This window comes from Dictyobacter halimunensis (assembly GCF_036245075.1).
Genome location: NZ_BSRI01000001.1, coordinates 518,636 through 749,321 on the forward strand (window position 1 = coordinate 518,636; position 230,686 = coordinate 749,321).

Genomic DNA, 230,686 nt, shown 5'->3' on the forward strand with positions numbered 1-230,686 from the left:
CGCACGCCCCACTCCTCGGCTGGATTCTGCCACTTCGAGGTATCAAGGACCTCAAGGTGATCGATAACGTTATACAGCTCGGGGGAGTTCGGCGCGAGATAATAGGTATGTTTTTCAGGAGCATCGGGTCCATCGGTGAGGTGCACATGCGCCTGCATCAGCGCGATCTGCGCCTGCCAGTTGTCGGCGGCGATCTCAACACCATGGGCGGCACTCGGCTCACGCGAGGCGATCAAATATCCCTCAGCCGTCCCGGAGAAAGAGAGCGCGAGCAAGATGGTATTGCGGCTGAAACGGTTACGCAGTAGATACTCTTGCTTCTCAACGGAACGCTCAAAGCTGCCTGTATAGCTTCCCAGGCGACGCTCGTACAGATCGCGTACGGCCTGCGCATCTTCGGGCGTGGCCTGGCGGACCGTGTGCGAACTACCGGGATGCGCCAGGATAGCTCCCCGGTCGATATCATATGTCGTCACATCAAAGACGTCGGTATAACCATAGCGATAATAGAATTTGGGAATACCATCCAGCAGGAGCAAGCTATGCCGCTGCTCACGCGCGAACTGGATAGCATCGTGCATCAACGCGCTGGCCGCCCCCTGCTTACGCGCATCCGGATTGACGACCACAATACCGATACAACCTGCAGGGATACGCGCCGCACCCATACGCAGCGTCCATTCATAGATCGCGTAGCCACCGAGCTGTATACCATCGCGGAAAGCGCCGCGCAACTGTCTGGGATGAAAATCCGGTTGCATAAGGAAGCTTCGGCTCCACTCGCGCGCCCTATCAGGATCAGGTGGCTGACGAGAAAAAGCCTGGTCAGACCAGATAAATTGCTGCTCGATCTCCTCCTGGGTTTCAAGTGGGCGCACAATAATAGATGACGAGGCCATAAAGACAAATCCTCCAATGATTTAGTGAGCCAGGTATCCTTGCTGGCATCAACATCTTCAAGCGTAACATCGAGAGGATAGCTACGTCAAACGTAACGTATCCACCATAATGTTTATATTCTGTTTATGTCAACCTATGCGACGTTTATGTTTCGTTTACGGCTGAGCGGCTATACTTCCGTTACAGGTTCATGCATACTTGCAAGCATCGATATTTAAGCTCATAACGACTCATGAGCTGCCCGCTATGAAACATCAAACTGCGATGCACACAGCCGTGCCAGCAGACTAACCGAGAAAGGGGTTCGGTGATCGCCGCTTCATCTATGACAAACTCATCAATTTCACCACAATATATACCCGGGCTGAAATCCTCCATCGAGCTGCGCAACGTGACCAAGCGCTTCCTGACACCCAACGGTCAAGCATATACCGCGCTACGCGACCTCAGCCTGAGCATCGCGCCCGGCGAGTTCTGCGCTATCGTAGGGCCGACCGGATGTGGTAAATCCACCACGTTAGGCCTGATCTCGGGGCTGGAACGCCCCAGCGCCGGCGAGGTCCAGGTGATGGGCCAGCCGGTCCAGGGCATTGATCCGCGCATCGGCTATGTCTTTCAATCAGACGCGGTCTTTCCCTGGAAAAATGTCTTGCGCAACGTGGCGACGGGACCGCTCTTTCGCGGCAAGCCGAAGAAGGAAGCACTGGCGCAGGCCCGCGATTGGATCGCGCGCGTTGGTCTATCCGGATTTGAGGATCGCTATCCGCATCAGCTCTCCGGCGGCATGCGCAAACGCGTGGCCCTGGCTCAGACCTTCATCAACGAGCCGCAGATTCTGCTGATGGATGAACCCTTCAGCGCTCTGGACGTACAGACGCGCACCCTGATGGAAGACGAGTTGCTCCAGCTCTGGTCCTCGACCTCAGCCTCGGTTGTATTTGTCACGCACGATCTGGAGGAGGCTATCTCTCTAGCGGACCGCGTCTGTGTGCTAACCGCTGGCCCCGCCACGGTCAAAGGCATCTATACCATCGATCTGCCACGGCCACGCAATGTAGCGGAGATCCGCTTTGAGCCACGTTTTGTCCATCTATATCAGGAAATCTGGGAAGACCTTCGCAATGAGGTGTTGATTAGCTATGAACGAACAAAGCAGCGCAATCAATAATACAACCGCAACAGAGGAAAATATACAGATAGACCGGACCAACATACGCCGCAAGCGAGTACTGATCAATATACTGCGCGTTCTGGTACTGGTCGTGATCATCGGTGGCTGGGAGCTGGGTGCACGCACGAAAGTGATCGATCCCTTCTTCTGGGGCCAGCCCTCCGGCATCTGGGCGCAGATCGTGACCTGGGCCGTTAACGGAACGGCCCAGGGTCCTCTGTGGGAACAGATCGCGGTCACGCTGGAAGAAACGGTGCTGGGCTTTTTGATCGGCGTCATCTTAGGTGTTGTCTTCGGCATCTTACTGGGGCGCAACAGATTTCTGGCCGACGTGCTGGGACCATACATCAAAGCGGCCAACTCCATCCCACGCGTGGTATTGGGCTCGATCTTCGTCATCGGTCTGGGACTGGGCATCCAATCCAAGGTCGCACTGGCGGTCGTACTGGTCTTTTTCATCGTCTTCTTCAACGCCTTCCAGGGGGTACGAGAGGTTGATCGCAACCTGCTGGCCAACGCGCGCATCCTGGGTGCCAATTCACGCCAGCTCTCCATCGATGTTATTATTCCCTCTGCCCTGACATGGATCATCGCCAGCCTGCATACCAGCTTCAGCTTCGCGCTGGTCGGCGCTGTCGTCGGCGAATTTCTGGGTGCCACCCAGGGCATCGGCCTGATGATCCAGACCGCGCAGGGCACATTCAACGCCAACGGAGTGTTCGCGGCCATGGTTATCCTGGCGGCCCTGGCGCTGATCACCGAGGCCATGGTCACGGCGCTTGAGAATCGCCTGATCACCTGGCGTCCAACCAACACCGTCAACGACATTTCAATCTAAGCAGAAAGGAGGACCGGCTACATAACTACATTAAGGCTATTTCTCTCTTAAAGATGCCCACACCTGGCCTCACCTGAGGTAGCATATACTGGACCTATGTGGTCATTGTCGACCCATATCATCTCGGATAGGAGATACAAGGCATATGAAGACACGGAAGAAACAACTCTGCCTGCTGTTTGGTATTATTTTACTCCTCGTTCTCAGTTCTTGCGGCAGCGACAATAGTAGTGCATCAAGCAAGAGCAGCACCGGCGGCGGTGGGACTACCGGCGCCAAGACCCATCTCTCAATCATGGTCGGTGGGCTCAGCAAACAGATCTACCTGCCCAACATGCTCACCAAGCAGCTGGGATATTTTGATCAGGCGGGCCTGGATGTCACCCTCATCGACGAGGCCTCCGGTCAGTCTTCAGAAGACTCGGTGCTGGCCGGTCAGGTTGAAGCGGGCTCCGGCTCGTATAACCATACCATCGAGCTGCAGGCATCCGGCAAACAGATGGAGTGCGTCGTTCAGCTGGATATCGCGCCGGGCGAGGCCGAAATGGTCTCAACTAAAGAAGCGGGCAGCATTAAATCGGTTAAAGACCTCAAGGGGAAAAATCTGGGTGTGACAGAGCTTGGTTCTGGTACCCAGACCCTGACCATCGCACTGCTGCACAACGCTGGAATCGCGCAGAGCGAAGCTCATTTCCTGCCGGTCGGCGCGGGCGACACCTTCATCGCCGCCATGCAGCAGGGTCGCATCGACGCAGGCATGACCACCGAGCCAACCATCTCACGCCTGCTCTCAAGCGGCGTTGGCAAGGTTCTGACCGACCTGCGCACTCCGCAGTCAACACAGGCCGCCCTCAACGGCTCATATCCTTTCATCTGCCTCTTCATGAAGAATGATTATGTCAATAGCCACAAGGATGTGACGCAGAAGCTGGCCAATGCCTACGTCAAAACCTTGAAATGGATGCATACGCATTCGGCCGAAGAGATCGCCGATAAGATGCCAGCTGACTACTATGCTGGCAACAAGGCGCTGTACGTCACGGCCTTGAAGAGTCAGCTCGCCATCTTCAGCCCCGATGGCACCATGCCATCTGATGGTCCACAATCGGTGTACAACATTGAGAAAGAGACCAATCAGACGGTGCAGGGCAAACAGATTGATCTCAAGAGTACCTACACCAACGAGTTCGTCAGCAAAGCCAGCTAATTCTCCACGACACATATCGGGGATGCAGACGAGATTGTCTGCATCCCCTTCTTTAATTTTAAACCCTGCGGACCAGGGCGCAGTCCTACCTATGTACTTTGTTAACGGGCAGATGGATACTATACATTGAGTTGGCCCCTCAAAGCTCGACTGCTACATAAAAGACAGCATTGGAGGATCTTTTGCCGCCTTCAATGCTGTCTTTATGAATCGTTGAGATCTAGAGCGGGAGGAGCGCGGAAGAATCTCTATCGAGGTAAATATATGATTAATTGTTGCCGGAAAGCCAGTGGGTGCGTTCGATTTCGGGGGCCACAAAACGATAACCGACACCGGGCTCAGTGATCAAGTAGCGCGGTTTGGCCGGATCGGTCTCTATTTTATGGCGCAGGCGGTTGATGTAGACGCGGAGATATTCGGCCTCTCCCCCATATTCCGGACCCCATATGCGCTGTAGCAGGACGCGGTGCGTTAATACCTTGCCCGCGTTGTTCACCAATTGCCCAAGCAATTCGAACTCTGTCCGCGATAGGCGGACCGCCTCGCCCCGCAACCAGACATTATGTCCTGGAAGATCCACTTCCAGCTCGCCAAACTTTTTCACACCACCGCCTGACTGAGACTCTCCCTGCGTACGTCTGAGGACAGCACGCACCCGTGCCAGCAGTTCTTCAACCCCGAATGGCTTGGTCAGGTAATCGTCGGCACCCAGATCCAGGGCGGTCACTTTGTCGTATTCGGCATCCAGGGCGGTCAAAACAATGATGGGGACCGCGGAGTGCTCGCGCACGCGCTGGCAAACGGCCAGGCCATCCATGCGCGGCATCATAATGTCGAGGATCAAGAGATGTGGCTCCTCGCGCTCCCAGACGGCTAGCGCCTCCAGACCATTGCTGGCTTCCAGCACATCAAAACCTCGCGCCCGCAGATTGCGACTGACAAAATCTCGCAATGTGCCTTCATCCTCAGCAAGCAAGATACGTTTAGGTTGCATCGTCATACACGCCTCCATTCTTCTGGCGAGATATCTCTAGCCAGCGTTTCAATCGTTGCCGGGACAACAACAATCGGCAGTGAAAAGGTGATCGTGGTCACGCGCTGGCTACTGGCGGCCTGGATCTTGCCCCCATGGGCTTCGACGAAGGCCTTACAGATCGCCAACCCCAGTCCGGTACCACCCAGGCGCTGTTGCTGTCCATGGCGAGCACGATAAAAACGCTCAAAAATATGCGGTAATTCGTCGGGCGCAATACCCTGACCACTATTAGAAACTGAGATCGTCACAAAATCCCCCTCGCGCTCGACCAGAATCGTTGCGCTTCCCTCTCCGTAGACCAGTGCGTTTGAGAGAAGATTATGCAACACCACTTCGATGCGCGCACTGTCAATGTTGATTTCTGGCAAGGTTGGGGGAAGCTGCACTTGAACGGAGGAATCTGGATACTGCAGCCGTTCGTGTTCGACGACAGCGAACAGTACATCATCTACACTGGTCAATGATAGATTTAACTGCAGCAAGCCTGCTTCCTGGCGGGAAAGATCCAGCAGATTCTTGACCATCTGCGCCAGACGATCGGCCTCGCTACTGATGGTCTGCAGGAAATAACGCTGGTCCGCGCCTGACCAGCTCACATCTTCTTGCAACAACGTTGAGGCATAGCCCTTGATGGCGGCCAATGGTGTACGCACCTCGTGACCGACGGCGGCCAGCAAAGTCGTTTTGAATTCATCCAACTCGCGCTCACGCGTAATATCCCTCAGCAGGAGTCCGCGCCCAATCGGCTGTTCCGCCTCATCTTCAACGTCAAAGAGACGCAGGTGCAGGGTACGCTGCTGCTCCTGGGAGCTCACCGTAACCATAGCTTCGCTGGTAGCAGTGGTCTCGATCCGCTTTAGCACGGCATCAAGCTGCGGAGGATCTACCGCGCTGGCGCGTAAAGCGGCATAGAGCATGCTGATTGAATGCTGCTCCAGACTCACATCACGCAGTCCCAGCAGATTACGCGCGCCCTGGTTTGCATACAGGATGAGACCATCCATACCCGTTAGCACCAGACCATCATGCATACTCTCCATAATAGAGGCCAGCTTCTGCCTCTCTTCAGCGGCATGCCGATAGAGCCGCTCGTTTTCGCGGGCAACTTCGTGCAGCCGCTCGTCGCTGCGCTCATAGAGCACGGCATGCTCCCAGGCCAGCGTCGCATAGTTGGCGAAAGTCAGCAATAGATCGATCTCATTCTGGTTAAACAGGTGTGGCTCGGTACGGTGAACCAGCAGAACCACGCCGCCGGCGTGGCGGCTGATGATCGGGATGGCCAGCACCGATCGAAAGCCGTCCTCATAAGAGAAGGAAGAGGTCCCAGGCTCTAATATCTTTTGGACCGGTGCACCGTCCCGCAGTGCGATTACGGGGGCCGAGGTGATATTTTCCGCGGTTAGCGCCAGTTTCTGATCATACTGCTCGCTATGCCCATCACTAACCAGCACACGCAGGGTTCCCTGCTCATCAGGCAACAGAACAGCGGCGGCCTGCACATCCACCAACCGACGTGCCTCACGAATGATTTTTCGAACCACCGCGTGCGGCTCCAATGAACCCACCACGGCATTTGAGGTCTCCAGCAGTGTGCGTAGCTCACCCAGTTTCTCCAGGCCATCAAGCTCTAAACGCACCAGCGAACGGGCCAGCGCCCCCACCTCGTCACCACGCGAGGCCATAATAGTCGTATCCATTGGAAGCGAGAGCTTTGAGGAGGGGAGCGCCTGGTGCTGACGGGCCAGCGTATGCAATGGACGAATAACCCGATTCAAGAGAATGAGCCAGAACAGGAGTCCGCCGCAGGCAAACAGGACGATCGCGGCCAGTAGCCAGAGGTGAAACTGCGCGACGACCGCTAGCGCCTCTTGCGCGGGCCTCTGCACAACGACAGCCCAGCCCGCGTCCGAGATCGGCACGGCGCTAAAGAGCCAATCCTGACCATCCAGTCCACGTCCAAGCTGTGAAGCGACATGATTATGCAGTGCCTGCTCTGCTCCCGGCAATTCATCCAGCACCGTCTGCAGGATCCGCTCACGCTGGGGAGTCGCCACGAGGACGCCACGGCCATCAATCACGCTGATCATCAGGTGCCGTCCCTGCTGCTGCTGGGCGTTGACCACGGCGATCAGGGGCTCGCTTAGCTCGACCAGCGAGAGGCTGGCCGCGATAATGCCAACCAGGCGACCATCGGAACGGCGCATCGGCTGAGCGACAATCACTCCCGCATTAAAGGTGGTCTCAACAGCGATTCCGACCTCAAAGACCGGATTAACCGACATGCGGGCCCGCTGTACAACATCGGGGGGAGAGAACTCAGTGTTGAGGGCCGCGCTATTCATTGGCCACGTCACCTGCAAGACGCCGACCGGGTCCAACCAGTACACATGATCCACATCGGGACGCGCCAGCTTATAGGTCTGGAAGATATGAGCGATCTCCCGCGAATCAGGAATCTGATCTACCTGCTTGCCAAGGGACATCAGAGAGCTTTCCGCATCGCGAATCTGCAGATTAGTCTCTAAAGCGATCTCCTGCGCCAGAGCCTGGTCCGAAGCCTGGACATCGGCACGCAATTGCTGTTCGACTATGCTATTCACGGCCAGGCCACCAACCAGCACGATCATGACAAAGAGCAGATACATGCTGAGCAGTTGTATCAAGAGTGAGCGGCGCACGAAATGAAGCATGAATAGTACTCCCCCTTGAGTTCCATCAAAAATTCACCATTGTTGCCCTGAAGTATAACACAACCGCTTGTACTTCACTACAGCGTTCGCTTGCTACAAAAATAAACGAAAGGCTCGATGCATCGTGATAGCATCGAGCCTTTCGTTTATTGGGTGACCGTCTTTTCAGAGGCACATTCAAGTAGTAACATGGCGGTCGGAAGGGCGTCAGCGGCGTCTTCGTGCCACTGATAATATCCGAGCCAGTAGTGGGCCTCCAGGATCAATTCATGCACGCTGCCACCACGTAGCAGGCGCGCGATCCGCTGACCATTATCTTCCCCTTCACGCTGCAGGGGAGAGGAGAACTGCTCCTCCATCTCTTCCGGTTCATCTGTCATGATTGCTCACCTTCACTGATGCTAGCTGCGATCATCCTCCCTGAATGATCGTGAGGGACGCCTACGAGTACGACTCTACCTTGTTGAAAAGTTGTTGAAATAAACTGACGATCTCTTCATCGCTAACATCAAGTGAAGCATCTCCAACGGAAAGCTCAAATTTTTGATAGGCGGGAATCTGCGTGGGGGACACGCCACCAAAGAGCCACGTTCCGCTCTCTTCGGCGACCTCCAGGGCGGCCTCGTTCAGTTTTTCACGCTCGCCACGGATAAAGACATGCATCATGTGGGTCTGGGGTACCGCTGGCATAACCTCGATCTGGGGAAAAGCTGACAGGGCGGCCGCGATCGCTTTGGCTTTCTGGTGATAGGCCTCCATGCGCTCCAGGTGCTCGGCCAGACCCTTGCGGGCCGAGAGCACATAGGGATAGAGCTGGTAGAGGTTGCCGCCCTGCCGGCGCTGCCAGATGCGCGCCTCGTCGATGACATCAGCAGGCCCGGCCAGCACGGCGCCCGCGATACCGCCCAGACTCTTGTAGAAAGAGACATAGACGCTATCAAAGAGACCAGCGATCTCCGCGTAGTCCCGCTGATAGTATGGCTTGCACTCCCAGAGACGCGCGCCATCCATGTGCAGGGCGATGTCACGCTCACGCGCCCAGGTGGTAATGGCCGTTAACTCATCCCAGGTGGGCAACTGACCACCGATTTCACGCTGCGGCAGCTCCAACAAAAGCGCTCCCAATGGCTCTTTGACCGCCTTCAGATCCGCCAGCGTCATCAACTGATAGGGTGAACCGATCAACACCGATTGCAGACCGTGCAGGCGTTGCGCAGCCTGGAACTCGTGTATTTCTAGATGGGAGGTGGGGTGAAACCCAATGCGTGGCAGTCGCCGACGATCGGTCCAGATACGCAGCGCGATCTGCTGGCACATGGTGCCACTGGGCATAAAAACAGCGGCCTCTTTGCCCAGCAGGCGAGCCACCTCGGCCTCAAAATCATTGATCAGTGCCCCACTCCCGTATAGATCGGGAGCCTCCTCAGGCTGCACCGAATCGGCAAGCTCATGCAAAATCTGCGGTAACGTCTGCTGATACGTATAATGGCCCGCGATAGAGCGGCGACAACTTTTACGGACCGCGCGAAGATCGCGTGCGTTCGTCATACTGAAGATCCTTCTAACTAATCCTTCTGGCACCGTGGAAAACCTACCAGCCCTCCCAAAGCGCTATCTCATCGTTCCCATGCATTGTAACATACGCACGCACTGATCTCAAAAACCGTTGCGTGATTAACATATTGTTGGCAGCTGACTGATCTGCTACACTCAGATACATCGATATATTATGAACGAAAGACATGGGCACCAAATTAATGCAAGATCGTTTACACACCGCCATCCAGATGCGGGAGGCGGGGCAGGCGCAAGAAGCACGGACGTTACTGCTAGAGCTGCTAGCCCTCTATCCTAATGATGCAGAGCTCAATTATCAAACGGCGTGGGTACATGATAACCTGGGACTGGAACGTGAATCGGTTCCTTTTTATCTGTGCGCGATTAACCTGGGATTATCCAAAGATAGCCTGCAAGGTGCATTATTGGGGCTGGGTAGCACCTATCGCGCCCTGGGTGAATATACGAAGGCCGAGCAGATGCTGCGGCGTGGCATGCAAGAGTTCCCTCAAGATCGGGCATTCCCCATCTTTCTGGCCATGGCCCTGCACAATCTACAACGGCATGCGGAAGCGATGCAGCTCCTTTTGACCAATCTGGCGGAAACAACGGCCGAGCCTTCGATCCTGCGCTATAAAAAGGCGTTGCTCTTCTACGCTCCTCAACTGGATAAAACCTGGGCCAATGATGAGAAAGAATAGCGGACACCTGAAGCATAGATTTTGTGTAACTTTGTTGAACTGTGCGGGTGAGTAAAAAATGGCTCGTATGACGCCGCAACCAATTTTTTCATTTGTCAAAATCTCGTTGTGAAAACTGTCGATTCCAGCATAAGCTATTCGTCATCCTCATGAAACCAGCGCATGGGCTGGCTTGATCTCGAAAAGTGGTTGATTCACATTAAAGGAGTTTGACACATATGCGTTACTTACTGTTGATCTACGGCAATGAGGCAGAGGCGGCGAAAATGAGTCAAGAGCAGATGCAGGCTGAGATGACAGCCTACAATGATTTTACAGAGATGATTCAGAAGAGCGGCGCCCACCTGTCAGGCGAGGCTCTGCATCCTGTCAATGCCGCCACCACGGTGCGGGTGCGCGACGGCAAGGTGCTGACGACCGATGGCCCTTTCGCCGAAACGAAAGAGCAGCTCGGAGGCTTCTACCTGGTCAAGGCCGAAAACCTGGACGAAGCCATCGCCATCGCCACCAAAATTCCCGGCGCCACCAGCGGCTCGATCGAGATCCGCCCGGTGGTTGAGTGGGATTAAGCATTCCAAAGGAAAACACAACAATGGACCACTGCGCCAGATTTCTGGCACAGCGGTCCATTTTCAGGTACACTATCAGCGATAGATAGAGGAGAATATGCCTTGAGTGGGAGCACCTTGCTGGTGAATGACGCAATAAGCAGGCTTGAGCTAGATCGGCAACTGGATCAACTCTTCCGCGAGGAAGGAGGACGAGTACGAGCTGCCCTGATCAGTCGTCTGCACGATTTTGAGATGGCGGAAGATGTGCTACAAGAGGCCTTTATAAGCGCCATCGAGCATTGGTCCGGCGAGGGAATACCAAAGAATCCCGCTGGCTGGCTGCTCGTTACAGCCCAGCGCAAGGCGATCGATCGCCTGAGACGTACACAGGTGCTCATACAGAAGCAGGCTGAGCTGCAGTTGCTGGAAGCACTCAGAGAAAACACTGCTCCATTCTTGGAAGAAGAAGTCTTCCCCGACGATCGTCTGAAACTGATCTTTACCTGTTGCCATCCCGCCCTCAATCAGGATGCGCAGGTGGCCCTGACTCTGCAAACCCTGGGTGGACTCTCAACCGCCGAAATCGCCCACGCCTTCCTGGTCAGCGAGACCACGATGGCCCAGCGCCTGGTACGCGCCAAGCGTAAGATCCGCGACGCCGGCATCCCCTATTCGGTGCCCGCCGCGCACCAACTTACCGAGCGTCTCAGTGGTGTCTTACTGGTACTCTATCTCATCTTCAACGCAGGCTACATCTCAAGCCAGGGAGAAAGTCTGTTGCGCAACGAGTTATGTGCCGAGGCCATCCGGCTCGGGCGGGCACTGGTGCTGCTGCTACAGCAGGCCGTTCCACCGACCGATCAAGCTGAGGCCCTCGGATTGCTGGCGCTGATGCTCATCCATGACGCACGAAAAGATGCCAGAATTGGTCCCGAGGGCGAGCTGATCACCCTTGAGAAACAAAACCGCAGCCTGTGGGATCAGAGGCAGACACAGGAAGGAATAGCGATCCTTGATCAGGCTATGCTTGCCCGCAAACCCGGACCCTATCAGATTCAAGCCGCGATCAGCGCGCTACACTCACAAGCCACCAGCGCCGAAGAGACCGACTGGCTCCAGATCTCTCTGCTCTATAGTACCCTGACCAAACACCAGAGCTCGCCTGTGATCTGGCTCAACTGGGTGGTCGCGGTAGCCATGGCCAGCACACCCGCGCGCGGACTCGAATTGCTTGCCGAGATGGAAAACGTCACCATGCGACACTACTACCTCTTCCACGCCGCCCGCGCAGACCTGCTGCGTCGTGATCAGCAATACCAGGCAGCCAGGGAATCTTATCAGCAAGCCATGGCCCTGACTCAGAATACCGTCGAGCAGGCATTCCTCAAACGCCGCCTGGCTGAGTTGCCAATCACATAACTTCACAGCAGTCCTCTACCCACTAAAGAATAGCGCCAGATCCCGAGGTCAACTTACTCCTCGGCGGAAAAGAAGCCAAGCGACCGGGCTCGTGCAACTGCCTGCGTGCGATTGGAGACTTCGAGCTTGCTAAGAATATTACTGACATGATGCTTTATCGTGTCGAGTGCAACCACCAGGGTGTCCGCAATCTCCTGGTTCGAAGCACCGCGTGCAAGCAGGTGTAATACTTCCTGCTCACGTGTGCTCAAAGGGTCTAGCAACATCGGGGATGGCCCACGATCCTGAGAGGTTGATTGGGCTCTCGGTTGCTGGTGAAACGCACGCAAAAGCGTCTCCAGATACGGGAGATCTTCTTCCTGGCACTCCTGTCCTCTGAGTTGGGAGAGCAAGTCAGCCATGAGTGGCCCTTCGTCCACAAAACGACGGATATAGCCTTCCGGTGCGCTCAAATGCACAGCCCGCGCAAGCCGTGCCAATGCTTCTTGCCGTTGTTGGAGCATTTCATACGCCTGTATCTGCAAAAGCCACATTTCCAGCACATCGTACCATCGTTGCCTGGCTGTGGCTCCTTCTATCAGGGAAAGAAGCAGGTGCAAGGCATGTTCCGGTTGCGACTCAGCAAGCAGCAACCGGACGAACGCAACGCCCTGTTTTTCCCGTGCCAGAGGAGAGACCAGCGGCGCTTCTCGCCTTATATCTGCCGCCCAGCGTCGTGCCTGTGCCAGATCACCACAGGTCAACCAGAAACGCATCTGATCAACACAGTTCCAGAGCGCTGCGCTATACGGAGATGACGTAATTCGTCCGACGTATATAAGTTGTTGAGAGAGTTTCCCTGCCTCCTCCCATCGCTCTTGTGAGAAAGCGATCCGCAACAACACGGCATAGCCGAAATGTAAAAACGCCAGCATTTCGGCCTGTTCGCCCAGTTGGATTGCCTGTTCAGCCAGGCATTGAGCTTCCTCTAATCTGTTCCATTCATGCAAGATCTTTGCTTGATAGCCATAGGGCCAGCATAACAGAGGTGGCAGGGGTGGCAAGGGCTCTTCAATGGTTTGGAGTACGTGGATCGCCTGCTGGTTCAATTGCCATGCCTGGTGCAATTGACCTGCCATCGTCCTTTCCCATACTGCCTCGCGCCAGTAGATACTCTCGAGCTTTTGATCGCCCTCCGCTCTGATCCGATTCCATGCGGCCTGCATTTGCTGCATAGCATGCTCAAAATCCCCCTCAGCGATGTTCGCCCTGGCCTGAGCAAACGTCACCTGAAGTTGTGCCGCCCATTGCCGCTCCTTAAGATGGGTCTGCGCTTCCTGACAGAAGGCCTGTGTGGCCCCTGCATCCCCATGATAGAAGCCCGCAATCGTGGCTTGCAATGCGGCGATTTCTCCCAGGAGAGCCGTCGGTGCTTCTGGTTTATAGATACCCTGCTCTCCGTCAATCTGTTCTTCCCGCTGATGAGCTCGTGTCCAGGCGCTTCTGGCATCGCGTATCCAGTCTTCGGTGACTCCTGGTGGGGCTATCCAGAACAGGCTCGATGCCTCAGCCAGACATAAACGAGGCCGCTCACGTACAACTTCGCGGGGAAGCTGCTCAATCCAGGAACGAAGCAACGCGTCCCTGGACCGACTCCAGATGTGCTGACTGGGAATCTGTTCCATCAGCGTCGCCGCCCAGGACCACTCGTGCGCCTGCAGCGCATGCTGGATCGCTTCGTTGTGCATCTGATGTGTCGCATACCACTGACTGGCTCGTAGATGCAGAAGCGGCACCTCCGTGGGGGCGGTCTGCTCCAACCGAGCACACAGTACTTCGGCAAAGAAGGGGTGATAGGCATACCACTGGCGCTGCTCATCAAGGGGGCTCAGAAAGAGATTGGCTCGTTCTACTTCCTCCAGGAAGAGCTGGCTGTCCTGCTGCTCCAGGACCGCATTACTCAGGGAGTTGCACAGGCGAGGTAAGATGGACGTTCGCAAGAGGAAGGTCTGCACCTGCTCTGGCTGGCGGAGCAGCACCTCATGCACCAGATACTCGAAAAGAGCAGGCTGGCTTCCCTGGGACACTTGCAGCAGATTTTTCGGGGAGGCCTTCCCCTTGAAGGCGAGCGCAGCCAGTTGCATGCCCGCCCACCAGCCCTGCAGGCGTGCGTCCACTTCCTGGATGTTCTGCATGGATAGCCGCAGATTCATCACACCGCGGAGAAAGGTAGCCATTTCCTCACTCGTTGCACGCAACTGCTCGGTGCGTAATTCTAGAATCTGTGCTTGGGCGCGCAACCGAGCAAGGGAAAAAGGAGGATCAGTCCGTGTTGTTAGCACCACACACAGGGTGGGTGGTAGATGATTGAGCAGCAAGGACAGCAAGCCATGGATCGCTGGCTCTGTAATCTCCTCATAATTGTCCAGCACCAGCACCAGGGGCTCACTTTGTCGAGCCAGACTATTGATTAGAGCCGTGTGCACCGCTTGCCAGGATGGCTGTGGCATTTCTAACAAGGTAGCAAAAGGGAGCGTCGAGATTCCGGGCTGGCACTGCTGCAGTGCTGTGAAAACATACGTCCAAAACTGAACGGGAGCGTTGTCGCTTGCATCAAGCGACACCCAGGCTACTGGTGGGTGGCCTGGAGCAAATGAGCGAACCCAACTTGCAAGCAACGTGGTCTTCCCAAAGCCCGCGGCGGCGGATACGAGAATGGCGCGTTGACGAAGACCAGCATTGAGCAGAGCCAGGAGATGAGGGCGAGCAATGAGTTCATGGGAGGAGGCAGGAAGAAGGAACTTGGTCGCAAGTAGAGAATCAAGAGGCGGGCATAGGATCGGCTCAGGCGGGTTGCTGTGGTACCCATGGTCCTTGTGGTTCATACTGGTTCTTCCTTTCTGACATCTCCCTGACTTTCCCTGGCAAGTATGTTAATCCCGCGCGAAAATGCGTCGACACAACACAGAGAGAAATCCCATGCATTCGTTGCGAGAGCATCGTTCTCCTGATTGGCTGCACCCCTGCGCATGCACTTTCGTGGGCGAAGGTCGCTAGCACTTTCGTGTCGATTCCTGGCTGTTAGTGTTCCCTGCGAATAGCTCTTTCTCGCCATGATTTTCCTATCTTCGTTCCAGTATACTCCAATTGTCTTTGAGCAAAGACGTTTGAGAAAGCGGGGATAGACCCATCAAGTGATCAATTTGAAAGATATGAAAACAAAGGATAATCCTTATGGAAAACCAAACCAGCACGCACGCTATTCGTCCCTTTAGCATCAACATTCCCGAAGAAGAACTCGTCGAGCTGCGCCGACGTATATTGGCCACACGCTGGCCTGAAAAGGAGACTGTCGCAGATCAGTCACAGGGCGTGCAGCAAGCGACGATTCAGGAGCTCGCTCGCTATTGGGCGACCGAGTACGACTGGCGCAAGTGCGAGGCTAAACTGAACGCCCTGCCGCAGTTCATCACCGAGATTGATGGGCTCGACATCCATTTCATTCACGTTCGTTCTAAGCATGAGAATGCCTTGCCACTTATCGTCACACACGGTTGGCCCGGCTCGGTCGTCGAGCAGTTGAAGATTATTGATCCACTGACCAATCCCACCGCACATGGTGGTAGCGCAGCAGATGCTTTCCATCTGGTGATTCCGTCCATGCCCGGCTACGGATTTTCAGCTAAACCGACCGCGCCCGGCTGGAGCCCCAAGCACATCGCAAGTGCCTGGATAGAATTGATGAAGCGCCTTGGATACACGCAATTTTTGGCGCAGGGCGGCGACTGGGGTGCGATTATCACAGAACTCATGGCTGTGCAGGCGCCTCCGGAGTTGCTCGGCATTCACACCAACATGGCTGGCGTTTTTCCACCCGAGATTGCAACGATGTTCGATGTGTTCCAGCCCCGCAATGCGCCTGCCAGTCTCTCTGAAGAAGAAAGACGCGCATTTGAACAGATGGACTACTTCTATAAGCACGTCGGCTATGCGGTCATGATGGGAACACGTCCGCAAACGTTAACCGGATTAGCAGATTCTCCTATCGGTCTGGCAGCCTTTATGATTGACCACGACACGCGCAGTTACGAGCTGATTGCACGCGCCTTTTCCGGACACCCCGGCGGCCTGACACGAGACGACGTGCTCGACAACATCACGCTCTTCTGGTTGACAAACACAGCCGTTTCTGCGGCTCGTCTCTACCGGGAAAATACGTCCGGCTTTTTCGACGTCAAGAACATCTCCATCCCGGTTGCTGTGAGCGTCTTCCCTGACGAGCTCTATCAGGCCCCACGCAGTTGGGCCGAGCAAGCGTTTCCCAAACTCATCCATTACAACAGGCTCAACAAAGGTGGACACTTTGCGGCCTGGGAACAACCAAAGCTCTTGTCAGAAGAGGTCCGAACGGCGTTCCGATCACTGCGCTAATTGGGGAGGGAAGGTGAGCTCAACATATGCCTACCTTCCCACACCGTCAGAATCGTTTGTAGCATAGCTGATTTCCTTCATAAAGGATATGGGACAATTGAAGCATAAGACAGAGGAATATCAAAAATATGGAATCCCTACCCCACTGCTATCCAACCTTTGAATCTGTTGAAAGCAATCGTCAAGAAGTGCGGCGTTTGCAAAAAGAGCAGATGAAATATGGTATCTATGCATATATTCCCGGAACCTGGCAAACCTATGAAGAGGTAATCCAATCGCTTATCGAGCTCGATTTACGCAGTCAATACGAAGAACGCAGGCGAAAAAATCACAAATATTAACTAAAGCGGGACAAACAATCAAGGTGAAAACTAGTGATCCAAAAGGAGTCTAATGATGAAACGAGAGAATGAGCTATACGGCAGGGCTTCTGTACCCGCCTATCCAGAAGAAGAGCAGCATGCGCTGATCGATGCTCTTCCCCAATTTGTTTGGATCATCCGACCTGATGGTTCTGTTGCATACGCAAATAAACGTTGGCGCAACTATAGCAATTTATTGTCCAATTACTCCAGAACGCAGGAAGGGTTTCAGGCCGGGCATCACGATGGCTCTCTAAACATCCAGGGCAGGTCGCGCACGTTGTCCTCTATTGGTTCCTCCTCTGAGAAAGAAACCTGGCTTCAGAACCTTCATCCTGAGGATAAAGAACGTATCCTGGCACTGGAGAGTCAGGCATTTGCCACAGGTGATTCCTACGAGTTCGAGTATCGCCTCAGGGAAGAAGGATCGGGAGCGTATTGCTGGTTCTTATCACGAGGTATCCCACTTCGCAATGAAACGGGAGAGATTGCCCTGTGGGTAAGAACCTGCACGAATATCGATGAACAGAAACGGACGGAAGAATCCTTAATCCAAAGCCAGGAGCGTGTGAATTCCCTGATGAACTCTAGCCTGATCGGGATCTTTATCGCCGAAGGTAATGAGATTGTGGACGCCAATGCCACATTTCTCCGCATGGCAGGCTATACCCAAGAAGATCTGTATCAACGTGATGTGCGCTGGGCAACCATGACTCGCCCACCCGTTTCCTCTTTTTCTCAACAGGCCTATCAGGAAGTGGTCGCACACCACTGCACAACCCCCTTTGAAACCGAACTGGTACGTAAAGATGGCAGCCATCTTCCTGTCTTAATGGGAGGTGTCGCCTTTCATGACCAGACGCTACAAGGGGTTGGCTTTGTCCTGGATAATTCTGCCCGCCAGGAGTTGGAACAGCGCAAAGACGCCTTTTTGGGTATGGCCAGCCATGAATTGAAGACCCCTCTTGCTTCCTTAAAGCTGCAAACACAACTTTTGCGTAAGAAACTCAGGAAACAAGATCTTCCCAATGTTGATGTGGTATGTGTTCGCATGGAAACACAACTGAATGCCATCATCCGTCTGGTCGACGAGTTACTCGATCTTTCGCGCATCCAGGCCGGGAAGCTAGAATATGCGCACGAGATGGTTGACTTGAATGAGATGCTAAAGGAAGTCGTGGACATTCTTCAGCACATGCAAACGGCCCATACCATTGTGGTCCATCATGCTACATCCCCGGTTTTCGTGGTCGGAGATCGCGATCGCCTCGCGCAAGTGGTTCTGAATGTGCTCAGTAATGCCATCAAATATGCTCCTGATGCTCCACTGATCGATGTGGCACTCAACACAGAGGCTGAGGCAGTCACAATCAGTGTACACGATCAGGGGATTGGGATATCACGAGAACTGCACGGGAAGATCTTTGAACGTTTCTATCGGGCGGTACCCCTCCAGCAGCGCGCCTTTCCGGGACTCGGGATGGGCTTGTATATTGTCGCGGAGATCGTCAAGCATCATGGGGGAACGATTCAGGTCGAAAGCGAGAGTGGAAAAGGATCAACCTTTCACATCACGTTTCCCCTTGCCGCCTAGCAGGAAGATAGTGCCAGAAGCATAGGAGATGAACAGCGATGTGCAAAAACCAATATGTAGATCATAGACCTGCCCACAGCAAACATATTCTTATCGTCGAAGATGATCCCGTTCTGGGTGATCTCCTATTGGAAGCACTCCAGGAGGAAACCTATCAGGCGTTCCATGCCCTCAGTGGAGAGGTAGCACAAAGTATCCTGCAGACAGAGGCTCCTGCATTAGTTCTCCTGGACTACCATCTTCCTGGAATAAATGGTCTAGAACTAGCAAACTGGTTAAGGAGCCGAGAAGAGTGCGAACACATTCCTATCCTCCTGATAAGTGCGGATGTGCCACGAGAAGTCAGCGGCAAAAAGCATCTCAGCATACTGAAGAAACCCTTTGAACTAGAAACGCTACTTCAATCGGTTGCTGAGATGCTCGTCTCAGGCTCAAGAGATGCTTCTGGTGCAGAAAAAACGTTTTCTCACATCACCAGTGCTCAATAAAACTGCCTTCGGTCTGGCTCCACTGTTGTGATCAGGAAGATTACAAAGTAGCCAAGCATGGATGCCCGGCTGCGTAAAAATATTTCATATGGATGAAATATGCTACAATAAAATACGCAACATATAAATGGAGGGACACCACAAATGAATATCGACACTCAAGAACTATTAGCACAGTACGAGCGGGGGCCACGTGAACTCGATACCCTTCTCGCTGAACATCCCAATGCCGATCTCGATGTTGCGCGCGCTCCCGGTGAATGGACCATCCGACAGATCGTGCATCATATCTCGGATGGCGACGATCTATGGGCCATGGGGATCAAAGCCGCCCTGGCAGCTTCAGGAACATACTATACCCACGACTGGTATACCACCGACAATGCCTGTTTCATTCCTCTGGATTACGCCGGGCGCTCCATTGAACCCGCACTGGCGCTGTTCCGGGCTACACGCGCCCATATCGCTCAGCTACTCCGCCATCTGCCTCCCGATGCCTGGGAGCGCTATATTAAGTTCAAAAATCAGGATATGCCAAAATTTGAGAAGGCCAGCGTCGCCCTGATAGTGCAGATTCAGGCCACGCACGCGCTGGAACACATTGCGGAGATACGAACGATACTGGAGACAACCAGAAAATAAGTATAACGAAGAGGTAATGAAGGGCATGGATAGCGCACAAGAACAGCAAGCGGCGGAGCGGCCGATTATTAATATCGAGGGGGAGAAGGTCGCGCTGGGGCCCATCCGACGCGACCAGGTAGCGCTCTTCTACCGCTGGGCCAATGATTTCAATGTTCTGCGTACACTGCATATTCCTCGTCCCAGCACCTTTGAAGAAAATATGGCCTTTTTTGAGGGTGATGTTGAAAATGAGAAGCGCCGGACCGAGGTCCACTTCACCGTCTATGAACGCACAACACTCATTCCCATTGGACGAGTAGACCTGGCTGAGATCAGCCATAGAGATCGCCGGGCCGAATTTGGCATTGAGATCGGTGAGGCCAGCTATCGGGGACGTGGCTTTGGCACAGAGGCGACACGTCTGATGCTGGATTATGCCTTTACCGGCCTGGGCCTGCACAACGTTGGATTGTATACCTGGGAATATAATCTGGCTGCCCAGGCTGCATACAAGAAGGCGGGCTTTCGCGAAGTAGGGCGCCGCCGCCAGGCCAAGTTCATGGGCGGCAAGTTCTGGGATATCGTCTATATGGACTGCCTCGCGACCGAGTTTGTCAGTCCGGTCCTCAGCAAGATCATGATCCCTGATGAAATACGTCCATAAGCGGCTGCTTATCCAGATATACAGGCATCAGGCAAACAGGCGAGCCAGCGAAATTTTCGCTGGCTCACGATGATCTGAACAGTGGTCCTCTCATCAGGAGACGAGGGCAGCGACGGTTTCCGGCTCCTCCAACCGGAAGACACCGCGCTCCTCCTGATAGGAGAAGAGCTCGGCATAGCGCCCCCAGTTAATGGCGGTCTCCAGTTGCGACCAGGATTCGTCGTCGCTGAAATGTTCATGCAACTCACTCAAGAAGCGCTCTTCCGGCAGGGTATGACCGGGCTCGCGCGCCAGGGCGCGCACGATATGCCTGAGCATGGTGACGCTCTTGATCGCCTGCTGGCGGAAAAGATCCTTCTCCTCCAGCACGCCCGCCTCGGCGAAGCGCTTGCCAGTCTCAGTCAGGATAAGATCCCCTTCCTGAGCCTCGGCGAAGCCCAGAATATGGGCCGCATCAACCAGCGGCAGCAGATCATCTACCTCTAATTGCAGATCACGACCCAGCTGATAAAGGTCTTCGCGATCCCCTTTAGCATGTACCAGCTCTATTAACCCCGTGACGTCACTGATCGCCACGTGCGGCAGGACCTGGTAGGGCTGCGGCTTTGTAGGAGCCAGTTTGCCGCTGGTCTTCTGGGGCATCAGAGTTGAGATATCCGCACGAGGGCTGGTCATGATTCGATAGATCAGATCCACCATTTTTGTATAATTGTCGTTATTGGCATCCCGCTGCTCGATAGGCAGGCCCGGCAGTTCAATGCGAATGGCGCCAGGATTGGCTCCCAGCACGACGATGCGGTCAGCCATCAGCACGGCATCATCGATATTATGGGTTACCATCAAGATGGTGCGCGTCGGAATCTTATGCTCACGCCACAGGCTCAGGAGCTCTTTGCGCAGATTGGCGGCCGTCAAAACGTCCAGAGCGCTAAACGGCTCGTCCATGAAGAGCAGTTCAGGCTCAACGACCAGGGCGCGGGCAAAACCGACGCGCTGGCGCATACCACCCGAGAGCTCTTTGGGATAGGCATCTTCAAAGCCGTCCAGACCGATGGTGTCGATAGCAGCCAGCGAGCGGCGCATGCGCTGCGTGGGTGGTACCTCCTGCGCCTCCAGACCCAATTCCACGTTCTGCAATACGGTCAGCCAGGGAAAGAGGGCAAAGGTCTGAAAGACGATCGACAGGTGCGGATTGGGTCCGTGCTGCGGCATCCCTTTAAAGAGCACCTGTCCCTCAGTTGGTCGCAGCAAACCCGCCAGGATGCGCAGCAGCGTCGATTTGCCCGAGCCCGAGGGACCCAGCAGAGCGACAAACTCGCCCGCGTTGATCTTGAGATCGATGTCTTCCAGGACCACAGGAGGATTGACGCCACGGGGGCGCTTGCCGTCCATATCATAGATCTTTTTGACGCTGCGCGCCTCCAGCAGCGTTTCACCCGCATGAATGTTGAAATTGGCCATGGTTCATTCCTCCTCTTTAACCCAATGTATAGCGACGCTCGGCCAGCCCATAAAGGCGCTTCCAGAGCAAGCGATTAATCAAGATAACAACGACAGCCATCAGCAGGGTACCCGCCAGCAGCAATGAAAAATTGCCATCGGCGCCCGAGGCCGCGATGACCGAGCCCAGTCCGAAAGTGCTCACGGTCTTACCATTGAACGTTACATATTCAGAGACCACGCTGGCGTTCCAGGCCCCACCGCTGGCCGTGAGCATCCCCGTCACCAGGTAGGGGAAGATCGCCGGCAGAATCAAGGTACGCCAGCGGCGCCAGCGTGTGACATGGTAGATGGTGGTCGCCTCTTTCAGATCGCTCGGGATAGACATGGCGCCGGCGATAATATTAAAGAGCATATACCATTGGGTGCCCAGCAACATCAGCAGAATGGCGGCCAGCGAGAGCCCTCCCGGCAATCCCACCAGGGCTACCAGCAAAATCGGGAACACCGCAGTGGCTGGAATTGAAGCTACCACCTGCACCACCGGCTGCAGGCGGCGCGACCATTTGGGCGAGAGTCCAATGGCCACCCCGACCGGGATCGTCCAGGCCAGTCCGATCACCAAAGCAACCAGGGTACGCAGGAAGGTCGCGCCCGCCGCCAGCACAAGCTGCCCCCACATAACGAGCGAGACGTTGCGTAACAAGAGGAGCATAAACCACAGGCCAGCCAGCACCCCAATCAGCAAGGCCGCCAGTAGCACAACCTTGAGCAGGCCCCCCACGGTAAAGCGGCGCTGATCCTCTTTATCGGTGCGGGCAACGCCGGTCGCGCCCGGCAGTGGCTGCAGGCAATTCAGAATACCCGTGATCACAGAGCCAATCGGTTGGAAGAGACGCTGGTTGAGCGCGCCCACCAGGGCCGAACGGCGCAGAATATTGAGCACTGGAGACGTCGGCGCATCCCCCTCGCTATTCATCTCAAGCTTAAAGCGATCCGCCCAGGCCACCAGGGGACGCCAGAAGAAAAAGTCTAACAGGATAATTAAAGCAACCAGGGTAAGAAGCCCAAGGATTAAAGCGAGCGCATTGCCCTTATCGGCGGCCACCTTCAGATAAGAACCAAGGCCTGGTAGTTGAAACGAACGCGAACCCAGGACAAGCTGCTCAGAAGCCATCAAGAAGAACCAGCCGCCCGCCCAGCTCATCATGCTATTCCAGATTAAACCAATCATTGAGGCCGGCACCTCTAATTTAAAGAAGCGCTGCCAGGGACGCAAGCGAGCGATCGACGAAAACTCTTTCAGATCCTTGGGCAGGGTACGGGCCGAATGATAATAGCTAAAGGTCATATTCCAGGCCTGGCTGGTGAAGATCAACACAACGCTGGCCAGTTCCAGACCGATATTTGAATGCGGAAACAGCCCCACCAGGGCCAGCACCACGCCCGGCAAAAAGGATAAAATGGGGATACTTTGTAATATATCCAGTAAAGGCACCATCACCATATTGGCACGCTTATTGGTGGCCGCGATATGCCCATAAATGAAAGTAAAGATAAGCGATAAGATATAGGCCAACAGCATGCGTAGAAATGAATAGCCAGCGTAGACCGGTAGCGCAGTCGGTGAAAGATTTATCTGTATGGCTGGATTCAGCGGAGCGGTCCAACGTGAAGCGGCCATGATAATCAGGGAAACAGCCGCGATCAGGACCAGTGCGATACCCAGATCGATAAAACCCAGCCCCTTGTGAGGCTCCTCGCGTGGGGGACGGTTCTGCCTGGGCGTGCTCGAACCACCCTGGAGCTGCTCACGCTCCTGTACGTCCTCGGGGATATATACTTGAGCCATCTCAGTACCTCCATCTATACGTCCTTGTTTTAATCAGACAGCATAGAGGAGCATACTCCAAGAACCGAGTCAAAGTAGTCGGCGCAACTGTACACAGTGGCACACGCCATCGCGGTCTTGCAGGGTCATCACTCGCGCTGCCCGATGTAACGATATTGAAAGATAAACAACCTTGCATCGTTGTTCAGGGTCGGCATTCATGCCAGAAACCTTCTCTTTCCGTCTTTGGCAGATAAAACTTCGTGATGTACAGAGATACCCTGCGACCATTGTGCGCTTTTCTTCAGAAAAAAGGGCACAAAAAAACCACCGTCAAAGGTGGCACAACTTGAACTCACGGCAAAGACAGCTATGCATTACATGCGCAATGCATACTTCTCCCGTGACAGGTCGGCCACAGAGCAAAAGGATTCGCTAATCCCACCCCCATACACATCACTCTTAATTGTGTCAGAAGAGACACACCTTTTGGAACATTGCTGGAAAGGACTACCAGGGCCCTCGTCCATAGTGAGCATACCTTCCTTTTTTTATGGCATAATAATAAACATTCGTTTCCCATGGAAACTATACCCCCCCTCAATTTGCTCTTGTCAAGCTTATCTCATACAACCTCTTATCTCCCTTTGGCTGCTTCAGACCAACCGCTCATATGGTCATATCTTTTGAAAAGCGTCCGCAAATTGAGTCCTTTAAACCTCGAGTATTCATATTTACTTTTTTACCATTAACATCCATTTATCGTAAATTTAAACTATTTAACCTTTTCTTGATTGTATTACGCCTGTATGTACAGTATAAATTACCTATGTAAAGCTTTACGCAAAAAATGCACAAGCAAGAGCATACCTGGCTCACGATTTTGTGAGTCAGCATTGGGTAGTAATACAATCAATAACATGATCATGTGAGGAAGAAAAACAGCATATTATGACTTTATTTGTTGTATTGCTACAGGTAAGTATAGGGATATTTGATATATGAAGCTCAAGGGAAAAAAGCTGCAAGCGGTCTTACTGGCTGCAATCAGCGCTGGCATACTTGCCTTAGCGCTGGGAGCCATCGCTCAGGCAGCCGGTCTATTTGACCATGCTGGACCGCAGGGTGATGGAACTGCCTATACGCCCGCTGGCTGGCATGTGACGCCTGTCGGTGCACAAAAGCCCGCGGGATACTTCCCGGTCAACGCGGTGCTCTCGCCCGATGGCGCGGCCGTACTGATTCCAGACATCATTGGGAACAAGAATGGCAAGCAAACGGTACAGGTGATGAACACCAATGATGGGAGCCTCTTTCAGGAATTTGAACTCAGCGGCTCGGGTCAGGGTACGTCCTCAGGCTTAGTATTCAGCCATGATGGTCATCATGTATACCTTACGACGGCAGGAGTCAATTCAGTCGTTGCTTTCGATTGGGACAACACCAGCCATCAATTGACGGTTCAGAAAACGCTCTCGCTTCCACAGGGAACCTACCCTCAGGGAGTTGCAATTTCAGGAGATGACAAGACCCTCTATGTAGCAGGTCAGCTTGCTCGTACACTGATAGCGGTTGATATCACCTCCGGTCAAACCGCCCAGGCACCAACCGACGCCTATCCGTTTGGTGTAGCACTGTCACCGGATGGCCATACCGCCTATGTGAGTAATCAGGGCAAGAACACGCTGTCGGTCTTCACAGTAAATGGTAGCAACCTCACCCCGAAGGGTTCCATCACCGTTGGCACCCATCCCAACAGTATGCTGGTCGATGCCAGGCGACACCAGATGTTTGTCGCTAATGGTGACAATGACACCGTATCGGTAATTGATATGCAAAGCAACGTTGTCCGGGGCGCGATCTCGCTCGCACCATTCCAGGAAGCACACGCCGGTTCCCAGCCAACCAACCTGGCGCTCTCTCCGGACGAGAGCACGCTCTACGTCACCAATGGTGGCAACAACGATGTCGCGGTGGTTAATCTCTCCGACCATGGGAATGGTAATGGCAATGGTCGTGGTGAATTTGGTCAGGTCAAAGGACTCATTCCGACCGGCTGGTATCCCACTGGCGTACAGGTCACACGCGATGGCAAAAGAGTGCTTATCGCCAGCGCCAAAGGGCTGGGAACGGGACCCAACAAAGGCACCAACCCTGCCCGCCCAGGTATACATCCTTACATCGAGAATCAGCTACTGGGCTACTTATCGGTCGTACCAACGCCAGGCGCAAGTCAACTTGAGAAGTATACGCGCCAGGTAAGCGAGAACAATGGCTTCGATCAGAAGAACAAGGTACGCGGATTCGACAGTGAGGCTCCAGGAACCATCATCCCTCGCCACGTGGGCGAGTCCTCACCGATCAAACATGTCATCTACATCGTCAAAGAGAATCGCACCTATGACCAGATGCTCGGCGATCTGGGGCGCGGCAACGGGGATCCCTCGATCACTATGTTTGGGCGGAGTATCACTCCCAACCAGCACCGCCTGGCCGAGCAGTTTGTCACCCTTGACAATTTCTATGTGAATGGTGAGGTGAGCCAGAACGGCTGGCAATGGGCCACCCAGGCCAGTTCCAACCCGTACAATGAAACCGCCACCGCCCAGGGTTACGCGGGCACCGGATCGGAATATGACTCCGAAGGCTATCATCCTGATGTCGCCGCCGGCAGCGCTGATCCGGCCCATGCCTATCTGTGGGACAAGCTGTCTCTGAACAACGTTTCATTCCGTAACTATGGTCAGTTTGTAGTGCCATCTGATTGGATCAAGAACGATGAGCCGATCAAGACAGAGGCGGGCAAGTTCTACGCCCACGATCCGATCCTGAATAACAATACCGACCACGACTATCCCTGGTTCGACATGGGTGTAACCGACCAGCACCGCTTCGATCTGTGGAATCAGGAATTCCAGTCCTATGTCGCTAAAAATAATCTGCCAACGATGCAGTTCATTGATCTGCCACGCGACCACACCGGTGGCGGAGCAACAGCTGCGCAAATGGTAGCAGACAACGACCTGGCCCTGGGCAAGATCGTCGATACCGTGTCGCATTCAAAGTACTGGCAAAATACCGCGATCTTTGTGGTAGAGGATGACGCCCAGGCCGGTCCAGACCATGTCGATGCGCACCGCACCATCGCGCAGGTGATCAGCCCATACACCCAGATCGGCAAGGTAGACTCGCACTTCTACAGCCAGGTATCGATGCTGCGCACCATGGAACTCTTCCTGGGCATTCAGCCCATGTCCCAGTATGACGCCGCCGCGCTACCGATGCTCTGGTCCTTTACTAACCATCCAAACTACAACACATATCAGGCCTTGACGCCAGCGCAGTCGCTGAACGCTCAGACCACACCCAATGCGAAGTCGGTCATGAAACCTCAGAACATGTCCGGCGAGCCTGACCAGGTAGACCCACAGAAACTCAACGAAGAGATCTGGAAGTCCATCAAAGGACCAAACGTCCCGATGCCCCAACCACAGCATCACGTCTTCGGTGTCAACTAAAGCGTAAGCACGAGTTGTTCGGTGTCCCCGGAAAGTCCAGGGGCACCGAACTTTTATATACATTACTCGAAAACAAGACCCCCTGGCAGCTATGATGTTGTCAGGGAGTCTTCTAATAGTGGCGAAGCAAGAAGCAAGGTGCTAGCTGGTCAATTTTTCAGGTCAACGTTAAGCGGACAGGCCATATTATGCAGACCATTGTAGCTACTAGCGAGATCGTTGATAAAGCCATCAGTAACCAGGGATTCACTGTAATATACGGGCGACGTTATGTTGCGCAAAACCCGGACCTGTAGACATACCTTTACCGCCAATGCCAGTCGCAATATGGGTGTTATTATCAATGGTGTGGGTATAAACGGGTAGCTGCGGATGAGCCATATAATACCCGTTCCACATGCGACAGATACGCCAATCTGGTAGATCAAGCATGCTCTGTGCGTAGCGCACTATCAGTTCGGTAATCTGCGGGTTGGTATACTCATAGGTATCCTGTGCCATCTCGTCAAGCGGATAATACTCATGGGAATCACCGAGGATCACAGAACCATCCCGAGATTGCCGGGCCAGCATGTGAATATCATACTTTTGCAGGTCCGCATCAGCACGTTGTTGTTCCAGTAGATGGTAGGACAGGCAGGAAGCAAAGGCGGGATAGCGTTTAATCGAGTGGGCAGAAAGGATAGAGTGTGGCAGGATTGTTCCCGGTTGAGATACGGTGCTCATCATCTGCAATTTGCACAACTTCAGACCACTGCTCTTGAACAACTCGGGAAAGAGGACCTGATACTGGCTACCATTGCACACAAAGACCTGATCAGCGCTGAAACGGTTCCCCTGCGCATCCTTCACCAGGCATCCCTGCGAAGAAGATATAACCTCAGTCACCTGTGTCTGGGGAAGATAGTCGATTGCCATCGTGCTGCTTGCATACGCAATCACGCGCTGAACCAGTATGCGTGGCTCAAGCGTGCAATCTTCCCAGGAATAAAGAGCGCCACTACAATAGGTCTTCTGCACAAAAGGATAGCGCCGCTGTACCTCTTCCGGCTCCATAAATACGCAGTGATAGGTCTCAGCAAACCTGCCAGCAAACTCTTTGAGCACGATACGTTCAGCCTCGGTCGAGGCTAGATACAAACTTCCGCGCTGCTCGACGCCAATCTCGCACTCTTGCTGAATGGATTGATAAATAGCGCGGCTATCCAGGGTGAATTGTGCCCACTGACTATTGGTCTCGACAATGGTCTGCATCTGCATGCCGAAATTGCGGGTAGAGGCATCACTGGGGACGGCGTTGCGCTCTAAGAGCAGCACCTTATACCCCTTTTTGGCCGCGAAATATGCATGAAATGTGCCCAGGACGCCGGCGCCGATCACAATGATATCGGCATGCCGCGTACTTGCTGATAAACCCATGTGATTATCATCTCTTCCTATTTTGTGAACAATGCCGGCAATTCGGCGACATTGGGGATAAGGCGGGTATGGCGATAGCGTCCTAACGTCTCAGCAGTATGCGCGCCGCTCAGCACGCCAATAACTTCAGCGCAGCCAGCGTTCGAACCCTCATCCAGATCGGCAGGAGAGTCTCCCAGCTTCATGACCTGGCGCACATCCTGCACATCTAATCGCTCCATAGCACGGAAAATCAGAAAAGGTGCGGGCCGGCCACGCGGAACATCGCTTGAGAAGACGGCACAATCCACATAGCGCCCCAACCAGTTGAGACGATCCAGGATAATGCCACCGATCACCGCATCGAAGCCGGTATCAAGGGCGACCTTAATACCCCGTTGCTTCAAGAACGCGAAGGTCTCTTCCGCGCCAGCAATGGGAGCCACATGCTGAGAATATGCGGCTTTCATCTGATCAACAAAGGTAGCCAGCGCCTCCTGAGCCAGCTGGTGCGAGGCTTCAGAGAATCCGCATAACTGACGAGCGGCCAGCGTTTCAAACACTTCGCGCTTGTTCATGCCCATCATCTCATTGAGCTCTTCAGGGGTGCCCGGTAAATCATGGATGCGAGTTGTCTCTATCAGCGAGGTAAGAACACGATTGCCCGTATCGTCGACCGTAGTTCCAGCCATATCAAAGACAACCAGTTGAATTGGTCCCATCTATCTCTCCATCATTCATGTAGGTGTGGAGTGTAGGGATGCAAGGCATCGCTATGTATGCCTACACTTTCCACAACCATTGACGACCGCGTTTGTTTGCGTAAGGCTTTACGCATTATTTGTACCCCATCCAGACTGTTCGAGTCAACGGTATTTATGTTAAAATTCAGCAAAAGAATTGTTAAGGCATATTATATTCTGTTAATTATGGGGGATAGGTTTGCCAGGTACTACACTCAGCAGGTAAAGGTGTGCTATAATCCAGCTCATGACTTCGAGGAATGAGCGAGAAAAGCTCCGGCAGCTGGTACTGGCGACTGAGCCAGGTGCAGCTCTCAATGTGAATCAGCCAGAACAGGCGGTAGCCCGGCTGGAACGCTACTTTAGCGAAACCAGCGGTCTGACTGTGCGCGTCATATTGAGCGAAAATTATGAAGAGATCCTGGCGGGTATGGAAGCAGGGACGATTGATGTTGCTCGCCTGGGCCCCTATGCCTTCGCTCTGGCGCAGGCACGCTTTGGAGCGCGGGCCCTGGTCAACTCGGTTGATATTACCACTGCCGAACATATGCCATCCATTCCTTATCGTAGCCTGATCTTTACGCGCGCCGATAGCGGCATCACCCATCTTATGCAACTGAAGGGCCGGACCTTTGGCTTTGTCGATCCTCGTTCAGCCTCAGGTTACCTGGTCGCCACCTTCCTCCTTCAGCAGGCAGGGCTGGATCCCAAAACCGATCTCAAGGAGCAATTCTTATTCAGCCACCAGGCGGTAGCGGACGCCGTCAGCAAAGGAGAAGTCGCCGCGGGCGCGGTCGCCGAAGAAGAGTTTATCCATTATCAAAAAGAGAAAGGCCTGCCGGCTATTCGCCTGCTCGCCACTTCTCCTCTGCTCTCGCGGGGGCCACTGGCGATGCGTCCTGATCTGCCAGCACAGCTAGAACGCAAGCTACTGATCGCATTGGAAAACATGCATCAGGCCGATGTGCTGGAAGGCAGCAAGCTGATCAAGATGGAGGAGCAACGCTTCGTAGCGGCGGTTCAGCGCGAGCACACGCTGAAACGTATCGCAGAACTGGCGGGCGTCAGCTACGCAACCGTTTCACGAGCCATCAATGGCAAGGACCGGATCGCTCCGGCTACCACGGCGCGCATCTTGCAATTGGTAGACGAACTGGGTTATCGTCCCAATGCCAACGCGCGTAGCCTGCACAAGCCCACTGGCGATCTGATTGGCTTGATGCTGCCCTCCCTGGCCTATCCAGCTCTTGATGATATTATCGCAGGTATCCAGGCCACGCTGGCGCAAGTCCAGATGCAATTGCTGATCTGCCCAATTGGCAGTGGTAGAGAGGGGGATGCGACACGACAAAAAGCATACTTTGAGATGCTCACCAATAGCCGTTTTGAGGGCATGTTGCTCACCCAATGGAGCGCACTGGACCCCAAAGCAATGGATCTGCTGGCGCGCAGCCGCCGTCCCTATGCGCTGTTAGAGCAGGATCTGCTGGGAGCCGGCCTGCATTTTGCCTCGAACTGGCTACAGCAACAGGGACACCGGCAGCTGATGCTGGTAACCGGTGCGCGTTCGTTATTAGAGCCTACGTTGACCACGCAGATGTGGAGTCAGCTCACAGCCGAAAACATCCAGCATCTTCATCTCCAGGACCCGGCCAATGATGAAACAGGCTGGTCCGAGTTGCTACAACAGGGCAAAAACGCTGCCCCGGCATTCCTCTGTACAGATAATGAAACCGCGCTGTCTGTGCGCGCTTTTTTGAAGCAGCAGCGATTAGATTGGCCTGTTATCGGCATTGGTGCCATGCCAGCCACCTGCAAGGCCGATCTGACCACGCTCACCTTCGATGGATTCGTGATGGGCAAAATCGTTACCAGGCGATTGCTAAAGATGCTCAATATTTTTATACCCGGCGAGTCCTGCGATCTCAACTTCAATGTCTCTACCACAAAGCCTCGTTAATAATTCTCAATTATAAAGAAGGGCAGCAGTATGATACTGCTGCCCTTATAATATGAAATCATAGCTTCGGGCATCACGCCCGATTTCTATTTGCCTTTAGAGCAGGGACCAGTAATCGGCGGCATCATCGGCGTTCTGGTCGGCATTTGAGGAAGTGGGAACAACGTTTTCACCTCCATTTTGCACAATGGCACGCATGCGGCCAGTCGGCTGGCGTACGACAGGTCCACTCTCATAAGCTGGCATAGGAGCAGGCCTGGCCGGCTGTTGATGCGATTGAACGGGCTGCTGAGCTGGCCGTGCGGGCGCAGCCTGCACATCAGCTTCCAGCTGTGGTTTAGCTTCAGGCGCCACTGGCGTCATCACCGCTGGCACACTGACAACGGGCTGGACGATCCCCTTGTTCATCATCTCATAGTACTCGGTCAGGCGCAGAGCGATGAGCTGGCCCGGGTTATCAATCATATGGTGTTTCACGGCATCTTGCCGTAGTGACTCTAATGCTTCAGAGTCCTTCAACAGACCAACTGTGAAATGCAGAAATTTATCTGATGAAGATTGCGACATACGATTTCTCTTCCTACTGGATACATTTCAAAATTAAAATATACGAATGGATGTTGCGCTGCCATTGTTGCTCGTGCTGCCACTCTGGACCTTGCGGATCAGCAGACGGCCGGCCAGAGTACAGTAACCGATACAGTTGGCATGAACCGGATCATCGGGCCTGGACAGATGAGGAATGCGCTTCTTGAGAAAGTTGTAGAAATAGAAGACGCCACCACCGATATTCAGGACCGGCTTGAAGCTGGCAGCAACCGCGTCACGGTCGCTCTGCCGCCAGGCCGAGGCCACAAAGGAGACGATCTCGCTACCGACCTGAGCTACCGCCTCTTTGACCAGTTTCTCCAGCTCATAATTGCCAATCGTCTGTCCATACGAAGCAATCTCTGGATAGTGGGCAAGCTCTCCCTGAGACTGGGCCGCGTAGGCGTGCATAATTTCACGCGCCTCCAACAGTGAAAGGGGGCGATCGTACTTGTTCTCAAACGAGTCCATCATCATCTGGGTAGCCATCTCGACGCCCACTGGCTTGCCCTTACAATACTCAACCACAGGTACCTGACCACGTGCCACATACAGGTCGGTGGTGCGACCACCAATGTCGATCACCGCGCTCTCGGTCATCTTGTTGGAGGAGCGATCGTTATAGGCAATCAGGGCGCCAGCGCCTTCCATCACCACCGTCGCGACCTCAATAGTCACGCGGCGAGGGGTCTTCTCATCATTAAGTGTAAAAGTATATGTACCATCCAGCGCCTCTTTGATGGCCAGGCGTAAGGCGGCATTTTTGATGTATGTTTCAGCGGGCAGGCCCGTAACGACGTAGATACCAAACTCATCGTCAGGAATCAACGTGGCAGCAACGGTGAGTAAGCTGCGCAGGCTAAAGCGGCTGGCGTAACGCTGGATATCACCGCGTCCATGGTAGGCGTCGATCGACTGCTGCAATGCCAGGTCACCGATCGCGTAGGCCGCCTCTTCATCCTCTAACTGCATTACGTGAACGTTTGATTGCTCGACATTTACACCAAGGTTACGCAAAGCGATCGTATCAACCTTGGCGAAGGCTGTCGGTATGCTGAGTGAGACCGTCTTGCCATTGATGACGGTCACACCACCTATCTCGGCATTACCAAAATCATGCCCATAAGGATACCATTTCATGGGTTCGAACTCTCTTCTGTACTTCCTGGAGGTTGAATAAAAAATTTGCGATACGAATCCGTTAGCCTCAAATAGACATTTCTATTTTGCAACGATAAATGCCTATGTGAATAACTTTTCTCATCCTCATGGTACTTATGTCAAGCTCGGGCTTGAATTCAAGAGCGTCACCGCCCTACAGATTGCTACCAGTCAGACATCTGTATGCTTGACTTTTATGCCCGCTTTGTTTATTACAGACAGTATGTAACGTCTACGAAAAAGTAGCGCCGTTTCGCCGCACCGTTGCGGCGGAGAATGGAGAAATTCTCATGGCATGGAATAAAGAGGTAGCTGCGCGCGATTTCCTGCCCATCGAAGAGCGTCAGCAGTTACAGCTCAAGCGACTTCAGCATACCGTTGAACGTGTCTATACGTCGGTTCCTTTCTACCAGCAGGCCATGGATGCCTTGCAAATTCATCCTTCCCAGATCACCAGTCTGGCGGATCTGCACAGGTTGCCATTTACCACCCGTTATGACCTGATCGAGCACTATCCACTGGGATTGCTCTCTGTGCCGCGCGAGCAGTTAAGCCGCATACACGCCTCGTCGGGGACACGCGGCAAGGCGAAGATTGTGGGCTATACGCAGCACGACATCGATATCTGGGGCGAGGTCTGCGCTCGCTCACTGGCCTGCGCCGGTCTGCGGCCCGGCGATATGCTGCATAATGCCTATGGCTATGGGCTCTTCACCGGCGGGCTGGGACTCCACTACGGGGGTGAATACCTGGGTGTGACGGTGGTTCCCATGTCCAGCGGCAACACCCAGCGCCAGGTCACCTTTATGAAAGATCTCCAGCCGACCGCCCTCTGCTGTACCCCTTCATACGCCCTGACGTTAGCCGAGACTCTGTCCGCGCTAGGCCTTTCTATACAGGACCTGAACTTAACGTGTGGCATCTTTGGGGCGGAGCCCTGGACCGACGCGCTGTGCCAGCAGATAGAAGACAGACTTGGTCTGCAAGCTCTGGATATCTATGGACTCAGCGAAATTATTGGTCCTGGAGTGGCCATGGAATGCATACAGGGTCACCAGAGCAAGCAGAATGGCCGTAGCCTGCATATCTTCGAAGACCATTTTCTGCCCGAGATTATTGATCCAGTAACCGGCGAAGCACTGCCAGATGGGACCGAAGGGGAGCTCGTCTTTACCACCATCACCAAAGAAGGTATGCCGCTGCTGCGCTATCGCACCGGGGATCTCTGTACGCTCAGCGCTGATCCCTGCGCCTGTGGCCGCACCCTGGTGCGCATGAGTCAGATCAAAGGGCGCGTCGACGACATGCTGATCATTCGCGGCATCAATGTCTTTCCAGCAGAGATCGAACGTATCCTCTTTGGCTTCCCCGAGTTGGCCCCCTACTATCAAATCCGGGTCGATCGCGAACGCACGCTGGACACCCTCGCGGTCCAGGCCGAAATGGCCTCAACCATACCGTCAGCCATTGATAGGCAGGAGGACAACAGCGAAGGCTGGACGGACAACGAGCAGATCCAGCGGTTGCAGAGAAGCGTCTCTGAAGCGCTCTCAGCACAGCTCCACTTACATATCGATGTCCAGCTCCAACCACCAGGTACCCTACCGCGCAGCGAAGGCAAAGCCGTCCGCGTCATCGATCGTCGCCCCACATAAATATATCCCATCCATAGCTTCGGGCTTTACGCCCGATTAACAGCCCCATTACATTCTTCACCGGAAGACATCGTAATGGGGCCAAATAAACCGTAAAAAAGATTCCGCCCACCTCATCATCGACCACATCTAGGGCATTTCATGTTGATGACATAATATTAAGAGCTTATTGTATAATCGCTATATGCAAATTATACTTTTTATTTGTTAATCTAAATATAAAATCTCATTGGACAAGCAAAATACAAGTACTATTTCATGGCAGAAGACAGGTTCGAATAGGATGGATAACATAATTATACTACCATTTCTGGTAATTACCCTCATTTGCTACGGTAGCCTGGTGGGAACGGATGTTTACAACAGATACAAACTGCGAAGAAGGTCTACCACGTATCTACGCTGGCAACACCTGCTTGTAATCAGCGTCACCGTTCTGCTAGCAGTATTTGTGATGCTACCATTCACAAGCATTAGCTGGGGGCAGGAAGGGATCATACTGTTGCTCTATGGGCTCTGCATCACAGGGGTACATTTGTGGGACCTGCACGCTATCATGCTACATCCCATCGAGCCCGAGAGGCTGCGGCCATCAGATAGAAGGCTCAAACGAACAGTAATTATAGTTATATTTACGAGCTGTATGTTTAATACGTTTATGCTAGCAGGCGGCATAGCCTGGACCCTTATAGCAACAGTTCACTATCTGCAGAGCTCTGTCATTGCGCCCATCTGTATGCTATTCCTTATGTTCCTTTTTATGGCACTGATCGCTCACTTATACAATCAATGGCATAAAAAGGCGCTGGAGATGGCTTATGAGCAACGACAGTTGATGCCAGCCGATTACGCAAGCGAAATTGAAACCGAATATAAGGGATTATTGGACCAGAAGATACAGAGAAAGAGTCTTGTGAGGTGGAGAATTAAAAGCTTTTTGATCGGACTCTGGCCGACTGTCATATTATTTGCCCTTCCCATAGTAGTTTCACAGCTGCACTGGTCGAAATGGATCCTGATCCTGGGATGGGCGCTATTTGGCATCCTGGCAATCGCGCAACCTTTTATCAGAATGGTCCCGGCGATGGCGCCATTACCCGCTGGAGCGGCAGGCAAAAAGTTACTACAGGAATATACCCAGCTTGAAATGTTTGACGGTATATCTGCCTGCGCTATCGCTGTTATTCTCTTCTTCACCACGCTTATCAGCAGGCCCACATCACTAATTGTGCTCGGCATCATCGCGGGCAGTATCTGTTTGACCGTAGCCGGCATCTTTTTTTCTCAGGTATCAGAAAAATAAAAATAGGGCCCAAAAACAGTCAGCCGCATCAAAAAAACAGCCACAAAAGGTTACAGGTGACAACACCATCCAATTCAGCACTATCCTGCTCACCATAAGAAGGATGCTTGTATTCTACTGGATCTTCGCCTATATTGAGCGGGTCTTCGAGGGTAGCATACAGCTATTAGTCTTTGCCTACTGGTTTATATTTATAGCGGTGATCGCCTGTGTTGTATTACTAATGTACAACCGTCAACTCACCAGCAAGTTTCCGGAGATGAAAGAACAGATCTCATAAATATAAGCCGCTATTGCAATGGCGGCCCTGGTTAAAGAAAGGAGCTATAAGATTGTTGCTAAAAGCCTGTCTGAATGGGAGTCGAGAGGTGGGAGAACATGCGGCGTTGCCCATCACACCGGAGCGACTGGCACGGGACACAGAAGCGGTAGTCACGGCGGGGGCGGGAGCGATACATGTTCATCCACGACGCGCCGATGGCAGTCAGTCTCTGAGGGCCGAAGATATCGCAAACGCGCTCGTAGCCATGCGCGCACGCTGTCCCGGGATACCTATCGGGGTCAGCACCGGCATCTGGATCGAGCATGATGTTGCACTACGCCTGCGGCGCATCCAGGAATGGAGCGTTCTACCAGATTTCGCCTCGGTTAACTTTGCAGAGCCAGGCGCGGTTGAGCTCTGCTACGCGCTGGCGGCACGCGGCATCGGCATAGAAGCGGGGCTGGCAACAGTTGCCGACGTCAGGCTGTTGCACGCATCGGGACTGGCTGATCAATGCCTGCGCACCCTGATCGAGCCAGCCGAAAGCGAGATTGAGGCCGCTCTAGCCAATACCACCGCGATGATCACAGCACTGGATGAGGCGCGCATCCTGAGGCCGCGCCTGCTCCATGGCGCAGACACAGCTGCCTGGGACGTACTCAAAATGGCTTGCTCGCTGGGTTATGATACCCGCATCGGCCTCGAAGATACGCTTACCCTCTCGGATGGGCAGAGAACACAGGGAAATGCCGAGCTTGTCACTCAGGCAACAGCATTGTGCGGTATACATTGAATAAGGTGTAAAAGATGAAAAGCAAAGAGATTATTGAGACTATTTTCTTCGAGAACCAGCAGGGCTGGGAGGCGTGGCTCCATGAGCATGGAACTGCCAGCTCGGGCGTCTGGCTAAAACTGGCCAAAAAAGAGACCGGCATTCCTTCTATCACCTACGCGGATGCCCTGGAAGGCGCACTCTGCTATGGTTGGATCGATGGGCAGAAAGCCTCGCTTGACGATCAATACTGGCTACAAAAATTTACACCGCGCCGTCCCAAAAGTATCTGGTCAAAGATCAATTGCGATAAAGCTATGCAATTGATCGCAGCCGGCAGGATGCAGCCAGCGGGACAGCGGCAGGTGGATCTTGCTAAAGCAGATGGGCGGTGGGAGCAGGCGTATGCCGGACAGAGCCAAACCACAATCCCTGAAGACTTTCAACAAGAACTGGATAAATATCCCAACGCTCGTGCATTTTTCAACACGCTGGATAGCAGAAACCGCTATGCCATTCTCTTCAGGCTGCAAACGGCCAAAAAAGCTGAAACACGCAACGCACGTATGCAGAAGTTTATAGCGATGCTCGAAAAGCAGGAGAAAATTTATCCCTAGTGTTACCAACATAAATTGGCGAACGTGTTAGAGCATGGTAATAAAAGGAACGGCACTATTTTGTTGTGTTTGAGAGTCAACGCCCCCATAGCAGTGCTCCACATACAGCTCAAAGGAAATGTTCCAATGGAAACACAGCATGCGCACGTACGCAATCTACTGCTTGCTCTCTGGCTCGCCTTGCTACTCGTCAGTTTTCCAACCGGCACAGATGCACGAGTGACAAAGCTGACCCAACAACCAACCTTTGTAGAAAAGCTCATACCCCTGCTTAGCGCCAGACAAAAGCAGATGCGCGTCCCCGGTGCAATTATTTATGTAGATGTACCCGGGAAAGGCACATGGACCGCTGGCATGGGTACCGATAACCTGAAGACAAACGCACCTATCAACGTCAAAGATCATATGCGCATCGGCAGCGTGACCAAAACTATGGTGGGCACCGTTATTTTACAGCTGGTACAGGAGAAAAAGGTTCACCTGGATGATCCAATCCGCAAATACCTGCCACATATCAAAAATGGGCAGTCGATCACCATTCGCCAGTTGCTAAACATGACCAGCGGTCTGTTTGACTATGTAGAGGACCGCTCGTATCGGCAGACGTTAGACCAGCATCCCGATAAGGCCTGGAAGTCTGATGAACTGGTAGCCATCAGTATGCGCCACGCGCCATATTCACCGCCCGGGCAGCAATATCGCTACTCCAATACCAATTTTATCCTGCTCGGCCAGGTAATCGAACGCGTTACGCATACGGCCGCCAACGTCGTTCTACAACAGAGAATCTTTCAACCGCTTGGTATGTACAACACCTTGCTTCCACTGCAGAATCAACCAGCTATGCCCCAACCATATGCCCAGGGCTACATGTTCGGCAGCAACCTGCAATCTATCCCGCGGCCACATATGACGCGCAAAGAGGCGATCAAGGTGGGTGACCTTGATCGGCAACCAAATAATGTGACTGACCTCAATCATTCGTTTTCCTGGACCTCTGGCGGTGTGGTATCCGATTTAGAGGACTTAAAGATCTGGGCCAGGGCGCTGGCCACGGGCAAACTGCTAAATCCCGCGCTCCAAAGGGAACGGCTCAACTGGCTGCCAATCAATGAGTCGTCCAGCTATGGACTGGGCATCGCTAAGTTTACCGGCCTGCTTGGTCACAACGGTTCGACACCCGGCTACACCAGTTTTGTCGCCTATCAACCGGTTACGAAAACCACCGTGATCATTCTCACGAATCTTTATATCGCACCCGATGGTACAAATCCAGCCAACGAAATGGCCAAAGCCGTCATCCAGACGATCGGGGCCGGTACAGTCAAAAATACATCTAAAACACAGGCGGAACATACCAGCCCCATCCAGCCAGAACAAGAGCCACGCCCTACCATCGATAACCATAGCAATGCATCGGTAACCAGTCTCCTCATGCGTATGCAGCACCTGCCCGCGCTCTTCCTGTACACAACCATGCCTATGGGTGCTATATTACAGAGAAAATAGCGATTGGCAGCAAGGATGCTCTTGCTAGAAGGATGAATAATTGGTATGAGAAGCTTCATCACGTGTATGGGCGAATGCCTGATCGACTTTTTGCTGATGCCGGGAAACGGAAAGAACGATGAGTTCCGGGCCTATCCTGCCGGTTCACCGCTCAATATCGCGGTCGGAGTTGCCCGTCTCGGTCAGCCCAGCGCGTTCGCCAGCAAAATAAGTAATGATTATTTTGGTCGCAGGCTACGAGCCTACATTGAAGAGAACGGTATTGATCCACGCTATCTCAGCACAGACGAGGCTCACAGCACGCTGGCCTTCGTAGCGATGGAAGCAGGGCAGGCCAGCTTTGATTTTTACGGCGAAGGGACCGCCGATGCCCTGATGACGCAAGAAGATCTACACGATAGCTTATTTGCAGAGACCAGATTACTCCAGATCGGCTCAGTAAGCCTGCTGCGAGGCACCACGCCAGATACGGTCCTCCACACCTTTGGGCGCCTCAAGGGGCAAGCATTGCTTTCGCTGGATCCCAATATACGGCCCTCGCTGGTTAAAGATGAAGCGGCGTATCGCGCCCTGCTGCAGAAGCTGATAAGCCTGACGGATCTCCTCAAGTTGAGCGACGCCGATCTGGAGTGGTTAATGCCCGGCCAAACGCCCGAGGCGGCGCTTCCCCAGCTCTCAGAGCAGGGGCCCGCCCTTGTTGTCATTACACGCGGAGCCGCCGGAGCCATCGCCATGCGCAAGGTGGGCACGCCTATCCAGATACCTGGCTTCAACATAGAGGTTCGGGATACCATTGGGGCCGGCGACACGTTTTGCGCCGGGCTGCTGACCTACCTGGCCGATCATGAGATTCTTACGCACGACGAGCTGGCCGGGATAAACGATGATGAGCTGACCAGCATGCTACGCTTCGCGGCTGCCGCCGCCGCCCTCAACTGCCTCCGCGAGGGCGCGGACCCGCCTGCGCGAGAAGAGGTTGAGCAGTTCCTGATTCAGCATAACGCTTAAAGGTTGCGCTGACGTTATCTTCCTATCGTCTTACAGGGGTACGTGATCGCCGCCGTACAGGTGTCCGCATACGCGGCCACACCGTTTTTGTGGGTTGGTACGACAGGGGCACGCATGCCGCCCCTGTCGTACCAACCCACAAACGACCTGTTCTGATATCTGGATTCGCGCGGAAGACGAACGACGATCAGGGATCCAGATAATGCTAAAAGAGAACGGGTTGCCCGCTGGTTGCAGCTTCGACGGCGGCCAGCGTAAGAGCCAGGGTATGGATGTTGTGATGGGCGGCGCAGTCTGGATCGGTGCCATTCTGCACGGCCTGCACAAATGTCTGCAGACTACCACCCCAGTCCTCATAATCAAGTTCGTCGATCTTAAGGGGCAGCGGCTGCTTATTGCGCGGCTGGATAATGACCTCGTCCGGCAGTCCATCGCCACGGGTATGCCAGCTAATCACGCCTTCAAGGCATTCTACGCGCCAATCACCGCTCCAGGTAGTCTGGGGGGCCGTGCTGACCCAACTCCCGCGATAGCACACGACCGCTCCGCCAGCAAATTGAATGACAGCGCTACCCGCTGGCGGCTCGTCAAAATTGCTATAAGGAGGATTCCAGGTCTGACAGGAAATAGCTTGCGGCTCCTGGCCTAAAATAAAGCGCATCAGGTCAAAGTGATGGATCGACATATCGATCAGCAAGGGTTGCCAGATAGTATAATGACGATTGCTACCGCGCGGGGCCGAATTGGCGTAGCGCCTGAAATCAACAGTAACCGTGCCAACGGGGCCAAAATACTGACTTTGGATCAACTCTCTGACCTGGTAGACGGCGGCCGAATAGCGATAATTTTGATTGACCATCAGCAATCGTCCCTGTTTCTCTGCCTCCGCAATGGCTTCACGTGCCTCCTCCAGAGTTGGCGCCAGTGGCTTCTCAAGCAGTACATGCTTTCCAGCACGCAGGGCAGTAAGCGCCAGGGGGATATGGGTCTCAAGGGTACTGGCAATCTGGACCGCGTCGCAATCTACCTGTTCAAGGGCTTCTTCAAGAGCAGTAAAACAAAGTTCCTCGGCCAGTCCGAACTCCTGCCGGGCGCGCTGCAAAGATTCCGGAATGGCATCCACATACGCTACTAGCTGTGCCTCGTTCTGTTTGGGATAGATGCTCCGAACCCAGTGGCGACCGCAGTTGCCTAACCCAACCAGTATAATACGCAGCATCAAAAATCTCCTTATCATTCTTCCAATGCCAGCAGTTTGCGAATCAAACTACCCATATCGGTTATTTTTGTGTACCTGCTAGCTCTTGCATAATAGAGAGCATTGTATCACAAGAAATATGTCTACCCTCACTGGCGAGCCGACATTTCCAGGTAAAAATAGGTTGCGGCATGTCAGGCCGAGAAAAATATTCAATATTAGCGTTAGGTAATATTGAGATTATCAGATTATAATATGATAGGTATGAAGTGTGCGCTGCTACTCAGGAGGCAAAAACTATGTTACGACAGGCAAAAATGCGTATTGGGGCCATCTTACTACTGGCGGGGAGCCTGCTAGCGATAGTCGGTGAAGTATTAAACCTGGGTAGCAATAATCCCACCCAGGGCAGCTGGTTTCTCCCAATGATTCTGGTAACACTGGGTACCATCATTTTTATCTATGGTCTTAATACGTACGCACAGCTATCGGACGACATCAATCCCTTAGGAATTTTAGGCTCAGGACTGCTTTTTATAGGTGCGCTGGTGTTCGTGATCGGCGTTATCGCCGTCAACATGGTACTCATACCAGTATTATTAGGGATGGCGCAAAGTATCACGACCGTTCTTAATGCCCCTGGAAATGCCGCTCAGAACGCCGCGAATGGCGCTTCCAACGGTTTAAATGCGATCAAAAACGGCATATCAGGACTCTTTGGGCAGAATACCAGTGGCTCGGATATCCCGTCCGTTCAGGTACCGCAGGTCAACGGTATGAATCTGGTGGATCAGGCACTGGCCCGCTTTCACCTGCCATCTTTTGCGGCTATCACCCATTGGGGACACTTCTTCTTTACGGGTGGTCCACTTACCATTGGCTGCATTATCCTGGGCATCTCTTTATTGCAGATGCGAGCCTTTCCGCGCCTCATCAGCTACATCCTGATCGTTTGTGCTGCCCTCAACCTGGTCAGCCAGATCTTCATCTTCCTGCCTACGTTAAGCAACATCACCGGTATCCTGCTCTTCCTCTCACTGGCGCTGCTCGCCATCGCCTTTCTCTATCCTACCCAAACCGGCAACTTTTCACGAAATGTGCTGGGTAACACCGAGCGCTATAGCCAGACTTTCAGGTCGTCAAGAAGATAGCGATTCGCGTTGTAGACGGGTCCCCTTGTGGGCGCACCTGGTGCGCCCACAAGGGGACCCGTCTACAACGGCACATATTTGAATTATGCTAGAGAAATGTCGTCCTGGGGTTGCAAGAGGGGTGGTGAAACCTGGACGGTGTCAGGGTATTTGATGCCGCTGCCCGTGTTGAGCAGGACAACGCGTTCACCTTCCTGAATCCAGCCCTGCTGGCGTAGCTTGCGGGCGGCCACCAGGGTAGCCGCGCCTTCGGGACAGACGAAAAGCCCTTCGCTACTGGCCAGTTCGGCCTGCGCCTGCAGCAATTCGTCGTCATCAACCGCCAGGGCGCAACCGCCGGTATCGCGTACCGCCTCCAGCACCAGAAAGTCACCCAGCGCCTTTGGTACGTTGATACCAAAGGCCACTGTTTTGGAGTTCTTCCACATTTCAGACGTGTCCCGCCCCTCCTGCCAGGCCTTGACAATGGGGGCGCAACCGGTAGACTGGACCGCCACCAGTCGGGGAAGACGCTCACCGATCCAGCCCAGTTCCTGCAGTTCACGCAACGCCTTATAGATACCAATGATTCCGACCCCACCTCCGGTGGGATAGAGGATCACATCAGGCACATCCCAGTGGAACTGTTCAGCCAATTCGTACCCCATCGTCTTTTTGCCTTCGATCCGATATGGCTCTTTGAGGGTCGAAGCATCGTACCAGCCATGGGCTTTAACGGCACGTCCAACGATAGCGCCTGCGTCGCTGATCAATCCATTTACCAGGAACAGATGTGCGCCGCTGATAGCGCACTCGTTGCGTGTGATCAGGGGCGCGCCCTCTGGCATAACCACCACCGCGTCAAGTCCGGCACGAGCAGAGTATGTGGCCCAGGCCCCACCGGCATTCCCATTTGTCGGCATGGCCAGCGTCTGCACGCCGAGCTCGCGGGCACGCGACACGCCAACCGCGGCGCCACGGGCCTTAAATGATCCGGTGGGAATCACCCCTTCATCTTTAACATACAGATGACGCATAGCCAGCTTCTCACCAAGGCGCGGCAATGGCAGCAGCGGCGTCATCCCTTCTCCAAGAGACACCACATTCTCGGCCGAACGCACCGGCAGTAGTTCGTGATAGCGCCAGAGCGTCGGCTCGCGTTGTTGCAGCATCTCTTTACTCAACTGCTCTTTGACAGCTGCCAGGTCATAACGAACCAGCAACGGAGAGCCGCAGGTGCACAGGTGGGCCTGCTCATCAGCATTATAATGTGTATGACAACGTGGACATTCCAGATGGGTTAAAAAGCTAAAAGACAATGTATTTCACCTTTATCAAAATCTTGTGGTTGCTAAAAAGTAATCGGCAGGTTCTTGACACCAAAGACGATGTTGCTGCGAACCTGACGGAGTGGGACGTCTTTGTCTCGCCGCCACTCAGGCAGCAGGCGCAGCAGATTCTCCAGCACAATCTTTGCCTCCAGACGCGCCAGCGGCGCGCCCAGACAGAAGTGGATGCCATGGCCGAAGGACAGGTGGCGGTTGGGATTGCGCCGAATGTCAAAGCGGGCCGGCTCGGAAAACTGGGTCTCATCAAAGTTCGCGGATATGGTGGTCACCTTTACGACCTGCCCTTTGCGGATCAGGTGGTCACCGAGCTGGACATCAGTGGTAGCCACACGACCACCAATGATGGTGCGGGCACCGCCCGTGCCCCGGTTGGGAGGCAGGCAACGCAGGATCTCCTCGATCGCCACCGGCACCAGCGAGGGGTCCTGGCGCAATTGCTGCCAGGCATCGGGATGCTGATCAAAACAGAGGAAGGCATTGCCAATCAACTGCGTGGTCGTCACGTTACCGGCGACCAGCAGCGTAATAAAGAAGGCGTAGAGGTCATCGTCGCTCAGATATTCACCATCTACCTCCGCCGTCAGGAGCAGACTTAAAATATCCTGGCGTGGATGGCGGCGCCGTTCATCAATAGTATGTGCCATCTTCTCATACAGGATCATGACCTGCTCCTGCGTCAGCGGCATCTCCGAGTCCTGGGAGGATTCCTCCTGCCCCAGCGAGGAATCAGATAACAGCGCATCGGTCCACTGCTTAATTAGAGGCCAGTTTTCGTGTGGAAAACCCAGCATATCGGCAATTACAATAATAGGCAGTGGCACCGCCAGCTGCGCCACCACGTCCATCTGATCCTGCGCTAACATTGGCTGCAGCAGTTCTTGCGTAATTTCCTCGATGCGGGGGGCCAGTTGAGCAATGGAACGAGCGGAAAAGGCCGGCGTCACCAGAGATCGCAACTGACGATGGCGAGGTGGATCCATGGCAATGATACTATTAGCCGCCTCATTATTCTCATGAGGAGCAGGCGCCGAAGAAAACGTAGCATAATCGTTCTGCACACGTATATGGTCGGCGTAGCGGAAGATGCGCCAGCTCTCATTCTGCTCATCAAACCACACGGGCTCGCTCGCCCGCATGGTTGCTCCCCACTCACGCATCTGCTGATGCCACTCTAACGGTGGAAGAGTAAAATCATTGAAAAAAGACGGGAGTTGCATTGATCCAACCTTTCCTGCCAGGGTAACTATCCGGCCGTACATGCATCATCCTTTACTATTGTACATCATGCACACCCTGGAATAGCAAAACAGGCTGGCGCGTTCGCTAGAGGACCCAGTGTCCCGTCAGATACTGGGTCAACAGGAAGAAAAGTACGCTGGCGGCGATCAAAGGATAATATAGATTGAAGGTTTTATTTTTGCCGATGCCAGCCATCAAAATAAAGGCCGGGAACAGCTCCAGCATATAGCGGGCCTGCGATTGCAGCGGGAAGAGGCCGGTTCCACCAATCGGGAAAAGCTGCAGGAAAATATAGACGGCGACAGCATACAGACAATACGACCAGTGCGAACGCGGCATACGCCAGGGGCCAACGATGCTCAGAATAATCAACGTCAGGATGAATAGGGAAGGCACCAGATCCATCAGATTGCGCTGCGACTGGAAGCTCAGGATGCCATCACTGATGAGAATCGCCTTGGCCGAGCCGATCAGGCCATGCCAGGGACCGTGTAGGTGATGCGCCCACATCGCCTGAGCATGTGAGAAGGCCAGCAGATCACCAAAACGATAGTAGCAATACAGCGCGAACACCCCCACACCAGCCGGAATCAGTCCCACACTTACGACATTCATACTCATCGATTTAAAAGAGAAATCACGCTGGCGCAGGTACTCATAGCCGAAAGGAAGCAGCAGAAACAGTCCAGTCGAACGCGTCAGACTGGCGAAAAAGCCAAATATCCCCGCCAACCACCAGTTGCCATGGCGCAGTTGATAGAAGCACAACAGGGCAAAGCAGATGAACAGAGACTCATTATAGGGAGCAACCAGGAAAAACGAGGTAGGAAAGATCCAGAGATAGAACATGGCGCGCCGCGCACGCTCCTCATCAAAGTCCTCACACACCAACTGGTAGAAGACAATAAAGAGCACAAAGCAGGCCAGGTTCGACACCACCAACTCACCACGCAGGGGAGAGGTTGGAGAGTTGGTCAGCACCATCCACGCTTTCACACAGAGGGGATACAGCGGGAAAAACGCCGTTCGCCAGGGCCAATCGTAGCCGATGACCGCGATGGTGCGAAAATGGGTCGCATCCCAGCGAAACCAGTCCTGCCAGGCCATATATAGGGGCACCCCCTTACGAGTAAAATCGGGCTGCGTAAAGAGCACAGCAAAGCAACTGGTCAGGGCAAAGACGATGTGCCAGGCGATGTACATGGGCAGAATCTGTCGGGCGGCATGGGACCATTTGCGCCACCAGCTTCTGCGCGCTGCTGGCGCCAGCGCCGGTGTCTCTGGTACAGTGCCAGCAGCAGACCCGGGCGCTGCATCAACAACAGGATCAGCAGAAATCTTTGGATCGGATGATTCCATTCGGTTGCTTCCTTTACCTCGCTGATAAACATAGATGGAAATACATCATCTACTATAGAGGTCATCACCCTCAAAGCAAAGGAAAAAGGAAAAATATCCTAGTGGCTCATTCAACTCCGTCAGGCTGGGGAGTGGTCAACAGGGTGATCAGAGCCGGAGTTTCAATCAGGAGCAGTTTCTGGCGGCGCGGCCAGCGCTTCAACGCATACTCGATGCGCAGAGCCTCATTTTTTGTGGCGAACTCCCAGCTAGCCAGCAACTCAACCGGCAAACGCGCACGTGTATAGCGCGCCCCCTTTCCAGCATTATGCGTGGCCACGCGGCGCGCCACATCGGTGGCATAACCAGTATAGAGCGTGCCATCAACACAGCGCACAATATAGACATAATGCAAGGCGGAATTCACGCACGGCAACCATTTCTAATCATTTATAACTATCTCTAAAAAGTGCTAACACATAGCACCCTGCAAGATATAACCTTATTGTAACATTTCTTATCTTCAGATGTGGAAGGAACTGCGAAAGAGATGTAAAGAGAGGCCCACTCCAGATGGAGTGGGCCTCGGGACAGGACAATTCGGGCATCTACAGGATATTATTTGGCGTACTCGATCAGGGTGAGCAGGCCGCCCATTTCTGCGCCTGTCTGGCCCGGATTCATCAGGTGCGACAGGATATGGCAATGGAACGGATACACACTACCAGGTGTCGCCCAGGCGTTGAATACCAGATCATACGTCTCGCCAGGGGCAAGTTGAACAGTATCCTTGGTGATTGGCTGTGTCACCGTGTGTCCATCCTCAGCCACAATCTGGAATGAATGACCATGCAGGTGCATGGGATGGATGCTATTCGAGTCGGCCCCAAATAGACGAATGTGGACGTTCTGACCATGTTTCACAGTGATTGGCTGCGTATCCGGGAAAGACTTACCATTGATCACATAATAGCCGCCCATCGCTGCAACAAATTGATCATATTCAACATCCGCCTTAATCTGCTGTGGGCTACCGGGACGTGGATTGACAATGAATGCGCCATAGAAACCATTGGTCTCCTGCTCCATATCGTCATAGTGACTGTGGTACCAGTGCGTACCCACATCCTGATCGTGCAAGGTGAAATCAAAGTTATAGGTCTGTCCAGGCTCGATCGGCTTCTGACCAAGACCGGGTACACCATCCTCATGGGTCGACACTTCCAGGCCATGCCAGTGTACAGCCGTCGCCTTCGGGAAATGGTTGATAAGCGTGATGCGCACATGGTCGCCAGCATTCACAGAGATCTTGGGTCCTGGAACGGTACCGTTAATGGTCCATGCCAGCACGCGATGACCCGCTGTCACCTCCCACATCACCTGCTCAGCGGTCAGCGTAAAATGTTTTGCTCCGTCGGCATCAACTTTATAGGTCGCTGGTTGATCGCCATACTTCTGGGTTGCCAACGGTACGTTGGCGGTATCAGCTGAATTAGAACTGGAGTCGGACATAGACATAGTATCGGAGCCACCAGAACTGCTGGAACTACTAGAGCTAGAGGAGTCGCCGCGATTTAATGTCATCATGGCGCCAACGCCATAGCTCAACAATGCGACCAGGACCATGACACAGACAAAGGCAAACCACTCGGTAGTATGGCTGCGTCTGCGCAGTCCAGGCCGTTGATAGGTAATTTTCACGTTGGGTGTAGAAGGCTGAGATGTAGGAAGCGCGGGAGCGCTTTCCTCGACGGATGGTTTATCAGGGACATGTAGCATGTCTTACTCTCCTATGCAAAAAATAAAAAAGATGAAGCAATCGTTATGTTTTGATGCGTTACGATTTTGTCTGCTTTAGATACACAGATCATAATGCAGACACATCACGGATGGATCACGGCAGGAGAAAAAATCATCACAAGTACAGTGATATGAAGATAATGCCATCAGCGATAGCATCTTTTGAGAATTTTTGTATCTCTTAGCCGGGGAAACGTCCCACTTGACAATGTATTGGCAGTCAAGCATACTTCAATCAAACAAAGCGAGTATTGCTACAGCCTATTTAAGGGCCAGGGCAGCGAAGCCGTTCTCTAAGAGGATTTACGATGGACGTTTATCAGCATTCGCACACATCACAAGCCACGCATCCATATACAGAGCAGGACATCGGGACTACGAAACTCTTGCCGACCTATCGTATGGATCTCAGACCAACCCATACCAAAGATGTCTTTTACGACGCCAACCCAATCTCGGATTGGAGCGAGCTCTCGTGGGAGAAAATCGGGCGCCCATATCGCGTTGAACGCTGGTCAAAGGAGAAGCTCCGCTGGGAAAAAGAACACGACCAGCAATTGCCTCCGAAAACATCCTGGGAGATGTTCAACCGCTCATTTCAGCAGCTCTTTGATGAAGATGCGCTGGCCACTCGTAAAGAGGCGCTGGGAACGTTAGGGAAGAGCCTGACTACTCTCCAGTTGCACGAGGCCCTTGAATCTGTCGAGGAGATCATTCATACCAGTGTCTGGAATAAAATTCATCGTATTGAGGATGCCATTTGGGATCCCCGTGGCAAGCGGGCCTTATTTGAGGGACTGGACGTTGAAAAGCCGGAGATCCTCTTTCTAGGAGCCGCCGATGGCTACGAGGCCATGCAGCTCATGGCCATGTATCCGGGTGGACACACCGTACTGGTCGATTACGACGATTACTGCCGCACCCACCGCTTCGGTGAGTTCCCCGAATCCTACCCCTTCCTCGGCGAAAATCCGGCCACCGGCGCTCCTAAGGTCTGGTACAGGGACGAGATGAACATCGATTTTGAGGTCTGTGACATTCGCGATCTCAAATATGGAAAAGAATTTGATATCGTGGTTAGCATTGGTCTGATCGAACATTTTCCCGATGAATATAAACCACTGGCCCTGGACATGCATAGACGCTTCCTCAAACCAGGAGGCTATGCCATTATGACCACGCCCCGTGCGCAGCTACAATCTAAAATCTTCTATACCTTGTTCGCCGACACTATGAACTTCGCCTATCGCGAGCTCATGGATGTCAAACATCTCGGCCTGTACGCCTACGAAAATGGTTTTGAGATTTTGCGCCACGGGCGCATCAAGGCGCACAACGGGATTATAGCGCGTCTGCGCTAACGCTGCGCCTGCGTTCCCGCCCTGCACGCGTTAGACACTCCATTTCTCCTTGAACAGTTGATGCGAATCGCTTTAAGCGATTCGCATCAACTGTTTTTCGTGTACTGTGACAGAAAATGGTCGGACTAGCCGACCATTTTCTGTCACAGTACACGAAAAAACATATCTGCCATAACAGAGCGGAAGTATTTGAGCTCTAAATGCTTACTAGACAAGCTATATGCATAAATAAGCTTTTACCCATGTATTGATCCATCAGTATAATAAAAACAGGTGGTGTTCGTAATGGTTGGTTGGATAGATGTATAAACGAATACATACTGAAAGGATTAACTTATGAGAAAAACACTTAAACAATTAAAACCTTCACGTTTTTCATTGGCTATGGGAATTAGTCTGGCCATTCTATGTATGGCTGGCGCATTAACCTTCTACAGCTTTGAATTTATCCCCAGTGCTTCAGCAGCCGCCCCGCAATCCAGCTGTGGGACGGTCTATGTACGCATAGGGGGTACTACACCGACCAACACAAACGCCAATACGATTGAAGACTGCTTCTGGCGAGCTTATATTACGTGCCAGTCAGGCCAATCGCTGACCTATCAGCAGACAGGGATCGATGCCGGTACTATCCGCGATTTTACGCTGGTCAAGCGAGAACATTATTGCCAGATCACCAATCAGGTGCGACCCTATACCATTGTTGGCCCGGGCACGCATCATGTCAATTTCTACATCTGTAGTAGGATGTACCGGGATTACTATGGGTTACATATACAATATTGCCAGGAAGATGGAAGCATCCTGGTCCCTGCGCTCCATCCGCACGTTATGCCATTACCGATACATCCAGGGCCAGTCAAACCTTCGCTATAGAATAGTATGCTCCTCAAACTAAAATGGCTCATCCATGCTATGGGTGAGCCATTTTATATGCCGCGCAACAACAACCGCTCCTCAAAAAATCGTTTCAACGGTTGCGAGGTTTAAATATTCATATGGTATGATAAGCAGAGTTCAGCATGTTTAACGAAACGCTCATTTTTGCATCGATTATCTCCGTATATGCTACATTGTGAGAGATACGTTATTTTGTTCAGAGGTCAAAATCATGCAAGCTAAACATACTATTGATACTGCCCATCAGATCGCCACCTCCACACAGATTCCCGAAGGCGCAGTAGCCTTATGGTGGTTAGGCCAGGCTAGCTTTGCCTTGCGCAGCGCAACCAGCACCATTCTGATCGATCCATTTTTAACCCCGATGGAGAACCGCGTGGTGCCGCCCCCCTTTACAGCCGAGGAGTGCCCGCCCGTCGATCTGATCCTTTATACGCATGAGCATACCGATCATTTAGATATACCCGCGCTCAAGATCCTGGCACGCCATCCCTCCAGACCGCGCTTTATCGCGCCCAGCCCCATTGTTGACCAGCTACTGGCAGCGGGGGTAGAACCCGAACAGTTGCAAGGGGTACAGCCAGAAGAGGACATCACGATCGGCGGTACACGAGTCATCCCCCTGCCCGCCCTGCACGGCCTCAGCTTTCCACCGGTGTCCTATAGCTTTGGACAAGAGATTAGCGATGGCCGCTATCGCTATCTGGGCTATGTTGTCGAGATGGGAGGTATACGGGTGTACCATCCCGGCGACACCCTGGTCTTTGAAGGACTGGCAGAAAAGCTACAACCGCTTGTCATCGACCTGGCCCTGCTCCCCATCAATGGTCGCAGTTATTTCCGCGAGCAACAAAACCTGGTCGGCAACATGGATGAGCGTGAGGCGGCGGACCTGGCGGCCGCCGCGGGCATTCAGGCGGTCATTCCCACCCACTACGAGATGTTTGCAGCCAATGTCGGTCGTCCCGGCTTCTTCGTCGATTACATTCGCACCAACCATCCAGAAGTATGCTGCTATCTACCATCCCATGGTCGTCGCCTGATCTACATGAAATAACTGCGGCTGGAATAGATAAAAAGAGATGAATACTGCACTTCCACTTTTTTAGTAGATGAAAAGAATAGTCAGATAATCCATACCCAGAACTGAGCGACTATTCAGGTTTATCGTGTGGAGAATTGAGGGGTGCCAGGCCTGTTTACAGGTGCATAGCACCTCTCTTTTTCACTTGACATGTTCCAGAATGATATGTTACGTTGTTACCAAGCATTTGGTAGGGAGTGTATGTATATGTTAGAAACGGAGGCGCGAGAGCGGGTGCTGACCGTTGCCGAACAGCTATTTGCACGTAGAGGTTATGCGGCTGTCACATTACGCGATATCGCGACCGAGGTCGGAATTCGCCATACATCGCTTTACCATCATGTCCCTGGAGGCAAAGAAGAGCTATTCGTGGAGGTAACCGAGCGACATCTGAAACGCCATCAACAGGGATTGATGCAGGCAATCCAACAGGCGCGACCCCATATCAAGGATGAGTTACATGCGGTCGCCGATTGGTTGCTATCTCAGGCGCCGATCGACCTGCTGCGCATGACCCAATCAGATATGCCAGCCATTGACCCCAGACACGCCGAGTATCTATCTCAACTCGCGCTAGAAGCCATGATTCAACCTATCTACGTTGCCCTGCAAGAAGCTCAGCAACAGGGAGAGATCAGGCAATTAGATTTCGGCCCTATTGCCGGTGGGCTCCTTGGCATGATTGAATCTTTTTATGCTGTTCCTGAAACAGCACTGGTCCAAAATCGGCAAGAGATGGCATATATCGTGATAGATGCCTTATTAGAGGGTTTGTACCCACATACATGAGCGTAAATTTTTTTTGCCTGCCTAATCTACCAACTTGTTGGTAGCAATAAAACGCAGACATATAGATATCAGTGAAGTTGCTGATCATCCTATGACAGAGGTTGTAAAAGCGAAAGGAGCACCCATGTTCAATAGTATCATGGATAAGATCAAATCAGGGGGGGACCGATTGCGGCAGGGACTCAACATTGTGCTGGCCGTGAGTCAGGTAGTGGTAACGATTGTAGGGTATATGGTAAGATCCAACGATACGTTTACCTCCAGCGATGCCGGGACATCACCGATTGTGCCAGCGGATTATACTTTTAGCGTTTGGAGCCTGATCTATGCGGGCGCGCTGGCCTACGCAATCTACCAGGCGCTCCCCCAACAGCGTGGTGATGCATTGCTGCGTCGCGTCGGATTCTATACAGCCTCGGCGTACCTGGCTACCACTATCTGGCTGATCGCCGCCCAGACCGGGCTGGCCTGGTTCACAATTGTGTGCATGTTCTGGATCCTGATTTCGCTGCTTGGAGCGTTCATCCAGATCATTCGATGGCATACACCTTTCACGCAAGCGCAACGCTGGCTGGTCATTCTGCCCATCAGCATCTATGCCGCCTGGGCCACCATAGCCTCTATCGCCAATCCGGCCTCTATCCTTCATCAGTCTGGCATCACCAGCCTGGGAGGACTTCCCGCAACAACCTGGACAATCATCATGCTGTTAGTAGGGACCGGTATCGCCGCGTTTGTAACGATCAAGAGCCGGGGCAACGCTGGCTACGCACTCACCTTTTGCTGGGCACTGATCGGGATCGTCGTCGCCAATATCACGCGCAGCCCCAATCGTCCCATTGCTATCCTCGCAGCTATTCTGGCAGTCGGTATGATTGCCCTCCTGAGTTGGGCGCGAACGAACCTGAGACGCTTATCGATAACAGGAAGCTTTAACGCTTAACTTCACGATCTTCTATTCTAAACCCAGGTGCTGGCCCTTTTCCTGGCTCTTTCTCCATTGAAGTTGTATATGACGAAAGAACAGGGAATGGGCCCTTCAAACACGAGCTTCCAATCTAGAAACGTTTTTTTGCGTTTTGTCATTTGTAGCGCGAAGATATACACAACTATGGTCAACGTGTGGTATCGTATTGAATATACGCGGATATGTTCATCCCGCATATTTATAGGAGGTCACCGGTGCCAGTAGAAGAAATAGTTGCGCTCTCTGTTGGAACAGAAAAGCTCTCAGGGTATCTGGCCTATCCCGAGGGAGAGGGCCCATTTCCCGGTGTCGTAGTTATCCATGAGATATTTGGTCTCAACGACAACATCAAAGATATCGCCCGGCGCTTCGCCGATGAGGGTTACGCGGCCTTTGCCATCGATCTGTTCGCTGGCCGCAATCGCACCATCTGTATGTTCCGCTTCATGAGCCAGATATTGACCAATCCGCTCAATAATGGCAGCATCCGCAACCTTAAGCAGGCGCTTACCTATCTGGGTCGGCAACCCCGGGTGGACGCCGAGCGACTGGGAACGATCGGCTTTTGTATGGGAGGCAGCTTTGCCGTTGCCTGGGCCTGCAGCGACACACGCCTCAAAGCGATCGCGCCCTTCTACGCGATGAATCCCCGACCCTTGGAAGCGGTTGCCCGCAGTTGTCCCGTCGTCGGATCATATCCCAGGGAAGACTTTACCACCAAAGCGGCCCAGCGCCTCGATGAGGCGCTCACACAGCATCAGGTTGAGCACGACATCAAGATTTACCCCGGCACGAAACACTCATTTTTTAATGACCAGGGCAAAACCTATGACGCCTCCGCCTCGCAGGATGCCTGGCAGCGTGTCCTGGCCTATTTCCAGGCACACATTTAAGCATAGGAAGTTCACATCGCCCATTTTCAATGGATATACGAAGCAGTAGTCCTAAGCGGTGTGGGCTTCCGTCTGGTAAGCATCGCCCGGCGTTTTATGGACGGTATAGATGAATTCGATAAAACCATGCTCATCAGGTACCGGGCTCAGCATGGTAAATCCCACTGCCCGCAGGCAGTGCATGCTGGGCTGATTGTCGTATTCAACGCCCGCATGCACACAGGCAACCTCCTGTACCTCTGGTTGGTTCAGAAAAGCGCGCATCATACGTTTTCCGTATCCTTGTCCGCGCAACCGAGGATTGACGGCAATGGAAAAGCTGGCCCGCCTGTGATCCTTCTCGAATTGAATCACGCCCACCGGGCCCACATCGGCATAGATCATCCAGGTATATACATGAGGAGAGGTCGTAATGTAATCAAACCAGACCGTATCGGGATAGTTGATCCTCCGAGACAGTTCAGGATCATGAAACCAATCTTGATAGCGAGAATGCTCTTCAGCATCCAATGGACTAAAAATAAGATCTGGCATCGCATTCTCCATGTTTACAATGTATCTGAGAAAAAAATCTCTATTCTCATTACATGATATACATGCCTACAAACTCTAGTAGAAATGAAGATAAGAAAGAGGTTCAGCCGATGGAGTTTTCAGAGGTAGTACGCAAACGGCGCATGGTACGGCACTTCACAAGCGATCCTATTCCAGCCAATGTTATTACGCGCATCTTTGACCTGGTTCAGCGGGCTCCTAGCGCGGGTTTTACCCAGGGGCAATCTTTTGTTGTTGTGACGCGTCCCGAGCTCAAAAGAGAGATCGCTCGCTTCTGTACAGAGGAGGAATACGCGGAGACGTTTCAGCATCCCTTTATTTCAGAAGCACCTGTACTGGCGATTCCTTGCACGAGTGAGTCTGCATATCATCAGCGCTATCAAGAGGCGGACAAGATCGATGAGGAGGGACAGGAGATCGAATGGCCGGTCCCTTTCTGGTTTATGGACATTGGTTGCTCGGTAATGATCTTGCTGCAAGCCGTGGTGAATGAAGGATTGGCGGCTGCTTTTGTGGGTATTCCTGGTAAAGAGAATAATGCCGGACTCAAACAACTGCTCAACATCCCTGCTGACTGCACTCCCGTAGGCGTCATTCCCATCGGGCATGCCGCAACGGATATCCCTTCACCTTCTCTCAAGCGTGGCCGCAAGAGCCAGGTCGAGTTTTTGCACTTTGAGAAGTGGTGAACGCTGCTACTCCGATAACGCCATCTGCAATGTTAGCGCCAGAACATCTGCCGATCAAAATTAATAAGTAAGGTTGACTAATCCTGGCACAATGTGACTCAATATGAATAGGCAATAATGAACAATTGCAGAAATAGATATTAAAAGGAGCACAGCAATATGAATATAGGTGTTATTGGATCTGGAAATATCGGTGCCAACGCAGCAAAACTCTTTGCGCAGGCAGGACATAAAGTAGCTATCAGTAATTCAAAGGGCCCGCAATCGCTGTCTCAACTGGTTTCAGAGATCGGGCCCAATGTCAGAGCGGCCACCAACGAAGAGGTGGTTCAATTTGGTGATATCATCCTGCTAGCTATCCCCTGGTCACAGCGCACCAGTCTGCCTCCGGCCCAGATGTTTGAAAACAAGATCGTCATCGATGCCACCAATCCTTATAGCAAAGATCAAAACGGGAATTTCCAGATCGAACAATTGAACCACACAACGTCCAGTGAGGAAATTCTAAGGCAGATCCCAGGTGCACGTCTCGTCAAGGGCTTCAACACCATGTACTTTGAAACGCTGAAAACAAGTGGCAAATCTTCACCTGATGAGCGTCTGGTCATCTTTATCGCGGGAGACGACTCTGAAGCTAAAGAGGTTGTCGCTCACCTGATCGAGGATATTGGTTTTGCTGCAGTTGACACTGGTTTTCTGAGTGAAGGTGGACGCCGCCAGCAGCCCGGCTCACCTATCTACAATGTTCCCATGACCGTTGCCCAGGCTAAACAGGCGCTGGCGAACCTTCCCTAACACTCGTTAGTATACAAGCAATCCAGCTACAAACGGACCACATACTATATGAATACCCACAGCAGGCCGCTATGCTCGTACTATAAATAGATATAGTACGAGCATAGCGGCCTGCTAGATAATTTATAAAGTGATGACCTCCTATGCATTCCTGTTTCCACGTAAGAAATGTATAGGGGGTCATCACCTTCCTTGCACCGTTAATGCTCTATCGATTGGTAGAGGCCTATATTGCTGTATTTGCAGCGAGACATAGTATTTTGTATAGTAGGTATTGTAGATAAAAATTGTTTGGTACACAATGTGCAATTTGTAGCTCAATTTTCCGAAAAGTGGTAGAAGGAAGAAACTGAAGCATGGATTTTGTGGATTGGCGCAAGATACCGAGAGAGCAGCGCGCCAGGGTGCAACGTCAGTTAGAGGATGAGGAAGCACGAAAAAACTCGGCGATCGTCTTTCATGGCATCGCCGATTATTATATCCAAAAAGCGCAGAATGCAGGCGAATTTGATAATCTACCTGGCGCGGGAAAGCCGTTTCGCAATGGCTTTCTGGAAAATTCAGGTGCCGATGATATGGCTACCAACATCATCAAAAAATTTGGGGGAGAGCCGCTGGAAGTCTCACTGCAGAAAGAGATCCAACGCAAGCAGGCGCAGATCGACAAACATCTTGCCTATCTGCAACATCGCTTACGATACGCGCAGAGGCCGCGACGTCCCCATTCTCGCAGCCGCATACGGGCATATCAACGAGAGGTGCATGCTTTTGAACACGAGTACAGGAAACGTCTGGCCGATATCAATAGCCGCATCTTAAGCCTCAACATCGCTGCGCCAGAAACCATGAATATGCAGCCGTTACCTGTCGAACAACTCCTGCAAGACTACCGAAAACGCTTCTATGTGTTTGATGAGGAATAAGTACAGTTCTCGATCACGGTGCCTCTCTGACCACGAGCACTCGCTTCATGAGGCACCGCCGCTGATCAGGTTTCTCTTCGCCCGAACTATCTTCTAACCATTGAAGGCATAACCAGGATATAGGCATATCTACCTTCAAATTAACTTGTATACAAGTTACTATTGTAAAAGTATTTTGTATATTGTATACTTGTATACAAATGATTGATACAAAGGAGTATGATTTCTCACAGGAGTATATATGGATCAGATTGAGGATTGTTTGAGTTTTTACCTTGGCAAGGCATATCAGCGGGTCGCGCAGTCTGCCAAGCAACGTCTGGCCCCATATGGGGTCACTCCCGTGCAGTATGCACTGCTCAAGGTACTCTGGGAACGCGACGAACAGAGCGGAGCTGAGCTAGGCGAACGCCTTGTGCTCGATAGCGCGACAATAACAGGCATTCTTGATCGCCTGGAGCATGCGGGGCTGATTGAGCGCAAGGCCCATGCGACCGATCGGCGGGTGAACCGGGTCTCGCTCACCGCTCGTGGACGCGCTCTCCAGGGACCGCTGGACCGTGAGTTGGATCAGTTAAACCAGGATTTCCTCGGCCAATTCTCATCCGAACAGAGAGAGCTTCTGCGGCACCTGCTTACAACTGTGGCTGCCTGGAAGCAGCAAGATCATTCTCCTGCTTAAGGGTGATTTGAGTGCGCATTGAGAAGCAAAGGATTACAACATACCTACAAAAACATCATGAGGGCGGTACATGACCGACCACTTTCAATATCAAATATTATGCAAGGATGGTATTTATGCTTTTTGATACAAAAATTGCATTGGTGATTCGAGACGATCTGGCCTCCTGGCAAAAAATGAATGTGGCAGCGTTCCTGGCCAGTGGGATCGCTGCAGCCTATCCTGAGTGTATCGGCGAACCATATGAAGACGCGTCTGACAACAAATACCTGCGGCTGATTGGCCAGCCGATACTGATTTACGGAGCCGATCGCGCCGGGCTCGTGCGGGTGCTTGATCGTGCCCTGACACGCGGAGCACAGCCGGCTGTCTATACAGAAGAGATGTTTACTACAACCCATGACGAAGCCAATCGCGCCGCTGTACGCAGCGTCGAGCGCGAGAACCTGAATCTGGTGGGCCTCGCCATCCGGGCGGAAAGAAAAGTGATCGACAAGATTGTGGATAAATTAAAGTTTCATCAATAACCAGTGAGGCTCGAGCCTGAACTGCTCAGGCCTGCCAGCTCAGAGCATGTGCGATCAGGGTATCTTGCTGGCTCGCCAGCCAATCCAGGCGCCAGATGGAAAACTGAATATAGTCCTGCATCGCCGCATCGGTCATCAGTCCAATCAGGTAGCGACCGATGCGGTGCTGCATGCCGGCAAAGTGGCGCATACGCATCATGGCTGGAATCGCTTTCAATTCATCCTCATCCAACGGCAGCGCTTCCATATAGCTGCGACCCAGCGCGTCGATAATCTCCCATTCATTCCCGGTCCCCATGCGGCTGACCGGCCACCAGCTTAAGGCGACGCTCAGGTCGAGGGCCCGAATATCGCGGGCTGCAAACTCAAAATCCAGAACCGCCGTCACACCCTCTTGTTCATCAAATAGTATATTGCTGGTGTCCAGGTCGCGATGCAGCAATTGCTGAGGCAGGGTCTCATAGAGCTTCGCCAGCCCATCCTGGTGCGTGGTCAGGATATCTTGCAGCTTGCGGATCTGCTGCCGCTCCAGGGGGAGTAACTCCAGCGCCTTCGCCATATCCGGTACCTGGGGATTACGCGCCTCTAAGCGACCAAACGGCAACAACACGTCGATCTCCTCTGGCGTCGATTGGTCAGGAACAGCGGCCAGAGCCTGGTCTAAAATGGCCAGCACACGACCGGCCGCGCTAGCCTTCCCAGGGGTACTCTTGCTTGAAACGTTACCAGGCAAAAACGGGGATAGTGCCGCAATACCAGGCTTCCCATCTCCAATCTCAAGGGAGACCAGAAAGTCGCCACTATAGGCCTGAATAGGTAATGGAAATAAAAATGGCAAATCATGAATTGACAACGCTTGCAAGATCGTCATCTCATAGCGCAAACGGGACAGGTGAGATTCGTCGGGGGACACGCGTAACGCATAAACATGTCCATCCGCCGCATCCACACGCCAGACATGATTGTTTGTACCACCAGTAAGCGGCATAAGAGAACAGGGGCCCTTAATCGGCCAGGTCACACATATAGCAGAAACATCCATGTGGAGCAACTCCAATCCCAGTATTTTGTCAATATGGCATGCCTATGGATAGCATCTTCCAAAAGCTGCTAGAGAGGAAACTTGTCTATATTGTAGCAGATTCCGCCGACGCTGGTGGTAATCAGCCGAGAACTCACAAACCAGTCAGGCACATCCAAGGTCAGGAATAGACCAGTGCTGTCATCTGTTATCACCTGCGTATGACTGACTTGCAGATCTATTGCCTGCAGCAATGCAAGCAGCAATAGAAAAAACGATCTTCTTACTTCAAACAGTTAAAGGCGTGCAAACAGGAGCAGAAACATATGCGAACAGATATCGTTCCCGGCGCAACGTTTCCCGATTATGAATTGACCGACCACACAAAAACGCGCCGCCGTCTCAGCGAGCTACAGGGTATCGATCCCATGATCTTGATCCTGGCACGCGGACACTATTGTCCTAAAGACCATCAGCAACACCTCGAGTTGGCTGAGTTCTATCCCAAGATCGCCGTCTCTTATACACAGATTGTAACCATCTCAACCGACAATATTCTAGAAACAAACGAGTTCCGAGCCGCCGTCGGGGCCCAGTGGACCTTCCTATCGGACTCGGGACGCAAGATCCAACAGGACCTGGAGATTCAAGAATATACCGATCCCCACCACAACCCCATGATCCCTTACACACTGGTACTGGAACCGGGGTTGCGCATCTACAAGATCTACAACGGCTACTGGTTCTGGGGGCGCCCCTCGCCCGAAGACCTCAGGCAGGATCTGCGCGCCGTCTCCCAGAAGGTCCGACCCGACTGGGACCTCTCCGCACCTGGTCTGCGCGAAGATTGGGAGGGAGAAAAGAAGCTGCATTACCCCTATGGGCAAAGGCGATAAGCCTATATTTCTGCCCACGAAAAAGGAAGCAAAATCCGGCTTTTCAGTGGGATTTTGCTTCCTTTTTCGTCTCTTCTATCCAGTTGCTAAATATGATTAAGAGATTTTTATGGAAAAATCGTACATTTAATGCTGGAGATCTTGATAGGCTTGCTGCCAATATTCATTGTTATAAATGGCATTCGGGCCAGGTTGCGCCAGTTGTGTACTATTAACAGTTGTATTGAAACCACCAAATTCCTGACGCAGGTTGATTGTATTTACCAAACCTTGCTGGTTCACCTGTTCATTCACATTTTCACCGGTTGTTGTGTTCTGCTCAGTATCAGCATAGATGTTGGCTGCGATCTGTGTTGATACACCATCAGCCTTAGCAATATCGGCGATAACGGCACTCTGATTGCTCGGGTTTGCCGCGTACATGCTTCCCAAAATCATAGCTGTCAGAAAACGATCAACGGTAGCTGTATTATGTTGTCCATAACTTCGGGTAATTGCGATGGATGTTCCCTGATACGGCTCGGTGTAGGTTGAAAGACTGGCGATATCATTAAGGTAAGAGACAGCGCGTGCTTGCTCGATATACGGAGATGCCAGCATCGTCGCATAAGCAGGGTCGCCCGTCGAGGTTTGACCGGCTACCATATCCTGATAACGTATCTTCGAACCGCCAACAGAATTCAGGGTATAATCCTGATTTAGATACATGCCGTTTTCAGCCATAATTTTCTCAAGAGCAATAACAAAACCACTGTTCGGTGCATCAACCAGAATTGCCTTACCCTCCAGATCATGGATGCTATTGATGCCCAGATTGGTGTTAACCACCAGATCCAGATTGGCCCCCTGATCAATACCCGCAATGACCTGAATGGATTGATTATTGTTGACGTCCTGATTTACAACGTTATCAGCAGTTGAAGAAATAATATCGTATTGACCAGAAAGCAGGCTACTAATTTGCTGTGTAGAGCTAGTAACCTGATTGTAACAGACGCTTACCCCTTCTTTCACGAAATACCCCTGATTCACGGCCTCAATATATGAAACACTTTTCCCAAATGCTCCATATTGAATACAGCTGCCACTGGCATGCGCCTGGGGGACGAAAGTTGACCCCGCTCCCATGAACCCTTCGGCTATTACTGCGAACACAAAGGCGAGAGCAATAAAACCAGAATACTTCATCTTGCCGTAGACCATTCCTTCCTTATTAGGCCCATATGAAAAATAGTTGTAAAAATAATTGTGCTTATCCATTATCTGTAGCTTATTTTCTGTATATAAGCCATATACCTGAGTTGATAAACCAACAGATGAATATCACCATGGCATCATAATATACCAATATAGCGATAAAGATTATCGAATATGACTATTTTGCTATTTACCTTATATAGAGTAAATGTGCGGAAAGTAAATCCTCTTCCCTCTGTCTCTTTTCAAGAGGTTAGAAAAAAGGGGTCCAGTTGATTACGTGGTGAATGCTGGCTAACTACGACAGCCAGAGAACAGGGGTACACTCACTATGAATATCGCCGGGCATAAATATTTTTTTCTCTATTCATAGGGTTTATATCGTTTAGTGGGGTTTTGTCGTGTTTGTATTTTTATCTATTGTAAGATAGTATACTTTTGATTGCAGCCACGTAATAAATCAGAACAATTACCCAGCTTTACCTACTCTACTATGCCAGAAAGTCAGCACATCTCAAAAGGTAATTGAGAGGAAGGATAAAAGAGCCGTGATACGTAACATGCTCTTCAAAATTTATTTCTTTCTCCTTTCATGCTTAATCGTAATGTTGGCTATCGGATTAACGCTCCCTATAGGGGGGACAACCGCGCAGGCCTTCTCTCACGCGAACTCGCCTCAGTCTACAAATACAGCATTGCAAGATCCCCGGGAATTGGAGGCATTTCTGGATGGCGTTTTCAAGACGCAATTAGTAGAAAATCATATTCCGGGCGCGACTGTTGCTGTAGTAAAGGATGGTCGTCTATTACTTTCCAAAGGCTACGGCTACGCCGACCTTAAACACGACAAACGTGTAGATGCCGCGACCTCACTTTTTCCTGTTGCCTCGGTGAGCAAGCTATTCACCTGGACGGCGGTGATGCAGCTTATGGAGCAGCATAAACTAGATCTACACACTGATGTGAATCAATACCTCAAAACATTTCATATTCCAGCTACCTACCCTCAACCGATCACGCTAGAATCTTTACTGACTCATACCGCCGGCTTTGAAGACAGGGATGATGGTGGGATGATACCAACACCCCGGCAATTGCAGCCACTGGGAACATGGTTGGCCAACCATATCCCGGCGCGGGTACGTCCTCCGGGGAAACTGGCGTCCTACTCTAACTATGGAGCGGCCCTGGCGGGATACATTGTAGAGCTGGTGTCAGGCATACCCTTTGATCAGTATATTGAAACTAATCTATATAAACCATTGAACATGCGGCACAGCACGTTTCGCCAGCCTGTCCCGGCACAAATGCAGGCGGACATCTCTCAAGGATATGCGTTTATTGACGGATGGTATCGCAGCACACCCCCCAAATATTTTCAGGTCGCACCTGCTGTTTCTATGTATACAACCGCAACTGATATCGCCAACTTTATGATCGCGCAGCTTCAAAATGGTCGCTTTGGCGATCAGCGTATCTTGCAGGATGCAACCGCCCAGCAGATGCATGAGCAACACTTTACCTCGGATCCGCATATTCCTGGGCTGGCCTATGGCTTTGAGGTGCAACGCATCAATGGTCAGCGTTTGCTTCAACATGGAGGTGATATTCCATCCTTCCACTCATTACTGAACCTGTTGCCCGACCACAACGTAGGGGTATTCGTTTCCTATAACAGCGATGGAGGATCAGCTGCCAGAACCACCCTTTTGCAGGCATTCATGAACCACTACTATCCAGTTCCGCGAGCTACCATCCCCCCTTCTCTGCCTGGCTTTGCCGAACGCGCCAGTAAGGAGAGCGGCATCTACTGGTCACTGCGCCGTCCCTATACCACCTACGAGAAGATCATGATCTTGCTCGAACCAGGCATCGCCGTCAATGTCATCAATGCCGGGTATGGTCATTTGTTGATTAGTGGCGGTGGGGGAAGCATACTCAACGTGGTAGAGGTGTCGCCCGGGGTCTATCAGCAAATGGGCGCGCAACAGCAAGTTATCTTTCAACAGAGGCAGGATGGAACCGTTATGTTTATAGGTAATAGCCTGCAATCCTATGGCAAAATGGCCTGGTACGACTCGCGCGGTTTTCACGTGCTATTGATTCTGGCATGTCTGCTGATTTTTCTTTCCGCGCTCCTGCTATGGCCTGTCCGCCTCCTCCGCACGTCCAGATTAAAGCGTTCTGGCGAGATTATCAAGAAAAACACCGTTCCCCAGACAGCATACTGGCTGGCAGGGACCGTATGTGCGATAAATGTGATCGTTCCAATTTATCTGGTATGGAGCATTGCAAGCCACAAAAATCCTGCTCTTGTATTACCTGTCATATTGGCGCTCGGCATCATCTCCGCAATCCTGACCGGAATTGTCATTCTATTCACAACACAGGTATGGAGAAACCGCTTCTGGATCTGGCCACAACGCATTCACTATATCCTGGTGGTTCTAGCTGCTCTCGCGTTTGTCTGGGAACTGGCCTACTGGAATCTCCTGGGATAGTACACATACATACTATCCTTGTCTTATATGGGTACACAAGCGCCCCTACTCAGGCGTCCGATGACGCAGCCATAACAAAAGTTGTTGCTGTTGGTGCATGGGGCGCAAATGCGCCCCATGCACCAACAGCAACAAGATCCCATAAGCACCGTAGGTGTGAAAGTCCAGGCATGCCACAGGCGATTGAGAAGAAGTCTCTACTGTGCTATCCATACCTTCACATCAATAGTGGCCGAGCCACCCTCACCCATATTGTCACCCGTGGCAATATATTTGCCGTTGGGAGACCAGGCCATGGAACGGATAGGATTGGCGTTCCCCGTATAGGTATAGAGAAGCGCGTCTTTATGCGCGTCGAGCAATAAAACCCCATCACCAGCAGCGGCTACCACCTTTCCGTCTGGCGACCAGGCGACAGCCGATAAGTGTGAATTCATACTCGCGCTGTATTTCAAAGCATGTGCTCCATCAAGAGCGTCAAAAATCTCGATCGAGCCAGATGAATAACCAACCAGCAACCGTTCATCCCCTTTCGTAGGTGACCAGGCGAGTGAAGCGGCATCGCGTGAGTCCGGAGCATTGCGTGTATAAATGTTTTTGCCCGTGGCCGCATCCCATACACGCACCGTGCTATCGTAGGCAGAAGAGGCGATATATTTACCATCTGGTGACCAGACTACGCGAGCCACCTGGTCGATATGACCCGTCAAGGTCATTGTTTGCCCGGTTGACAGATTCCAGATCACCATACTCGAGGTTCCGTTGGGAAAAGGACTGGCTGCAACGATTTGTTTACCATCTGGTGACCAGGCAAAATCATAAATGAATGTGCCGCCACTCATGCGCTGATAGCTGCCAAGGTAAGAACTTACACTCATCTGTTGTAGATTATGTATTGACGCGATGGATGACACCCCTGGATAGGTCAAGGTCTGTGCAATAGCCTTCGTGGTGGGATCCCAGATCTGGATCTGCCCGCCTTTTATCGATGCGACATACTTGCCATCCGGCGACCAGTGTACCGCCAGGATGCTTCCACCTCCTCCACTGGTGTATGGCTGGAAGGAGACAAAATGATTACCTGTGGTGGCATCCCATACATCAACACTCTCGCTGGTACTGGCGATACGCTGGCTATCGGGGAACCAGGCCAGCGCATAAATGCTATCTGGTATCTGGTCATGCTGTTTCGCATCCCAGGTGTAAACATTTTTCCCCACATCCTTACTCAATGTAACCTTTGAATTGGTGACGGTAGGTTTGAAACCGGGCGTTGCGGTTACCGCCGGATGTGGATGCGCGATACCCGCACCCACATGTGTTGTTGTCTTTGCCTGACGCGCGCTATTCACGTTATTCAACAACAGTATCATACTGCCCACAACCATAATAGCAATGCATGCCGCAGCCAGAGACCCTAACCGACTCAACAGAGTAGGCCGCTTCTCGGGTACCTGGTTCTTCTTTATGTCTATATGAAGTATCGTGCTATTCCTCTCGTTCCGGGGCGAAACGCGCCCCAACCTCTTCTCTGCGGCAACCACTTTGATGCGTTGCCAGGCATCCTGCAACGATTGTGCATCTTCATCGCTCGTAGCACGAGGAGCCCCCTGGCGATACATCAGTTGTAGATCCGCAACCAGCCTGTCGTTAGCGCTACCTTCTGGACCCATCAATCGCAAAGGCTCGTTGGTACTGACAGGCATATGTTGCTCAACCTGCTCATCCACACTTTCCGGCGTAAATTCATCGTTATGATCTGTCATCGTGCTATACCTTAGTGCCTTTCGTAGATAGCTCGTAAGAAATTGAGGGTGCGCGAGAGGATCATGCGCACATTCCCTTCTCGTTTTCCTACCATCCTGGCAATGTCCGCGCAACGTAATCCGTTCACAAAACGCAGATGTAACACCTTCTGCTGGATCTCCGGCAGTCCTTGCACATGCATCAGTAAGCGTGCGTACTCGTCGCTACGTTCCGCCAACCATTCAGGAGCCAGTTCATCGTCATCAAGCAGGATATCCGTCACTTCCTCTAGCGTCACGACAGTATGTCGCCTGCGTGCCACCTGACGATAGTAGTCCGCGACTTTGTTGTGGGCGACGCGCCAGAGCCATTGTCGCTGCCGTTCGGGTTCGAATGCACGTAATGCCTGGTTCTCCATAGCCGCGACAAAGATGTCCACCAGGATATCTTCCGCGTCCTCTCGTAGTGGCAGATGCAAACATAGATAGGTAATAAGCGTCTGCGCGTGCTGTTGATAGAGGAGCGCTATGGTCGAATCTATATTCTCATCCAGGTATAACTGTTGCCGCATATCTGATTCCTACATTTTATGATTGAGGTTCATGCATAAACACTTCAATTATCACCATCGTGAATTTGCCTGAAACGTCACAACTCTAGCCTCTCAGGCATCAAAATAGGCACAAAACAAAAACAGTATCTTATTATCTGGAGAAGTAAACATGCTTTTGCTAGAAAGGTGCGTCTCATCAACATGATTGGTATGGTTGATCTACAGGAAGCCTGGAATCTTCCACCTGTTCGTGCGACCTGGACGCCAGATAGCGGGACCATTCATAGCACAGTTTTGCTCAAAACCGACCATGGAAACTATGCTCTACGGGCGTATCGCTATAGTAATGAGAAACGGTGGAAAATCGAAGGCGAGCACGCCATAATCGCACATGTACAACAGCATGGTCTGCCAGCCATAGCTCCCCTGCCATTACCCAACGGCGAGACGATCCTTAACCATGATGGTGCGTTCTATGCGCTCTTTCCGTTTGCCCCTGGACAACAGGTGCCACGCCATAAACTGAACACCGGCAAGGCAATCGCAATGGGGAAAACCCTGAGTCAACTCCACCAGGCTCTGCGTGACTATCATCCACAGCATGCTCGCACTATTTCATTCGATGTCGATCGCGAAGCTACCGTGGCTAAGATAGATCAGATCGAGGCAGCTATCCTGTCTCAACCAGAACTGGACGCCCTGGATAAGCAATCCTTACAAAGGCTGGCGCAGCGACGAGACAGACTAATGGTATCACAACCAGAAGACATATCCATCCTGTCGGCACTCGATCACCAGGTTACCCATGGAGATTACCAGGAAAGCAATCTATTTTTTGAAGGGGATAGTGTCAGCGCTATTATCGATTGGGACCAGACCCTTTTCGCTCCTCGCGCATGGGAAGTCATCCGCGTTTTCCACTATGTATTCAAGTTTCAGGCGCAAGGCTGCTGCGCCTTCCTGGATGCCTACAGCAGTATCATGCCGCTACCACTTGTAGACCTGGAAAAGACGGCAACCATCTATGCCTGGATACGCGAGCACGATCTCTGGTTGTACGAAGAGCTCTATCTGCACAGAAATCAGCGTGTTCGCGTCTTTGTCGCCCCGGGCAGATTTGTCCCCTTGATACACAGGTGGGAAGAGCTACAGCCAGCACTTTCTTCGTTGTAAGCGATGCCGCACATTACAAATCTAGCCATGTTCAAAAGAGGACATCCGCACTCAAGCATGTTCTCGATAAGTGCGGATGTCCTCTTTCAGCAGGCAACCATGCGCGCATAGTTTAGACGTTCATTGATTACTGCTTGCTCAATGACTCCCTGGTCGCGAGCTCCTTTGAAAAGAGGGAGCTCATGTTCGGGAAGGCTTGCTTGCGTCCAACCAGGCGGCTGATAACAGGGATCTTCATCAATACAATGCTGCTGATATAGGAACATACCACAACCGTACTCCAGAGGGTGAGGACGCGCAATTGGGCGGGCCATGCCTGGGGAATCAGGTAAGAATAGTTCATGGTCAGACTGATAAACAGGGCATGGATCAGATAGACTCCGAAGGTCGCGTTAGAGAGAAGCTGCCACCCTTTATATCCGCGTGGCTTGCCATCCGCCCTTTTTTTGCTGGCCAACAGGTACGCGCCATAACAAATGAAGATGGTCAGGACAGCGTCATAAACCCCTACAATCGGCTGCAGGAAGTTTGTCGCCCTGGCATACGATTCATGCCCGACCATTATCTGTATATAGAAATGGAGCACTGTGATGGCACAGGCAACCACCATCAACGCGATAATACTCTTACCATACCGCGTCAGAAATGCTCTGATCTGCGTTTGATACAGCGCGGCGAATCCTCCCATCACGAAGTAGAACTCATACAGAATAATGTAGCGATCATGATAAGAGGCGATCTGGGACCACAAGCCGCTCAGATTCCATTTTCCGCCCGGCTGTACATAACTATAATCAACATAAAGTACGATCATTTGTATAGCAAAGCTGATGCTCAATACAAGCCAGGGATGGTTTTTGACCTTTTGCACAAACCACAAAAAGAGAGGAAAGATGATGTAAAACTGAATCGTCAACAGAATAAAGTAGAGCTGATACGATGCATCACCCAGCAACATACTGCGTAGCGATGTCCAGGTAAAGGCTTCTAACGTAGCCGGATGCCAGTTAACCCAGACATATATACATGTCCAGAAACAGTAGGGGAGCAGAATACCAAGGCTACGCTTCTTCCAGAAGGTACGTCCAGAAAAAGGTTTACCTGCGTAGACATAAACCAATGCGAAGGCCGTGACAAAGGCGAAGACCGCACGCGCATGCGCCAGGGTCAGCAACGCATATTGGGGCAATAAGAACGACAATCTGGTCGAAAAGACTTTTGTAAAGAAGAGAACGTGCACAGTAATCACAAGTACCGCTGTCAGAGCTCTTACGATATCTAATTCATAGATATGGGGTCGCGTAGACTTCTTTGGCGCGGTAACTCCCTGCTCAACCGACCGCTCTATCTGGGGCGCTAACTGCATAATTATTTTCCTCACATGTAATATTTTTGAGGTATGTACCAGGTGAGTTAAGCGGCCTTTGTCCGCATATGCCCCTCAATTCACCTTGAAACAAGCCGCATTATTGGATGAGGTATATTCTGCGTGAGAAGACTGAAGAATTCGCGACCACAGCTGAAAAATTGCTGAAAATTATGGTTGAGGCTGATAACCATACCGGGGGAGAATAGAGGATAGGAGCTCACATAAGCTCAAATTGCCACAGAGAGAACTTCTCTCATAGAAAAAAAAGCTCCGCTCTGTGGCAAACTCGCAATCAGGACTTTTAGGCCAGATCGACTGGTAAGGTTTCAAGACCCAGAAAGGTAGGATTCTTACGCCAGTGGGGCCGGTAATCCGCCATCAGATGGATGGATGGGAAGCGATCGATGATCAGTGGGAGGATGACCTGGGCCTCCAGCCGCGCCAGCGGTGCGCCAAGGCAGTAGTGGGGTCCCAGGCCAAAGGCGATATGTTTATTGTCTTTGCGTGTGATGTCGAACCGATCGGGATCGTTAAAGACCTGGGGATCGCGGTTGGCCATGCCGAGCAGGAGCATGATACTCTGATCCTCACCGATATGCTGTCCGGCGATGTCCAGTTCCTGTCTGGTATGACGACCGGTAATCTGCGATGGGCTCTCGTAGCGCAGGATCTCTTCTACCGCGCTATCGGCCAGTTCGGGTCTTTGGCGCAGCAGTTCCAACTGATCTGGATGAGTGAGCAGCGTATAGAGGCCATTGCCAAGCAGATTGGTTGTTGTCTCATTGCCGGCCGCCAACAAGAGATAAATATTGGCGATCAATTCATCCTCGCTCAGCTTGTCTCCCTGCGACTCGGCGGCGATCAAGGCGCTCAGCAGATCACCTTTCGGCTGGCGTCTCCGCTCCTCAAGATGAGGCCGGATATAGGCGTTAAACTCCATGGCCGCCCCGGCCATGCGAAAGAACACTTCAATGGTATCGGTCGGCTTGCCCAGAAAGTCTGCCCCGGCATCGCTCCACTGCTTGATCTGGCCCAGAGAATCATAGGGCATGCCGATCAAAGCAGCGATCACCATGATAGGCAGTGGAATAGCCACGTCGCGAATAAAATCAGGATGCTCCTGCTGGCCCATCTGATCCAGTAAATCACGGGTCAGGCGCTCAATCAGTGGACGCTGAAGCTCAATCATGCGCGGCGTAAATGCCTTGTTGACCAGCAGACGCAGACGCGCATGATCGGGATCATCACGCGACATCATAATCTTATTCGCCTGCCGCAGTAATGGATTATCGGCATCCAGATTGTCGCGGATCTCGGACGGCAACTGTTTCAGGACCGATGGTAGCTGCTCTGAAGAGAGGTGTGCGTCGCGCAACGCTTCCCGCGCATCACTATAGCGGGTAAAGATCCAGCGCTGCAACTTTTCACTGTAAACAACCTGGTGTTCGGTCTGCACCTGACGAAATATTGCATAGCGCCGCTGCATCACCTCTTCGTCGAGCAGTAGCAGCCGCTCAAGCGCATCAATATAATCTACATCCATAGATAAAGACCACCTCGCTTTTATATCATCTTTGATCGCGTGTCCGCTTAAATACACAGCCGTTCAAATTATACCTCATCCAGGGTATCTATTAAGAGAACGCGGGAACCAGCCACTCGTCCTTCTAGCAATCCGACGATATTCTTATCTGTCTGGTAGAACACGTTCAAAGTGTGAGGCATATCATTCAATTCATGCACAAATTCAGTTATACTATTACTGAACCATATGATATGTTCAAATAAGGTGCGCTATGAAAAACTATATGAAAACATTCTTTATATCCTCTATCATTATGATGGTGCTTATTGGCACCACCCTGTTCGTAATTGTTCATCCTTTCGCCGCTCAGGCAACTTCAAAGACGACGAAGCCTGTGAGCGCGGGTACCACCATCGCGGCGCCGCATACAGACGGTAAAAAACCGTCATCCACAGCAACCGTGATGGCTCAGCCTACCCCGACGATCCAGGCCGCGCCAACACCTACCCCGACTATTCAGCCGACGTCGACGCCGGTTGTGGCAGAAGTACAATGGAACAACGCCCCCATCACAGAATATACAACGAGCGCCACCAATGTACGCAGCACCCCTTATACCAGCGGCGCCATCGTCTCAACGCTGAATGCCGGGGCCCAGGTAACAGTATATGGAACGATCGCGGGCGAAACCATCAATGATAATGCAAGCTGGTATCGCGTTTCGGATCAGAACAGCACGCCACAATACATCTATAGTGCTCTGCTTACCACTGATAAGCCGGCCCCCGTTGTCAATACAGGAGGAAGCGATGCCAACTGTGCCATCACATCCGAAAAAACGGTGGATGTCAATCTAAGCGCCCAGTGGGCCACCTTCTGTGCTAATGGGCAGATGGCTAACAGTTTTCCCATTACCAGCGGGCAACCCGATCTTCCTACACCGACTGGCACCTATCACGTGTTCGATAAGTTGAGCCCCACCACCTTCTATTCGCCCTGGCCGGTAGGATCTCCGTATTACTACGAGCCGACCCACATCAACTACGCGCTGGAGTTTCAAGAAGGTGGCTACTTTCTGCACGATGCATGGTGGAGGAGCACCTTTGGTCCCGGCACCAATGTTCCCCATACCGATCCTCAGTATGGAGACATGACCGGAACACATGGCTGCGTCGTCATGACCATCGATCAGGCGGCATGGCTCTATAACTGGGCACCCATTGGAACGACCGTCTATATCCATTATTAGAGGTAAAATCGGCCACAAGGGCCGAACTTACGCCGAAGGGCGTTGTTCGCGTATCCAGACGCGCATCTCGCCGGGCTGGCGATTATCCCAGGAATAATAAGGGATGGCGGTTAAAGGCGTTTCCTGCATCTGCGGAAGACTGGTGGTGTAAAGCAGACCATCCCAGGCTGCCCGGTTTGGAACTATGGCCGTACCATGCAGGGCAACCACACCATCCAGCAGATCTGGATGGAATGTAGCCTGCAGTGGCAGGCTCGACGGTAATTCCAGCTCTCCCAGTGGAACGGATGCGTGATCTACCCCTTCCAGGCAATAAACGATGGGGCCACGCTGCAAGGCGACGAAGCCCCGGTCGGCTGCTACAGCGGGATGGGCGTAGACGCGCTGAATGTCCATGGGCAGTTCCAGTTCGATCACGTCGCCCGCCTGCCAGGTACGCTCGATATCGACATAGCCCTTCTTCAGGTTGGTCGCGACATCTACCTCCGTCCCATTTACGCGTACCGCAGGCTCTTGACACCAGCCGGGGATGCGCAGCTTGACGGTAAACGCAGCTGGCTGGTCCAGCTGCTCAATAGCAAGGCGTACCGCGCCATCCCAGGGATAATTGGTGCTTTGCTGTATGGTCAGTGCCTGTCCCGCTACCTGCAGTCGCGCCTGCCCGCTGGCATACAGGTGCACAACCAGCTCAGAAGGTCCCTGAGAATAGACATACTGTCCCAGGGAGGCTAGCAAACGAGCGATATTGGGCGGACAGCAGGCACAGCCGAACCACTCGTAACGGTGAGCATTGCCGGAGCTGGCCAGGGGATTGACATAAAAGAACTTCTTGCCATCCAGCGAGATGCCGCTCAGCACACCATTGTAGAGGGTGCGTTCAAGCACATCGGCGTAGCGACCATCGCAATCCAGGTGCAGCATACGATGCGCCCAGAATACAAGGCCCACCGCGGCACAGGTCTCGGCATACGCGGCCTCATTGGGTAGATCATAATCGCTGGTAAAACCCTCGTTGGAGAGTGAGGAGCCGATACCACCGGTCAGATACATACGTTTCGTCGTCAGATGCTGCCAGAGCCGCTCACAGGCTTGAGCCAGGCTCTCATCCCCGACTTCGCGGGCCAGGTCTGCCATCGCGCAGTAGAGGTACATCGCCCGCACCGCGTGACCCACGACTTCGGGCTGCTCCCTCACCGGTAGATGCGACTGAGTATACTCACGAAACTTTGCCTGTTCCTGTTCGCGTTCGGGAAATATAGCGCCGAAAAAGCCCGGGGTACCACGCTCCTGCGCCTCCTGCTCAAAGTAATACGGCTGACGACCGCGCTCATCCACAAAATACTGGCTCAGACGCAAATATTTCTCGTCACCGGTGACACGATACAGCTTGACCAGCGCCAGCTCGATCTCCTCGTGTCCACAATAGCCTCGCTTCTGACCGGATTCGCGTCCAAACACAGTCGCGATATAATCAGCGTAGCGGCGCACAACATCCAGCAACTGCCGCTTGCCGGTGGCCTGAAAATGGGCGACACCGGCCTCGATCAGGTGACCCGCGCAATACAGTTCGTGGGCGTCGCGCAGATCGGTCCAGCGGCGTCCCGGTTCAACAACGGTGAAATAGACATTGAGATAGCCATCGGGCTGCTGCGCACCGACCAGCAGGTCTACCACCTGATCGACCAGTCCATCGAGGTCGGGATCTGGATGCATAGCCAGGCTATAGCTGGCGGCCTCCAACCATTTGGCGACATCGGACTCCCAGAAGATATGCGGAACCGGCTCCTGGCCCGGCTTCCAATCCAATCGCAGTGCATCAATGCGTCCCGTCTCTTTACACTGCTGGTATTCAAAAGGAATCGTCTGCTCGCGCACCAGCTTGATACGCGGTGCCCAGAAGGTATCAGTAAAATGAACTTCATTAAATGCTACAGGATCAAGCCTGCTCTGGCTGTCCTCATGAATCATAGCTGAGCTCCCTTTTTCTATAAGAGTAGATCTGACACTCGTCATAGTAGGGCACGTAAGCGCTCCCACACGCGCGCCCGCTGTGCGCCCGCACTAGTATTATATATTGATGCATTGAGCGCGCGGATGCGCGCTCGATGCATCAATATATAATACCCCCTTGAACACCGCGGGTACGAGGCAGATAAGACAAAAATCTTACAGGCAAGCGGTAATGGTACTTTATACTATACAATAGGAGGGAATATTCTAATAGCAACATGATTTCGCCCGTTAACGGCGCGAAAATATCGCTTGCCTGCTCTAATATGCGTCAAGAAGGATGAAAGAAGACGGTTCCGCTGCAACGTAAATGTATGTGTAAAGTGAGCATAGATAGCAGGCGTATTAGAAGCCGAAGATTGGAGCGTTCGGCCATCAAGGGACAATAATCGAGGGAGGAGATAAATATGAATTCATTTGATCAGCTCGCACAGGAGATTTTTCGTCAGAAACAGCACATGGAGGCATTGCAGGCGGAGAACGCCGAGCTTCATCGCCAGATCAGCGATATTCAGGATGGGCGCGGTGTATTCGTCATGGTTGGCGATCAGCGTTACTCGCTGCGCTCCTTGCGTGAAGCTGCCGCTGGCGGCGATAACAACGATCGATTCCGCACAAACTACTAAGTGCTAAGAAACCTGGTAGATAATATAACTGCCAGATAAAAGCCAGCTATTTTGTCTCCTCTGATTACAAAGAGCAGCAACAAAATAGCTGGCTTTTTCGTATCGATTTAAAGGTTATTGGTTCACGACCTGAATGGCAATTTTACCTGCGATGCCGCCCTGCTCCAGCAACCGCTGGGCCTGCGCCACCTGACTCAGCGGCAATGTTTGCGCTACGATTGGTTTCAATTGACCGCGTTCAATCAGATTCCGCAGATAGTCAAGTTTATAGCGCTCTCGCTGCAGGAAGAGGTAGTGAAGGGTGATATTCTTCATAAAACCCATATAAGTATTGCCGGCAATATCTACCACGCTTACTATGCGGCCATACATCTTTGTAGCAGGAATGCTATTGGCCACCGTCTCACCACCGACCGTATCAAAGACCACATCCACGCCTTGTCCACCAGTCTCACGTGAGATAATGTCAACGAAATTCTCCGTCTTGTAATCGATGACCCGGTGCGCGCCCAACCGCTTCGCCAGCTCGGCATTTTTCGCGCTACAGGTAGTATAGACATAAGCACCGGCTGCCCGTGCGATCTGGACCGCCATCGAACCAACGCCGCCTGTGCCGCCATGAATAAGCACCGTCTCCCCTACCTTCAACTGTGCCCGGGTAATCAGCGCATCCCAGGCTGTACCACCGGCCAGCGGTACGCAGGCCGCCTCTATATGAGACAGATTTTTGGGCTTGTGGGCTACGATAGCTTCCCTGGCCACATGGTACTCGGCGTAGCTACCACCCCGACCTGGGATCTCAGGTGTATAATAAACCTCATCACCGACCTTAAAATCCTTCACCGCAGATCCCACCTGCTCAACCACACCCGAGACATCATAACCAATGACGGCAGGAGGCTTTACACCAGCCCATGAACCCGACTGACGAATTTTATAGTCAACGGGATTGATAGATGAGGCATAGACGCGCACCAATACTTCATCCGCTTCAGGAGTTGGCTTCGCTAGCTCCTGCTCGGCAAATACCTCAGGTCCACCAAAATCCTTAATAATCATTGCTTTCATACTATAACTCTCTTTTCATGTTTGCTAAAAAAAACTGCACCCCAGAGGGGCACAGTCATCGTGCTGTTTCTCTATTATTGATCGGCAAACTCCGTCAAGTGGATAGAGCGTGCCGGAGCTACTAACTGATACGTAAGGCGGCGTGCTTTTGTAGACACAGACCAATCATATATAGAGTAGCACCTTGCATATTGAGTTACTTGCTATGCGCAATAAATTAACCTTCGTGCCAATTTACACAGCTTATATAATGAGCTTATTCATCGAGATCATCTTCGTTATTGAATGCACTCCAACGTGTCTGGAGCATATGAACATCAGCGACGGTCAGGCCGGCGCGCTGGCAGCGCTGCGCAAAGAGTTGGTCGTAGCGCCCATCGGGACTGGCATGGGCCAGTTCGAGGTCGTGAAAGGATTGCAAGAGCACCTCTTCATTTTGAGCAAAGGTGGCATAGTTGCCCGCCGTGCCACCTGCATTGACCGCAAAGCGACGACAGGCCGCCAGTATGCGAATGCAGCGCGCTTCATCCTCGCGCAAGGCGGCTAACTTATCAGATCCGGCATCATCAGTGGTCATATCTCGGCACTCCTCCTGCTTACTCTTTACCTCTGCATTATCTATGCGTCCCACTCCTCATACAGAAAAAGCTAGCGAGAGCATAGCAGATCAATCAGCGTTGATGATAGTATGGCATATAGTTGATTGGTGTGAAACAGTTCATAGCCCGACCAATCATTACAGATTATCACCAACATACATCTACATGCTTACATTCAAATACGCATACATCAACTGGCTGGCACGCGGATAATGCAAAGCCTCCAGAGATAGATACGGACAGCGGCAAACAATATATATTTATGCATGCCGCGCATAACAAAAGGGAAAATAATGAAGAAATATACGCAAGAGGCGGGTTGGCTAGAGGATGGACAGATGAATCGGCGCAGCTTTCTTTCACTGTGTGCCATGGGCAGTCTCCCTGTATTATTAGGCGCCTGCCAATCACAGCCCGGCGCCAACACGACCACTACGCCCCGAGCCGCAACCGCTACACCCCGGGCCACATCCACTCCCACAGCTAAACCTACACCTACCAGACCACCTGTGCTCGGCGAAGCCGACTGGTCCAACCTGGGCAAGAGTCTACAGGGTACGCTGATACGCCCAAACAATCCGCAATATGCGACCGCACACCAGCTCTTTGATCCGCAATTTGATGGCATCAAACCAGCAGGTGTAGCCTATTGTGCCTCACCCAAAGATGTGCAGAACTGCCTGTCCTTCGTGAGCCGCTTTAACCTGCCGGTAACCGCCCGCTCCGGTGGCCACTCGTATGGGGGATATTCAACCACGACCGGATTGCTGCTCGATGTCAGTCGCATGAATGTCATTACCGTAGACAGCGGAAGTGGAAACGCCACCATCGGCAGTGGAGCCAAGCTGATCGATGTTTATGCAACCCTCGCTCAGAAGGGACGTGTCATCCCGGCCGGCTCGTGTCCGACCGTGGGCGTGGCTGGTCTGACCCTGGGAGGCGGCGTAGGCGTGCTCGGACGCAAGTTTGGCCTGACCTGCGACAATCTGGTTTCAGCGCAGGTCGTTTTGGCCGACGGACGCATCGTTACCTGCAATGCCAATCAAAACGCCGACCTCTTCTGGGCCCTGCGTGGCGGTGGTGGTGGCAACTTCGGCGTCGTTACCTCATTCACCTTCCAAACCCACCCGGTCGACTCGCTGGCGATCTTTACCCTTGGCTGGAGCTGGAGCGATGCTACCGCCGTGGTCAACTCCTGGCAGAACTGGGCTCCGCAGGCACCTGATGAACTGTGGTCCAACTGCCTGCTCCTCAACACTGTTGATAAAAGCGGCACCCCAAGGGTATTAGTCAACGGCGTCTACGTTGGAGGCGTCGATGCCCTTAACCAGCAATTGCAGAACCTGATCAACAAGCTAGGGATAGCCCCCACCACCCGTTACGCCTCCAATTCTGGACTATTGGATACCATGCTCTATGAAGCAGGCTGTTCCAACAAAACTGTCAGCCAGTGCCGCCTGCCCAGCCAGAGTCCTCAGGGGCAGATTGAACGCGACTCGTACGCGGCCAAATCAGACTACATCGCGAAACCGCTGTCCACTCAGGCAATCAACTCGCTGGTCAACGCCATCACGCAATATCAGCAATCGTCCACCCCTGGCACGGGAGGGATCGGCATGGATGCACATGGGGGCGCGATCAATCGCGTAGCTTCGGACGCCACGGCATTTGCCCACCGCAACATGCTCTTCTCGATCCAATATAACGCCAACTGGGATGTCGGCGCCTCCGATACGGTCATCGCGCAGAACCGCGCCTGGCTCAGCAATACCTGGCAATCCATGCGCGGCTACGCCTCTGGCTCGGCCTATCAGAATTATATCGATCCATCCCTATCCAACTGGCAGCAAGCATACTACGGAACCAACCTGGCGCGGCTCCAGCAGGTCAAAGCCACCTACGATCCCAAAAATCTTTTCCACTTCAAGCAAAGCATTCCGTTGCCTCACTAATAAACAAACAGGGTAGCTTCTGTACTCGAGGGGCTACCCTGTTCCACTTTTACGCAGCCTCCCACATCCCGAACATGCTTGACTCTCCACTAACCTGAGGGTGTATGCTCTACCAGAAGGCCCGATCAAGAACTCAATTGGGTACAAAAACTAAACCCTGAGGAAAAACAAATGAAGCGAGAAGATGATGCTCAAAATTGGTGAATTTGCGCGGCTCGGCCAGGTATCAGTCGCGACGCTACGCCACTATGATTCCTGTGGCTTACTCAAGCCATCGATGCTCGATGCAGATACAGGCTATCGCTACTATACACTGGAGCAGCTACCGCGCCTGAACAGAATTCTGGCACTCAAGGACCTTGGCTTTCCATTAGAGCAGATCGCTTGCTTACTCGCTGGAGATCTCTCGTTGGAGCAGTTGCGTGTCCTCTTTGAGCGCAAACAGGCAAGCGTTCAGCAGGTGATCGAGGCGGAGCAGGCACGCCTGACACGCATCGCTGCTCGCATACGTCAGCTTGAAAAGGAGGAGATAATGCCAGATTACGAGGTAGTAATCAAATATGCGGAGCCGTTACTTGTTGCCTCAGCGCGTGACAGACGATTACCAGGAGGACATGAAAAAGGCCGACTATATCAAGTCGTAATTGCATACCTGGATCAGCAAAGAGCATCCTATCTATTGCCAGAGCTAGTAATATGGCACTCGCGCCACCAACAATATGATGGTGAGATATTCGTCGATTTAGAGGTTGCTATCCCTCTGCGCCAGCCAGTAGTCGGCAATGAACAGGTCAAGATTCAAACACTGTCCGGCAGTCTGGTAGCCAGCACCATCCACAAAGGCAATGATCTAGCCCTGGGTAAGGCTTTTATCACGATGCACCATTGGATAGAGGAAAATGGATATCGTCACATAGGACCGGTACGCCAGCGACCGCTACAACATGATCCTCAGATGCAGCCAGCCAATTTTATCGTTGAACTACAATTTCCTATCTCACGAACAAATACTATAACAACGGAGCCGCCTGCAGCATATAAGCGTATAATTTAGCGCCAAAACCGAAAAAGAGGAACTGCTAAGAGCAGTTCCTCAAACTTACCTATAAAGTATACCTGAAAATAGGCGAAAAATCAAGCTTTTTTGCGTGCAATTTATCAGCCAATGTATAACCACATTCAATCCCTTTCTTTCCTCCTCTCCTCTTCAAAAAAGGTAGTCATACCTGGCGAAATTTTGCTCTCTGACAGTACATTCCTTCTTTACTGTCTGCTCGAGCTGCGGGATTAATTTAGTTGCTCTATTCAGCTCATTCAAAGCATCTATTATATTATATTCTCATACAATTAATATTTGCACAATAAGTTTCTTTTTACATTTAAAATGATATAGAAAGAGGCCCTTCATTTGATTATTTCACAATGACTAAATTTCTGGGAGGGATATCTGCATGAAGAAAACACTACATCGTAGTATGCTCCTGGCTGTGGTAACCATGCTGATGCTCATCATGTCTGGAACAACTAGCCACGTCACGCACACGCTGGCGGTTGGTCATCGGACACAGAAAGCATTCCAGGTTATTCCAGGACATGTAATTCCTGTACTACAGCATGGAAACCACATCTCCCCAACGGATCCTGGAAATATACTTCACCTCGCGGTAAGCTTGAAGCTGTATAACTCAGATAATCTGAAGTCATTACTTGCGGCACAATATCAGCCCCATTCACCATTCTATCGAGCCTTCTTAACCTCCCAACAATTCACCAACGAGTTTGGTCCCACATCTGACGCAGTAGACAGGGTGGTGCAATTTAACGTCGATAAAGACAGTTATCCACAGAACAATTTCACTATGGATACCATCGGCATCTTAATTCCACCACGGTCCTGATTAGATCGTCTCTTTTCCAGAAGCCATGGCACCTTCGCATATATTGTGCGGCTGCCATGGCTTTTCCTCTTACCCGCTAAGGCATGTCCCGGACATCTTGGATGCCAGAATTGACTGGCAAGCAACCCATCAGCCAATACGAAAGATGCTGACATAGCCAGCATGCACAATTGAGTAATTAGAAGTGGGAGGGAGACGGCAATGAAACCAGTAAACAGCAAGTCCTTTGATTATGCGCAAGATTTCAAGCAGATAGACTTCCGGATGCACCCTGAGTTATATCAAGTTGGCCGAGGTGAACAGGGAGTCCTACTGGTCGAGCCGTATAAATCAGAGATTCTGCCCCACTGGCGCTTCAAAACTCCCCAGGACGCCCGGCAGTCAGCTGACAAAATATATCAGCTCTTTCTGGATTACAAGCAGAAGAACGATTTTGTGGGCATGGATATGGCAAGAAAATTTCTACAGATGGGGTATACGCGCTCACGTCGCTATGCCAATCACCATAGTGGACGCAAATATCAGGCCAATCCACAAAAAGAAGAAACAGGCCAAAAAGTCAAGGAGGCAAGAAAGCGTGTTCTTCCACGCATGCATGATGATGAAAAAGCAGAGTCGGCGCGCATCTTTTATGCAATCTACTTGCAGGCAAAAAACGATGCCGACTATCAGCGCTTAAAGAAACACCATCAACAAACGCATGAAAAGAAAAGGTAAGTTATGGGCCATCCCGAACTTTTGCAAAAGTTCGGGATGGCCCATAGATATCTATTCGCTACCTGTACTCGAACCGCCACTGGAAGAAAGCGAACCCATTTGCTTATACACGCTTAACCAATCGGTCGCGATCTTGGTCTGGGCGGTACGCAGATCCATTTTGCCGCTACACACCTGGCTGTGCAGGTAGTTTTCCACTGCATCTTTCTGGTGGAAGCCTGGTTTGGGCGATGCGGCCTCCGGCCACAGGTTGGCGATATCGTTGGAACCGCCCAGTTCCAGGCTGATAAGGTGATCTACCTCGTACTGGCCGGTGGTGTGATGGGTGATGCCATATTCGGAATAGGCTTCATTCTTGACACTTACAGGCACATTGCGGACAGATTTAGAGTATCCTGATTTACAGATTTGTTTGGCGGTAGCATTGGGGAAAATCGCGCCGGGCGTGCATTGCTTATCCTGCAATCCTCCCTGCGCCTGGCATCCAGAGGTCTTGCTCCGATGTCCAATGTCAGGTACCTGGGCAGAATTTCCACCGCTCGAACTACTCCCACTCGAACTGCTCCCATTCGAGCTATTTCCATTGGAAGACGACCCATTACTAGAGCTGGATGCGCCCCCATTCCCAACGGAAACGGTACAACCCGCCAGCAAAAAAGCCAGCGCGATCATACCTACAATATATAGCATGCTTTTTTTCATATAACTTCTACCTCAATAAGACCCGATTAGCCCGCTGTAGCTCAACAGTAATAATAACACAACCTTATCACGTACATATATTACGAATCAGGACGATTTTTAGATTTTTTGGGCATGTTCTCCCTATCGGGCCTATCCGTCTCATTCACCATTTGGGGCAGCTTTTATTTTATAGTGGAAAATTCACCCATCAATCATGAAAATATTTGCGCAGAAATAATGCTGAGCTTGACTTGCCACAAATTCACCAATATAATTTTTATGTTACCTATACTTCTATTATATATCCAGGCACAAACCATCAATAAAAACAAGCAAGTTCAATCCTGTCGCTGCCAGCTCTATTGAGTGATTTATGTAAAAATCCATTCAATCTTTATTTGACAGGATGAGCCTCAAAGCCAGAGGAGAATTGCCTTGAAATTCAAACGTTTGCTCATTGGATGCTTTTTATGCGGCATTGTTTGTTTGAGCGCTGTACTCACTCCAGCCGCAGCGTTCGCAGCACCAATGCCTACCCACGCCTCCAAGACCCCATCAGACACGCTTACGATCGCGCAAAAAGCACAGCTTTACGCGATCGCTCACCACACCTGGCAGTTTTTTGACGCCGACGCCGATCCTACGACCCATCTGCCAATGGATAATATCGGCTTCGATGGCGCACCGGCCCGAGGAACTTATACCTCGCCAACCAATATTGGCGTCGCCTTCTGGAGCATCGTCAACGCTCAGGATCTTGGCTTTGTCAATAAAGTCGATGCACTCAAACGCGCCAATGCGCTGCTTAGCGAGGTTGAAAAGCTCAGTAAGTGGCACGGCTTTCTCTTTAGCTGGTATGACACCACCAACGGACATCGCATCTCGGGTCCAGGTGGTACTGATCAGGAAGGACAACCAGCCACCGGAGCCTTTATCTCAACCGTGGACAGCGCATGGTATGCGACCGGGCTGATCGCCGTCAGAAACGTTTTTCCGGCCCTGGCCCCCAGAGCCACGGCGCTACTCAGTGCGATGGACTTTGGTATCTTCTATGATAATGGAGATCAGAGCCAGAGCGATACCGCCGGGCAGATGTATGGCGGCTACAACGCTGACCAGGGACCGGCCACCTTCCACTACGGCATGCTCAACGCGGAGACGCGTATCGCGGCATATATCGGCATCGGTACCCATCGTATGCCCGGTGATGTCTGGTGGCGCACCTGGCGTACATTGCCCGCCAACTTTGATTGGCAGGGGCAGACGCCACAGGGCTACAATGCCACCTATAACGATCCACAATCAGGCAAGCCATTTACGGTCTTCGAGGGTCACTACACAACGAACGGCATCAACTTCGTACCCAGCTGGGGCGGGAGTATGTTCGAGGGGTTGATGAATAATCTGGTCATCCCCGAGACCTCGTGGGGACCACATAGCTTTGGTCTCAACGATCAGCTTTATGCCAGGGCACAGCAGGCCTATGCCACGCAGACTCTACACTATCCAGTCTGGGGACTCTCTCCAGCCAGCACCCCGGATGATACCGGAAATTACGATGCCTATGGCGCACGCAACATGGCATCCAATAAAAACTGCTGCCCCTACGACGAAACGGCTGTCACGCCCCATGCCTCGTTCCTGACGTTAACCGTTACGCCACAGGAGGCATTCAAAAACATTCAGCAGTTAAGACAGCGCTATCCCGGTATCTACAGCCGCTACGGCTTCTATGACAGCGTCAATCCAGTCACTGGACAGGTCGGACACCGCTACTTGGTGCTGGACCAGGCCATGATCCTGTCCGCTCTCGATAACGCCCTGCTCAACAATCGTATGCAGAGCCACTTCGCCAACGATCCCATCATTGCCGCGAACAAACCCTATCTCTCTCAAGAGAAATTCTCGCTGCCGTAAACATACGGCATCTTCAAACTCGATAGGCCGCGTGATACACATGTGTCTGTGTATCACGCGGCTATTTATATACCTCGGTGAGACTTCCATTGGATCTGTGGTAAGATGGATGGTGAAAATTAACTTCTAAGGTAAAGAGAGATGAGCAGATCTTCAGAACAGTTCCCACATCAGGCAACCACTACATCTTTTCACAGGCTGGCTTACGGCAGTAATCCTTTCCAGTATAGTGAACTGTATGTACCGGAGGGACCTGGACCGCACCCAGTGGTAGAGTTGATACATGGCGGCTTCTGGCGCAAGGCATACGATCTGACGCTGATGCAGGGTCTCGCTCAGAATCTGGTCGCGCAGGGTATCGCCGCCTGGAACATCGAATACCGGCGCATCGGCAATCCCGGTGGCGCCTGGCCAGGCACGTTTCTGGATGTCGCAGCCGCCACAGATTACCTGAACAAGTTGGACTCAAGCTATCACCTGGATATACGGCGCGTCGTTGCTGTAGGCCACTCCGCTGGGGGACACCTGGCCTGCTGGCTAGCTTGCCGCCACCTGTTACCTTCCGACAGCGAAATCAATACCAGCCAGACGCCGTTAAGATTAAGAGGGGTCGTCAGCCAGGCGGGTGTCGTTGATCTGGAGCAGGCATGGCAACTTCGGCTCAGCCAGAATGTGGTACAAGAATTACTACAGGGCAGTCCATCAGAACAACCTGCACGCTACGCACAGGCGTCACCAGCAGCCTTGCTGCCATCAGGTATCCCTCAGATACTGGTCCATGGTAGCGTTGATGACATTGTGCCCGTCAGTATTAGCCGGAGCTACGCTCACAAAGCCAGTGCGACCGGAGATAACGTTCAGCTATTGGAATTACCAGAGGCCGACCACTTTATACTGATCGATCCTAACTCAGAAGCCTGGCAGCTCACCGTCAAAGGGATCAAACGCCTGTTGGGTTAACATGACAGGCCTACGTATCCGCAACCCTTGACAAAACCCGGCCGCGATTGTACCATATAAACATGACGTTAACGTAACATTCGAGGTTGAACAATGAATGACCGCATGCGTATAGGTGATCTAACAGAGCGGGCAGGGGTAACCCCACGTACCGTTCGCTATTACGAGAGCATTGGACTGCTCCCTCCCGGTGAGCGTGAAGGGCATGGCCAGCACTACTACAGCGAGGAAACACTTGCCCGCCTGCGGAAGATTGACCAGTTAAAGAAGCTAGGGCTCAGCCTGGATGAGATCCGTGATGTCATCGACCTGTACTTCACTGATCCCAGCGGGATACAGCCCAAGCAGAAGGTTCTGGACATCTTGCGCCAACACCTGGCTGAAGCGAATCAGAAGATTGGCGCGCTCCAGCAATTTCGCGCTGAACTACAGGGCAACATCGAACGCTTCGAGCGCTGGTTAGAGGAACAGGAACAACGTTAGTCCTTTTTTGCCCTGAACATGACGTTAACGTCAACTTTGACACTCTACCCATTCAGGAGAAGTAATCAAGGGGAAGGAGAATCTCACTGGCTTTTCAAGCAGGCTTTTTTTTAACAGAACATGACGTTAACGTTATGTTTTTGGGATCTGCACAACATTCAAACAAAAGGAGCGATCAAGATGAGCGAAACGATCGGATTTATTGGGCTTGGACAACTGGGGCTACCGATAGCAACCAATCTCCTCAACACAGGATATTCTCTCCACGTCTACAATCGCACCGCGAGTAAAGCGGAATCACTGGTTGCTCAAGGAGCGAAACTGATGGACCGACCAGCTGATGCCGTGACGTCCGGGGGGATCGTTGTGACCCTTGTGTGGGATGATGCGGCACTGGAAAGCGTCGTTATGAGCGCTGGTTTTTTAGAGCAGTTGGGGCCAGGTAGCATCCACATCGCGATGAGCACCGTCTTGCCTGAAACGTCAAAGAAGTTGGCGGCCATCCATGCTAAACATGGCTGTGCCTATGTCGAGGCACCTATCTTCGGCAGACCTGAGGCAGCCCTCGCTCGACAGCTCTGGATTCCCTTTACTGGCCCTCAAAGCACCAAAGAACGCGTTCGGCCGATCCTGGAGGCGATGGGAGCGCAGGGGATCTTCGACTTTGGTGAAGAGGCCGGCGCGGCAAATATTGTCAAGATCGCTGGCAACTTCCTGATTGTTTCAGCGGGACGCTCGATAAGCGAAGCGCTCACGATGGTTGGGAAGAACGGGGTCGATCCAAAGGCAGTCATTGACATGCTGACAAGCACGCTGTTCAGCGCCCCCATCTATCAAAGCTATGGCAAAAGGATTGCCGAGAAGTCGCCTCCTTTCCAGAGCCCGATCCCGCTGAAGGACATTGGTCTCTTCAAGAGAACAGCGCAGCAGGTGGAAGAGCCCACCCCCATTGCCAATACCTTGCACGATCTCTTGCAAAACTAGTCTTGCTGGTATGGGCGCGATCCGGGAAATGCGAGCGGGCCGCGCCCATACTTGCTTGCGATCTGGAATCCACACATATCAATAAAAAAGAAACTGCAGGTAAGTATATTCAAGCAATCCCCCGACATTGATGGCGATCGAGAGCAGGATAATTCCCCACTCGTACCAGCGCAACCTGGCATGGAAGCCCATCACTGCCAGGACAAAGGCCAGCGGCAGGATATCGACGAAAAAGCGATAGCCGAACTGAAACCAGCCCGTGTTGAAGTATAGTAAATGGGCGATCAGGGGTAAAATAGCGCCTGCCAGCAAGCTCCAGGCCAGATAGCTTCGGGAACGCACCACAAAGGTACGCACCATGCTATAGAGCGCCGGCATGGTCCAGAAAATGCCTGTGCCAACCGGAGTAAAGCGTACAAATGGCGGCCCACGCATAGGTAGGGGCGGCTGAATCAGCATATAGTAAAAATTCGTTGCCAGGAAATGCAAACTAAACTGTCCATATTGATGCAGATCATCAGCCACACGTGGATTCACGTTCATGCTCAGATAGCCAAAGTCCAGCCAGGAACCAAAACGCACCAGGTTGTAGAACAGCATCCCTACAACAAAAAGGGCCAGCACCACGCTAAACGTAGCGCACTTCTTCAATATAAGCCAGGTGTGGTGTCGTTCCTGCAGAAAGATCAACAGGAGATAGCAGGGAAAGATCAGTAACGCGGTACTCCGCGAGAACGCGGCCAGGCCAAGCCAGAAAGCCGCCAGCCAGCCACGACGCTTACCCAGCAGTTCTAATACATGCAGCAAAAGGAAGGTGGTCGCGACAACATGGGCCAGAAACCAGACGCTCGCCTGCATAGAAACGTATAGCAGTTCGGTGCCAAATACGAAAAAAACCAGCAGCCAGACCACACTGGAGAAAGAGAGCTTCACTACCTCCTGCTTGACCAGTCGGCGTAATACCAGAAATGCGAGCATGATATTGACGATACCAAATGTAAACTCAACGCCCACCGACATAGCAAATTGATGGCTGTAGTGAAAGATCGCAACCAATGGTAGAAAAAAGACCGCTGGCAACGGTGGAAACGCCACGTACCAGTGTCCATGCCAGAATGTATAATCACCCGCATCGTGGGGAGGAGGCGCATCTACATAGAGATGGCCCTGTAGCCAACCATTGGCCAGATAAATAAAATGCTGCCCTGAATACCCCTCTGGTGCAATAGTGAAGCTGATAGAGGGGGCCGCTTCCTGCGCAAAGGGATAAGAAGAGGGTACACTTGAAACGTGTACAAAATGGATGCAAAAGGTCAGTAGCGTAAAGCCGAGGCAGACCAGGATAATAAGTACAAGGGCACGCCATGAACGAAGGGAGGTTGAGGCGACGCGTTCCTCTCGAGTTGTCAAAGCAACAACATCAGGCTGGCTACCTGTCGCATCCGAACGAACCATAGCGTGCGCATTACTATCCATGCAGTCGCTCGCCGTGGTAATTAAGCGGATTGGCGCTGACGCAGTTCCGCGGCCAGCTCATATTTATTGGCGAACACCCTGCTACCGCAATAGATGTTGTACCTGGTGAAAGACGATGGCGTCTCGCGCTTCAACCGCTCCTGAACGGCAGGTTTAAATGCCATCTTCGAATGGTACCAGGGCTCGGGCAAAGGAGCATATGCCAGTTCCGCTACCCAGGCGGGTACAGGAAGCTCATATTTCTGGCACAGATATTCAACGGAGGCAACGCAAAAGACAGCCCAGCGATGCTCATCTTCCGTTGGCTCCGCTGGCTCATGGATGGGATCTTGCAATAATTCTAGCTTGCGATCTGGATAATTTCCGAAAAAGTCGTTCATGAAATTACCCAGGGGAAGCCATGGTTCGGCCCCCTCACAGATCTCCCGATAAGAAACTGAGATTGTCTGCAGTTCAGTACATGTCTTCATTGGCCACCTTGTTTCTGTTGATCGTCTACAGGTATTGTAACATGCGAAACAAAAAATTTGCAGTGGGCGCACGTACGAATATCAATCATCGAAGCTCGTACACGCAGTTCTCAGCGCATCCCACGCGGTTAAAATAATTCGTCCAGGGTATCCTGAAACTGATAGTGATCCTGCCAGGCGGTATCAGGTATAAAACGATCGACAATCTCCTGGGCCTGGTCTCGTGTCGTTATCTGCAACTGCTTGAGCAGCGCCTCAATGTCAAGCATATCTTTTGGGCGATACACCATCAATTTGAGGGCCAGAATATATTCCTTCGAAGGCAGGTATACATGCAGCTTTTTATACTCATGCCATAACGTCGCTCCCGGATTGGGCGCCATATCGCGAATAAAATAGGCCACGTCATCATTAATCCAGGTTCGCTTCATCTGATGCTTTTTCGCGACAGCATTCACAGCCGACTTAAACGCCTTGGTTTCAGGGGTTGGATTGGTTGAGCTATCGCCTTCGATATCCATCAAGACCACATCCACATCTTCGGTGGACTCACGGTTGGCAGCCAGCAATAGCATCGCTACCCCACCCACGATCATCACGCGCACCGGCGATTGAAAGCCACGCCGCTCCAACTCATCGCCTAGTTCCTGCAAATATTTCTCTATCTCTTGCCGCTGCATAGATCCACTTTCTCCAGCATAATCAACCTTAAAATATCACCCTCAGTTTACCACGCTCCATGCCTGTTTAGCGATAAATTATAGATATAATTCTATATACAATAAATGTGAGATTGACCCAAAGAGAGCCAATCTCACATTACAAAGCTTGCATAACAGCTATCGATCAGACTGATTGCCGGCCTGACGTAGCGCGGATGATAGCGCAGAGCGTATCTAAAGCCCGGCCAACAAGTTCTTCCTCAATCACTAGCGGCACGAGGATGCGCAGAACATTGCCATATAGGCCAGCCTTCAGCAACAGAATTCCTTGCGTACGCGCCTCTGCGATAATACGGTCTACCAGTTCGGGGGCGGGCTCTTTGGTCTCAGGATGGCGCACAAATTCGAGTGCGATCATCATACCCAGGCCGCGCACATCGCCAATGAATGATACCTCTTGCTGGAGCGTCAGGAAGCGTTCGCGGAAGCGGGTTCCCAGCGCGACAGAACGGGATAAAATCTGCTCCTGCTCGAAAACATCGAGCACGGCCAGTCCAGCCGCGCAGGCGACCGGATTGCCAGCATAGGTACCTCCCAATCCGCCTCCCGCTGGCACATCCATCACCTCGGCCCTACCAATGACACCTGAGAGGGGAAAGCCACCCGCCAGACTCTTGGCGACCGTAATCATATCGGGGACAACACCGCTATGCTCAATGGCGAAGAACTTGCCGGTACGCCCAAAGCCGGATTGAATTTCATCCGCGATCAGCAAGATACCATGCTCAGTTGTAATGCGTCTTAGCTCGCGCAAAAAGTTGGACGGAGCCGCTACGAATCCTCCTTCACCCAACTCAGGCTCAATAATCACGGCCGCCACCTGGTCAGCCGTCACATCGGTCTGAAAAAGCTCCTGCAAGGCTTCCAGGGACCGTTCGCTGCTCCATCCACGATATTCGTAAGGATAGGGCGCATGATACACTTCGGGGGCAAAAGGTCCAAAGCGCTGCTTGTAGGCGGAAGCCTTGCCCGTCAGGCTCATGCCGAGCAGGGTACGACCATGGAAGCTATGGGTAAACGAGACGACAGCGGGCCGCTGCGTTGAGGCGCGAGCAATCTTAATCGCATTCTCAACGGCCTCGGCACCTGTCGTCAGAAAGATCGTCTTCTTGGGATCGTCGCCCGGCGCCAGCTCGTTCAGGCGTTCGGCCAGGCGTATATATGGCTCATACATCACAACCTGAAAGCAGGTATGGGTAAAGTTCGCCAGTTGATCCTGCACCGCCTGCATGACCAGTGGATGATTATGACCTATATTGAGAACCCCAATACCACCCACAAAGTCCACATACTCTTTCCCATCAATGTCCCAGAGGCGCGCCCCCTGCGCCCGTGCCGCAAAAATTGGATGCGCGTTGGACACGCCTCGAGGGACATGTTGCTGCCGGAGCTCTTGTAACGCGGCCGTACGCGATTGATTGCTGAGCATACTGTTTTCCCACCTTCGTATATATTTCGGTTATCTAACCAGACTTGTTCATCAGCAAATATAAACAAAGAAGCTTTTTTATTCAATAGTATTCAGGATGACAAAGAAGGTCCTCACTACTACCTGGTCCCGATGCCCTGCCGTAGCGTTGACAGCACGAATCTAGAGGCATCGCGTGGCGCCGTATACCCTTCAGAGATACTTTCCCAGGCCATAAACAGCATGGCAGTAATCGTATCAATAATCCAACGCGTGGGGAGGTCACTACGAAACGTGCCTTCACCCTGTCCACGCTGAACCAGGGTTTCAAATTGCCCTAGTAAACGGACCTCCCTGGCTTTAAAATCTTCATCGCTATTGTCAAAGGGCCAGGCCCCGATCAAAAAATGGAAGCGATGTCCAATCGGAACCAGTGTCAGCACGAGGTTTTCCAGCGATTCTGAAGCCGGGGTCTGTCCTATATGGCTGATCGTTACAATCTGCTCAATTTCGTCAAAGCAGCTGGCGATCAGGGCACGCAACAGTTCTTCCCGGCTTGCGTAGTAGCGATGCAGCGTAGTACGGCCAATGCCGGCCGCCATAGCAATATCATGCATCGAAGCAGCGTTATTGGAAATGAGCGTCTTTATAGCAATATCCTGGATAGTCTCTCGATCCATAGCCATAGATCTGTATCTCCTCTGGAACCGCAGCGTCCCAATTCAAACTTGTATGTTCATTAACATTGAGAAAAAAAACAACGCATATACAAAAGTATACACGTTGTGATAACAAAAAAAATCACACCTGTTAGTACTAGAGCAGGTTAGCGCGACGCGTGCTGGCATAACCAGGTACCAGCATCACGGGACCGAATGAATGTGCGAAAGAACCGATACCAGGCCTGTGACGGTGGATCCCCAGATCAGTAAAAAGAAGAAGGCGGCGAACCCAACAAAGAGAAAAAAACAAAAATAGTACAAAGCCGATTTCGCGATAGGTATGACAATGGTATCTCTGCACAAATGCCAGAAGCCCGAAAACTGCTGTTTCATTCCCTTGACCTCGTATGTGCTAACCATCGCACTACAAACCACATCTATCGTCCAGAGATAAAGGCTCTGGACTCATGTTTTGAGACGATTCAGCACAATGTCTGGTATCAGAGTTCTGGATTTTGCAAAAATCCGAAAAAACGGGTGCTTTAGCCATCGATACGCGCGGTAGAAACGGACCAGCCATGCAAGAAACCATGCCAGTTAAGGGTGATATGCGCGGTACAGGTAACCGTATCCGAGTACACGATCGGATACGTTACCGTATCCCCATTCCACGTGGGGGCCTTTGTCTGCAATAAGCGAATGTGACGATTGACGACGATATCATCAGCCTGCCGGCTCACTTTTCCACAAGGGGGGACCGTCTGTGAGGAGGTAAACTGGTATGCATTGTTGGTGTTAACCCAGCCCTGTATGTCCAGTGGGGGCCGATAGTAGTACATATAATTGAGGCTAAAACCGGCCAGAGCCAGCACAACAACACAGAGGGCCACATAGCGCTTCAGCATCGTCTGGATTGGATACGAAGCGATCGGAGTACCTTTAATCGGCAAGACAAGGGTGTGAGCCACGCGATCGCCAACGCGCTGGAAGCCATGGGATAGACAGCAGGAGAAAAGGCCAATAATATAACACAAAGGCAGCATGTCAAGAAAGCGTAACAGGTTACGCCACAAAGCTGCCAGCCAGCTCAGGCGCTCCCCCCGCATACCGGTAACATGCAGCCCGAACAACAGTTTACCGATGGTGGTGCCAAATAAGGTTTCCTGCACGAAGAAATAGATAAAAGCGATTACATACAACCAGATGGGATGAATGAAAGGGATCCCCCCAAAGGTCAGGCTAAAACCATCTCCGTCAAACGAGTAATTGTTGCCTGGAGCGGGATCTGCGACACCAAATATAGCACTGATCCAGATTTGAAGACTGCTAAGAATGATGAAGTCAATGATAGCCGCGCCTACACGCGTGAAAAATACACGTATCCTTATTGCTGGGGGACCGGGTTTTGTGCCAACCGCACCGTCAGTTTGCATGAGTGCTCTCTTCTATGAGAAAATCTTAAATAGATGCCTGCCAATTACATTGCCGCCCCCTTATTATACTCAAACAGGCAAGCATTTTAGACACGAAACTCCAATATGGCAACCATCCGACGTTCCAGTGATCGCCCAGATTACCTGAATAATGAAAGGGCGATGCGAGATCAAACGATGCGCGCCGTCGCCACGGAGACGCTGCGTAGCTCACCCTCGCGTTCGAGCAGGAGGGTGTGGCGCTGTCCCGGGCTCCCGCGCAGAGCATCCACCGCCATCGATAACGGCAGGCCCGTCATTTTCAGGCCGTTAACCTGCAACAGGCGATCCCCCACCCGCACCGATCGGCGGACGCAGGCATAGTTGCCATCCGAGATCGCGGCAATACGATAGGAGCGATCGGCATTAAGGGCGAGCGTCAATCCCACCATGTCCATATCGTATGGATACGCATCATCGTTCCACTCCCAGTAGGACATTGCATGCATATAATCGATCTCTATCCTGAATTGCCTGAGCACGTTGCCAGCCAAGGCCCCCATAATAGGAGCGGTCATATGCTCCGAGTGAGCTTCCCCAAATACGCTATCCGGGTGAGAGACGACGGTGATATTTCTGAGTAATACTGACCCCATAGTCATAAGTGGGGCACGCATCATCGTGGCATGCTCTTCTCCTGGCACCCCCATGTTGGCGGCGCCCACCGCACAGCTAGCCCGGGGCCAGGCGGGAAACTGCTGCATCCATTTGCCCATCACAACATCAGATAGCATGGTACACGAGGCACCTGTATCCAGCAGTAAGCTATATTGCTCACCACCAACGGTGGCCTCAACGCGTGGAAAATAACTATTGGAGTGAAACGAGATAGGCACCGGCTCACCGCGCGTAGCCATAGCGCTACCAGACGAAAGTGAAAAGGTACCCATTGTATAATCCAGGAGTACACAATAACGCGCTAGCAAAAATCCCGGTAGAATACCATCCAGATCTTCGCCAGGGAAAAGGGAATATGTTCCCACCGCCATTAAAGCAGATACCTGCGCCAGTTCAAGCTCGCACGGACCAACGAGCAAACGCGGTGGACGCACACGACGAAAAATATGCTGCCCCAGACATGATACGGTCTCATCCTCAAGAACCAGCTCTAAATCCTGGGCCAGAGCTTCGGTGATAATGAGCGCCCCCCCGGCAGTGTCAACGAGAAAACGCGCTTTACGTATGTAGCCACAATCGGTGCGTACCTCAAGTTCAACAGAAGGCCGATCGTGCGACAGGTAAAGCGAGATACATCCATGCTGCTGTACAGTCATTATGGCTCCTTTGCACAACAATGCCTCATAAAACATGATATGAACACTTTACATTGCCATAATACACAATTTAGTAGCACACAACAAATAGGCAGGGCACGGAGTATATGATTGTTAGCGGGTGCGTCTCTGGATTAGCGCAGATATTCTATTACACGGAAAACAACTTGCGGTGGTGTCACATGGCCGAAGAGAATTCTATAAATAATGCAAATCCTGCCATAGTAGGAGCTCAAACAGCATTTTTCCTGTCATTATTATTATAATACAATTGTCAATCCCTGCGCATCGTTCATTTGGACGTTGTTTCAGAAAGCATTTGCGGTTACAATAGCCCGGCACTTTACGTGCGCTTTTGTTGAATGTTGTCGCATATCACCTTCATCAGGAGGGGTCGATGCACGTCTTTCGCAAGCGCTACCTGCTGCTTTTAAGCACGTACCTCAAGCCGCAATGGAAAAATGTCTTATTATTATCCTTCTCGCTACTGATCAGCATTGGTCTGCAGCTTCTTAACCCACAGATATTGCGCTATTTTATCGATACCGCGATCTACCATGGCGCAAACAATTCCTTGATCGCTGCCGGGCTCCTGTTCATAGGTGTAGCCCTGGCGCGGCAAGGTATCTCCATTGCCAGCACCTATCTCAACACGAATGTGGCATGGACAGCCACTAACCAGCTACGTACCGACCTGGTGGCCCATTGTCTCTCACTGGACCTGGACTATCATACATCCCGTACGGCAGGAGAGATGATCGAGCGCATCGATGGAGACGTCAATGCACTGACCAATTTCTTTTCACAGTTCGTGATTAACCTGCTCACAAGCATGGTGCTGCTACTCGCCATTCTCGTCCTCTTCTTCACCATCAGCATCTGGGTAGGTCTGGCGATGGTCGCCTTCTCTGGTAGCGCGCTGCTCATCCTCATGTATCTGCGCCGGCGCGCGGTCCCCCTCTGGAAAGAGAGTCGGCAGATCACTACCACCCTGTATGGCTTTCTCAGCGAGAGGCTGATTGGAACCGAGGATATTCGCGCCAACGGAGCTACCGGCTATGTGCTGCGTCGCTTCTATCTGCTGCTGCGCACATGGTCTCCCATTTTTCGTCGCTCGATGGCGGCGGAAGTCACCATGGGTATCATCACCCTGTTCTTCTTCGTCCTGGGCAGCGTCCTCTCCTCTCTATTGGGACAGCCCTATGGATACAGGGGGCACTCACCATCGGGACCGTTTACCTGATATTTTCATATACCGATCAGCTTTCCCAGCCGATTCAACAGATTCAGCAGCAGCTCCAGGATCTGCAGCAGGCCGAGGCATGCATCAGGCGCATCGAAGAGCTGCGCGAAACGCGTTCGGCCCTGATTGATGGGGAACAAGAACTGCGCCCTGATACAGCGCTCGACGTTACTTTTGACAATGTCACGTTCGGCTATGTCGCGGATGAGCCGGTATTGCGAGAGGTCTCGTTCCACCTTGCGTCTGGCCGTATACTGGGCATCGTTGGCCGCACGGGCAGCGGCAAGAGCACATTATCCCGCCTGCTCTTCCGCCTCTACGATCCCCAGTCCGGTGAGATCCGTGTAGGTAATCACCCCCTGCCAACCCTGCAGTTGCGCTCACTGCGCCATCACATCGGGATGGTCACGCAGGAGGTACAGATCTTTCACGCCAGCGTACGCGACAACCTGACTCTCTTCAACAGCACAATTTCAGATGAACAGATCAAACAAGCCCTGGTTGAAGTTGAGATGTCCGGTTGGCTGGCAACCCTTCCAAATGGGCTGGATACCATCATAGGAGCCGCCGGAGAAGGATTATCGGCGGGCGAAGCCCAATTGCTCGCCTTCGCACGCGTCTTCCTGAGCAATCCGGGCATCATCGTTCTGGATGAAGCCTCGTCCAGATTGGACCCGGCTACCGAGCATCGAATCGAGCAGGCCATCCATAAACTGCTAGCTGGACGTACCGCGCTGGTAATCGCGCATCGCCTGAAGACCATTCAAAGGGTTGATGATATCTTGCTGCTGGAAAACGGGCGCATACGCGAGTGGGGAACACGGGCAGACCTGGAGAAAGATCCAAACTCTCACTTTTCACGCTTACTGCATACAGCCCCGGCATCCGACAACTCCATCGCCAATCAGCCGGAACTGGCAACCGATCGGGATTAGAAAGGGCAGCACAAACAATATGAAAACGTACCAGTTTATCGGCCGATTGATCCGCTATCGCTCCTGGTCATATATCGGCTCTCTGTGCGGCGACATCAGCTTCTATGTCATAGGACGGTTGCTATTCGGATTGATCCTGCAGGCCTTTTTTAATGCGCTCAATACGCTGGCTCACAGTGCCAGTCGCGCCAGCCTGCTACCATGGCTGCTCCTGGGCGCGCTGGCACTGGCGGCGCTGCTCAGGGCTGCCATACAGGCCGCTTCCCTCCCCGCAACCATGACCTGCATCTTCAATACCAGTGCATTGCTACAGAGAAATCTGCTGCGCTATATTCTGCAGAGGCCGGGCGCGCGAGCCATTCCGGGGTCCGCAGGCGAGGCCATCAACTACTTCCGGGATGACGTCGATGCCATCGACGGACTTTTTGGGCAGATCGCCAATATGGTGGGCCTGGTCTTCTTTATGCTACCGGCGGCCATTATCTTGCTGCACATCGATGTCCTGATTACCCTCTGCGTCTTCCTGCCTCTCTTGCTGGTGGTGGGCATCGCTCAGGTCATGCGACAGCGCCAACATCGACTACGCGCCGCCAGTCGAGAGGCCACGGGATTACTAACGGGTGCCATCGGAGAAATCTTTAGCGCCGTCCAGGCTATTCAGGTAGCCGGGGCAGAAGACTCGGCGGTCGCCTACTTCAGCCGGCTCAGCCGCGTGCGCCAGCGACAGATACTGAAAGATACCGTTTTCTTCAGCGCCCTGCAGTCGGTCTTTGGCAACACGGTTGGCATCGGCACCGGGCTGATCATGGTGCTGGCGACGCTCTATCGCCACCTCAATCCCGGCGATATCGCCATCTTCATCTCTTACCTGGGGACCATTACCACCTTTATCGTCTCCGCCGCCTCCTTGCTTACCCAGTATACCCAGGCCAGGGTATCACATCAGAGGCTGGTATCGCTCCTGCAGGGCGCCGATGAGGAGATACTGCTCAATAGCGATCCCCTCTATCTCAAACAACCCGTACCCAAGTTGCAGACGCCGGTTAAAACAAATAAAGACCGGCTGGAGTTGCTCACCGTCAATAATCTCACCTACCACTATCCCGATACCGGGCGCGGCATCGCCAATATCAGTTTTCAGCTGCGGCGCGGCACCCTTACCGCGATTACGGGACGCATCGCAGCCGGCAAAACAACACTGGTACAAACGCTACTGGGACTACTACCGATGGATGAAGGCGAGGTCAGTTGGAACGACCAACGCGTCATCAACCCGGCCGATTTTTTTGTGCCACCACATAGCGCCTATACGCCCCAGGTACCTCATCTCTTCAGCGATACACTGGAAGAAAACATCCTTCTAGGTCTTTCCCCCAACAGGGTGGATATTCCACAGGCGCTGCGCCTGGCGGTGCTCGAGCCTGATATCGCCCGATTGGAACAAGGGTTGCAGAGCATCATCGGCACGCGTGGCGTCAGGCTCTCAGGAGGACAGGCGCAGCGCACAGCGGCCGCCAGAATGCTCGTCAGGGATAGCGAACTGCTCGTCTTCGACGATATTTCCAGCGCCCTCGATGTAGAGACCGAACAGCAACTCTGGCAACGCTTACTGGCACAGCGTCAGAACACCTGCCTGGTTATCTCACACCGCAAGACCGTGTTGCAGCAGGCGGACAACATTATCGTTCTCAAAGCCGGTCAGATCGAAGCCATGGGGACGCTACCAGAGCTCCTCGCCACCAGCGAAGAGTTCGGTCATATCTGGCACGGTGATTTCGAGCGATAAACACCTAACGAAGTGCCAACAAATCCCCCACGCGAGCAGGTGTCGCATTGCACGTATACGTATACGTGCAATGCGACACCTGTCGAGACCAGCGTATCAAGCCACTGTTGGCAATTGATAACAATCCTCGAACAGATTCGGCACGAAACTTCGAACACATGCCAAAATCCATTGAAGATGACTTGACTTTTCATTTGGCTTTCTCTATGCTTAGATGGCGAAAGATTTATTAATAAAGGGGAGACACATGGCCGGTAATTGCTAATACTTGCTAGAACATATGGCGGAAAAGCAACGCTTTCGCTGCTGTGCAGCGGAGTTTGTTTTGTCTATGCCCATTCTATGGCAAAGTGTTAGCAACTTCTCCTCAAATTTCGGCATGTATCTCGAAATGCTTCGACATCCTTTACGATTCTTCACTGAAGTTGCCTCCCACTGTAGAACAGGGACAGTTGTTCTTTGGCGTGCATTTCTGCCGAACCTCTCTTTTGAATCTACCAAAAGCATTGTGTCCCTTAAATAACAAAGCAGAGCATCATAGGCAAAATTCAACAAAAAACCGCAGGTATGTGCGGCGAACGTGGAGCAGATTGTATCTATCATACAGTTTATGATGTGCATAATAGACGGAAAGGAAAAAGTGATGACACCAATTGCGATACTTCAATCCCTTCAAGTTGGTACACCTCTAAAGTATGGTATAGAGGGATCACAGATAAAGATGGAACGGCCCTGGGAAACGTCGTTTTTCCGTACACCAACCCCCCAGCCTCGCTGGCTTTATACGACGCACCTTGAGGGAAATACTCAGGCGGATACAAAAAATCACGGCCAGATTAGCCAGGCCGTCCTACTGTACTCCGGCGCACACTATCCTCTCTGGCAAAGAGAATTGAACATGCCAGAGATAGGCCCTGGTGGATTCGGAGAGAATTTTACCATCGATGGAATGGATGAGCAGATGGTCTGTGTCGCCGATATTTATGCTCTCGGTAACGCACTCATTCAAGTCACAGGTCCGCGCTATCCTTGTTGGAAAATTGCTCGTCGATGGAATATAGATGATCTCACAAGACGCGTCGCCATAACCGGTCGTACTGGCTGGTATTGTCGCGTTCTTCAGGAAGGCCTGGTCGAACCGGGCATGTCTATCCAGTTAGTGAAGCGACCCTATCCGCGCTGGACAATGGCGCTGATCAATAACTTTGCTCACGGTCACAACAAGGATGTAGGGCTGGCACGAGAACTCGCTTCCTGCCCGGATCTGGAAGAGTGGTGGCAGGAAATGATTATGCGTCGTGTGTTGGGTCGTGACAGGGATGGCTATGCAGTGCAGCACGCTGGTTAACCCCTATCCTGATGGGACAAAATCACCAGCAAAAATCGTGGGAGGATGCCAAAACTCTGAATTTGTTCTTTTCTTAACATGATATTTGCGGATTAGACATTCAATTCTAAAGAGGGCGTTTGAAGATTTGGGGCGAGAAGCGTTTCTCGCCCCAAATCTTCAAACGCCCTCTTTAGAATTGGCATAAGAATTGGCATATTCATTCGAAATTCTGTATCACAAGTACTAATACGAATCTTCGAATGTAGAAACTTTCCACGATGTTCATCAACAATAATGTTGAGATAAAAAAACAACAGATCACAACAAGGGCTATATATGGTGTGCAAAACAGTGTTATACTCCTATCAGGCAATTGCAAATAATGCTATGTTTATTTATTTCTACCGAATAGATATCTATTACGCCATTGCTAGCGAAAAAAGGAGGCTCATGATGAGCATTTCAGCAACGATACAGTCATTTCCCCAGCATCGCCCGGTTACGCTTGCGCGTCGTGGGGTGGTGGCTGCGCCACATTACCTGGCGTCTGAAGCGGGCCTGGATATACTGAAGTCTGGAGGCAACGCGATAGATGCAGCGATCGCAGCCAACGCCATGCTGCAGGTCGTCTATCCGTTTGTGTGTGGGTTGGGTGGTGATACATTTATGATGATTTATGAAGCCTCCAGCGGCAATGTGTATGGCTTAAACGGCAGCGGCCGCTCGGCGCAGGCAGCCAGCATCGAACGCTACCAGGAACTGGGACATAAGACGATGCCGACCTTCGGTGTCCACACGGTGACCGTTCCTGGCTGTGTCAGTGGCTGGGATGCCGCCTCGCAACGCTTCGGTCGGCTCGGGCTGGCAAGATCGCTGGAAGCGGCCATATCCTACGCTGAAGAGGGGTTCGCCATCGGACCGGGATTGCATAACGCCTTGACTGCGATGAGTAAGCGGGATGATGTACACGCCTCCTGGCATCGGCATTTTCTGCCCGATGGTACTGTGCCTGAAGTTGGCAGCATCATGCGCGTTCCCACGCTGGCCCAGACGTACAAAACGATCGTACAAGAAGGGCCGGCCAGCTTCTATAATGGATCGATCGCCACCGCGATGGCTGAGTTCTTCGAGCGTGAAGGGGGGCTGATTACACGTGAAGATCTGGCCGCCCACCGGGCGGACTGGGTTACGCCGCTCAGCGTACCATTCGCGGGCTTACGTATATATGAAATGCCACCCAACACACAGGGCGTCACCGCGCTCCAGATGTTAGGCATACTCGATCAACTGCCCCTGGGCAGCGATCCACTGGCCCCTGAAACTGTTCATCCAGCCATCGAGGCAAAGAAGATCGCCTTTACCGATCGGGCCGCGTACCTGACCGATCCCACGCATATGCGCGTTGATCCCGCCCAACTGGTGAGTCCTGCTTATCTCGATCAGCGCCGCTCCCTGGTCGATCTACAGCGTGCCCAGACCTTCACGGCATCCGGAAGTTTCACAGGCGATACTATCTATCTCTGCGCGGCCGATCGCGACGGGAATATCGTCTCGCTGATCCAAAGCAATTACATGGGCTTTGGTAGCGGCCTGGTTGTTGATGATCTGGGTATCGTGCTGCAGAATCGTGGCGCCTATTTCTCGCTTAATCCACAGGCCGCCAACGCCCTGGCTCCCCGCAAACGCACCTTACATACCTTGATCCCATCGCTGGCCCTCAAAGATAACAGGCCCGCCATGGTGTTTGGCACCATGGGAGGCGATGGACAGGCACAGACCCACCTGCAGGTCTATACCGCCAGCGCGCGCTTCGGCTTAAATATGCAGCAAGCAATCGAGATGCCGCGCTGGATACATGGCTCACCCTATGGTGGCGTCGAAGAAGCCCTGCTGGTCGAGGATCGCTTCCCGGTGGCAACGTTGGAAACACTGCGCCAGATGGGACATACCATCCAGGTTGGAGACCTATGGATGACGACTATGGGCTATGCCCAGGGCATCATGTTTGATCCCGCGACCGGGGTCATGCAGGGAGGCTCTGATCCACGTGCTGAGGGGATCGCCGCCGGCTGGTAAATCAACAAAAGTGAATAAAGTACTTTTTATCCCCTCTTTTTGCGCCGGAGGAGCAAAAGAGGTATACTGCACTTTATCCAAATAACGCCGACCAAGGAGAAAATGTATGGCTGCCAGCGCTGCCCGGCCCTTGAACATCTTTATTTCTTATGTTGAGAGAGATCAAGAGTTGCTGCAAGACCTGGAAAATCATCTCGCCACTTTGAAGCAACAGGGACTGATCACGAACTGGCAGCAGCATGACATACGTGCAGGCGAGGAATGGAAAAAGGCCGTTATGCAGCATCTAGAAGCGGCCGATATCATCTTTTTGCTGATCAGCGCCGACTTTTTGGCCTCGGAGCACTGCTCCGGTGTTGAGATGGCGCGGGCGATCGAGCGTCATGATCGAAGTGAGGCGCGCGTCATACCGATCATTCTGCGTCCTTGCGACTGGCAGGGCAGCCCATTCGAGAAGCTCACATGCCTGCCGAGCAATAGGCAGCCCGTCACCAGTTGGCAACAGCACGACTCGGCCTTTTTAGATATCGTCACCGAGCTACGCAAGATTATTGAAGAGCTCAACCAACCGCGTTTCGTGACACCAGACTCTCCGATCTGCCATATTCCATACGAGCGCAATTTCTTTTTTACCGGCCGCGATGAAGTGTTGGATCGTCTCCACTCCTCGTTTCAAACCATGGCGACACAGGCAATCAGTGGACTGGGTGGCATCGGCAAAACACAGATCGCCATTGAGTATGTCTACCGCTATCAGGACGACTATCAAGCCATTTTATGGGCTCAGGCGGATTCGCGCGAAGCATTGCTGGCCAGTATCGATGAAATCGCCCAGCAACTAAAGCTGCCCGAGCGCCAGGAATCCAATCACCCCCTCCTGCGGCAGGCATTCAAGCGCTGGCTCCAGGAACATGCAGGCTGGCTACTTGTGCTGGATAACGCCGATGATCTCGCACTGGTACGTGATATACTTCCGACCGCTACCAGGGGACACATTCTGCTGACTACGCGCACCCAGATTCTAGGCAGGATTGCCCACCGGGTGGAAATCGAACAAATGGCAGGCAACGAAGGAGCACTCTTCTTACTCAGACGTGCCACCTTGCTCGATGTAAATCAATCACTTGATGACATAGCTCCCGTGCAGCACCAGCTGGCACTTGAGATTGTTGAGCAAACAGGTGGTTTACCTCTGGCACTCGACCAGGCAGGGGCATACATCGAAGAAACCAGATGCAATCTCCACGAATACCTGATACTCTATCAAACGCGATTAAGCGAGCTGCTCAAGCGCCGTGGCCAAAATGTGCTCGATCATCCCGCGCCGGTGACAACCACCTGGTCGCTATCCATCGATAAAGTTCAGCACAAAAATCCAAAGGCGCTGGAGATCCTCCGCTTATGTGCCTTTCTCGATCCCGATGCCATTCCACTGGCTACACTGAGCAAAGGTGCCCGGCATCTAGGGCCGGATTTAGAGCAACTTGGGCAGGACCCAATCGCGCTCAACGATGCGTTGGCCGAACTGCGCAATTATTCACTCATCCAGCGTAATCCCAACCAGACCCTGACCATCCATCGGCTGGTGCAGGCGGTTCTCCTGATGGTGATGGAGATGGAAACGCAACGTACATGGGCAGTACGCATCGTACGCGCATTCAATCGCCTCATCCCTCGCATCCACTACGGCAACTGGCCGCGCTGCTTCGCCCTACTACCTCATGCGAAAAGGTGCATCCACCTGATCGATCGCTGGCAGATGAAGTCCACTGAGGCAGCAACCCTGCTCAACTGGACAGGCAGATTTCTGGCTGAACAGGCTACCTATGCGGAAGCGGAAATCTATCTACAGAAGGCGCTGGCATTGAGAGAAAAGATCCTGGGTCCCCGCCATCGCAGCACGATCAGTAGCATCAATAATCTGGCCAGGCTTTACCATAAACAGGCGAAGTATACACAGGCCGAGCCGCTCTACCAGAAGGCATTGGAGATCAGCGAACAGACCATACAACGCAATATGCGTAACATCACCACCAGCCTGCTCAACCTGGCCCGCCTGTATAGTGATCGCGGCAAATATACACAGGCCAGACCACTCTATCAGCGGGCGCTCGACATCAACGAACAAGCATTTGGCACTGACCATACGGGCAACGCCATCATTCTTAATCATTTGTCTAGCCTCTACCGCTATCATGGAGAATATACATTAGCCATCGAGTGCGCTCAGAGAGCACTAACTATCCGCGAACAGATCCTGGAGTCCGATGACCCGGATATCGCCCAGAGTCTCAATTATCTGGCCCGTGTCTACCATAACCAGAAAACATACGCGCGGGCGGAAGAGCTCTACTTGCGAGCTCTAGACATTCTTGAAAAGAAACTGGAGCCGGGCAATCCATTGATCGCGATCAACCTGAACTATCTGGCCGAGCTCTATGGCGACCAGGCGCAATACGAACAGGCCGAGCGGTTAGCTGCGCGAGCCCTGGCGATTCGAGAGGCGATCAGCCCCAATCATCCTGATACCACCCTCTGCCTCAGCAATCTCGCCAGTCTCTATCATCAGCAAAACAAAGACGAGTTGGCCGAGCCCCTGTTCAAACGAGCGCTCTCCGCGTGCGAACAGGTTCTTGGATCCAAACATCCCATCACGGCCAGAAGGTTGATCAGCCTCGCCCAGTTGTATCATGATCAGCAGAAGTATCAGCAAGCGGAACAGCTCTATCGCAGAGCCCTAGCCGTCGATGAACAATGCCTGGGCCCTGATCATCCGCATGTTGCGATGGACCTGAACTACCTGGCCCTGCTGTATCATGCCATGGGGCGCTACCAGGAAACAGAGCACCTGTTTCAGCGTGCATTTGAGATTTGTACCCATTTGAATGCCAACCATCCATTTAAGCTTGTCATCGACGAAAGCTATCACAGCCTCAAAACCTCATCCTCCTCCAACCATCAAGTCAGGCGTATCGGTTGGTAGCGCCGCGTAAAAAGAGATCATGACAGATATGTACCATATGTGGGGCGCGCAAATCATGCCTGTTAACCCGATAGTTCGATTACAGCCTGCGTAGCTTGACAAGGATGATAAACACGCATAAAATTGCCAGGGTAACCCTGAATTACCCGCAGAATCCGGCAGAAACAAGAAAGAGTCTGCGGATTCCTGCGGTACGGAGAAGAAGAAAATGTTAAAAGAAGAGCGCCAGCGCTATATAGTAGATCGTCTACACCGCGAAGGCAAAATTCTGGGTACCGACCTGGTTATGCAGCTAAAAGTATCTGAGGACACTGTCCGTCGCGATCTGAATGAACTGGCGGAGGCTGGCATCCTGCAACGTGTGCATGGCGGCGCGCTCCCGCGTGCGCTCTCTTCTTCGTACGAAGAACGCCTGCAGACCAGTACCGGCGCCAAGGTTACGATCGCCAGGGCTGCCGCTGACCTCATTCACGATGGGCAAGTCATCATTATGGATAGCGGCACCACGGTACACGAAATCGCCAACCAGATTCCCCCTAACCGGCAGGCTACCGTTATCACCAACAGCATTCCGGTCGCCGCCACGCTGGCCCTGCATCCCCATATCGAGGTCCAGGTGCTGGGCGGGAAATTAAAAAAAGACGCCCAGGCCATGATCGGCGTCCCGGTCATCGAGGCCCTCAAACAGATCCGCGCCGACCTCTGCTTCCTCGGCATCTGCAGCCTGCATCCCGAGATCGGCATCAGCATGCCAGATATGGAAGAGGTCTATACCAAGCGCACCATGATCGAGCAAGCGGCAGAAATCGTTGCCGTTAGCGAAGCCAGCAAGCTTGGGACGGCCGCCCCCTACATAGTCGGCCCCATCACCGCCCTGACCTATCTCGTCACCGACACCTCCACCGACGAAGAAAGCCTTGCACCCTACCGGCAACTGGGCATCCAGGTCATTAGAGCAGATTGATAGGGATTTTAGACGACTTAATACGTATATTTTATCCGGCTGACTTTTTGCTTATGGATTCAGTACTGATCTCAGCATGAGGAGATAACAAGAGAAAGCGGCGCAACAGCCGCGTGACAGGAATATAAGCAACCAGCAAGGAAAATGAAGCGACCAGCGCGATAATCATCCAGGGCCAGAGTGTTTCAGGTGTCATAAGAAAAGGAACAATACTGCCAGCAGATACGACACCACCGTACTGATACCATAGATTAATACTAATCAGCCATATTGACGCCTGCAAGGTCCAATAAGCTACTTTAGGGTTCATGGTACTCATGCCAATAAGAAGGAGGCCAATACCCAGGTATGTGAGGGTCCCTCCCCACAGGAATATACTGCCGTAATACCCACCACGCAACCACACTACGTCCAGAAGCGCACGAGGCACACTTTCACCAATCTCGGGGCCACTATAGATCGTCACTCCGTTAGCGATAGATTCAGTATGGTTCAGCGTTACAGAACAGAAGCAATAAACACTCAATAATACAAGTGCTATACCCATAAGACGGATAAGCGATTTGTAAGTTATCGACTTTTGCAGCATAAGAGTCCCTTCTTCTACTCAATTGCCTTTCTGATTATATGGTATGTCTAATCAGGAAGTTATGCAATAGCAATTTCTCAATTGGTGAAGGGAAAACGAATAAACGTATTATTCAACTCGCGTGAAAAGAATATCCTGCGCGCCTTCCCAGAGCACCAATCGCCCGAGGTCGCGTAGTTGCTCAGAACCTTCGACAATGGTGAGGAAGTGGTTGCCCGCCAGCTGTCCCATCTTGCTGGCGAAGCAGGTGCTGCCGTAGGGAAAGAGGATCTCAGTTTCGCTATAACCGCCGGGATACAAGAGGATCTGGCCCGCTCCGGGATGGCTGGTGTGGTTCTCGAAGCCCAGGCCAACATCCAGGTCCCCCAATGGAATCCAGGCGGACTCGCCGCTCCAGCGGGCCTGGATGATCTTATTGCGGAATGGCAACAGCTGATTAAAGGCAGCACAGGTCTTAGGCGCTAGTTCATCTTCCATGCGCGCCACAAACTCAAAGGGGCCGGCAACAATCTTTAATTTCTGCATCTTATGACCGCTCCTATTCTATACAACATATCAGTAAGCATGTGCGTGCATATCACTCAACCGTCCTGGTATTTAAGGCATTCAGGACGCGCTCAGGCGTCATAGGTAGTTGATCGAGCCAGATGCCAGTAGCCTGGTGGATAGCGTCAGCTACCGCGGGGGCGAATGGGATCAGGGGCATCTCAGCCACGCCGCGCGCTCCATAGGGCCCATGGGGGTCGGCCAGTTCCAGCACGATCGGAATAATCTCAGTCGGCATGTCCAGCACGGTAGGCAGCAGGTAGGTACTGAAGTAGGGGGTAAGCACACGCCCCTGCCGCATCTGGAAATTCTCGATCAGCGCGTAACCCAGGGCTTGCGCCAGGCAACCCTCGATCTGACCGGTAACCTGCTGCATGTTAATGGCTTTCCCCACATCGTGCACGCTGATAATACCGAGCACTTGCACCTGCCCAGTCAGCGTATTTACCTCGACTTTAACAGCCTGGGCCGCGTAGCCATAGCAGTAGTTGGGAACGCCGTTGTAGGTCACTGGATCAACAGCAGTTGTGTGGGGAGCACGATACTGCACAGTCGCCTGAGCCTGGTAGTCATCGGTGTAACTCCATTTGTTGCGCGCCTCCTGTGCGGCATCCTTGACGGCACGTCCTCCCATAAAGGTCATACGAGAGGCCGAGGCGCTACCGGCGTTGGGGGACTCGCTACTATCGGTGCAGATCATGGTCACTTTATCGAGTGGCAATTGCAGGGTCTCAGCGGCAATCTGGCGCAAGATCAGATGTGAGCCCTGACCGACATCGGCCGCGCCGACGCGCACCTCGGCGCGCTCCAGTTCCGCCTGACCAAACACTTCAACCGTCGCGGTCGCCTGCTCGGGAAATCCAAAGGAATAGCCAACGTTCTTGATGCCGCAGGCGATACCGATCCCCTGCTTCAAATGTCCCTGGTTGCTGGTTGCTGTCTCTCCATATCCCCAACGACTCCTGGCTTCGGATAGGCAGCGTTCCAGCACAGGCAGGGCGCTGACTCCGACTGGCAGAGGTCGTTGCGTAGGCTCGATGCTCCCCTCGCGATAGATATTGCGCAACCGTACCTCGGCGGGGTCCAGGTGCAAGGCTTCAGCCAATCTATCCAACATCAACTCACTGGCGAACTGGGCCTGTGGCGCGCCAAAACCACGGAAGGCGCCGGCGGGAATGTTGTTGGTGTAGACCGCGTAGCCATCCACAGAGATATGCTCGATCTCATAGCAGCCGCTGGCAAACAGCGCGATATCTTTAACGACTTCGATGCTGGTGGAGGCGTATGCACCACCATCAGCGATGATCGTGGCTTCAACCGCCGTGATCGTGCCATCGCGTTTGCCGCCCCAGCGACAGGAGATGGTGACGGGATGGCGCTTGTGGTGCCCGATCATCGATTCCTCTCGGCTCCATACCAGGGCCACCGGACGTCGCGCTTTCCAGGCCGCCAGTGCCAGCACGTGCTGCACCGAGAGATCCTCACGACCACCAAAGGCGCCTCCGATGGTCGCGTAGCGCATCACAACCTGTTCTTCAGGCAGTTGAAGCATCTGCGCGATCTGGCGCCGATCCTCGTGCATCCATTGGCCGGCCGTCTCTAACACCAAGCGACCCTGGTCATCGATATAGGCGATACCGGCCTCTGGCTGCAGAAAAGCGTGTTCCTGCCAGGTGGTGGTAAACGTTCCCTCAACGACGGCATCAGCCTCCGCCAGGGCTCGGGCCGCATCTCCTTTGCGCAGAGGAAAATGGAAGAGCTGATTGGTGCCACGTGTCTCATGAACCAGGGGAGCATCGGGCGCCAGGGCCAATTGTGAGTCCGTCACCGCTGGCAGGTCCTCATATTCAACGGCCACCAGCTTTGACGCCGTGATAGCGGCCTCTCTGGTCTCAGCCACCACCAGTGCAACCTTGTCACCTTCGAAGCGCACCACGTCCTGACAGAGGACCGGCTGGTCGGCCTCGATCAGACCAAAGGCATTGTAGGGCACATCCTGAGCGGTCAGGACGGCAACGACATCTGGGGATGCCTGGGCCTCGGCGGTATCAAGGGAGAGAATGCGGGCGTGGGGACGATGGGCAAAAACAACCTGTGCATGCAGCATCCCGGGCCGAACAAGGTCGGCGGGATAGCGGGCAGCGCCCGTTACTTTCCCCAGCGCATCGGGGCGCGCGATGGATGCACCGATCAATTCAGTCATACAGGTGTCCCTCCTTGCTGCTCCCCCACACTCTGCACCGCCTCCCAGATTTTGCGATAACCGGTGCAGCGGCAGATATTCCCGCTCAATGCCGTGCGGATCTGCTCCATTGAAGGCTGCGGATATTCAGCCAGCAGCCTGGCACCAGACATTAACATACCAGGAATACAGTAACCACATTGAACAGCCGCGTGATCAATAAAGGCCTGTTGTAAAGGATGAAGATGTGCTTCATCGGACGATAGCCCTTCAATGGTGGTCACCTCGGCGCCATGGGCCTGGGCTGCCGGTACCAGGCAGGACATCACCGCCTGCCCATTCAGCCAGACAGCGCAGGCGCCGCACTCGCCCTCGGCGCACCCCTCCTTGGTGCCGGTTAAACCGGCATCTTCACGTAAGGCATTCAACAGAGTCTTTTGATGTGCTCCACTCCATTGATAAGTCTGTCCATTCACAGTGGTTTCGATCCGCGTCTGTAGGGGCGTGACACGGCATTCATCCCGCCATGGCGTTTCCAGTGACACAGGGTGCCGCATCCAGGACACGGGTTCCTGTGGGGTGGCCAGGCGCCGCAGGCCATCGTCCAACAGAGTTGAAAGCGTCTGCAGACGATACGTCGCCGAGGAGCGTACATCATCTATCGGGCTGACATCGCGCGCGGCCAGCCGCGCCGCTTCTCGGCACAGCTCCGGCGTCAGCTGTTTGCCGGTCAGCAATACTTCACTGGTGCGAGCATGAATAACGGTAGGCGCCAGACAACCCAGGGTGATCTGGGCCTCATCGACCCGTTCCTCGTCCCCCATCGTCAGAAGCAGGGCCAGATTGATGACCGAGATAGCCTGCGCCCGACGCAGACCTAATTTGATAAACAGACCACGCTGCTGCTCGGACATACGCGGAAAGCGAATTTCACGCAGTATCTCGCCCGGCTGAAGAATCGTGCGACGCACACCCGTATAGAACTGTTCTAGCGGTACACTACGTTCGCCATATGGATTGGTTAAGATGACCCGCGCATTCAGAGCCAGCAGAGGCGCGATGGTGTCATTGGCGGGCGAGGCGGTCACCAGGTTACCAGCAATCGTCGCGCGCGTGCGAATAGGCGGCGCCCCCACCTCCCAGCATGCCTGCGCCAGGGGAACCGCATAGCGGCGGCAGAGCTCAGACATAATGATGTCATTGTGGGTAGCCAGCGCCCCCAGCACGATCTCATCATGCTCCTCACGCACATATTTAAGCTCACGCAACTTACTGACATCGATTAATGTCGTAGTTGGCTTCACTCCACGCTGCAGCTCAACCAGCACATCGGTGCCCCCGGCGATAATACGGGATTGATCCCTATGCTCCCATATAAGATCCAGGGCCTCATCTAATTGCACAGGTTGCAAATAGGTCTGCCACATAGGCATCCAGCTTTCTACTGTAACGCATACCACAGTTCTAAATAACGTCTATTCTTAAGAACCCGGATTCAAAGATAAAGGTTTCACCAGCTGACCAATAGGAGGGCTAACGATCTTTCCATCAAGAAAAACGGTCTGGCCACGAACCAGGGTACGTACGATGCGACCACGCAGCGTGCGTCCCAGATAAGGACTATACGGATGCCGATAAAAGAGGTGATGAGATTCCAGCCTGTACGAGCAGGTGACGTCGACCAGCGTTAAGTCAGCATCGCAGCCAACTTCTAGCCTCCCCTTCTGCGCGGGCAAGTTAAAGCGACGCGCCACAAACTCTGAAGTAGCAGCCACAATCAGTTCCAGGGGCAGATGGCGCTGGTTATAACCTTCAGTAAGCAATAACGCCAGCAGAGATTGGCAACCGGAGATGCCACCCCAGGCCTCGAAGAAATCCGCGCGCTCCTTCATCTCAAACGGGGCTGGCGAATGATCGGAAGCGATCATGGGCAGGGTACCGGAAAATAAATGTTGCCATAATGCGGCCTGCTCGGCTAGCGGACGCAACGGTGGCGCGCACTTGGCGACCACCCCCAGCTCCTCCATATCTTCCTCGGTCAGAACCAGGTAATGCGGGCAGGTCTCGCAGCTCACATCTACGCCGCGTGTACGCGCGCTGGCCACCAGCCGCACGCCACGCCCCGTACTGACGTGCACGATATGCAAAGCACAGCCCGTTTCTTTGGCGAACAGGATGGCGCGCTCAATTGCTTCCAACTCGGCCAGCGCCGGTCGCGATGCAAGGTAGTCCCGCACGCCTACCTGTCCTTGAGCACGCGCCTGGCGAGCCAGTCCTGCCGTCAGCTGATCATTTTCCGCGTGTACCGCCACCAGTTTACCAAGTCTAGCCGCTTGCTGCATACCCAGGTAAAGCGTCGCATCATCCGCTGCCTGAAAATCTTCGATGCCGCTACTGCTCATAAAAGCCTTGAAACCCACCACGCCACAAGCTGCCAGATCATCCAATTGTGCGAGATTAGCGGGCACCAGTCCACCCCAAAGGCCAAAATCAACGTAAGAGGAAGTCTTCGCGGCCGTTAGCTTCTCGTTAAAGCTGTCGGCATCCAGCGTTGGTGGATGCGCGTTGAGGGGCATATCAAAAAAAGCGGTTGTTCCTCCCGCCGCCAGGGCTTTTGAGCCCGACGCAAAGCCTTCCCACGTTGTCCGACCGGGCTCATTAAAATGGACATGAGCATCGATAACACCAGGAAGTATATGGAGATTGTGCGCGTCAATAACAGCCTGCACGCTACCATTCAGTTCAGGAGCAATCGCCACGATACGTCCATCAGCGATCGCCACATCAGCACTACGTACACCACCGCTTGCCGTCACCAGTGTTCCACCTCGAATTACGAGATCGTAAGCTCCCATAGCCTTCAGCCTCCCATACTACATAAATGATTCAAAAGCCGATCAACAATCCGAATAGAAACGGCCACATCCTCTGTCCTGACAGATTCGTCAGCGTGATGGCTGATACCTCCTTTACAGCGTACAAACAACATCGCGACCTCGGTGAGATCGCTCATGGCTACCGCGTCATGACCCGCGCCACTGGCCAGCGAATACGCGGGTATACCCTCCGCTTCAATCGCACGCCTTACAAGTGAAGAAAGATAGGGCGAGCAGGGGACCGTCTTATTTTGCTGCACAGCATGCCAATCGACGGTAACGCCGCGCTCCCGACCAATCCTGAGCGCCTGCAGGCGCAGTTCTGTGGATATCCGAGCGAGCACATCATCATCCTGATGACGCACGTCCAGGCTGGCCGAGACGTATCCCGGAATCACATTGCTGGCACCAGGGGAGACCTGTAATTTTCCAATCGTAGCTACAAGTCCAGCTGTCTGACGTGCCAGCGCTTCTGCGGCCAGGATATACTCGGATGCCGCGCACAAGGCATCGTGACGCATATCCATTGGCACCGTGCCGGCATGGCCCGCCTGTCCTGAAAAATGCAGCATGTAGCGATGCTGGCCTGAAATCGAGCTTACCACACCTACCGGGAGATCACGCGCCTCCAGGACCGGTCCCTGCTCGATATGGACCTCGCAATAGCCAAGCAGAGCCTCGGGTCGCCAACGCGGGGTCTGTAATAGAGCTGGATCGGGCTGACCGCCGAATGACCGAATGGCTTCGGCCATACTGATACCATCATCATCAAGATAGCGCAGGGTGGCGGGATCAAAGGTGCCGACGACCGCCTGGCTCCCAAGATAAGAGGTGTGATAGCGAACGCCTTCTTCATCCGCAAAACCAAGGACTTCTATGGCGAAGGGCAACCTGCGTCCCTGCTCGTGCAGGCGCTCGACACAGGCCAGTGGTACCAGGACGCCCAGAATGCCATCGTACCTGCCCGCCGCGCACACGGTATCCAGGTGAGAACCAAAGAGCATCGTTCTGGCATTGGTTGTCTGGCCTTCGTAGCGGCCAATAACGTTGCCGATATGATCATGGTGGACCGTCATGCCAGCGGCGAGCATCCACGAAGCGACAACGTCATTGACCAGCCGCATCGGGACGGTCGCGAAACGGCGTGTCAAACAGTCCGCATCCTCGCTATAGCGCGCCAGGATATCACAGCGCTCCATGACGGTGCGCGCAGCCTCATCCAGCATCTTCATCGCTAACTCCCCCGGTAGGTGCTATATGCCCAGGGTGAGATAAGCAATGGTACATGATAGTGCTCCTCAACGCGGGCGATACCAAAACGAATGGGAACCTCATCCAGAAAAGGAGGATCAGCCAGTGCCAGGCCCTGAGCGACAAAATACTTTCCCACGGCAAACACCAGCTCATACCGGCCCATCACAAGCTCATGACCTTGCAACAGGGGTTCAGACGTACGTCCATCCCCATTAGTGCGCAGGACCTTCAAAAGGGTGCGTCGGCTCCCCTCGCCGCCAAGCAACCACAACTGAAGCGGAACATCAGCCGCGGGCCGGCCTTGCGTGGTATCCAGGACATGAGTAGTAAGTCGGCCAGGCATAATGCATTCCCTCCCGATCAAGCATTCCGGCTCACTGTCAGCCTGATCACACCATACGCCGAGAACGGATCGCTATAAACCTTGATCTTTTTATCGGTTGTGGATGCCACGATCTCGTCGCGTGTGCGATTCTGGGCCTCAAAAGAGACCTCCGCCAGTTGTGGGAAACGGGCCAACAGGCGTTGACCCATCTCATGAACCAGGTGTTGAATTGATTCGCTGACAAACTCGTGAAAGACCACCTGCAGCAGATCGCGCACCTGCTCAGCTGGCACATAACGGGCATGATCGCGGGCTAAAAATGCCTGATCATCAATGTACTTCCAGTATACGTCCAGATACACAAACAGCGGACGATCAACACGTTCCTGTAACGTGGTATATTCATCGCGTACGAAACGCGAGAACGAGCTGCCCGTAACCTTAAACAGCTCCATATCCACCTGGCCACAATGATGGTCAAGCAGGCTCACCACTCCGCGATCATCGCGTTCAAACGCCAGGGTCGCCACTGCGTAGGCGCTATGGGAGCGATTGAAAAGCACCCTGCTGGTGGCAAACACTCCCCGCTCCTTTCCCGGCACCGTTACCCGCGCGAACGGGAGCTCGCGACCACTTAAGCGCAGACGCTCCATCTGAACGTATGTCTGCAAGAAACGCCTGCCCAGCAGATCCAGAAATTCTTCAATAGTTGATCCGGTAAACTCCAACGCCTGCCGCAAGACAAAATTTTTCATGCTATCGGTCGCTACCACATGGGAGTTGTCTCCCTCGGTATAGGCAGGCAAAAAATTCTCCCCCAGCACCTCAACATCGATCTCGTAGGCAAACAACGTATTCTCGCGACCGGTAAAAGGGGATTCAGGAATCGGCGTAATCCCCTCCAGAGGAGGTGCGTAAACGCGATAGACAGGGATGCGTAGCTTGCCATAACTTGTAAAAAAAGAAAGCCCAGTGCTCATAGAGCCCTACCCTTCATCTAGCCAGTGCGAACTATCTGGCGCTAGCCGTCACATAGCATGCAGAAAATCTTATGACCGGATCAAATCGCGCAGGCGTAAAAGACATATTTTAGCCACCTCACCCAGGGCTAGCGGAATCTCCTGGTCGGGTGAATTATGGAGTCGTTGCTCAAAGCCAGCCAGGATGCTGTCTTTTTTGTTTTCACGCGCGCAAATAACAAAAGGGAAGCCAAAACGTTCACGATACGCCTGATTATAACGGGAAAATGCCGCGATCTCTTCATCGCTCAGCCGATCCAGGCCTGCGGCCGATTGCTCATGGGTGGAGGATGGGGAAAGCGTGCCGGCAAGGGCAGCCCGCCCGACCAGGTCAGGATGAGAGCGTATCAGAGCAACTTGCTGCTCAAGCGGGGCAGCGTACATCACAGCGCATAAGGAAGCATGCAGGTGATCCAACGAACGAAATGGCCGGGAAGGCCAGGCCTCAGCAACAATCCAGGGAGGTCCTTCAAAGAGAGGGCTCAACGCCTGCACAAAATCGTCGTGGCTGAGAGCATTAATCTCTTGCAGCGTATATGTAGATCCCGTCGTCATGTGTGTCCTTTCTTAAAAATAAAGAAAGATAGAGGCGTGCGCCATCGACGGTAAAAATTTCTAAAGACATTCTATAAGCTGGAAGAACAGCGGCGTAAACACTTCCAATAAAAGGACTGGTTATTTATGATATACCACCTGTCGACCGAGAGCAGCCAGGCAGAGAAATAAGCTGGTTTTGGATAGTCGGACAGCATTTACCAATGTGTATAGTATATACAGCCAGTATAGGTGCGTCAAGTGCATAATATACACATATCTATTTTTTGCATCTAGTATTCGACAGACATTTTATACTTGAATGGTTGCGTGAGCGCGTCTGGGGGCTGCGGAGCGACTACAGCCAGGAAGATGACTATGTCAGCACTTGCCTCTGTATCGCCGAGATGCTGAAATCGGGCACAACCACCTTCCTGGAAGCTATGCTAGCGCACCGGTATGGCTTTGATGGCATCGCCCGGGCCGTCCAGGAAAGTGGCATTCGGGCCTGCCTGGCGGGCATCGTCATGGATATCGGGACCTATGCGACACATGACAACTCGATGCATCCCGGCATACGTGAAGACCGAGAGACCAGCCGGCTGGGCGTCCTGGACATGCACAGCAAATGGCAGGGAACCGCCAATGGGCGTATCTATGTCTGGTTCGGTCCACGTACTCCCGGGGGCGTCACCTCGGAGTTGTACCGCGAAATGAGCGAACTGGCTCGGCAAAAAAATATGGGGATTACCATGCATCTGGCCGAGGTTGAGGCCGATAAAATCTACCTGCAAGAGAAATTCGGCCTCGCGCCAGTGCTCTACGCCGAGAGCGTCGGTCTGCTGGGACCAAGATCGGTTCTGGTCCATATGGTCTGGCTTAATGATGCGGATATCGCCAAGTTGGCGGAAACTGGTACTCACGTCTCCCATAACCCCTCCTCTAATAGCAAACTGGCCTCGGGCGTCTGCAAAATGCCCCAACTTCTGGAGCAAGGCGTCAACGTCGCTCTTGGCTGCGATGGTGGCCCGAGCAATAATAATTATGATATGATCCGCGAAATGAAGCTCGCGACAGTTATCCACAAAGCGGTCAGTATTACTCCCCTCACAATACCAGCTGAAACTGTACTGAAATGGCTACCATCAATGGTGCCAGAGCATTTGGCCTGGAACATGAGATAGGTTCCCTGGAAACAGGAAAAAAAGCGGACCTGGTCATACTGGATCTGCATCGTCTACACGCCACGCCCTCGCCTAATCCTGTTTCTACCCTGGTCTATGCCACGACCGGCGGAGAAGTTGATACCTACTGGTAGATGGGGAGATCGTGGTTCAGGGCGGCCACCTCATGACGATGGATGAGCATGAGGCAATTGCGCAGGCCAACAAACACGCCTACCAGGTATATCAACGGGCCGGGATCGACATCAAACCGAAATGGCCGATACGCTAGCTCGTAGCCTGGATATACGGCATAGAGCGTACGCATGGGCAAGGACTCGTCACCATGGAAGTTTCACAACCGCTGCAAAAACCCAGCGGTTGTGAGCCTTCCATGATCACCCAGAAACCACTCTTCTTGCGTCGCCAGGTCGTCTCAGTGCGCGCATCCGTCCTGCTAAGCTTATCGCGAAAAATGCCACTGGCCTCAACGGTCCAGAAATCCTGCTCCTCATCGCGGGCAACATCAAAATAATGTGCATGCGCCGCGATACAATGTTTTCGCTCACGTTTCGCAAACTCGCGCGGAGTCTGGAAAGGGGTAGACACATAATGCAACGGATGGGTAAAGACCCAGGTCATTTCGCCCTGTGCATCGGGAATGCCCTCAAGCGTCGCTGAATCTGAAATGCTGATACGCCCCTGCTGCATCAAGGTCGCCACCATTGGATCAAGATTGCGAACCAGGCTACGCATATCTTCGGTCCCCGTATGGCGATTCAACCATAAATGATCGTGATAACCGCGGCTGATCATTTGATAACCACCAACCCGCTCAAGATCTTCATTAATGAGCATGAGCAGATCAACAATCATCTGCTTTTCTTGTTTCCATATCAGACGTTGATCACCGGGCGCCAGGTGATTATATTTATGGCAATCAAAGAAATCACCAAGCCATAACACGCACTGAATACTAAACTCACGAATTGTTGTGCGCAGCATAGATAGCAAAGAAGGATCAAGATAAGGAAGATGAGCATCGCTGGCAACCAGAACGCGTGTCTCATATATGTTGCGGCGCAAGCCCTGACCAGTTGACACACCCAGCTCATGCACAGGGGAAACCATCTGCGACGACGAAGATGCTCTCGCGTGCTTATTGATTAGCATGTACCCCACCCCTTCACTTAAAAAATACCTCCAACCGCCCTTTTCTCCTCGCGTACAGAAAACGTTGAAAACCCTTCTTGACGAGGAAACGTTGCAAAGTAATTATAGCGTGCAAATATAGAAATATGCAATAAAACAAGGTTATGTTTCCTCAACCTGATAGTTGAGATTTCATTACTGGCGTCGATCGGCTCGTGATGCGGCAAAGAGAGTGGATGACCGCATTATCATTACGTCAGCACAGTCTAAACATCTCTACAATTGAGCTGGAGTGATATACTCTCAAATGGATGGATCTATACCATACGATAGCAACGAGTACATGACATGACAGAAAGGCAAGCAATGGACGGCGTAGGAAACTGGCTCTTGTTGATGCCACAGATATCGGTCGCTTCCAGCAAGCTGCGCGTGATGCTTGGACGACGGCTACAAGGAATCGGCGCCCTGCAATTTCAGACCAACCTCTGGATTCTTCCCTATAGTGCTGAGCATGAAAAAGTGATCGCCAATATGCTGGCTGATCTCAAAGAACAGGGAGGGAGCGGCCTTGTTTTTCGCTCCCAGGTCGGGAGTGACGAAATGCACCAATCGTTGATCGTCCACTTTCAAAGCATTCAGCATAACGAGTACGCTACATTCATATGCTCCTGCCAGGAATTTCTGACAGCGGTGGAGCAGCAGGTCCTGAACGATAACTGGAACTTTGATGTGCTGGAAGAAATTGAACGCTCGCTCCAAAAACTGAACAACCGGTTGGCACGCTTACAACAACGCGACTTTTTTCCTGATGATCAGAGCGAGACCGCCCGGACGATGCATGCACGCTGCAGCCAGGCCCTCTACGAGTTTGCCATCAGCGTATATACCTACCACGATATCTCCGTCAATGCCGAGGAGGCAAAAAATACCATTGAACATGGTGAAGGTCGGTAATGCAGCCATCATGAATGGCTGAGTAGTGGAACAACGTCATTCACCAACGTTTGCAGGGTGATCAAGTTAGGAAATCCCTCGCACGAAAGCATAAAATAATCGATGCCAAGATCAATAAATGGACGCATCTGATCGATAATCTGCCTGGGTGTTCCCACAAAAGTGTGTGAGGAATTCTGTACTTTGCCAGAGGCCAGTTCATGTACGATGGATTCCCTGGGGGCACAGAGGCAGTTCGCCTGCAGCGTACGCCGCAAGGTTGCAGGGTTACGACCAACCTCAGCACAGGCCTGTTCACACATAGCAATCTGCCTTCTGGCTGCGTCTATATCCGCCCCTATAATATTCCACCAGTCAGCGTAACGGGCGGTCAGGCGCAGCATCTTTGGCTGAAAGCCAGCTACCATAACAGGTGGGATTGGATCGGGTTTGGGACGGCAGTAGGCATTTTTGAGCCGGTGATGCTTGCCTTCAAACGTCACATTATCCTGCTGCCAGAGCGCCCTTGTAATCAATAATGTCTCTTCCAGCGCTTCAACGCGCTCACCGGCGGAGGGGAACTCGAGATTATAGGCCTGGCATTCCTCTTCGTTCCAGCCCGCGCCAATACCAAAGATAAAACGCCCCTTGCTCATGTACTGTAATGTCGCGGCCATCTTAGCCAGTACAGCGGGATTGCGGAACAGCTGGCAAAGCACAATATGGCCAAATTTCAACTCGGGTCTCCTGGCCATCAAATAAGTCAAAGCTGTCCAGCCTTCCAGGAAGTCCTGAGAACCAAACTGGAGATGATCAGCAAACCAGGCCGAATCAAAGGAGCCCGCGATGATCTCCAGCCCCTTCTCATTCGCTCTCAGATAGGCACTACGATCTATCTCCCCGTTCCCAACGGGCATAGACCAGCCAAATTGCACACCAGCCATAACACTCTCCTTTTGTCACCCTATACCCATCAATACGATAGACGGTGCGATACCGTATACAACACCAACAGCAAAAAGTGTGAGTCTTACTCCCATCATCCTGATGGCTCGTATAGTCCCACACGTGCGTCTGATACGCGGCAACACCGATTTTTAATGGTATCGCATCACGTGCATAGATGAGCACGCGATGCGCCACCGTTAAACAGATACGTGAAGCACTACAGTTTTTGAACAATGAGCAAGAACGAGTGGAAGGGAATATCAACAGAGCCTTGCTGGTGGAGGAGATGATGGATGTCTACGAGTTGATGCCAATACTTCTCAATCGAGAAATCGGGCACTTCCCAGGGCACAGCCTTGAGGTAGTAGACAATGGCACCCACATCATGAAAGCGAGTCATGAAGAATTCCTCTTTACGCTCGATGACATGACCACCAGCATCTTCCATCTGCCGTGCCGCGTAATCGATATTCCATGGGTGTTCCACTTGCTTTTGACGCCCGAGCAACTCATGCAACCTGGCATTGGTCTGATCGCCAACTTGCTGTGTGATAAACATCTGTCCTGTCTTGAGGATGCGCAACACTTCCGATGGGTTGTAGCTCCCATGGCGGTTGATGACAAGATTAAGCGTCTGATCTGGAAAGGGCAAACACTCATCGAGAGCCGTGTAAACGGTGACACCAAGTGGGGAGAGCCGTTGCCTCGCGGCAATGACGTTCGGAGCATATAACTCGGTGGCATACGCTTCCGGGACAGGTTGGAGCGCAAGCAACTGCGCGAGTTTTTCTCCCCCACCCGTGTGCATATCGAGCAGAGTAGAAGCCTGTTTCATTGCCGTTGTCACCGTGTATGTGTAATCCCAGGCAGGGTTGGTCCTGATGCTTGTCATTCTCCCGTTTAGATACGAGAAATCCCAACCATTGAAGGGATGATTGTACTCCTCAGTGAGGAAATCAAAAAGGATCTGGTCAGCTTTTTCACCCATGCGATGTTCTCCTTCTTTCTGTATGGTGTGGTGACGGCCTTATCCAGGACATAAAAAGGCCGTGAGCGAGCACTCACGGCCTGTATTGACGAAAAAAAGAACAGGCTGCGAACGTTCTTAATCTTTCGCCCACAGCCTGTCATTTCCTGGTTGCGCTTTTCCTGCCTTTCAGTTCAGAAGCTCCCTTACAGGTACCTCAAAAAAGGCATAATACGGCCCTGGGCGAAAAGCTGATTAGGCAGTGTGATGACACGACACCTGCTTGTTTTCATGGTAAGCTTTCCGCATCCAGGACCAAAAGTCTCTGGATACCATTCCTTTCTTACAAAGTTGCTTCTGACTGCACTAAACAGAGTCTACCATTGGTATTATCGTTTTGTCAAAAAGTTTATTAGCTAAGAGTTTAAATATTTGCGTAGCGCCAGCAGAGCTGTGTACATCAGGGCATACAACAAAGCAATACCAAATAGAATGACCAATCCCTCCATTAATGGAACAATTGTATTAATAATTTCCATATGCTTATAACCACCTTTTTCTTTATTTTTACTCTTTCCATAAAGAACGTTGTTGTGGCATCATCATCAAATCAAATAGAACAGGCGCGATACTGTACGAAGCGATGGATGCAACTGCATCCATCGCTTCGTGCAGTATTGCACCTGTTCTCAGTTATAAAAATTTCATCTCGCCACGGCAGACTGAGAGGGCGCGGGCGGCCAGGGCGGGGACGCCGCGCTCAAGGATGGGGAAAAAGGGATCATCGGTGGTGCCGGAGAGGTAGCGTTTATAGCTGCCTTCCAGCAGGATAGCCAGCTTCCAGATCGCCAGCGCGACATAAAAATCAACGTGCTCCACTTTACGCTGCGTGCGCTCCATGTAGCGCTGCACGAGGGCGGCCCTGGTGGAAAAGCCAGGCTGGCCCGTGATCTCCCAGGAGGCATCGCCAAGGGAAAAAGGAGGATCATTCTCTTCACGCCAGAACGAGAGCAGGTAGCCAACGTCCGCCAGGGGATCGCCCAGTGTGGCCATTTCCCAATCTACAATGGCCAGTACGCGTGCGGGTGGTTCAGGAGCCAGCAACGCGTTATCCAAGCGATAATCACCGTGCACGATCGTGGCGTGTGAGTCTTCAGGCAAATGTTGCTGCAGCCAGAGCGTGACCGCGTCTAAATCGGGAATGTCCCTGGTGCGCGAGGCGTCTAGCTGACCGCTCCAGCGGCGCAACTGACGGCCCAGGTAACCCTGGGGCTTGCCAAAGCTCTCCAGGCCAACGGACCGCCAATCCACGAGATGCAGTTCGGCCAGCGCATCGATCAGGGCCTCGCCAATACCTGTCCGCGACGACACATCGCTGGCGAAGGCGGGTGGCAGTTTATCGCGAATCGCCAACCCGGGGATGCGCTCCATCAGGTAAAATGGGGCGCCAATCACCTGCACATCATCACAATAGAGCAATGGACGCGGCACCGGGACGGCCGTATCCGTTAATGCACTCAGGACGCGGTATTCACGTCCCACATCATGGGCCGTGGGCAGCAAGGGACCATATGGAGGCCGGCGTAAAACAAATTGCTGGGTCCCCGAGGTGATAAAGAATGTTTCGTTGGAGTGGCCCCCTCGAATGCGCTCGATCTGTAAGGGCGTATCGGCATCGAGCAAAGGCAAAGCCCGCGTTAGATATGCATGCAGAGAGGCCCTGTCAACCAGGCGGCTTTCCAGATCATTACTCATTGATCGCCTCCTTGAGGAGCCTTGGAGGAGATAGCCCCATGTGGAAGCGCCTGACCTTCGCGAGCAGTTTCATCTTCTTCGGCCCGTAGAGCGGCCTCTTTTAGGACCTGGCGCGCAATAACGCTACGATGGATCTCCGAGGGACCATCATAAATACGGAAGGGACGCACGCTGCGATAAAAAAGGGCCAGCGGCAGATCCATCGATACGCCATGCGAACCGCAGATCTGTAAAGCCCGATCTACCACGCGATTCACGACCTCAGATACATACGTCTTGGCCATAGAGGTCTCGTACCGACCCTTGCCGCCGGTATCCAGCACCCAGGCCGCATGCCAGATCATCAGGCGGGCCGCGTGTATCTCCGTCGCGGAGTCCGCCAGCATCTCAGCCACCATCTGATGCTTCCCGAGCGTCTGACCGAAGCTCTCGCGCGTGTTGGCGTACTGGGCGGCGATATCCAGGGAACGCTGGGCAACACCTAGCCAGCGCATACAATGGGTCAGACGAGCGGGAGCCAGGCGCACCTGGGCATATTTGAAGCCCTCGCCGACGGCCCCCAGGACTGCTTCATCCGATACCACACAATCGCGCAGCGCGATCTCGCAGTGTCCTCCCACAAAATGAGCATCCAGCGAAGGAATCTCGCGCACGATCTGAAAGCCCGGATTATCTGTATCAATCAAGAACATACTGGCACGTGGCTGACGTCCCCCCTGCTCTACTCCATCATCTGTACGTGCCATGCAAATAGCGAAAGACGCGCCGGTAGCACCGGTAATATACCATTTATCACCGTTGATAACCCATTCAGAGCCACGCCGGGTGGCAACAGTACGCAACGAGGCAGGATCTGTACCAGCTCCGGGAGGAGGCTCGGTCATCGCGAAGCAGGAATGAATATCACCAGCGACCAGGGGACGCAGGTAGCGCTCTTTCTGCTCCTGCGTTGCTACCATTTCTAGCAGATGCATGTTACCCTCATCGGGAGCGGAACAATTCAGGGCCAGCGGGCCCAGGAGACTATGGCCGGCCTCCTCAAATACCACGCTCAGCTCGCGCATACCCAGACCCATGCCACCCCATTCTTCGTCCACGTGGGGAGCATACAGATGAGCCTCGCGTGCCTTACGCCGTAGCTCGGCCAGTCTCTCAGCAGGCAGGCCTGTATACTCATTCAAATAACGCTCTTCAGGAATGACATGATCACGCACAAAGCTGGCTGTGCGCTTCTTCAATTCGAGCAACGCAGGCGAGAGGCTAAAATCAATCATATTTTTACTCCTTTGTAAAAAGGTGCGCCAGACGTTCAACCCGGGTGGGGCAAACGAATACGGGCAATGCTCTTTGTTTATTTTTCGCAAGAAGCATAATCCAATGAGACAGACATATCCAATAGAACATGGATATGCATCAGAATATTTGTATGATAGCAGCATCAGCTAAATAAAGGCAAGTTGAGCTACATGCCTGTCCAGTGCTCCTCCAGGTATCTCAGGAGATGAGCAGGCACGCTATCAGGGGTAATACACATTTCAATAGTGAGGCAGTAAGGTCTCATTGAGATGCACAGTCACTGGCGCTGGATGTAGTGGCCCGGCCTTTTGCCGGTTCGATAAACGGTTTCATACTCGGCGGCCAGCATCTCTTCACGGATATCCAATTGCTTCCACAGGGCATCAATCAAGGCGTAGGAGGTATCTAATTCGGATAGGCGTTGTTCTAATTCTTTTCGTTCGAGGTCCAGCAGGGCGCGCTGCTCTTCTAGCTGGTGGCGTTGCTGCTTAAAAAGCCGGGCTTCTCGATCCAGTTCTTGTAGAGGGGCATGTCTTTGTGTGGCAAAAGGCTCAATGTCACCTGGATCGCGAAATAGCATATCTTACCTCCCCAATAATACCTATTCAACAGTGCATATTTCATCGCCCGATGAAAGAATAACATTTTTAGAGCATCAATGCTATCTTATTAGAAAAAAGTCATATAAGTCATCCCGAACTTTTGAAAAAAGTTCTCAAAACCAGTGGTGCCGCCCTTCGGGCGGCGGAAGAGGAAAGGAATTGGGGGCACAGCCCCCAACCCCCAGTCAAGGGGCTCGCCGCCCCTTGTATCCCTGCTTATCTGGCAAAGTACCAAAAAAATCTATACTTGATTAGCGCTTGCCGAAGCGACGCAGGCGCAGAGAGTTGCTGACGACGGTCACCGAGGAGAGGGCCATCGCCGCAGCGGCGAAAATGGGCGCCTGCTCCTTCAAGAAAGGGATCAACGGTGAGAGGATCGCCGTCGGGATAAGGATGACGTTGTAAGCAAAGGCCCAGAAGAGATTTTGCTTGATGGTGCGCATGGTCGAGCGCGAGAGGTTAAGGGCCGTGACGATGCTCTGCAGATTTCCCTTCACCAGTGTAATATCGGAAGCCTCCATAGCAATATCTGTCCCAGTTCCCATGGCAATACCGGCGTCAGCCTGCACCAGGGCCGGGGCATCGTTGATGCCGTCCCCGGCGAAGGCCACCACCAGTCCCTGTTCTTGTAAGCATTTGACCTGGTTAGCCTTATCTTCAGGAAGCACCTCAGCCAGGATATGTTCAGGAGCGATCCCGACCTCGTCGGCAATGGCCTGGGCGGTCAACAGATTGTCTCCGGTAATCATCCAGACGCTCAAACCCTGCTGCTGAAGCTTTTCGACGGCTTCAGATGAGCCAGCTTTAACGGTATCTGCGACGCCGACCACGCCAACGGCCCGCTGATCAATAGCGATCAACATGGCAGTCTTGCCCTGCTCTTCCACCAGAGTCATCTGTCCGGACAGCGAGTCGGAAGGGATGTCCTGCTCCTTGAACAGGGTACGAGTCCCCACCAGGACGGAATGACCTTCAACGGTCGCCTGTAAACCACGCCCGGCCAGGGCTACAAATGTTTCAGGTTGTTTGGCCAGGGTGATACCACGTGCCCGAGCGCCTTCGATCAGAGCGTTTGCCAGCGGATGCTCAGATCCCTGCTCAGCACTGGCTGCCAGGCGGAGCATCACATCTACCTGTACATCCGGCAGGGCAACCACGTCGGTCAGCTCTGGTTTACCACGCGTGATCGTACCGGTTTTATCCAGGAGCACAACATTCACCGCCTGAATGCGCTCCAGGCTCTCGCCGCCTTTGATCAATATACCCTGCTCGGCTCCCTTTCCCGTGCCTACCATAATCGCGGTAGGCGTTGCCAGTCCCAGCGCACATGGACAGGCCACGACCAGGACCGCTACCGCCGCTACCAGGGCCGTAATCCAGGGATTGCTGGCCGTCGTCATATCCATAGCACCAGGAGCAGGCGCAAGCAGGTTTCCAACGATCGCCCAGGCAATGAAGGTCAGGCTAGCTATCACCAGCACCACGGGCACAAAGACGCTTGAGATCTTATCAGCCAGCCGCTGAATCGGGGCCTTCGATCCCTGCGCCTGCTCAACCATGCGAATGATACTGGCCAGCATGGTATCAGCACCCACACGCGTCACCTGCACGCGCAGCAGCCCACGCTGGTTCACGGTCGCGCCAATAACACTATCGCCGCTGGTCTTCTCAACCGGCATACTCTCACCGGTAATCATCGCCTCATCAACCGCCGACAGGCCCGAGATAACCTGGCCATCCAGCGGAATCTTCTCGCCAGGCCGTACAATCAGTTCATCACCAACCTGCACGCGCTCAATCGGCAATTCTATCTCTTCGCCACTGCGCAGGACATGGGCGGTGCGAGCCTGCAGCCCCATTAACTTCTTAATCGCCTCATTGGTCTGCCCCTTGGCGCGCACCTCCAAATATTTCCCCAGGTAGATCAGCGTAATGATCAGGGCGGCCGTATCATAAAAGGTCATGGCACCCACCAGGTGCGGGAAAATAGTGGCCACAATACTTATAAGATACGCAGCCGTTGATCCCAGGGAGATCAGCGTATCCATGTTGGCGCTACCATGACGCAACGTCTTGAGCGCGCCACGGTGGAATTCCCACCCAACCAGTGCCCAGACAGGGGTGGTCAGAAGAAAAAGAAGCACATTTTCACCGGTGAAACGATTCATGAAGAACATATTAAGAATAGCCACCGGAATGGTTAGCACAATACCAAGCAGGAGCAGGTTTCTTTTCCTGACCAGTTCAGCCGCACGGCGCTGCTCCCGCTGCGTATCCTGATACACAACGGGCGTAGCTGGCGTTTCTTTCGCGGCGGTAGACTGCGCCGCCTGTTGCACTGGTGCTGTCAATGGAGTAGCCTTATAACCCAGCGCATCCACTTTTTGCACCATCTGTTCTACGCTGACCTGCGAAGGATCATACACCACCTTGCCGCGTTCAGTAGCCAGGTTAACCTGGGAATCTTGTACGCCAGGCAACTTCTTCAGCCCCTTCTCGATACGCATCGCACACGAGGCACAGGTCATACCTTCCAGCACGAAATCCGTTTCCCGTGACTCTGTCTGAACATCAGCGGCATCTGCCGTCGGAGAAGCATTGACCACCAGCGGAGTAGCCTTATAACCCAGCGCATCCACTTTTTGCACCATCTGCTCCGTCCCCACCTGAGCGGCATTATACGCGACGGTAGCTTTTTCAGTGGCCAGATTGACCTGGGCATCCTGTACACCGGGTAATTTTTTTCAGCCCTTTCTCGATGCGCATTGCGCACGAGGCACAGGTCATGCCCTCGACAGCGAAAGTCACCTGACCATCACTATCAATACGAGGCCGCTGCCCGCCAAAATCTCTATTATTATCCAAGGAGTTCTCTGCTTCAATAGCCATCGAGTTACCCTTTCATCATAATCAACATACCCCTACCCCCCTGGGGTGGGTATATGTGAAGTATATGCTTTTCAGCTAGTTTTGTCAACCATGGTTCGGAGATCACCCTCTATTCAAATGAACGCATGGATTTTCATTGATGAACCACACAAAACGAACCGTAGGTGCCGGGCTTGCCCCGACTTCCCGTTCCCGAATGCTCAGGTTTCCTTTAATACATGGCCGTTCCAGGGGAAAAATGTTATTGTTGGGGGAAACGTGTATGCTCAGGAACGGGAAGTCGGGGCAAGCCCGGCACCTACAGGCCAATTACCTCTTTACAATCCATCAGATATCGCTTATGCTGTTGGAAAGTAGCGAATTTGCCAGCAAGTTCGCATTCGTGCCATGAATGTATTGACTTTTATGTTAAATGACTGTATGATTTCATCAATGAAACAAAGTTGATTTCATTGAACAAAGCAATGAATTGGCCTTGCAGTGACCACCTGTCACTAGCACATGAAGAAGGGATAAATGTGTGATTGGCTCGGTCACAGTGAAAGATGTTGCTCGTAAAGCGGATGTCTCAGTCGGCACCGTTTCGCGCGTATTCAATAACCATAGCAACGTATCGGAGGAGATACGCGATCGGGTATTGAAGGCGGCAGCGGAACTGGGCTATGATCGTATCGTAAGCCCCGAACCACCCCGTACAGGGACACGCGCGATCAAAGAAATCGGATTTCTCTATGGAGATCTTGCCGACAGTAGCGCAACCATCAGCAATCCTTTCTGGACCCATATCTTAAACGGCGTTGAGCAAGAGGCTCGCCGCTCCAATATCAAAGTAACATACAGATCCATTGAAGAACTGATTCAGACTCCCCAGGAGCTCTATTCGACAGTTCAGGAGATGAAACTGGGTGGTATTTTGATGGTAGGACCTGCCGAACGAGAGACGGTTGCGGTATTAAAAAGTCTTGATATACCCCTCATGCTGGTCGATAACTATGTTCCTGGCCTTTCTATCAACTCGGTATTGAGTGATAATTTTGAAGGCGCTCGAACAGCGGTCAATCACCTGATTGATAATGGTCATCGCGAGATCGCCTTTATCGGTGGTCCTGTTATACCCGGACCAAGACCGGTCGACACTATTTACACGTTTGAACGGCGCGGTGCCGGATATCGTACAGCCCTGCTGGACGCGGGGATACCCGTAAACTATGATTTAATCAATAATGGCAGCTTTGGCATCGATGGCGGCTATCAAGCCTGCCAGCGACTGCTGGAACGTAAAGTAGCATTTACAGCGCTTTTTTGTGCCAACGATGAGATCGCCATTGGCGCGATGAAGGCCTTACGGCAGGCGGGTTATCACCTGCCCGAAGATGTCTCCGTCGTCGGTTTTGACGATATCGTATTGGTTGAACATTTGACGCCAGCCTTGACCACCATCCGCATCAAAAAAGAAGCGATGGGGGCGGTAGCAGTAAGGCGGCTCCTTGAACAGGGAAGTGATCCATTTGACACCAGCATCTGCAATATCCTGGAGGTTGAATTAATTAAGCGCGATTCCGTACGCCGTATCAGCCACTAATTATCCCTTTCATCAAACCGGCAAACAACCGGCAAACACCACCAGTCACGCAAACAAAAAAACGCATAACATGCCAGACGGGGATGTTCCCTTTTGCGAATGGCGTTTCATTCGCAAAACCACATCTTTATCTATACAACATTGTTGTTTACACCTACGGTTGACATTTTGTCCTACCAAGTTTTTGGCTGCGTTCGAGTCCATTTTTATTTACACGAAGGAGTGATTCATATGGATTTTTCAATGTCACGACGGCGCTTTATCACACAGAGTGGAAAAGTCGCGATGGCTGCTGGAGTGGGTGGAAGCCTGCTGGCTGCCTGCGGTGGTGGCTCTAGTGGCAATTCTAATTCTGGTCCTGTAACCTTGACCTTTGGCTGGTGGAGCAACACCCCGGCGAAAGATAACTCCATGAAGGCCTGGATTAAGGATTTCGAAAAAGCCCATGCCAACATTCATGTAAAGCCGGAGATCCTCCCCTGGGGCAACTACTGGGATAAGTTAAAGACCACCACAGCCGGTGGCAATGCTTATGACATCATTGGTATGTCCAGCGGCATGGCGGCTCCCTATTTTGATAGCGGCGCCTTAACCGATCTGACCACATTCTCCGATTACAACGACTCCTCCAAGTCCCTCAGCCCGGCTGCCCTTACGTTGAGCCAGTGGAGTGGTAAAACCTTTGCCTTACCAATTGGTACCTCGATCTCCGTCCTGGGCTACAATAAAGCGTTGCTCGACGCGGCGGGCGTTCCAGCTCCTGATCCCGTGAAGGCGATGACCTTTGATGAGTTCAAGACCATGGCGAAAAAGCTGACAAAAATCCAGAACGGCAAGGGCGTCCAGTATGCCATCAATCCAGACGACATTCTGGACTATGACATGTTTGTGCGTATGAACGGTGGCAAGACCTTTGACAATCCGGTCAACCCGAGCAAGGTCACCATCAATACGCCCGAGGGCATCCAGGGCCTGACGGACTACCAGAGTCTATTCACCGAGAAGATAGCACCTCCTTACAACGAGCTGAACAATGGCCCCTGGTCCTTTGACCTCGGCGCATTGGATACCGGAAAGATCGCCTTCGCCCGCGTCGGCCCCTGGCTCTTCTCGGATATGGCGAAAAATCCCAACTATGGCATCACGCCGATCTTCACCATCAAGCAGCCTGTTATCACTGGTGGCGTCAACTCCCTGGCTATTTACAAGAATAGCAAGAACCAGCAGGCAGCCTGGGAATTCCTGAAGTGGGCCACGCAGACCAACCCTGAGATCAGCTTCGCAAAATTCAGCGATATCCCCGCTGAAAAGCAGGCCTTCTCGCAGTTGGACAGCTATCTACAGCCCTCGAAATTCGCACCGACCATGACAACAGCCTTCCAGTCCTTCCAGCCGAGCCTGATGACGACGAAGGACCAGCTTGCCACCACCATCGGTGATATTATTACCGACCTGATGGCGGGAAAATTAACGCCGACACAGGCCGCAGCCAAAATAGAGCAGCAGGGCAATTCAATCCTCGCCTCTGCCTAGCACGCTGCAACCTGCACCGAAACGCTATGGAGGGGCGCTTCAGGCGTCCACACCCCTTTTCGCTGGTGGTACACACGGTGCCTATGTGTACCACCGGGCAAAACTCTGTGCACCATTGCGTTTAAGCTCATGCAAAGAAAACAATCAAGCTGGGGATCCAATACTCCGTTAGAAAGAGAACTGGTTCATGATATCTACGTCACAACAACAACCGACACTGTCCAGTCGCTCGTCTTCGCAAGGCTACAAGCGGCCAAATTTCTTTCAGCGACTGTGGCGCAGCGAAGGTCTGAAAGGCTATCTCTATATCAGTCCCTGGCTGATTGGCTTTCTGCTGCTGGGGCTGTGGCCAATCACCCAGACCTTCTACTATAGCTTCACCAAATTTAACCTGTTCAATGATCCGGCCTGGATCGGTTTCAAAAATTACCAGGATATCCTGACACGTGACCCCATCTTCGTGCAAGCTTGCATAAACATGGTGGCCTACGTGCTCTGTTCGACAGTCATTAGCATTGTGGGTGGGCTGGGACTGGCATTGCTGCTCAACCAGAAGTTCCCCGGAAACCATTTCTTCCGTACGGTACTCTATATCCCAAGTCTCCTGGTAGGTGTGGCGATCGCGAAGCTCTTTAAGGCGATCTTCGCCGCCGGCGACAACGGCCTGGCAAATGTCTTTCTCGGTCTGTTCCACGTCGCTCCCGTCAACTGGCTGGGCGATTACAGCCGCCCCTGGATCGGTGTGATCGCGATGATTCTGGTAAACGTCTGGTTTATCGGCGGCACCATGTTGATCTTTCTGGCCGGCTTGAAAGGCATTTCGGAGACCTACTACGAGGCGGCAAGGATTGATGGGGCGGGGAGATGGTCTACCTTCTGGCGGATTACGGTCCCTTTGCTTTCACCGGTTATCGTCTTCAATACCATTCTGACCCTCATCGGGCATATCCAGGTCTTTGAAACCCCGCTGGTCTTTGCTTCCAGCCAGGGAACCGTCAGTACCGGGAATCCCCTGGGCTATCACAATAGCCTGGCCGTGTTCCTGACGTACATTTATCGACGTGCCTTTATCTCCAATGATTATGGTTATGCTTCAGCATTGTCGGTGACCGTCTTTGTCATCACGTTAATTCTGACGCTCTTTGTACTTGCGTCGATTCGCTTCAGTCACTATAGCGAGCAAGAGAATTAAGTACCGGTGACAGAACGTCTGGTGGAGACAAGACAGCGTTGTCCCTCTTAACAAGAAGGAAAAAGCAAAGCTTTGCTATTCACCTGTTGACGCCCACGGCGGCGGAGAAGAGTGAGGGAAAAAATCTTTCGTAACGAAAGGCGAGGTTATGAGTACGATACAGAGGGCTGGAAGGCCATCTTCTTCTACAACACAGGCATTTAATCAGAGACGACAGAGACGGGGCCGACGGTTGTTGCGCCTGAGCTATATCTGGACTTACGCCATCCTGATCATATTGAGCTTTCTGATTCTGATGCCGTTTCTCTGGCTGGTCTCATCTTCCTTGAAGAACGAGTTTCAGTATTTCGCGATCCCCATTCAATGGATACCCAATCCTATGCAGTGGTCCAACTATGTTGAGGTCTTTACCCAATATAATTTCGCCCACTATATATTCAATAGCATCTGGCTAGCCGTCTTTGCGGTCATCGCGACCACCTTTTCATCGGCGATCGTCGCCTATGGTTTCGCGCGCTTCCGCTTCCGCGGACGGACCCCGCTGTTTGTACTGCTGCTGGCAACGATGATGATTCCATCTCAGATGTATACGATTCCGCTCTACATTATCTTCAGGAATCTCGGCTGGATCGATACCTATCTGCCAATTATCGTGCCACAGCTCTTTGGGAGCGCATTTAACATCTTCCTGTTCCGGCAGTTCTTCATCGGCCTGCCACGCGAGATCGACGAGGCCGCGCGCATCGACGGCTGCGGCAGCTTCCGCATCTTCTGGAACATGATCCTGCCACAATCACGACCGGTTCTGATCGTGGTAGCCATCTTCACGTTCCTGAGCAGCTGGCGCGACGCCTGGGGTCCATTGATCTACCTCAGTAGCGACGCCAACCGTACGGTTCCCCTGGGGTTGCTCTTTTTCTCTAACCCCTTCAAATCAGTTGATCCACAGTTGATGGCTGCGACGCTAGTTGCGCTGGTTGTTCCAGTTATCCTCTATGCCATAGGACAGCGCTACATTGATAGTGGTGTCAGCATTGCTGATGTGAAGTAAAATGTTCAGGAGTGAACATACTAGTTTTGTATATTGGTGCAGCAGGGCCGCGGATGCGGCCCTGCTGCACCAATATACAAAACTAGCGCGGCCGCGCAGCGGACGCGCGTACGGGGGCACACACGCGACCCTGCTATGACGATAGTAAGATACATTGTTAGATCTAGAGAGAAATCTTATGGAGCACATACAGACTCGTAGGCAAACGAAGTTTCTTGTTTTTTCCGACCGATCCTATCCCGATTGGTACTCTCCCCAGACCCTGACACAACTTATCCCTGGAGAGGCACGTTTTGTGGATGCAGCGATGCTCAGTTCCGCTCTGCAAGAAAACGTTGAACTTTTTATTTCATTTCATGGTCCCTATTTTCCCAAAGATGCGTGGCCCTCTCTGCTGGAATATCTGGAGCGCGGGGGAAATATAGCGATATTTGGCGGCATGCCCTTTACACGTCCTGCACGTGCGGATGGAAGCGTCGAATCCGAACAGCAGGCGTACGCACAGCAGATCTATCTGGGACCTTCTTTTGCGCTCCAACTTCCAGAAGCCACTCTACGTGTAAACGCGGCCGCCGTTACAGGTCATCTCTTTACACATATTACACAGATGCCATCGTTACCGGCCGCACAGGCCGGTTCCTGCTGGTCGTTTTATCCCAAGCTCACCCAGGTCTCTGACCATCCAGAGGATATGGGAGCGGCCGGCCCCTTTGATACCCTCTTAACGCCACTGCTCTACCTGGACGCACAGGTGCCCGAAGTAGGAGGCGGTCACCTGGCCACGTTGATCTCCCTGCTCGATCAGCAATCAGGACGCTTTCAGGGCGGGCGCTGGTTGCTCTCTCTCTGGAAACCAACAACACCCGAGTTATGGCTGGCCATGGCGGAGCCGATCCAGCAATTCATCCTTCAGGCTGCGGCAGGCATGACGGTACTGCAGGCGTGGCCTCAGCAGGCCTGTTATCGTGCGGGTGAAACACCCGCTGTGACCATCTCATCACGCGCACGCCAGGGCCATCGCGTTGAAATAACGGTCTCCACCCCTCAAGGGGATGTTATGCAGACCTTCAATACCGAACTACCAGGATCTCCCTATGTGCAGGAACGCAGCGTTCAGCTATCAGATCCTTTGCAGGAAGCGGGACTCTACAGCGTAGAGATATGCTTCGAAAATGAGCAGGGGCTGGAATGGCATGAAAAGACGGGCTTCTGGGTATGGGACACAGCCCTGGTAGAGGCCAGCAAAGATCTGCATCTAGAGGTCGGCCGGGATTATTTTTACCGGCAGGGTGAGCCCTTCCCCCTCTATGGCACGACGTATATGGATAGCAAGGTGCAACGCAAGTTCCTGGCTCAGCCCAATCCGGCGCGCTGGGACGCCGATTTCGCCGCCATGAAGCGGGCGGGCGTCAATACCATCCGCACAGGCATCTGGACCGGCTGGCGCGACATGATGGTAGAGCCCGGCCGTATCAATGAGTCATCATTGAGGGCGCTCGACGCGTTCGTCATGACAGCCTGTAAATATCAGATCCAGCTTATCTTTACCTTCTTTTCCTTTTATCCACCGCTCTTTGAGGGCTGCAATCCCTGGCTGGACCCGCGCTCACTCCAGGGTCAACTGGATTTTGTGACGATCCTGGCGCGCCGCTATGCGCAGGTTCAGCTACTCTCCTGGGACCTCATCAACGAGCCCAGCTTCGGTGATCCCCAGATGATCTTTAGCCAGCGTCCTCTCCCCAACTACGATCGCTATGAACTGGCAGCTTTCCGCTCCTGGCTGGCCGAGCGCTATAGCATTACAGAGTTGCAGCAGCGCTGGCGCCAGACACCAGGAGATTTCGCCAGTTGGGACCAGGTTACCCTACCGCTGGCGGCCGATTATATCACCGATCCCCGTGGCACCGAGACGCGCAATATGCTCAAGGTGATGGACTATACCTTTTTCTCGCAGGATATGTTTACGCGCTGGGCGGCGCAGACCGCGGCCGCGATGCGGGCCGCAGGTTGCACCACGTTGATCGGCGTCGGTCAGGACGAGGCCTGCTCACGCATCGCACCCCAGTTCTATGCCCAGGCCCTCGATTACGGCACAACCCATCCCTGGTGGAACAACGATAGCCTGCTCTGTGACATGCTGCTGGATAAGCATATCGGACGCCCCAACATCATCCAGGAGATCGGGGTTATGCTGGTGCGCGATGTCGATATGCGACCACTGCGCAGCGAACAGGAATGCGCCAACCTGCTCGAACGCAAACTGATAACGGGCCTCATCGGACGCGGCGCTGGCCTGATCCAATGGCTCTGGCATATCAACGCGTACATGACCAGCGATAACGAGAATAGTATTGGCCTGATCCGTCCCGACGGTAGTATGAAACCTGAATTACAGGTAGTACACGAGGTAGGACGCCTGATGCAGGAGCTCACAGGACAGATTATCGAACCAACACAACCACCCGCCACCTGGGTCATCATCCCTTATTCACAATGGTTCCTGCGCCCTGATCTGGCCCTGGAAGCGACGCGCCAGAACATTCGCATTCTGGGCTACGACCTGGGTATCATTCCGCAAATGGTCGGCGAACAGCAGTTGGAAGAACTGGTCGAGCAGCAGCAGCCACAAACAATCATTCTCCCCGGCGTACAATATCTATCCCAGGCAGCCTGGCAGGCTTTACTCACCTTCGTAGAACGGGGGGCGACGCTCCTGGTCAGTGGAGTACTGGGGCAGGATCAGCATAATCTCTCTATGCCGATCCACATTGCTGATATTGAATCTGACCTGCCAGAGATCAGACCAGTTTCACGCTATGAAGAGCTGCAGGGGCGCGCCGGGCAGCGATATCGGTTCATCTACAACGGTGACAAAATCGCGTACATCAAGAAGGCACACAACCAGATACGTGAATATACACGTGGCAAAGGCCGTATTCTCTGGTCGGGCCTGCCGATTGAACAGTCACAGAGCACAGAAGCCATTCGTTCCATCTACCAGGAGATACTCGCGGTAGACGGTCGCGGCTGCCAGCAAGAGAGCCCATATCTCATGGCACAACAACCATTGAAGCACGGAAAGCTCACCCTCATCGTCTCTGAAAGCTCACAACCTGGTGAGATTGAGCTAGAGGATGGTCAGCGCGTGCAGGTCGAACCCGGCCGCGCGGGAGCGATCCTGCACAAGGATGACGGCAGCGATCTGTGCTTTGGAGGCGTCCATCTCCTATAAAAAAAGGGGCATGCGTTGCCTACAATTGAATTGCGCGCAATTCAATTGTAGGCAACGCACGACGCAAAAATACGGCAGAGCCAGCAGGCAGTTGTTTCATAACTGCCTGCTGACTCTGTCTAAGCAATTGCGATGGGTTAAAACGTCACAGGTAGGGAGACCAGGTTACGCAGGGAGCCACCTTCCTTCCAGGTCAGCTGTTGGGGATCGCAAGCCAGGCGCAGATGCGGAAGGCGACGCAGTAACGTACCGATAGCGATCTGCCCCTCCAGGCGTGCCAGCGGGGCCCCCAAACAAAAATGGATACCCTTGCCAAAGGCCACGTGCTGATTCTCTCGGCGCAAGATATCCAGCACGTCGGGATCAGGAAATTGCTGTGGATCCGTATTGGCCGCGAGCAACGCGCACCTGACCATTTCACCTTTGTGGATCACCTGACCATACAAGGAAACATCTTCAAGAGCCCAGCGTGGCCCGGACAGCGTTACAGGAGATGTATAGCGCAACAGTTCCTCGACGGCCCCGGGTAGCAAGGAGGAATCGGCACACAGGAGCCGCATCTGATCAGGATGCTCAAGCAATGCCAGCATGCCGTTGGCAATCAAATTGACCGTCGTTTCATGGCCAGCCGTGATCAACAGGAAAATCATTGAGATAAGTTCATCCTCATTCAGCCTATCTCCCGCCTCTTCAGCCAACACAAGCTGGCTTGTCAAATCGTTGTCAGGATGTGCGCTCTTATTCGTTATTAACGTTTTGATATAGCGAACAAATGCTTTCTCGGCCTCAAGGCCAGATGCGCCTTGCCCGGGAGCGGCACCCTGACTCTGGACGATAATCTGTGTCCAGGTACGAAAAAGCTTGCGATCCTCTACAGGGATACCTAGCAGGTCAGAGATGACTGCAATCGGTAGTGGAACAGCAACGCCGGCAACCAGATCCATCTCCCCCTGTGCCTGAACCGTGTCCAGAAGACCATCCATCAACTGCTGGATACGTGGTCGCAACTGCTCGATCATGCGCGGGATAAACGCCTTTGATACCAGGGTGCGCAGGCGCGTATGATCAGGCGGATCTGTATTGAGCAGATGCTTGCTCCAGGCAAGAGGCATATAAGAGGAGGCCACATCATCGGAGCGCCCAGTCTGCGCGGGCTGCACCTTCTGCCAGTCCATGGTGAAGCGTGGATCTTTCAAAATGGTGGTGGCCTGGTCATAACCGGCCAACAACCACATATCTGTCCCCATCCAGCGAAACCTGGCGAGGGGGACCTGCTCGCGCAGTTGTGCATAAATTGGATAGGGATTGTGTTTATGCGAGAAGAGCTCGCTCAGGGAGATTTGTGTCATACGGGTTAATTTCCTTTCACCGTTTTTCAATTTCTTTTTTCAATTTCTGTGGAATCAGCCATCATTCCGGCCACAACAAACCTGACGATGTAGTCGCGCGCACGTGCCAGGCTCTCGATTGAGGAAATATCCTCTCCCGGCAGCATCACTTGATAGAGAGGGAGGGATGCCAGATACGTCAGGCAGATCTGTCCCACCGTCGCCAGTTGCAATACAGGAATAAAATCAGAGCGCAGGAGTCCAGAACTGCGCGCCCTCTGGAAAAGAAGCTCGAACTGGTCGCGATCCGCGGTTGAAAACTGCGAGGAGATCTGGGCATAGGTGCGCCAGCCACCGGCCATCTCCCAGGTCATCATGCGCACAAAACGGGGATGCTCAAGCAGATAATCAAACAGGGTTTGCAGCATTGTTTCAAGGAACAACCTCAGCTGTGACGCGGACAGAAAAGCGGTATCATCCTCCAGAAAAGGAGCAAACGCACGCGCCAGCAACTCATTCGCCGTGTTATCAGCATGCTTCAGCACGGCCACATAAAGGCCTAGCTTATCGCCGAAATAACGAAAGATCAAGGTTTTATTGTATCCGGAGGCCTCAGCGATCGCGTCGACGCGCGCCCCCTCAAAACCATGTTCCGCAAACACGTCCTCCGCCGCCATCAGGATCGTCTCGCGTGTGGCCTCGCCTCTTCTCTTATCAGGTGACATACCTGTCCTCTTCGTTCTCTATAATGTAACCAGATAGTTACGTAACTATCTGGTTACATTATAGAGAACGAAGCACGAACATGTCAAGCGTCGCTGACGCCGGGTAAGGTTGAGAGAGGCTATGGATTCGCCTGCAGGAAGCGCAGAGCGATCAGAATATAGGAGCGGGCAGCTGTTAGCAGTTCAGAGACCCGAACATGTTCATCCGGCATGTGGGCGACGCGCACATCGCCGGGTCCCAACAGCAGAGCAGGAATCTGGCCCAGGTTGACCAGTTGACGCAGATCAGTACCGGCGGTAATACCTTTAATCGTGGGTGCATGGCCAGTCACTTCCTGTACGCAGCCTGCACAACTCTGTACCAGAGGATGGTCATGAGGGATTTCGCCACTTTCAAACTGGCCGCCGGTCCATGTGACGGTTAAAGGATGGTCGCGCAGCCATGGATCGGTCTCGGTCAGGGTGCGCATAGTCTGCTCAAATTGCTCGCGTACCGCCTGGCAGCTCTCGCCCATCGCCACTCCGATACGGCCCTCAAAAATTAATTCATCCGGCACGGAAGAGGACCAGTTGCCTGCCTGCACACGACCAATATTCAACGGATAGGGGAGATCAAATTTTCCCAGCAGGGGATGGGAGATGTCGCTATTGCGCACGCGCTCTAATTGGAGCAGTGCCAGGTGGATATCGAGATATTTCTCGATCGCGCTGACGCCTTCCAGGCGCATACAGGCGTGGGCCGACTTTCCACTGACATGTACCAGAAACGTCAGGGCGCCCGCCTGAGCGGGGACCACATCAAGATCGGTCGGCTCACACACGATCGCCGCATCACCACGATGACCACGCAGCAGGGTCGCGAACGTCCCCAGACCACCATCCTCCTCACCAATCACGCTCTGCAACATCAAAGAACCGGGAAGCGTCACACCAGAGTCATTAATCGCCTTGATGGCGTAGAGGGCTGCGACCAGCCCGCCTTTCATATCACAGGCGCCGCGTCCATAGACAAGGTCGCCATCCTGTTCAGCGCCCCAGGGATCATGGGTCCACTGCGTACGATCGCCCTCGGGCACGACATCGATATGGCCGTTAAAGATCAGGCGTCGGCCCGCCTCACCACCGCCCTGCCAGGTTCCGACCAGTCCAACCGCCTCGCGCTCACTGCGATCAACCTCCATACCAGGGAACGAGGCCTGGCGCCGCAGTTCCGCTACATCAATGGTCCATTCATCGACGGATAGTCCAAAGTCTCGCATGCGCCGCGCCAGCCAGTGCTGCGCCTCCGCCTCCTGCCCGGTTCTGCTCGGCAGGCGCAAAAGCTCACGTACAGACGCGAGCAACCCATCCTCATCCAGTGAGTCCAGAACCTTTTGCTCAATTACAGTTAGTGCCATCAGTCATACCTTCTTCCAGCAAAATACAATACCTGCCCCAAACACCATCAGCCTCTTGATATGTTTAGAAGGTACCATTCGCAGTTTGAGGCGTCAAGCAAAGATGACTCACCTGTAGCATACTAAAGTTGCATCTCGTGCCATATAATAAGAGTGTGTTTCTATGAGAGCCCTTTTGCCAGTATGTCCGATGCCCACATTGATGGTATGCTGCAGATCCAGGAGCGGGGGCTTACCTCAGCCTGGCGCTGCAGGTGCTAACCCTCTGGTTTCTGGACACATTCTACGCAAAAAGGAAAAAGCAGCATCACTATTATGATATGCATACATAAGAGAGGAACGGATTTGTAATGAGTCTTTCAACCGTCTATGTTGGATCCTACGCGGAAAAAGATGCACAGAGCATTTATGTTTACAGGCTGGATAGTGAAACGGGGAAGCTGACCCTTGTTAACAGCACAGCCGGCATCCTGAACCCTTCTTTTCTGACCGTCAATGCCGATCAGACACGCCTCTACGCCGTCAGCGAGACAGATAACCAGCCCGGGTCCGTCGTGGCGTATGCGCTCAATTCCCAAACGGGAGAGCTGACACGACTCAATGAGCAATCAACCAATGGAGCGGCGCCATGCCATCTCGCCCTTGCTGACCAGGAGCAGTACCTGACCGTGGCGAATTATCTCGGCGGGAACATCTGTCTGTATCCAGTACTGCCCGATGGACAGCTTGGGGACCTGGCTTACGAGGTACAACATCATGGGAGCAGCATCAATACTGAACGCCAGGATGCGGCTCATCCACATTCCACCAACATTGATCCCAGCGGAGGCTATGTATACGTGCCAGATCTGGGGCTGGATAAGATCATCATCTATAAGCTCGATAGTATGTCTAACCAGTTGGTGATCCAGGGGGATACCATGGTGGAACCCGGTTCGGGGCCACGCCATTTTGTCTTTCATCCCCAGCAAAATTATGCCTATGTGATCAATGAGTTGAGCTCGACAATTACAGCCTTCACATATAATCCCGACATCCAGACACTCACCACGGTGCAAACCGTCAGTACGTTACCGGCGCATTACACAGGTAGTGCCAATACCTGCGCCGAGATACGCATTGATCCATCGGGACGCTTTCTCTACGCGTCGAATCGAGGAGACGATAGCATTGTGGTCTTTAGCATCGATGCCGACGATGGAAAGCTGATACACGTCGAACGCGTCTCCACCGGCGGTCAGGGGCCGCGCAATTTCGCCCTGACTCCCGACGGTGACCTGCTCCTGGTCGCGAACCAGTATTCCAGCAATATTGTCAGCTACAACATTGACAAGCAAACCGGCAAGCTTACAGTAACGGGAGAAAATCTCCAGTTGCCACATCCCGTTTGCCTCAAAATCTTCAACTAACACATGGAAAAGAAGGCATATATGAGTTATCCCGGATTTTTGAAAAATCCGCAAAATAGGTTCTGCGCTCCCAGAGCGGGAGATGCAGGAGGGAGGGCGGCCAGCCCTCCTGCCGGGGTGTGGGCGAACATGCTGGGGCATGATCAAGTCCCCACACCCCGGCAGGGAGGACCCTGCACCCCTGGTTTTGGGAACTTTTTCAAAAGTTTGGGATGACTCATATATGCACATCAATATATGGTCCACCTTCTATGCAGCTTCAAGGAGTCCAGGGTACGATCAATGCCTTCGGAAACCGAGACCACCGGTTCATAGGACAGGTCTTTGCGCGCCGCACTGATATCATAGGTCTGGGTACAAGCCAGCATGGTAGCGGTGTAGCGTGTCAGCATAGGAGTGTTCCCTATCCAGCTGGCTCGCCTCTCCATAGCGGACGCCGCCATCAGCGCAAAGGGGAGCGGAAGAGTATGTAAAGATTCGGAGAGCTTTAGGCGCTGCAGAATAACACGCAGCGCATTCCATAAAACGATGTGCTCATCGTTGGTAATGATATATGTTTTGCCACAGATGTTCTGAGCATACAGGGCTAGCAGTAAGGCGTGAACGACGTTATCCACATAGGTCACGTCGCTGCGATTGCGGCCATTGCCAATCTGATAGAGGCGCTGCTGGCGCGCATATTCCAGCATACGGGGTAACCAGCGATCACCAGGCCCAAAGATAGCGTGTGGGCGGATAATAACCGTTGGGACATCGCTGGCCGCCTTCACCAGTTTCTCTGCCTGGTATTTTGAACGGATGTACGGAGAAGAGAAGCGAGGCGGATAAGGAGCTGACTCCGTAATGTTGTGTTGATTTTGCCCGTTAAAGGTAACGCCTGAAGTTGAGACATAGATACAGCGTCGGATATTATGCCTGCGACATCCCTCCAGCACGGTAGCCGTACCCTCAACGTTGATCTCGAAGAAATCTGTCCAGTCCCCCCATGGCTTTACCAGCGCGGCAACATGATATACGGTATTCATTCCAGCACAGGCAGTAAACACCGCCTCACGATCACGTAAATCACAGGCTATAGGAATAGCGCCATCACGCATCAGTTCTTGCACACGCGAGAAGTTACGCCCCATCATATATACCTGGTGCCCTCGATCCAACAAGGCTGAAACCAGGCGCCTTCCCAGAAAACCGGTCCCGCCAGTAACGAGAATCTTCACGTATTTATCCTTCTAACTCAAGCACGAGCGATCGTCCCCACCGCAATACACTTCCCTTCCATCCAGCAGGTAAATAAGTAAAACTCGTTAATCCATCTGATCCAGGCTCCCATCCAATATATAAAGATAGGCAAACAGTCGCCTTATATCTGGCATCGCGATAACATCCATAGTATCCTCACAAACGAAGTTTGGCACTTGCAGCATATGGAAAATGCATTAATGCAATCCATATATTTCAATGTATCCATACAATGGACGAATGGCACCCGATTTCATGAGAAGCAGGCAACATCCACCAAAATATACGTCGCAATGGAGGTACATATCGCATCATTGAACCAGATCTGATAGCTATTATAGCCTATAAGCTGACCACACAATCGGTTCGCGGGCAGGATCAGGCAGCCGTCAGCGTGCATGTGTGCTGAACCCACGCCTGCATGCTGACGGCTATATGATATATTTTTGATACCGTCTTAAAGAGGCAAAATACTAGCAGTAGAAGTCACCAGGTGATAAAGCGCACCCGTGGTATCAGATGGCAGAGGGGGATGGTGCTGTAACGTTGTCACACCAAAGATAGCAAAGCCGATAATCACCAGAATGATTATTGCCCAGAGAAGCCAGTTGGTTTTGCGAGGTGGAATAATTTCGGCCACCTCTTCCTCTTCGCCCTGTTGGTCAAGCTCTTGTTCATCTATATTGTCTATCTGGCCGTTTGAATGGTTCTGCACAATGATATCTCTTTCCCAGGAATGCAAGAAACAAAATTAAAATTCCACTACCTCTTATACAACAAAAGAGGGTTAACAACAAGTACTTTTTTTAGGAGCATCTTCCTTGAAGGGTGATGATGCCACGTTCGAGCGCGGTCGCTACGGCGGACGCACGCGAATCGACACCTAATTTGTAATAGATGGTGGCGAGATGCGATTTCACAGTTGGTTCGCTAATACCCAGATGGGCTGCGATCTCTTTGTTGCGCTCACCATGCGCTACCAGCAGCAATACCTCCCGTTCGCGTCCAGTTAATTCAACATTTTCTCTGGCAGGGGCCTGCTCACTTTTAGGAGCTACCACTGTTGCTTCAGGCGTCTGCATTAACGTGAGCAAACGCTTGATGATGGCTGGATGGAGCAGGGTATGGCCCTGTGCGGCGGTATGGATGGCGTGGATCAACAGAGTCCGTTTCACTTTAGGCGTTAAATAGGCAAAGACGCCAGAGCGCAGCAGGCGTAACATGTGCTCTTCATGCTCATTGGCCGTCAACACAATAATGGCTACCTGGGGCCATTCTCCACAAATCAGCTCAATGGCGCGCAGGCCATCTATGTCCGACATATGGGGATCAATCAGCAAGACGTCCGGTTCACATTCGCCCACCAGGCGAATGGATTCGGGAATGCTGGTCGCGCACCCGACCAGTTCAATCTCATGATTGCCTGAAAGTATGCTGTATAATCCTTCCACGATCACATCGCAGGCACTGGCAATCAAAAGGCGGATCTTTCTCTGCTTGTGGTTCTCCATCGATCCTCCTCAAAGGATACTTCTTTTCTCTTCTATTCTCCTTCTGATTATAGCAAAAATGGCTGTGTTAAAACCAATAATCAGCCAGATGACATCCATCAGGATGAGACGGAAATGGAAAAGGTGAGGAGATGTACTACTCCTTTTAGCATCTACCAACTCACCCGAACGGACGATAGGTATTGTACGTTTTTTTAGCTACAATAAAGGTGCAGTAAAAAATAAGATATAGCTAATCCAGCGATGGATGCGGGAAGCAAAGGAGAGAAAAGATATGAGTTCACCATTAATTGCGGCGGGCATAGCGATTGGACTCGGTGCGATTGGCGCGGGACTGGCGATGGGGCTCGCCAATGGCAAGGCATATGAGGCGATAGGGCGCAATCCCGAGGCGACATCAGCCCTGAGGACCAACTTCTTGCTCGGCCTGGTATTTGCCGAGACGATCGCCGTCTATTCACTCGTGATCGCCATTCTGCTGGTGTTTCACCAAGGTTAATACTCTACCCACCAGCGACCAAAGGGATGGGCCATGGTAAGGCCCATCCGCCAGGATATTACTGGTCACCCGTCAGGCTAAACGGAGAATGGTCTGCCTCGAAGTTGCACTCTTTCACCTGTTGAGGAACGACGCTCTCTTCCGAGTCGGTACCTGGCTCAAGGAGCTGCTCTTCATTGTGCGAACGCGGTAAAATAAGGTATTCATACACACAGGCCGCCAAAACGGCGCCCACGATCGGACCAATCCAGTAGACGAACTGGTTGGTCCAGATACCACTCACCAGGGCAGGCCCAAAGGAGCGCGCTGGATTCATGATACCTCCCGTTAATACCCCACCACCGAGTATGCAGGCCGTCATGGTCAATCCAATACAGAAGCCACCAAACTTTGGCGCGCGTGTATCAATCGCGGTGCCGTAGATAGCTAAGAGTAAGAAGAAGGTCAGCAACGCCTCCACCGCGACGCTCGCTCCAATCGATACGCTATTGGATAAGGCCGGTGTACCCAGTTGAGCGGCCTTCCACACAAATGCGGGAAAGACAACCCGTAAGAGCAGAGCGGCAAGGACGGCGCCCACCAGGTGAGCCACAATGTAACAGAAGCCCAGACCCGATGTAATGCGCCGCGCCACCAGAAAAGCGATGGTCACAGCCGGATTAAAATGTCCGCCTGAGGTGGCGCCAAAGATGGTAATCAGCACGGCCAGCGCCAGGCCATGGGCCACAGCGATTCCTGGCAGGCCAATCGCCCCCTGCATCCAGGTGTTGGCTATGACTGAACCTGCCCCCACAAACACAAATAAGAAGCTTCCGATCAACTCCGCGACGACCGCGCTGACATTCTTACGCTCAACCCCACGCCCATGCACAGATGGACCTGTAGCCCTCTGTCCCATAGCCGAATGAGCGTCAATTTCTTCTGGCTCATCATTAACATAGTCATCCATTATATGGTTATCCATATGACGAAATCCCTCTTTCATAAGCTCACTGATACGCATAAATAGCTCAAAAGCTATGAGAATAGGGGATAGCACACTCTATTTATCCCTATCCTTTTCGAATGCCCTTGCGCTCCTCCTTACAGTATAAAAAGCACGCTAAATTCCATCCCTCAACGACCGACTTCTGAAGCGAGCGCAGCAGCGAAGCGGGAATAAATCTGTTTCATCCATCGTTCTAGCATGACATGACCAGTAAATAACAGGAACTATGCCGATATATCGCCTGGTGTATAAATATTCGCTGGTACCTGGCAGCAACAAGCGGTGACTTGCACACGCTTCCGGCTCTATTTGAGACATTTTTTTACAGGTGATATGCTGCAAACACCAGGATTTTTGAAACGCTATACAACTATTTCTTCGTAGCCCAAGAGGAAGCTTTATTGCGACAATAAAACTCCTCATAAGACACAGAAAGATAGAGAGGATTTATAGCATGGGCAAACATCCCTTAAAACTTGGATATAAAGCATCAGCGGAACAGTTTGGGCCACGCCAGTTGATTGACTTTGCTGTTGAGGCCGAGCAAAACGGCTTCGATAGCGTATGGGTCAGTGACCATTTCCAGCCATGGCGCCATACCAATGGACACGCGCCCCAGGCTCTTGTCTGGCTGGGTGCCGTGGGTGAACGTACTTCGAAGATTGAACTGGGCACCAGTGTACTGACGCCAACCTTTCGCTATGAACCGGCCGTGATCGCGCAGGCCTTTGGCACACTCGGCGTCCTCAATCCTGGTCGCGTTATCCTTGGCGTCGGTTCAGGTGAATCCCTGAACGAGGTGGCCGTAACTGGAGCTGAGTGGCCAGAGGCCAAAGAGCGCCTGGCTCGCTTACGCGAGGCGGTCGCGCTGATCAAACAGCTCTGGAGTGAGGACCTGGTAAACTTCGAGGGCAAATACTATAAGACTCAGAACGCGACCATTTATGATAAGCCAGAGCAGCCTGTGCCCATCTATATCAGCGCTGGTGGCCCCGTCGCTGCAAAATTCGCCGGCCGCGCGGGGGATGGCTTTATCTGCACATCTGGCAAAGGTGAGGAGCTTTATCGCGATAAACTGTTGCCCGCTGTGGAAGAAGGTGCGAAGGCCGCCAACAAGAATCCAGACGATGTGGAGCGCACCATCGAGGTGAAGGTCGCCTTTGATGAGAATCGTGACCACGCAATGGCCGATACACGCATCTGGGCCGCGCTGGCCCTGCCAGCCGAGGACAAAGTTCAGATCCACGACGCCCGCGAAATGGAGCGGCGCGCCGAAGGGGTAGCAGATCAGGCCCATCGCCGCTGGCTCGTCTCGTCCGATCCCGAGGAGCACATCGAGCAGATCCGCCCTTATATTGAACTGGGCTTTACCCACCTGGTCTTCCACTATCCCGGCGATGACCAGTCCCGCTTCATGAAGCTCTACGCCAAAGATATTATGCCGCGTCTGCGGGAACGCTGGGGATAATTTAGTTTTCTGTGTATAGATATGAAAGCGGTGGTTGAGGTGCGCTCTGGCGCACCTCAACCACCGCTTTCATATCTATCACTATGGCATCCTGGCTCTTTCTCTACTGGTCGGTAGCATTGCTTGTGAGAGGAATGTGATGTTGCTGTGGATGGTGGTGATATCACTGTGATGTGAAAAAGGTATTTTATTGATGAAACAAAGAGCATCAACGAGAAATAGTAGATATACAGCAGCTTATCTATGTGGAAGGAAAAAATACCATGGCAAAGCAGTTGACAAGCGTCAAGTCTTATCTCGAGCCGGGATTACTTGACCGCATGCATCGCTACTGGAACGCAAGCAACTACCTGACCATTGGACAGATATATTTACAGGATAATCCGCTCCTGCGTGAGCCACTGCGCCCCGAGCATATCAAGCCCCGTCTGCTAGGCCACTGGGGAACCTCGCCAGGGCTCAATCTTATATATGTCCATGCGAACAGATTGATCAAAGAGCAAGGTGTCAACGCGATCTATCTGGCGGGCCCCGGTCATGGCGGACCGGCACTCATCGCCAATGTGTACCTGGAGGGCACGTACTCTGAGATCTATCCCCAGATTTCGGAGGATAGCGAGGGGATGCGTCGCCTGTTCCGCCAGTTCTCGTCGCCCGGTGGCGTACCAAGTCATGTGAGCGTACCTACACCAGGATCGATCCATGAAGGTGGAGAACTGGGTTACGTCCTCTCACATGCCTTCGGTGCCGTCTTTGATAATCCCGATCTCCTGGCTATCGCCGTCGTAGGAGACGGTGAGGCAGAGACCGGTCCGCTAGAGGGCGCCTGGAAGGGCGTCAAATTCCTCAATCCCACCCGCGATGGCGCGGTACTCCCCATCTTACATCTCAACGGCTATAAGATTTCAGGTCCAACCGTGCTGGGACGCGAAGAGAACGAAGAGGTCAGCCACTTACTCGCAGCCCATGGCTATGAACCTTTCTTAGTGGAGGGCAGCGATCCGTACACGGTCCATCAACAATTCGCGGAAACGCTCGATACCTGCTACGCGAAGATTCGCACATACCAGCAAGAGGCTCGGCAACACGGATTTTCACACCGTCCACAATGGCCAGCCATTATTCTGCGCACGCCCAAGGGCTGGACAGGTCCAAAGTTTGTGGATAGTGTACCGGTCGAAGGCACCTTTCGCGCCCACCAGGTACCTGTCGCGGATGTCAAAAATCGGCCGGAGCATCTGAAGATTTTGGAAGATTGGATGCACAGCTATAAACCCGAAGAGCTCTTTGATGAAACAGGGCGTCTGATACCTGAACTGGCCGAACTGGCACCACGTGGGCACCGCCGCATGGGCGCCAATCCGCATGCCAACGGTGGAAAACTACTGGTTGAACTGAATCTACCAGATTTCAAAGACTATGCCATAGACGTTCAGCAGCCAGCGACCGAACACCAAGAATCAACACGGCAGTTGGGCAAGTTCATGCGCGACATTTTTACGCGCAACGCAGAGCAGAAAAACTTCCGCCTCTTCTGTCCCGATGAGACCAATTCTAACCGCCTGGGCAACGTGTTTGAGGTCGAGAATCGCTGTTCTGTCAACAAGATCCTCCCGGGAGATGATCATCTCTCCCCTGATGGTCGCGTAATGGAGGTCCTGAGCGAGCATCTCTGTCAGGGATGGCTGGAGGGTTATCTGCTCACCGGGCGCCACGGTCTATTCGCCACCTACGAGGCGTTCGCGATGGTCTCGGACTCAATGACTGTACAGCATGCGAAGTGGATGCAGGAGGGTATTAAACTGCCCTGGCGCGAACCCATATCGTCGCTGAATATCCTGCTGACCTCGACCTGCTGGCGCAATGACCACAACGGCTTTAGCCATCAAGGCCCTGGCTTGATCGATACCGTGCTATCGAAGAAAGGCTCGATCGCGCGTATCTACCTGCCGCCCGATGCCAACAACTTAATAGCGATCTCGGATCGCTGCTTCCGCAGCAAAAATCATGTGAATCTGATCGTCATCGATAAGCAGCCACAGCTGCAGTATATGACCATGGAAGAGGCCATAGAGCACTGCGACCGTGGTTTATCCACCTGGAAATGGGCCAGTAACGATGGAGACCTTGAACCCGACGTGGTACTGGGCTGCGCGGGCGATATCGCCACTCTGGAGACCGTGGCGGCAGCCTGGTGGCTGCGCAAGCATATCCCTGAACTCAAGGTTCGCGTCGTCAATGTCGTTGACCTGATGGCTCTGTATCCAGCCTTCTTCCATCCCCATGGCCTGGATGAAAGGACATTTATCGACCATTTCACGGAAGATAAACCAGTCGTCTTCGCCTTCCATGGCTATCAACGGGCTATTCACGAGATTGTTCATGGACGAAGCAATGCGCATCGCTTCCATGTTCGCGGCTTCCTTGAAGAGGGAACCACCACCACACCATTCGATATGGTTGTAAAAAATGGCATGAGCCGGTATCATCTCTGTATCGAGGCACTCAAGCGAGCATCGCGGATCAAGAACCTGGCCCCCGAACTGATTGCCGAGTGTGAAGACATGCTGGTCAGACATGCATCCTATGTGCAGCAGAATCTCCAGGATATGCCGGAAGTACGCGATTGGGTCTGGAGCGATTAAACTGCTAAATAGATATGAGCGCGGCCGCGACAATGGCGTCGCAGTCCATTGCTCCTCCTTTCTTCAGAAGAGGAAGGCGTTGTCTGATCAGACGGTGCCTTCCTCTATTTTTTATGTCCGCCTATTTGATAGGCTGAGCACTCATACGTTTGAGTGATAAACAGACCAACGGCAACTTGAAAAACAAGTAGAAGGAGACCAATGCAAGCACAAAAAGCTATCATGATTCATAGTCCCAGCTCTGGCCGATCCAACAAACTGGTTGAGATCACTGACTGGTTACGTGAAGCGGGAATGGAAATTGTCGATGTCCTGCCAATTCACGCACTCGATGGACTGCCCCCACAGGGACCACTCTGGCAAGAACAGGGCATCCAACTGGTCATCGCCGCTGGTGGGGATGGACTGGTAGGTGGCGTAACATCGCACATTGTGTCCAGCGACTTACCACTGGGCATCTTACCATTGGGGACCGCTAACGATGTGGCGCGTACCCTGGGCCTCTCGATGGATATCAAACAGGCAGCAGCTACAATTATGCGCGGCAAGGTTATCAACATTGACATTGGCGTAGCCCAGCCCGCCGAACAGGAGCCGCACTCTATTTCTAACGAGCACAAAACCATCGTCCCAGCCAACGCCCACAGCTACTTCGCGCACGCCCTGACCATCGGCATTAACGTCAAATTCGCGCAGTTTGCCACCGATAAGCAGCTGCGCAAAAAGTTCGGCAACATGACGTATGCGGCAGCGGTAGCCAAAGCGCTGCAGGGCTATACGCCAATCGAGGTGGATCTGGACTTTGAGGGGCTGGCTATCTACGATCATGATCACGACGGCAAACCGGTGGGAACACCCAGAATTCTCTCCAATAAGGTTCAGATTCATAGCAAGGTGGCCCAGGTCACCATTGTCAATTCGCCGGTATTCTGGGGAGCCTTACAGGCCACGGTGCCAGGCGTCAACCTGCATGATCGACTACTGGATATCGTTATCATTGAGGATAACCGCATGGAACAGCTCGTATATAAAGTGCTGCGCTTCTTCAGGCGTTCAACGGCACAAAAACCTGAGTATGCTGGCTGGTATAAACAGTTTCCAGAACTGGTTTCCGCCGAGCGTACCAATATCCCGGGTATTCATCATGTGCAGGCGCAGGGTATCACCATCCATTGCCGTGGCAAACAGGCCGAAGCAACTTTAGATGGGGAGATCCGTGGTCAGACTCCCATGCATGCCCGTGTCGCCGACGAGTGCCTCAATGTCATCGCGCCTTGAGCCACCGACAACTTGCAGTCAGGCAATAACCGGCTAAAAGCATATCCAACTTACGCTGGCTTACCCGCCTCTAACCATAATCATATGTTCATCGCCGGTCAAACCAGCAGCAAACGGAATGCATACAACAGCACAATGATTGCCTCTCGCCGTTTCATCGGGTAGGGTCAGATAGAAACTACAGTGCCCATAGGCCAGCAGTTCTAAACAGACCTGCCAGTGTAAGGAGATCTCTACCGGAGGGGAACCTCTTTGCCGCAAAAAAAGCTTGCATAGCTCTTCGATAGCGCCCAGCGTATCCAGCAGCGATGGCGTTGGGCGGGACGCCTGCAGAGTATAGAGATGGTGCGTATCGTCGAGCGCGCCTATGATAGTAGGAGACGAACAGACGTCCTGCGCTGTCTTCTGCACGCTTTCAGGCGCTTCGCGTAGAGGAGGAGTCGATGAGATCAGAGGAGTAACGCACACCTCACTCGGGGTCCTATTGGTAGGAATAAAGGGAGCCGCGGTAACCTCTAGCAGGGTATCTGGCTCCACGTCAACACGCTGAGTTGAAACGGGTAAATACATCGTTTCCTGGTCCGCAACATCACCAGCCTGGCACAGGCGCATAAAAATATCCACAGTTTCCTCCCCTCACTGACAACAAAACCACGCCACTGTGTAAAGTATTAGCATATGATGGATTTCATTATACGTATCTACATGGATTAGCTCAAGAAAAAGTGCGGAAAGTGGTTATGATTAGGATAAAAGTCCTTGCACATCTAAGCATAGAAAACATTTATAGGGAGGAAAGGGGAGGAAAATAGATTTATCCATCTTCACCCCCATGCAATATCACTATAGCGGATAAAGGTACAGCCACTACCTGCGCGAATGCTCCCGATGAGATTGCTCACCTGCGTGACGGTGAGTGCCTTCATGCTCGCGGTCCCGCTCATGCTCGCGCTCTCGTCCACGGCTATGAAATCTCTCATCATCTCGATCTCGGTCTCTATCATAGTCCCGGTCTCTGTCACGCCCCTTATTGTTCTCGCGATAGCTATACCCTCGTTTATGCCCTTTGCTCCGGCCTCCACCAAAAATTCTGTAGACTACATTGATGAGCACAATAATCACCAGCAGGACGAGAAAACCACCGAGCAACAAAATCCAATTATCCATAAAACACTGTTCCTTCCAAACCGGGGTACATCTTGATTGACACTGATACCCGACGCTATAGAAAACGATGTATTGCCCGCTAGATCAAATGCATATAGTGCGCTTATCGATAAAAGTGCCTGATTATGCGCCACCGATAAAGAATAGTTTCGCATTTTTGTGCCTGTTCTGCAAACCCGGACTATTTTATTTATTGATAGAGGTTCCACATTTCGCGCAAAAGGCCGCGCCCGGCTTTAATTCAGCCTTACAGCGTGGGCAATAGGCTTTAGGCGTCTTCAATGCCGTACCACACCAGGAACAATAGAAGTCGTCGGCATCATTTAGTCTCTGGCAATTGCTACATTTGAGCTGGACCTGAGAACTAGTGGTAGCTCCTTGCGTAGGCTGTGAAGAGGCATCTCTGGACGTAGCAGTCCAGGAAGACGGACCACCCGATGTAGGCCCTTGCTGCTGTTGCATTTGCGCCTCTACATGTGAGGGCACAGACCCCATCTGGACATCGGGCCGCTGCTGTAGAGCAACCATATCCAGGGCCTCAAAGAGCTGTTCCTCCAGACCTGCCTGGCGTAATACACCGGCCCCTGTGGTAAACAGCAGAGGCCAGAAAAAGATCATGCCCAGTAGGCCAGCTGCCGCCTTGTCCTCCCAACGGTGCTCTCCCACCAACGCCACCACACCTTCTGGCACCCCGCGCAAAATAACCGTCAGCGCGGCCTGCATACCCAGGATAGCCTCAAAATCGCCGCCTTTGCGCAACTGCACCACCATCTGTCCCTGATTGGAAAAATGCTGCACCTGATAACCTTGAGACATAAAGATGGATTCAAAATCTCTCACCATACGATCAACATTAAGATTGGCAGCCTGATAAAAACGTGTACTCATCTATTACATATCCTCAATTCTATCTATGATTTTTAAAAGATGTGTTTAATAAGACGCTATAAGTGAGGGGATCTAAAAACATTAACCCATCAGGGTTAACTGTACAGAAGTCGAAACGATTTATAGAAAGGAGTGGATTTAAAAGAAAGACAACCTCAAATGTGCCATAACAACAAGCCAGGTATGCTAAAAGAGTCAGAAACATTACCTGCCTAAGGAGATGCACCATGCTGCAAGCGCCGCATATTATTAATGACCTTACTCGAAGTAGTCATCCTGACCATTGCCTTCATCTTTCTTATCTCTACACGCGAGGAGTGCCCCTGGGCTTATTATCATTAGCGGGCATATTGCTCTTGAAAGCGATGGTGCTATCGCATCCTAAAGACCATCGCAAGCATTTAAAATATAGTTGCGGCACCTTGCTGCTGGCTCTATTATGCCTTTCACACCAATGGTTCTGGATCCTACCGGGGCTGGCTCTCTACAAGCTTTTGCCAGCATTAGCGAGGATCACCAATATCTCTCACCCATCACGAAAGCGGTCAAGCTCAAAACAGGATATTTCTGATGAGCAATATGATAACTCCCCGGATAAAAAACCAGCGGAAGAGGGAAGCGCGTCTCTGCATTATCAGTATCTATCATCCTACTACTCCTACGATGAGCAACCTCAGGCACACTATCCCCAGGTGCTCCCACCACAAACATACAGCACATGGCATTAACAGTGGTGATGACATTGACACAAAAATTGTGGGCGACACAATTTTTGTGTCAATCAGAAAACATGAGGGTACATGAGGGTAAAAGAATCTCACCCTCATCAGCCCGAGGAACATCTCACAAAGACGAAAAACATGGGCGCGATAACGGTACAACCATTATCATCTTCCTTCTTCATGAAAGCATGTAGGGTGCCAACCTTCACGAGTCAGGCTAACCACTAGTGGCAGTGGGGGCGATGGCAATCATTGTGACGGCGATAGTGGCAATCCTCATGACGGCGGTGATCATCGCAATCACGATGAGGATGATAACAGTTATGTCCACCGCCATTCACCCCGGCTAATACCTGCTCCTCCAGGTCCATTTCTGGAGCATGTGCAATCGAAACGGCTTGCTGGCTCTTGTGAAAAAGGTTTAAAAGTTTCATGTAGATTTTTTCCTTCCTGTATTGCCTGCTCGAGTTACAGGCAAATGCCGATATCTCAGTCTTTAATTACTTGCTATCAAACCAACCGCGACCGGCATTCGTCTCCATGTCGATCAGTATACTTGATTTAATCATAAAGATTAGTGAGCTACTTCACATGCTTTTTGTAAAATACATCACTTCTTGTGCAAAATAGTGGTTGGAAAGAGAAAATAAGAACAAATCATTGCCTGTTTACATGTTGATTATAAGGGGAGCAACTACGATGCCACTTTCATATCGCCAATCCACTGAAGCCAGAACATTGCTGTTGACAAGAAAGGCTACACATATTAGGCTTGTATACGCAGCAACAGCCCAATATAAGCTAGTAGAGGTTAATATGTATGCCACACTTTGATGAGTTCTTCCTCACCCAGATTCGGGATCGCACCGAAGCCAGATGGCGTGACTACCAACCACTGACCTTTGAACAGTTTCTGGCACAAGATCGCATGAATTGCATCTGGCAAAAAGGCACAAAATGGTTGGGATTAAGCGATGAGGAGATCAACTCGATTGAGAAGCAGTGGTCCCTTCACTTTCCGCCCGATTACCGCCTATTCCTGAAAATTTTGCATTGCCTCGATAGACCTATTATTATCGCGACCTACGATGGCGATACGCGCAAAATTGTCCCTTGCGAGTCGTCTTTTTTACCAGACTGGCAACGGGAGGGCGATGGCATAAAAAATGCCTATCAGCAACTGGTTGATGATGTCACCTATGAGGTACTGCAAAATAATGTCTGGAAACCCGGTTGGGGCCGCAAACCCATTACCAGATATGGCTTGAAGCAACAGATAGAAGCCTTGATCGCACGCGCACCTAAATTGATCCCAATCTATGGCCATCATTTCTTGCTGGCCGAACCCGGGATCGCGGGAAACCCCATTCTGACATGGCATCATTCCAGTATGATTATCTATGCTCCTGATCTCTACTATTTCTTTTGTAAAAATTTTGTGGAACTACTGGAACTGACCGACCAGGAGCTGCAGACTATCAACGCGGAAAGCAGGCAGATCAGTAAAAAAAAGCGCCCGGAATATAAAGCTATTCCTTTCTGGGGAGAGATGCTATAAGCCGCGTTTCCATCTATGAAACCGATTGCTTCAGAGATGTGAAATACAACTCATTTGTATTTTGTTTAAAATTTTAGTCCTAGCAGTGCAACTTTTCGTCACTGTAATCGATTATAATAAATACAGAGAGATATATAAACCTATCTTTATGGCCAAAGTCTATTTTATGCTTTTAAATGTATGTCCAGGAGGCACATCTCACAATGGTTGATTACCATACCAGCCGACAGCGTTCATATAAAGTACTGTCGCTGATGAGTGTCACCATACTTCTTCTAATGATGCTGAGTGCCTGTGGTAATCCACAGGTGCAAAATAGCGCGTCAACGGATAAAGCAGCGCTTGATAAAGCGATAGCCCACGCCCAGAGCGTCGGGGTACCAGACACTCTTCTCAGTCCTATTTTGAATCAGGAACATAAAGTCAGCAGCACTAATGAACCGGTTACATTGTTTTCCAATCAACCTGCCACTGATTATTATTCAAATCTCGCCAAAAATTATCAACTGTTAACGGTACAGGTACGAGGACTCGAGTATCAAGCTACACAGCAATCTGGCCACCAGGCCTCTGTTGACCTGAAAGCTTTCTCCTCAATTCTGTCGCAGCGACAGACACAAGGGTTCGTAGAGGCTCAGAACTTTACCAATACGCTTACCCAGGTTCAAAACGAAATGAACCGGGCGCAAGAACCAAAACAGTATATCCAGGTGAGCCAGAAGTCACAGCAGGCCACTGAAGCCCTGAAATTACTCGGCACCGCCAATGATCAACTGGGTTCATTCCAGACGCTCATCAAGACCCTGAAGAGCTCTAATCTGGATACAACCGCATTAGACCAGCAAGAAGCAGACGATGTCCAGCAATTCCGCCAGGCGACAACGCCCGATGATTTCCGTAAGATCATTAAAGACCTGAACGCGCAGACGCAGACCGCCAATACTATCTCAACCCAGGCTGTTCCTTATGTGGGGCAATTCAAGCTGGGGCAGTTCCAGGCTTCCATCGATAAGGTGAAAAGCTACGGTGGCAATGCGGACCAGTACCAGCAACAGTACAATAGTGACAAGGCGCTGTTGGATAGCGGAAACTTTGTCAAGTTTACGACCGACTTGAATCAACACATGGCCGACATTCGGGTACCCTTGCTCCAGTTACAGGCAACCTACGATGTCAATCAGCTCATGACCGATGCCAAGAACTGGGGCCACTCACACCAGTACCACGATAGCTTCAACGGCCAGACCTACGATACGGCTTATGATTACTGGAATGGTACCGTATACGATCTCAATTCCGAACTCACGACCGCAGTGACCACCGACGATTTCCAGGCCATCATCGATTCAGCTAAAGATCAGCGCACCCTTTTTGAGGGCATGAAGACGGATGCCGTTGATTCAACGCCGTATAACGTTCCTCATCAGAGCGACCTGAAGTTGATGCAGGAGTTCAACGCGACCAAAGGCAAAGTGGTTGTTACATCGCTCAATAACGGTGCCTTGCGCGTCTATCAAGATGGCAAGCTCGTTCACTCTATGCTGGTGGTTTCTGGCATGCCGGATAAACCATCCCCTCCGGGAGTAACAACGATCACCAATCGACAATCACCAGCCACCTTTAAGGCCTTTGACCAGAATAAGAATTCGCCTTTCTACTATCCAGATACAAAAATCAATTACGCTATGATGTATCATACCGGTGAATACTACTATCATGATAGCTGGTGGAGAGCCGATGACGATTATGGTCCAGGCAAACAATTCCCGCATTATGCTCCAGCAGCATTTAATGATGGAACCCACGGTTGTATTAACATGTCGCTGGACGAGGCGGCCTGGCTGTGGAAATTCACCACTCCAACCGATCCCAACGGGACCGACACGGTGACATCAATCGTCTATTAGTCGCTAACGCAGCATATATAAAAGGGAGAGAAGCCCATCCGGGTTTCTCTCCCTTTTATATATGTCTTACTCTCGTCATCGTGGGGGACGTGAGCACCTATGACACTGTTGACTTTTTACACAGTATAAATTATAATGTAAAGTATGAGTACGCAGAAACGCGCCTATAAATTCAGATGCTATCCAACCGACGAGCAAAAACAGATCCTTGCTCGGACGTTTGGCTGTGTACGCTTTACCTACAATTGGGCTTTGCGCCTCAAAACGGACGCCTTCTACAAAGAGCACACGCGCCTGTACTACAAAGACCTTTCCTCAATGTTGACGGACCTGAAAAAGCAGGATGACTATCGCTGGTTAAATGAGGTGTCCAGTGTTCCCGTCCAACAGGCATTGCGCCATCTGGACAAAGCATTCATCACTTTCTTTGAGGGTCGTGGGAAGTACCCAACGTTCAAAAAGAAGCGAAAGAAACAGTCTGCTACGTACACGTCGAGCGCCTTTACGTTCCGCAATGGCACCCTAACACTGGCAAAGATGCAAGAGCCGCTGGCTCTTGTGTGGTCACGTCCCTTGCCTGAAGGAGCTCTTCCATCCAGTGTTACCATCAGTAAAGACGCCAGTGACCGCTATTTCGTCAGTTTGCTGCTAGAAGAGAGTATCGCGCACCTGACCCCCTGTGAAACCGCTATCGGTGCCGATCTGGGCTTGAAGTCGTTCGTCGTCCTCTCTGATGGAGAAATCGTTGGCAACCCCAAATTCTTCCACAAGGACGAAACAAAACTGGCAAAGGCGCAACGCCGACACGCGAAAAAGAAAAAAGGGTCCAAGAATCGGGAGAAGGCGAGACGCAAAGTCGCCAGAATACACGCCCGGATCGGTGATCGACGTTCTGACTTTCTGCACAAGCTGTCCACACGGCTGATCCGTGAAAACCAAACGATCTGCGTGGAGAGCCTTCAGGTCAAGAACATGGTCAAGAATCGTTCTCTCAGCAAAGCTATCTCTGATGTGGGGTGGAGTCAATTTGTGTCCCTGTTGGAATACAAAGCAGACTGGTACGGTCGAAACCTGGTCAAAATCGACAAGTGGTATCCCTCCAGTAAGCGTTGCTTCGACTGTGGATATATCTTCGCATCTCTCACGCTCGATGTACGCCAGTGGACGTGTCCGGAATGCGGCGTCCATCATGACAGAGATATCAATGCAGCAAAGAATATAAGGTCCGTGGGGCTCACGGTCCTCAATGCCTGTGGAGAGTCCGTCAGACCGGGGGCGGTGAAAACCAACCCCGGCAAGACTCAACGAAGCAGGAAACCCCGCAAGTGATTGTGGGAATCCCCCGGCTTGAGCCGTGGGGAGGATGTCAATTGAACAGATAGAGATGCTCAGGACTGAGCTGATGGGATAATCGGCAAGACAACAGCTGATGGATGCTCATCATCATGGTAGATGCGCTGCTCAGCTACAGCCAGTTCACTGGTCATCCCCAAGGAGGCCCCGGTATTCTGATTGCGATCATATTTGGGAAAGGCGCTGGAAGTTATCTGCACACAGATACGATGACCAGCCTTGAACACCTGGGATACGTTCCAGCAATCAATCGAGTAGTGATAAATTTCTCCAGGCTTGATCAGTTCAGGCTTATCCATGCCATTGCGGAAGCGGGCGCGCACCATACCATCGCAGAGACGCTGACGGAAACCATTGGGCCACACGTCGATCAGCATGGCCATAAAATCAGTATCCGGAGCGGACGAGGAGGCATAGAGATCAACCTTGATTGGCCCGGTCACCTCTACATCTTCTTGCAGCGGCTCGCTGGCATACACCAGCATATCATCCCGACGCTGCAAAGAGGCATAGTCATCTGGCCCGCCGATCTGAGAGGAGGTTGCCTCGGTGATAAAGGGCACCGCATTCGTGGGATCGTAGAGGTAGGTATCTACGGGTTCGGTCTCTGGCCTGGAGGAAGAGAGAGCACCATCGCCGAAACGGCTGTTAGCGCGTCCCTGGCTATGTAGATAATAAGGCGTCCACTGTGTATGTGCCAGGGGCCACTCCTGCTCGTCACGCCACTCGTTGTTTCCCATCACAAAGATACGCACCGGTGACACCCATGTCGCGGGCTGTCCCTTCAAATAATGGTCATACCAGCGCAGCTGTTCCGCACGCAGATCGATAATCGACTGTGGACCAAAATCGACATCACCAATTCTGGACTCGGCATTGACGTTGTGGCCCCAGGGACCCATCAACAAGCGCTGATTGGCACGCGCTTCAGCGGTAGCGCCTTGCCTGGTCATGCCAATATAATTTAAGGGGGTGCCAACCTGCTCGTCATCATACCAGCCAGAAATGTGCAAGGCGGGCACATCAACACGATCAAACTTCTGTTGATAGCATAATGGCTCCCAGTAGTCATCGAGCTGTGTATGCTGCATCTCCGTACGCCAGGCGGGTATGCTACGGCCAACACTCTCATCCATAGTAAGCAGCGGCAGATGCTGATAGACCTGCTCCCATTCCACCCGTTCCATCGACTGGAGGGCACGACCACTGACCAGGTGCAGCCAGCACAGATGCATGGGACTCGGGGTTCCGGTAGGGGTTTCCACAAAGGGATCAGAGGGGGGAACCAGCACCACCATGGCTTTGAGATGCGGTGGACGCTCAATCGCCGTCAACCACTGGATGCGGCCACCATATGAGGCCCCGATAGTGCCAACATTGCCATCCGACCAGGGCTGGCTGGCACACCACTCGACTGAGTCATAGCCATCACGTCCCTCATTAAAATAAGGCACAAACTCACCATCAGAGTCGCCACGACCACGAACATCCATCGCTACAAAAATATACCCGTTGCGAACAAAATACTTGGCTGTCTCCAGACTCACCTCGGCCTTCATATACGGCGTGCGCGACAAAATAACCGGCCGCTGACCAATCTGCTGCGCTGTCCCGACAGGCATATAGATGTCAGCCGACAGGGTAATCCCATCACGCATAGGCACACGTTTATCAAACTGGATCTGTAGTTCCCGAGGATATACAGTAGTCATCAAAAAACTCTCCCTACACAATTACTATACCGGGGAACGCAACCGTTCCCACACTGTTTTAGCGTTGATGCAGCAGGTGCGCGAAAGTCGTAAATGTGATGGAGCACCTGCGGTGCTCAGGGGTCAATTTCATATTGGTACATGGGGTGCGCGAATGCGCACCCCATGTACCAATATGAAAACCAGGGCGGCCGCACATGCGGCCGCCTATACTGGGGCCCGGTATGACGCGAGTCTGACACTCTCACGGTATGAGAGTGTCAGGAGGGCAATACAATCTGCACTTTGACCGAGGTAGGTTTCATATGCGTCGCATACTTGAATGCCTCAATGCTTTCCTGGAAAGCAAATGTATCCGTGATTAACGGCTTCACATCGATCTTGCCGCTTCCAAGCAGCGCCAGAGCACGTGGATAGACGTGGGCATAGCGAAAAACGGTCTCTATGCTGGCCTCTTTCGCCTGGGCTGCTACAATATCAAGCGGCACGGGAGCGCCCGGCATACCAATAAAGACAACGCGTCCGGCCGGGCAAAGCGGTTCAAAAACACTGGCGGCCGAACGGGCATTGCCGCTGGCCTCAAACACGATATCCGCTCCCCAGCCATCGCTTAGCTGCTGCACCACTTCAGTTACACTCTGCTGCGCTACGTTCACCGGTACGATTGGTCCGAGCGTGCGGGCCATTTCCAGTTTCTCCTGCACCACATCCGTCATCACAACCTGGCTACAGCCACCAGCCAGCGCGGCCAGGGCTGTGACCATCCCAATTGGACCCGCCCCCATCACCACTGCCAGGTCTCCAGGCTTGATTCTGGCTTTGGTTGCCGCGTGCATACCTACCGCCAGCGGCTCAACCATGGCACCTTCAGCGAAGCTCACATTATCCGGTAATTTAAACGTGAAAGCAGCTGGATGCACGACATATGGAGTCAAGCAACCATGAACGGGAGGAGTTGCCCAGAAACGTACAGCCGGGTCCAGATTGTAGATGCCGAGCCGGCTGGCCTTGCTATTGGGATCTGGGATACCTGGCTCCATGCAGACGCGATCGCCTTCTTTTAGATGCGTAACCCCGCTGCCGCATTCAATGATCGTGCCAGACGCTTCATGCCCGAGCACCATTGGCGCGCGCACAACAAACGGCCCAATGGCGCCATGCTCATAATAGTGCACATCACTACCGCAAATACCTACTGTGTGAATAGCGATACGCACGTCATGTGGACCCAGCGTTGTCTGCAGGTCAACGTCGCGTAGTGACAACTCCTGAGCCTTCTCTAAAACAAGAGCAACCATAGCAAACCTTTCTTTATTGTAACGGATCAACTGTTGCTTCCATAGTTCGGCGCCTACAATGCTTCTCCCCTATGCATACAATTTCTAATCCATCAGCCGTAGTTGGTATACAATACAGGCCATTATAACACCTGGCCCACGTATCCCTCCCAATGTATCGTTTGCAAGCAAGCTGAAGTTCTAGCTCAGGCTAGAATCCAACGCATAGATCTGGAAGATGTAGAATATGGGAGAGCAGCATACAAAGCTACAAATAAATACACAAAATATATATTTATTGATGTTCTTCGGTAGGTACTGGATCAGTAGGGCGCTCCGCGTCAGAGGCGGGAAGAGCGCGTAGCTGATCCCAGGGAATACGTGTAGATGTACCGATATCATGCAGGTGCAACGCATCATTATAGCGAATCAGCCGCCAGCGTCGATCAGGTCCGCGCTTTTGCCAGTGGGTAATTGAAGTATTGCGCGTTCTAAAACCAGCCTGTGGCACCGCTAATGAGCTCAACCGAAAAAAATAGATAAATGAGCCGTCAATAATACCACCATGGCATACCAGCACAATTGTCTTATCCTCATATGTATGTACAATACGTTCCAGGGCGGTAGCGGCGCGCAATTGAAATTCGCCCCAGCTCTCTCCACCCGGCGCGGGCTGCTTCAAGGGTGCCTTCCGAAAATCGATCGGTCCATATATGCGTTGATATTCTTCAGCGGGCATGCCATCTGTACCACCGGCGCGCATCTCCTCAATCTCTTCATCTACCAGCAGAGGAGCGTCCAGCGCGGGCGCAATAATCTGGGCCGTCTGGCGTGCTCGATGCAGCGTGCTACAAATGAAGACGTCAGCCTTGATTTCATGGGTAGCGGCCAGCCGATCACGCAGATGCTCAGCCTGAACAATACCCAGAGGAGATAGATCACTGTTCCCAATTGTGCCCTGGATAGCAGATAGCGCTTCACCATGGCGAATTAAATACAGGTTGGTCGTCATAGATTCTCCAATCAACAGCAATACATAAATAAACATACTTCACTCTTCTACTATAACCCATGATCTCGATTGGCTGCAGGATAATCATGGTCATAGTGAGCGTTGCAACCAGCATAAAGCACGCTTAACAGCCAGCATCACACCACAACAGCGGTTGCCCGCACTTCCCTAACAAGGAAGTGCGGGCAACCGCTGTTGTGGTGTGATGTTCCGTATCACCCACAGTTCCATTGGGTAGCGCGCCGCTACATAGAAACCCTGCAGGTGGAGAGGGAACGAAACATCAGACACAATATCCTTAAGAGTCGCGGTCAGAGGCCAGTTTTCACTACAAAGCGAAAGCAAGAGTTACACGGTAAACACCTGACCATAAGACACTCTTAATGTACAACCAGGTCAATCATGATCACCCGGGCCACCTATTCCACCTGGCCCACCCATTCCACCTGGGCCGCCCGGTGGTGGGTTATGATCGCCTGGGCCGCCAGGTGGTGGGTTATGACCGCCTGGGCCACCCGGTGGTGGGTTATAACCGCCTGGGCCACCCGGTGGTGGGTTATGACCGCCTGGGCCACCAGGACCTTCTGGATAATGATGGTGATTATAGAACGGAGGCAGCCAGTGATGGTGATACCAGTCCCACCAACCGGGGATATGATATTCATCACACCAGACCCATCCATATGGGCTGTACCACCAGCCCGGCTCGTACAATCCCCTACACCAATTGTATGGCCAGGGGTCGGGATTGGGGTAATAGTTTGGCGGAGCAGCTTTCTGAAGCCTACAATTGCTCATATCATGGGCAACCTGAATCATATGGCTAGATGGGCAATTTGAAGCCATGGACGCAGCATGGGTAGAGTTACTGCCCAGCATAGCAAATGACAAAGCAAATGCCAGTGCCAGAAGGCCCACGCCACATTTCAGCATAAGCACCTTACGATCTCTCATAAGCACTTCCTTTCATACCTGATAATCTGTAAGAGGTGCATTAGATGAATAATGGTTTGATGCAACAAACCATTATTTCCTCTCCCAACCCATTATAATAAAATAAAGAAATTGAGCCCTTAAATATATAGAACAAACAGTAACTATTATTTTAAAGTATAAAATTATTTTTAGCGTAAAAAATACTTAAGAAAGCGATAAGTAAAAAATGGCGGCAGCTCTGGCTCCTAAGCGTATTACCGTCAACGCCATCGATCCAGGCCCCACTGAAACCGGTTGGATAACTGAAGAGATCAAGCAGTAACTCAACAAAATCTCACCACAGGGGCGAGTCGGTCAGCCAGAAGATGCCGCCCGGCTAATCTCCTTTTTGACCAGCCCCAACGCCAGTTGGATTACCGGGCGGGTCATTCATTCACGTGGGGGGATGTGAAATATGCGATAGGCGGCTTTCCCAAACCTGGGAAAGCCGCCTATCGCATAAAAAGGGCCCGGAACAACAGCCGCTAGCTATCCCAGGCATTCCCCAATCGGGTCAATCGTTCGCGATATTCAATACGCTGCTGCCAATCCGCTGGCCAGGCAGACATGCCCAGGTAAGCGCCAACAAATGCACCGGTCAGACAGGCAATCGAGTCGGAGTCACCAGAGCTGACAGCGGCACGCTGAATAGCTGAAACAGGATCTTCAGGGTATACCAGAAAACAGTATAGGCCTGTCGTCAGAGCCTCTTCAGCGATCCAACCGGCCCCGGTAATCTGGCAGGGATCACTTTCGCGGTCCGGATGCTGCATTGCCAGGCGCAAGCGCTCCAGAACAATCAGGCATTCATCCCAACCGCTCTCGATAAAATTCTCTGGAGACTGTGTCGCCGAGCGGCGCCAGAGTGGACCCAGCCAGTCGGCATGATATACGGAACGCTGACTATGGGCATACTCGATCAGGCGCTCGGGTAAAGTAGACGGATCAGCGCCAGCGGCCAGCTCGGCAACCACCCAGGCCGTGAGGTCAGCAGCAGCCAGCCCTGTGGGATGGCCATGGGTTAGCGCCGCCTGAAATTGTGCGATGGCGGCGCGCTCACTGGCCGTCACACCACTATTGGCAGTGGTCAGCAACCCGACCGGTGCCACACGCATGTTGGCCCCGCACCCCTTAGATCCGCTAATGGTAGCCTTATACCACGGCAGACCGCAGGCCAGATAGTCACAAGCCTGCCTGCAGGTCATGCCAGGAGCACGATTGTTGTCGGGGCTTTCATTCCAGGCAACAAAAGCATCGCGCAAAGGATCTTCCAACGTCTTAGCCGTATAAGGCCGCGCGGCCGCTAGCAAAGCTTCTCCCACCGCCAGCGTCATCTGGGTATCGTCGGTCACGCGCACCGGCGTATCCGATGTTAGCTCGCGAGGTCCAGCGGGAGGATAACGTCGAAGGATCGCATTCACAGAAAGGAATTCGGTATCCGCGCCCAGAGCATCTCCATAAGCGGCCCCAAACAGGCACCCTGACGCAAGCTTCATACGGCGACTTCTATCGCTAGTATTTTGCATATATGTACAACTCTCTTAAATTTTAAAATATATCAAAGATGATAGAACAGCTTTACTATACCATAATTTGAAGCTTCCGCTTCTCAACATGACGCGCCTACGGCGCTCAATTCATTTTTTAGTGTTGGCACAACGCAGTCAGGGGGTGCGAATGCACCCCCTGACTGCGTTGTGCCAACACTAAAAAACAAGGCGGCCGTGCATGCGGACGCCCGTGCGGGGGCGCTTTATTCCCCTAAAACTAAAAATGCACCACGCTCAGTGGTCACAATATACATAACTCGCCAGAGTTTTATTCTTAAAATCTGTAATGGCAATCTGATAAGAATCGTGTATAGTAGGGATAGAGGTTGACCCATCTTTGAGTGGCTCGCCTATGTAGTGTGAAAAATATATGAGGAGAACCTGTTTGCAGCTCAGAATTTACTTTAATCCAGCCGAACTGACCTTTATTGAACCACCCGAAGAAGATATCTATATCGTCATCGACGTTATGCGTGCCACAACAACTATGACCGTGATGTTTGAGCAAGGTGCCAGGCAGGTACTTGCGGCCCAAACCCTCGAGCAAGCATTGGAAGCGGGCCGCAAAGTGCCCGGACGCATCTTATGCGGTGAACGCCATACACAGACACCACCCGGATTCGACTGCGGGAACTCGCCCGCCCAGTTCGCCACGATGGATCTCAACAATCGCGAACTGGTGCTCACTACCAGCAATGGCACCCGCGCCCTCTTTGCCTGTCCCGAGAAAAGTACCCGCCTGGCGGGTTGTTTTTATAATGGGACCGCCGTAACAGCTAAAGCAATCGAACTGGCGCACGAACACCAGAGCAATATCGCGATCCTGTGCGCCGCCGAGTACGGCTATTTCGCGCTGGAGGATGCCGCCTGTGCCGGCTACCTGGCGCAGGAGATCCTACGTCAGGAACCTGACATACAGATTCACGACAGTACCCATGGCGCGATTACCCTATATGAGAGCTACCCTCCTACAATCCTACACGAAAAAGCGCAATCTTCCCTCGATCTCATCGCCACCGGCCAGCAGAAAGACCTGGAATATTGCCTCGTCAGGAACAAGAGTGTCTGCGTACCCATGGTTACTGGCATAGAGAACGCCACAGGGCTCCTGCAGCTTGTCCACCCAGCATCCCAGCTTATTGAAATTTAAGTGGCCCATAGGCAGGCATCACGGTCTCTACACATAGCAGAACCCGGCTACAACGATGTACAGTGTGTAGGTTCCGCAACAGAACAGACAGGCCATTAATGATCAGCTACATGAGAGCTGGCTGGCTGAAGTTCACCACGCCGAGGCGTGTTTTTGACCAAACATATGATATACTGCTTTCAATAAAACGCAATTGCAGTAACCTGCTTATTTACCTTTTGAGATTATTTTGATAGTAAGAATCAACCAGACGTTGGGATATCAGCATTTGTTCCATTGCTAAGAAAGCGTCAGATCAACCATGCAAAGACACAATCCATTTCTAGAACGATTACGCAATGGTCCACTATTATGCGATGGCGGAATGGGAACAGAGCTCTACGCGCGCGGTATTTCGTATGAGCGGTGTTTTGAACATCTAAATATTACCGATCCAGAGCTCATTAAATCTATTCACCTGGATTATGTGGCCGCCGGCGCCCAGATCATCGAAACAAATACCTTTGGTGCTAATCGTTATCGGCTCGCGGAACACGGTCTGGAGAACCAGGTCGTCGAGATCAATCGGGCAGGTGCGAAAGTAGCACGCGAAGTACGCGAATTGAGCGAGCAGCCCATTTTTCTGGCCGGAGATATTGGCCCCCTGGGTAGCCCCCTGGCACCCATTGGCACCATCCAACCGGCCGACGCACGCGCAGCCTTCGTTGAGCAGACCGAAGCCCTGCTGCAAAGCGGCGTGGACCTGCTTATCATCGAGACGATGTCGGACCTGGCTGAGATGCGCGAAGCCTTGATGGCAGTGCGCAGTGTGACCGATCTACCGGTGGTGGCGTTGATGACGTTTGGTGAAGATGGCACGATCATCAGCGGTGAAGACGCGCACACGGTGGCCACCACCTTGCGTGACCTTGGGCGCCAACGTCTTTGGCGTCAACTGCGCCCTGGGTCCCGCCAGCATGTTCGACGTGGCCAAAAGCATGTGCGGCTATAGCACGGATGATTTCTTTGTGGCGGTACAGCCAAACGCGGGGCTGCCCAGGCGAGTGGGAAATCGTTTTATCTACGTGGCCACACCTGAGTATTTCGCCGAGTATACACGACGCTTCCTGGGTATTGGTGTACGCATGATTGGAGGCTGCTGCGGCACGACGCCCAGGCATATCGCCGCCATGCATGAAGTCTTAAATGAACTGGCCCCAACGATCGAGCCTGAGGACGATACCCAATCGTCCACCGCTACACTAGAGGCCCTGCGCGAACGCATGCAGGAAAACGCATCTCAGGGTCAGGAAGAGCAACCAACTACCCAACTAGCCGCGCGCCTGCAGGAAGGACGCTTCGTCATCAGCGTCGAGATGAGCCCGCCCAGAAGCGTAAAATTCACGCGCTTTCTGCAGAACGCCACCTTTATCTGCGAGAACGGGGCCGATACCATCAACATTACCGACAATGCCATGGCGCGCGTCAGGATGAACAATGTGGCGGCCGCCCGCCTGATTCAGCAAAATGTGGGCATCGAGACCATTGTCCACTTCACGCCGCGCGATCGCAACCTGATGGCGGTACAGAGCGATGTGATCGGCGCCCACGCCACCGACATTCGCAATATCCTGGCCGTCACCGGCGATCCCCCCAGCCATGGTGACTTCCCCAACTCTACCGGTATCTGGGATGTCGATAGCATCGGACTCATATCGATATTGAACAACTTAAACAAGGGGCTCGATGGCAATCGGCGCAAGCTGGCCGCCTCTTCATCCTTCTTTATTGGCTGCGCCGCCAATCCGGCCGCCACCGACCTGGATCTAGAACTTGAGCGCCTGCAACGCAAGATAGCCAGTGGGGCGCAATATATTATGACGCAGCCCGTCTTTGACGCAGGTGCCTTCTTGCACTTCATCAACAGGTACAAAGATCAGTACGGCGAGATTCCGATTCCGCTGCTGGTCGGCTTGCAGCCTTTGCATTCGTATCAACAGGCTGAAAAGTTCCACAATGAGGTGCCCGGCATCGTTATTCCAGAAGAGGTGCGCCATCGCTTGCGTCAGGCCGGAGATGCCGGTGGGGCCGTAGGAATAGAGATTATCAAAGAGTTGTTCGATAAGCTAGGTCCCCTGGTTCAGGGTGCTTATATCATGCCGCTGGACCGTTTTGAATTAGTGAGCGAACTCATCCCCTACCTGCGCCAGCAGACCAGGAAACAATAGTAAAATAGCGGTGAGTTGCAATGCGTCTCTGCATTGCAACTCACCGCCAGCATGCTATTCGCCACGCAATTTACTATAGACAAATAGGTCGTGCCACTCACCACCGCGCCACTGAGCCTTGCGTACCCTTACTTCGCGCGTAAAACCGGCTTTGGCCAGTGACCGCTGCTCCGCGATATTGGTTACGTCGGTAGAAGCCTCCACACGTATAATAGGATACGTATTAAAGAGATAGTCGGTCAGCAACTTCTGTGCTTCCGATCCATAACCTTTCCCCCGCTGCTCCGGCGCCAGGCTGATGCCCATCGCGTAGTGCTTGCTGCCCTCATTGGGACCATAAGCAACGCTGCGATAGCTGATGGTCCCAACAAATTCACCAGCCATATTCTCAACAATCAGCGTGCCATGTCTTGCACTGAGTAAACCATCGGCCTCGAATGAACGCTGTAAGTGCCTATCGGGATTCAGACCAAAGTCATTGTATTCACCTTCAAACGCTGCATCGTCGGCCCGGCTATGCAGCATATCTATATCAGCGACCTTCGCCGGCCGCAGGCGTATTCTTTCACCTTGGATCATGCAACATCTTCCTCATGACAACTATATGTACATGCCAGCCAGCTATTCACCACGGATCTTGCTGTAAAGCACCATGTCGTGCCAGTCACCAGTACGCCACTGCGCCCTGCGGAGCACGCCCTCACGTGTAAAACCCACTTTCTCCAGGGTGCGCTGCTCCGCGATGTTCGTAATATCCGTAGTAGCCTCGACACGTATGACAGGATACGTATTGAAGAGGTAGTCAGCCAGCAACTTCTGCGCTTCTGATCCATAGCCTTTCCCCCGCTGCTCCGGCGCCAGGCTAATGCCTATATTGTAGGCCATGCTGGCATCAGGCCCGTAACGCGGCGCAGGATGGTAACTGACGGTACCCAGAAATTGATCATCGGGTGTTGTAACAACCAGGTTGGCAAACTGCGAAGAGAGCAGGCCATCCTCTTCAAACGCCGCCAGGAGATGCTGGTCGCGCTTCAAACCAAAGTTATTAAACTCACTCTCGAACTCTGGATCATTGGCATACTTATGCAGAAGATCCAGATCCGAGCGCCGCAAAGGGCGCAAGCATACTTTTTCACCACGTATCATTTTTTACCCCATCCTTTATAGCTATAGATGAGTTCATCATAAAACAACATGAGCGTTATGTCTATATAGCAGGGTGCTCAGCGATGAGCTTGATAATGCTGGTATGCTAATTGGATATGGTGGTGGTTTTGACGATAGGCCTGCAAAGCTATTGTACCTGAACGCCGACGCGTTCCAGCAACTGGCGGCAGAGCTCCGCGCGATACTTGATGGGCAGACGCCTGGTCGTATGTGAGTCCGAACCCGCGCTCCGCAACAACTGATGTTTCTGGGTGTAGGATAGATACATCGCGGTCTGTTCAGCGGTGTGCAGGGGATAGTAGACCTCCAGACCATCTAGCTCTACATCCTGACGGAGTTGATCCAACATCTCTTCGCTATAGCGTGTAATATCCTCACGGCCTGGATGGGCCAGGATACAGACCGCTCCAGCCTGGTGTGCGGCCTCGATAACGTCTTTGATATCATTGGCGAACTCCAGCAGACCGGCGTCGCCCAGAATCTTCCACAGCGTTACATTATTGGGAGCGTAGCGATGCTCAATCAACAGCGCGGCCACATCACGAAAATGCGTAACCTGTCCAGAACTGATACGCAATACGCTCTGCTGCCGGGGGAACTGATAGCCTTTGCGCACTAAATTTTCATAGACGGAGCGCACATTCTCCTGCTGTGCCTGAACCAGTGTGTCTCCCAGCGCCTTTAGCGCGTCGTATTGAGAGCCAAAGCCATAACACAGAATATCTGTAGGATACTCACGCCACCTGGTCGTCATCTCAACGGCCGCCAGCACCGGCAAACCCTTTTGTCTTGCCAGTTGTTGCAGCGCCAGCGACGCGTCAACGCGATCGTGATCAGTAACCGCTACCAGCGCGAACTGCTCACTCAACAGGTAATCAATTAATTGCTCCGGGGCCCACTGCCCATCGCTATATGTCGTATGCATCTGCAGATCGATAGCGGCATCCGCCGACAACACCAGTTGGAAAGTTGAAGGGTTCACAGGCGCATCCTTTCAAGCAAACATTTTTTCGCATCACATGCTACTGAAAGTACGCATCCTGCGACTACGCATCAAGCAGGCGCGTACTTTTTGAACGGGGGACATTGATTGGGCAGGGCTCATCGATAAGCAGAGATACCACTTTCAAAGGCCTGCTGGTCATCATTTTCGAGACCAAACAACGCTTCAAGTAGCGCAAACGTCCCCTGATAAAAAACGATGCGCCCCCAAAAGTTAGAGCTGGCAGAATACATATCGACACATCGACGCACGAAAGGTTCGCCATAACAGGCAAGCAAACCGGCAAAATCATAGGCTGGATCACCAGGTCCCATACTACCAAAATCAATTACACCACTAATCTCCTGTTGTTCGCTGGAATACAAGATATTGCTGCTCCCAAAATCGCCATGCTTGAGCACCGGTGTATAAGCAAAGTTGGCGGGATCCGCCAGAAAACGTTCAAAGTGATCGCGCGTCTGCTCACGCACCTCGAGCCGCATAAAGGGGAAACAGCGCTCACGCATCCGTGTATATATATCCAGACACTCGGCGTGTGTGTTGGAGAGCGGCAAGGCATCATCTGGTAACAGAGACAAGGGGATAGCGTGTAGCTGCTTCAGAAAGAGGGCTAACTGTCCTGCCAGGCGCTCCACCGCTCTACCGTCGGTAACAGCCTGGAAGGTCTGGCGCCAGAGTGGTTGACCAGCCAGCATACGATAGCCTACGAACGCCTCTCCGATCGTATGGGACACAAGGTTATCGAACAGGATGTGTGGAATCGGCAAAGTAACCTTATCTTCTAGCAACCGCAGGATAGCTACTTCGGTCTCCAATTGCCGCAGGCCGGCGCGATACTTTGGAAAACGAAAAATGAAAGCATCGTTCACTATGAGCACATCGTTATTCTGCCCATGCTGCACAATTTTCATGCTATTTATCGATAAGTCAGGATAACACTGAGAGATATGTTGTAGATACCGGCTCTGTACGTTCATAGCACCTCGTAACCTATTGCTGCTTTCCGTTAAGGTCTACTGATGATAAAACATGGCACACAAAAAAGAAAGGGGCTGAAAGGGAGTCCTTTTTCAGCCGCCTTACCTAAAAAACGCCGGAGGGATCAGAATTCATCATGTATTAGCGATCAGCATGTAACAGTAATACTTCAATTACATAACTACCTCTTATTATCTATATTCAAACCATACTGAATCGCTTAAACTTTTCATGCCCTAAATATTTGCTGTGTTATCGTTTCATAAAAAAACACAAGAGAAGGAGATGGCCATGGACAGCACTGATGATGTTCTCTTAGAAATAGTAGCGGCGAACGCTCCTTATACCTCAAGCTGGCTGGCGGCATTTCAATATTTTTTGCCTGTTATTCCTATGGTAGCCGCGTTCCTGAGTGCGATTATCTTTATCATTGCGTGGCCACAAGGCCAGGCACAGTCAGTTCCCTGGATCGGGATATTCTCCCCATTTATCTCTGGCACCCTGGGCGCTTGCGCGCTATGGGCTATACTGGCAGCCATCTTTCGGCGCTTCACAGCGGTTGATCTCGCCAATGCCAATAGCTATAACGCGCTGTGCAAGCGTCTCAACTATCTGGACTATTATATTGGCACGTCCTTTCCAGATGGTACGGCGCAACAAGAAACATATACTATGCTCAATCGGCTCAAAAAGTTTCCAGACCATAAGCAAGGACTCTCCCTTCCGGCATCAGTCGCCAATCAATCAGAGAAAAATTCAGATCCAACGCCGGGCAACAACGGTAAGCAGACAGCAAGCCCGCAGCCATTGATCTTATCCTACCGGGACGCGATCTACGCCGCGCTGATGGAACAGACGCCAGGCTGGATCAGCGGCGCTGGCTATATCAAACTATGGAACCTCATGAACCAGGCGGAAGAGCTACTGATCACGCTTGAACCGGTCGAGAAGGTTCTGCAAGACGCCATCTATGACGATATGCGCCTGAACCAGTCAAATATCGCCAATAGCGATGAGTGGGAACATAAATTGCAGACGGCTCTGATGAACGTCACAGAGGGAGCGGCCCTTTATCTCAACCCTACCCTGCTTTCGCCCGCCAACAGCACTACCGATAGCGGAGGGAACAGGAGCGCCTTGCTAGCAGAGCCACATCCATCTACCAATACGGGCACAGGACAGGCCGTTCTCTCCCCTTCCTCTCTTAATCGGGATCAAGAATCATCCAACGGCATCCCACAAACAGATAACGGGCAGAACAAACCGTCCCAGGCGCGAGCTATCCTTCAGCTCATTCGCGAAATGATCAATAACTTTAATACAAACAATTGGAATGGCCTGATTACGGCGCGTAACCGGCTTATGGATACCATGCTGCTGGTAGGGCTAACCACATATATAGCCACGCAAATGGCTATTATCATCCATATCAAACCTCAGCATCTCATAGGCATCATCATCTTCGGCCTGATCGGCGCCCTGGTGGGACTCTTTGGTCGCCTGTATCAGGAAGCGCAGGCAGAAAACGATATAGACGATTATGGCCTGGGGTCGGCACGCTTAATTGTAGTGCCGTTGCTCTCAGGCCTGGCTTCCATCATCGGTGTTTTAATTGTCGCCAAAGTCGCCAGCTTTGACGACCTCTACAACATCAAGAGCATCCTCAGCAATTTTGTGGTGGCCGCCACCTTTGGGCTAACACCCAACCTGGTTATCAACCAGCTGCAAAAAAAATCAGATCAGTATACCGGCAACCTCAAAAGCACGCAGCCGACTAGCAGTCAATAAAACTCTATGCCCGCTATGATTACAGATTATCGCGACGGGAGCGTGCTCTGGCCAGTTGAGCAGGGCTGACGTTGGTTTCCGCCAGGTGCGCTCCCATCAGATCGGCTTTGCTCAGGTCTGCCCCTTCTAGATTGGCGCCGCTGAGATCTGCTCCCCGCAGATCGCATTCGGCTAAACAGGCATTCCTCAGGTCTGCACCACCCAGGTCAACCTCCGCCAGGTTGGCACCACGAAGATTAGCGCCCACCAGTTGGGCACTGTTCAGGCTCCCATTGTTGAAATCAACACCAGACAGGTTGGCACCATTAAAGTTAACATAGGAGAGGTCGAATTCACCAAAATGAGATCCGCTCACGTCCTGGTTCGACAGATCCAGTACGGCATCGGTATGCTCGCGGCGCCATATATTCCACTGCCGTGGCCGACTGGTTCGCATCAAGTCAATCAAGTCAAGCTTATCCATGGCATGCCTCCGGGATCCGATCATTGCCTGTACATATTCGCTCTACATACAACCACAATGTATACGACGTATACGACCAAAAATAAATCTCTACCTTTATTGTAATCGACGCGATGCCACTCCGCCAGACTGATCAGTAAAGGAAATGTAGTATAGTGAGAAGGGCACGGGACTGGTTGGGACGCCAGGGGAATAGATCTGACGACAACAATTATATGAGCAGGAGTACATATATTATGCAGAGGGCACGCTTACGCGATCTGGGGATTAGCATCGGCAATCTGCCAACGGGCCAATATAATGCCATCACAGATGTGCCCGGGGTGTTAGTTGGCCATGAAACACTCATTTCTGATGAGGGGCACGTCGCCCGTACCGGTGTCACAGTGGTTGTGCCACGCCATGGAGATATCTGGGGCAACCATGCTTTCGCGGGCACCTTCAATTTTAATGGCTGTGGTGAGATGACCGGTCAGGCCTGGATCGCCGAGTCTGGGATCATCCATACGCCGATCGCCATCACCAACACGAACTCTGTGGGGGTGGTGAGGGATGCCCTGTGCGCCTATCCACTGGAGATGGCCGAGAAGTGGCAGACGCCGCCCTCGATTGCCGCTTCCTGGTTGGGCTCGCTACCGGTAGTGGCTGAAACCTGGGATGGCTGGCTCAATGATATTGGAGCGTTCCATGTCACCAAAGAACATACCTTTCAGGCATTGGAGAAGGCTAGCGGTGGCACGGTCGCGGAAGGCAATGTGGGAGGGGGCACAGGGATGATCTGCCACGAGTTTAAAGGCGGCATCGGTACCTCCTCGCGCCTCGTCACCTGCTTTGGTGAACAGTACACTGTTGGCGTCCTGGTGCAGAGCAACTATGGGAGCCGCAACCTGCTGCGCGTAGATGGCGTTCCCGTTGGACGCGAGCTTGACTATAGCAAGGTGCCCGATCCCTGGACCGTGCCTCCTAAGGGGGGCTCGATCATCGTCGTGGTAGCCACCGATGCTCCATTACTACCAGTGCAGTGCGCGCGCCTGGCCAGAAGGGCCACCGTCGGCCTTTCCCGCGTTGGCGGAGTGGGACACAATGGGAGTGGCGACCTCTTCCTGGCCTTCGCCACTGGAAACGATGTTCCCATAGGCGCGCAGGCTCCATTGAACGTGAAGATGCTGCCCCACGATCAGCTTGATCCCTTCTTCGAGGCCGTGGCCGAAGCCACCGAGGAAGCGATCCTGAATGCCCTGACAGCCGCTGATACCATGACCGGCTGGCAGGATCGCACCGTCTATGCACTCCCACTGGATGAGTTGCAGCGTATCATGGCAGCGTATCGCCCTCGTTAACGAAAACCGCACAGGATACAGACATATGCTCGATCCGTATCCTGTGAGGTAGCCTATGGCTGGAAATCAGAATGAGCATTGTTCAGGCCACGCCCGAGCCAGAGATGTGGGGGGCCGTATACGCCCGCGAGCGTAATTGGAAGTAGCGTACCTGGAACAACACGCCAAAGATGAATTATATTTTTCCTGATTTACAGAAAAACCAGAAAGAAACTGTGATGAGAATCAAGCATTAGTCCTATGCAAGAGGTATTTGTCTATTTCAGGCTTGATTTAGCGTCAATATAATAAAGGGCATGTGCGAAACTAATTTCCACATTTAGTGATCCCAAATAGAATATTTGATTAGCGAGGCAAAAACACGTTTTAAACAAGCGGATAGCTATTATTCATTAGCAGAAGACACTTGGAGGGGCAGAAATGAAAGATACATTGCAAGGTTTATGGACCCTGGAAGAGCAGTCTGAAACGTTAACTATCCTCCACAAAGGTGCGCGTTGCTATACTCGATCTCTGAAGAAAGCCTTTCATGGCCTTATCCATCCTCAATCTCACACCAAAATTGATCAACCAGCAGATATTGTTAGCTATCGGTCCATTGCCAGAACCAGCTTACTCCATCCAGCCCAGCAGCAACGCTTAAAAAGCAAGATCTACGTGGTCGATTATTACATCGACGATCACCGGGAAGTTGATTAGCGTCTCTCCCCTCGCCGTGGCGTGGCTTCTCTTCACGCCTTCAATACATCCATATTTCAGGAGGGTCAGCCGCGTGAGGCTGACTCTCCACCTGACAGGAAACGCGCGATTCAATGCGCACCAGCGGGAATAGCCTTAACATCAAATGAGGCCAGAAGCTCAATCGAATTGCAGATCTGCATGGCGCTGGGCTCAACCAGTTGTGTATCAGGATTAATCCTGCCATTTACCGCCTGATCCGCTTGTACCAATAAGTCATTGCGCAGGTTTTGCGCGGCCTTGAGCCGGGTATCGTCCATACGTCCCAGTTGTAATGCATCTTTGCGCACGCCTTCCAGAGCCACCCTTACAGGATCCAGATCTTTATTGATCTGGATGGCCCGCTTAATCTGGTCGCTCCTCACGCCAGGTGATTGAACAATGCCATTGAGATGCACGCTCATATGTGTTAAATGACCGGGCGGCTCAGCTTGCTGCGCACAGTCCAGCAAGCCCACCCTGGTACTAAGGGCGATCGATTGATTATCTGGAGAAGATGGAATGGACAGTCCTTTCACGGTCGCTGGTGCACATGCTCCATCTAAAAAATAGAGGATATCCGTAAGCTGCTGCCGCACACTATTTAAATCGCTCTGGCTCTTTACAGCCTGGACCGCGTCCTGCAACCGTTCAATATTATTCAAAAACCAGTAAGCGACACCGTGTGAGAGCTGTAGTCTGGCCAGGTTAGGCTCGACCGCCAGCAGGTGTCGCAGATGGTCCAGTTCACTATAATTGTCGCCCGGCGCACGTGCTTTTGAAAAGCCACCCTGATAGCGCCACAGCTTTTTATCCAGCGTGGGCGCAGTAGGGCGTGCGCTCGCCTTCTCCTCCGTTACCAGCAACTCATCCCTTGTGGCCAGCAGATCACGGTGATCGGGATCTACATACGTCAATGAAGACTGACCTTGATCGATAGCCAATGTACCCAGCAACGTAGCGGTGTTCTCTGATACGCCACTCCTCAACCAGGCATAAAAACGATTACCGGGAGCAGGATCAGACACGTCCGTCAGATATATTTGAACCTGATCATTAAATCCCTGAGCTCCATAGGCATTCAATTGCTGGCTGCTATTAAATGAAAGTTGCCCGACATGCGCTCGATCCACCGCTAGGGTTGAGCGTTGCCGCCATAGAAAGGTACCTCCAACCACAGTCGAGAGCACGCCGACCAGGACCATGATCAGCACTACATAAAAAAATGGATGCAGGCTGAAAGCCCTCTTGATATAACCCGGTACCTTTACATGCGTGGAATAGTAGGACAGGCTGGCAGGCGATGGTGGCAACGACGCGGGTGAAGAAGGAGGGGTAACACGCGAAGCCATAACCTCATTGTGGCGACCAGGGTCAGTATTTCTATTCGCGTCAGGCGCCGCTTCAGGACCAGCGGGCACCAGATGATCCGACACAACGGTCCGCATATTGTCGGCGCTTGACCCCACAGGGCTACCAGACTCCTGCGGCGCGGGCATTATCCGTTCTGTAGGGGTTTTGGGGCGCGAGGGCACGTGGTCGCTCCTGGTAGTATCGTCGAGACCCGCAGGTGACATCTCATCAATAGAGGAAAGGTTTCCAGTCCAGGCCTCTGGCATAGGGAGCCCGAAGGCCTGGGAGAGCGCCTCGACCTGCGCCCGCGCAGTTGAAAAACGCTCGGCGGGATTTTTCGCCAGGCCGCGCAAGAGCACCTCGTCAACGGCGGTCGATAACTGCGGCCTCACCTGGCTGGGAAGCTTCGGTTGTGCATGCACATGCTGAATCATAACGGAATAAGCGCTATCACTCTGGAAAGGGGGGATGCCTGTACATACTTCATAAAGCATCACGCCGAATGAGTAGATATCGCTAAGTTCATTGCCCGGACAGCTCTGCACCACTTCCGGTGCGATATAGAGGGGAGTGCCCAGCGATATACCCACCGAGGTTATGGTAGTCGCCCCCAGCATCTTCACAATGCCAAAATCCGTCAGGATAGGTTCCCCCATGGGATTACGCAAGACGTTATGCGTGTCAAGCAAGATATTGCCTGGCTTCACGTCTCGATGCACAATATGGCGACTGTGGGCATAATCAATCGCGCGGGCAATCGAAGCAAATAACTGAACAATTTCACTATTCGAGGGGAATTGTTTCTGATGGGATGTGTGATAAATATAATCAGCCAGCGTCGGCCCTTCAATATAGTTCATCACCATATACGTCTGATACCCCGTAACGTCGGACTCAGAGACATGGAGATCATGCACCTGAACAATATTCGGATGGCGTAAGGAAGCAATCGCCTGCCCCTCACGCACGAAACGCAGGATAAAATCAGAGGCGGAATACAGATCAGAATGCATGATCTTGATGGCAACATAGCGTGCCAGCTGTGGATCCCAGGCTTTCCATACCTCGGCCATACCACCATGGCCCAGTCTAACCAGTAATTCGTATTTTCCTAGATATCCTGATTTTTGATTCATAGAACGTTCCTCACCGTCTACTTGGTAAACCTATACCCTCAACACGTCTGAGGATGCAGGCCGTAGACAGCAGAGAAGCGTTTAATCAGTCGTGATGATTCCGTTGGACTGGACATGAATCGTCACCGCTTTGAGCGGCTTCGTGGCAGGGCCATTGAGTACCTTGCCCGTCTTCTGAGGATCAAAGTGTGAATTGTGCCGAGGGCAGACCAGTTGGTGAGTCAGTGCGTCATAGCTTACCAGCACCCCCTGATGGGTGCAGGCTCGGTTGTAGGCGACGAGCTGACCATTGGGCAGGTGGATCAAAATACTTTCGAGTCTGGTGTTAGGATCAATAAAGGTACGCGCGGTATTCTTAGGAGGAATCGTCGTGCTGATAATATTATTCTCTTTGGCGGCCGGGGCCGAGGCTGGATGTGCCGCTGGTTGCCCGGGCAAATGCAGGGTGCCATCCTGGAATAAATGCAGCAGGGTAAAACCTCCGCCCAGTAACACGCCAGCCGTAATCACACCATTTACCGCCTTCACGACGCGCCGACGACTGATTTCAGGCCGCGCACCATCCGCTTTTGGCTGCTCCGGTGTGATGATTTCAGACGTATCGCGACCAGCTCTGGTGCCATTACCGGACGGCGGCTGCGCAGGCATCGCCTGTGTATGAGAACTGGCCGGAGGAGTAGCATATATCGGCTGCTGCTGCCTCGGAGGATTTTTTGCCTCGGGGGCTGCGCCAGCGGGTGCGCCGGGCCCCATGGGGAGCGAGGTTGGTCGAGGGATGCTCTGCAGCTTAAATGTATTGCCTGGAAAAGATGATGCCACCTTTGGAATGCGACCGGACGTCATACCTGCCATCGCCACTTTATATTCGCCGCTATCACCAGGAGGTAAAGTATTAACCAGCGCCAGGTGTACATCCATCGGCAGGGCGGTCCCTGGTGGAGCCGGAGCTGGGCGGGTCGCCTCCTCCATCACATTTAAAACCCGTTCAAAAGCCGTGACGAGCTTCCCTGCCGACTGCAAGCGGAGCGCGGGATCGCGCTCAAGGGCGCGTTGCAGAGCAATATCCAGAGCGGCTGGCACATCTGGCGCGACCGACTGCAGTGAAGGGATACGCTCATCCACATGTTTCTGCAACACGGCAAAAGGATCGGGATCTGAAAACGGTGGATAGCCACAGAGCATTTCAAAGACCAGGATACCCAGCGCGTAGACGTCGGCGCGAGCATCGAAAGGATGGCCCAGTACTACTTCGGGAGCAATGTAGACAGGATTGGTCAGGAGTGTACCTGCTACGCTAAATAAGCCGGGATACTGGTGGGCCACCTGCCCAATTCCGCGCATCTCTAACATGTGAGCCAGGCCAAAACCAGCCACCATTACGCTGTAAAGACCGTCAGCCCCTCCCTGGCGCACCAGCAGTACATTCGATGACTTCAGCGTACCGTGGATCACGTTATTGCTGTGCGCGTAATCTAACGCATCGGCGATCTGGCGCAACAGAGCCAGCATCAAATCGGGAGAACAGCGCTGCCGCTGCTTCAGAAACGTAGCGACGGTTTCGCCTTCAACCAATGGAGTAATCAGGTATGGATATCCATATTGTTCGCCGAAGGCATAGGTAGGCACAATATAGGGATGCTGCAAACTACTGACTGCCGCGGCTTGCTGCATGAAACGGGCCACAAAACGTTCTCTGGCCGCTCCCTTACACTCGGCGGGCAATAGAAAAACCGTCACCATCATCTCCCGCGGGTCTCCGCCTTGCTGTCGGGCCAGGAATACCGCGCTCAAGCTCCCCTGCCCGATGAGCTGTGTCAGGCGATACTCACCAATATCCTTGCCGACAAGGTGTTCCACGGGTATTAGCATCTCATCCCCCTTGATATCTGCCGTCACGCGATCCAGACAAACTGGTAATCAAATAAATTGTATATATACCACGCCTGTAGCGTCAATAGAACCGCGCCACAAATAGGACTTGTGGATATGTAATTACTTGATATGTCAGATTGCTCCAATTCCTATCAAAAAAGCTGATCTTTCCTTTTTTGCGCCTGATAGGTTGGTAGTTTTGGGCTACAAAATGCTGCATTCTCGAACATTTCAAATGGCTTGCGCTATACTACCCCTACGTGTCCACCCAATCACGGCCAACATATACAGGCAATATTCCCATCACATTATAAATACAGGCCGTTACCATCATATTGTTACCACAGTTATGTATATAGAAAATATATACATCTGGAGATAAAAGTTGAAACGATCGCATTTTGCGCGCGAAATTATAGAATTAATAGCGATTACCCTGCTTTTGTTCGTGGTTATTCGCTTTATCATTCATGGGTATCATATGCAGAGTACCAGCATGCAGCCAGAGGTTGGTAGTGACACCTATGTGATGGTAAATCGAACCTCCTACATGTTCGCCCACCCCCAACGCGGCGACGCGGTCGTCATCCACTATCCCCCCGATCCCAATACGGATATAATGGCGCGCATTATAGGTCTGCCGGGCGATGATATCAAAGCCAACGGCACCCATATCAGCGTGAATGGCGTGGTGCTCAATGAAACATACGTGCAGCATCCCTTTAATCCTGAAGCAAAGGAGTGGAAGGTTCCGACCAACTCTTACTTTATCCTAAATGATAATCGTTCAATGACCGATGACTCACGCCGCTGGGGCTCAATCCCAAATGATATGATCGTGGGGAAAGCGATCGTGGTTTTCTGGCCGGTGAATTCCTGGCATATCATCAGCAGCCATTCAGCGGTCTTTACCCAGGTCAGAAACCAACCATAAAAAGTAAAAAACCTCCAGTGATTTTCTTTTGGACTGGAGAATTACGCAGGTTTACACGTTGCATTTCGACTAACCTCACGCTATGATATGGAAAGTACAAATACGTTTTGAGGTAAACAAGGAAGTCGTATGCAGTTATCATCGCAATCTGGCTCAGCGCAAACGGGGGTGGAGCGCTTCCTCGCCGCCTGTCGGCGTCAGCAGACAGATACAACACCGATCTGGTTTATGCGCCAGGCCGGACATTGCCTGGCTGAATATCGCACGCTTCGTGAGTCCTATGATATTTTAACCATTGCTCGTACTCCAGAGCTCTGTTCGCAAGTATCTCTGATGCCGGTGGCACAGTATGGGGTGGACGCGGCAGTGATGTATACAGATATCATCCTTCCCTTGCCCGGAATGGGGCTACAGACCGAACTGGATCCCGCACGCGGCCCTATTGTACGCAACCCGGTTCGTACGATGCAGGATGTAAACGCGCTGCGCGTGCTGCCAGCCGAGGAAACAACGCCTTTTGTGATGGAGGCTATCCGCATCGTGAAAGAGGCGCTGTCGGGGAAACAGGCGGTCATCGGTATCGCCGGTGGACCACTTACGCTGGCGCTCTATATCATCGAGGGCGTGCCCACACGTGAATATAGTACCGCTAAATCTCTCATGTACCAATCCCCCGCCGTCTGGCACGCATTGCTGAACAAGATTACCGATGTACTGGTTAGCTACGTGCAGGCAGAGGCTCGAGCGGGTGCCGATACCATTCAGCTCTTTGATAGCAATGTCGGAATACTGGGGCCAGGCGCCTATGCTCAATTTGTCCAACCGTATACCCGGCGCGTTCTGGAGGCGATTCGGCAAGCGGGTGCTCAGAGCATCCACTTCGGAACCGGAAATGCCAGCCTGTTACCAGAGATGGCACGGGCCGGTGGAGACGTGATCGGCGTCGATTGGCGTGTAGACATCGATCAAGCCTGGCAGCAGATCGGGGTTGAGCATGGCATCATGGGCAATCTTGATCCTACGCTCTTGCTTGCTCCGTGGGACACCATTAACGCGGGCTGCATAGATATCCTGAAGCGCATTCAGCGGCGGCCAGGCCACATATTTAATCTGGGACACGCCGTTCATCCGGGTACCAATCCAGATGATCTGCGCCGGCTTGTCGATACAGTCCACAATTACAGAGGTCACGCCGCAGAGTCATCCCACTAAAAATTTCTGGTGGGGTACAAATTCCCCCGCTCGTGCATCATACAATCAACATCAACCTGACCATACTGCCATCAACAGAGCAGATTGGAGAGAATAGAGCATTACCATGAATGTAACACCTTCGACGGAAGCAACATCATCCGCCACAGCCATCCAGAGCCGCTTTCTACGCGCCTGCAAACGCCTGCCGGTAGATGCAACGCCGGTCTGGCTCATGCGCCAGGCTGGCCGCTATATGGAAGAATATCGCGCCCTGCGCGCTCAGCATCCTATCCTTGAACTCATCAAGCAGCCAGAGCTGGCAGCTGAAGTAACCATGCAACCTATTCGCGCATATAACCTGGACGCGGCCATTATCTTCGCTGATATTCTCCCACCCCTGGAAGGAATGGGGCTCAACCTGGAATTTATGAAGGGCGAAGGACCTGTCATCCATAATCCCATTCGCAGCAGCGCGGACGTTGAAGCCCTGCGCCTGCCTGATCCCACGGAGAGCCTGTGGTTTACTCTGGAAGCTATTAAGCAGGTCCGCAAGCAGCTCGACCCTCGTGGTATCCCCTTGATCGGCTTTAGCGGCGCCCCCTTTACGCTGGCTTCCTATGCCATTGAAGGCGGGAGCAGCAAAAACTACCTGCACACCAAGGGCCTGATGATGGGCGACGCGCCCACCTGGCATCTGCTCATGGAGAAGCTGAGCGAAGTTGTCGGCAGCTATCTCCTGGCCCAGGCGAAAGCGGGCGCGCAAGCGCTCCAGTTCTTTGATAGCTGGGTCGGAGCCCTCAGCCCGGCTGACTATCGCGAATATATCCTGCCGCATAGCCGTCACGCCATCGACATCGCCAGGCAGGGCAACGTCCCTATTATCCACTTCGGCACCAACACCAGTGGCATGCTCAATCTGATTCAGGAGGCAGGTGGTGATGTGATCGGCGTCGACTGGCACATCAACCTGGACACCGCCTGGGACAGCCTCAAGCCAGAAACAGCGGTGCAGGGAAATCTAGACCCGGTAACGCTATTGGCTCCCTGGCCGGAAATCGAGAAGCGCACGCGCGAGATCCTCGATCGCGTCAAGGGCCGCCCAGGGCATATCTTCAACCTCGGACACGGCATCCTCCCCGGTACCCCCGTCGACAATGTGCGCCGCCTGATCGACTTCGTCCACGAATATACCTCTATTCAACACTAAAAACATGTTGATGTGCAATGGCGCGTAGTACGCGCCATTGCACATCAACATGCCAAAAATCTTCTGCACCCCATCTCCTCTCCATCCCTCCCCCAGAAGGATGGAGAGCCAAAACAATCATTTGAAGCAGCTAATATATATTTAGTTGCTTCAAAGCACAATTGTTGTCGTTAGGGCACTGTTTTGGTATATTGTGATTATGATATACGCAAGGAAGAGATTCTCTCTCGTACAAGGAGATGGCCCAATTGAAAATCAGTCATAAATCCGCAATTATCCTTATCGCATCCGTTTTGTCCCTGGTGGCGATTGTCGTGCTGGCTATGTATCTACTTGGTATCAAACCTTCTTCAGAAACTGCCTCCAGCCATCCCTTTGTCACCCCCCGGGCTTCCGCGCCGGGTAAGCCGGAGCTCATAAAGCTTGAGCAGGTCACAGATCAAGCCTTTGGAGATGAAGACACGTATGTTCCCAATAGCTGGGGCGCGCACAAAGATCGCATTATTCGTACATCTAAGGGCGATCTTTTCACGACTTATACTTCACAAGGGGATGATCAAACCGACCGCGTTTGGCATCTGATGCATAAAGCCCCCAACAAAGGCTGGCAAGAGATCCAGTCTGGAAACGCCGGTACCGAGCCAATCAATATTGTCCTGGGTAAAGAGGATAGCATTCACCTGTTCGCCTGGCCTCAAACGCAAGGAAAATTACAACATATCTACTCTACTGATAATGGGGCGACCTTCAAGAAAGAATGGATCGCAGGAAAGTGGCAAACAGGCGGGGAGCAGGGCTATAGTAGCGTAGGAGTCAACGATCGCGGTGACATAGTTATTGATCAGACTGGACCCGATAAACCCGGCATCTTTAACTGGGCTTATTTCAATGCTGACACAAACAAATGGACCTTCCATAGCAATACACTGGATTTCCGCTATACTTATGCCTTTCTCTTTCCCGGTTATAATAATGATCTCTCTTTTATAGCTACACGCGATGTGCAGCGGCATTATCTTAATCTTCCCCAGCCGTCGGATATGTCGAGTACCCCCTGGATATTTAATGAAGTGAAATATTTCCATATCGATGACGTTACGGCCAGTCAGCCAAAGCTTACCCAAGTCCTGATTAAAGAGGTGAAACCACAGGACCCCAATAATGCCGAGGATCACGACCTGGTCTATGTGACGGATAGCTATGTCGATACGGCGGGACGCATGCACATCCTCTATCTCAATGAATACGATGGTCTCCATCAGGCCATTGTCGAAGGAGGCAAAATTGTCAAGGATGTGGCCATGCCCAATGTCGATTTCGGACAAAAGGTGCGCATCACCCAGGATACGCAGGGACACTTTTACCTGATCTCGATGGGTGCGCAGGGCGCGACCCTCAATGTCTATCCCGGCTCAGCCGATGATACCGATGGCACGCAACTGGCGCCCGTGGTCAAATTCGACATCTCGCATTTTCCCGGCTGCGAAGATTATGACTTCTGCCATTCTCCTACTTTTACGGTTCCACGCAATGGACACCAGCTTTCAGATACCATCGACGGCGTCTATGGCAATCATAACCATGAATACTACTTCCGCATCGACCTGCGCGGCAATAGTACAGGGGCGGCAAAATCCATGCAGATGCCATTTACATCGGTACTGAAAGCCTATTCCGAGGAGAAAAAAGGAACAGAATTGCGCATCCACTAAGCGCTGGAGGTTAATGGCTTCACTGCCTGCGTTTCTACCGATAGAAAACCATTACTATCCATCCGTCAAGGTTTGGTGACATAATGGAAGAGAGGCAGATAATGCTGTCTATCTACAATGTTCTTTACTGTAGAAAGAGGCAAGAAGCAGTGAAATTTGCATTTAGTACCCTTGGCTGTCCCCAATGGACGACAGAACAGGTCGCGGACAATGCTGTGCGCCTGGGCTATAGCGGTGTTGAGCTACGCCTGCTGGACAATGAAGTCATCGACCCGGTACGTGACGCGGAGAAGGTGCGACAGGCTGTGGCGACCTTCCGCGCACGCGGCGTTGAAGTTTGCGCCTTTGATACCTCCTGCACATTTAATCTCAGTGATGCGGCGGAACGGGCGAAGAACGTTGAGTCCCTGCGCGTCTGGATCCAACTGGCACAGGAATTGCGGGTGCCGATTTTACGTGTCTTCGGAGGTGCAGGCACGGGAGAAAATATCGAGCAAGAGAACCAATGGGTCGCTGAAGCGCTACGGCAGGTCGCGCCCCAGGCCGCGCAGGCGGGGGTCACCATCACTCTGGAGACCCATGATGGCTTTGCGTCCGCGCGCCGCACGGCGCGGGTACTGGATTTAATCGATTCGCCAGCGGTGGCGGCACTGTGGGATAGCCACCATCCCTATCGCATGGGAGAATCGGCCTCCGAGGTGTGGCAACTCCTGGGACCACGTGTAGCACATGTACACGTAAAGGACGCCCGCCGGGATGATAGCGAAAAATCTGGCTGGAAACTGGTATTGGTGGGAGAAGGAGAGGTACCGGTACGTGAGCAATTAGCCAGTCTGCAGGCCAATGGCTATGACGGCTATATTTCTGTTGAGTGGGAAAAGCGCTGGCATCCAGAGATTGAAGATCCAGAGATCGCTCTGCCACAACATATCAACTGGCTCCACTCCGTCGAAAAACAGCTCCAGCAAAAATAAAGAGTTCTCAATAGGCTCTCGCGCCTGCGGCGCTCAAAAGTCAATTGTGTGATGGTGTAACAGGGGCGCGAATGCGCCCCTGTTACACCATCACACTTAGACGCCGCTAAAGGCGGAAAAACCGCCATCGACCGGGACAACGATGCCCGTTACAAAGGTCGCGGCCGGACTGGCAAGCCATAAAAGCGTTCCAATCAGATCCTCTGGTACGCCAAAGCGTCCCATGGGAGTATGATCTAAAATGGCCTGTCCCCTTTTTGTCATAGCACCGGTATCTTTATCAGTCAGGAGAAAGCGGTTCTGTTCAGTTAAAAAGAAGCCAGGCGCGATTGCATTAACACGTATCTTATCGCTATATTCCTGCGCCATATGGACAGAGAGCCATTGGGTAAAATTGGCAATCGCTGATTTGGCTGCACTATAGGCAGGGATCTTGGTGAGCGGGCGCAAAGCATTCATGGAAGCAATGTTTACGATACAGCCATGGCCTTGCTCTACCATGTTGCGACCAAAAATCTGACAGGTCTGAAAGGTACCTGAAAAATTCAAGTCAAAAACTGTAGACACAGCCTGCATATCCAGATCAAAAAACGAACGCTCTGGTGAAGTCGTTGCTCCTGGCTGATTGCCACCAGCTCCGTTGATCAAAATATCGATCGAGGAAAATTTGCTGAGAATTTCTTTATGTGCATCTTCAAGCGCAGCCTTATCCATCACATCACGGCCTATGCCAATTGCCTCTCCACCCGCTTGATGGATTGCCTCAACCACTTTTGTAGCCGAAGCCTCATGCAAACTGATCACAGCCACTCTGGCACCTGCCTCTGCTAGTGCTTGCGCCATCACCCTGCCCAGGACTCCGCCTCCACCGGTAATCACTACTGTTTTTCCCTCTATATTAAAAGGTGTTCGATAGTCAGGCATTTTCTACTCCATTCATTTCTACAATTGTTGATGCGCCAAAACAATTTACTCACCCCTGGGTGTTTGGAGGAAATAAACTTTTTATATTGTAGCATGGATATGACTTTGTGCTATTTTATTCGACTTGCATGCAAATTATTGCTATACGAAATATCTTGCAATTAGATACTTATTGACGAGGGCTACTTTTTTGACGTAATATAGCTAACAGGTCACTATACACTTGCTAGTAGTAGTTAGACGAGTAGTAATTGAGTAACATACATGAGTCGCCAGGGTGGCGTGTATTTCTAGAAGCGGCCATTACTGACCCAACCGAAAGGCAGCGCATTGCACGCATATTGGGTGTCAATCAAATCAGTCTGATACGCTGGGCTTCGGGGACCTCAAATCCGCGTCTGAAGCACCTCTATGCGCTGTTAGAGGCTTTACCCGATCATCGTGAAAAACTGATTGAAATGATCGCAATTGAATTTCCTCAATTTCGAGCCGATGTCGCAGTCATCGAAGAAATGCCGCAGGAGATTCCTTCATCCTTCTACGCCAAAATACTAGAAGCCTATAATCAGCGCACAAAACATCTACGGATCGCTACGATCCGTTCCATGGTTCTGCAGCAGATGCTCTCACATCTGGATGCGCGACAGGATGGTGTCGCCATCTATGCCAGCCAGTGCACCCGGCCTCTGGCAGGCAAAAAAGTTCGTAGCCTGCGTATTATCGATGGACGCGGCAATCCGCCATGGCATGCCATCAATAGCAATGTGCGGTTCTATGGCTTAGAGTCCCAGATCGGCTACGCGGTTCAGACCAAACGGCCAATCGTTATCCATAAACATCTTGTAAAAAAACAGTGGTTCCCCGTCAACTATAGCGAACTAGCCGAAAGCATTGTTACCTATCCTCTGATCCATGCCAATCAAATTGCCGGCTGCATGACGCTGATCAGCCCAAAGCCACAACACTTCAATGATGTCCACATGGAATTGATCCGCAGGTACGTGGATCTCTTTATGCTCTCGTTTGAATCATCGGATCTGTATGATTTTGATCAGATTACGCTGGGTGTTATGCCCTCATCTGATGTACAGGAAGCGATACTGGAGCAGTTTAATAGCAGGGCGACACAGTTAATCATTGAGGCCAGCAATCGAGGACTATCCCTGACGCGTCCTGAAGCGGAGAAACTGCTATGGCCGGAGATAGAACAGGAGTTACTGGATATGGCTGCGAGTTCTTGCAATGGGATGTCGCCAGCGACACAGCCAGAATCCTGCCCGAAAATTATCACACCATCGGCCTACAATCTCGATTAAGCATCCTGTCGTCGCAGGCGCTGAATGGCATGCTCCAGGTACGCCGCGTCAATCTTCTGTTGCGGGTCCGCCTGTACCTGGAGCAAGGGGGATAATGCCTGAGCATCACCTGTTTCGCCCAGCGTGAGTATGGTGGTATTACGTACACGCTCATCAGGATCCTGTAAAGTGGGCAGCAGAAGAGCAACAGCTCGTGAGCCACCAGACTTACCCACAGCGACGATGGCGGCCCGGCGTACCTGGGGCAATTCATTGGTCAGCGCACCCGTCAGCGCAGTCACGGCCAGGACACCTCCAATCTGACGTAACGCCAGAACGGCTCGCAGTCGCAACGCCGGGTCAGGATCATTGAAGAGATCCGCTAAAGGCGCAATCGCTCGCTCATCCGCCAGTTCCCCTAACCTTTCGACCGCCTCTATGCGCGCGGCTTGCTCCCCCTGTTGGAGTTGTTCCAGCCATCTAGCCAGTGTGTGTCGTCGATCATCGGCATATCTCTCATCCATATCTTTAATTCCCCTCTCTAATGTCTGCAATACATAAGCATTGTATTTGTACAAAGGTACAGGCTTGCGCTGAACGTTGGGACAATGCGCCGCCATACATAAAATTTTAAACTATCTTCACATTCGCAGTAGCAGATAAAGGACACAATGATATGACGACAGATTTGACGGAGATCAAACAGTTAATGGCCCTGGCCACGGGCGATGAAAAACATAATGCCAGCGCCCACTCCACCCTCGATGTGCTGTGGGTACTTTACGATCGTATCCTGCGCTATGATCCTCAGCAACCGCGCAGCGAAGCACGCGACCGCTTCATCCTGAGCAAAGGTCATGGGCCGGTCGCACTCTATGCGATCCTGGCCGCGAAAGGCTTCTTTCCCAGCTCGGAACTGTCACGTTTCAAAAGCTGGGATGGAATATTAGGAGCCCACCCCGATCGGCAGCGGGTGCCTGGCATCGAGGTGTCCACCGGTTCGCTCGGACATGGTCTATCAATGGCCATTGGCGTAACGCTGGCCCTGCAGGCGAAACAAAGCGATCGCCGCGTCTTCACGCTGGTGGGTGACGCTGAATGCAATGAAGGCAGCATCTGGGAGGCTGTGATGGTCGCCGGTCAGAAAAAATTGAAGCAACTGACCTGTATCGTGATCAATAACCATTCCAGCTCCATCGAGTATGGGGATATGGCGATCAAATTTGAGGCCTTTGGCTGGCATGCCACGACCATTAATGGCCGCGATCATGAGCAGATCTACGCCGCATTAAGCCAGCAAGACGCCGTAAGACCGGATGTCATCATCGCAGAAATCGCCGAACGAAAAGGAGCCTGATTATGACCATCACAGCCACCACCATGCGCGCACAGATGCAGTATACACTTGAGGATCTGGCTACAAATGATCCAAGACTGATGATCTTGCTAGCGGATATCAGTACCGATTACTTTCAGCAGCTCCAGCAGCGCTATCCGGAGCGCGTACATAATCTCGGCATCCTGGAACAAACCCTGATTGGTACGGGAGCAGGGGTCGCGATAGAGGGATTTATCCCGGTGATGCATTCCATCGCCCCGTTTCTGGTGGAACGTCCATTTGAGCAGATCAAGCTTGATTTCTGCTACCAGGGTCTGCAGGGCAATTTTATCAGCATTGGCGCCTCTTATGACTATAGCACCGAAGGGATGACCCATCATGGGGCCGGCGATGTACAGATTCTGCGCAGCCTGCCGAACATGCAGATTGTCGTTCCGGGAACGGCGGCTGAGTTTGATCGCCTCTTTCGAGCAATGTATGCTAACGGCTCACCCACCTACTATCGCCTCAGCGAACGCGAAAACCCGACCGACCATCCGGTTGAAGCTGGTAAATTGATGGTGGTTAAACAGGGCAGGCAGGCTACCATTGTCGCGGTCGGGCCCATGCTCAGACATGTCTTGCCATCTGTGGCAGATCTCGATGTCACGGTACTCTACTGTACAACGGTCGCTCCTTTTGATAGCGAGACGCTGCGCCACTATGCGCACCAGAATATCATTCTGGTCGAACCATATTATAGCGGTGGTCTGTCCTCAGACATCAGCGCCACCCTCAAACACATGCCCATCAGGCTAGAGGCGATCGAGGTTCCCCATACCTTGCCGGCCCGTTATGGCAGCAGTGAACAACATGATACCGCCAACGGATTAACGCCGGACGCGATTCGACACAGGATCCTCAGCTTCTTATCCCGGTAGGGATTAGCGCCTCGGGACCAGGAGAACGCGTGCGTTCCTCTGGTCCCAAAAGCATTTAGAACCTGACAGAAAACGAGTGGCTGGCAGCGGATATATGCACAAAGTGCTGCAACCAGTCAAGCACAAAGGCCAGTTGTGAGGAAGCGGTGGCGCGTAAAGCGGGATCATCAGAGCGGAAGATAAAATTGAGGTGTTCAATCAGGCGTATCGCCTCAAAGAGGCGCAACCATCGTTCGTGCTGTTCCGGAAGGGGACGCACACGTTCATAGCCACGCAGGAATGCATGCCTCAGCAGATCTTCATCCTGCCTTCCCGCGACTCCATCCAAGGTGATCGAAAGGTCAACCAGGTAGTAGCTCCAACAACACTTATGGAAATCGATCGCGCATACCTCACCCTTATAAAACAGATAACAGTCCTGCCGAAGATTTCCATGGATTAACCCATAGCTATCAGGTCCAGCCGGGATGGCCGAGAACTCCTCGCGTGCCCGTTCGGTCACTTCAGAAAAGATACGATACTCGCGACCGGTAATCAAGCCATCGCAGCGCGTGGTGGCGAAATCAGGGTCAAGCACGGTATCGTCCTCGCACGCCTGCTGCCAGTCCCAACGCGGCCGCACAAAATCCTCGGGAGGCACAAACTGCCTGGAGTGCTGATGAAGGCGTGCCAGAAATATACCCACACGCTCAAACAGGGTCGGAGAGAGGCCAGAGTCTACCGAGCGCCCGGGCATCCAGCTAAGCAATAAACAGACGCACTCCTCTTCAACATCCTCAATGCGAACCTCCGGCATCAGCGCCCCATCCCGGGCAGCGATAGGCTCTGGCACCAGCAGATCTGTGTCACGCTTCAGTGCGCTCAACCACTGCAACTCAGAGTTCCACAGCACACGGTCAAAGCCTTCCTTGCGGAAGAGATGCAAGGCGAAGCGCCCATCCCCACTCCCCGCGACGTCGTTGGCTGTATTCATTCCTGGCCTGGCATACGCAGCTACACGAAAGATGCTGTGCGCTCCTGGAGAAAGCAGCGTCAGACGCGCGCTACCAATCTCGTAGTGAGTCAGCGCAGCCTCTGCCAAAATACGCAATCGCCGGACCTGACTGTTATAGTTTGCAGTATCCATTCACTCTCCCCCACACCATCAGATAGCAGAAAATGTGTCTATAACAGACGCACAAAGATTATACATGAAAACATAAACATAGACATCGATCAAATAGTCGATGTCTATACACATATATGAGTATAGCATGCATTTGTTAAGAGATTGTTGCACAGGTTATAACGACAGCACTCATATCATCGCTTTTGGCCCGCATGTTTTCCAACACATTCTGATGCGAACTGGCAATTGCCTGCTGCACAATCTTTCTGGCGGCAGTCGTACGCTTCTCTTTTTCCAGGAGAAGCGCCAGCGCTTTATCAGTCAGGTTATCATGAATACCATCAGAGCAAAGCAGGACACGGTCTCCTGGCTGAATATCTATATGGCCGATATGGACATCCATTGACTTCTCATGGCCCAATGCCTGGGTAATACCATTGCGATTATCAAAATAACTTTTTTCAAGACGGCTGAGCTCACTGATGTTACTGGCCTGGTCAATACGCAATGCGTCTTCCGGGGTAATTGAGCCATCCGATATTTTTAGAGCCAGGTATCCATCATCATCAGTCAAACGTTTCAGACCCTCGTCCGGACGCCAGAGATAAATGCGGCTATCGCCAACGTGCGCATAAGACATATAATAGACATGGGCTTCTTCATCATAAGAAAAAAGGGTCAACGCGGCCGTGGTGGCGGGATACCTGGTATACTCCTGCATACTTTGCGCACGTCGCTCACCTTCCAGGATAATCTGCTGATGGGCGACATCAAACAAATGCAGGATCATTTCTTCAAGCTGGGGGAGCGTTGAGAAAGGCACAATCCGTGGCTCGGCATGCAACTTTTTCCAGGTCCGGCGAATAACACGCGCCGCCAGACGTGAAGCCACCTGACCCGGTCCGGAACCAACACCATCAAATACCGCCGCCAGGCCCCGTTGCCGATCGAGCAGAATAGTGTCTTCATTAGGGTCATCACTATAGTAGACATGCCCTTCGTGTGGCACACTATACCGAACAAAGGTCAACGGCGTTTGGGTAACACCAGACGGAGAATAAGCTCTTACAGAGACAGTCATAGTGAAGCCCTCTTTCTTCCAGAGTACTATCCAGCATATACAGAATAAAATAGCAGTTCCGCATCAACCAGACGGAGGATCATTTTGAACTATTTTAACATATCCTGAAGCTTTTTTCTGAATTCGTGCTCTTTGGTTATTTCCTATTGCGTAGGGCACATAGTAGTCCACCAGAAAAGGACAATAACTGACCAATTGGTAAGGACACAATTGTGTTATGATACAGGTAGAGGTTGGGCAGCATAAAGATGCCCGATCGCCACAACAGCATCGCAGGAGAGAATGACATTGTCGGATTTACCAGCAGAAAAAACCTTACTCCCACTACAAACAAGCGCGATCTTATTCGATTTAGATGATACACTACACCACCGTAGCAAGGCCTTTTATGGTTGGGCCAGCGATTTTGCGCAACGCTACCATGATCCGGCAAAAAAAGCTGAGTTGACGGCAATGGTTCAGTACCTTGTCGAGCTGGACAACCATGGGTATCGGCCACGTGAAGAGTATTTTACAGATGTTAAACGCAAGTATCCGGCGGTAGAGGGATCGATTGAACAGTTAATTGAGGGCTACCAGCGCGATGTCATTGATCATATCATTTTAGAGGATGAGATCATGCTCCTCTTGCAGCAATTGCGCGCGCGCCAGATTCCCTTTGGCATCGTTACAAACGGAGTGGGTTCTCAGCAGAAACGCAAAATTAAGACGCTGGGAATCGACGCATATACGAACTGCATTTTTGTCTCAAAAGAGTTTGGAAAACAGAAGCCCGATCCCGCGATCTTTCTGGCGGCGGCGAGCTGCCTGCAGAAACCAGCGCAGGAGATTTTATTCGTTGGCGATAATCCCGAATTCGATATCTGGGGAGCCCACCAGGTAGGCATGAAGACGGTCTGGATTCATCACGAGCCCCGGCAGTGGCCGGAACAGATTTCGCCCGAGGTTGCCGATCTGACAGTGCATACATTCGCCGACCTACTCCCTGTACTGGGCTTACAGCCGGCGGCAGATGAAGAACATAACACAGTCAGCCAGGGCTAAAGAGAGCAATATTAGAAGCATTGAGATTGAGGAAAGCGGTTTTGAGGTTAAGATGGCATCAATTATAGCTACTCTGGGATATATTCTTTCGCCAGATGGGTCACATGTCTTGATGATCCACCGCAATAAACGTCCCGATGATATACACTATGGCAAATATAACGGCCTGGGCGGAAAATTAAATGCGCAGGAAGATATCATGTCCTGCATGAAACGAGAAATTGAGGAAGAATCGGGTCTGCTCGTCGATCATATGCTGTTGCGCGGCACCATCGCCTGGCCCGGCTTTGGCAAGCAGGGACAGGATTGGTTCGGTTTTATCTTTATTATCGATCGCTGGCATGGTGAGGCGCACCAGGGCAATGAGGAGGGGACGCTAGAATGGGTGGAGCGCTCGGCGATTGCAACGCTGCCGGTCTGGCCCAGTGACCATCAATTTTTACCCATGGTTTTTGATGATGATCCCAGGCCGTTCCACGGCGTTATGCCATGGAAGGACGGAGAGATGCTGAGCTGGAGCTATGTACGTTCTTAAAGCTGGAACGATACATTGCGGAAGATAGATCACCATCAGGCATCGGGGCGCTGCGCGCGCGCGGCGTACCTGGCCAGGGCGTTGAGCTCTTGCGTAAAGACGTTCTTCAGGATGGCGGGGTACAATGCCTGCTGGAGACGACCCCACAGGGTAGGAGCTGGTTCCCAGTGAGCCGTGAGCTGAACATGCGTCTGTTCACCGCCCATAGCCGGTGTTACGGCAAACATGGTCACGAGCGACGAGGTAGTTTCCCTCTCCACCAGCATCCGGCCGGGCTCGGGCTCGCTGACAACGGCGCGCGCGGCACGCTCAATACCATACGCGTGCACCCGGTAGCGGATCACCGTTCCCGCTCCCTGTCCTCCCGACTCAACTTCAAACTGGCGTATATACTGCCTGGGCATAATCTTCATGTGTCCCCGGCGGTAGTCCGCCAGAATCGCGTAGACGGCCGCTGGAGGGGCGGGAATCAGCGCGACGGTCTCGTAATGATTTTGTGCCATCTTACTTTCTCTTACTTTCTGTTGATTCCTCTATCTACCTGTCCACATCAGGCTGGCGCAGCGTAAAGCAGAAGCGGCTTCCCTTACCCGCAATGCCCTCGCTCTCCACCCAGATCCGTCCGCCCATCCCTTCCACAAATTGCTTGCAGATATACAGGCCAAGGCCCGTGCCATGTACCGCGCTGGCAACATCACGCTTGAGGCGCGAAAATTTTTGAAACAGGTGAGGCATATCGGTAGCCTCGATCCCAGCCCCTTCATCCTTTACACATATACACACCATGTTATCCTGCCGCAGGCTGGCGCAGATGACTACACCTGTGTGCGCGGGCGAATATTTACAGGCATTAGAAATCAGATTTCGCAATATCTGCCGCAATTGTTGCCGATCAGCCAGAATCGTCAGATCGGGGCTGATACTCAATTCCAGCGTGTGATCATGAAGATAGATGCGTTCGCAGATTTCCTCAATCGTCGCCACCAGCGGCAATGCTTGCATGTATACCGGCTTCCCATCTTTTTCCACCTGCGACATATCGAGCACATTTCTGATAATTAATTCTAGTTCGTCGCAACCGTAGGATGCATTCTGCAAAAAAGTGCTCCGCGTGGCTTCATCGAGCTGATCGCCGTATTCCAGCACAAGATTAATGTAACCTCGTACCTCCGTCAATGGTGAACGCAATTCGTGGCTGACGCTCATCAGAAACTGGTCGCGCGCTTCTTCCAATTGCTGTTGATTATAGGACTGGTTCAATTGCTGTCCGCCGTGTTGTGATTGGGGGCCCGCTATATCAGACGCATGACGGTTGAAAGGCGGCCACAGAAAACCGAAGCAGATAAGTACAACTCCCGGCGCCAGCATCCCAAACGAAAAATCCTCGACGAGTAGAACGGGCCAGTGCAGGGTATGGATGTGCAGGGTCAGCAGGCCAGCGCACAGCAGTAAGAAGGACAGAGCACCCAGGCAGGCCATTCGTAGCCCGAACAGGCAACAGGCAACCGCCACGGGGATGGCACAGAGCGTGACGATTCGCGTCTCGGAGGTCGCAAATAAGGCATACGCGATAATACTAAAAATAACGATACAACTACTCAGGAAGAAAGCCAGACGTACACGCAACGATGAACGATGTAAAAAAAAAAGGTACCGTAAACAAAGATCGCAAAACACTTGCTCCCATTCACACAGAAAAGCTGGCACGAACCATTAAAGGGATCGATCCCTTTCCGATAACATACAATACCAGCCTATGGATTATGCCTCGGGCATGGCATGCCGAAAACCGGGGGACTTGTGCAGGAGCTTAGTCTGATTGTAAAGAAATGTTTTCTGGTAGTATAGCAACGCCAAACCAGTATTGATTGAGCATCTCAACAATAGCCAGCAGACGCTGGGTGCTCATAGGCTTCAAAATATAGCTATTCGCACCTTGCTTGAAGCTGACATCGATATCATGCTCATCGTCAGATGAAGTCCAGACAATAACTGGTATCATGCGTAAGGTCTCATCTCCCTTAATCTCCTGCAACACCTCAAGACCATCTACAGCTACCAGTTGTAGATCAAGCAGAATCAGCGCTGGCATAGGTGACTTCTGTGGATCACTGTAACGATTCCGTTGATAGAGATAATCCAAAGCCTCCTCACCATCAGTACATCGAACTATCGGGATAGTGATCGCAAGCTTTTTTAAAGCCCACTCAATAAGCTCTACATCTTCATCGCTGTCTTCTACCAAGAGCAGGGGTGCCAAGACACTCCGATCCATTTTCTTCTCTTTTCTGCTATCCTGATTGTAACTGTTTCTCCAACCAATTTTTCTGTTATCATACTTCAGTCCAGAGCCTGAGGTAAGGTAAACCAGAACGTGGCTCCCTGCCCCGGGCTACTGATCACACCGACCTGCCCATTATGCTGGCGTATAATTTTCTGGCATATATAGAGTCCCAGCCCTAATCCCGATGATCCACTATAAACGATACGGTCAGGCACCTGGTAAAAACGCGACCAGATCTTTGATTGAAGTTCCCGAGCAATCCCTGGCCCTTCATCGCAGATAGAGACCCGTACAACCATTTCATCTATCTCGAAACGTATGGTGATCGCTTTATCCACTGGCGAATATTTGATGGCGTTGGTCAGATAATTTGTGAGTACCTGGCCAATACGTTCGACATCAGCGACAGCAGGGATCATATCTTCACCCACAGGCTCAATAATTTGAATAGTGCGCAAGGTGTTACCTGTACGAAGGTCCGCAACAACGTTACGTACCACATCCAGTAGATTGCACAACTTAGATTGTAACTCAAGGCGATCCTCTTGTATACGAGAAACATCTAATAAATCGCCAATCAGCCGGCTTTCAACCGCGACCTGGCGCTCACCACGATTGAGCACCTCGTCGATCTGCTCCAGCAAACTGGGATCCGGTATCGCCGCCGGCAAGTGCCCTATCTTGCGATGGGTAAGTTGTAGACCGGCTTTAATTGTTGCCAGAGGCGTACGTAGTTCGCGGCTGGCCAGGCGTAGAAAATCATCTTTCTGACGATTGGCCTCACTTTCAGCAACGGTACGAATCTGCGCGATGATACGCTCATGTATCAGACGCTCACGCTCAATGACCAGCGCGGTCAATCTGCCTACGACCTTGATCAAGGTCAGGGCTTCTGATAACGGGTATTCCTGCTTGACGGAGGGCGCATCCATGATCAGCAGGCCCAGGCATTGTTCACCGATATGCAGAGGCGCCACCAGCATCTGTGTCATACCAAAGGTGGCTATATCCGCCTTTGGTATGCAGGCTATATCTAACAAAACGGGCTCGCCCCCTAAAAGTTGTTCACGAACATCAGCGGAGAGGTAATCATGCAGATAGACATGGGGCATCTCGCGCCAGAAACGCTCTTCTGATTCAGCGGATAATCCGGTGGTGGTCACTGGCGCAAAACGATACGTCCCCGGGTCGATGGTTACGATACATGCCATCTGCGCCCCTAGCAGATCACAACCAAGCGAGAGCAGGTGCCGCACCACCTCTTGCCGCGAGATATAGGCTTGCTGATCCGCCACATTATCGGGAAAGTTAAGCTGCTCCATAGAGTGGGCCAGGGCTTCAGCCATCGCCAGTAGCGTATCTATAGCGTGCTGGGTACGCAACTCCTGGCGCCGCCTGACCGTCACGTCGCGAAATATCAACACGCCCCCGATAATTTCGTCGGCGAGGTTACGGATCGGGGCGCCGCTGATGTTCAGGCAGCGCTGTTGACCATCCAGAGCCGTAATAAAAATGTCCTCAGCCTGTGGACCTTTCAGAATCTCTCCATGTAATACACGATGCAGCGGCGTCTGCTCCAGCGCGAGGGGCTGCTCGTCCATGCGCATCCGCACTAACGGGATACGTTTGGACATCGGCAATATATCAAATGTATCGTTGCTGTCAAAGCCCAGCAGGTCACGGGCCGCCTGGTTCATCTGCAACACCTGTCCTTCGCGGTCATAAATAACGATCCCGTCGGCAATTGCGGCAAAGGTGGTCGAGAGTTGCTGGCTCAGATGATGAATCTGTTCCTCCGCCTTTTTATGGCTGGTAATATCGTGAACTGCTCCATAGAAGTGAAACACACCGCTGGACTGATCTTTGATAGGATGACAGGAGTCACGCAACCAGCGTATCTCGCCATCTTTGGTGATCAGGCGCCACTCGCGCACATCAGAAGCGCCGGCCAATAGCGCTTGTCGCCGCTCCTGCACCGCCGAGGCATCATCGGCGTGATAGAGCGCGGGATTCAACCAGCCCAGTGCATCAATCTCTTCAGGAGTATAACCGGTAATGCTTTGGAACGTATCCGTAAGCCAGACACGCTTGATTTCACCATCTACTCGTATCTGATATGAGTAGGCAGAATCAGCCACCAGGGCGGAAATGCGGCGCGCACGCTCCTCGCGCGTGCGCAGGCGCCGCTGCTCGATCGCCCCCTGCCACAACATTTCTTCCAGATAACGGCGGCGCCGTACGTATTCGGTCATGTCGCGCAGGATCACCACCGCGCCCACCAGATCGGCGACCTCGTTCTGCAACGGCGCTCCACTGATCTGTACGTAGAGCTCCTGTCCGTCATGGGTAGGAAAATGAATAATAGGAGCGTTCTGGCCGGTTAACGTTTCACCGCCCAGCATACGCGCAATGGGAATCGTATCGAGGGTTAACAACTGCCCCTGAACATCACGGGCCCGCAGGCCAGCCATTTTTTCTGGCCTCAGGATGTCTTCCTGGGATGTTGAGACAATGCGAGCAAGCAAACACTGAGCAACCGCATTGGCGCTTTGCAAACGGCCAGTTACGTCGACCTTTACCACACCATCAGGAATCGCCTCCAGCAGAGCCTGTAATTTATTGACATGTTGTAGATGAAAATGAGATGGAATGGTGGGGTACAATTTATGTTGCAAATCAGTGTCCTCCTCTGCCAAGAGATCGCTGAAAAGAAAGTCTCGTTTGTGCATGTAGCAGGATAAAGTCGGGCCAATATCCACGTTGAAATAAGAAATCGCTCTTTCCCATTCTAGCACATTAAAGTTTGTATGAGGAGTTGGGGCAACGACAACGGATGGGTGTAAATGTACCCATCTGCTGTCGTTGCCCCAACTCCTCGCTTTTGTATGGTGAGCAAAAGCAGCAACAGCCACGATAAAAACTCTGCCATATTAAACATAACGAAAAGCAGAAAACGTTTTTTGTGTTATTATATATAATAGTCTACCTCTATTTCACTGACGAAAGGAATTCGGTCAATGAACGCCTGGAGATTATTTACCTCGCTCACACGGGAGCAACGCAACACCTTCACGGCCAGTTTCCTGGGATGGACATTGGATGCGTTTGACTTTTTCCTCCTCACCTTTGTACAGGTTAAGCTGAAGGATGACTTTCATGTTGGGCTGCCTGCGATCGCCTTCGCGCTTTCGATGACACTGATGATGCGTCCAGTAGGGGCCTTTATCTTCGGCTTGCTGGCAGAGCGTTTCGGCAGGCGCACCCCTTTGATGATCGATATCCTGTTTTATTCGGTGATCGAGTTGCTCACTGCCTTCTCGCCCAATTATGGCGTTTTCCTTGTCCTACGTATCCTGTTTGGCATCGGCATGGGTGGTGAATGGGGACTGGGCGCCTCGTTGACAATGGAGTCATTGCCAACTGAATCAAGAGGGCTCTTCTCGGGCATTCTCCAACAGGGCTACGCGTGTGGTTATCTGCTTGCGGCGCTGGTCTACGGGCTGGTCTTCAGCTTCTTCCCGGCCTCCCTGGCCACCTGGCGTACCCTGTTTGTAATTGGCGTGTTACCGGCCCTGCTGGTCGTCTACATTCGATTGAACGTGCCCGAATCGCCGGTCTGGGAGCGGCAACAACAACGCCACCGCCGTGCGGGCATTACTCCCTGGCAAAGTATCTGGCGCGCGATCAGCAGTCGTCCTATCCTGTTCATCTATGTGATCATTTTAATGACCGCGTTCAACTGCTTATCGCACGGCACCCAGGATAATTATCCAACCTTCTTGCAGGCCCAACTAAAAATCGGGGTGACCGGAACGACCATTATCTCCGCCATCTCTAACGTGGGAGCAATTATTGGTGGAACGCTGTTTGGCTATTATTCACAGCAATGGGGGCGGCGTAAAGCTATCATTATTGCCTGTTGCCTTGGCATCATCATGATCCCTCTGTGGTCCGGCTGGCTCAAGATTCCCGGGATCAGTCTGCTCTACACGTTGCCACTGGGCGCCTTCCTGCTTCAATTTATGGTCCAGGGAGCGTGGGGCGTGGTGCCAGTCCACCTCAACGAGCTTTCGCCCACTGATGTGCGTGGTACCTTCCCGGGGTTTGCCTATCAATTAGGGAACCTGTTCGCGGCTCAGATCATTTTCGCCCAGGCGCTACTGGCCGCCAATATGGGACAGCCAAAAATCCCGAATTATACGGCCGCGCTGGGCATTTTCTCATTAGGTGCTTTTCTGGCGGTCATTATTATGACGGCCATCGGCCAGGAGGCTCGCGGCATCGAGTTTATACACGAGGAAGATTCCGAACAATCAACACTGGAGCAACTCATCTAAATGACGTTCGATAGGATGGTAAACCCAGTTTTTGCTCCTGTGGTACCGCCTGCGGCGGTACCACAGGAGCAAAAACTGGTTCGAGCATGCAATTATTTATAAAAGCAGGTCATATATGCCTGGAAGTTACTCCAGACGGCATCCAGATAGCTGGCGGGAAGCCGCTGTACGCGGTTGCGCGCATACGCATAGAGCAGTGGATGCAATTGATACAGTTGCTCATCGGAAGATGAGTATCTGTCATCAGGGCCCACGCGTTCAAGGAGGGAGTCGTTGACGAGATAGCCTAGCTCTAAAGCGGTCGAGGTCAGCGTCTGAAAGGATACATAAGGATTATCCGCCCGCGTCATTTCGGCGGAACCCTTTCTCTGATTGTCGGGATCAGGAAGACGCTCCAGTTCAGCCGTCGCCCTCTGGCCTGGTCTCGCTGATATGAGGCATGAAAAGGATTCAAGTTGTTCCCACTGTTCAGATTGAATAAGTGCCGCCGCCGACTCCAGGCTGAAAGCCTGAGGTCCCAGCAGGGCCAGCAGAGCAAAGTGTTGTTGCTGCTCATGCCCTATGTTGCTGAAAGCATGTTCAAAAAGCGCTCCCAGTTCCCCATTATTGTCCAACACTGGATGAAAAGGATCAAGCGCGATGTTGGTCGCCAGGAGATCAAGCGGGATGCCTCGGCCAACTACGGAGTTGGCAGCCAGTTCAATAGCCAGAGGATGGTTGCCAAGCGCATCACAGATCCGAGCGGTTGCCTGTTCCTGCTCTTCTGCATGTAAAGCCAATGGGGCGGTGGCACACGTCGAGGACGACAGGCTGTATAGCAGCGCGCAGGCATTATGATGCATTAATGGCTGCAGGTGATGATGATAACTTAAAAACGTTGGGGATGGTATATGGCGGCTGGTCGTGAGTACAACATGGCGCGCAACGCCCTGGCGGTGTTCAGTTGGATGAACGGCGTTGTGCCGGGTACTTCCCAGCAATGCATCCAGTGCGGTCCGCAAAGGGAACTGTGCGTCCAGGTCATCCAACAAGAAAAGGATGCTCTTATCCATCAGCAGTATACGCACCTGGTCAATCAGGCCGGATAAGTGTATATCCATATGATCCAGCCAGAAAGGAAGTGTACCATCTGACTGTTCGGGAACGTCATGCTTTTGAGAGGGTGACAACAGGCGAATCACCTCGTGGAGCACAGACAGCAGTCCTCGCGTGCCACGCCGGCCTTTGCAGGAAATAGTAATGATCCCCTGATGAAAGACACGTGAATAACCCTCCGCGACCAGATGATGCACGACTACTGAAGCTACGGCGCTCTTCCCTATGCCTGGCATGCCTGTCAGTGCGCAAACACCATGCTCTAATGAGCACAACTGATCTACGATCTCCTGCACCAAAGCGTCGCGACCAATCAAGTGCTGAGGACGGGCGGGCAGCAGTTCGATAGAGGGGTGAGCCCTCCCGGAAACATGGGCATACAGCTGCTGTACCCACTTGTCCTCCTCAACGTTTAAATCTTTCAATGAAGCAACCTGAAGATAAGTCTGTACCTCACGCGAAGTTGAGCACAGCAGCCATGCCAGAGCCAGCACCTGCCGCCGCACATGCCCCCTGAAAGGATAGACCAGGCGACCCGCCTCCAGTCGCGCCATGAAATCCTCAGAAATACGTGAATCTTTTAAGAAAGGGTCATGCCGTATCGCGTCAATCAGTGCCCGCTGGCTTGACCAGCCACGCCTGCGCCGCCGCTCCCCTATCCACTTACCAAATTGAATTGCATCCATCGAAGTTTTCAAAACATTCACCGCCATATATACATAAATAATTTTGCGATTCACACTCGATATTTATACAACATCACAACTACCATCATCGTTTCCCGTTGCACTAGAACAAAAAGAGGTATACCCCTCGCGATAACCAGCCCCACCTCTATTGATGAACAAACATACGTAGCAGTAAGCATCACCCAGCCCCAACCTCACATCTCTACTCTATCACATCTCAGCTGCCGAAGGAAGAGAGCGGTAATAAAAAAGGGGCTTGCCCGGCCGGGCAAGCCCCTTTTTTACGTATGAAGTGTTGTGCCGGTGCATTGGGTGCGCAGTCGCGCACCCAATGCACCGGCACAACACTTCATACACATATCATACCGGCGCGGCCGCGTATGCGGCCGCCCGTGCGGGGGCGCTCACGCTCCCCAGAAAATGTGTGTCTGACACACTCCTAGTCTTTGGCACGTGGATCGAAGGCGTCGCGTACACCATCACCCAGGAAGGAGAAGGCCAGCACAATAATAGCCAGCACGGTACAGGGGACGATCGCGTCCCAGGGATTGGTGCGGATGTATTGTGAGCCCTCAGAAACCATCAGGCCGATGCTGGAGCCGGGAGGCTGTACACCCAGGCCGAGGAAGCTGATACCGGCCTCGGCAATGATAGTATTTGAAATGTTCAGGGTCGAAGCAATTACCACAATACTAAACAGGTTAGGAATGATGTGGCGCATGATGATCTGGGTATCTGAACTGCCCAGCGTTTTGGCGGCCTCAACATATTGCTGCTGCTTTAACTGAAGGGTCTGGCCACGCACGTACCGCGCCATCAACGGCCAGATGGTAAAGGCCAGGGCCAGCGAAACCAGGAGCAGGCGAGCATTGCCGTTCGCGCCGATGACCGGTACATGATTCAAGTTTCTATCGGCCCAGGGGCCCATGATACCAGAGATCAGGATCAAGAACAGCAGGCCAGGAAAGGCAAACATGATATCGGTAAAGCGGGCCAGCAGAAAATCGATCCAGCCACCAAAATAGCCGGCCAGCACACCCACCAGGATACCCAGCAGGATATCAATGACCTCAACCAGTACCGCGACCGAGATCGAGATCAGCACACCCTGCATGATGCGGGCCAGTATATCGCGTCCCAGTCCATCGGTCCCCAGCCAGTATTGGGTGGACGGCCCCTCGGTCACACGATCAACTTCTGCGTGGCCAAAGTTGTGATATTGGTCAGGGCCAATCGGGCCATTGGTCGTACTGTTATAGGTGCCGCCGATATGCTGATAGATCGGCGGACCCACGATTGCCAGCAGAATTAAAAACACGATCACACCCAGGCTAATCATCGCTTTTTTGTCGCGACGGAAGCGACGGAACGACTCCTGAAACGGCGTACGGTGCTTATGATCTGGCCCCTGGGGGTCATTTGCGTGACTAGATACCGGCGGCGCCGTCTCTGGCTCGATAGGCCTTACCGGGCTATCAGGCGCCATTACCCCTGATTGCGCGCTGGAATTATTAAACGGCATACCATCACCGGGAATATATGGGGAAACGTTTGGCCCTCGCTCCATGCGATTCTTCATCTACATATCCTCCTATTCTGACTTAATACGTGGGTCGACGACGGTATACAGGATGTCAGAAATCAGGTTGCCAAGCACGACAGTAACCGCGAGCAGCACGGTCGTCGCCTGGATAACCGGATAGTCACTGGCACCAACCGAAGACAGGGTGGTCTCAGCGATACCGGGAATATTAAAGACATGCTCAATAAAGAAAGCACCGGAAACCAGAAAGCCCAGCGATACGCTGACCACCGTGACCAGAGGGATCAAAGCATTGCGGAATGCGTGCCGGAACGTAATCACGCGTTCACGCAGACCCTTGGCGCGGGCGGTACGAATGTAGTCCTGGTTGAGCACCTCCAGCATACTTGTACGCGTCAGGCGAGCATAGTAGGCGAAGCCAGCGGCACCATAGATCAGGATCGGCACCAGCTTATACTGAATATCCGCCCACGTATAGTGCCAGGGTATGCCCCAGTTAGACACCGGCCAGTTCAGGCCAGGGATGGAGATATCCAGGAAGACCAGGGCGACCTGGGCAAAGGTTGCCAGCACAAAGGCTGGCAGGGCGTAGACAATCAGCATCACTACCATATTGGTGGTATCAACCCAGGTACGAGCCTTGATGGCCGAATAGATGCCCAGCGGGATACCTAGCAGCAGTTGAACCAGCAACGCCCAGAGGCCCAGTTCGATCGAAACGGGGACGCCATCCTTTAAGATATCCCACACCGGTCGGCCCTTCGATTGGAAGGAATAGCCAAAGTCCAGGTGGAACAGTCCAGTTAAGAAATTATAGTATTGTTGAAAAAAAGGCAGATCCAGATGATATGCATGCTTGAGCTGTAAATACGCCGCTTGAGTATAGTGCTGCCCCAGTAACTGTTTAATCGGATCATCGGGGGCGAAATAGCCCATTGTAAACGTGATGAAGGTGACCCCGATTATAACAAAGACCAGGCCTATTAATCTTTTCAACATAAATTGAATCATAGAAACTCCTTGCCCTCCTGCCAGTCAGAGAGTGTCTGACACACTCTTTCCTGGCGAGCGTGGGCGCCCCCACTCGGGCGTCCGCTGCGCGGCCGCACTCGTTTTCTGGTGGTGCATGGGGGCGCATTCGCGCTCCATGCACCACCAGATGAAGCCTGATGGGCGCGCCACCATTGCTAGATGGCGGCGCGCCCATAATATCGCTCGCTTTACCTCTCGACTTGCTTAAGAGGGTCAATCAGTGTTTAGTGCTGTGCGATATAGACATTCGCCCAGTCGTCTGGCGGAATGATAGATGCGGAAGTAAACTTCATCCCGATCACGTATTGCTTGAGCAAGCGAAAATCAGGGCGCTGATAGATCGGCAGCCACGCGACATCATTAACCAGCTGTTGCTCAATCTTGTTGTAAGCATTCAAGCGGGCAGCTTTATCGCTCATGACGTCGGCGGCCGACATCTGATCCTGCAACGCTTTCTGAGCAGCGACATGGCCGCTCCCGTTGTCACCATAGTTATAGGCGTTGTTAGGTGCGCCAGCACCAAACTGCAGGGTTATCCAGTCCTGGGGATCAGGGAAATCGGCACCCCAGCCAGCCAGCCACATCTGCAATGGGCCCTTGTTACCCTGAGTCTGTGCCTGGTAGGTATACAGGGTGTTCTGGCTGATCGCGGTGGTGGCGATGTTGATACCCAGCACGCTCTTCCACATCTGCACTTCGGTAGCAGCCTCGTTTGCAGATTCCTGCGACTGGTTTGGATAGGTTAGCGTAATCTGAGGGAATGTCTGACGCGTCAGACCCTCTTCCTGCAAACCTTTTTCAAACAGCTGTACAGCTTTTTTCTTGTCACCATGAACGCTTGCGCCACCCGGACAATTCAGATCAGGATTATAGCCAAACTGCCCTTTAGGAACGATATGGCAGGTGGGGGTATAAGCACCCTGGTACGCCGCCTTCACAACGGTGTCGCGATCCAGAGCCAGGGCCAGGCCCTGACGAATATTGATATTATCCAGGGGTTTTACCTGGTAGTTCATACCAACGTAAAAAACGGTCAGGGCATCAGTCTTATTGAAATCGGGACGGCTGCTCGACTGACGGTACTGTGGCAGCGGAATATCCGTGACATCTACCTGGTCGGCCAGATAGGCATTGTAGCTGGTCTGGCGATCCTTAAATGGCAGATAGTCGACTTCCTTCAACTGTGGCTTCTTCCCATAGTAGTTGTCGTTGGGAACAAACTTGATACCGGTGGTGTGGCTATATTCTTTGACTTTGAAAGGTCCATTACCGCCCTGGCCACCATTATCAGCCAGGTGATCCGTCCATTTGTTGCCATACTTATCAATAACGCTCTTCTCCACCACGAAGCTGGTTGGATACGTCAGAGCTCCCAGAAAGTAGGCGGTCGCCTTATTCAGCTTCATCACAACGGTATCGGGATCCTTGACAATCACACCTGTACCGATAACAGATTTAACTTTTCCTTCGGTCCGCTCGGGAGCGTCTTTGATGAGCCCCAGATAGGTCAAAGCCACGCCAGACTGATTGTTGATATCAGGGGAGAGCGCGCGATCGACGCTATACGCCACATCGTTGGCGTCCAGTCTGGTGCCATCGCTAAACTTCAGGTTGGGTCGCAGATGGAATGTATAGGTTAAACCATTGTCAGAGATATCATAGGACTGGGCCAGCTGCGGCTTGATATTCAACTGGTCGTCGAGCTGAACCAGGCCGGTAAAAGCCATATTAATAGCCTGAATCGAAGTATTGTCGGTCGCGATACCAGGATCAAATGAAGCAATATCAGGTAAACGAAATGCCCAACGATACACCTGCTGGTTGTCGGGGGCCTTCGTTTTGCTAACGCTGCCACTACCCGGCACCGAACCACCACCACAGGCAGCTAGCAGAACACCAAACAAACACAGGAGAGTTGGCAGCATCATCGTCGTGATTTTTTTGCCAGAGCGCATAAAGTGTGTAACTCCTTACAGTAAAAAGCATTTGAAAACGCCGTTCACCCGCGGCCAGCTCCCCCGCCACTCACTCATCAATTGAAATAATCCAGTTTTCAGAAACATCAGTAGCTGTCCGGGCGGCTCCGCCCATCCAAATTGAGCGGCATGATGTCTGTGGAGCATCGGGACATACCCCATAAAAAACAAGCTCTTATACTAAAAGCCGAAGCGACCAGCCAGCCATATTCCCAGTTGTGAATACTATCCCTGTAGATGGAGCGTTCCTTGCGTGGGAAGAAGTACCGAGGAAGGACATGGGTATGATTTCAATCACAGAACACAGGGACATAATACACAAAGTCAGCGATACAAAGCGCGGAAATCTGATCTCTCTGCGCGGAATATGCGCGGAAATTCCGCGTTACATAAAAATACAGAGAAGCGACGTGAGGGGCACCGGAGCGCCTCTCACGTCGCTTCTCTGTATTTTTATGATCGGGTCCGTAGGGCCCGGCCTAATCACTCATAGCTATAGACACACTACGCGCTGGCTGCGGCAGCCGTATGGCGGAATCCCATCGCATAGAGCGATGCATACTCCCCCTCGCTCTGCAGAAGCTCGCTGTGCGTCCCCTGCTCAACGATCTGGCCAGCCTGCAAGACAACAATGCTGTCTGCATCCTTAATCGTCGAGAGTCGATGGGCGATCACAAAAGCGGTACGACCATGCAGCAGCTTTTTGAGTCCCATCTGGACAATCGCTTCCGTAAAGGTATCGATATTGGCTGTAGCCTCGTCCAGGATCAGGATATGAGGATCAGCCAGCAACGCACGAGCAAATGAGATGAGCTGACGTTGTCCCATACTCAGATTTCGGCCACGTTCGCGAATAGGCGTATTGTAGCCATCGGGCAACTGGATAATCAGATCATGGGCGCCCACGATCCTGGCCGCCTCCATCACCTCTTCATCCGTAGCCTCCAGGCGACCATAACGGATATTATCCGCGATACTACCGGTAAACAGGAATGGCTCCTGGGGCACCACGCCAACCTGGCGCCGCAACGACTTCTGCGTCACGTTACGCAGATCATAGCCATCAATCGTAATCGATCCGCTCTGGATATCATAGAAGCGTGTCAATAAGCTGATGATCGTGCTCTTACCGGCACCCGTTGGACCCACAATCGCCACCGTCTGACCAGCCTTAATATCCCAGTTCAGGCCTCGCAGCACCGGATGCACAGGATTGTAGCCGAAGACAACATCCTTAAACCTGACATCACCCTTGATCTCTGGCAGATCCTGGGCATCTGGCTTATCCTTAATCTCGACCTTCATATTCAAGATCTGGAAGATGCGCTCGGCCGCCACACCGGCACGCTGCAGCTGTGTATATTGCTGGCTCAGATCACGAATAGGATCAAAGAAGCGGTTAATATACAGTACAAAGGCGACCAGAACACCAATCTGCAACTGGTTCTTTGAGACCAGGTAACCACCATAGATCACGGCCAGACAGGTAGCCAGGGCCGCTACCACCTCAACCAGGGGGAGCACCAGCGCCGCGATGCGGCTGGACTCGAGGTTGGTGTCGCGGTTATAGGCATTGAGATCGTCAAACTCCGAGCGGTTGCGATCCTCACGTACCAGGCTCTGGATCACGCGCATACCGGAGATGTTCTCCTGCAGCGTCGAGTTCACCAGCGAGATTGAGGCACGCGTACGGCGGAAGGACATCTGCGCATGCTTCTGCCAGAAGGCCGCGATGATGAACATGATGGGCAAGACCACAAAGGTCAGCAAGGCCAGCAATGGACTCATCACCAGCATCAAGATGATAATGCCTACCAGCGCTATCACGGAACCCAGCATCGACAGCAAGCCAGAACTAAGCATGGCTTCCAGCACATCGATATCACTCTGCAAGCGCGACATGACGCGACCAATCTGCGTATGGTCGTAGAAGCTCAGCGAGAGGCGCTGCAGATGCGTAAACATATCGGCGCTCAGCAAGAACAGGATCTGCTGACCGGCCCAGGACATCGACCAGACCTGCCAGTACTGGGCCTGCCACATAGCCACGTTGACCACCAGGAAAATGATGCTCAGGATACCCAGGCCCACCAGGTCACTGTGGGTAATGTAGTTATCGATCGCCAGGCCAATTAACCAGGGATTCAGCAGGTTCAGCAGGGTATATACAAGCATGAGGACCATGCTACAGATCGCTGGCACCTTGTATTTCCCGATATATGGGAAAAACATGCTCACCAGCTTCCAATCAAAGTTTCCGCCCTCTTCTTCATCAGAATGAGCCAGGCTGTTCTCGATCCAGTTATGAGAACGTTTATAGTCAGCGTAAGAAACCGCCTTATCGCTTGCCTTGGTCTTAATCACTGCAATACCTCCGTCTGCAGATCAGACTGAGTATTCAGCACCTGTGCCTCAAACTCTTCCTGTTCGCGCAGCTGCATATCATAGAGTCGGGCATAGGGACCATTATGCTTCAACAATGTAGCATGGGTACCGCGCTCAACAATTTTTCCTCGCTCTAAGACAAGGATCTGGTCGGCATTTTTGATGGTGCGCAGGCGAGAGGCCACAACAAAGGTGGTGCGTCCACGCATCACTTCTTCAAGCGCCTGCTGAATCAGATATTCGGTCTCCATGTCCACACTGGAGGTCGAATCATCCAGCACCAGGATGCTTGGATTGAGTAACAGCGTACGCGCGATCGCCACACGCTGCTTCTGGCCGCCTGAAAGGGTGACACCACGCTCACCAACCCAGGTATCATAGCCATCGGGCAGCATCAGAATGAAATCATGGATACGCGCTGCCTTCGCGGCTTCCAGGATCTGTTCCTCCGTTGCTCCGACCACACCATAGGCGATATTCTCGCGGATCGTCGCATTGAACAGGAACACATCTTGCAACACCAGGCCAATATTGCGCCGCAACGAGGCCAGCGTAACATCGCGCACATCAAACCCATCTACCAGCACACGTCCCTCTTTTGTATCATAGAAGCGAGGCAGCAAATGCAGCATAGAACTTTTACCGCTACCGGTCGGACCAAGAATAGCGATGGTCTGACCCGGCTGCGCATCAATAGTGATATCCTTGAGAACTTCAACACCATTACTATAGGCAAATGAAACATTTTCATAGCGTACATGGCCGGCTACTTTTTGCAGGACTTTGGCATCAGGTGCATCAGTAATATCTGATGGCGTATCCAGAACACTGAAAATACGTGTTCCACCTGACAGGCCACGTACCCACCAGTTAATCATGAAACCAAATGTACGCACCGGAGTACCCAGCAGCAGGATATAGTTGGTCACAGCTACCAGGGTGCCCAGGCTTAGCGTGCGGTGAATGACCGCGATACCACCAACCCATAACACAAGTACCGTCACCAGGTTCAGCGAGAGAACCAGCAACGGCTGATTCCAGGCCGACAGACGCATAGCGCTCATGTTGAGCTCGCGCAACTGCAGGTTCTTGGTACCATATTTCTCAATCTCAAAATCTTCACGAGCAAAAGACTTCACAACCCGCACACCACTCAGGCTTTCCTGCATGATTGTGCTCAGATCGCCCACGCCATTTTGCACCGACAGCCACAAAGGTCGCAAACGCTTGACAACCTGGGCCGAGAGAATTAGCATTATAGGTACTGAGATTAACGTAATAAGAGCCAGATATACATCAAGTCGCAATAATAAAATTGTCACAGAGGCAAAGGTAACCACTGCTAACAGGGCGCGCAGCAGCCCCATAGGGAAAAAGTTACGTACAGCTTCAATGTCAGCGGTCATGCGCGACATCAGCTGACCAGTTTCAGAATCGTCGTGAAATGAAAAACTGAGGTGCTGTAAATGATCATAAAGCATATCGCGCAGATCGTAAGCGACCAGCGACGAAATAGCCTGCCCGAGATAACCTTGCCCATAAGCAAAGAGACCACGCAAGGCACTGGTTACCAGGATCGCCAACGCTGCCCACAGCAGATCCTGAAAACGACCACTATGAATACCAACATCAACGACCCACTGCAACAGCCAGGGTACGATCAACGAAAAACCGGTCGCCAGCCCCATACAAACAACGGCTGCAACTGCCTTGAACCAGTGAGGTCGCAACAGTTTAAAAATGCGCCAATAAATGCGCCAATTCTCTTGTAATTGATTCTGACCTAAAGATGATGAAGATTGCTGATTAGCCTGTGTTACCTGCATTCCAGATAAATCCTTTCTTGACGCGCCGTATCCGCAGTATTCCCAATACACTTACTCATCGCACGTCGGGGCATTTCTGGTTATGCCCATAAAACAAAAATGACCTATTACGCTATCTTTACATCCACTCATGCGTGATGTGCATCGAGCAAGTAGAGCCTGAAGACAAATCACATACATCAATGGATGTGACAGGTTAGTATCATCACTCAAAGTCTAAAATGAAATGGCTGACATACGCTTGTCAGTCATTCTACATCTTTTTTGGAAATTTCGGTAATTGGTTTTTGTTTTATTCCCGGAAACTGATACCTATTTCCGGGAATAAGCCGTTTTTTCATTTCTTTGCTTTCTTATACTTTCGCTCTCCTCCTATTATGCTTTCGAATAAGGTTTCAAAGCATAATAGAAGAAGCGGAGGGGGGACACTAACGGACCCTGAAGTGACACGCCTGAATATATCTTTATGGATGGGCAGACCGATGCTCTAATTACATCGGCCTGCCTATCCGCAAAGATAATCCCTCAAACTACAGGGGCCCGCAACGCATAGTGGACATTTTTGCGCCTCCCTCATTAACGATAGTCGTCAAAAAATAGTAACTTCTTTACCTCATCCCTCTTGTTTTTTAAGGATCAGTGGCACATAATAAAAGATATGCAGAAGACTGAAAGACTTGTGGCAATCACGCTATTGCTGCAGGCGCGCGGAAAAATGACGGCGAAACGACTCTCCGACATTTTAGGTGTCTCCGTACGCACTATCTATCGAGATATTATTACACTTTCTCTCGCACATGTACCGGTTTCAATGGAATATGGACCCGGCGGAGGCTATTACTTACCAGAGGACTACCACCTGGAATCGGCGATTTTTACCCGCGAAGAGGCTATTTCGCTGATCTTAAGTACCGATATCTCTGGGAACTACAACCTGTTTGCCGGTGATACCGATCTACACCGAGCCCTGGTGAAGTTAGAGGCAGTGTTACCCGAGGAATATCAGGCGGATGTGCGCGCGGCACGCGATCACATCCTGATTGATACATCCGCATGGTGTAACCAGGCAACGGAACCCACCCACCTGGAAACGATCAGGGCCGCCGTCCTGGGTTCGCATCAACTGGATATCCTCTATTCCGGGAGTAGCTGCTCGAAGTTCGCAGCTACCGGCGTTTTATGGCGCCGTATCGAACCCTATGGATTGGTCTTTAAAGGCCTCAGTCGTCGTCATATCCGCACGGGACGCTGGTACCTGGTCGCCTTCTGCCAATGCTGTCAGTCATTTCATATGCTGCGCGTCAGCGACATTGAGCAGGTGTTTGTCCGTGAAGAATTGACAGTACCCAGGCCGGACTTTAACTTGCGTGCGTACTGGCGAGAAGCGCGCAAACAGCTAGAGAGGCGCTATCCCCCCATTTCTCTAAAACTGCATGTGAGCGCCAGGGGCCGTCAAAGCATCTTCCATGGAGATATCCAAATTCTCAAAGAGAACGCCGATGGTGGCGCTATCGTTCAGGTCAATGTGGAATCGCTTGACGATGCCATCTCCTACGCGCTCGGACTAGGGACCGCTGTAACGGTTCTGGAGCCCTCTCAGGTCAGAGACGCGGTGGCGACAGCCGCTCATGCCATCGCGAGCATATATAGCTAAGCCTGCCAATCATCACGCTTTCATATCCCTCCCCACTTCCCTGATCCTCTCCAGCGGCACAAGGAATCTGACCTACAAGATCATTGTCTGGCGCGTGTTTGAGCTTTCGCACCTGCGGTGCTCAAAAATCGGTTATGTGATGGTGCCACAGGGGCGCATTCGCGCCCCTGTGGCACCATCACATAACCCGGTGCGGCCGCGCATGCGGACGCCTGTGCGAGGGCTCTCACATGCGCCAGAAAGACGAGAGTCAGGCGCATTTTCATCAACTTCGATTGAGAAAAAATACAAAATGTGGCACACTGCAATAAGACAAGTAAGAAAATAATTTCAGCGCTGAAACCCGGAACAGGTGATCTGGTTCATGAGAAGATGAAGAAGAGGGATCAGGCTATAATGACAAACAAACGACTTATACTCACGCTTCAACCCGATATACTGGCCATCTGCCGCTTAGATCCGGCAACCCCGATCTCGGCCAGCATGCTCAACGGACATTTTGTAGCCATTACCAAAACAGATGAGGAGCTCTCGATCATTTGTCCACAGACTAATATACCGGATGAGGTTATTTATACCAGAGGCTGGCGCTGTCTGCGCATCGAGGGCCCCTTTACGCCCGATACCACCGGTATCCTGGCGGCGGTGTTATCCCCTCTGGCAAACGCCAACCTGAGTGTCTTTACCACCACAACATATGATACCGGACATGTGTTGGTGCGAGAGGAAGATCTCAATCGCGCGATACAGATTCTGGCTCAGGCCGGACACACAGTACGCAGCGAGAATAAAGCCACGGCACCACACGCCATCCAATAAACAAAAGCACCCCTCTATGGCAAAAAGAGGGATGCTTTTTGGGTGAGTGTGCTCAATAGGGAGGAGCCAGGTTAGCGCTGGCCGGGACGACCGGTGGAGGCAACGCGGCGGCGCACACGACCGGATTTCCTGTCATTGTCAGGATGTTGCGCTTCGGCCTCAAAGGATACATGCGTCCTCTGATTTGCTTTGTTGCCGCCAAAGCGCGCGGATCGGCCCGCCGGGCGTTTACTACTGTGTTCTCTCCTGCCGGCAAAGCGGTCCGGCTCAGCAAACTCTTCTGATTTCCAGATAGGAGCTGTATTGACGCGGATCTTTTTTGTGCGTGGCTTTACTTCAGCAGGATTTTTATCTTCGGCATCCATCCTGCTACCTTTAGGAGCCACTGCAGTTGGGGACGCGAATCTGCGATTACCGGCGGGGCGTGCTCCTGAACGCGGCGCGAACTGTGGCTCGGCTACCATAACAGGCTTAGCAACAGGTCTGGCAATCATAGCATCTTCGTCGATCGTCAGTTGCTGAAGCGAGACCGCCTGCCCAAGGTTGCGCGACATGCGCCGCCATTTGGAGACGTCACCCGGCGTTAGCAGCGTAATAGCCTTGCCATGGTCTCCCATACGGCCGGTACGACCGATGCGATGGGTGAACAACTCACTGGACTCAGGCAACTCATAGTTGATAACCTGGTGGATACCCCGGATATCGAGCCCACGAGCAGCTACGTTGGTCGCCAGCAAGGTCTGCACGCGCCCATGGCGAAAAGCCGCCAGCACTTCTTCACGGGCGCGCTGGCTCTTGTTCCCATGCAGGGTCCCTACCGCAAAACCAAGATTGGTGAGCTGCTTGCCTAACTTCTCCACGCCATACTTGGTCTTGCCAAAGATCAGGCTGCTTTCACCGTCGGTAGAGTTCAGCAGCGTACAGAGGGCCGCCATCTTCTGATTTTGCGGTATCTGATACGCGATCTGCTCGATAGTACTTTCAGCCCCGGTGGCCGGTTGGATAGCGACCGTGGCGGGATCCTTCAGGAATTTCTCCTGTATCTTCGCCACCCAGTCAGGCATGGTGGCCGAGAAGAGGGCCATCTGACGAGTTTCAGGTGTTGTGGTCAGGATCTGCTCGATTTCGGGAGCGAATCCGCTATCCAGCATCTGATCAGCCTCGTCCAGCACACAAATGCGCAGGCGCGTCAGGCTCAAGGAGCCCCGCTCCAGGTGATCCTTCACGCGGCCAGGGGTTCCGACAACGATCTGGGCCCCATAGCGCAGAGCTGAGATCTGCGGGTTATATGGCCGCCCACCAACCAGAAGGGCGGTTGAGAGGCGCCGGGCAGCAGCCAGCCTGCTCAAAACATTATTGACCTGAACGGCCAGTTCGCGTGTCGGGACCAGCACCAGCGCCTGTACAAAGCGCTTATCTTTAGCGAGTCTTTCTACCAGGGGAATACTATAAGCCAGTGTCTTACCCGAACCGGTCGCCGACTGTCCCACAAGGTCGTTTCCAGCCAGCAGCACTGGAATGGCGCCAGCCTGGATAGGGGTGGGCTGGGTGACTTTCATATCTGTTAAAACCGCACGAATAGCGGGTTGCAATGCGAATTCAGAAAAAGATGGCATGAAAAATCCTTTCGGCCAAAGGCGTCAGCGGTGGACGCATTAAAGTTCCCCGGCAGCGAATGGTGTCAGGGATTATCAGATGCAGACCGCGAGGTCACGGAAGCAATGCTGCTATCTGATAGAAGTAGAACTGGCGTGCAGGAAGAGATATTCTATAGAGGATTGCTCAGAGCTCTTTAGCGTCTTTTATCAGGGAACAGTTCTTAATCAATTGTCTGTTCCAGGCCGTGCAAACAGTTATATCTCCCATAGTATATCCGCTCTAGAGCTAATCGTCAAGCCGTCACCCAAAAAGCGAGCTCATTTACATTTTTGCACAAATTCATTAGAATATTTAACGTTATCAACCTATATTTTAATTTTTAATTGTCCAAAAGGTTTTTTGCATGGAGGTTTGTACAAGAATGGATTCATCTTACAATGACAATTCGTTGTCATCAGCCTCTAATGAAGAGGACAAGAACACACATAATCAACCAACAAATGAGCCCGGCAATGTTTATCCATCATCACCAAATGATGTTGATAAGACTATGCCAAAATCTTCTGAACAGGAATCAACGCAAAAGTTAAAGAGGATAAGTGCGCCATCGCCCGCAATGGGTAATGCAGCCACCGTGAAGGGGGCAGATATCCAATCTGACCGCACCGACTCCCGAACTTTTCCAGGGGCGTCACCACCACCTGAGAATCAGCCAACGATGATTCCTCCTCAACCACCCAACTACCAATCGGGTCCCAATTATCCACCAGCGCCCAACTATCAGTCGGGGGCTAACTATCAATCGAGCGCAGGCTATCAGCTTCCCAGCTATCAATCGGGGGCTAACTATCAATCGGGACCTGGTTATCCGCCCCCTAATTATCAATCAGGGGCTAACTATCAATCGGGACCTGGTTATCCACCACCCAATAATCAGTGGCAACCCAGTACCAATTCCCAGGCCAAACCCAGGGCAGCAAAAAAACAAGCGGCGCCATTGCCGCTATGGCTGTTTATCAGCGGTATTATTCTGACGATAGCACTGCTGGTGGCACTCTATATTCTTGGAAGCGACTGGGCAGAGGGAGCCTCACAGGCCTCCGTTGCCGCACTGATCATCGCTGTGCTGGTAGCCGTGGGATGGTTTGTACGCACACACCTGCGCCAGATTACGCCGTCCAGCAAGCCCCGCCGTTTGATTTCCACAGCCTTCTTGCTGCTCCTCTTGATCTTCTCTGGCTGGGGTCGCGCATCTCAGGCGACACTACACATCTGGCAGGGGCAATCCTTTGAGAACCAGCAAAAGTGGCAGCCGGCCATCAATGAATATACCTTTGCGGGAGAGACAGCACCCCTGAGTACAGACCTTGCACGTACCTACACGTCCTGGGGTCAAGATCTCAACAAGCATCAACAATATAACGATGCTCTAGCGAAATTCAACTATATCATCACTCAATTTGATACCACCGGTACTCAAATAAGTGCCGACCAAGGAGTTGCGCAACAGATAAAGCTCGCCAAGCAAGGCAGTGTCGATGCACGCATTGCGATGGCTCAACAAAATATACAGGCGCACAATTATAATGCTGCGACGTCATCCCTGGATACTACCCTTGGTCTACAATATTGCGATGACAGTTGCCGGCAACGCGCGCAGCCGCTGGACGCAACCGCCTACTACCAGCTAGGTAGTGATCAATTGCAAGCGAAAAACTATAGCTCAGCGGTAGATAATTTTAACAAGATTCTAACCTCATTCCCAGATGCGAAGGAAGCCAATGACACACGCACCAGCATGTCAAAGGCACTCCTGGGTCTGGGAGAGTCACAGTTGCACAATAAAGATTATCAAAGCGCCGAAGACTCGTTCAGTAAAATTCTCTCCACCTATCCTTATCCAGCCAAAGCCAAACAGATTCATAGTGATCTGGCCCAGACAATCATGGGTCTGGCTGCTACGGCACGCGCCGGTTCTTGCACCGATTCGCTGAAGTATTATCAGCAGCTAGCTAAGGACTATAAGGATACACCGCAAGGTCAGCAAGCACAGCAACAACTGAACATTCAACCAGATGTCAAGGGGCATTTTGTCAATACCACACCCGAGCACAACTTTTACCAGATCGCGCTGGTGCAGGGTCTGCATGGCTTAATGACGCAGGATGAGATATTCAGCAAATGGGACAATGCACCGTACAAGACCAGCATCCAACCCAACGGAGACTTTGTATTCCAGGGTATCCCTGAGGGTAGCTATGACCTGATGTGGTACTCCAATGATGGCGTTACTGAGCATGTCGAGTTCATCTACAAAGAGCTCTCATTCGACCCAGAATATGTTGCCAACATCGGCCCACTCTGCACGGTCAACATGGGCACAGTCACAAACGTTACTGGCGCCAACTCCTAAACAGAACGACAATCTATTTAGCCTGGTACCAACAACATACAACCAAAAGACCAGTACCCTCGTTCCCGTAAGAACGAGATGTGCTGGCCTTTTATGCTACCTGAATACATCCAGTTTATTTATACCTGGTGCGTGAGCAGGTAGTGGGCCATGGCCGATCCAACCGTGTACGCGTTAGCGATGGCGATGCTGGAACCGGGAAAGCTTCCGAGCAGATCCTGTACGGACTGACCGGAGGCAGGCTGATCAAAGTTACTGGCGGCACGCAGGTTCAGGTAGTGGTCCAGGTGGCCGGTGCGCTGCAATACGCCAGCTACCGCCGTGTCTTCCTGCTCCGTCGTACAGTATTTGCCCTGATTGTTGGTCAGCAGCCCCATAATATACTGGGCCTCGTTGGAGAGGTCCTGCCCCGCCCAGTAATCGTCACCGGCCATGGTGTCACATGTCAGAACAGAAGGGTGCTGGTTGGCCTGATTTGCATACTTCTGCCGTGCAGTCTGGGCCTGGGTACTATCCTGCAGCTTCAAGTTCGATGTCTGGGTCATAGCCGCTTTGGTTAACGTCGCATTGAGCTGGAAGGCACCGGTACCGGCTTTGTTATTCTGCAGATAACCATGGGGCACATTAGGAGCTGTAGATGGCAGGAGGTGGTGGCCCTGATCCCAATCAACAACCCAGTTAGCCCAGGCAACAGAACCCAGAGTATTATTGGTGGGAGACGCGCCACCGATGCCAGCTGTGATAAAATAGGCATTCTGAAAAGAAAATTGTGGATCGCGCAGGATCGCCATCATACTGGCGGCGGCATTCACCTTCTCTTCACCAGTGGTGGTCACGCAGAGGCCATTGCTGTTACAGTGCATGTCACTAAAGGCGCCGGTCGTCTTGTAATCAAGCGGCAGACTCTCATTAGATAGCCATGGCTGTGTCTCAGATGAGAACATGGTGATCACTAACACTTTGACCTGAAAAGGTCCTGTTGCCGCATGTCCGCGACTAATCGTACTTAACAACGCAACCAGGCATACCGCAAGACAGAGCACAGCCAGGCTGGCATGCTTAAAATAAGAACGTGAGAACATCGTTACTCCCTTCACATAAAATCAAGAACAGGCAAATCATTGGGTGGAGTATACCCGGCTATTCTTACACTGTCAATTGACTAATCACAAGCTAAATGACTTTCTGTCGAAGCTTATAAGTAGAAACCATTTTATCTTTAAAGTAATTATTCTTTGGTAGTGGTATTAAAAAAGATCCTCTTGTGTTTTTCCTGTCACATATCTTGTGTGCACAGGTTTATACATATCTATACTATGGTGTATGATAGAGATAATTAAAACTCTGGCATAAAGATGATAGAAATCGAGGGAAAAGGCTATGTCGACATCTGTGTCCTCTATCCATGAATCTAACGATCCGCCAGTTGGGCGTCCAACAATGCAAGATGTCGCCAACGCCGCAGGTGTCAGCCTCAAAACGGTTTCACGCGTCGTCAACAACGAGCCACGCGTAGACGAAAAGACGCGAGAGCGCGTCCACCAGGCAATCGCGCAACTTGGCTTCAGGCGCAACGATATTGCCCGTAGCCTGCGCCAGGGTCAGGCATCATCAACGATTGGACTTATAATTGAGGATATCGCCAATCCGTTTTATTCAAGCATCGCCCGTGGTCTAGAGAAGGTGGCGCAACAATATAACTATATGTTGATCATCAGTAATTCAGAAGAAAACGCGCTGCGAGAGCGTGAACTGGTCAATGCTCTGTTAAGGCGCCGTGTTGAAGGACTCTGCATTGTCCCTGCCGGTATCGACCATTCTTACCTGGCCGCGGAACTGCGCCGGGGAACGCCGTTCATTTTTCTGGATCGCCCACCGCTACAGTTACAGACCGATACGATAGTGCTGGATAATCGAGGGGGATCATGTCAGGCTATAAGACATCTGCTCTCTTACGGACACCGGCGCATCGCCGTCATTCAGGGTGATCCGCGCGTCTATACTGGAGCTGAACGTATCGCGGGCTACTATGAGACGCTGGCCGAGCATGGTATCCCCTGTGATGAAAGTCTGATCTATTCGAATTGTGATGAAGCGCAACTGGCTCAGCAGGCCACCCACACGTTGATGAGCCTGCCCGAGCCACCCAGCGCTATCTTCTCCACCAGCAATCGTATCAGCATCGCGGTATTACGAGCATTGCGCTCCTACACGCAACAGCCAGCATTTATAGGTTTCGATGATTTTGATCTCGCCGATATGCTACCCACGCCCATAACAGTGGTCGCCCATGATCCAGCTGCCATGGGAACACGAGCCGCAGAGATCCTGTTCGCGCGCCTGGCTGGTAGCACCGTCCCCTTTCAGCAGACCATCGTACCAACGCGGTTGATCGCGCGCGGCTCGGGCGAGCTACCTCCTCCACAGGCATAACTATTTCAGCCTGTACCTACCCAATCAAGCACAAAAAAACATGGGGGCATAGGATAGGCAAGCGCCGCTCAACCAGTCGTAATGGCGCCTGTCTCCATCTGGGCCTGAATCAGCCTGGCATAATACCCATCCTGGTGAATCAAAGCGGCATGTGTTCCCTGTTCTACGATGCGTCCTTCATCCAGCACAAGAATCAGGTCCGCGTGGCGGATGGTGCTCAAGCGATGGGCAATAATGATCTGCGTACAGGAGAGGGCGCTGATATTCTTTTCGACCACCCGCTCTGTTGCGACATCCAGTGCGCTGGTCGCTTCATCTAACAGAAGAATGCCAGGCCGGGTAGCCAGGGCACGCGCCAGGGCCAGACGCTGACGCTGACCTCCTGAGAAAGCACTTCCACCCTCGGATACCAACGTCTCATACTGCATGGGCATCTTTTCGACATCCTCATGAATGGCGGCTGCCTGCGCGGCCAGGACGACGCGCTCCATCTCCATGCCTGGATTATTGAGCGCGATATTTTCACGCACCGAGCCGCTAAAGATAAAAGCTTCCTGCAATACAACCCCAAGCTGGCTGCGCAGTGCGCGATAATTCAGCGTCTGGAGGGGCAGGCCGTCGAAAAGGATCTCTCCCTGCGTTGGCGTTATCAGCCCGATCAGCAATTTGCCGAGCGTGCTCTTGCCCGAACCGGTTTTTCCTACGAGCGCCACCTTCTGGCCGGGCTGAATAGAGACCGTGACGTCATGGAGCACCCTGGGCGCCTGCGCATCGTACTGGAAGCTCACATCCTTCAGCTCAATGCGTCCTGTCAGGCGTGGAGGCGGTGACACCTGCTGTGGATCCTGCTCAATCTCGGCGCTTACGACGTCGGATATGCGATCAAAGTGAGCACGTGCAATCTGCAGACTGCTACCAGTGGTGGCAAGCGAACTGAATGGGGCGAGAAAAGAAGCGGCCAGCGCATTGAGTGCCAGCATACTACCAATCGATATCGTGCCGTGAATCACCAGCAACGCTCCAATCCAGAGCAGCACGAACGGAGCGGTCAATTGGAGGATATTCATAAACGCGCTAACGATAGATGTGAGATAGCTGAGGCGCATAGAGATGTTCATCTCATCAAAGAACAGATTGGTCCAGCGATCAAGCGCGCGCTGTTCGGCACCCGCGGCCTTCAGAGTGGCGATGCCGGCCAATGCTTCGTTGAGATATCCCTGTGTCTTTCCCTGGGCTGCCAGATCTTGCTGGGTCATGCGACGGATCAGGGGCGCACTTAGCCAGAGCACGCCAACTTCAAGGAGTCCAATCACCAGGGCGATACCCGCGATCAACGGTGATTGGGAGAACAGTATCACCATGTAGACAAGCACCGTACTGCCATCGAGCAGGGTCGAGACAAGTTGATTGGAGAGCAGGTCACGAATAACAATATTACTGTTGACGCGTGAGAGCAGGTCACCACTGAGCCGAAGTTGAAAGAAACGATAAGGCAGGCTAAGCATATGCTCAAAGAAATTGAGCATCATCTGCGCGTCAATGCGTGTGCGTAGATAGATCAGCAGCGATGAACGTAAGAGCACGGTAATGCCCTGTGTGAGAATAAGCACAATCATTCCCAGTCCCAGGAACGTCAACAGCTGGGTGGCTTGCGTCGGAATAATGGTATCTACAATGATGCGCGTCAGCAGCGGAATGCCCAGTCCAAAGAGTTGAAGCAGTAACGACGCCAGCAGTATTTGTACGATAGTACCTCGCAGGTGTAGCAGCGAACGCATATAGGTTGTAAGTGAGAAGGTTGACCTGGCCCCGTGGCGTTCAAATTGTAATCCTGGCTCCAGCATCAATACCACACCGGTAAAACCATTGGCAAACTCTGCCGGTGTCAGGCGCCGCCGTCCCACAGCGGGATCGACCACGTCGACATGCTGCTCTGACCAGCGCTCAACGACGATAAAGTGATTAAATTCCCAGTGGACGATTGCCGGTAGTGTGACGAAGCGAAAGTTCTCGATATCTTTAATCGCCACCGGTCTTGAACGCAATCCATATTGATGTGCCGATGTGAGAATGGCCAGGGCGCTCAACCCATCACGTCCGACGCCGCAGCGTTCCTGTACCTCTGAGATGGTGGTGACACAGCCGTGGTAGTTCAGGATCATGGCCAGGCAGGCAGCCCCGCACTCAACTTCGCTCATCTGCCGCATTTCCGGGACCCGGCGCCATCCCTTTAATCTCACCATCAGTTTGTCAGATAGGGATGGTTTATCGACGCTTTTAGTCGAAGTAGATGTTCTGCTCTCTTGCTCCTTTTGTTGGGCGGCACGCCGCTCTTCTTCCTGGATCAATTGTGCCAGGCGGATAAGCTCCGCCATATCTTTGATGCCACCTATATGGTGATCTGGCGGCTCCATCCCCTCTGTATCACCTGTTCCCGGGGCTGAATTTTCATGAGGTTGTGTATCTTGCATAGTGCCCCCCCTCTCGCTACGACGGTAAAATGTGATTGAGTCCCGGTACGAGTGAAAGTACACTCTGCGTGCCGGTTTGTACGCTTGTCACGCAGTAACTACCGATGTAGGTATGAGCAGTGGGTGTCGGTTCAATCTGTACCATAACAGCCACCGAAGGAGTGAGGATAACCTGGGTCAGTGGACCCTGTAAATGAAAGCGTGTGCGTGCCTCATCAGGGCCGATAGCCCCTGATTCAACTTGCTTTACCGTGCCACGTAAAGTAATACCGTTTGAGCCGAGTTGTAACGTAGCCGGGTCGCCGCTGTGTAGCCTGGTACGCTGATTGAGCGGAACAAAGACAACCGCGGTTAACTGCTGTGCATCCTGCCCGGGCTCCGTGATGAGTCCCTGCCCCGAAACCGACATCGGCACCCTGACAAGCCAGGCCAGCATCCCCATCACCAGGACAAATATCAGTAAAATCCACAAGCAGGCAAATGCTGGTGGTGAGATGAGCCGCAAAAGGATACCCTGGTCACGCCGCTGTAGATAATTCTTTAAAGCCTGTTCACGAAAAATCGAGGGTTCCGAGGAAGACATCCCACTCCTTCCGATCTATGGTAGTTCATTCTAAAAAGTTAGGGATAATAAATGGCAAGGCCAGATAGAGCCTCTATTTTTCTCTATCTGGCCTTGCCAGCCATATACATACTTCATGCATATGGCTGGCCAGTTGGTGCTTGTGCTACCAGCCGCAGCCGCGACTGTATGAATTGAGATTGACAGACACATTGATATCTACGCTAATGCTGGTCTCACGATCACCACACCAGGAATTCCAACCACGATGCTCACAGTGATGCTCCCAATGATGCTCGCAGCCGTTGCCACCGGTGACCTGAGTAAGTTGCTCGTTTGTCAAATCCAGCAGGCCCATCTCTTCTTTGTTCTTCATTGTAGACATAGAAAACTCCTCTTTTCAGGTTTCAAGCTGTTGACAATTTCTTCAGTTGATGATCATCAATTCTGCACCAATTTACCTTATACGCATTTTACCGGTCTCACGCCCTCTCGCCAGCATCAGGATAAATGTCACATATCCGCATACATCCTCAGCCATACACTGCGAGCTACGCGATTCTGCGAAAAGCAGTGCAACAAATAATTCATGTGCACTTGAATTACTTGAAACGCTCACTTCCACATATCCTTTTATGGTATACTCATCCGTTCATGCGATCATCATGTGTATCTGCCATAAGGTACTGCGACGATAGCAAATCACTAGAAAAGGCGATCGCAGGGTATGCCACCAGTAAAAGTGCTCCCCGAAGGGTCGAGAGGGGGTCTTTTGTGCCCTCTCTGATAAGCATTACGTCGGGGGATTTATTTTGGATCACTTGTTTTGACCAAAATAAATTATTGGCGTAAAAAATCCAGATATTCCTTTTTACGCTGCTCCATATCCTCTTCCGGAAAGATAGGGGCTTTACCCAATAAAGAAGCCTTAAACTCTTTCACGAGGGCATCGCGTAGAGGTGTCTTGCTAAAGCCCAGCCGTGGCTCTTTTCCCTCTGGCAGCGTAATCCCTTCGCGTCTGAGCATATATCTAGCCAGAACCAATTCAAGGGGCGGCCCATCAGGAAGTTCTGTCCCCACCTGCCTGAATACTTCATCCGAGACCAAAATCGGAGCATGCATAAGCAGAGCAAGACACGCCGCATCGCCAGGACGCAGATGCATCGCCTGTTCCCGCACATCTGCTCCCTTACGCCAGTGTAGCCGGCAATCACAAAGATTATACAGCGGGGGAAGCATCGAATAGCCCTCGATGCGTACCTCTTCGAGGGTATAGTTAAGCAAACGGAGCGTCTCAGCCATCAGGTTGATCGTGTCCTGACGTGGCAGGATAAGATTGTTCAGGGCCGCCACGATGGGCAGAGCTTCGTAGCGTTCAATTCCCAGCACCAACAGACGCCGATCCGTGTCATCAACCAGAAATACGCTGTATAGAAACGCGCTGCTACTTGTAAAATTGCGCCTGACGCCCTCAACGTGTACAGGAATCATAACCAAACTCCTTGTCATTACTCCTGATAGATCCGCAAATGAAACCGGTTTGCGAGCAGATCAATACGCTCGAAAAGCAAGGGTAGCCACTGAGGTGAGGCGTCCATCATCAAATAGTCAGGCCAGATTAAAAGCCAGGACCATAATTCCAGCGCACCAAGCATCCGACGCAGATGAACAAACGAGATCTGTTTTCCCGTCTCTGCCTCCAGACTCCGATGATAGGAGGTGGTCATCGCTTCAAATGGCACCGCTCCCCCCGCCTTGAATGCTCGTTGCCAAAAAAAGGACACGTCGGCAGGTCCGGGTCCCACACCCACTTCTTGCCAATCCGCCCAGACCAGTTGTCCCTGCTCGTCTCTCAAGAAATTATCTATGTGGCAATCACCATGACACATCGTCAAGGGAAAATCGGCCAGCAAGCTTTCTACACCTTCCAGCAATGAAAAGTAGCCCATGAGCCATTTGTAGCGAGACGATGGTATCAACGGTTGAAAACGTGCATCAACCATGAGTCGCCGCCACTGTTGTGCCGCGTGTTGCACATGGCGGCGAGAAAGTATCCACCTATAGCGTCGCAACCAGGGAAATTGAGATAGCTGTTCTGTATTTTGCCAGTTAGTAGCATGCAACTGCCCAAGCTGCTCGGCAACCTCCAGATATTGCCACTGCTGCCACTGAATCGGAGGTACACATGGCTCGTAGGTATTGAGCAACAGAGCGATCATATCCGTGTCATAAGCGTGGGCGATCAGTTAATGTGGTTCACCTATACGCAACTAGCATAGAACACACATGCAAGCATGGAGAGTTTCGATGCAGAAAATAGCATGAAAGCCTCAGGCATGCGTATGAGGATTGGTACCACAAGAATAGACAATTCAGAAAAAGAGCAAAAGCCTCCATTTGTATTCGAGGATTTCACATGAAAGTGTTAGCTTTGCAGCTCCGGGAGTTAGATGAGTCCTTATGGTAGCTCGCCAAACGGCTGCCCGACTATGCTCCTCAAAAAAACCACGGAACAAGACCACGACAATACAATGATCTCTGTAGGAAGATTGGTAAGCAACCCAGGAGTAAACCTATCCTGTTCTGCTCTCAGGATGATGGCATCGGCAAAGCGCACCTCAAACACCGCCCTGGGCTCTTGCCTCTCTCAGCTTCTGTATGTTATATTGCTTCCAGCTCTCGTAGCTCATATTTTCAGGAAAGGAGGTGGTGCCTGTGACGCAATCTCTCAAAAAACCATGTGTTCGCGATGCGCGACCTCCAGGAGTGGAAAGCTGAGTTTCGGACCGATGTCTGGCCCATGACAAGCCATGAGCAGAAACGCTCCAATTTTGTGGCTCTCTTTTGCTTCTCCTTCTTCCTCTCAGGCCTGCTCTTCGTGTTCATCACGACTTTGCCGCTCATCTTTCGACCAGTGTGTGCCCTTGAATAGGGATGCCGCGTCTTTTCTTGAGCGACTTCCTCTGTGCGCACACTCAGATCTCTACTTGTGTACATCCCAAACTGCACATGCAACACTTTCCGCGTTAAGAGAGGAAAAAGAGAGATGCATATTCAGTTCAAATCTGCCTTCCGACGACTCACTCGCTCGTTGCGCGAGGTCAGTGCTCTGCCGCCTCAACATCCCGTGGTGGAGCGTGACGTTGTCACAGTATTCTTGCACTGGACGTATCTGCGGGCAGTGTTCCACCGAGGCTACGTACTGACCTCGGGACTCTATTTTGTGGTCGAGGCGCATCTGTCCGCCTCCCAGATCGTCTTCCTCGGCACGATCATGTCGGCTACGTTAGTGCTGACAAACATACCTACCGGCGTCTGGGCTGACGCGCTCGGACGCAGGTGGCCATTGGTAATCGGCCACCTGTTCCTGGCTGCTGGCATGACAATGACTGGAGTGGTGACGATATTCCCTTTGATCCAGATGACACAGGTATTGTGGGCAATAGGGTGGGCCTTCTTAACCGGCGCCGATGTCGCGTGGATCACTGACGAACTTGATCAACCTCACCGGATCGCCTGCGTGTTGACAGCAAGTGCGCGCTGGGATTTGGTCGGCGGGGCAACAGGGATGATCGCGTTCGGCGTCCTTAGCTGGGCCACGAGCCTGCCAACAGCAATTGTGGTGTCAGGCGTCGGTATGGGGTTACTCGGACTATTCGTCGCCGTGCAGTTTACTGAACGCACCTTCAAGTCCACGAGTGAGAAACGGGGGCATACCTCGCTCTCGATCGTCCGATTTGGCGTCAGCTTCGTGCGCCGCGACCATGAGATTCTGCTGGTCTGTGTAGCAACACTGCTTATCAACGGTGCATCGATGATCGCGTGGCTGTTTCCTAAACAGCTCATCCATCTGGGGTTCCCTTCAGACCCCGTTTTGTGGTACACAGCACTCGGGATCTGCGCTTCAGCGGCAGGCATCGTCGCGCTGCACTTCGTTCAGGCAAGCATTGACGGTGTGGGCGTCACCCGGCGCATATATACGTTCGCCTGCTTCATTGGGGTGCTCGGACTCATCATGCTGGCCAAGTCCTCTAACGCCCTCATTGGCGGCGTTGGGGTGTTGCTGGTAAGTGGCATCACATTCAATGTAGTGCGAACAATCAGCGTGATCTGGGTGAATCGACGCACCACGACCGATGTGCGGGCGACTGTGCACTCGTTCCTCGACCTGGCCGAGGCCATTGGTGAGATCTGCGGCGGCTTCGTGCTCGCTGTCATTGCAGGGATAGCAGGCATGCCGGTCACGCTCCTTACCTCTGCGGTGCTCATAGCGTTTGTTGGAATGATGGTGACTCTATCACGCGCTGACCGAGCGAGTCCTGGCTCAAGATAAGTAAGAGATACGACAATGAAAACACAACGACGCTTCCCGGAGTGGGAAGCGTCGTCTCGGTGTAGAAGTATACTGGACCAGATCAGGCTTATGCCTGCACCAGGCGCAGGGTAACGATCTCGTAGGGTTTGATCAAGAAGGTAACCTGCTTGCCCTGGCTCTGCAGTTGCTCGCCGTTCTCTTCCAGCAGATTGGTGTGCCAGACATTGGCCAGCTCAAAGCCGGTAGTAAGCGTGACGCGACCACGGCGGCGCTGACTCTCATAGAGGCGCACGATGATACCATTGCCATCCTCGGCCCGCTTGACCGTTTCGATGATGACGTTAGGCTTATCCACGCTGAACAAGGAGGGCAGCTGTTGCCGATCGGCAGACGAGCTGGCGGCACGATCGGGCGTGTAGACGATCAGGGGATCATTGAGCGCGTAGGCTGCGCTGATGGTCTCCTCGCTCCAGTTGCCCGCGTGCGGCAGCAGACTATAGGTAAAGCGGTGCTCGCCCTGGTCCGCCTCTGGATCAGGCATGGTTGGGCTGCGCAACAGACTGATGCGGATGACATTTTCTTTGATGTCATGACCGTATTTACAATCGTTGAGCAGGCTGACGCCGTAATCACCCTCGCTCAGGTCCACGAATTTTTGCGCGCAGGTTTCGAATCTGGCCCAGTCCCAGCTGGTGTTGCGATGAGTGGGACGTTGGACGTTGCCCCACTGGATCTCGTAGGTGGCCATGGGGCTCAGAATATCGACCGGGAAGGCAGACTTGAGCAGGATGTGCCGCTCACGCCAGTCAATGTGCGTGTCGACATCCAGGCGCGGACTGTTGTAGCTCAGCGAGATGCGCTGGGTGTAGTCGCTGTGCAGGATGCGACGCTGAATTTCCAGTGTGGCACGCAGGGGTCCCTCTTCCACGACGCGGATCGAGCTGGCGGGCTCGGCCAGCCACTGCTTGTCATCATAGAAGATATCCACATCCCAGGCGTCCCAGTTCAGCGGACGATCCTCGAAGGCCTGAAACTGGTTGGCAATGGCGCCCTCCGGCAGCACTTCGCGCTCACGCAGCTTGTCGTAGACGCGGGTGATGTCGCCATCGCTGTTGAGCTCGATGCGGATATACTTGTTTTCCAGCAGCTCCTTCTTAGCGGTCAGCTCGGTGGTGGGCACCTTCTGCTCACCCTTAACCAGTTGCAAGCTGGTGATGCCGAACTGCGCCACTACTCCGGCATCGATCCAGGTGCCCTGCTCGCTGGTCTGCGTCGAGACCGTTTCGCCGCTCTGGCTGATCTGCAGGTGCTTGCCCGCTGGCAGCGTCTGCGGCCAGTAGGCCAGGTCGTTGCGCTCAAAGGAGGTAGGATTGGCCAGCAAGACGTCGCCACCGATCTGCTCGGCGATGGCCTGGAAAGCCTGGTCGCGTACGCTGGCGCCCAGTTCGCTGATCTCTTTGTACTGCTCAGCCGAATCGACATAGACATCATGGATGCTACTGCCCGGAATGATGTCATGGAATTGGTTGAGACAGATCAGTTGCCAGGCGCGCCCGATGGCATCCACCGGATAGCTATAGCCGCTGTTGAGCAGGCTAGCCTGCGCCGCCAGGAACTCGGCATCGTGCATCAGGAACTCGCTCTTGCGGTTCGAGCGCTTGTTGCGGCTCTGCGTGGTGTAGGTGCCACGGTGGAACTCCAGGTACAGCTCGCCATTCCAGGTCGGTAACTGCTCACCCGAGGTCTCTTCCAGCTGACGGAAGAAGGCATCAACATGGCCCTGGCGCGTGCGTGGCATAGCAGGGAACGCGGCCAGCTCGCGCAGATTCTCCAACATCTCACGGGTGGGACCACCACCACCATCACCAAAACCAAAGGCGGTCAACACCGGAGGGGTGACATCGTCATGGCCCAGATCCTTCTGCCGGAAGTTGGTCCAGGTGCCCAGGATATCCTCGGGCGTCGCCATCGCGTTATAGGTGCTGGCGAAGGCGCTCCCCTTCTCAGGCGTGGGACTGAAGTGGGTCAGTACGCGCGTGCCATCGATGCCCTGCCACCAGAAGCTATCGTAGGGTAGGCGATTATATTGACTCCAACCGATCTTGATGGTAAAGAAATACTCCAGCCCGGCCTGCTTGATCAGCTGCGGTAGGGCCCAGGCATAGCCAAAGACGTCGGGCAGCCAGAGCACCGGCGTATCGGCGTGCTCACCGAAGTGTTCTTTGAAGAAGGAACGGCCCAGTAAGAACTGGCGCGCCAGCGACTCAGGACCACTCAGGTTACAGTCGGCCTCGACCCACATGCCACCGGTCGGCTCCCAGCGTCCCTCGGCTACACGTTGCTTGATGGACTCAAATAGCTCGGGATGATCCTGGCGAATGTAGTCATAGAGCTGCGGCTGGCTCTGCGAGAAGTGGTAATCGGGGAACTGCTCCATCAGACGCTGCACGGTATGGAAGGTGCGCGACGCCTTGCGCCGGGTCTGTCCCAGCGTCCAGAGCCAGGCCACGTCGATATGCGCGTGACCGGTGCCCACCACCTCGACATCCAGCGGCGCGCCCGCCTGTGCGATACCCTCTTTGAGGACCGCATGCGCCTTCGATACGCTGGCATAGAATGCGTCGCCAAAGGGCTCGCGTGTATCCAGAATAGTAAAGGCGCGATCAAGGGCTGCGAGCAGCTTGCCACGAGCGGGAGTTGCTTCGGTCAGCACCTGGACCGTTCCCAGGGCTACGCGGGCCGTGGCGATAAAGTCGCGCGTCGGTTGATCGATCTGCACCACCTCGGCCGGCTTCATCAGCAGTTGTGTGCCCTTCTCACCACCAATACCGGTCCAGCCATGCAAAGCCAGCGCGTGTTGCTGCCCATCCTGCCACTGCGGCCGCAGCAGAAATTCATGGTGATAGCGATCGCTGGCGGCATATGCAACGCCATCGATATAGGCCAAAACTTCAGGATGGATAAAGTCGCCCGCGATGCCAATCGGCAAATACAGCGCCAGCGGCGCGTCCTGTCCCCAATCTGAGGGAATCTGGAAGGTCGAACGCAACACAAAGTTCTGGCGCCACTCACCCCAATAGGAATAGGGCTCAATGGTCTTCCACTCTCGGTCATCAACCTCGACTCCGACCGGAGGCGTCTCCTGCGGGCTCGTCAAGGGCTGAAAACGGAACGGCGGCAATGCCTGTCGCCGACGATACACCAGCGGCTCGATCAACTTCAAGCGCTGCGCAATTTTCGGAATCGTCCAACGAATCTGGTGAAGCACAACATACTCCTTACTGCTATGGTAAACTTCACCCATTGTAACACACGATCTTGCCATCGATGCTTCGAATTCGCGACAATTTCTTACATCCACAAAGCAATCGAAACCAGAGAGCAACGCACACTAAAACGGTGGGCAATAATTTGGTGCGCAAATAAATTGACAAATTTGTCTATACCATGTTAGCATTTGTATAGACAAAAATATTCTGGTATGGAATATTCTGTCTGCTGCGTCTTGTGCCTTGTTGGAGGGAACCTTTTGATCTCTCAGGCGAGATTGAAGAAATGGCACAGCGAATAGCAGAGGTACAAAGGGCATCAAGGAGAGATGGTCCTCTGGCCAGTCTCCCGTTTGCGCTCCTTACTGTACTTCCTGTATCCCTTCCCTCCCACGCCATCGCCGTAGTCCTGATGCTGTGCTATGGCACTGGCATGTCACCTATCTATGACTGTTGGTTCAGTTTTGTTGTAGAAATATGTAGGATGATCTACGCTTGTAAGTAAGGGAAGGATTCCTTATGTTGAGAGCTAGTCTCAGGCCGCTGTTCTTCAGTTTTTCCATCACGCTATGTTTGTTTACTGTGTTGATGGGATTCGCAGGGTCCTATGGCATTTCTTCATCTCACGCGGCAAGCAGCACCACCCCTCAGAACAACAATAGCGATTCCCAGGGGGTGTACTGGCCGCAGAATCAGGTCTTACCCAAATTCTCCGAACCGCACCATCTGGATGTAGTGGATCTACAACAAGCTCCCGGTGATATACATCTGATGATGTCGACGCTGCAAGGCATTGTCAATCGCGAGCAGCCGAATATTTATTTAATTGAGCAGAACCACGACGAAGGACCTTATACGTGGTTGAATGATTCTCATATCCCCTATCAGATGAAAGATCCCTGGGCAGTCGTCAATCAATACTTCCATGCAGCTAAAGGCGTGATTATTTATGACCCCAACCTGATGGATACGACGAACATCGCCACCACTGAAGCGGGTCTGAAAGATGGCCTGGCAGTAAGTCCGGCCCTGGCCCAGAAGTTGACCGCCGCGCCATATAAGCTACCTGTACTGGATGATCTGCGTGGTAAATTCGCCAATTCACTGGCCGCCTATACATGGGAGTTCCAGAACCTCTGGCCCCAGACGACACATCGCATGCTGATCGGGCTGCGACCAACCACAAGCGTACAGGTTCCATCTGATAACTGGAAGAATTTCCAGACGATTATGCAGGTGCAACAACCGGTCCGTGATTCTTCCAATCGCAGCACCTATAACATCGACCTGTCCAACTACCTGGGCGGCGACGCGGTCTATCTGCGCTTCCAGGACGCTTATCCCCAGGACGGTTGGGGCCCTTCGGTGCACCAGGTTACGGTGAAGGCCGATGGGAATGTCATCGCCCAGTTTACCGGCTGTAGCCAGCAAGAAGAGCAATATATCTTTGATCACGGCGGTTCCTCCTGTGATAACAACCCCACTGATCCTCATCGCTTTGCCGATGGTTCTACCTACTTCGTGTACCGTTTCGTGCCACCCGCTAACACCAAACAGCTGACTGTTTCCGTCGATATGTGGAATGAGTACCTGATCTCGGCATCGAAGGTGGCGCCCCAGGTCTCTTCCGACGAACAAGTGGCATTCGGCTACTTAAGGGATTATGCGGTCGCCAACCATGCGTTCGTGTTCTGGTTAAATACACAGAAGCCAGACGAGGCAGCCCTGTTCAATCAGATCCTCTCGGCGGTAAAACCTGAGACGCCTTACCTGGGGTGGTTTGATGATGAGCCCACCGGAGTAAGGATGACTTCCCAACACGGCGTGTATGTTCTGGCTGCCGACTGGTTCTCTAATTTGACGGTCTGGTCCGGCATGGAAGCGCCATCGAAACCGATCCAGCCTGCGATCGCTCCGCCGCTGCAAAACAAGGTATATGTGACGCTGAACGTCAGCGATGGCGACAATCTGCAGTATGACGAGCACTATATGCGCGCCCTCTGGGACAATCCCGATAGAGGGAAGGTGCCGCTAAACTGGTCTATCTCTCCCGTGCTCCTCGATGCGGCTCCGTTCTTTATGAACTATTATCAGACCACCGCCAGCAAAAATGATATGCTGATCGCGGCCCCATCGGGGGCGGGCTACTTCCATCCTTCAGAGTGGCCAGCTGATAATCTGAATACA

General features: G+C 52.4%; 192 protein-coding genes and 2 pseudogenes (2 of these 194 cut by a window edge). 94 read left to right on the forward strand and 100 right to left on the reverse strand.

Annotated features, from left to right (window positions below; translation table 11 throughout):
* A protein-coding gene (locus AABA21_RS02215; protein ID WP_338247323.1) for a GNAT family N-acetyltransferase crosses the window boundary here: on the reverse strand, positions 1-899 show its 5' portion. 388 nt of this gene lie to the left of the window's left edge; 899 of the gene's 1,287 nt are visible here — the first part of the coding sequence; the start codon lies at positions 897-899; its stop codon lies beyond the left edge, outside the window.
* 326 nt (positions 900-1,225) lie between these two features.
* On the opposite strand from AABA21_RS02215, the gene AABA21_RS02220 reads away from it, so the two are divergent.
* The 3 genes from AABA21_RS02220 to AABA21_RS02230 all read left to right on the forward strand — a co-directional run bounded on the left by AABA21_RS02220 (position 1,226) and on the right by AABA21_RS02230 (position 4,116).
* Entirely contained in the window at positions 1,226-2,068 is an 843-nt protein-coding gene (locus tag AABA21_RS02220; RefSeq protein ID WP_338247324.1) for an ABC transporter ATP-binding protein, read from the forward strand.
* On the forward strand, positions 2,040-2,909 hold the full coding sequence (locus tag AABA21_RS02225) for an ABC transporter permease (protein ID WP_338247325.1): 870 nt from the start codon (positions 2,040-2,042) through the stop codon (positions 2,907-2,909). Before AABA21_RS02220 ends, AABA21_RS02225 begins: the two co-directional genes overlap by 29 nt.
* Before the next feature lie 145 nt (positions 2,910-3,054).
* Complete coding sequence (locus AABA21_RS02230; protein ID WP_338247326.1) at positions 3,055-4,116, forward strand: ABC transporter substrate-binding protein; 1,062 nt, start codon at positions 3,055-3,057, stop codon at positions 4,114-4,116.
* Positions 4,117-4,384: 268 nt separating this feature from the next.
* Here the strand turns inward: AABA21_RS02230 and AABA21_RS02235 are convergent, their stop codons facing one another.
* The 4 genes from AABA21_RS02235 to AABA21_RS02250 form a co-directional block, all read right to left on the reverse strand.
* The gene (locus AABA21_RS02235; RefSeq protein WP_338247327.1) at positions 4,385-5,116 is read right to left on the reverse strand and encodes a response regulator transcription factor; all 732 of its coding nucleotides are present in this window, start codon (positions 5,114-5,116) and stop codon (positions 4,385-4,387) included.
* On the reverse strand, positions 5,113-7,842 hold the full coding sequence (locus AABA21_RS02240; protein ID WP_338247328.1) for an ATP-binding protein: 2,730 nt from the start codon (positions 7,840-7,842) through the stop codon (positions 5,113-5,115). Before AABA21_RS02240 ends, AABA21_RS02235 begins: the two co-directional genes overlap by 4 nt.
* Before the next feature lie 146 nt (positions 7,843-7,988).
* The gene (locus AABA21_RS02245; protein WP_338247329.1) at positions 7,989-8,222 is read right to left on the reverse strand and encodes a hypothetical protein; all 234 of its coding nucleotides are present in this window, start codon (positions 8,220-8,222) and stop codon (positions 7,989-7,991) included.
* A 61-nt stretch (positions 8,223-8,283) separates the two neighbouring features.
* Positions 8,284-9,390 (reverse strand): threonine aldolase family protein, encoded by a 1,107-nt coding sequence (locus tag AABA21_RS02250; protein ID WP_338247330.1) that lies wholly within the window; start codon positions 9,388-9,390, stop codon positions 8,284-8,286.
* Between the two features lie 209 nt (positions 9,391-9,599).
* On the opposite strand from AABA21_RS02250, the gene AABA21_RS02255 reads away from it, so the two are divergent.
* The 3 genes from AABA21_RS02255 (at position 9,600) to AABA21_RS02265 (ending at position 12,070) form a co-directional block, all read left to right on the forward strand.
* On the forward strand, positions 9,600-10,100 hold the full coding sequence (locus AABA21_RS02255) for a tetratricopeptide repeat protein (protein WP_338247331.1): 501 nt from the start codon (positions 9,600-9,602) through the stop codon (positions 10,098-10,100).
* Between the two features lie 218 nt (positions 10,101-10,318).
* On the forward strand, positions 10,319-10,669 hold the full coding sequence (locus tag AABA21_RS02260; RefSeq protein WP_338247332.1) for a YciI family protein: 351 nt from the start codon (positions 10,319-10,321) through the stop codon (positions 10,667-10,669).
* A 102-nt stretch (positions 10,670-10,771) separates the two neighbouring features.
* Positions 10,772-12,070, forward strand: coding sequence for an RNA polymerase sigma factor (locus AABA21_RS02265; RefSeq protein ID WP_338247333.1), 1,299 nt, complete (start codon positions 10,772-10,774; stop codon positions 12,068-12,070).
* A 53-nt stretch (positions 12,071-12,123) separates the two neighbouring features.
* On the opposite strand, the gene AABA21_RS02270 is transcribed toward AABA21_RS02265, so the two are convergent.
* Positions 12,124-14,934 (reverse strand): winged helix-turn-helix domain-containing protein, encoded by a 2,811-nt coding sequence (locus tag AABA21_RS02270; RefSeq protein WP_338247334.1) that lies wholly within the window; start codon positions 14,932-14,934, stop codon positions 12,124-12,126.
* Positions 14,935-15,283: 349 nt separating this feature from the next.
* Between AABA21_RS02270 and AABA21_RS02275 the strand changes: the two genes are divergently transcribed.
* From AABA21_RS02275 to AABA21_RS02300, 6 genes are all read left to right on the forward strand, one after another.
* Complete coding sequence (locus AABA21_RS02275; RefSeq protein WP_338247335.1) at positions 15,284-16,480, forward strand: epoxide hydrolase family protein; 1,197 nt, start codon at positions 15,284-15,286, stop codon at positions 16,478-16,480.
* 128 nt (positions 16,481-16,608) lie between these two features.
* The gene (locus AABA21_RS02280; protein WP_338247336.1) at positions 16,609-16,821 is read left to right on the forward strand and encodes a hypothetical protein; all 213 of its coding nucleotides are present in this window, start codon (positions 16,609-16,611) and stop codon (positions 16,819-16,821) included.
* A gap of 52 nt (positions 16,822-16,873) precedes the next feature.
* Positions 16,874-18,436: an ATP-binding protein gene (locus AABA21_RS02285; RefSeq protein WP_338247337.1), complete on the forward strand. Its 1,563-nt coding sequence runs from the start codon at positions 16,874-16,876 to the stop codon at positions 18,434-18,436.
* A 38-nt stretch (positions 18,437-18,474) separates the two neighbouring features.
* Positions 18,475-18,924, forward strand: coding sequence for a response regulator (locus AABA21_RS02290; RefSeq protein ID WP_338247339.1), 450 nt, complete (start codon positions 18,475-18,477; stop codon positions 18,922-18,924).
* A 144-nt stretch (positions 18,925-19,068) separates the two neighbouring features.
* Entirely contained in the window at positions 19,069-19,566 is a 498-nt protein-coding gene (locus AABA21_RS02295) for a DinB family protein (protein WP_338247340.1), read from the forward strand.
* Positions 19,567-19,591: 25 nt separating this feature from the next.
* Positions 19,592-20,212: a GNAT family N-acetyltransferase gene (locus tag AABA21_RS02300; RefSeq protein WP_338247341.1), complete on the forward strand. Its 621-nt coding sequence runs from the start codon at positions 19,592-19,594 to the stop codon at positions 20,210-20,212.
* Positions 20,213-20,305: 93 nt separating this feature from the next.
* Here AABA21_RS02300 and AABA21_RS02305 read toward each other — a convergent pair whose 3' ends face one another.
* The gene (locus AABA21_RS02305; protein WP_338247342.1) at positions 20,306-21,673 is read right to left on the reverse strand and encodes an ABC transporter ATP-binding protein; all 1,368 of its coding nucleotides are present in this window, start codon (positions 21,671-21,673) and stop codon (positions 20,306-20,308) included.
* Positions 21,674-21,689: 16 nt separating this feature from the next.
* Entirely contained in the window at positions 21,690-23,504 is a 1,815-nt protein-coding gene (locus tag AABA21_RS02310; protein WP_338247343.1) for an ABC transporter permease, read from the reverse strand.
* A gap of 980 nt (positions 23,505-24,484) precedes the next feature.
* On the opposite strand from AABA21_RS02310, the gene AABA21_RS02315 reads away from it, so the two are divergent.
* On the forward strand, positions 24,485-27,001 hold the full coding sequence (locus tag AABA21_RS02315; protein ID WP_338247344.1) for a beta-propeller fold lactonase family protein: 2,517 nt from the start codon (positions 24,485-24,487) through the stop codon (positions 26,999-27,001).
* Positions 27,002-27,247: 246 nt separating this feature from the next.
* Here the strand turns inward: AABA21_RS02315 and AABA21_RS02320 are convergent, their stop codons facing one another.
* Both AABA21_RS02320 and AABA21_RS02325 read right to left on the reverse strand, forming a co-directional pair.
* Positions 27,248-28,420, reverse strand: a complete 1,173-nt coding sequence (locus AABA21_RS02320; protein ID WP_338247345.1) for a TIGR03364 family FAD-dependent oxidoreductase — start codon at positions 28,418-28,420, stop codon at positions 27,248-27,250.
* Between the two features lie 17 nt (positions 28,421-28,437).
* Positions 28,438-29,121 carry an HAD family hydrolase gene (locus AABA21_RS02325; RefSeq protein WP_338247346.1) on the reverse strand — a complete coding sequence of 228 codons (684 nt, stop codon included), beginning with the start codon at positions 29,119-29,121 and terminating at the stop codon, positions 28,438-28,440.
* 268 nt (positions 29,122-29,389) lie between these two features.
* Here AABA21_RS02325 and phnD point away from each other — a divergent pair, with 268 nt between their 5' ends.
* Entirely contained in the window at positions 29,390-31,102 is a 1,713-nt protein-coding gene (gene phnD, locus AABA21_RS02330; RefSeq protein WP_338247347.1) for a phosphate/phosphite/phosphonate ABC transporter substrate-binding protein, read from the forward strand.
* Positions 31,103-31,198: 96 nt separating this feature from the next.
* Here the strand turns inward: phnD and AABA21_RS02335 are convergent, their stop codons facing one another.
* Together AABA21_RS02335 and AABA21_RS02340 are read right to left on the reverse strand one after the other, a co-directional pair.
* A complete protein-coding gene (locus AABA21_RS02335; RefSeq protein ID WP_338247348.1) occupies positions 31,199-31,669 on the reverse strand; it encodes a hypothetical protein in 471 nt (156 codons plus the stop codon).
* Positions 31,670-31,702: 33 nt separating this feature from the next.
* Entirely contained in the window at positions 31,703-32,830 is a 1,128-nt protein-coding gene (locus AABA21_RS02340) for a ParM/StbA family protein (RefSeq protein ID WP_338247349.1), read from the reverse strand.
* Between the two features lie 311 nt (positions 32,831-33,141).
* Between AABA21_RS02340 and AABA21_RS02345 the strand changes: the two genes are divergently transcribed.
* The 6 genes from AABA21_RS02345 to AABA21_RS02370 all read left to right on the forward strand — a co-directional run bounded on the left by AABA21_RS02345 (position 33,142) and on the right by AABA21_RS02370 (position 39,977).
* Positions 33,142-34,506, forward strand: a complete 1,365-nt coding sequence (locus AABA21_RS02345) for a phenylacetate--CoA ligase family protein (protein WP_338247350.1) — start codon at positions 33,142-33,144, stop codon at positions 34,504-34,506.
* Between the two features lie 811 nt (positions 34,507-35,317).
* Positions 35,318-35,809 (forward strand): hypothetical protein, encoded by a 492-nt coding sequence (locus tag AABA21_RS02350; RefSeq protein WP_338247351.1) that lies wholly within the window; start codon positions 35,318-35,320, stop codon positions 35,807-35,809.
* A 335-nt stretch (positions 35,810-36,144) separates the two neighbouring features.
* Positions 36,145-36,864 (forward strand): 3-keto-5-aminohexanoate cleavage protein, encoded by a 720-nt coding sequence (locus AABA21_RS02355; protein WP_338247352.1) that lies wholly within the window; start codon positions 36,145-36,147, stop codon positions 36,862-36,864.
* Positions 36,865-36,878: 14 nt separating this feature from the next.
* Positions 36,879-37,460 (forward strand): YdeI/OmpD-associated family protein, encoded by a 582-nt coding sequence (locus tag AABA21_RS02360; RefSeq protein WP_338247353.1) that lies wholly within the window; start codon positions 36,879-36,881, stop codon positions 37,458-37,460.
* A gap of 126 nt (positions 37,461-37,586) precedes the next feature.
* Positions 37,587-38,969, forward strand: a complete 1,383-nt coding sequence (locus tag AABA21_RS02365) for a serine hydrolase domain-containing protein (RefSeq protein ID WP_338247354.1) — start codon at positions 37,587-37,589, stop codon at positions 38,967-38,969.
* A 45-nt stretch (positions 38,970-39,014) separates the two neighbouring features.
* Positions 39,015-39,977, forward strand: coding sequence for a carbohydrate kinase family protein (locus AABA21_RS02370; protein WP_338247355.1), 963 nt, complete (start codon positions 39,015-39,017; stop codon positions 39,975-39,977).
* A 205-nt stretch (positions 39,978-40,182) separates the two neighbouring features.
* On the opposite strand, the gene AABA21_RS02375 is transcribed toward AABA21_RS02370, so the two are convergent.
* The gene (locus AABA21_RS02375) at positions 40,183-41,196 is read right to left on the reverse strand and encodes a Gfo/Idh/MocA family protein (RefSeq protein ID WP_338247356.1); all 1,014 of its coding nucleotides are present in this window, start codon (positions 41,194-41,196) and stop codon (positions 40,183-40,185) included.
* 278 nt (positions 41,197-41,474) lie between these two features.
* Between AABA21_RS02375 and AABA21_RS02380 the strand changes: the two genes are divergently transcribed.
* Positions 41,475-42,326, forward strand: coding sequence for a hypothetical protein (locus AABA21_RS02380; RefSeq protein WP_338247357.1), 852 nt, complete (start codon positions 41,475-41,477; stop codon positions 42,324-42,326).
* 83 nt (positions 42,327-42,409) lie between these two features.
* Here AABA21_RS02380 and AABA21_RS02385 read toward each other — a convergent pair whose 3' ends face one another.
* The 5 genes from AABA21_RS02385 to AABA21_RS02405 form a co-directional block, all read right to left on the reverse strand.
* Complete coding sequence (locus AABA21_RS02385) at positions 42,410-43,624, reverse strand: threonine synthase (protein WP_338247358.1); 1,215 nt, start codon at positions 43,622-43,624, stop codon at positions 42,410-42,412.
* Positions 43,625-43,656: 32 nt separating this feature from the next.
* Positions 43,657-44,913: a cytochrome P450 gene (locus tag AABA21_RS02390; protein WP_338247359.1), complete on the reverse strand. Its 1,257-nt coding sequence runs from the start codon at positions 44,911-44,913 to the stop codon at positions 43,657-43,659.
* Between the two features lie 64 nt (positions 44,914-44,977).
* Positions 44,978-46,252, reverse strand: coding sequence for a mannosyltransferase family protein (locus AABA21_RS02395; RefSeq protein ID WP_338247360.1), 1,275 nt, complete (start codon positions 46,250-46,252; stop codon positions 44,978-44,980).
* A gap of 106 nt (positions 46,253-46,358) precedes the next feature.
* Entirely contained in the window at positions 46,359-46,658 is a 300-nt protein-coding gene (locus AABA21_RS02400) for a GIY-YIG nuclease family protein (protein ID WP_338247361.1), read from the reverse strand.
* 191 nt (positions 46,659-46,849) lie between these two features.
* Complete coding sequence (locus AABA21_RS02405) at positions 46,850-48,010, reverse strand: multicopper oxidase family protein (RefSeq protein WP_338247362.1); 1,161 nt, start codon at positions 48,008-48,010, stop codon at positions 46,850-46,852.
* Positions 48,011-48,339: 329 nt separating this feature from the next.
* On the opposite strand from AABA21_RS02405, the gene AABA21_RS02410 reads away from it, so the two are divergent.
* From AABA21_RS02410 to AABA21_RS02435, 6 genes are all read left to right on the forward strand, one after another.
* Positions 48,340-49,392, forward strand: a complete 1,053-nt coding sequence (locus tag AABA21_RS02410) for a class I SAM-dependent methyltransferase (RefSeq protein WP_338247363.1) — start codon at positions 48,340-48,342, stop codon at positions 49,390-49,392.
* 336 nt (positions 49,393-49,728) lie between these two features.
* Positions 49,729-50,268, forward strand: a complete 540-nt coding sequence (locus AABA21_RS02415) for a hypothetical protein (RefSeq protein ID WP_338247364.1) — start codon at positions 49,729-49,731, stop codon at positions 50,266-50,268.
* A gap of 235 nt (positions 50,269-50,503) precedes the next feature.
* Positions 50,504-51,349: an MBL fold metallo-hydrolase gene (locus AABA21_RS02420; RefSeq protein ID WP_338247365.1), complete on the forward strand. Its 846-nt coding sequence runs from the start codon at positions 50,504-50,506 to the stop codon at positions 51,347-51,349.
* A gap of 234 nt (positions 51,350-51,583) precedes the next feature.
* A complete protein-coding gene (locus tag AABA21_RS02425) occupies positions 51,584-52,165 on the forward strand; it encodes a TetR/AcrR family transcriptional regulator (RefSeq protein WP_338247366.1) in 582 nt (193 codons plus the stop codon).
* Positions 52,166-52,289: 124 nt separating this feature from the next.
* A complete protein-coding gene (locus tag AABA21_RS02430; RefSeq protein WP_338247367.1) occupies positions 52,290-53,108 on the forward strand; it encodes a hypothetical protein in 819 nt (272 codons plus the stop codon).
* Between the two features lie 239 nt (positions 53,109-53,347).
* On the forward strand, positions 53,348-54,025 hold the full coding sequence (locus AABA21_RS02435) for a dienelactone hydrolase family protein (protein WP_338247368.1): 678 nt from the start codon (positions 53,348-53,350) through the stop codon (positions 54,023-54,025).
* A gap of 51 nt (positions 54,026-54,076) precedes the next feature.
* Here AABA21_RS02435 and AABA21_RS02440 read toward each other — a convergent pair whose 3' ends face one another.
* Positions 54,077-54,559 carry a GNAT family N-acetyltransferase gene (locus tag AABA21_RS02440; protein WP_338247369.1) on the reverse strand — a complete coding sequence of 161 codons (483 nt, stop codon included), beginning with the start codon at positions 54,557-54,559 and terminating at the stop codon, positions 54,077-54,079.
* Between the two features lie 110 nt (positions 54,560-54,669).
* Here AABA21_RS02440 and AABA21_RS02445 point away from each other — a divergent pair, with 110 nt between their 5' ends.
* The 5 genes from AABA21_RS02445 (at position 54,670) to AABA21_RS02465 (ending at position 58,196) form a co-directional block, all read left to right on the forward strand.
* Positions 54,670-55,269 (forward strand): nitroreductase family protein, encoded by a 600-nt coding sequence (locus AABA21_RS02445; RefSeq protein WP_338247370.1) that lies wholly within the window; start codon positions 54,670-54,672, stop codon positions 55,267-55,269.
* Between the two features lie 159 nt (positions 55,270-55,428).
* Positions 55,429-56,064 carry an NADPH-dependent F420 reductase gene (locus tag AABA21_RS02450; protein WP_338247371.1) on the forward strand — a complete coding sequence of 212 codons (636 nt, stop codon included), beginning with the start codon at positions 55,429-55,431 and terminating at the stop codon, positions 56,062-56,064.
* 356 nt (positions 56,065-56,420) lie between these two features.
* Complete coding sequence (locus tag AABA21_RS02455) at positions 56,421-56,987, forward strand: DnaJ family domain-containing protein (protein ID WP_338247372.1); 567 nt, start codon at positions 56,421-56,423, stop codon at positions 56,985-56,987.
* A 241-nt stretch (positions 56,988-57,228) separates the two neighbouring features.
* Positions 57,229-57,669 (forward strand): MarR family winged helix-turn-helix transcriptional regulator, encoded by a 441-nt coding sequence (locus tag AABA21_RS02460; protein WP_338247373.1) that lies wholly within the window; start codon positions 57,229-57,231, stop codon positions 57,667-57,669.
* 116 nt (positions 57,670-57,785) lie between these two features.
* On the forward strand, positions 57,786-58,196 hold the full coding sequence (locus AABA21_RS02465; RefSeq protein WP_338247374.1) for a DUF2000 family protein: 411 nt from the start codon (positions 57,786-57,788) through the stop codon (positions 58,194-58,196).
* A 25-nt stretch (positions 58,197-58,221) separates the two neighbouring features.
* On the opposite strand, the gene AABA21_RS02470 is transcribed toward AABA21_RS02465, so the two are convergent.
* Positions 58,222-59,184, reverse strand: coding sequence for a phosphotransferase enzyme family protein (locus AABA21_RS02470; protein WP_338247375.1), 963 nt, complete (start codon positions 59,182-59,184; stop codon positions 58,222-58,224).
* A gap of 359 nt (positions 59,185-59,543) precedes the next feature.
* Here AABA21_RS02470 and AABA21_RS02475 point away from each other — a divergent pair, with 359 nt between their 5' ends.
* The gene (locus tag AABA21_RS02475) at positions 59,544-60,113 is read left to right on the forward strand and encodes a redoxin domain-containing protein (protein ID WP_338247376.1); all 570 of its coding nucleotides are present in this window, start codon (positions 59,544-59,546) and stop codon (positions 60,111-60,113) included.
* Positions 60,114-60,239: 126 nt separating this feature from the next.
* Here the strand turns inward: AABA21_RS02475 and AABA21_RS02480 are convergent, their stop codons facing one another.
* A complete protein-coding gene (locus AABA21_RS02480; RefSeq protein ID WP_338247377.1) occupies positions 60,240-61,373 on the reverse strand; it encodes an ABC transporter substrate-binding protein in 1,134 nt (377 codons plus the stop codon).
* Between the two features lie 485 nt (positions 61,374-61,858).
* On the opposite strand from AABA21_RS02480, the gene AABA21_RS02485 reads away from it, so the two are divergent.
* Positions 61,859-63,811 (forward strand): serine hydrolase domain-containing protein, encoded by a 1,953-nt coding sequence (locus AABA21_RS02485; RefSeq protein WP_338247378.1) that lies wholly within the window; start codon positions 61,859-61,861, stop codon positions 63,809-63,811.
* Between the two features lie 197 nt (positions 63,812-64,008).
* Here the strand turns inward: AABA21_RS02485 and AABA21_RS02490 are convergent, their stop codons facing one another.
* A complete protein-coding gene (locus AABA21_RS02490; RefSeq protein ID WP_338247379.1) occupies positions 64,009-65,577 on the reverse strand; it encodes a WD40 repeat domain-containing protein in 1,569 nt (522 codons plus the stop codon).
* An 11-nt stretch (positions 65,578-65,588) separates the two neighbouring features.
* The gene (locus AABA21_RS02495; protein ID WP_338247380.1) at positions 65,589-66,128 is read right to left on the reverse strand and encodes an RNA polymerase sigma factor; all 540 of its coding nucleotides are present in this window, start codon (positions 66,126-66,128) and stop codon (positions 65,589-65,591) included.
* A 183-nt stretch (positions 66,129-66,311) separates the two neighbouring features.
* Here AABA21_RS02495 and AABA21_RS02500 point away from each other — a divergent pair, with 183 nt between their 5' ends.
* Positions 66,312-67,283, forward strand: coding sequence for a phosphotransferase enzyme family protein (locus tag AABA21_RS02500; protein ID WP_338247381.1), 972 nt, complete (start codon positions 66,312-66,314; stop codon positions 67,281-67,283).
* Between the two features lie 127 nt (positions 67,284-67,410).
* Here the strand turns inward: AABA21_RS02500 and AABA21_RS02505 are convergent, their stop codons facing one another.
* The gene (locus AABA21_RS02505) at positions 67,411-68,649 is read right to left on the reverse strand and encodes an acyltransferase (RefSeq protein WP_338247382.1); all 1,239 of its coding nucleotides are present in this window, start codon (positions 68,647-68,649) and stop codon (positions 67,411-67,413) included.
* A gap of 304 nt (positions 68,650-68,953) precedes the next feature.
* Positions 68,954-70,195, reverse strand: a complete 1,242-nt coding sequence (locus AABA21_RS02510; protein ID WP_338247383.1) for a cytochrome P450 — start codon at positions 70,193-70,195, stop codon at positions 68,954-68,956.
* A gap of 253 nt (positions 70,196-70,448) precedes the next feature.
* On the opposite strand from AABA21_RS02510, the gene AABA21_RS02515 reads away from it, so the two are divergent.
* The gene (locus AABA21_RS02515; RefSeq protein ID WP_338247384.1) at positions 70,449-71,426 is read left to right on the forward strand and encodes a L,D-transpeptidase family protein; all 978 of its coding nucleotides are present in this window, start codon (positions 70,449-70,451) and stop codon (positions 71,424-71,426) included.
* Between the two features lie 27 nt (positions 71,427-71,453).
* On the opposite strand, the gene AABA21_RS02520 is transcribed toward AABA21_RS02515, so the two are convergent.
* The gene (locus tag AABA21_RS02520) at positions 71,454-73,394 is read right to left on the reverse strand and encodes a glycoside hydrolase family 127 protein (RefSeq protein WP_338247385.1); all 1,941 of its coding nucleotides are present in this window, start codon (positions 73,392-73,394) and stop codon (positions 71,454-71,456) included.
* A gap of 449 nt (positions 73,395-73,843) precedes the next feature.
* Between AABA21_RS02520 and AABA21_RS02525 the strand changes: the two genes are divergently transcribed.
* Positions 73,844-74,062: a hypothetical protein gene (locus AABA21_RS02525; protein ID WP_338247386.1), complete on the forward strand. Its 219-nt coding sequence runs from the start codon at positions 73,844-73,846 to the stop codon at positions 74,060-74,062.
* A 114-nt stretch (positions 74,063-74,176) separates the two neighbouring features.
* On the opposite strand, the gene AABA21_RS02530 is transcribed toward AABA21_RS02525, so the two are convergent.
* Both AABA21_RS02530 and AABA21_RS02535 read right to left on the reverse strand, forming a co-directional pair.
* A complete protein-coding gene (locus AABA21_RS02530; RefSeq protein WP_338247387.1) occupies positions 74,177-75,130 on the reverse strand; it encodes a zinc-dependent alcohol dehydrogenase family protein in 954 nt (317 codons plus the stop codon).
* A gap of 256 nt (positions 75,131-75,386) precedes the next feature.
* Positions 75,387-75,707: a hypothetical protein gene (locus tag AABA21_RS02535; RefSeq protein WP_338247388.1), complete on the reverse strand. Its 321-nt coding sequence runs from the start codon at positions 75,705-75,707 to the stop codon at positions 75,387-75,389.
* Between the two features lie 315 nt (positions 75,708-76,022).
* Between AABA21_RS02535 and AABA21_RS02540 the strand changes: the two genes are divergently transcribed.
* The 4 genes from AABA21_RS02540 (at position 76,023) to AABA21_RS02555 (ending at position 80,296) form a co-directional block, all read left to right on the forward strand.
* On the forward strand, positions 76,023-77,681 hold the full coding sequence (locus tag AABA21_RS02540; protein ID WP_338247389.1) for an FAD-binding oxidoreductase: 1,659 nt from the start codon (positions 76,023-76,025) through the stop codon (positions 77,679-77,681).
* A gap of 184 nt (positions 77,682-77,865) precedes the next feature.
* Positions 77,866-78,735, forward strand: coding sequence for a MerR family transcriptional regulator (locus tag AABA21_RS02545; protein ID WP_338247390.1), 870 nt, complete (start codon positions 77,866-77,868; stop codon positions 78,733-78,735).
* Between the two features lie 397 nt (positions 78,736-79,132).
* Positions 79,133-79,579, forward strand: coding sequence for a protease pro-enzyme activation domain-containing protein (locus AABA21_RS02550; RefSeq protein WP_338247391.1), 447 nt, complete (start codon positions 79,133-79,135; stop codon positions 79,577-79,579).
* 201 nt (positions 79,580-79,780) lie between these two features.
* Positions 79,781-80,296, forward strand: a complete 516-nt coding sequence (locus tag AABA21_RS02555) for a DUF4385 domain-containing protein (protein WP_338247392.1) — start codon at positions 79,781-79,783, stop codon at positions 80,294-80,296.
* A 51-nt stretch (positions 80,297-80,347) separates the two neighbouring features.
* Here the strand turns inward: AABA21_RS02555 and AABA21_RS02560 are convergent, their stop codons facing one another.
* Positions 80,348-80,986 (reverse strand): HNH endonuclease, encoded by a 639-nt coding sequence (locus tag AABA21_RS02560; RefSeq protein WP_338247393.1) that lies wholly within the window; start codon positions 80,984-80,986, stop codon positions 80,348-80,350.
* Between the two features lie 429 nt (positions 80,987-81,415).
* Here AABA21_RS02560 and AABA21_RS02565 point away from each other — a divergent pair, with 429 nt between their 5' ends.
* The 4 genes from AABA21_RS02565 to AABA21_RS02580 all read left to right on the forward strand — a co-directional run bounded on the left by AABA21_RS02565 (position 81,416) and on the right by AABA21_RS02580 (position 85,324).
* Complete coding sequence (locus tag AABA21_RS02565; RefSeq protein ID WP_338247394.1) at positions 81,416-82,897, forward strand: glucoamylase family protein; 1,482 nt, start codon at positions 81,416-81,418, stop codon at positions 82,895-82,897.
* A 141-nt stretch (positions 82,898-83,038) separates the two neighbouring features.
* A complete protein-coding gene (locus AABA21_RS02570) occupies positions 83,039-83,857 on the forward strand; it encodes an alpha/beta hydrolase family protein (protein WP_338247395.1) in 819 nt (272 codons plus the stop codon).
* Positions 83,858-83,950: 93 nt separating this feature from the next.
* The gene (locus tag AABA21_RS02575; protein ID WP_338247396.1) at positions 83,951-84,340 is read left to right on the forward strand and encodes a MerR family transcriptional regulator; all 390 of its coding nucleotides are present in this window, start codon (positions 83,951-83,953) and stop codon (positions 84,338-84,340) included.
* A 180-nt stretch (positions 84,341-84,520) separates the two neighbouring features.
* Positions 84,521-85,324 (forward strand): NAD(P)-dependent oxidoreductase, encoded by an 804-nt coding sequence (locus AABA21_RS02580; protein WP_338247397.1) that lies wholly within the window; start codon positions 84,521-84,523, stop codon positions 85,322-85,324.
* A gap of 78 nt (positions 85,325-85,402) precedes the next feature.
* Here the strand turns inward: AABA21_RS02580 and AABA21_RS02585 are convergent, their stop codons facing one another.
* The 7 genes from AABA21_RS02585 to AABA21_RS02615 all read right to left on the reverse strand — a co-directional run bounded on the left by AABA21_RS02585 (position 85,403) and on the right by AABA21_RS02615 (position 92,808).
* Entirely contained in the window at positions 85,403-86,779 is a 1,377-nt protein-coding gene (locus AABA21_RS02585) for a hypothetical protein (protein WP_338247399.1), read from the reverse strand.
* Positions 86,780-86,820: 41 nt separating this feature from the next.
* Entirely contained in the window at positions 86,821-87,270 is a 450-nt protein-coding gene (locus AABA21_RS02590; RefSeq protein WP_338247400.1) for a hypothetical protein, read from the reverse strand.
* A 128-nt stretch (positions 87,271-87,398) separates the two neighbouring features.
* Entirely contained in the window at positions 87,399-87,950 is a 552-nt protein-coding gene (locus tag AABA21_RS02595) for a hypothetical protein (protein WP_338247401.1), read from the reverse strand.
* A 166-nt stretch (positions 87,951-88,116) separates the two neighbouring features.
* Positions 88,117-89,421 carry a 4-aminobutyrate--2-oxoglutarate transaminase gene (gene gabT, locus AABA21_RS02600; protein ID WP_338247402.1) on the reverse strand — a complete coding sequence of 435 codons (1,305 nt, stop codon included), beginning with the start codon at positions 89,419-89,421 and terminating at the stop codon, positions 88,117-88,119.
* Between the two features lie 119 nt (positions 89,422-89,540).
* Positions 89,541-90,086 carry a TetR/AcrR family transcriptional regulator gene (locus tag AABA21_RS02605; RefSeq protein ID WP_338247403.1) on the reverse strand — a complete coding sequence of 182 codons (546 nt, stop codon included), beginning with the start codon at positions 90,084-90,086 and terminating at the stop codon, positions 89,541-89,543.
* A gap of 518 nt (positions 90,087-90,604) precedes the next feature.
* On the reverse strand, positions 90,605-91,495 hold the full coding sequence (locus tag AABA21_RS02610) for an RDD family protein (protein WP_338247404.1): 891 nt from the start codon (positions 91,493-91,495) through the stop codon (positions 90,605-90,607).
* Between the two features lie 170 nt (positions 91,496-91,665).
* Positions 91,666-92,808, reverse strand: coding sequence for a PDZ domain-containing protein (locus AABA21_RS02615; RefSeq protein ID WP_338247405.1), 1,143 nt, complete (start codon positions 92,806-92,808; stop codon positions 91,666-91,668).
* A gap of 397 nt (positions 92,809-93,205) precedes the next feature.
* Between AABA21_RS02615 and AABA21_RS02620 the strand changes: the two genes are divergently transcribed.
* From AABA21_RS02620 to AABA21_RS02650, 7 genes are all read left to right on the forward strand, one after another.
* A complete protein-coding gene (locus AABA21_RS02620) occupies positions 93,206-94,051 on the forward strand; it encodes an ABC transporter transmembrane domain-containing protein (RefSeq protein WP_338247406.1) in 846 nt (281 codons plus the stop codon).
* 215 nt (positions 94,052-94,266) lie between these two features.
* Positions 94,267-94,986: an ATP-binding cassette domain-containing protein gene (locus AABA21_RS02625; RefSeq protein WP_338250990.1), complete on the forward strand. Its 720-nt coding sequence runs from the start codon at positions 94,267-94,269 to the stop codon at positions 94,984-94,986.
* Between the two features lie 19 nt (positions 94,987-95,005).
* Positions 95,006-96,772, forward strand: a complete 1,767-nt coding sequence (locus AABA21_RS02630) for an ABC transporter ATP-binding protein (RefSeq protein WP_338247407.1) — start codon at positions 95,006-95,008, stop codon at positions 96,770-96,772.
* Between the two features lie 721 nt (positions 96,773-97,493).
* Positions 97,494-98,120 (forward strand): MOSC domain-containing protein, encoded by a 627-nt coding sequence (locus tag AABA21_RS02635; protein WP_338247408.1) that lies wholly within the window; start codon positions 97,494-97,496, stop codon positions 98,118-98,120.
* A 432-nt stretch (positions 98,121-98,552) separates the two neighbouring features.
* Positions 98,553-100,178: a gamma-glutamyltransferase gene (gene ggt / locus AABA21_RS02640; RefSeq protein WP_338247409.1), complete on the forward strand. Its 1,626-nt coding sequence runs from the start codon at positions 98,553-98,555 to the stop codon at positions 100,176-100,178.
* A gap of 106 nt (positions 100,179-100,284) precedes the next feature.
* Positions 100,285-103,161, forward strand: coding sequence for an FxSxx-COOH system tetratricopeptide repeat protein (fxsT, locus tag AABA21_RS02645; protein WP_338247410.1), 2,877 nt, complete (start codon positions 100,285-100,287; stop codon positions 103,159-103,161).
* Between the two features lie 208 nt (positions 103,162-103,369).
* Positions 103,370-104,125 carry a DeoR/GlpR family DNA-binding transcription regulator gene (locus AABA21_RS02650; RefSeq protein ID WP_338247411.1) on the forward strand — a complete coding sequence of 252 codons (756 nt, stop codon included), beginning with the start codon at positions 103,370-103,372 and terminating at the stop codon, positions 104,123-104,125.
* Between the two features lie 31 nt (positions 104,126-104,156).
* On the opposite strand, the gene AABA21_RS02655 is transcribed toward AABA21_RS02650, so the two are convergent.
* The 9 genes from AABA21_RS02655 to uraD form a co-directional block, all read right to left on the reverse strand.
* The gene (locus AABA21_RS02655) at positions 104,157-104,714 is read right to left on the reverse strand and encodes a hypothetical protein (RefSeq protein WP_338247412.1); all 558 of its coding nucleotides are present in this window, start codon (positions 104,712-104,714) and stop codon (positions 104,157-104,159) included.
* Between the two features lie 108 nt (positions 104,715-104,822).
* The gene (locus AABA21_RS02660) at positions 104,823-105,239 is read right to left on the reverse strand and encodes a DUF3830 family protein (protein WP_338247413.1); all 417 of its coding nucleotides are present in this window, start codon (positions 105,237-105,239) and stop codon (positions 104,823-104,825) included.
* 52 nt (positions 105,240-105,291) lie between these two features.
* Complete coding sequence (locus AABA21_RS02665; RefSeq protein ID WP_338247414.1) at positions 105,292-107,463, reverse strand: xanthine dehydrogenase family protein molybdopterin-binding subunit; 2,172 nt, start codon at positions 107,461-107,463, stop codon at positions 105,292-105,294.
* On the reverse strand, positions 107,460-108,869 hold the full coding sequence (locus tag AABA21_RS02670; RefSeq protein ID WP_338247415.1) for an FAD binding domain-containing protein: 1,410 nt from the start codon (positions 108,867-108,869) through the stop codon (positions 107,460-107,462). Before AABA21_RS02670 ends, AABA21_RS02665 begins: the two co-directional genes overlap by 4 nt.
* A 54-nt stretch (positions 108,870-108,923) precedes the next feature.
* Complete coding sequence (locus AABA21_RS02675) at positions 108,924-110,297, reverse strand: allantoinase (protein ID WP_338247416.1); 1,374 nt, start codon at positions 110,295-110,297, stop codon at positions 108,924-108,926.
* Between the two features lie 5 nt (positions 110,298-110,302).
* Entirely contained in the window at positions 110,303-111,550 is a 1,248-nt protein-coding gene (locus AABA21_RS02680) for an allantoate amidohydrolase (RefSeq protein WP_338247417.1), read from the reverse strand.
* A 2-nt stretch (positions 111,551-111,552) separates the two neighbouring features.
* Positions 111,553-111,915 (reverse strand): hydroxyisourate hydrolase, encoded by a 363-nt coding sequence (gene uraH / locus AABA21_RS02685; protein ID WP_338247418.1) that lies wholly within the window; start codon positions 111,913-111,915, stop codon positions 111,553-111,555.
* A 17-nt stretch (positions 111,916-111,932) separates the two neighbouring features.
* Complete coding sequence (gene pucL / locus AABA21_RS02690) at positions 111,933-112,877, reverse strand: factor-independent urate hydroxylase (RefSeq protein WP_338247419.1); 945 nt, start codon at positions 112,875-112,877, stop codon at positions 111,933-111,935.
* A gap of 69 nt (positions 112,878-112,946) precedes the next feature.
* Positions 112,947-113,471, reverse strand: coding sequence for a 2-oxo-4-hydroxy-4-carboxy-5-ureidoimidazoline decarboxylase (gene uraD, locus AABA21_RS02695; RefSeq protein ID WP_338247420.1), 525 nt, complete (start codon positions 113,469-113,471; stop codon positions 112,947-112,949).
* A 266-nt stretch (positions 113,472-113,737) separates the two neighbouring features.
* Here uraD and AABA21_RS02700 point away from each other — a divergent pair, with 266 nt between their 5' ends.
* A complete protein-coding gene (locus AABA21_RS02700; protein WP_338247421.1) occupies positions 113,738-114,634 on the forward strand; it encodes an amidohydrolase family protein in 897 nt (298 codons plus the stop codon).
* Positions 114,586-114,768, forward strand: coding sequence for an amidohydrolase family protein (locus AABA21_RS02705; protein WP_338247423.1), 183 nt, complete (start codon positions 114,586-114,588; stop codon positions 114,766-114,768). The genes AABA21_RS02700 and AABA21_RS02705 overlap by 49 nt, the downstream gene beginning before the upstream one ends.
* On the opposite strand, the gene AABA21_RS02710 is transcribed toward AABA21_RS02705, so the two are convergent.
* Both AABA21_RS02710 and AABA21_RS02715 read right to left on the reverse strand, forming a co-directional pair.
* The gene (locus AABA21_RS02710; protein ID WP_338247424.1) at positions 114,759-114,941 is read right to left on the reverse strand and encodes a hypothetical protein; all 183 of its coding nucleotides are present in this window, start codon (positions 114,939-114,941) and stop codon (positions 114,759-114,761) included. The genes AABA21_RS02705 and AABA21_RS02710 overlap by 10 nt on opposite strands.
* Positions 114,902-115,786 (reverse strand): hypothetical protein, encoded by an 885-nt coding sequence (locus tag AABA21_RS02715; protein WP_338247425.1) that lies wholly within the window; start codon positions 115,784-115,786, stop codon positions 114,902-114,904. Before AABA21_RS02715 ends, AABA21_RS02710 begins: the two co-directional genes overlap by 40 nt.
* A gap of 327 nt (positions 115,787-116,113) precedes the next feature.
* Between AABA21_RS02715 and AABA21_RS02720 the strand changes: the two genes are divergently transcribed.
* Positions 116,114-116,722, forward strand: coding sequence for a Chromate resistance protein ChrB (locus AABA21_RS02720; RefSeq protein WP_338247426.1), 609 nt, complete (start codon positions 116,114-116,116; stop codon positions 116,720-116,722).
* An 8-nt stretch (positions 116,723-116,730) separates the two neighbouring features.
* On the opposite strand, the gene AABA21_RS02725 is transcribed toward AABA21_RS02720, so the two are convergent.
* The 8 genes from AABA21_RS02725 to AABA21_RS39205 form a co-directional block, all read right to left on the reverse strand.
* On the reverse strand, positions 116,731-117,645 hold the full coding sequence (locus AABA21_RS02725; RefSeq protein WP_338247427.1) for an LLM class flavin-dependent oxidoreductase: 915 nt from the start codon (positions 117,643-117,645) through the stop codon (positions 116,731-116,733).
* Between the two features lie 221 nt (positions 117,646-117,866).
* Positions 117,867-118,637 carry a class I SAM-dependent methyltransferase gene (locus AABA21_RS02730; protein WP_338247429.1) on the reverse strand — a complete coding sequence of 257 codons (771 nt, stop codon included), beginning with the start codon at positions 118,635-118,637 and terminating at the stop codon, positions 117,867-117,869.
* Positions 118,638-119,032: 395 nt separating this feature from the next.
* The gene (locus AABA21_RS02735) at positions 119,033-119,155 is read right to left on the reverse strand and encodes a hypothetical protein (protein WP_338247430.1); all 123 of its coding nucleotides are present in this window, start codon (positions 119,153-119,155) and stop codon (positions 119,033-119,035) included.
* 154 nt (positions 119,156-119,309) lie between these two features.
* Entirely contained in the window at positions 119,310-120,371 is a 1,062-nt protein-coding gene (locus AABA21_RS02740; RefSeq protein ID WP_338247431.1) for a phosphotransferase family protein, read from the reverse strand.
* Positions 120,368-121,645, reverse strand: a complete 1,278-nt coding sequence (locus tag AABA21_RS02745; protein WP_338247432.1) for an acyl-CoA dehydrogenase family protein — start codon at positions 121,643-121,645, stop codon at positions 120,368-120,370. Before AABA21_RS02745 ends, AABA21_RS02740 begins: the two co-directional genes overlap by 4 nt.
* A 299-nt stretch (positions 121,646-121,944) precedes the next feature.
* Positions 121,945-122,247 (reverse strand): hypothetical protein, encoded by a 303-nt coding sequence (locus tag AABA21_RS02750; RefSeq protein WP_338247433.1) that lies wholly within the window; start codon positions 122,245-122,247, stop codon positions 121,945-121,947.
* A gap of 273 nt (positions 122,248-122,520) precedes the next feature.
* Complete coding sequence (locus tag AABA21_RS02755) at positions 122,521-124,920, reverse strand: heavy metal translocating P-type ATPase (RefSeq protein WP_338247434.1); 2,400 nt, start codon at positions 124,918-124,920, stop codon at positions 122,521-122,523.
* Between the two features lie 46 nt (positions 124,921-124,966).
* Positions 124,967-125,158 (reverse strand): cation transporter, encoded by a 192-nt coding sequence (locus AABA21_RS39205; RefSeq protein WP_420917090.1) that lies wholly within the window; start codon positions 125,156-125,158, stop codon positions 124,967-124,969.
* A gap of 520 nt (positions 125,159-125,678) precedes the next feature.
* Here AABA21_RS39205 and AABA21_RS02760 point away from each other — a divergent pair.
* From AABA21_RS02760 to AABA21_RS02780, 5 genes are all read left to right on the forward strand, one after another.
* Positions 125,679-126,740, forward strand: coding sequence for a LacI family DNA-binding transcriptional regulator (locus tag AABA21_RS02760; RefSeq protein ID WP_338247435.1), 1,062 nt, complete (start codon positions 125,679-125,681; stop codon positions 126,738-126,740).
* Between the two features lie 231 nt (positions 126,741-126,971).
* Complete coding sequence (locus AABA21_RS02765) at positions 126,972-128,273, forward strand: ABC transporter substrate-binding protein (protein WP_338247436.1); 1,302 nt, start codon at positions 126,972-126,974, stop codon at positions 128,271-128,273.
* A 187-nt stretch (positions 128,274-128,460) separates the two neighbouring features.
* The gene (locus AABA21_RS02770) at positions 128,461-129,465 is read left to right on the forward strand and encodes a carbohydrate ABC transporter permease (RefSeq protein WP_338247437.1); all 1,005 of its coding nucleotides are present in this window, start codon (positions 128,461-128,463) and stop codon (positions 129,463-129,465) included.
* 148 nt (positions 129,466-129,613) lie between these two features.
* The gene (locus AABA21_RS02775) at positions 129,614-130,516 is read left to right on the forward strand and encodes a carbohydrate ABC transporter permease (RefSeq protein WP_338247438.1); all 903 of its coding nucleotides are present in this window, start codon (positions 129,614-129,616) and stop codon (positions 130,514-130,516) included.
* A 178-nt stretch (positions 130,517-130,694) separates the two neighbouring features.
* Complete coding sequence (locus AABA21_RS02780; protein ID WP_338247439.1) at positions 130,695-133,748, forward strand: beta-galactosidase; 3,054 nt, start codon at positions 130,695-130,697, stop codon at positions 133,746-133,748.
* A gap of 137 nt (positions 133,749-133,885) precedes the next feature.
* Here the strand turns inward: AABA21_RS02780 and AABA21_RS02785 are convergent, their stop codons facing one another.
* From AABA21_RS02785 to AABA21_RS02795, 3 genes are all read right to left on the reverse strand, one after another.
* Positions 133,886-135,097 carry a cytochrome P450 family protein gene (locus AABA21_RS02785; protein WP_338247440.1) on the reverse strand — a complete coding sequence of 404 codons (1,212 nt, stop codon included), beginning with the start codon at positions 135,095-135,097 and terminating at the stop codon, positions 133,886-133,888.
* 26 nt (positions 135,098-135,123) lie between these two features.
* Positions 135,124-135,801, reverse strand: coding sequence for a TetR/AcrR family transcriptional regulator (locus AABA21_RS02790; RefSeq protein WP_338247441.1), 678 nt, complete (start codon positions 135,799-135,801; stop codon positions 135,124-135,126).
* Between the two features lie 119 nt (positions 135,802-135,920).
* Positions 135,921-137,198 carry an ArgE/DapE family deacylase gene (locus tag AABA21_RS02795; RefSeq protein ID WP_338247442.1) on the reverse strand — a complete coding sequence of 426 codons (1,278 nt, stop codon included), beginning with the start codon at positions 137,196-137,198 and terminating at the stop codon, positions 135,921-135,923.
* A gap of 350 nt (positions 137,199-137,548) precedes the next feature.
* On the opposite strand from AABA21_RS02795, the gene AABA21_RS02800 reads away from it, so the two are divergent.
* Positions 137,549-138,607 (forward strand): lactonase family protein, encoded by a 1,059-nt coding sequence (locus AABA21_RS02800; RefSeq protein ID WP_338247443.1) that lies wholly within the window; start codon positions 137,549-137,551, stop codon positions 138,605-138,607.
* Between the two features lie 230 nt (positions 138,608-138,837).
* Here AABA21_RS02800 and AABA21_RS02805 read toward each other — a convergent pair whose 3' ends face one another.
* The 3 genes from AABA21_RS02805 to AABA21_RS02815 all read right to left on the reverse strand — a co-directional run bounded on the left by AABA21_RS02805 (position 138,838) and on the right by AABA21_RS02815 (position 141,357).
* Positions 138,838-139,824, reverse strand: a complete 987-nt coding sequence (locus tag AABA21_RS02805) for an NAD-dependent epimerase/dehydratase family protein (protein ID WP_338247444.1) — start codon at positions 139,822-139,824, stop codon at positions 138,838-138,840.
* A 479-nt stretch (positions 139,825-140,303) separates the two neighbouring features.
* On the reverse strand, positions 140,304-140,561 hold the full coding sequence (locus AABA21_RS02810) for a hypothetical protein (RefSeq protein ID WP_338247445.1): 258 nt from the start codon (positions 140,559-140,561) through the stop codon (positions 140,304-140,306).
* Positions 140,562-140,652: 91 nt separating this feature from the next.
* Positions 140,653-141,357 (reverse strand): LuxR C-terminal-related transcriptional regulator, encoded by a 705-nt coding sequence (locus AABA21_RS02815; RefSeq protein ID WP_338247446.1) that lies wholly within the window; start codon positions 141,355-141,357, stop codon positions 140,653-140,655.
* A 274-nt stretch (positions 141,358-141,631) separates the two neighbouring features.
* Between AABA21_RS02815 and atpE the strand changes: the two genes are divergently transcribed.
* A complete protein-coding gene (atpE, locus tag AABA21_RS02820; protein ID WP_126602276.1) occupies positions 141,632-141,856 on the forward strand; it encodes an ATP synthase F0 subunit C in 225 nt (74 codons plus the stop codon).
* A 58-nt stretch (positions 141,857-141,914) separates the two neighbouring features.
* On the opposite strand, the gene AABA21_RS02825 is transcribed toward atpE, so the two are convergent.
* The gene (locus AABA21_RS02825) at positions 141,915-142,820 is read right to left on the reverse strand and encodes an MIP/aquaporin family protein (protein WP_338247447.1); all 906 of its coding nucleotides are present in this window, start codon (positions 142,818-142,820) and stop codon (positions 141,915-141,917) included.
* Positions 142,821-143,298: 478 nt separating this feature from the next.
* Between AABA21_RS02825 and fgd the strand changes: the two genes are divergently transcribed.
* The 3 genes from fgd (at position 143,299) to AABA21_RS02840 (ending at position 148,235) form a co-directional block, all read left to right on the forward strand.
* On the forward strand, positions 143,299-144,312 hold the full coding sequence (fgd, locus tag AABA21_RS02830) for a glucose-6-phosphate dehydrogenase (coenzyme-F420) (RefSeq protein WP_338247448.1): 1,014 nt from the start codon (positions 143,299-143,301) through the stop codon (positions 144,310-144,312).
* 263 nt (positions 144,313-144,575) lie between these two features.
* The gene (locus AABA21_RS02835) at positions 144,576-146,957 is read left to right on the forward strand and encodes a phosphoketolase family protein (protein ID WP_338247449.1); all 2,382 of its coding nucleotides are present in this window, start codon (positions 144,576-144,578) and stop codon (positions 146,955-146,957) included.
* 201 nt (positions 146,958-147,158) lie between these two features.
* Positions 147,159-148,235, forward strand: a complete 1,077-nt coding sequence (locus AABA21_RS02840) for a diacylglycerol/lipid kinase family protein (protein ID WP_338247450.1) — start codon at positions 147,159-147,161, stop codon at positions 148,233-148,235.
* Between the two features lie 60 nt (positions 148,236-148,295).
* On the opposite strand, the gene AABA21_RS02845 is transcribed toward AABA21_RS02840, so the two are convergent.
* The 3 genes from AABA21_RS02845 to AABA21_RS02855 all read right to left on the reverse strand — a co-directional run bounded on the left by AABA21_RS02845 (position 148,296) and on the right by AABA21_RS02855 (position 150,290).
* On the reverse strand, positions 148,296-148,859 hold the full coding sequence (locus AABA21_RS02845) for a hypothetical protein (RefSeq protein WP_338247451.1): 564 nt from the start codon (positions 148,857-148,859) through the stop codon (positions 148,296-148,298).
* 243 nt (positions 148,860-149,102) lie between these two features.
* Positions 149,103-149,402, reverse strand: a complete 300-nt coding sequence (locus AABA21_RS02850; protein WP_338247452.1) for a hypothetical protein — start codon at positions 149,400-149,402, stop codon at positions 149,103-149,105.
* A gap of 186 nt (positions 149,403-149,588) precedes the next feature.
* Complete coding sequence (locus AABA21_RS02855) at positions 149,589-150,290, reverse strand: zinc ribbon domain-containing protein (protein WP_338247453.1); 702 nt, start codon at positions 150,288-150,290, stop codon at positions 149,589-149,591.
* 227 nt (positions 150,291-150,517) lie between these two features.
* On the opposite strand from AABA21_RS02855, the gene AABA21_RS02860 reads away from it, so the two are divergent.
* Positions 150,518-151,018 carry a hypothetical protein gene (locus AABA21_RS02860; RefSeq protein WP_338247454.1) on the forward strand — a complete coding sequence of 167 codons (501 nt, stop codon included), beginning with the start codon at positions 150,518-150,520 and terminating at the stop codon, positions 151,016-151,018.
* A gap of 218 nt (positions 151,019-151,236) precedes the next feature.
* On the opposite strand, the gene AABA21_RS02865 is transcribed toward AABA21_RS02860, so the two are convergent.
* On the reverse strand, positions 151,237-151,446 hold the full coding sequence (locus tag AABA21_RS02865) for a hypothetical protein (RefSeq protein WP_338247455.1): 210 nt from the start codon (positions 151,444-151,446) through the stop codon (positions 151,237-151,239).
* A 386-nt stretch (positions 151,447-151,832) separates the two neighbouring features.
* Here AABA21_RS02865 and AABA21_RS02870 point away from each other — a divergent pair, with 386 nt between their 5' ends.
* The 3 genes from AABA21_RS02870 (at position 151,833) to AABA21_RS02880 (ending at position 155,806) form a co-directional block, all read left to right on the forward strand.
* Entirely contained in the window at positions 151,833-152,570 is a 738-nt protein-coding gene (locus AABA21_RS02870; protein ID WP_338247457.1) for an SMI1/KNR4 family protein, read from the forward strand.
* 203 nt (positions 152,571-152,773) lie between these two features.
* The gene (locus AABA21_RS02875) at positions 152,774-154,477 is read left to right on the forward strand and encodes a L,D-transpeptidase (protein ID WP_338247458.1); all 1,704 of its coding nucleotides are present in this window, start codon (positions 152,774-152,776) and stop codon (positions 154,475-154,477) included.
* Between the two features lie 144 nt (positions 154,478-154,621).
* The gene (locus tag AABA21_RS02880) at positions 154,622-155,806 is read left to right on the forward strand and encodes an RNA-guided endonuclease TnpB family protein (RefSeq protein ID WP_338247459.1); all 1,185 of its coding nucleotides are present in this window, start codon (positions 154,622-154,624) and stop codon (positions 155,804-155,806) included.
* A 59-nt stretch (positions 155,807-155,865) separates the two neighbouring features.
* Here AABA21_RS02880 and AABA21_RS02885 read toward each other — a convergent pair whose 3' ends face one another.
* From AABA21_RS02885 to AABA21_RS02895, 3 genes are all read right to left on the reverse strand, one after another.
* Positions 155,866-157,542: a CocE/NonD family hydrolase gene (locus AABA21_RS02885; protein WP_338247460.1), complete on the reverse strand. Its 1,677-nt coding sequence runs from the start codon at positions 157,540-157,542 to the stop codon at positions 155,866-155,868.
* Positions 157,543-157,802: 260 nt separating this feature from the next.
* On the reverse strand, positions 157,803-158,840 hold the full coding sequence (locus tag AABA21_RS02890) for an NAD(P)-dependent alcohol dehydrogenase (RefSeq protein ID WP_338247461.1): 1,038 nt from the start codon (positions 158,838-158,840) through the stop codon (positions 157,803-157,805).
* A 274-nt stretch (positions 158,841-159,114) separates the two neighbouring features.
* Entirely contained in the window at positions 159,115-159,867 is a 753-nt protein-coding gene (locus AABA21_RS02895) for a histidine phosphatase family protein (RefSeq protein ID WP_338247462.1), read from the reverse strand.
* 347 nt (positions 159,868-160,214) lie between these two features.
* On the opposite strand from AABA21_RS02895, the gene AABA21_RS02900 reads away from it, so the two are divergent.
* A complete protein-coding gene (locus tag AABA21_RS02900; RefSeq protein ID WP_338247463.1) occupies positions 160,215-160,658 on the forward strand; it encodes a hypothetical protein in 444 nt (147 codons plus the stop codon).
* Between the two features lie 356 nt (positions 160,659-161,014).
* Positions 161,015-161,218 (forward strand): annotated as a pseudogene (locus tag AABA21_RS39210) (SDR family oxidoreductase); the annotation flags it as partial.
* A 73-nt stretch (positions 161,219-161,291) separates the two neighbouring features.
* On the opposite strand, the gene AABA21_RS02905 reads toward AABA21_RS39210, so the two are convergent.
* Entirely contained in the window at positions 161,292-162,302 is a 1,011-nt protein-coding gene (locus AABA21_RS02905) for an ADP-ribosylglycohydrolase family protein (RefSeq protein ID WP_338247464.1), read from the reverse strand.
* A 439-nt stretch (positions 162,303-162,741) separates the two neighbouring features.
* Here AABA21_RS02905 and AABA21_RS02910 point away from each other — a divergent pair, with 439 nt between their 5' ends.
* The 3 genes from AABA21_RS02910 (at position 162,742) to AABA21_RS02920 (ending at position 165,713) form a co-directional block, all read left to right on the forward strand.
* The gene (locus AABA21_RS02910) at positions 162,742-163,506 is read left to right on the forward strand and encodes a 2-phosphosulfolactate phosphatase (protein ID WP_338247465.1); all 765 of its coding nucleotides are present in this window, start codon (positions 162,742-162,744) and stop codon (positions 163,504-163,506) included.
* Positions 163,507-163,807: 301 nt separating this feature from the next.
* Positions 163,808-164,497: a homocysteine S-methyltransferase family protein gene (locus tag AABA21_RS02915; RefSeq protein WP_338247466.1), complete on the forward strand. Its 690-nt coding sequence runs from the start codon at positions 163,808-163,810 to the stop codon at positions 164,495-164,497.
* Positions 164,409-165,713, forward strand: coding sequence for a bifunctional homocysteine S-methyltransferase/methylenetetrahydrofolate reductase (locus AABA21_RS02920; RefSeq protein WP_338247467.1), 1,305 nt, complete (start codon positions 164,409-164,411; stop codon positions 165,711-165,713). Before AABA21_RS02915 ends, AABA21_RS02920 begins: the two co-directional genes overlap by 89 nt.
* Positions 165,714-165,767: 54 nt before the next feature.
* Here the strand turns inward: AABA21_RS02920 and AABA21_RS02925 are convergent, their stop codons facing one another.
* The 4 genes from AABA21_RS02925 to AABA21_RS02940 form a co-directional block, all read right to left on the reverse strand.
* Positions 165,768-166,292 (reverse strand): GNAT family N-acetyltransferase, encoded by a 525-nt coding sequence (locus AABA21_RS02925; RefSeq protein ID WP_338247468.1) that lies wholly within the window; start codon positions 166,290-166,292, stop codon positions 165,768-165,770.
* Between the two features lie 42 nt (positions 166,293-166,334).
* Positions 166,335-166,859 carry a GNAT family N-acetyltransferase gene (locus AABA21_RS02930; RefSeq protein WP_338247469.1) on the reverse strand — a complete coding sequence of 175 codons (525 nt, stop codon included), beginning with the start codon at positions 166,857-166,859 and terminating at the stop codon, positions 166,335-166,337.
* A gap of 148 nt (positions 166,860-167,007) precedes the next feature.
* Complete coding sequence (locus AABA21_RS02935) at positions 167,008-167,862, reverse strand: PHP domain-containing protein (protein WP_338247470.1); 855 nt, start codon at positions 167,860-167,862, stop codon at positions 167,008-167,010.
* A 119-nt stretch (positions 167,863-167,981) separates the two neighbouring features.
* Positions 167,982-168,794, reverse strand: a complete 813-nt coding sequence (locus tag AABA21_RS02940) for a phosphotransferase family protein (protein WP_338247471.1) — start codon at positions 168,792-168,794, stop codon at positions 167,982-167,984.
* A 358-nt stretch (positions 168,795-169,152) separates the two neighbouring features.
* On the opposite strand from AABA21_RS02940, the gene AABA21_RS02945 reads away from it, so the two are divergent.
* Entirely contained in the window at positions 169,153-170,649 is a 1,497-nt protein-coding gene (locus tag AABA21_RS02945; RefSeq protein WP_338247472.1) for a hypothetical protein, read from the forward strand.
* A 19-nt stretch (positions 170,650-170,668) separates the two neighbouring features.
* Here AABA21_RS02945 and AABA21_RS02950 read toward each other — a convergent pair whose 3' ends face one another.
* Positions 170,669-171,112: a pentapeptide repeat-containing protein gene (locus AABA21_RS02950; RefSeq protein ID WP_338247473.1), complete on the reverse strand. Its 444-nt coding sequence runs from the start codon at positions 171,110-171,112 to the stop codon at positions 170,669-170,671.
* Between the two features lie 236 nt (positions 171,113-171,348).
* Here AABA21_RS02950 and AABA21_RS02955 point away from each other — a divergent pair, with 236 nt between their 5' ends.
* Positions 171,349-172,452, forward strand: a complete 1,104-nt coding sequence (locus tag AABA21_RS02955; protein WP_338247474.1) for a DmpA family aminopeptidase — start codon at positions 171,349-171,351, stop codon at positions 172,450-172,452.
* Positions 172,453-172,872: 420 nt separating this feature from the next.
* Entirely contained in the window at positions 172,873-173,151 is a 279-nt protein-coding gene (locus AABA21_RS02960; protein WP_338247475.1) for a hypothetical protein, read from the forward strand.
* 110 nt (positions 173,152-173,261) lie between these two features.
* On the opposite strand, the gene AABA21_RS02965 is transcribed toward AABA21_RS02960, so the two are convergent.
* Together AABA21_RS02965 and AABA21_RS02970 are read right to left on the reverse strand one after the other, a co-directional pair.
* Positions 173,262-175,658 carry a serine/threonine-protein kinase gene (locus tag AABA21_RS02965; protein ID WP_338247476.1) on the reverse strand — a complete coding sequence of 799 codons (2,397 nt, stop codon included), beginning with the start codon at positions 175,656-175,658 and terminating at the stop codon, positions 173,262-173,264.
* Between the two features lie 81 nt (positions 175,659-175,739).
* Positions 175,740-177,527, reverse strand: coding sequence for a protein kinase domain-containing protein (locus AABA21_RS02970; RefSeq protein ID WP_338247477.1), 1,788 nt, complete (start codon positions 177,525-177,527; stop codon positions 175,740-175,742).
* A gap of 388 nt (positions 177,528-177,915) precedes the next feature.
* Between AABA21_RS02970 and lepB the strand changes: the two genes are divergently transcribed.
* From lepB to AABA21_RS02995, 5 genes are all read left to right on the forward strand, one after another.
* A complete protein-coding gene (gene lepB, locus AABA21_RS02975) occupies positions 177,916-178,464 on the forward strand; it encodes a signal peptidase I (protein WP_338247478.1) in 549 nt (182 codons plus the stop codon).
* Positions 178,465-178,593: 129 nt separating this feature from the next.
* Positions 178,594-179,676, forward strand: a complete 1,083-nt coding sequence (gene hemE, locus AABA21_RS02980; protein ID WP_338247479.1) for a uroporphyrinogen decarboxylase — start codon at positions 178,594-178,596, stop codon at positions 179,674-179,676.
* Positions 179,677-179,827: 151 nt separating this feature from the next.
* Positions 179,828-180,865, forward strand: coding sequence for a uroporphyrinogen decarboxylase (gene hemE, locus AABA21_RS02985; protein ID WP_420917125.1), 1,038 nt, complete (start codon positions 179,828-179,830; stop codon positions 180,863-180,865).
* A 239-nt stretch (positions 180,866-181,104) separates the two neighbouring features.
* A complete protein-coding gene (locus AABA21_RS02990; RefSeq protein ID WP_338247481.1) occupies positions 181,105-182,577 on the forward strand; it encodes a hypothetical protein in 1,473 nt (490 codons plus the stop codon).
* Between the two features lie 149 nt (positions 182,578-182,726).
* Positions 182,727-183,551, forward strand: a complete 825-nt coding sequence (locus AABA21_RS02995) for a sugar phosphate isomerase/epimerase family protein (RefSeq protein ID WP_338247482.1) — start codon at positions 182,727-182,729, stop codon at positions 183,549-183,551.
* Positions 183,552-183,647: 96 nt separating this feature from the next.
* On the opposite strand, the gene AABA21_RS03000 is transcribed toward AABA21_RS02995, so the two are convergent.
* On the reverse strand, positions 183,648-184,475 hold the full coding sequence (locus AABA21_RS03000; RefSeq protein ID WP_338247484.1) for an SDR family oxidoreductase: 828 nt from the start codon (positions 184,473-184,475) through the stop codon (positions 183,648-183,650).
* A 251-nt stretch (positions 184,476-184,726) separates the two neighbouring features.
* Here AABA21_RS03000 and AABA21_RS03005 point away from each other — a divergent pair, with 251 nt between their 5' ends.
* The gene (locus AABA21_RS03005) at positions 184,727-185,791 is read left to right on the forward strand and encodes a GAF domain-containing protein (protein WP_338247485.1); all 1,065 of its coding nucleotides are present in this window, start codon (positions 184,727-184,729) and stop codon (positions 185,789-185,791) included.
* On the opposite strand, the gene AABA21_RS03010 is transcribed toward AABA21_RS03005, so the two are convergent.
* Complete coding sequence (locus tag AABA21_RS03010; protein WP_338247486.1) at positions 185,788-186,294, reverse strand: HEAT repeat domain-containing protein; 507 nt, start codon at positions 186,292-186,294, stop codon at positions 185,788-185,790. The genes AABA21_RS03005 and AABA21_RS03010 overlap by 4 nt on opposite strands.
* A gap of 152 nt (positions 186,295-186,446) precedes the next feature.
* Here AABA21_RS03010 and AABA21_RS03015 point away from each other — a divergent pair, with 152 nt between their 5' ends.
* A complete protein-coding gene (locus tag AABA21_RS03015; RefSeq protein WP_338247487.1) occupies positions 186,447-187,127 on the forward strand; it encodes a 1-deoxy-D-xylulose-5-phosphate synthase N-terminal domain-containing protein in 681 nt (226 codons plus the stop codon).
* A 2-nt stretch (positions 187,128-187,129) separates the two neighbouring features.
* A complete protein-coding gene (locus AABA21_RS03020; protein WP_338247488.1) occupies positions 187,130-188,029 on the forward strand; it encodes a transketolase family protein in 900 nt (299 codons plus the stop codon).
* 55 nt (positions 188,030-188,084) lie between these two features.
* On the opposite strand, the gene AABA21_RS03025 is transcribed toward AABA21_RS03020, so the two are convergent.
* Positions 188,085-189,155 (reverse strand): phosphotransferase enzyme family protein, encoded by a 1,071-nt coding sequence (locus AABA21_RS03025; RefSeq protein WP_338247489.1) that lies wholly within the window; start codon positions 189,153-189,155, stop codon positions 188,085-188,087.
* Positions 189,156-189,291: 136 nt separating this feature from the next.
* Positions 189,292-190,218 (reverse strand): PP2C family protein-serine/threonine phosphatase, encoded by a 927-nt coding sequence (locus tag AABA21_RS03030; protein WP_338247490.1) that lies wholly within the window; start codon positions 190,216-190,218, stop codon positions 189,292-189,294.
* 288 nt (positions 190,219-190,506) lie between these two features.
* Between AABA21_RS03030 and AABA21_RS03035 the strand changes: the two genes are divergently transcribed.
* Together AABA21_RS03035 and AABA21_RS03040 are read left to right on the forward strand one after the other, a co-directional pair.
* Positions 190,507-191,262: an HAD family hydrolase gene (locus AABA21_RS03035; protein ID WP_338247491.1), complete on the forward strand. Its 756-nt coding sequence runs from the start codon at positions 190,507-190,509 to the stop codon at positions 191,260-191,262.
* A 52-nt stretch (positions 191,263-191,314) separates the two neighbouring features.
* Positions 191,315-191,797: an NUDIX hydrolase gene (locus AABA21_RS03040; protein ID WP_338247492.1), complete on the forward strand. Its 483-nt coding sequence runs from the start codon at positions 191,315-191,317 to the stop codon at positions 191,795-191,797.
* A gap of 35 nt (positions 191,798-191,832) precedes the next feature.
* Here the strand turns inward: AABA21_RS03040 and AABA21_RS03045 are convergent, their stop codons facing one another.
* From AABA21_RS03045 to AABA21_RS03060, 4 genes are all read right to left on the reverse strand, one after another.
* On the reverse strand, positions 191,833-192,300 hold the full coding sequence (locus AABA21_RS03045; protein ID WP_338247493.1) for an SRPBCC family protein: 468 nt from the start codon (positions 192,298-192,300) through the stop codon (positions 191,833-191,835).
* Positions 192,301-192,334: 34 nt separating this feature from the next.
* Positions 192,335-193,423 (reverse strand): sensor histidine kinase, encoded by a 1,089-nt coding sequence (locus AABA21_RS03050; protein ID WP_338247494.1) that lies wholly within the window; start codon positions 193,421-193,423, stop codon positions 192,335-192,337.
* 184 nt (positions 193,424-193,607) lie between these two features.
* Positions 193,608-194,072, reverse strand: a complete 465-nt coding sequence (locus AABA21_RS03055) for a response regulator (protein WP_338247495.1) — start codon at positions 194,070-194,072, stop codon at positions 193,608-193,610.
* A 65-nt stretch (positions 194,073-194,137) separates the two neighbouring features.
* A complete protein-coding gene (locus AABA21_RS03060; protein WP_338247496.1) occupies positions 194,138-196,756 on the reverse strand; it encodes a PAS domain-containing sensor histidine kinase in 2,619 nt (872 codons plus the stop codon).
* 342 nt (positions 196,757-197,098) lie between these two features.
* Between AABA21_RS03060 and AABA21_RS03065 the strand changes: the two genes are divergently transcribed.
* Entirely contained in the window at positions 197,099-198,418 is a 1,320-nt protein-coding gene (locus AABA21_RS03065; protein ID WP_338247497.1) for an MFS transporter, read from the forward strand.
* A 92-nt stretch (positions 198,419-198,510) separates the two neighbouring features.
* Here the strand turns inward: AABA21_RS03065 and AABA21_RS03070 are convergent, their stop codons facing one another.
* The 6 genes from AABA21_RS03070 to AABA21_RS03095 form a co-directional block, all read right to left on the reverse strand.
* On the reverse strand, positions 198,511-200,199 hold the full coding sequence (locus AABA21_RS03070) for an NB-ARC domain-containing protein (RefSeq protein WP_338247498.1): 1,689 nt from the start codon (positions 200,197-200,199) through the stop codon (positions 198,511-198,513).
* A 442-nt stretch (positions 200,200-200,641) separates the two neighbouring features.
* Positions 200,642-201,781: an ABC transporter permease gene (locus AABA21_RS03075; RefSeq protein WP_338247499.1), complete on the reverse strand. Its 1,140-nt coding sequence runs from the start codon at positions 201,779-201,781 to the stop codon at positions 200,642-200,644.
* Between the two features lie 12 nt (positions 201,782-201,793).
* Complete coding sequence (locus AABA21_RS03080; protein WP_338247500.1) at positions 201,794-202,756, reverse strand: ABC transporter permease; 963 nt, start codon at positions 202,754-202,756, stop codon at positions 201,794-201,796.
* Between the two features lie 245 nt (positions 202,757-203,001).
* Complete coding sequence (locus tag AABA21_RS03085) at positions 203,002-204,732, reverse strand: peptide ABC transporter substrate-binding protein (protein ID WP_338247501.1); 1,731 nt, start codon at positions 204,730-204,732, stop codon at positions 203,002-203,004.
* 525 nt (positions 204,733-205,257) lie between these two features.
* Positions 205,258-207,117, reverse strand: coding sequence for an ABC transporter ATP-binding protein (locus AABA21_RS03090; RefSeq protein ID WP_338247502.1), 1,860 nt, complete (start codon positions 207,115-207,117; stop codon positions 205,258-205,260).
* Positions 207,114-208,964 (reverse strand): ABC transporter ATP-binding protein, encoded by a 1,851-nt coding sequence (locus AABA21_RS03095; RefSeq protein WP_338247503.1) that lies wholly within the window; start codon positions 208,962-208,964, stop codon positions 207,114-207,116. Before AABA21_RS03095 ends, AABA21_RS03090 begins: the two co-directional genes overlap by 4 nt.
* Before the next feature lie 658 nt (positions 208,965-209,622).
* Here AABA21_RS03095 and AABA21_RS03100 point away from each other — a divergent pair.
* Together AABA21_RS03100 and AABA21_RS03105 are read left to right on the forward strand one after the other, a co-directional pair.
* Positions 209,623-210,618 (forward strand): helix-turn-helix transcriptional regulator, encoded by a 996-nt coding sequence (locus AABA21_RS03100; RefSeq protein ID WP_338247504.1) that lies wholly within the window; start codon positions 209,623-209,625, stop codon positions 210,616-210,618.
* 396 nt (positions 210,619-211,014) lie between these two features.
* A complete protein-coding gene (locus AABA21_RS03105) occupies positions 211,015-211,437 on the forward strand; it encodes an ACT domain-containing protein (RefSeq protein WP_338247505.1) in 423 nt (140 codons plus the stop codon).
* A 71-nt stretch (positions 211,438-211,508) separates the two neighbouring features.
* Here the strand turns inward: AABA21_RS03105 and AABA21_RS39215 are convergent, their stop codons facing one another.
* Positions 211,509-212,501 (reverse strand): helicase-related protein, encoded by a 993-nt coding sequence (locus tag AABA21_RS39215; protein ID WP_420917126.1) that lies wholly within the window; start codon positions 212,499-212,501, stop codon positions 211,509-211,511.
* Positions 212,493-213,053 (reverse strand): annotated as a pseudogene (locus AABA21_RS39220) (DEAD/DEAH box helicase); the annotation flags it as partial. The pseudogene AABA21_RS39220 and the gene AABA21_RS39215, both read right to left, overlap by 9 nt.
* 533 nt (positions 213,054-213,586) lie before the next feature.
* Between AABA21_RS39220 and AABA21_RS03115 the strand changes: the two are divergent.
* Entirely contained in the window at positions 213,587-215,449 is a 1,863-nt protein-coding gene (locus AABA21_RS03115; protein ID WP_338247507.1) for a tetratricopeptide repeat protein, read from the forward strand.
* A gap of 119 nt (positions 215,450-215,568) precedes the next feature.
* Here AABA21_RS03115 and AABA21_RS03120 read toward each other — a convergent pair whose 3' ends face one another.
* Positions 215,569-216,531 carry a nucleoside phosphorylase-I family protein gene (locus tag AABA21_RS03120; protein ID WP_338247508.1) on the reverse strand — a complete coding sequence of 321 codons (963 nt, stop codon included), beginning with the start codon at positions 216,529-216,531 and terminating at the stop codon, positions 215,569-215,571.
* A 298-nt stretch (positions 216,532-216,829) separates the two neighbouring features.
* Between AABA21_RS03120 and AABA21_RS03125 the strand changes: the two genes are divergently transcribed.
* The gene (locus tag AABA21_RS03125) at positions 216,830-217,882 is read left to right on the forward strand and encodes a LacI family DNA-binding transcriptional regulator (RefSeq protein ID WP_338247509.1); all 1,053 of its coding nucleotides are present in this window, start codon (positions 216,830-216,832) and stop codon (positions 217,880-217,882) included.
* Positions 217,883-217,950: 68 nt separating this feature from the next.
* Here the strand turns inward: AABA21_RS03125 and AABA21_RS03130 are convergent, their stop codons facing one another.
* From AABA21_RS03130 to AABA21_RS03150, 5 genes are all read right to left on the reverse strand, one after another.
* The gene (locus AABA21_RS03130) at positions 217,951-220,353 is read right to left on the reverse strand and encodes a peptidase domain-containing ABC transporter (protein ID WP_338247510.1); all 2,403 of its coding nucleotides are present in this window, start codon (positions 220,351-220,353) and stop codon (positions 217,951-217,953) included.
* 16 nt (positions 220,354-220,369) lie between these two features.
* Positions 220,370-220,936, reverse strand: a complete 567-nt coding sequence (locus tag AABA21_RS03135) for a hypothetical protein (RefSeq protein ID WP_338247511.1) — start codon at positions 220,934-220,936, stop codon at positions 220,370-220,372.
* Between the two features lie 145 nt (positions 220,937-221,081).
* Positions 221,082-221,300 carry a hypothetical protein gene (locus AABA21_RS03140; RefSeq protein WP_338247512.1) on the reverse strand — a complete coding sequence of 73 codons (219 nt, stop codon included), beginning with the start codon at positions 221,298-221,300 and terminating at the stop codon, positions 221,082-221,084.
* Between the two features lie 455 nt (positions 221,301-221,755).
* Positions 221,756-222,406 (reverse strand): bifunctional nuclease family protein, encoded by a 651-nt coding sequence (locus AABA21_RS03145; protein ID WP_338247513.1) that lies wholly within the window; start codon positions 222,404-222,406, stop codon positions 221,756-221,758.
* A gap of 17 nt (positions 222,407-222,423) precedes the next feature.
* Complete coding sequence (locus tag AABA21_RS03150; RefSeq protein WP_338247514.1) at positions 222,424-223,134, reverse strand: phosphotransferase; 711 nt, start codon at positions 223,132-223,134, stop codon at positions 222,424-222,426.
* Positions 223,135-223,961: 827 nt separating this feature from the next.
* Here AABA21_RS03150 and AABA21_RS03155 point away from each other — a divergent pair.
* Entirely contained in the window at positions 223,962-225,248 is a 1,287-nt protein-coding gene (locus AABA21_RS03155) for an MFS transporter (RefSeq protein WP_338247515.1), read from the forward strand.
* 88 nt (positions 225,249-225,336) lie between these two features.
* Here the strand turns inward: AABA21_RS03155 and AABA21_RS03160 are convergent, their stop codons facing one another.
* Positions 225,337-228,498: an alpha-mannosidase gene (locus AABA21_RS03160; RefSeq protein ID WP_338247516.1), complete on the reverse strand. Its 3,162-nt coding sequence runs from the start codon at positions 228,496-228,498 to the stop codon at positions 225,337-225,339.
* Between the two features lie 520 nt (positions 228,499-229,018).
* Between AABA21_RS03160 and AABA21_RS03165 the strand changes: the two genes are divergently transcribed.
* A protein-coding gene (locus tag AABA21_RS03165; RefSeq protein WP_338247517.1) for a GxGYxYP domain-containing protein crosses the window boundary here: on the forward strand, positions 229,019-230,686 show its 5' portion. It continues 420 nt past the right edge of the window; only the first 1,668 of its 2,088 coding nucleotides appear in the window; the start codon lies at positions 229,019-229,021; the stop codon falls past the right edge of the window.

Coding starts and splice junctions, on each gene's coding strand:
- AABA21_RS02345 (WP_338247350.1), top strand. CDS start 33,142: ATGGCATGGAATAAAGAGGTAGCTGCGCGCGATTTCCTGCCCATCGAA.
- AABA21_RS03015 (WP_338247487.1), top strand. CDS start 186,447: ATGACGACAGATTTGACGGAGATCAAACAGTTAATGGCCCTGGCCACG.
- AABA21_RS02990 (WP_338247481.1), top strand. CDS start 181,105: ATGGCCCAATTGAAAATCAGTCATAAATCCGCAATTATCCTTATCGCA.
- AABA21_RS03095 (WP_338247503.1), bottom strand. CDS start 208,964: ATGCAGGTAACACAGGCTAATCAGCAATCTTCATCATCTTTAGGTCAG.
- AABA21_RS02870 (WP_338247457.1), top strand. CDS start 151,833: ATGCCACACTTTGATGAGTTCTTCCTCACCCAGATTCGGGATCGCACC.
- AABA21_RS02380 (WP_338247357.1), top strand. CDS start 41,475: ATGTTACGACAGGCAAAAATGCGTATTGGGGCCATCTTACTACTGGCG.
- AABA21_RS02475 (WP_338247376.1), top strand. CDS start 59,544: ATGCGAACAGATATCGTTCCCGGCGCAACGTTTCCCGATTATGAATTG.
- AABA21_RS02310 (WP_338247343.1), bottom strand. CDS start 23,504: ATGGCTCAAGTATATATCCCCGAGGACGTACAGGAGCGTGAGCAGCTC.
- AABA21_RS02275 (WP_338247335.1), top strand. CDS start 15,284: ATGGAAAACCAAACCAGCACGCACGCTATTCGTCCCTTTAGCATCAAC.
- AABA21_RS02290 (WP_338247339.1), top strand. CDS start 18,475: ATGTGCAAAAACCAATATGTAGATCATAGACCTGCCCACAGCAAACAT.
- AABA21_RS02295 (WP_338247340.1), top strand. CDS start 19,069: ATGAATATCGACACTCAAGAACTATTAGCACAGTACGAGCGGGGGCCA.
- AABA21_RS02470 (WP_338247375.1), bottom strand. CDS start 59,184: ATGCCGCTTACTGGTGGTACAAACAATCATGTCTGGCGTGTGGATGCG.
- AABA21_RS02560 (WP_338247393.1), bottom strand. CDS start 80,986: ATGCTATATATTGTAGGTATGATCGCGCTGGCTTTTTTGCTGGCGGGT.
- AABA21_RS02735 (WP_338247430.1), bottom strand. CDS start 119,155: ATGGAAATTATTAATACAATTGTTCCATTAATGGAGGGATTGGTCATT.
- AABA21_RS02675 (WP_338247416.1), bottom strand. CDS start 110,297: ATGGGAGCTTACGATCTCGTAATTCGAGGTGGAACACTGGTGACGGCA.
- AABA21_RS02875 (WP_338247458.1), top strand. CDS start 152,774: ATGGTTGATTACCATACCAGCCGACAGCGTTCATATAAAGTACTGTCG.
- AABA21_RS03045 (WP_338247493.1), bottom strand. CDS start 192,300: ATGGCACAAAATCATTACGAGACCGTCGCGCTGATTCCCGCCCCTCCA.
- AABA21_RS02320 (WP_338247345.1), bottom strand. CDS start 28,420: ATGGGTTTATCAGCAAGTACGCGGCATGCCGATATCATTGTGATCGGC.
- AABA21_RS02250 (WP_338247330.1), bottom strand. CDS start 9,390: ATGACGAACGCACGCGATCTTCGCGCGGTCCGTAAAAGTTGTCGCCGC.
- AABA21_RS02915 (WP_338247466.1), top strand. CDS start 163,808: ATGCAAAGACACAATCCATTTCTAGAACGATTACGCAATGGTCCACTA.
- AABA21_RS02755 (WP_338247434.1), bottom strand. CDS start 124,920: ATGGTGCAAAAAGTGGATGCGCTGGGTTATAAGGCTACTCCGCTGGTG.
- AABA21_RS02240 (WP_338247328.1), bottom strand. CDS start 7,842: ATGCTTCATTTCGTGCGCCGCTCACTCTTGATACAACTGCTCAGCATG.
- uraD (WP_338247420.1), bottom strand. CDS start 113,471: ATGACGACGGGATCTACATATACGCTGCAAGAGATTAATGCTCTCAGC.
- AABA21_RS02270 (WP_338247334.1), bottom strand. CDS start 14,934: ATGAACCACAAGGACCATGGGTACCACAGCAACCCGCCTGAGCCGATC.
- AABA21_RS02780 (WP_338247439.1), top strand. CDS start 130,695: ATGGAGCACATACAGACTCGTAGGCAAACGAAGTTTCTTGTTTTTTCC.
- AABA21_RS02620 (WP_338247406.1), top strand. CDS start 93,206: ATGCACGTCTTTCGCAAGCGCTACCTGCTGCTTTTAAGCACGTACCTC.
- AABA21_RS02245 (WP_338247329.1), bottom strand. CDS start 8,222: ATGACAGATGAACCGGAAGAGATGGAGGAGCAGTTCTCCTCTCCCCTG.
- AABA21_RS02895 (WP_338247462.1), bottom strand. CDS start 159,867: ATGTTTATTTATGTATTGCTGTTGATTGGAGAATCTATGACGACCAAC.
- AABA21_RS03080 (WP_338247500.1), bottom strand. CDS start 202,756: ATGATTCAATTTATGTTGAAAAGATTAATAGGCCTGGTCTTTGTTATA.
- AABA21_RS02605 (WP_338247403.1), bottom strand. CDS start 90,086: ATGGCTATGGATCGAGAGACTATCCAGGATATTGCTATAAAGACGCTC.
- AABA21_RS02655 (WP_338247412.1), bottom strand. CDS start 104,714: ATGCTGCAAAAGTCGATAACTTACAAATCGCTTATCCGTCTTATGGGT.
- AABA21_RS03025 (WP_338247489.1), bottom strand. CDS start 189,155: ATGGATACTGCAAACTATAACAGTCAGGTCCGGCGATTGCGTATTTTG.
- AABA21_RS02500 (WP_338247381.1), top strand. CDS start 66,312: ATGATTGGTATGGTTGATCTACAGGAAGCCTGGAATCTTCCACCTGTT.
- AABA21_RS02315 (WP_338247344.1), top strand. CDS start 24,485: ATGAAGCTCAAGGGAAAAAAGCTGCAAGCGGTCTTACTGGCTGCAATC.
- AABA21_RS02815 (WP_338247446.1), bottom strand. CDS start 141,357: ATGGAGAACCACAAGCAGAGAAAGATCCGCCTTTTGATTGCCAGTGCC.
- AABA21_RS02230 (WP_338247326.1), top strand. CDS start 3,055: ATGAAGACACGGAAGAAACAACTCTGCCTGCTGTTTGGTATTATTTTA.
- AABA21_RS03115 (WP_338247507.1), top strand. CDS start 213,587: ATGCCAAAATCTTCTGAACAGGAATCAACGCAAAAGTTAAAGAGGATA.
- phnD (WP_338247347.1), top strand. CDS start 29,390: ATGACTTCGAGGAATGAGCGAGAAAAGCTCCGGCAGCTGGTACTGGCG.
- AABA21_RS02420 (WP_338247365.1), top strand. CDS start 50,504: ATGCAAGCTAAACATACTATTGATACTGCCCATCAGATCGCCACCTCC.
- AABA21_RS02535 (WP_338247388.1), bottom strand. CDS start 75,707: ATGACCACTGATGATGCCGGATCTGATAAGTTAGCCGCCTTGCGCGAG.
- AABA21_RS02890 (WP_338247461.1), bottom strand. CDS start 158,840: ATGGTTGCTCTTGTTTTAGAGAAGGCTCAGGAGTTGTCACTACGCGAC.
- AABA21_RS02595 (WP_338247401.1), bottom strand. CDS start 87,950: ATGCAGCGGCAAGAGATAGAGAAATATTTGCAGGAACTAGGCGATGAG.
- AABA21_RS02775 (WP_338247438.1), top strand. CDS start 129,614: ATGAGTACGATACAGAGGGCTGGAAGGCCATCTTCTTCTACAACACAG.
- AABA21_RS02585 (WP_338247399.1), bottom strand. CDS start 86,779: ATGGTTCGTTCGGATGCGACAGGTAGCCAGCCTGATGTTGTTGCTTTG.
- AABA21_RS03105 (WP_338247505.1), top strand. CDS start 211,015: ATGACAAACAAACGACTTATACTCACGCTTCAACCCGATATACTGGCC.
- AABA21_RS03135 (WP_338247511.1), bottom strand. CDS start 220,936: ATGTCTTCCTCGGAACCCTCGATTTTTCGTGAACAGGCTTTAAAGAAT.
- AABA21_RS02495 (WP_338247380.1), bottom strand. CDS start 66,128: ATGCGGCAACAGTTATACCTGGATGAGAATATAGATTCGACCATAGCG.
- AABA21_RS02440 (WP_338247369.1), bottom strand. CDS start 54,559: ATGCCAGATCTTATTTTTAGTCCATTGGATGCTGAAGAGCATTCTCGC.
- AABA21_RS02225 (WP_338247325.1), top strand. CDS start 2,040: ATGAACGAACAAAGCAGCGCAATCAATAATACAACCGCAACAGAGGAA.
- AABA21_RS02365 (WP_338247354.1), top strand. CDS start 37,587: ATGGAAACACAGCATGCGCACGTACGCAATCTACTGCTTGCTCTCTGG.
- AABA21_RS39205 (WP_420917090.1), bottom strand. CDS start 125,158: ATGGCTATTGAAGCAGAGAACTCCTTGGATAATAATAGAGATTTTGGC.
- AABA21_RS02860 (WP_338247454.1), top strand. CDS start 150,518: ATGCTGCAAGCGCCGCATATTATTAATGACCTTACTCGAAGTAGTCAT.
- AABA21_RS03010 (WP_338247486.1), bottom strand. CDS start 186,294: ATGGATGAGAGATATGCCGATGATCGACGACACACACTGGCTAGATGG.
- hemE (WP_338247479.1), top strand. CDS start 178,594: ATGCAGTTATCATCGCAATCTGGCTCAGCGCAAACGGGGGTGGAGCGC.
- gabT (WP_338247402.1), bottom strand. CDS start 89,421: ATGCTCAGCAATCAATCGCGTACGGCCGCGTTACAAGAGCTCCGGCAG.
- AABA21_RS02925 (WP_338247468.1), bottom strand. CDS start 166,292: ATGATCCAAGGTGAAAGAATACGCCTGCGGCCGGCGAAGGTCGCTGAT.
- AABA21_RS02490 (WP_338247379.1), bottom strand. CDS start 65,577: ATGACAGATCATAACGATGAATTTACGCCGGAAAGTGTGGATGAGCAG.
- AABA21_RS02395 (WP_338247360.1), bottom strand. CDS start 46,252: ATGGAATCATCCGATCCAAAGATTTCTGCTGATCCTGTTGTTGATGCA.
- AABA21_RS02660 (WP_338247413.1), bottom strand. CDS start 105,239: ATGCAGAAATTAAAGATTGTTGCCGGCCCCTTTGAGTTTGTGGCGCGC.
- AABA21_RS02725 (WP_338247427.1), bottom strand. CDS start 117,645: ATGGCTGGTGTGCAATTTGGCTGGTCTATGCCCGTTGGGAACGGGGAG.
- AABA21_RS03000 (WP_338247484.1), bottom strand. CDS start 184,475: ATGCCTGACTATCGAACACCTTTTAATATAGAGGGAAAAACAGTAGTG.
- AABA21_RS02750 (WP_338247433.1), bottom strand. CDS start 122,247: ATGCTATTTCGCGATCCAGGTGACATTGAGCCTTTTGCCACACAAAGA.
- AABA21_RS02550 (WP_338247391.1), top strand. CDS start 79,133: ATGAAGAAAACACTACATCGTAGTATGCTCCTGGCTGTGGTAACCATG.
- AABA21_RS03065 (WP_338247497.1), top strand. CDS start 197,099: ATGAACGCCTGGAGATTATTTACCTCGCTCACACGGGAGCAACGCAAC.
- AABA21_RS02800 (WP_338247443.1), top strand. CDS start 137,549: ATGAGTCTTTCAACCGTCTATGTTGGATCCTACGCGGAAAAAGATGCA.
- AABA21_RS02415 (WP_338247364.1), top strand. CDS start 49,729: ATGAGAAAAACACTTAAACAATTAAAACCTTCACGTTTTTCATTGGCT.
- AABA21_RS02555 (WP_338247392.1), top strand. CDS start 79,781: ATGAAACCAGTAAACAGCAAGTCCTTTGATTATGCGCAAGATTTCAAG.
- AABA21_RS02390 (WP_338247359.1), bottom strand. CDS start 44,913: ATGTACGGCCGGATAGTTACCCTGGCAGGAAAGGTTGGATCAATGCAA.
- AABA21_RS02285 (WP_338247337.1), top strand. CDS start 16,874: ATGATGAAACGAGAGAATGAGCTATACGGCAGGGCTTCTGTACCCGCC.
- AABA21_RS02505 (WP_338247382.1), bottom strand. CDS start 68,649: ATGCAGTTAGCGCCCCAGATAGAGCGGTCGGTTGAGCAGGGAGTTACC.
- ggt (WP_338247409.1), top strand. CDS start 98,553: ATGATGAGCATTTCAGCAACGATACAGTCATTTCCCCAGCATCGCCCG.
- AABA21_RS03120 (WP_338247508.1), bottom strand. CDS start 216,531: ATGTTCTCACGTTCTTATTTTAAGCATGCCAGCCTGGCTGTGCTCTGT.
- AABA21_RS02635 (WP_338247408.1), top strand. CDS start 97,494: ATGGAACGGCCCTGGGAAACGTCGTTTTTCCGTACACCAACCCCCCAG.
- AABA21_RS02790 (WP_338247441.1), bottom strand. CDS start 135,801: ATGTCACCTGATAAGAGAAGAGGCGAGGCCACACGCGAGACGATCCTG.
- AABA21_RS02720 (WP_338247426.1), top strand. CDS start 116,114: ATGACAGAAAGGCAAGCAATGGACGGCGTAGGAAACTGGCTCTTGTTG.
- AABA21_RS02575 (WP_338247396.1), top strand. CDS start 83,951: ATGAATGACCGCATGCGTATAGGTGATCTAACAGAGCGGGCAGGGGTA.
- AABA21_RS02850 (WP_338247452.1), bottom strand. CDS start 149,402: ATGGATAATTGGATTTTGTTGCTCGGTGGTTTTCTCGTCCTGCTGGTG.
- AABA21_RS02745 (WP_338247432.1), bottom strand. CDS start 121,645: ATGATTGATTTTAGCCTCTCGCCTGCGTTGCTCGAATTGAAGAAGCGC.
- AABA21_RS02710 (WP_338247424.1), bottom strand. CDS start 114,941: ATGCGTACGCTCTATGCCGTATATCCAGGCTACGAGCTAGCGTATCGG.
- AABA21_RS02370 (WP_338247355.1), top strand. CDS start 39,015: ATGAGAAGCTTCATCACGTGTATGGGCGAATGCCTGATCGACTTTTTG.
- AABA21_RS02630 (WP_338247407.1), top strand. CDS start 95,006: ATGAAAACGTACCAGTTTATCGGCCGATTGATCCGCTATCGCTCCTGG.
- AABA21_RS03070 (WP_338247498.1), bottom strand. CDS start 200,199: ATGGATGCAATTCAATTTGGTAAGTGGATAGGGGAGCGGCGGCGCAGG.
- AABA21_RS02525 (WP_338247386.1), top strand. CDS start 73,844: ATGAATTCATTTGATCAGCTCGCACAGGAGATTTTTCGTCAGAAACAG.
- AABA21_RS02940 (WP_338247471.1), bottom strand. CDS start 168,794: ATGAAAATTGTGCAGCATGGGCAGAATAACGATGTGCTCATAGTGAAC.
- AABA21_RS03100 (WP_338247504.1), top strand. CDS start 209,623: ATGCAGAAGACTGAAAGACTTGTGGCAATCACGCTATTGCTGCAGGCG.
- AABA21_RS02430 (WP_338247367.1), top strand. CDS start 52,290: ATGTTCAATAGTATCATGGATAAGATCAAATCAGGGGGGGACCGATTG.
- AABA21_RS02865 (WP_338247455.1), bottom strand. CDS start 151,446: ATGAAACTTTTAAACCTTTTTCACAAGAGCCAGCAAGCCGTTTCGATT.
- AABA21_RS02340 (WP_338247349.1), bottom strand. CDS start 32,830: ATGAAATGGTATCCTTATGGGCATGATTTTGGTAATGCCGAGATAGGT.
- AABA21_RS02530 (WP_338247387.1), bottom strand. CDS start 75,130: ATGAAAGCAATGATTATTAAGGATTTTGGTGGACCTGAGGTATTTGCC.
- AABA21_RS02220 (WP_338247324.1), top strand. CDS start 1,226: ATGACAAACTCATCAATTTCACCACAATATATACCCGGGCTGAAATCC.
- AABA21_RS02520 (WP_338247385.1), bottom strand. CDS start 73,394: ATGATTCATGAGGACAGCCAGAGCAGGCTTGATCCTGTAGCATTTAAT.
- AABA21_RS02610 (WP_338247404.1), bottom strand. CDS start 91,495: ATGCAAACTGACGGTGCGGTTGGCACAAAACCCGGTCCCCCAGCAATA.
- AABA21_RS02375 (WP_338247356.1), bottom strand. CDS start 41,196: ATGCTGCGTATTATACTGGTTGGGTTAGGCAACTGCGGTCGCCACTGG.
- AABA21_RS02670 (WP_338247415.1), bottom strand. CDS start 108,869: ATGTGGCAGACCTATTTGCAACCTGTGCAATTAGATGAGGCCCTGGAT.
- AABA21_RS02960 (WP_338247475.1), top strand. CDS start 172,873: ATGAAAGATACATTGCAAGGTTTATGGACCCTGGAAGAGCAGTCTGAA.
- AABA21_RS02930 (WP_338247469.1), bottom strand. CDS start 166,859: ATGATACGTGGTGAAAAAGTATGCTTGCGCCCTTTGCGGCGCTCGGAT.
- AABA21_RS03150 (WP_338247514.1), bottom strand. CDS start 223,134: ATGATCGCTCTGTTGCTCAATACCTACGAGCCATGTGTACCTCCGATT.
- AABA21_RS02410 (WP_338247363.1), top strand. CDS start 48,340: ATGGACGTTTATCAGCATTCGCACACATCACAAGCCACGCATCCATAT.
- AABA21_RS03085 (WP_338247501.1), bottom strand. CDS start 204,732: ATGCGCTCTGGCAAAAAAATCACGACGATGATGCTGCCAACTCTCCTG.
- AABA21_RS02855 (WP_338247453.1), bottom strand. CDS start 150,290: ATGAGTACACGTTTTTATCAGGCTGCCAATCTTAATGTTGATCGTATG.
- AABA21_RS03075 (WP_338247499.1), bottom strand. CDS start 201,781: ATGAAGAATCGCATGGAGCGAGGGCCAAACGTTTCCCCATATATTCCC.
- AABA21_RS02730 (WP_338247429.1), bottom strand. CDS start 118,637: ATGGGTGAAAAAGCTGACCAGATCCTTTTTGATTTCCTCACTGAGGAG.
- AABA21_RS02480 (WP_338247377.1), bottom strand. CDS start 61,373: ATGGATAAGCACAATTATTTTTACAACTATTTTTCATATGGGCCTAAT.
- AABA21_RS03030 (WP_338247490.1), bottom strand. CDS start 190,218: ATGACTGTCTCTGTAAGAGCTTATTCTCCGTCTGGTGTTACCCAAACG.
- atpE (WP_126602276.1), top strand. CDS start 141,632: ATGAGTTCACCATTAATTGCGGCGGGCATAGCGATTGGACTCGGTGCG.
- AABA21_RS39215 (WP_420917126.1), bottom strand. CDS start 212,501: ATGCCTGACTGGGTGGCGAAGATACAGGAGAAATTCCTGAAGGATCCC.
- AABA21_RS03155 (WP_338247515.1), top strand. CDS start 223,962: ATGCATATTCAGTTCAAATCTGCCTTCCGACGACTCACTCGCTCGTTG.
- AABA21_RS02765 (WP_338247436.1), top strand. CDS start 126,972: ATGGATTTTTCAATGTCACGACGGCGCTTTATCACACAGAGTGGAAAA.
- AABA21_RS02945 (WP_338247472.1), top strand. CDS start 169,153: ATGGACAGCACTGATGATGTTCTCTTAGAAATAGTAGCGGCGAACGCT.
- AABA21_RS02715 (WP_338247425.1), bottom strand. CDS start 115,786: ATGCTAATCAATAAGCACGCGAGAGCATCTTCGTCGTCGCAGATGGTT.
- AABA21_RS02770 (WP_338247437.1), top strand. CDS start 128,461: ATGATATCTACGTCACAACAACAACCGACACTGTCCAGTCGCTCGTCT.
- AABA21_RS02405 (WP_338247362.1), bottom strand. CDS start 48,010: ATGCTACATGTCCCTGATAAACCATCCGTCGAGGAAAGCGCTCCCGCG.
- fgd (WP_338247448.1), top strand. CDS start 143,299: ATGGGCAAACATCCCTTAAAACTTGGATATAAAGCATCAGCGGAACAG.
- AABA21_RS02465 (WP_338247374.1), top strand. CDS start 57,786: ATGCTTTTTGATACAAAAATTGCATTGGTGATTCGAGACGATCTGGCC.
- AABA21_RS03020 (WP_338247488.1), top strand. CDS start 187,130: ATGACCATCACAGCCACCACCATGCGCGCACAGATGCAGTATACACTT.
- AABA21_RS02305 (WP_338247342.1), bottom strand. CDS start 21,673: ATGGCCAATTTCAACATTCATGCGGGTGAAACGCTGCTGGAGGCGCGC.
- AABA21_RS02615 (WP_338247405.1), bottom strand. CDS start 92,808: ATGACTGTACAGCAGCATGGATGTATCTCGCTTTACCTGTCGCACGAT.
- AABA21_RS02260 (WP_338247332.1), top strand. CDS start 10,319: ATGCGTTACTTACTGTTGATCTACGGCAATGAGGCAGAGGCGGCGAAA.
- AABA21_RS02650 (WP_338247411.1), top strand. CDS start 103,370: ATGTTAAAAGAAGAGCGCCAGCGCTATATAGTAGATCGTCTACACCGC.
- AABA21_RS02900 (WP_338247463.1), top strand. CDS start 160,215: ATGTACAACCAGGTCAATCATGATCACCCGGGCCACCTATTCCACCTG.
- AABA21_RS02665 (WP_338247414.1), bottom strand. CDS start 107,463: ATGACTGAATTGATCGGTGCATCCATCGCGCGCCCCGATGCGCTGGGG.
- AABA21_RS02425 (WP_338247366.1), top strand. CDS start 51,584: ATGTTAGAAACGGAGGCGCGAGAGCGGGTGCTGACCGTTGCCGAACAG.
- AABA21_RS03040 (WP_338247492.1), top strand. CDS start 191,315: ATGGCATCAATTATAGCTACTCTGGGATATATTCTTTCGCCAGATGGG.
- AABA21_RS02955 (WP_338247474.1), top strand. CDS start 171,349: ATGCAGAGGGCACGCTTACGCGATCTGGGGATTAGCATCGGCAATCTG.
- AABA21_RS02450 (WP_338247371.1), top strand. CDS start 55,429: ATGAATATAGGTGTTATTGGATCTGGAAATATCGGTGCCAACGCAGCA.
- AABA21_RS02740 (WP_338247431.1), bottom strand. CDS start 120,371: ATGAGTAATGATCTGGAAAGCCGCCTGGTTGACAGGGCCTCTCTGCAT.
- AABA21_RS03125 (WP_338247509.1), top strand. CDS start 216,830: ATGTCGACATCTGTGTCCTCTATCCATGAATCTAACGATCCGCCAGTT.
- AABA21_RS02970 (WP_338247477.1), bottom strand. CDS start 177,527: ATGCTAATACCCGTGGAACACCTTGTCGGCAAGGATATTGGTGAGTAT.
- AABA21_RS02840 (WP_338247450.1), top strand. CDS start 147,159: ATGCAAGCACAAAAAGCTATCATGATTCATAGTCCCAGCTCTGGCCGA.
- AABA21_RS02335 (WP_338247348.1), bottom strand. CDS start 31,669: ATGTCGCAATCTTCATCAGATAAATTTCTGCATTTCACAGTTGGTCTG.
- AABA21_RS02255 (WP_338247331.1), top strand. CDS start 9,600: ATGCAAGATCGTTTACACACCGCCATCCAGATGCGGGAGGCGGGGCAG.
- AABA21_RS02545 (WP_338247390.1), top strand. CDS start 77,866: ATGATGCTCAAAATTGGTGAATTTGCGCGGCTCGGCCAGGTATCAGTC.
- AABA21_RS02965 (WP_338247476.1), bottom strand. CDS start 175,658: ATGAATCAAAAATCAGGATATCTAGGAAAATACGAATTACTGGTTAGA.
- AABA21_RS02280 (WP_338247336.1), top strand. CDS start 16,609: ATGGAATCCCTACCCCACTGCTATCCAACCTTTGAATCTGTTGAAAGC.
- AABA21_RS02455 (WP_338247372.1), top strand. CDS start 56,421: ATGGATTTTGTGGATTGGCGCAAGATACCGAGAGAGCAGCGCGCCAGG.
- AABA21_RS02880 (WP_338247459.1), top strand. CDS start 154,622: ATGAGTACGCAGAAACGCGCCTATAAATTCAGATGCTATCCAACCGAC.
- pucL (WP_338247419.1), bottom strand. CDS start 112,877: ATGAGCACTGGGCTTTCTTTTTTTACAAGTTATGGCAAGCTACGCATC.
- AABA21_RS02590 (WP_338247400.1), bottom strand. CDS start 87,270: ATGAAGACATGTACTGAACTGCAGACAATCTCAGTTTCTTATCGGGAG.
- AABA21_RS02460 (WP_338247373.1), top strand. CDS start 57,229: ATGGATCAGATTGAGGATTGTTTGAGTTTTTACCTTGGCAAGGCATAT.
- AABA21_RS03055 (WP_338247495.1), bottom strand. CDS start 194,072: ATGGATCGGAGTGTCTTGGCACCCCTGCTCTTGGTAGAAGACAGCGAT.
- AABA21_RS02905 (WP_338247464.1), bottom strand. CDS start 162,302: ATGAAGCTTGCGTCAGGGTGCCTGTTTGGGGCCGCTTATGGAGATGCT.
- AABA21_RS02705 (WP_338247423.1), top strand. CDS start 114,586: ATGGCTACCATCAATGGTGCCAGAGCATTTGGCCTGGAACATGAGATA.
- AABA21_RS03145 (WP_338247513.1), bottom strand. CDS start 222,406: ATGATTCCTGTACACGTTGAGGGCGTCAGGCGCAATTTTACAAGTAGC.
- AABA21_RS02350 (WP_338247351.1), top strand. CDS start 35,318: ATGGCTTATGAGCAACGACAGTTGATGCCAGCCGATTACGCAAGCGAA.
- AABA21_RS02325 (WP_338247346.1), bottom strand. CDS start 29,121: ATGGGACCAATTCAACTGGTTGTCTTTGATATGGCTGGAACTACGGTC.
- AABA21_RS02570 (WP_338247395.1), top strand. CDS start 83,039: ATGAGCAGATCTTCAGAACAGTTCCCACATCAGGCAACCACTACATCT.
- AABA21_RS02835 (WP_338247449.1), top strand. CDS start 144,576: ATGGCAAAGCAGTTGACAAGCGTCAAGTCTTATCTCGAGCCGGGATTA.
- AABA21_RS02300 (WP_338247341.1), top strand. CDS start 19,592: ATGGATAGCGCACAAGAACAGCAAGCGGCGGAGCGGCCGATTATTAAT.
- fxsT (WP_338247410.1), top strand. CDS start 100,285: ATGGCTGCCAGCGCTGCCCGGCCCTTGAACATCTTTATTTCTTATGTT.
- AABA21_RS02950 (WP_338247473.1), bottom strand. CDS start 171,112: ATGGATAAGCTTGACTTGATTGACTTGATGCGAACCAGTCGGCCACGG.
- AABA21_RS02235 (WP_338247327.1), bottom strand. CDS start 5,116: ATGACGATGCAACCTAAACGTATCTTGCTTGCTGAGGATGAAGGCACA.
- AABA21_RS02825 (WP_338247447.1), bottom strand. CDS start 142,820: ATGGATAACCATATAATGGATGACTATGTTAATGATGAGCCAGAAGAA.
- AABA21_RS02515 (WP_338247384.1), top strand. CDS start 70,449: ATGAAAAACTATATGAAAACATTCTTTATATCCTCTATCATTATGATG.
- AABA21_RS02680 (WP_338247417.1), bottom strand. CDS start 111,550: ATGAAGATGCTGGATGAGGCTGCGCGCACCGTCATGGAGCGCTGTGAT.
- AABA21_RS02510 (WP_338247383.1), bottom strand. CDS start 70,195: ATGGATGTAGATTATATTGATGCGCTTGAGCGGCTGCTACTGCTCGAC.
- AABA21_RS02580 (WP_338247397.1), top strand. CDS start 84,521: ATGAGCGAAACGATCGGATTTATTGGGCTTGGACAACTGGGGCTACCG.
- AABA21_RS02795 (WP_338247442.1), bottom strand. CDS start 137,198: ATGGCACTAACTGTAATTGAGCAAAAGGTTCTGGACTCACTGGATGAG.
- AABA21_RS02540 (WP_338247389.1), top strand. CDS start 76,023: ATGAAGAAATATACGCAAGAGGCGGGTTGGCTAGAGGATGGACAGATG.
- AABA21_RS02785 (WP_338247440.1), bottom strand. CDS start 135,097: ATGACACAAATCTCCCTGAGCGAGCTCTTCTCGCATAAACACAATCCC.
- uraH (WP_338247418.1), bottom strand. CDS start 111,915: ATGCCTGGCCGACTTACTACTCATGTCCTGGATACCACGCAAGGCCGG.
- AABA21_RS02445 (WP_338247370.1), top strand. CDS start 54,670: ATGGAGTTTTCAGAGGTAGTACGCAAACGGCGCATGGTACGGCACTTC.
- AABA21_RS03140 (WP_338247512.1), bottom strand. CDS start 221,300: ATGTCTACAATGAAGAACAAAGAAGAGATGGGCCTGCTGGATTTGACA.
- AABA21_RS03130 (WP_338247510.1), bottom strand. CDS start 220,353: ATGCAAGATACACAACCTCATGAAAATTCAGCCCCGGGAACAGGTGAT.
- AABA21_RS02885 (WP_338247460.1), bottom strand. CDS start 157,542: ATGACTACTGTATATCCTCGGGAACTACAGATCCAGTTTGATAAACGT.
- AABA21_RS02360 (WP_338247353.1), top strand. CDS start 36,879: ATGAAAAGCAAAGAGATTATTGAGACTATTTTCTTCGAGAACCAGCAG.